Origin of the sequence: Listeria farberi (genome assembly GCF_014229245.1) — a bacterium.
Lineage (GTDB): Bacteria > Bacillota > Bacilli > Lactobacillales > Listeriaceae > Listeria > Listeria farberi.
This window is the reverse complement of the sequence record NZ_JAARZJ010000001.1, coordinates 115,343-346,028: the sequence shown is the minus strand read 5'-3', so window position 1 is coordinate 346,028 and position 230,686 is coordinate 115,343. Positions and strand designations below refer to the sequence as shown.

Sequence of the window (230,686 nt, the reverse complement as noted above, 5' to 3'; positions counted from 1 at the left end):
AATACTTGCTGTCCTTCTTCTTCCATGCGCAGCGCCATCTCTTTTGTAGCAACTGTAAGCTCTAAAAAAGTGGGAAAAGTGGTTTCACGCTCATAAATAAATTGTAAGTTATCAAAAGCATTTTGCAGTCCGAATTCATAGTAAGCTTCATCTTGAATGTGTTTAGTAATTTCATTGGCACAATAACTTAACCAGTGATCATGATTTTGCCAGTATTTATTTTGTATAAAATGATTAAAGGATTTTGCAGCTGCTCCTAACCATTTGGAATCGCGGTCAATTTCATACAGACGAAGTAGACCAAAGACAGCTTCCCCATCATAATAAATAATTCGAAAAATATCTTTTATTTCTAAAGAGGGATATTCAAGTACATGTATGAATTTTCCTTCTTCATCTTGTAATGAGAGAATTGCATTTGCTATTTTTCGGCAAAGGGGTAAGTATGTTTTAGTACCAGTGATTTGCATATATTTAGTTAATGCTAGTAGCGTCGCTGCCGAGCCACCTAATTTAACTTCGCGAAGTTCTGGTTCAATTAGAAAGGCTATATCTTCTTTTTCATAAATAAAGTGTTTTTCTAGGTATGTTAATGCTTTTGTTGCGGCTTCTAGAATAGCTTTATTTCCCGTTAATTCATATGCTTCTAACATGGAATAAGTAGTACTAGCATGTCGCAAACTATTATAATGTTTGATTTTTTTGTCAAAACAAGCAAACCAACCATAGTTAAATTCACCAGTTGCGTTTACTTGATGCGCCAAATATTCTCCAGCATCTTCAACTAATGTAGAAATAATTTCTGGTGTTAAATGTTCTATTTTCCGACGTCCGTGGTCTAAACTAGCTGCTTCTAATTCATGAATATTTTTACCATCAAAAAACCACCCTACTGTTTCGAACGTGACAATGCTAGAATCGATGGTTAGGTTTAATTGTGCTTGATTTTTATTGGCTTGAATTAAATATCTATTCATATTTTCAACGTTGATAGCTAAGCCTTCATCACCTGGTAGAAGGATAGCGTTCGCATTAATTTCCTGTTCCATTAAAGCTATTTTAAAATTTTCATTTAAGGCAATGCCTCGTCTATAATAATTTTTCTTCGTTTTTAAAGCTTTTCTATTCCATTCGCCTAGGTTTTCGAGTTGATAATTTACTGCAATATCCATTTTAAATGAAATTGCTTCTTCGGTTTGGTTTTTCAAAGCACTTTTTTTCATTTCATTAATTAAATTTGCTAGACAAAGATAACTAAAATTGATTACTGACGCTCGCTTATTTTTATAACCTATTGTTAGAAAGCCCTGCCATTTCCCATTATAAGTGGCATGCTCTTCTGCTTCTGTTAATTGATCAATAATTTTATTTTCAAGTTCATCAAGTACACCTCTCCAAGGCATATGTACCACTCCTTTTTATAATTCCCCTGCCACTAAAACTTACTTAGCAGCAGGGAATCAATATTTTGTGGCTTTATTTACGGAAAAGACGTAGTAAAAACGCGCCAGCTAGTGAGAAGAGTCCAAGCCCTACCCAAGGAAGACTATTACTAGTATCTCCTGTAGATGGGAGGTCACTTGCAGACATACTCGTTGTTCCACCAGCACTATAACCAGAGGAAAGCATTGTTCCAGAACCATTTGTACTCATATTAGAAACGGTTGCCCCCATTCCTCCGTTTGCGGTTCCAGTAGTTCCACCGTTATTAGGAGTATTAGTTCCTCCCCCATCAGCATCAGCATCAGCATCTGCGTCGGCATCCGCATCCGCATCGGCGTCGGCATCTGCATCGGCGTCGGCATCTGCATCAGCGTCCGCATCTGAATCAACTAATGGTAGAACTGATACAGATACAGCTTCACTTGTTTTTACTTCATCACCATATTTAGCTGTTACTTGAAGGCGGATAACATCTCCAGCTTTCAAATCATAATTAGGAATATTTATTGTATAGGTTCCATCTGCATTAATTAATACATTTCCAATTACATTACCATCTGGAAGCGTTAAATTAATATAAAAAACTGTTCCAGCTGGAGCATCTGCTTGTAATGATTTTAAAAGAGTGTTCATATTAAAATTCTTATAAATAGAAGAACCTGTAATAGTTTTAGTTCCTTCATAAATTGGATTAACAGTCGGTTTTTCAACTAGGAAATCTCTCCAGTCGATATCTACATCGGCATCCGCATCGGCGTCAGCATCCGCGTCGGCATCCGCATCCGCATCAGCGTCAGCATCCGCATCCGCATCGGCGTCAGCATCCGCATCAGCGTCAGCATCAGCGTCAGCATCCGCATCGGCGTCAGCATCCGCATCAGCATCAGCGTCAGCATCAGCATCCGCATCCGCATCAGCATCAGCATCAGCGTCAGCATCCGCATCCGCATCAGCATCAGCATCAGCGTCAGCATCCGCATCGGCGTCAGCATCCGCATCGGCGTCAGCATCCGCATCCGCATCCGCATCGGCATCTGCATCTGCATCGGCATCGGCATCGGCGTCAGCATCCGCATCAGCATCAGCGTCGGCGTCGGCGTCGGCATCCGCATCCGCATCCGCATCGGCGTCGGCGTCAGCATCAGCATCAGCATCAGCGTCAGCATCCGCATCCGCATCCGCGTCAGCGTCAGCATCCGCATCCGCATCGGCGTCAGCATCCGCATCCGCATCGGCGTCAGCATCCGCATCCGCATCAGCGTCGGCATCCGCATCGGCGTCCGCATCCGCATCCGCATCGGCATCCGCATCCGCATCAGCGTCAGCATCCGCATCAGCATCCGCATCGGCATCAGCGTCAGCATCAGCATCCGCATCAGCATCCGCATCAGCATCCGCATCAGCATCCGCATCGGCATCAGCATCCGCATCCGCATCCGCATCGGCATCCGCATCCGCATCCGCGTCGGCATCCGCATCAGCGTCAGCATCGGCATCAGCGTCAGCATCCGCATCAGCATCAGCATCGGCGTCAGCATCAGCGTCAGCATCCGCATCGGCATCCGCATCAGCATCCGCATCGGCGTCAGCATCGGCGTCAGCATCCGCATCGGCGTCAGCATCGGCATCCGCATCAGCGTCGGCATCCGCATCCGCATCCGCATCGGCATCGGCATCCGCATCAGCGTCCGCATCCGCATCCGCGTCGGCATCCGCATCGGCATCGGCATCCGCATCAGCGTCCGCATCCGCATCCGCGTCGGCATCAGCATCCGCGTCGGCATCAGCATCCGCGTCAGCATCCCCAACATCCGTTGTAATAAATCCACGAGCTGCATTACTATTCAACAAATCAACATCCAGCAGTCCATCTCCAGTTCTAGCCGCGAAATCCAATTTCCCATCGTTAGCACTAGGAAGTGCCGTTACACCAAGTGCAAGCAAATCAATTGTTAGCGTAAAAGTAGATACACTACTAACGCCAACTCCCAGTAAGTGATTTACTCTTGCGCCAAGGGCATTTCTCGTAGTATCAATAAAGAAGTTACTTGAGTTACTACCATTAATGGTCCCTTGATTAAATAACCCAATATTTCCAATTCCTAGATAAGCGATTTTATAATCAATTTTTGTATTTGCTCTTATATTTGGATTACTCAAAATAGAAGATAATTCACTAGGCAACTCAAAATATGGATAATAAGTAGACACAGCACTAGCACTAACTAATTGGTTCCCTGATAGAGTAATCACTAATTTCCCATTTACATATTGCGTATTCAAGTTTGAATTCCCAAGTAAATCAATCGTTGCTGCATCCGCTTGAATACCACTGAGGGCAAATTTGTGATTAAAAGAATCATAATTCACTGTGATAGGTGCTACCATCATGGTTGTTGTTGTAATTAGAGCAGCAATTAATTTTGCTTTTTGAGCTCGCTTTTGGTCAAGTTTCCTTTTGTAATCCACACGCTGTTTTTTCATCATTTTTCCCCCTTAAAAATCAATATATCTTGATTTTGAAAAACAACTGAAAACAGAATAAAGGTTTTTAATTATTGTTTACTAATAAGCTAACTATTAAGTATCCCCTGAACCTTTATTCACTATCAGATTAAAATCATTTCAGCAAAATGCTCCTCCTTTCTTGTTATGTTTCTATTGAACCTTTCATTTCATTTAATGTTATAACCCGTTAGATAACTTTACTATATAGTATATTTTTAAAAGTTAAAGTAAAAAGTACTAGAAAGAAAAAATACTTCAATTCAATAACATTAGTCTAAAAGTTACACAAATATGCGCATTTAAGGCTTATATTTAAACTTTAGCACTGGTCTTTAGTAGGTAAATATATCTACTAAATCCAACTTTACATGAATTATCTTTAAATTGTATACAAATCTTTTTGAAATGGTTCCTCACTTTAAATCTATTTGTACGCAAAAAAATAGCCCTCTTTCAAAGAGGGCCATTTTTTTAGTAAAGATAAGCTTTTTTAAGTTGCTCTTTTTTATCATCAGTTAGTCCGATTTTTTCTTTCAAAAAGTTATCCATCGAACCATATTTGGCATCAATTTCATCGAAAGCAGCATTGATATATGATTCACGAACTTCCATTACAGCTGTCATCCCATCGATAATTTTTTTATTATCTGTTTTAGCTGCGACTGCTTGGATTGCTTTTTCATTTTCCGCGGCACGATATTTATTGGATAACATGTAATCGTCTATTATGGTGTTTTTGTCTACGCCTAATGCCGAGAGAACTAGAGCTGTTCCAAATCCTGCTCTATCTTTTCCAGCTGTACAATGCCAAAGAACTGAGCCATCTTGGTTCGCTAGTAGTATCTCAAAAAATTCTTTGTAGGCTTGAATAGAAGTTTCATCCGTTACGAAGCTTTTATTGGCATTAATTAGAAAGGTTTCAGGGTTATCCATTTTAGCTAGGCTGGCGGTTAAATCTTGCGTGCTCGTGGATGCTCCATTATCTTTCATGACCGAATCATGTGTATAAGCTACTCCGGTAATCTCTGGATCTGGCTTAGTTTTCACTTCTGTATTCGTCCTAAAATCAACTATATGCGAAAGGTCATATGTATTTACGAGTTTCTTTTTATCTGAATCGCTTAAAGTAGCGAGTTCAGCGCTTCTGATTAATTTGTGAGGTTTGATTGTTAAGCCATCTGTCGTTTTATAACCGCCTAGGTCACGAACGTTTACCGCCCCTTGTAATTTTATTTGACTACCTGGTTGGAGTGTTTTTTCGGTTTTAACATTTGCTTCTGCTTTTTCTTCTGACTGAGTTCCACATCCCCCTAGTAATAATGTTGCGCTTAAAACACCTGCTCCTGTTACTTTTACCCAATTTTTCATTTTTTCTCCTCCTTTTGTAAGCTTAATTGTTATTATAGCAATGGAATTTATGGATTGAATAAAGGGTTTGTAAAGAAATGATTTGCAGGGTGTTAAGGTATGAAAAAAGCCAAAACCGCGTTAGGGTTTTGGCTTTTTGAATTAAAATGGCATTTTGAAATTGCCGAATGGATTTTTACCTTTTTTACCTTTTCCTCCACCAGTCATTTGTTTCATCATTTTTTTCATTTCAGCAAATTGTTTTAGGAGGCGATTGATTTCTTGAATTGGACGTCCGCTACCGCGAGCAATTCGCTTTCTTCTGCTCGCATTGATAATGTCCGGATTGTCTTTTTCATTTTTGGTCATGGATTTAATTATTGCTTCGATGTGACCAAGTTGTTTATCATCTACTTGCATGTTGTCGAGGCCTTTCATTTTGTTTGCCCCTGGCATCATTTTTAGTAGTTCATCTAGTGGTCCCATTTGTTTTACTTGTTGCAATTGGTCCAAGAAGTCATCTAAGGTCATGCTGTTGTCTTTCATTTTTTGTTCCATGGCTTTCATTTTCTCTGCGTCTACATCCGTTTGTGCTTTTTCAATAAGAGAAAGTACATCACCCATGCCTAGAATTCTTGAAGCCATACGATCTGGATGGAACGTTTCGATTGCTTCCATTTTTTCCCCAGTAGCAACAAATTTAATTGGTTTTCCTGTGACTGAACGGATGGAAAGTGCTGCCCCACCACGTGTATCACCGTCTAATTTTGTTAATACAACGCCAGTAATTTCTAATTGTTCGTTAAAACTTTGGGCCACGTTGACTGCGTCTTGCCCAGTCATGGAGTCAACTACAAGTAAAATTTCCGTTGGCGTGGCGATTTCTTTCACTTGTTTTAATTCGTCCATCAGTGTTTCGTCGATATGAAGCCGACCAGCTGTATCGATAATGACATAATCTAAATGTTCTTCTTTTGCTTTAGCGATAGCTTGTTTGGCGATTTCTACTGGGCTTACTTGATCACCTAGAGAAAATACTGGCATATCTAATTGTTTACCAAGCGTTTCTAATTGTTTGATTGCGGCAGGTCGATAAATATCTGCTGCGACAAGTAATGGTTTGCGGTTATATTTTTTGCGTAATAAATTAGCTAATTTTCCCGAAGTGGTTGTTTTACCAGCTCCTTGTAAACCTACCATCATAATAACGGTTGGTGGGCGATCAGCTGTTCCAATTTTACTTTCTTCGCCGCCCATAAGACTTGTTAATTCTTCTTGAACGATTTTAATTACTTGTTGACCGGGTGTTAGGCTTTTCATTACGTCCGCGCCAACTGCACGTTCGCTTACAGCTTTAATAAATTGTTTAACAACCTTAAAGTTAACATCGGCTTCTAGTAAAGCAAGACGAACTTCACGCATCATTTCTTTTACGTCAGCTTCGTTTACTTTCCCTTTGCCGCGAATTTTGTTCATTGTTTCTTGGAGTCTTCCAGCTAGTCCTTCAAATGCCATGATTCTGGCCTCCTAATCGATATTTTTAAGCTGTTCGAGCGTATCTTTCACTTGCTCGTCCAGAAAATTCTTCTTGGTTAATTGTGCTTCTAATTGGTTAAAGAGTTTTTCTCGTTGTTGATATTTTCTTAACATCCCTAGTTTTTCTTCGTATTTTTCTAGGCTTTCTTCTGTTCTTTTAATATTATCATAAATAGCTTGTCTACTCACTTCAAATTCTTCGGCAATTTCACCTAGGGAGTAATCATCCAAGTAATAAAAAGAAACATACGATTTCTGTTTTGTTGTTAGTAATTCTTGGTAAAAATCAAATAATAAATTCATACGGTTTGTCTTCTCAAACAAGGCATTTCACCTCTCTCCTTTTAAAGGATACGGGGAAATCGCGGGAATGTCAAGGAAGGTTAAATAAAAGAGAAAAAAGCCGGAATGACGGGTATCATTCGGCTTTCTCTGATTATTTTTCGTTATCAACCATATCAGCAAATAAGCCATACACATATTCATTTGCATCAAAGGCTTGCAGATCGTCCATTTGTTCTCCGAGTCCGACAAATTTTACCGGAATATCGAGTTCGTTACGGATGGCAATGACGATACCGCCTTTTGCAGTCCCATCCAGTTTTGTTAAGATAATCCCTGTTACGTCGGTTGTTTCTTTAAATTGCTTTGCTTGAACGAAGGCATTTTGACCAGTTGTTGCATCAAGTACTAATAAAACTTCATGTGGTGCGTTTGGAATTTCTCGGGTAATAACACGCTTTACTTTCTCCAGTTCGTTCATTAGATTAACCTTGTTTTGTAAGCGACCGGCTGTATCGCAGAGTAGCACATCGGCTTTGCGTGCTTTAGCGGCTTGAACGGCATCAAACATGACAGCAGCAGGATCACTTCCTTCAGCTTGTTTAATGACATCAACACCCGTTCTCTCGCCCCATACTTCTAGTTGATCAATTGCACCAGCGCGGAATGTATCTCCGGCTGCCAGCATCACTTTTTTACCTTCTTGTTTAAAGCGATGAGCCATTTTTCCAATAGAGGTTGTTTTACCAACCCCATTCACACCAACAAATAAGATAACTGTTAAACCATCTTCAGCCATATGAAGGGTTTCATCTTCTTTTTCATCGCCTTGATAAATCTCAACTAATTTTTCAACAATCACTTCTTGAACGTCTTTTGGATCGCTAATATTTCTAAGTTGTACTTCACGGCGAAGTGTATCCACTAGTTCCATTACCGTTTCAAAACCAACATCTGCTCCGATAAGAATTTCTTCTAGTTCTTCAAAGAAATCCTCATCGACTTTACGATAACGAGCGACCATTTCATTGATTTTTCCAGAAAAATTACCGCGTGTTTTCGATAAGCCGTCTTTAAATTTTCCAGAAACAGAATCAGTTTGCTGGGTTATTTTATCTTTTAATTTTTTAAAAAAGGTCATTTTGTCTACTCCTTTTATTTAATGAGTTCAGCGGTTTCTTCTAAACGAACCGATACTAATTTGGAGACGCCGGACTCTTGCATGGTAACGCCATATAATACATCGGCTTCTTCCATTGTTCCTTTACGGTGGGTGATAACAATAAACTGGGTGCCGGACTCGAATTGTTTCAAGTAACGGCTAAAGCGCGTGACATTCGCTTCATCTAGAGCTGCTTCTACTTCATCCAAAATACAAAATGGTACTGGACGAACACGGATAATAGCAAATAGTAAAGCAATCGCGGTTAAGGCCCGTTCTCCGCCGGAACGAAGCGATAAGTTTTGCAGTTTTTTGCCTGGAGGTTGAACGACGATATCAATCCCGGTTGTTAAGAGATTTTCTGGATCGAGTAGAACAAGTTCTGCACTTCCACCACCAAATAATTCTGGGAAAACAACCGCGAATTCCGTTTTAATTGCTTCAAAACTTTCACTAAAACGAATTTTCATTTCTTCGTCCATTTCGTCCATGACTTTAAAGAGAGTTTCTTTTGCTGCAAGTAAATCCGCTTGTTGCCCGGTTAAGAAGTCAAAACGTTCTTGGATACGCTCGAATTCTTCGATAGCCCCAATGTTGACGATACCTAGTTCATCAATAGAACGTTTTAATAATCGAACTTTCGAGCGCGCTTGCTCGGTATCAATTTCTGGCAAGATTTTTTCTTCTGCTTGCTCAGGCGTTAGTAAATAGGCTTCTTGCAAGCGATCGATTCGGTTTGCGATATCTACTTCTAAACGACCGATACCGATTTCTGCATTATTTTTTTGCTCCACATAAAAACTGATTTGATTATTTTTTTGCGTTAACTCAGCTTCTAATAGTTCCAGTTTTTCTTGTAGTTCGGCACGAGTTTGTCTTGTTTGCGTTAGTTTCTCGCTTGTTTCAGCCTTATCTTTGCGCAGTTCTTCGATAGATTGTCTGGCTGTTTCTTCACTTGTATGAACACTTGAAAGATTTGTTTTTAAGGATGCTAGTTTTTGTTCGGCAGCTTCTTTTTGTTCGTAATTTTCATGTAGGGTTGTGGTTACTCGTTCGACTGCTTCTGTAGCAGATTGAAGTTGCTCTCGTTTAGCGGCGATTTGCGCTTTTAAGGATGACAAGCTTTCTAAATCTGCGGTACGTTTGCTTTCTAGTGCTTTACTTGAACTTGTCATCGCTTTGATTTCTTCATCTGTTGTTTCGATTTGTTTGGCGATTTCCATTTGCTCTTGCAGTAAAGTTTCTTTTCGTTCTAGTAGTTTGTTTAATTCTTCACTACCGTCTGCTTTTTCAATATCATATAGTTGTAATTGTTTATTAAAACGTTCTAAGTTCTCGTTTTCTCGGTCTAATTTACCAAGTAATTCTTTTTCTTGCAAACGTAAATTTTCACCAATAACTCGTGTTTCTTCGAGTTCTTCACGTTTTTTCGCCATGCTATCTTTCGCTAATTGAACCGCAGATTCCATTTCACGAGTAGATGCATTTAGTTCAGTAATTTTCTCGGCTAATTGACCTAGTTCATGTTTTCTCGTTAATATAGATGATTTTCCGCCTTTGGTTGCTCCACCGGTCATCGAACCACCCGCATTCACTACGTCTCCTTCCAGTGTCACAATACGATACCTAAAGTTGACTAGACGAGCTAGCGTATTCGCGCCTTTTAAGTCTTTCGCTAAAATCGTTGTACCTAGTGCATTTAAAATCACTGGAGAAACTTTTTCATCAAAAGAAATGACCTCACTAGCAAGCGCGATAAAAGCAGGTTGATTACTTAAAGCGTTTTTCGTTGCTGCTGGCAGTTCGCGTGGTTGAATAGTCGAAAGTGGTAAGAAGGTTGCACGTCCGCTTTTCGTTTTCTTCAAGAAACTAATGGCTTCACGAGCTACACGATCATCTTCTACCACCACATTTTGCGCACTTGCTCCAAGCGCAGTTTCCATGGCTTGTTGGTATTTCTCAGGAATTTCAATGAGTTCAACTAACGCACCTAAAATCCCTGGAATTTCTTTTTTAGCTTTTAATACTTCCCGAACACCTTGGAAAAAGCCAGCATAATCATCTGCTAACTCTTCTAACGTTTCCTTCCGCGACTTCATTTGTTGCACTGTTTCATAATGTTTATATAGCGCGCGCTCTTGTGTTCCGAAAACGCCTTCTTGTTTTGCTAAAGTTTGCTGTACTTCACGATAAATTTCCATTTGTTCTGTGAGCTCATTTTGGATTTTTGTTAAATGAGACTTGGTTGTTTCGATTTGTGACAACATATCTTTTCTATCATCAACATGATGACTATTTTCTAAGTCTAATTTATCAATCCGATTAGTGATCTGACCAATTTGACGTTCAATATAACCTAAATCATTATGGATTGTTGTCTGTGTATGACGCAAATCAATATAATCACTTTTACGGTTTTCAATTGCTTCTTCGGATAAATCATTATATTTGGCAAGTGTCGCTTCTAGCTCTTTTTTTGCCTTTACAGCAATTTCAAGTGCTGTTTCTTTTTCGAGTTTTGAGCTACTTAGAACTTCTTTTTGCTCTTCTAAGGCTGTAATTTTTTCCGTAATTGCCGCCAGTGTTTCTGCATAAACTTGTTCATTTTCGCTACTGTGTTTTTTACGTTCTAATTGAAGATTTCGTTCCCCTTCTAATTGTTCGAGTTTTTCCGTTTCAACTAAAAGGCGTTCTTGTAACTTATCTAGCGCAATATCAGTTTCATTCAGTGCTTGTTTTTCACGTGAAATAACTGCTTCTTCGGTGTGTAATTCTTCGCGCAATTTGATTAAAACAGTTTGATTTTCGCCAAATTCTTTACGTACTTCGGCTAGTTTTTCTGTTAAGGAACTAATTTCACTCGAGAGCAAAGTCACTTCATATTTTTCTAATTCTTCTTGTTGGAATAAGTAATCTTTGGCAATTGAAGCTTGCATTTCAAGCGGTTCTAACTGCCCTTCTAATTCATACAAAATATCTTGTACGCGGTTTAAATTTTCTTCGGTTTCAAATAATTTATTTTCTGCTTGTTTTTTGCGGTGTTTATATTTAAGTACGCCAGCTGCTTCTTCAAAAATCGAGCGACGTTCTTCTGGTTTACTGTTTAGAATTTCATCAATTTTCCCTTGCGAAATAATCGAAAAAGACTCTCTTCCAAGTCCAGAATCCATAAATAAATCGACAATATCTTTCAGTCGACAATTTTCTTTATTAATTAAAAATTCGCTATCACCATTACGGTAAATACGCCTAGTAACAGCTACTTCGCTATAATCAAGTGGTAAAAAATGGTCTTCATTTTCGAGAATAAGCGATACTTCCGCAAAATTAATTGGTTTACGTGTATCACTTCCAGCAAAAATAACATCGCCCATTCGGCCACCACGGAGCGATTTAGCGGACTGCTCACCAAGAACCCAGCGAATTGCTTCTGTAATGTTACTTTTTCCACTGCCATTTGGTCCTACAACTGCAGTCATGCCGGGCACGAAATCTATCGCAACTTTGTCAGCAAAGGATTTAAAGCCATTCATTTCTAATCGTTTTAATAACATGTCCGGACACCTCCATTTTTGTTTATCTGTGTGTTAGTTGGTTTATAGCAAATTGTGCCGCACTTTGTTCTGCTTGTTTTTTTGTTCTGCCGCTGCCTTTTCCAAGTACTTGTCCGTTAACAATAACTTGGGCATCGAACGCTTTATTATGCGCTGGTCCAGTTTCGCCTAGGATATCGTATTCAATCAAGACATCACGGTCCCTTTGAACAATTTCTTGTAGTTGTGTTTTATAATCAACTGTTTGCAAATATGCTCCTGCGTCAATTTTTGGAAAAATAACACGTTCTAAAAATGTAACGACTTTATCGATACCATTATCTAAATAAAGCGCGCCGATAAAAGATTCGAATACATCAGCAAGAAGCGCTGGACGAGTTCTTCCGCCAGCTTTTTCTTCCCCTTTACCAAGACGTACATATTTGGAAAAATGTACTGCTTCTGCAAATTCTACTAATGAAGGCTCACAAACAATTGCTGCGCGCATTTTTGTCATGTGTCCTTCTGCCATATCTGGGTATTTATTAAATAGATAGTTTGATACTGTGAGTTCAAGTACTGCATCACCAAGAAATTCTAAGCGTTCATTATCTTTCACATTTTCCCGGCGGTGTTCGTTGACATACGAGGAATGTGTAAATGCTTGTTTTAATATTTCTACATTTTGAAAATCAAAACCGACACTTTCTTGTAATTCTTCCCATTGATTCATTTCACTTGCCCCTCTCTTTACTAGTAAGCAAGTTCATTTTCTAAACAGCCACTTGCAACAAGCTGCTTAGAAAATGAACCAACCAATCTTCTTAAGCTTGAAAAAGAGGCTACCAGTATTACTTATCTCATGTGCGGAAGTTACCACAGCAAAGATAAGTAACACGGGCACCCTCATTTATCCGGTCACATAAAGTTTTATGCGTTTGCCTCTATGTACTTCACTGCATCACCAACTGTGTTAATGTTTTCAGCGTCGCCATCAGAGATTTCAACTCCGAACTCGTCTTCAAGTTCCATTACTAATTCAACAACATCTAGAGAATCTGCACCTAGATCTTCTTTGAAGGAAGCTTCTAAAGTTACTTTGGATTCCTCGACACCTAGACGGTCGACGATGATTTTTGTAACTTTTTCTAATACTTCTGCCATTTTTCACTTCACCTCCCTCCAAGTATTATATAGGATTATTTCTCCTACGTAAACAAAAATATTTAAAGTAATGCGAGCCAAGTAAATTCGCATTCATTCACCAATTTTACATCACCATTCCGCCATCAACAGATAGTGTTTGACCCGTAATATACTTTGATGCATCACTTGCTAGAAAAAGAACTGCATTCGCAATATCTTCAGTTGTTCCGTATGCACCGAGCGGAATTTGTGCTAACATTGCTTCTTTTGTTTTATCATCTAATTTGTCTGTCATTTCTGTTGTAATGAATCCAGGAGCAACAGCATTGACGTTAATACCACGCGGAGCAAGTTCACGAGCAGTTGTTTTCGTTAAACCAATGACGCCTGCTTTACTTGCAACATAGTTTGCTTGACCTGCATTACCAATTAAGCCAACAACAGACGCCATGTTGATAATTTTACCAGCGCGTTGTTTCATCATTGTACGACTTACTGCTTTTGTACAAAGAAATGTTCCTTTTAGGTTGATGTTAATAACGTCATCCCATTCGTCTTCTTTCATACGCATTAATAAATTATCACGCGTAATTCCAGCGTTATTCACGAGAATATCAACACGACCAAAGCGTTCAATTGCTTGTTTGAAAAATGCATCCACATCTTCGGCAATTGCAACATTTGCTTTCATTGCTTCTACTTCAACGCCATGTTCGGCAACGAGTTTTGCTGTTTCTTCCGCAGCTTCTGGGCTACCATTATAATTGAAGAAGATATTCGCGCCTTCTTTAGCTAGTTTGATGGCAATATCACGACCAATTCCACGTGATCCACCTGTTACTACTGCTACTTTGCCTTGTAAAGTCATTTATTATTCTCCTTTCAATGTCGCTGCAACGCTTTTCACTGATTCAGCGTCACCTGCTGTCAGTACAGTTACATCACGATTGATTTTTTTAATTAAGCCAGCTAACACTTTTCCGGCACCAATTTCGACAAATGTATCTACGCCGTTTTTGATTAGTTCTTCGACGATGTCTTCCCATAGTACTGGGGAATAAATTTGTTTGATTAGTTTATCACTAATTTCTGCTTTGTCAGTAGTTTGTTTCGCATCCACGTTGTTTATAACTGGAATGTTGCCGTCTGAAATTTCTACTTCTGCTAAAATATCACGGAAAGCAAGTGCTGCTGGTTCCATTAAACTTGAGTGGAAAGGACCGCTCACAGCAAGTGGTAATACGCGTTTTGCACCATTTTCTTTTGCTTTTTCTCCGGCTTTTTCAACGCCAGCAGTTGTTCCAGAGATAACGATTTGACCTGGACAGTTCAGATTTGCTAATTGAACTGCATCCCCTTTTGATGTTACTTCTTCTGTTACTTTTTTTAATGTTTCTCGGTCTACGCCAAGAACCGCAGCCATCGCACCAGCTCCATTTGGTACAGCTGCTTCCATTAATTCACCGCGTTTACGTACAAGGTAAATCGCATCACTTGCTTCTAAAAATCCACCAGCAACAAGCGCGCTATATTCACCAAGGCTATGTCCTGCTACGTAATCAGCTTTAATTCCATATGTTTCTAATGCACGTAAAATAGCGACACTTGTTGAAACAAGGGCTGGTTGTGCATTTTCAGATTTAGTTAACCGTTCGATTGGGCCTTCTGTAATAACATCTGTGATGGAAAATCCTAATCTTTCGTCAGCATCATCATAGATTTTTTTTGCTTCAGAATATTCTGCTGCTACATCTTGTCCCATGCCAATTTTTTGTGCTCCTTGACCGGGAAATACGAATGCAATTTTAGTCATTAGATTCTGTTCCTCCTACTTTTACTTTATCTACTTCTGCCTTAATTGTTTCAACCACTTGTTTTTCAACCATTTCACGCACTTGACGAATAGTGGTGAAAATACCATTAGCATTGGATGAACCGTGAGCTTTTACAACTGGAGCTTGAACGCCGAACAAACAAGCACCGCCATATTCGCTATAATCCATTTTTGCTTTTAAAGCCATCAAATCTTTTTTCAAGAAACTTGCTGCGACTTTATTTTTAAAGCCATTTAGTAAACTCATTTTTAACATGCTTAGGAAAGCAGCTCCTGTTCCTTCAATTGATTTAAGAACCATATTACCAGTAAATCCATCAGTAACAACTACATCTGCTACATCCATTAATAAATCACGTGCTTCGATGTTGCCAATAAATTCGTAAGCATCTTGATTTTTCATGAGTTCAAATGATTTTTTCGTTAAATCATTTCCTTTTGTTTCTTCTGTTCCAATATTTAAAAGTGCTACACGCGGGCGATCAATTTTACGCACTTTTTCTGCGTAAACCGAGCCCATTAAACCAAATTGAAGTAAATGTTCCGGTTTTGCTTCGGCATTTGCTCCTAAATCAAGCATAACGAAACCTTTCCCTGTTACTGTTGGTAGTGTTGGCGCAAGTGCTGGGCGGTCGATTCCTTTAATACGTCCAATGACAAAGAGTCCAGTAGACATTAAAGCCCCTGTGTTTCCAGCTGAAATACATGCATCTGCTTCTCCGTCTTTTACCGCTTGGGCAGCAAGTACCATAGAAGCTTTTTTCTTCCGTTTTACAGCGCGAACTGGTTCATCATCACTTTCAATTTTTTCATCGGTATGTATGATTTTCACGCGGGTTTTATCTGTTAAATATTCATTAATTTTTGTTTCATCTCCAAAAAGAAGAATTTCGATATCTTTATATTGGGCCACAGCCTTCATCACACCTAAAACAATTTCTTTTGGTGCGTGATCTCCACCCATCGCATCTACAGCAATTTTCATTATACGTCAGTCCTTTATTTTCATTTTTGCGTTGCGTGATACATTTCAAACTTACCTTTGAGTACAATTTCATCTCCAACATAGCTTTTCACGTCTACGATTGTGATAGCCCTGTTGTCTGTTGCCGGACGTACTTTTGCTTTTGCGATGATGCGTTCTCCTTCGTTTACAGAACGAACAAAGCGAACAGTTGCTTGTGTGGTTAAAGCTAGTTCATTTGGGATGACTGCGGTTGCTAAAGAATTAGCTTGAGCAAATAAATGATGCCCACGAGCGATTTTGTTTCTTTTAAAAACATGCTCGCTTCTCACATCAAAGATGGAAATTGCACTCTTACTAAGTTGGATATCAATAATTTCACCAATCACTTCATCAATGGGAAGGCTTTTTACTGCGTCGGCATAATTGACACTCGCTACATGTTTGATTCGCTCTCTGAGTTCAGGGATAGAAAGGGCTACCCTATCTAAACGGATAGTCTGAACACTAACCCCAAATTTTTCAGCAAGTTGCTCATCGGTTATGAAAGGATTTTCTTCAATAGCAACTTGAAGTTTCATTTGTCGATCCTTCTTAGAATATTTTTTCATGCACGGTTCCTCATCTCTTTTTTTGTGAAAGGTATTAACACCAGCTACTAAACACCGGTTAAAAAAAGGAAGTTACCTCTGCTTGATAACCTTCAGAACTTCCTCGTATTTTGTTGGTACTTTAATATGTTATTAAAAATCTATCCAAGTTGCAAGTTTTTTTAAAGTTTGTTACATAGGTTTAATCTAGTTTTTGTTCTGTGAAGACGCCTTCCTCTTCCAGCAGAGCCACTAATTTGGCATATATTTTATTTTCTAACATATTTTCTTCAAAGATCATATGGACAGCATCTTGGCGAGCGATTTCAAGCACACGGTAATCATGAACCATATCAGCAACTTTGAATTCTGGAACACCACTTTGTTTTCTACCGAAGAAATCTCCTGGTCCACGAAGTTCGAGATCGCGTTCGCTGACGACAAAGCCATCGTTTGTTTCTGACATTATCATCATTCGTTCTTTTCCGACCTCGGTTTTTGGATCAGCAATTAAAATACAATAGGATTGATCAGCCCCTCGCCCAACTCGGCCTCTCAGTTGATGCAACTGTGCTAAACCAAAACGATCTGCATCATATATAACCATCATCGTAGCATTCGGAACATTTACGCCAACTTCAACTACAGTAGTAGATACGAGGCAGTCAATTTTTTTATCATTAAAGTCGCGCATAATTTGTTCTTTGTCTGCCGGTAATAGCTTGCCATGCATGAGTCCCGGGACATATTTAGTGCCCCATTTATTTTGTAAAATGTTGAAAACGTCTATCGCATTTTGTACATCGAGTTTTTCGGATTCTTCAATTAATGGACAAATAATGTATACTTGGTGACCTTTATCGATTTCTTTTTCCATAAAACCAATAACCCGATCAAGCATTTGGTGTTTTACCCAGTAGGTTTCAATTTCTTTTCGTCCAGCTGGAAGTTCATCAATGATCGATACATCCATTTCCCCGAAAGCTGTAATTGCAAGCGTTCTAGGGATTGGTGTTGCGGTCATAAATAGCACATCCGGGTATTCGCCTTTTTCACGTAGAACACGACGCTGTGCAACACCAAATCTGTGTTGTTCATCTGTAATAACCAAACCCAGTCGGTGATAAATTACTTCGTCTTGAATCAAAGCATGCGTTCCGATTAAAACATCTATTGATCCATTTTCAAGCATTGCTAGTAATTCTCTACGTTGCTTCCCTTTCACACTACTAGTAAGCAAACCCACTGTAATATCAAAGGGTTGTAATAGCTCTACTAAGGAATTAGCGTGTTGTTCGGCTAAAATTTCGGTTGGCACCATCAGAGCGCTTTGGAAACCACTCTTAGCAGCTGCATACATGGCAATAGATGCTACGACCGTTTTACCTGATCCAACATCGCCTTGCAGTAAACGATTCATATGAAAATGGGATAACATGTCGCCGCAAATTTCATTAACAACTCGTTTTTGCGCTTTTGTTAAGGGGAATGGCAAGGAATCAATATAGTGACGCAAATCTTCTACATCGTAATTAATCGAAATTCCGCCTGATTTCTCGCGTTCGATTTTACGAAAAAATTGCATTTTTAATTGAAATAATAAGAATTCTTCGTAAACCATTCGGCGTCTAGCTTGTTTTAGTTCTTCATTATTTTTTGGGAAATGAAGAACGCGAACAGCTTCTAACCGATTCATTAATTGGTATTTTTCTAGTAAATTACTTGGAATAACTTCTTCTATATCTTTACTATAGCTATCAAAAGCGAGCCTTGTATATTTTTGCATTGTTTTATTGCGCAGCGTTCCTTTTAAGCGATAAACGCCTTCTAATTCTTCTTCACTTTCTACTGCGCCAATTTTAATTTTGCTCGCTGTAACTTGTGCACGACTCTTATCCCATTTGCCAGAAATCGTCACTGTTTCCCCGACACTTATTTTACTTTTTAAATAAGGTTGGTTGAAAAAATCGATTTTGATGACTTGGCCTTCTGTTGACACACGGAAAGAGAGCTTAGATTTTTTTCGACCGTAAAAGGCAACAGTTGCTTCGGTAAGCACTTCCCCTTGAATTGTAATTCGTTCTTCATGGGCTACTTCCGATAAATCTCGCAACCGGTAATCTTCATAGCGATATGGGAAGTTCCATAGTAAATCATGTACGGTCGATAAACCTAGCTCTTTTAATGTTTTAGCTGTTTCTTCACCAATTCCTTTGATTTCAGTTGTCGGGATTCGTTTAAGTTCACTCACGTTTATCTTCTGGCGACAATCCGAAAATCTTCCGCTGAATGGCGCGTCCAGTCGGAGTAGCCGCCAATCCTCCTTCTGCTGTTTCTCTTAAAGAGCTTGGCATTTGTAAACCTACACGGTGCATTGCTTCAATAACTTCATCACACGGGATACGACTTTTAATGCCTGCTAGTGCCATATCAGCTGAAATAATTGCTTGCGAAGAACCAAGCGCATTTCTTTTCACGCATGGTACTTCTACAAGTCCTGCTACTGGATCACAAACAAGGCCAAGCATATTTTTCATTGTCATCGCCATCGCATGCGCAGATTGTTCAGGGGTTCCTCCCGCTGCTGCTACAATCGCTGCTGAAGCCATTGCACTTGCAGAACCAATTTCCGCCTGACAACCACCCGCTGCCCCGCTTATAAAAGCATTATTCGCAACTACATAACCAAATGCTCCAGCTGTGAATAAAAAGTTAACCATATCCTCACGTGTCATTTCAAGGCGATCTTTTAAAGAGAAAAGTACTCCTGGCACAACGCCTGCGCTTCCAGCAGTTGGGGTCGCACAAATAACACCCATAGCTGCATTGACTTCATTCGTTGCAATCGCTTTTGCTACCGAATCTAGCAAAACTTCCCCAGATAAGAAGTTTCCTTTTTGGATATAGTCTTGCATTAAGACAGCATCCCCACCTGTTAATCCAGTAGTTGAAGTAACACCCGCCTCGCCTTCATGAATAGCTTCTTCCATAATATCTAAATTCCGTTCCATCGCAGCCGTTATTTCCTCGCGCGGTAAACCAGAAATACTCATTTCACGTTTAATCATAATTTCTGCAATAGTTAGATTTTCGCGTTCAGCGATGTCTACTAATTCTGCCACAGTTCTAAACATTATCCACACTCACTTTCTATACTATTACCAACATACCTGATTTACAACTCAAAATAAAGCCAAATGCACGTTTTATTTACGCGCATTTGGCTTTACACAAATCGAGCGAAAGCCACCGATTCACTAAAGATAAGTAACAAAACGATTAAATCATGACACTTGCTACTTGATAAATCCCTGGTAATTCAGCAATTTTGCTTATTAGATTTTGTTCAACTTGTTGATCAACCTCAATTACCATTAAAGCTTCATCGCCCTTAACTTTACGCGATACTTTCATTTGACCGATATTGATTTTATGGTCTGCAATCACGGAAGATACTGCAGCAATTGCGCCAAATTTGTCTTGATGTAAAATAAGGATAGCTGGAGCAGTTCCAGTGAATTCTAGTTCAAATTCATTTAAGCGAATAATTTCTACTTTCCCGCCACCTATGGATGCACCAATTAAGGTCATTTGTTGCATGCCATGTTTTAACACTAATTTTACGGTGTTAGGATGAGGAGGCTCTTCTACTTCTTCAATAAACTGGATGCGCATGCCCCAATCTTCTGCAAGTTTGGCAGATTCTTTCATCCGTGGATCATCAGGCTCAAAACCAAGTAATCCACCGATCAGCGCCACATCTGTTCCGTGGCCTTTATACGTTTTAGCAAAAGAACCATATAAATGAATATCTACTTGGGATGGTTGTTCATTAAAAACAGCTCGTGCAATGGCACCAATACGACTAGCACCGGCAGTATGAGAACTGGATGGACCAATCATTACTGGACCAATAATATCAAACACGCTATTAAATTTCACTAAAATCACCCTTCCTTCTATTCATTTAAAACAAGTCTTTACTCTACCGCAAAAATATACGGATAAACTGGTTGGCCACCTTCATGAATCTCTACTTCTATGTCTGGGAATGCTTCTGTTATTTTGTCTGCTAAAAGTTCTGCTTTTTTAGCATCTGCATCTTCCCCGAAAATAATAGTAACAATTTCACTATCATCATCAAGTAATTTTTCTAATGTTTCATAAGCAGCTTCTTCTAAAGTTTCTCGGCTGACTTTGATTTTACCTTCTACCATACCGATAAAACTATCTTTTTTAATTACAACGCCCTCCACTGTAGTGTCTCTTACAGCTGTTGTAACCTGCCCACTTGCTATCTCCTGAATTGCTTCTCTCATCGCTTCAGCATTGGAAGTGAAATCTTGATCTGGTTGGAAAGTAAGCACAGCAGTAAGCCCTTGTGGAATTGTTTTAGTTGGGATGATTTGTACTTTATCTTCTCCAAGAATTTGTGCCGCTTGTTCTGCAGCCATTTGGATATTTTTATTATTTGGAAGAACAAAAACTTGTTCTGCATTTGCTGATTCAATGGCTTTTACAATATCTTCTGTACTTGGATTCATTGTTTGACCACCAGAAAGAACAATGGAAACACCCATGCTTTCAAATAGTTTTTTTAATCCTTCTCCTGCTGAAACTGTAACGATACCATAAACCGCTTTTTCTTTAGTAGTCGCTTTATTATCGCCAACAATTTCATTATGCTGTTCACGCATATTTTCTACTTTCATTTTAAGAAGACTACCATATTGTTGACCGTAATTTAAAACTTCACCGGGATGTTCTACATGGACATGTACTTTTACGACTTCATCATCTGCTGCTACAAGTAAAGAATCACCTAGTTCACTTAAGTCTTGACGGAATTGTTCTTCATCAAAAGGTTTTAACCCTGGTTTATTTTCGTTAATCTTAACAATAATTTCTGTACAATAACCAAAATGAATATCCTCAGTAGACATAAAATCTTGCACGTGGCGATGATGTTCTGCATTAATTAATTCGCCCATTGATGCCATATAATCAGGTGCTTCAGCCATTTTACCTGTTAGTACCCCGTAAAATCCTTCATAAATAATAATTAGCCCTTGGCCACCACTATCGACAACACCAACTTCTTTTAAAACTGGAAGTAAATCGGGTGTTTTTTCAAGAGCAATTTTTCCTTGTTTTAAAATTGCTTCCATTACTAATTCGATTTCTTGATGTTCATTTGCGGCAAGAACACCCGCTTTGGCAGCTTCACGTGCTACAGTTAAAATAGTTCCTTCAACTGGCTTCATTACTGCTTTATAAGCTGTCTCTACGCCTTTTACAAATGCACTTGCAAATTCTTCTGCATTAAGTGTTTCTTTATTTTCAATCGCTTTAGAAAAACCTCGGAAAAGTTGGGATAAAATAACACCAGAATTTCCACGAGCTCCCATCAATAAACCTTTTGCAAGATTTGCTCCAACAGCGCTAATCGTTTCTTTGTCATTTTTCGCTACTTCTTCTGCTCCACTAGTCATGGATAAGTTCATATTTGTACCCGTGTCACCATCTGGAACCGGGAAAACGTTTAATGAATCAACAAAATCAGCATTTTTTGCTAAATTCTCTGCTCCAAGCGCTATCATCGCTGCAAATTTCTCTGGATCTAACTGATATATACTCACTTACATAATCCTCCTTATGATTCCTTGATTACTCGGACACCTTGAACATAAATATTCACTGATTCCACTGTAATACCGAGTGTTTTCTCTAGGGTATATTTCACACGCTCTTGTACGTTATGAGCTACCTCTGAAATTTTAGTTCCAAAGCTAACAATAATATACATGTCAATATGTATACCTTCTTCTTCTTGTCTTACAATAACACCTTTTGTATAATTTTCTCTTCTAAGAATGTCTGTTAAACCATCACGTATTTGATGTCTACTTGCCATACCTACTATTCCAAAATTTTCTTCGGCAGCACCGCCAGCGATTGTTGCGATAACATCACTAGTAATATCAATTTTACCAAGCTTTGTGTCGATTTCGATTGCCATTCTATATTCCTCCCTACGGATTATATTCTCGTTCAATTATTTTTTATTATTGTTTTTATTTGTTCGTTTAGTTGTCCTTACCTATTTTACTATAATCACAGCCCTTTGGAAAGCATATCACAAATTTGACTGGTTAAATCCGTATTTATGCTGTCAAGTAAAAATTCTTTGCACTATTTTCGCATATCCTCTTGCAAAGTATACTTGTTTATGATAAATTATTCTAGTGTATGAAAAACAAATGGATAGATTATTTTAAATAAATTATCCGAAGAGCTCTGTAAGGAGGGGTAAACTATGGCTAAAGAATGTGTTATTACAGGCCGCAAATCACGTTCCGGTAACAAACGTTCCCACGCAATGAACTCCAGCAAACGTACTTGGAAAGCTAACTTGCAAAAAGTACGGATTCTGGTTAACGGCAAACCTAAAAAAGTTTGGGTATCTGCTCGTGCGCTTAAATCTGGTAAAGTGGAACGCGTTTAATCGAAGGAGAAATCAAGTGCAGCGACAATTATGTCGGTGCATTTTTTCTTTGTCTACAAATTAAAAAATACAGGCGAAAATCACCCGTATTTCTCATTAATCATTACTTTGTGTTAATAAAATCATTCCAGTTTTAAAAGAAAACTCTCCAATGTGATTGACAAATTCATTACTCGAAAGTGCAGAACCTACTGGGTAAGTAGCATTATCAAGTGGATAAACGAATCCTTTTAGCGTAAGTCCTGTAACATCTTTCATTGTTGTAAATGCTACATATTTTTTATCGGGTAGTTTTTCAATTGTGTAGCTCCCTGGGGTATACATTTTGATATAGTTATAACGGTCAATCATTTCAACTACTGGTACTGCTTTTAAAAATCGCGGCTTTGTTAACATCATCAGATTCGCAAGTAAGTGGTCTAAACGGCCTCCTGTTGCTCCAAAAATACGTATCTTATCTGGTTTCTGTTCCATTGCCCAGCTTAGCCCAATTTCTGTATCTGTTTCATCCTTTTCAGCAGGAAATTCATGTACATCAGCCACTTTTGTTTTTAAATCTGCTAGTTCCTCTTTTGTTAACGAATCAAAATCTCCCATAGCAACTGTCGGAACAATTCCCCTATCTAATAAACGCTTAGCCCCGCGGTCTACGCCAACCCAACTAATATCTGTATTCGTATATTGTATTAAATCAGGAATTTCTGACGCAGGTCCACCAACCATGATATTAATTATTTTCATATTTGTGTTCCCTTCTTTCCTAACAAATAAGGCTGGAACGAAAAATCTGTCCCAGCCCCAATATTATTCGCCTACAATAGCTCGTAATTTGTCAATTGGCGTTTGACGATTTTTATTTCCATAAATATAACTTCCAGCTACAAAAACATTTGCACCAGCGTCACGACATAGTTTCGCAGTTTCGTGATCCACACCACCATCTACTTCGATTTCGATGTCTAAGCCTTTTTCATTCACGATTTTTTTAAAGGAAGAAATTTTTTCTAGTACTTCTGGAATAAATTTTTGTCCACCAAAACCAGGATTTACTGTCATAAATAAAACCATATCTAGTTCATTTAAAACATGTTGTATTACGTCAATTGGTGTAGCTGGATTAAGAACTGCGCCTGCTTTTACACCGTACGAACGGATGAGTTGTAACGTACGATGAAGATGCGTGCACGCTTCCACATGAACGGTAATATAATCAGCACCTGCTTTTGCAAATTCAGGGATGTATGTATCAGGATTTTCAATCATTAAATGAACATCAAGTGGTAATTTTGTTTCTGGACGAATTGCTTTTACGACAGCGGGACCGAAAGTGATATTTGGAACGAAATGTCCGTCCATTACATCAATATGGATGTAATCCGCGCCGTAATTTTCTACTTCTTTAATATCTCTTGCAAGATTTGCAAAGTCTGCACTTAAAATCGAAGGAGCTATTTTCCCCATTTTTAATACCTCGGCTTTCTGTTTTTTAATTCTTGTAAAATTTGGATGTAGTGTTTATAACGAAAATCTGCTATTTCATTGGCTTCAACAGCTGTTTTTACGGCGCAACTGGGCTCATTGTCATGCATGCAACCCCGGAATTTACAGCCACTACGACGATCTTCCATTTCTGGAAAACAAAATTGTAAAGTTTCTGGTTGTAAATCGTCCCATTCAATCGAACTAAAGCCAGGAGTATCTGCTACAAAACCATCTCCAATCGGCATTAGTTCTACATGCCTAGTGGTGTGTTTACCTCGTCCAAGTGAGTTTGATATTTCGGCCGTTTTTAAGGTTAAATCACTATTTAGACTATTTAATAAGGTTGACTTCCCTACACCTGATTGCCCGGCTATAACTGCGGTTTTACCACTAATATAATCTTTAATTGCTTCTTTATCCGGTTCATCATTGGTTACAAAAACATCGTAACCAATCGTTTCATATACTTCTTTATAGACAGCGATTTGTTCTTTTTCTACATCTGTCGCTAAATCCATTTTACTAATACAAATAACAGGCTGAATGTCTTCTTTTTCAATTGCGACTAAGAAACGATCTGCCAGGTTTGTAGAAAAATCTGGTTCTACTGCTGAAAATACAAGAATCGCAATATCGATGTTTGCCACAGGAGGACGAACTAAGGCATTCTCCCGAGATAGTACATCTAAAATATAGCCATCCGTCTTATTTTCTACTTGAAATTCTACATCATCGCCAACTAGGGGGGAAATATTTCGTTTTCTAAAATTCCCCCGCGCCCTGCATTGGTATATTTTTCCTTCAGAGAATACATAGTAAAATCCGCTCAACGCTTTGATAATTTGTCCTTCCAGCACATTTCCTCCGTTCTCTTTTTTAATTTGGATAAGGGACTGTACCTTCATCGATTACTTTATCGTCACTGATAATTTTATAACCTGCGCTAGAACCTTCTTCAATTTGGAAAGTTACTTCTATTGAAGTATTTTGAGTAATATTCATTTCTCGGTATGCACTTGTCATACTATGATCTTTATCTTGTATATAAATTTGGACTTTCTGTGGTTGTGGATTTTCTTCATCGCTTGGTGTGTAAGGAATATTAAATGTTTTTGTAACTTCTTTAACTTGTTTTTCTTTTGGCCCTGCAGAAATGACGATTTCGATCGTATCACCCGTATTCATTGTCGTTCCAGCTGACGGGGATTGCGAAATTACTTGCCCTTTTTCGACGGAGCTAGAATTTTCTTCCTTACTTGAAACTTTAAGTCCAAGTGGTGAAGCATAATCTTCTACAGCTGTTTTTGTATAACCACGAAGGTCTATTAGTGTTATTGGTTCAGCGCCCTTACTTACCACAAACTTCACATCTGTAGACTTAGCAACTACTTCTGTTCCTTGAGTTGGTGTTTGGCTAATAATCATTCCTTTACCAACTTCAGAACTATAGACTTCTTCTGCAGAAATATTGTTGAAACCTTGTTGCTCTAACAAAGTTTTAGTTTCAGAGTAACTTCTGCCAGTATAGTCTTCCATAGTAATTTTCTTAGAGCCTATACTTACAAATAAATTGATTTTTGTTCCTTTTTCTTTCATTTCACCCGCTGATGGATCGGTATTAATAACTTTGCCTTCTTCCACGTCATCGCTATTTTTTTCTACTGTTTTCCCAATAACAAAACCGTCTTTTTGAAGTAAGGCAATTGCTTGATCTTCTGTTTTACCAGAAACATCGGGAACAGCGACTTCATCTGGACTTTTACCTAAAAGCCATAATAGTAAAATTCCAATGATGAAAAGGACGATAACCGAAGAAACAATTAAAATAATCTTCTTTTTCTTACTCATTTTTTTCTTCTTTTTACCTTTTTTGTCTTCAGTAACCACTTCTTCTGCAGCTACTTTACCTTCTGGGACAATAGTTTTATCTAAATTTTGCATTGCTTCTTTAGTTGCGATAATTGGAATTGTTTTTGTGTCTCCATCATCATCATTTGTCGGAAAAACATATTTAGGTTCATTCAGACGATCTTTATTTAAGCAAGTTTGTAAATCTTTTTCCATTTCTTCTGCATTTTGATAACGTAAAAATGGATCTTTTGCTGTTGCTTTCATAATAATATTTTCTAAGCTTTGTGGGATCTCTGGATTTTGCGCTCTAGCAGATGGAATTTCTGCTTGTAAATGTTTAATAGCGATAGAAACAGCTGATTCTCCATCAAAAGGAACCTTTCCAGTCAGAAGTTCGTATAAAACTATTCCAAGCGAATAAATGTCTGATTTTTGTGTTGCCATCCCACCTCTAGCTTGTTCTGGTGATAAATAATGGACGGAACCAAGTAAAGAATTTGTTTGGGTGATGGATGTTTCAGAAAGCGCCATCGCAATCCCAAAATCTGTAATTTTTACCACGCCATCATGATCAATTAAAATATTTTGAGGTTTTAAATCGCGGTGAATAATATGATGCTGATGGGCGATTGCTACTGCTGAAACGATTTGAAGCATGATATCTACAGCTTTTTCGTAGCTAATCGGATGATTTTCTTGAATATACTGTTTTAAATCCATTCCATCTACATGTTCCATCACTATATAATGTAAATCATTTTCTTCACCAACATCATACACACTAACTATATTAGGATGTACTAAGCTAGTTGCTGATTGGGCTTCACGTTGGAACCGACGGATAAGGTTGCTTTCATCTGCTAAATCAATCCGTAAAATTTTTACAGCTACATCCCTGTCAAGAATTATGTCATGCGCAAGGTATACATTGGCCATTCCGCCTCCGCCTATCGCATGTAAAATTTTGTATCGATCATTTAGTCGTTTACCAATCATCATGAAGCATCCCTCCCTTTTTGCATCAGATTTCTCTCTACTAACAACACAGTAATATTATCTTCTCCCCCGTAAGAATTCGCTTTTGTAATAAACACATCTGCTTTTTCAGAAAGAGTTCGTTTGCTTTTTAGAATTTCTTCCATTTCAGCTTCTGGAACCATATTAGTTAAGCCATCCGAACAAAGTAATAATGTATCACTTGTTTGAAACGGGACTACAAATGTGTCCACTTCTACTTTGCCTTCAACACCTAGTGCTCGTAAAAGAATATTTTTTCGCGGATGATTCATCGCATCTTCTTTACTGATTTCACCAGTTCTTAAAAGCTCGTGTACAAGTGAGTGGTCTTCAGTTAATTGGCGCATTGCATTATTTTGAAGTAAATAACCTCGGCTATCCCCTACATTGGCGATAACTACTTGTGACTGAGCCATAATTGCTGCAACAAGGGTTGTACCCATACCATTTAAATCCATTTCACTTTCCGCGTAAAGTACAATTTCTTTATTGACTTCTTGGATTGTTTTTTGAAGCCACTTTTCGATTTCTTCCGCGGTTAAAAGAGCGGTTGTTTCTTTCCACGCATCGCTAAGTAAACGGACTGCCATTTCGCTCGCTACATCTCCCGCGCGGTGCCCACCCATACCGTCTGCAACAATAACAATTGGCTGCTTATCTTTATTTTCAAACACGCCGCCATTGTCTTCATTATGATGTCTTATTCTACCCCTGTCTGTTCTAAATTCTGCATGCATTTATACGCACCTCACTATTTTTCAAGACTCACTTTTCTTAAGCTGGAAACAAAGAAACCATCGCTTCCAATATCTGTTGGTAAAAGTTGTACAACATCGTCCTTCTTAATTTGTGCCAATTTTTCAGGAAGTACTACTGGTTCTAGTATGAATTCTGGATGTTTTTCTAGGAATGCGCGCAAAACCGTTTCATTTTCTTCCTTATCAATGGTACAAGTACTATAAACTAATATACCATTTTCTTTTATTAATTGGCTAACATCATCTAAAATTGCTAGTTGAATTTCTGCTAATTTATGAATATCTTTTTCTGATTTTGCGTATTTAATATCTGGTTTTCTACGCAGAACACCAAACCCTGAACATGGAGCATCAACTAAAATACGGTCAAATGTTTCTGGTTCAAACATGGTACTTGCGGTTCTCGCATCTAAATGCGCTGTACGAATATTTAATAGTTGTAATCTTTTTGCGGCTTGATTAATCAGTTTTGTTTTCTTTTCATGAATATCAAGTGCATGAACCATACCCGTGCCGTGCATTTTCTCCGCGATATGGGTTGTTTTCCCGCCAGGAGCGGCGCAAGCATCTAGTACAGTTAAATTGTCTTCTAATTGAAGCGCATAAGCTACAAGCATTGAGCTTTCATCTTGAATACTACATTTACCGTCTTTATAAGCTTTGGTTTCTGCTACGGAGCCTTTTTCAACAAGTAAAGCCTCATGGATAAATTCATTGCGTGTAACAGTGATACCTTGGTCATTCAATTCTTTGATTAGTTGCTCGGCGCGAATTTCCGTCTCATTGACACGGATACTTTGGTGTGGAGCTACTAAGAACGCTAGTCCGATTTCACGCAGTTTTTCAAGGCCATATTGATCAGCCCATCGTCTTGCTAACCATTCCGGCAAGCTTGTTTCGACAGCGATTTTTTGCACTGGGTCTTTGATTAACTCAATACTTGGTACGCCTTTACGAATAACATTTCGCAACACTCCGTTGACAAATTTTGTTACGCCTTGGTGTCCAAGATCTTTAGCAATATCACCAGCTTCATTTAAAATCGCATGCTCTGGAACTTTATCTAAAAAGGTTAATTGATAAACGGACATTCTTAGTAAATTTTTCACCCAGTTATCTGGTTCTTTATTTAAAAACGGAGCTAAATAGTAATCAAGTGTAATTTTACGCTGTGTTGTCCCGTATACCAACTCTGTTAAAAGTCCTTTATCAAGTGGATTTAATTTTTGTTTTTTTAGTGCATCGTTAATTAACAGATGGCTATATGACTGATTGTTTTCGATTTTAATAATAAGTTCTAAAGCTATCGCACGAACTGTTTTTTGTTTTTTCATTTATTCACCAAACCTTGTTGTTTTGCTTAGATTTCTACCAGCACCAGACATGAACGAATGAATATCCATCTTCGGCTTTCCAGCTGGTTGTATTACTGTTGGGACAATGAGAGTACCATCACCTGCTACGATTTTTAGTGTTGATTTATCCGTTAAAATCGTACCTGGTGCACCCGTTGTTTTTGTATCTTCAAATGTTGCTTCCCAAATTTTAAAAGGTTTTTCTTCAAGCGTTGTATAAGCGACTGGCCAAGGAGAAAGTCCACGAATTTGGTTAAAAATCGTTCGGCCTGATTTTTCCCAATTAATTTTTTCTTGTTCTCTAGAAATATTTCGCGCGAAAGTTACTTTTTCAGGGTCTTGCGCTATAGCAGTAATTTTTCCTGCTAAAAAGTCCGGTAAGGTATCCATTAATAGCTCGGCACCGAGCTTACTTAATTTATCAAACATAGTACCTGTATTATCTTCCTCTGTAATAGGGATTTTACGCTGACTAATCATATCGCCAGCATCCAATTTTTCAACCATATACATAATGGTAACACCTGTTTCTGTTTTGCCATCAAGCAGTGCATAATGAACTGGCGCACCGCCGCGATATTCTGGTAAAAGTGATGCGTGAACGTTGATTGCGCCATGCTTTGGTGATTCAAGTAAATTATTTGGTAAAATTTGTCCATATGCAGCTGTGACAAGTAAATCAGCCTGAAGTGCAATCAGTTCTTCTAATTCGCTAGATGTCCGTAATTTTTCTGGTTGGTAGACTGGAATACCTAATTCTAAAGCAGCTTTTTTTACTGGCGGTGGTGTTAAAACTCGTTTGCGTCCAACTGGTCTGTCTGGCTGTGTAACAACTGCAACTACATCATACGTGCTGGCTAATTGTGTTAAAACGGGAACAGAAAATTCAGGTGTACCCATAAAAATAATTTTTGTCATCGGTTTGCTCCTTTTACATTAGTACATAAGGTTGTACGTCAATGGTTATAGTTAAGCCTTTTTGTTGGTCTTTTTGATAATGAGTAATTAAGGTTTTTAATTCTTTTTTCAAGTTTGGTTCGATTTTATATTTAATAATACATTGGTAACGATATTTGTTTTTTATTCTAGTAATAGTGCTAGGTACTGGACCAAGAATAACGGCATCGGGACCTAACTTACCTCGTAAAAACTGTGCCATTTCTTGTATAGTTCGAATGGCTTTCATTTCATTTTCATCACTGACATTAATCATCGTTAAATAGTAAAAAGGCGGGTAGGCCCCCATTTTCCGTAACTGCATTTCGTGATTATAAAAACCGATAAAGTCATGTTTTTTAGCAAATTCAATGCTGTAATGCTCTGGGTTGTAGCTTTGAACAACCACCTCACCTGTACGCTCATGGCGTCCAGCTCGTCCACTTACTTGGGTAAGAAGTTGAAAAGTCCGTTCTGAGGCACGAAAATCTGGCAAATGAAGCATGGTGTCAGCGTTTAATACGCCAACCAAGGTAATATCTGGGAAATCGAGCCCTTTAGCAATCATTTGTGTTCCGAGTAAAATATCAGCTTCATGATTACGAAAGCTTTTAAGTAATTTTTCATGGGCGCCTTTTGTTCTTGTTGTATCGACATCCATGCGAATCACACGTGCTTCTGGAATTAATTTCGTCAGGCTTTCTTCTACTTTTTGTGTTCCTGTTCCAAAGTAACGAATATGCTCACCTTCACAGCTTGGGCATTTTTGCGGGACACGTTCTTCATGACCGCAGTAGTGACATTTCATTTGGTTACTTGATTGATGATATGTGAGCGAAATATCACAGTTAGGACATTCCACGACATAACCACAATCACGACACATTACAAAAGAAGAATAACCACGCCGATTTAGCATTAATACCGTTTGCTCTTTTTTAGCAATTCGATCTTTGATTTTTTCTAGCAATTCAGTGGAAAATTCGGTGCGATTTTCTTTACGTAGTTCTTCACGCATGTCTACTACACGAACTTCTGGCATCGCTCGCTCATTCACTCGACTAGGAAGTTCGATCAATGTATAAACACCTTTTTTCGCCCTAGCAAAAGATTCAAGGGATGGTGTCGCGCTCCCGAGAACAACTGGACATTGATATTTAACCGCGCGCCAAATCGCTACATCTCTTGCATGGTAGCGCGGATTGTCTTCTTGTTTATAACTCGCTTCGTGTTCTTCATCAATAATAATAATGCCCAAATTCTCAAATGGTGCAAATACAGCTGAGCGAGCTCCAACGACAACTCGTGCTTCTTTACGTTCAATTTTACGCCATTCATCGTATTTTTCTCCAGAAGAAAGTGCACTGTGTAATACTGCAACTTCACTTCCAAAACGGCTTTTAAAACGCTCTACCATTTGTGGGGTAAGAGAAATTTCTGGTACTAAAACGATAGCTTCTTTACCTTCTTTTAGTTTTGCTTCAATTGTTTGTAGATAGATTTCTGTTTTTCCGCTTCCAGTAACACCATGTATTAAGAATGTTTCTTGCTCCGTTGCTGCGGTAATTTTCTCACAGGCTATCGCTTGATTTGGTAGCAACTGGAGCGATTCGCTTTTTTCAAATTGATGATGTTGATATGGATCACGTGAAATGATTTTTTCTTGGATAGTGAGTATGTTTAAATCCACTAGTTTTTTAATGGTTGCATCGGTCGTTTCAGCTTGTTTTTTTAACTCAGTGATGGGGATTTCTGTTCCTTCATATGCCTGAAAAAATGCTAATACACGTGATTGTGCTTTGGCATTTTTAGGCATATCTTCTATTATTTCAGCTAGTTGGTGTGGCGTTTTTAAGCAGTTAACAACACGAACTTTTTTGTTAGTAATTTTATTTTTCACTTGGTAGACAACTTCTACACTACCTTCTCTCACCCATTTACTAATTTCTTTAAGTAAGCCTCGTGTTTCTGCAACTTTCCAATCAAGTGTTTCATAACCTTCGAATAAGCGTTCTAATTCTTCATTTTCTTCCTCTAAGCGCAAAAAATATTTTTCATATTTCGCTCGTAATGCAGCAGGCAACATGGCTTGATAAGCAGAAACGCGAAAACTAAGCGTCTCCTCTGCTAACCAATCCCCAAGTTCCATCAACTCCTCATTTAAAACAGGCGCTAAATCCATCACTGCCTCAATACCTTTTAATTTTGGATTTTCTTCTGTTTTACCAAGCGAAATGACAAAGCCTTGTATTTTTCTATTCCCGAATGGGACACTTACTCGCATGCCAGGACGAATAAGTTCTTCTAAATCTTCTGGAATATAGTAATCAAAGGGACGGTCCACTTGCATGGCTGGAACGTCCACTATCACTTTTGCTATATTAATCATTTGTTCACTTCCTTAAAAAGTTAGCGGCTTCTTTAATGATATATTCAGCAACTTCTTTTTTATCTAATATTGGTAACGCTTCGCTAGAACCATCTTTCCGGTAAAATGTCACGATGTTTGTGTCACCAGAAAAACCTGCACCGGCTTCGCTAATATTGTTTGCGACAATCATATCAGCGTTTTTAGATGTCAGTTTTTTGCGTGCATTTACTTCTAAATTCTCTGTTTCAGCGGCAAAACCAATTACAACTTGTTCTGCAGTTTTTTGTTGACCAATTTCGAGTAAAATATCTTTCGTTCGTTTCATTTCAATCGTAAAATCACCCGGCTGTTTTTTAATTTTTTGGTCTGAAACTTGCGCTGGTGTGTAATCGGCAACTGCTGCTGTCATCACGAAAATAGCCTGTGTCTCTTTACGTTCATTTACGGCTTGGTACATTTCTTCTGCTGATTCCACATAGATAGCTTCAACACCAGGAGGTGCTGGAAGCGTCTCGCTCGTAGTAACTAGCGTGACATTCGCACCATGACGTGCTGCTGATTCTGCTATACTGAAGCCCATTTTCCCTGTTGAGTGATTAGTGAAATAGCGGACTGGATCTAATTTTTCACGAGTCGCGCCAGCTGTTACTAGTACATTTTTCCCCTGAAGTAGGTCTTTATCTTCTTGAAAAAATTCCGCAATACGGAGAACGATTTTTTCTGGTTCTTCGAGACGCCCGCGGCCAACATAGCCACATGCCAAGTAACCTTCTTCTGGTTCGATAAAACGGACACCATCTGTATATAACCTGTTAATATTGCGAATGACTGCTGGGTGCTGGATCATGTGGACATTCATCGCTGGTGCTACCCAAACAGGTGCCTCTGTTGCAAGAATGGTCGTGGTTACCATATCGTCTGCGATGCCATTTGCCATTTTGCCAATCACATTTGCGGTAGCTGGTGCGACAATTACTAAATCGGCCCAATCAGCTAAGTCAATATGCGCGACCACACTTGATTTTTTTTCGTCAAATGTATCTGTGTATACATCATTTTTAGATAATACTTGGAACGAAAGCGGTGGAACAAATTCCTGAGCATGTTCTGTCATCATCACTTTGACGTTTGCTCCTGCTTGCGTTAATTTACTTGTAAGTGCGACTGCTTTATAAACAGCAATGCCACCGGACACTGCGAGTAAGATATTTTTTCCTTGCATTGACAAGTCACCTCATTTTAATATAAAAATCATTAATTCTATTATACCTTAAATTAAGACAGGACAAAACCATGAAGAAGCTAGATTTCAGCTTATTTTTATTGTACGTGCGGCTAACAAAAAAGCCCCGCAGGAAAGCGGAGCAGTTAAGCTTATTTATCATCATTTTGTAAAACTAATTTTCCAGCATGAATTTCTTCTAATGCTTTCCCAACAAATTTGTCAGATTGGTAGCTTGGCAATACGCCTTTATCATTTTCCAGTTGCATGTAGCGTGCGCGTTTAGCAGCCACTGTGACTAGCGAGTATTTTGAGTCGATTTTTAACAATAAATTATCAATTGATGGATATAACATCATTGTAATCCCTCCAACATTTTTTTGTAGCGATGAATTACTCGCTCAGTTTTTAAGTGTTCTGTTTCGACGATGCCTTTGATTTTTTGCACGGCGCTTGATACGACATCATTCACCACAGCATAATCATAAGACGCCATCATTTCGATTTCTTTTTTCGCTGTTTCCATGCGTTCCTCGACAACTTCCATCGATTCTGTACCGCGCCCGATAATCCGGTTTTTCAGTTCGGACAAATCTGGTGGCGTTAAGAAAATAAAAATTCCTTCTGGCATCGCTTTTCGAACTTGCATTGCTCCTTGCACTTCAATTTCGAGAAAAATGTCTACTCCTGCAGCAAGTTTTTCCTCGACATATTCAAGCGGAGTGCCGTAATAGTTACCGACATACTCTGCATATTCTAACATTTTTCCGTCTTTGATAGCTTGTTCAAACACTTCTCGTGAACGAAAATAATAATCGACACCGTCTTGTTCGCCTTCACGAGGAAGACGCGTTGTCATAGAAATAGAATAATCAAAACTTGTTTCCGGATCTTTAAAAACAGCTTCCCGAACAGTTCCCTTACCTACTCCAGATGGACCTGAAAGTACAATTAACAGTCCTCTTTCTGTCATCATTTCCCCTCCTGCATATCATTCCACATTTTGTACTTGTTCCCGAATTTTCTCTAGCGTCGTTTTCATTTCAACCACTTGTTCGGTGATTTTCAGAGAACTTGCTTTGGATCCAATCGTGTTAACTTCACGGTTCATTTCTTGGATAAGAAAATCCAGTTTCCGTCCAATTGGTTCTTCGAGTAAAATAATACCATAAAATTGCTTTAAATGGCTCTTAGTTCGTTCGACTTCTTCGTTAATATCTGCCTTTTCAAGTAGCATTGCGACTTCTGTAAGAACGATACTAGGATCAAATTGGTCGCCTACAACGTTTTGTAAGCGAGTTTCAATTTTTTCTTGATAATGTTTTTCTGTATTTGGAATTTCGGCTTGAATGATTTCCAAACTTGTTTCGAGTGCTGTAAGATGTTGTTTGAAATACAGCAGTAATTCTGCTCCTTCCATACTTCTCATCTCGTCCAGTCGCTCGGTTGCACGGGCAAGGGTTTCTAAAACTAATCGCTCTAGCTCGCTACTTGCCTCCACTTCTTCTTCAATTGAAAGATAGGCTTGCTCTTGAAGTAAATCGGTCATTGTAGGTAATTCTTGTAATTCATATCTAGCGCTTGCTTGTTTGATAAAACGGTAATAGCTGTCTGCGAGGTCCCAGTCAATATGTAGTTCACGTTTTGAAATTTGCTCTCCTGTGATGGAAAAGAAAACTTCAATTCTACCACGTTTGATTTGCTTACTTATGATCTTTTTTAATTTTCCTTCTAAATAAGCGAGTTGTTTAGGCATCCGAAAAAGAAATTCGGAGTAGCGATGGTTGACTGCTTTTAATTCAATGGTTACTTTGAACGCTTCAAATTCTTTTGTGGCGCGCCCAAATCCCGTCATGCTTTTCACCATTTGGCAAGACACCTTTCATAACTTAAAGTTCCCTCTAAGATTACTTGAAATTTGTTCTGACTTCTTATTATACCAAAGCTCCTTCATGCATACAATACATTTTCGGAATGTATGTTAAAATAGAAAGTAACTAACTAAAAAAGGAATGAATAACTAATGGCGTTTGATGCAATGTTTTTAAAAGCTATGACTGAAGAACTTGCCGAACACGGTGAAAGTGGGCGCATTATGAAGATCCACCAACCGTTTTCACATGAACTTGTTTTATATATCCGAAAAAATCGTGAAAATAAACGTTTACTTATCTCATCGCATCCTAGCTATGCACGGATTCAGTGGACGGATGATATACCTGAAAACCCAGCAACTCCGCCAATGTTCTGTATGTTACTCCGGAAATATTTAGAAGGGGCAATTATTGAGTCTATCACGCAACTTCCTAATGAACGGATTTTACAATTTAGTATTCGCGGGAAAGATGATATTGGTGAAAATCGTTTTTGTGATTTATTTGTAGAAATCATGGGACGTCATAGTAATATTACCCTTGTCGACCGTGAGAAAAATGTGATTGTTGATTGTATTAAACACGTCTCTCCAGCACAAAATAGTTACCGAACACTGCTTCCTGGAGCGACTTATGTGTTACCTCCTGCAACGGATAAACTCCACCCATTTGAGGTTACTTCAGAGCAGATTCTGGATAGACTAGATTTCTCAGCGGGTCGAATGGATAAGCAACTTGTACAAAATTTTGCAGGATTCAGCCCTTTGCTTGCTCGGGAAATAGTATTTCGTGCTGGGAACTTAACGGCAGATTCGCTAGTTGCCGCCTTTTTCGAAGTAATTGGGCTAGTGAACGAGCATTTAGGACATGCAGCCGTGCCAAACGAATGGCGCATCCAAAATAAAGAGGATTACTATTTTTTCCCGCTCCGTCATATCGATGCAGACACAACAGAATTCGCTAACTTAAGTACCCTGTTAGACCATTTTTATATAGGTAAAGCACGTCGTGATCGTGTCCATCAATTCGCGCATGATTTAGAAAAACTATTATCCAACGAACTGGCTCGAAGCAGGCTGAAAATCGAAAAACTCGAAAACACTTTGCTCGAAACAGAAAAAGCAGATGTTTATCGTATTCAAGGTGAACTTCTAACTGCCAATCTGCATTTAATGGAACGCGGGATGGAAGAAATTACTGTAGAAAACTTTTACGATGATATGAAGAAAATGACGATTCCGCTTGATACTAGAAAAACGCCATCCGCCAATGCGCAAAGCTACTTTAGCCGCTACCAAAAACTACGTAACGCGGTCGAAGTAGTGAAAGAGCAAATCGCACTCACGAAAGAAGAAATTACTTACTTAGAGTCCGTGGAATCACAACTTGAAACATCCGGCCCACAAGACGTGGAAGAAATCCGCCAAGAACTAGCTGAACAAGGCTATCTTCGCTACAAACAGAAAAAAGGCGGCCGTAAAAAAGCGACTTTACCTGCTCCAGAAAAATATACTTCTTCGACTGGCTTAACGATTTTAGTCGGAAAAAATAATAAACAAAATGATTATTTAACGAATAAATTAGCTAGGAATAATGAATACTGGTTCCATGTAAAAGATTTGCCTGGTTCGCATGTGGTCATTCAATCAAATAATCCAGATGAGATATCGATTACAGAAGCCGCAATGATTGCAGCCTATTATTCAAAAGCGCGCCTTTCAGCAACCGTCCCCGTCGACGGCACGCTTGTTAAACACGTGAAAAAACCAAATGGTGCCAAACCTGGTTATGTCATTTATGATAACCAAACGACTTATTTTGTTACACCAGATGAAAAGCTTGTTCTAGGCTTGAAAAATTAACGGTTCCTTCTTGGAGCCGTTTTTTCTTTCTATTTTTAGGGTACATATTTACTGACATTATTTTTTTATTGGAAGGATGATAGACGAATGAAAATTTTATTAATTGGTGCTTCTGGTACGCTTGGTTCTGCGGTGAAAGACCGTTTGGAGAAAAAGGCAGATGTGATTACAGCGGGCAGACATAGTGGCGACGTGACAGTGGATATTACGAGTATTAATAGTATCAAAAAAATGTACGCCCAAGTTGGCAAAGTCGATGCAATTGTTTCGGCAACAGGCAGTGCCACTTTTTCCCCTTTAACAGAATTAACGCCTGAGAAAAATGCGGTGACGATTAGTAGTAAATTAGGCGGTCAAATTAATTTGGTTTTACTGGGCATTGACTCATTGAATGACAAAGGAAGTTTTACGCTTACTACCGGTATTATGATGGAAGATCCAATCGTTCAAGGGGCTTCAGCAGCGATGGCAAACGGTGCGGTTACTGCTTTTGCTAAATCGGCTGCACTTGAAATGCCTCGTGGAATTCGGATTAACACCGTGAGCCCAAATGTTTTAGAAGAATCTTGGGACAAACTGGAATCATTTTTCCAAGGCTTCGTTCCAGTTCCAGCTGCAAAAGTCGCTCGTGCTTTTGAAAAAAGCGTTTTTGGTGCACAAACTGGTGAAAGTTATAAAGTATATTAATAGAAAAAGAAGCTCACCTGTAATAAAGGTGAGCTTCTTTTTATTTACCCCAGTTTTCTGGATTTTTCTTCCATTCTTTCAGTGTCGCCATATCTTCACCAGTCACGTAATTTTCATTTAGAGCTACTTCAATTAGCTCATCGTAGTTCGTTAATGTTACAAGTTTTGTGCCAGACTCTTTTAGCAATTGTTTCCCTTTAGCGAGTCCATATGTAAAAATGGCCGCGATTCCAACTACTTCCGCTCCAGCTTCCTCCAGCGCTTCCACTGCTTTTAATGAGCTTCCGCCAGTCGAAATCAAATCTTCAATTACCACTACTTTTTGACCTTTAGCAATTGGTCCTTCAATTTGGTTCCCTTTACCATGTTCTTTTGCTTTGGAACGCACGTAAACCATTGGTAAGTCTAGTAAATCGCTCACCCATGCGGCATGTGGAATTCCTGCAGTCGCAGTACCAGCAACAACATCTACCTCACCAAATGTTTGCTTAATTTTTTCGGCTAATGATTTGGCGATAAATTGGCGAACTTTTGGAAAGCCTAGCGTTAGGCGATTGTCGCAGTATATAGGAGATTTAATTCCAGATGCCCAAGTGAAAGGCTCATTTGGTTTTAAAAATACAGCTTTAATTTCTAATAATTGTTCAGCTACTTGTTTTTCGATGCTCATGCATTCCACTCCTCTAAAACTTGATTATAAGCTGCTACCGGGTCATCTGCGCGTGTGATAGAGCGACCAACGACAATGTTTGACGAGCCAATCAAACGCGCTTTTTCTGGTGTTACGACACGAATTTGATCATCTACTGTGTCACTTGCCAGTCGGATGCCTGGTGTTACACGTAAAAATTCAGTGCCATTTTGTCGTTTAATGTCTTCTGCTTCTAGCGCAGAACAAACCACACCATCTAGCCCAGCTTGTTTCGATAAATCGCTATAATGCATGACGGATTGAAGCAGGCTCGTTTTTATTAATTGCTCTCTTTGCATGTCCGTTTCACTTGTACTTGTCAATTGTGTTACGGCGATAATTTTTGGGCGTTTCCCACTTTGCGAACCTATTTCTAGACCTTCCCGGGCAGCTTCCATCATTTTCTTCCCACCAGCTGCGTGTACATTAACCATATCAACGCCTAGTTTTGCCAAGCCAATCATCGCACTTTTGACCGTATTGGGGATATCATGTAGTTTTAAATCTAAGAAAATTTCATGATTTTGTTGCTTTATTTTTTCGACAATGATTGGACCATTACTATAAAAAAGTTCCATGCCAACTTTCACGGATAGTGTTTCTCCAGAAAATTTGGCTAAAAAGCTCGCTACTTCTTCGTAAGTCTGGAAATCAAGCGCGATAATAGGTTTATTCATTGATTTGTTCGCTCCTTTTTAAGATCTTGTAGGGAAGAAATACCGAGTTCGTCCATTCGTTTTGGTAGTTCACTAATTAATTTCGGACAAATAAATGGGTCGGTAAAATTCATCGTTCCTACTGCGACTGCATCTGCTCCGGCAATCAAGAATTCTAGTACGTCATCTACGGTTTGCACACCGCCCATGCCAATGATAGGAATATTACTTACCGAGCGGACTTGGTGAATCATCCGAATAGCAACAGGTTTAATTGCTGGGCCAGAAAGCCCCCCTGTTCCATTTGCGATAACTGGTTTTCTAGTTTTTAAATCAATACGCATGCCAAGTAAGGTATTTATCATCGTGAGCCCATCCGCACCAGCTGTTTCAATTGCTTGCGCGATAGAAACAATATCTGCTACATTCGGGGATAGTTTTACATAAACGGGAACACTTGCGACACTTTTCACGGCTTTCGTTAAACGGTGCGCTACTTCCGGATCCGTTCCAAAAGCGATACCGCCGTGCTTCACATTTGGGCAGGAAATATTGAGTTCGATTGCTTTCACTGCTTTTGATTCCCCGATTCGGGAGCAGACTTGGACATAATCGTCCTCCGTCGCTCCCGCCACATTAGCGATAATCGGTGTTTCAAATTGTTCTAAAAATGGGAGTTCATGCGCTAACACATGTTCCAGACCAGGATTTTGTAAGCCGATTGCATTAAGCATCCCGCTCGCGGTTTCTGCTACTCGCGGAGTGGGGTTCCCAAGTCTAGGTTCTGGTGTCACTGCTTTGGCCATAATCGCACCAAGTTCATTTAAATCATAGTATTTGCTATATTCTTGCCCGAAACCAAAACATCCTGATGCGGGCATAATCGGATTTTTGAGCGATAATCCGGGAATTTCTACAGCTAATCGATTCATAAACTCACCTCATCCGCACGAAATACTGGACCATCTTCGCAAACTTTAAATTGCTTTTTCACATCATCTGCTTTTGGACAGACACAAGCGTAGCAAGCTCCAATCCCACAAGCCATCCGTTCTTCTAATGAAAGATACGTTTTCGTTTCTGGAAAATTTGCTTTCACTGCCTGTAGCATTGCTTTTGGCCCGCAACTGTAAATAACATCTGCTTCTTCCGGAAAATTTTTCGTAATATCTGTGACGAAACCCTGTGTTCCAAGCGAGCCGTCCACTGTCGCAATATGAACCGTGCCATATGCTGTCATTTCTTTTTCATAAAAACTGTCTTTCGCAGATTGGAACCCGTTTACAAACGTGACTTGAACGCCTTTTCCAGCTAATTCTTTACCGAGTTGATACATTGGAGGAACACCGATTCCGCCTCCGATTAAAAGAGCGGTTTTTGGTAAAGGTGTCCGGTCAATATCGAAACCTTTTCCAAGCGGACCCAACACATCGATAGTATCCCCTTCTGAAAGTTTACTGAAATCTCTTGTCCCATCGCCTTCTACTCGGTACAACAGAATGCATGTATTGGCCGTTTTATCATAAGAACAAATACTTATCGGACGTCTCATTAATAAATCAGAACGACTCGGTTTCAGCATTAAAAACTGTCCCGGTGACATATCGGCTACACATTCCCCTGTTAAAATTAATTCGTATACTTTATCTGCAATTTCAGTTTGCTGAATGACTTTCATTTCCGTCTGTAACACGGTTCCACCCCGTTTCTTCTATTTATACTCGTGCTTTTGGTTGTTTCACTTCACTGGCATTCATCGATTCGAGTTCAAAAGAGCGTGATTCTAGTACACGCAAGATTGCTTCTGCGGTATCAAGCGATGTACAAACTGGAATGCCATTTTCAACAGATTCGCGGCGAATTTGAAAGCCATCACGTTCGGGACGTTTACCAGTTGTTAAGGTATTCACTACGAGCGTTACTTGGCCATTGCGGATATAGTCAATTAATGTTTCTTGATTTTCACCAATTTTTTTCACTTGCGAAACTGGAATTCCTGCTTCTTCTAGTGTACTTGCAGTTCCTTTTGTTGCCATGATAGTGAAGCCAATGCGATTGAATCTTGCAGCTAGTTCTACTGCCTCTTCTTTATCGCGGTCAGCTACGGTTAAAAGTACTGTTCCATAGTCATGCATGGTTGTCCCGCTCGCAACAAAACCTTTGTAGAGTGCTTTTTCTAGTGTGACATCTTTGCCCATGACTTCACCAGTTGATTTCATTTCAGGCCCAAGTGACGTATCAACACTACGCAATTTCGCGAAAGAGAACACCGGCACTTTGACAAAAATTTCTTGTTTTTCTGGAGCAAGTCCTGGCGTGTAACCAAGGTCAATTAAGTTTTCTCCTAAAATCACTTTCGTCGCCACATTTGCCATTGGAATTTCCGTAATTTTGCTCAAAAATGGCGCGGTCCGGCTTGAACGCGGATTCACTTCGATAACAAAAACTTCTTCTCCGTCCACCACATATTGAATGTTCAGCATACCGATAATATTTAAGCCAGTTGCTAGCTTTGTCGTATAATCCACAATTGTATTTTTCACTTGAATGCTTAAACGTTGTGCTGGGTACACAGCAATTGAGTCCCCTGAATGGACACCTGCCCGTTCGATGTGTTCCATAATTCCAGGAATTAAGACGTTTTCACCGTCACTGATTGCATCCACTTCTACTTCTTGGCCGCTTACATAACGGTCTACTAAAACTGGATGTTTCGGATTTACTTTAACGGCGTTTGTCATATAATGTTTTAACGCTTCTTCTGATTCCACAATTTCCATTGCTCGACCACCTAGTACATAAGATGGACGAACTAGAACCGGATAACCGATGTCTGTCGCTACATTGATTGCTTCTTTCACGGAAGTAGCAGTTTTCCCAGCTGGTTGTGGGATTTGTAAAATTTCTAACGCTTTTTCAAAGGCATCACGATTTTCCGCACGGTCGGTATCTTCTAAGCTTGTGCCAAGAATTTTTACCCCTCGCTTAGCTAAACCGTCTGCTAAGTTAATAGCCGTTTGCCCACCAAATTGTACGACAACTCCTAGTGGCTGCTCAATTTCAATGACGTGCATCACATCTTCTAATGTCAGTGGCTCAAAATATAGTTTGTCCGAAATACTAAAGTCGGTCGAAACTGTTTCTGGGTTATTATTGATGATAATTGCTTCATAACCTGCTTGTTGAATTGCCCACACTGAATGCACAGTTGCATAATCAAATTCCACTCCTTGACCAATCCGAATCGGACCAGAGCCAAGTACAATCACGCTTTTTTTCTCAGACCGTGTGGACTCATTTTCCTCTTCATATGTGCTGTAAAAGTATGGAGTTGTTGATTCAAACTCAGCTGCACATGTGTCGACCATTTTGTAAACCGGGAAAAGATTTTGGGCTTTTCGTAAGTCGTAAATGGCTTGTTCGTCTATATTCCAGCAAGTCGCAAGGAAAGCATCAGAAAATCCAGCCCGTTTTGCTTCTGCCAAAATCTCTTGGTTTTGCGGGTTCTCTTTGATACGATTTTCAAGTTCCATTGTTTTACTAAGTTTATATAAGAAGAATAAATCTATTTTTGTTTTCGCGTGGAGTTGTTCGATTGTTTGACCACGACGCAAGGCTGCAGCTAAGAAGAATAAGCGATCATCTTCTGGGAAGCAAATTTTGCGTTCTAATGTTTCCTCGTCAGCATTTTCGGCTTCTTCAAGTAGTAAATGGTCCGCGCCAATTTCAAGCGAACGTACAGCTTTTAAAAGAGCTTCTTCCCAAGAACGACCGATTGCCATGACTTCTCCGGTTGCTTTCATCTGCGTTCCAAGACGACGATCCGCTTGTTCAAATTTGTCGAAAGCAAAGCGTGGGATTTTCGCAACCACATAATCTAGTGTTGGTTCAAAGTGAGCAAAAGTTGTTCCTGTTACTGGATTTCTAACTTCATCTAACGTTAAGCCAACTGCAATTTTCGCTGCTAGTTTTGCAATTGGGTACCCTGTCGCTTTAGATGCTAGCGCAGAAGAACGACTCACACGTGGGTTTACTTCGATAACATAGTAGTTGTAACTATCTGGATCAAGTGCCAGTTGAACGTTACAGCCTCCCTCAATTTCAAGTGCACGGATAATTTTTAAGGATACATCGCGCAATAATTGATATTCGCGGTCGGAAAGCGTTTGACTTGGTGCCACTACAATCGAATCTCCTGTATGTATACCAACTGGGTCAATATTTTCCATGTTACAAACAACCATTGCGTTATTGTTCGCATCACGCATCACTTCATACTCTACTTCTTTAAAACCAGCTATACTTTTTTCTAGCAAGCATTGTGTTACTGGACTTAACTTTAAACCACTTGTTACTGTTTCAATTAATTCTTGTTCATTATGGCATATCCCGCCGCCAGAACCACCTAACGTATAAGCCGGGCGAACAATAACCGGGTAGCCAATTCGTTCTACAAAAGTATATGCTTCGTCTAAATTGTGGATAATATCGCTTTCTGGTACTGGTTCCCCAAGTTCATTCATCAAATCACGGAAAGCTTCCCGGTCTTCTGCTTTTTTTATCGCTGTTAAATCGGTTCCAAGTACTTCCACATTACATTCATCCAAAATTCCTGCAGCTGAAAGTTCCATTGCCATGTTTAACCCTGTTTGTCCTCCAAGCGTAGGTAAAATTGCGTCAGGACGTTCTTTACGAATGATGCGCGATACAAAATCAAGTGTAATTGGCTCAATATATACTTTGTCAGCCATTTCTGCGTCTGTCATAATCGTCGCTGGATTCGAGTTCACTAATACTACCCGATAACCTTCTTCTTTTAAGCTTAAGCAAGCTTGAGTTCCCGCATAGTCAAACTCCGCTGCTTGTCCAATAACAATCGGGCCAGAGCCGATTACAAGAATTGTTTTTATATCGTCACGTTTAGGCATGTAATTCACCCTCCTCTTTCACATTCATCATTTCCATAAACTCGTCAAATAGGTAGTTAACATCACTTGGACCTGGGTTTGCTTCTGGATGATATTGTACGGTATACGCTTGGTATTCCTTATGTGCAAGACCTTCAACTGTTTCATCATTTAATTCAATATGCGTTACTTTTAAATCCGTGCCGATAAGTGATTCCTTTTCTACCGCATAACCGTGATTTTGCGCAGTAAAGTCCACACGGCCAGTTGCTAGTTCTTTTACTGGATGATTCGCACCTCGATGACCAAATTTTAGTTTGAACGTATCCGCTCCGTTCGCTAGCGCAAATAGTTGATGTCCTAAGCAAATTCCAAATAATGGTAGTTTACCTTGAATGCCGCGAATCATTTCTAATGCTTCTGGAACATCTTTTGGATCCCCTGGTCCATTGGATAACATCACACCATCTGGGTGCATCGCCAAAATTTCTTCAGCTGTTGTATTGTAAGGAACAACCGTCACATAGCAATTACGCTTATTTAATTCTCGCAAAATCGAACTTTTTACACCGTAATCAACAAGCACTACTCGTTTACCATCTCCTGGGCTTGCAAATGCTTTAGCTGAGGAAACTTCGTGTACTTGATCAACAGGAAGGCGCACAGAACGAAGGTGATGTAATAATTCTTCTTTATCTGCTGATGCTACTGACAGTATTCCTTTAAGCGTTCCTTCTTTACGAATTAATTTGGTTAATTTACGTGTATCAATTCCTGCAATTCCTGGAATACCTTTTTCTTTCAAAAAATCATTTAATGTCATTTGGTTACGCCAGTTAGAAGGGAATTCTGCAGCCTCACGTACCACAACTCCTTTAACAGCAGGATTAATGGATTCAAAATCGTCACGATTCACCCCGTAATTTCCAACAAGTGGATACGTAAAAGTGATAATTTGTCCATAATAGGAAGGGTCTGTGATTGTTTCTTGGTAGCCAGTCATTCCCGTATTAAAAACAACTTCACCGATTGTTTCTTTTTCACTACCAATCGCATCACCGATAAAGTAATTACCATCTTCTAGCATTAAAATTCGCTTTGTCATTTAATTTCCCCCTCATTGTATACAAGCGTTCCTTCTGCAAACGTTGCTACCGGCCAGCCGATACACGTTTCTCCTACAAATGGTGTGTTTTTTCCTTTTGAATAAAAAGTGTCTGGATCAATAGTTGATTCTTTTTCTAAATCAAGTACGACAATATCTGCTACTGCGCCTTCTTCTAGTTTTCCGTATGGTAGTTTAAAACATTCTGCCGGTTTTACAGTCATCCAGTCAATTAGCTGTTTCAATGTCCATTCATTCGTTTTAACAAAATGTGTGTATAAAAGTGGGAAAGCTGTTTCTAATCCTACAATTCCGAATGCTGCTTGTTCCATTGGTACATTTTTCTCTTCTGCAGCGTGTGGGGCATGGTCTGTTGCGATAAAGTCAATTGTTCCGTCAAGTAATCCCGCTAAAAGTGCCGCACGATCTTCTTTGCTACGAAGTGGTGGGTTCATTTTCCAATTACCATCATTTCCAGGAATAGCTTCTTCGTCTAAAATTAAGTGATGTGGGGAAACTTCGGCAGTGACACGAATTCCTGCCCGTTTCGCATCTCGCACAACACGAACAGATTCTTTTGTTGAAATATGACAGACATGATAGTGACAGCCTGCTGCTTCTGCTAGTAAGACGTCCCGTGCGATTTGGACTGATTCAGCAATATTTGGAATACCTTTCAGTCCTTCTCTTTCAGCAAAAATTCCATCATGGACCACTCCGCCGTAAATTAGCGAGTTGTCTTCACAGTGAGCAACGATTGCCATATCTAGTGCTGCTGCTCGTTTCATTGCCTCGTACATCGTTCCGGCTAGCTGTACCCCTACGCCATCGTCTGTAAAAGCAAATGCTCCAGCTTCTTTTAAAGCTTCAAAATCTACTAGCTCGTCCGTTCCAAGACTCGTTGTAATGGATGCGTATGGTAACACTCGAACTTCTGCTGTTTCTTTGATTTTTGCTTGTATACTTTCCATTACTTTTTTGGAATCTGGAACAGGCTTTGTATTCGGCATCGAACAAATTGTCGTATAACCACCGCGTGCCGCCGCTTTTGTTCCTGTCAAAATGGTTTCCTTATGTTCTCCGCCTGGTTCGCGAAGATGTACGTGAACATCGATAAAACCTGGTGCGATTAGCTTACCTGTAGCGTCAAATTCTTCGCCACTTGTTACTTCAATGGAATCGGTAATCAAATTAACTTTGCCGTTTTGAATAAGTACATCTCTCTTCTCTAGTTCGCCTGATTCATTTAGCACTTGACCATTTTTTAATACGTACATAATTTCGCCCTCATTTCCTGTTCTTTTAAAATAGATTCCAAAATTGCCATTCTTATAAAAACGCCATTTGTCATTTGCGTAACAATGCGTGATTTTTCGCTTTCAACTAAGCTATCAGCAATTTCAACGTCGCGGTTCACTGGACTTGGGTGCATGATGATTGCATCTTGTTTTAATTTCGCTGCCCGCTCAACTGTAAGTCCAAATTTTTCGTGATAACTTGCTTTTGTAAATTGTTCTGTTCCACTGTGTCGCTCATGTTGTACACGCAGAAGCATCATCACATCAACTTTTTCAACAAGCTCATCGACGGGTAGGTACGTGCCATATTCTAAGTAGCTTTCATCAAACCATTCTCTCGGCCCAGAGAAAAACAACTTCGCCCCAAGTCTTTTTAATACTTTCATATTTGAGTTTGCTACTCTGCTGTGCCTTATATCACCTGCAATTGCTACTTTCAAATCTTGAAATGTTCCAAATTGTTCTTTTATCGTGAATAAGTCTAGTAGTGATTGACTCGGATGTTCTCCGCATCCGTCTCCACCGTTTACGATAGCAATATTTAATTTATCAAGCCCAGCATAGTAGTTTTCTTCAGAATGCCTGATAACTGCTACATTTACTCCGACAGCTTCCATGGTTAACAGTGTGTCATAAAGCGTTTCTCCTTTTGTCATGCTAGAAGTTGCTGCGTCAAAGGAGACAACCTCCACTCCTAACTTTTTCTCCGCTACTTCAAAGCTCGTATGTGTTCTAGTACTTGGTTCAAAAAACATATTTACTGCAAAAGCTTGTTCTTTCAATGTTGCTTTTTTTCCGTGCTTAAACTGTGCCGCCTGCTCTAATAAATGCTCGATTTCATGGACAGTTAATGCTTCCATAGACAACAAATTTTTCATTCAAAGCGCCACCTTTTCTCATTCATTTTATACAAAAACCTCTGTGAAATTTTGTCTGCAGAGGTTTTTGTCGTGTGTTATGCTGATCTATGCTCGGCTGGTAAGACTAAGTTTAAGATAATTCCAATGACTGCTGCTAGTGCCATACCAGATAGTTCGAACGTTCCAGCTTTAATGAATAAGCCGCCAATTCCTACTACTAGTACAACAGATGCAATAATCATATTACGATTAACACTTAGATCAATTTTGTTTTCAATCATCATTCGAAGCCCGCTTGTTGCAATAACCCCGAAGAGTAACAGGGAAATGCCGCCTAGAACTGCCGTTGGAACCGAGGTGATAACTGCATTAATGTAGCCGATAAATCCGAAGAGGATAGCAAAAACTGCCGCTCCTCCGATAACAAACACGCTGTATACTTTTGTAATTGCAAGAACACCAATGTTTTCACCGTATGTTGTTACAGGTGGTCCCCCGATTAAAGATGCAATAATCGAAGCTGTACCATCTGCAAGCAAGGAACGATGAAGTCCTGGGTCCTTAAAGAAGTTTTTATTCGTAATTCGATTTAATAGTAATTGATGTCCCATGTGTTCTGCCATCGTAACAAACGCAAGCGGCGCCATACTTAGAACGACTGTAATTGTAATTACTGGGTCGATATTTACAAATGGAATGCTGAAATCTGGTACTTGGAAAAACGAAGCATTTTTGATTAGCGTGTAATCTACCATACCAAGCGCCATACTTGTTAAATAGCCTACTATGAAGCCGAACAAAATCGGAATCAAGCCCATAAATCCTTTGAAAAACATCATGGCGATGATGGTTGCAAGTAGCGTGACAAATGCAACTCCTAACGTTTTCAAATCATAGTTACCATTGTTCGTCCCCATTGCCATCGCCGCTGCACTTGGAGCGAGCGACAAACCGATAACCATAATGACCGGCCCAACAACAATTGGTGGTAACACCTTTTGAATCCAGTTAACACCTGCGTAGTAAACAATCAAAGAAACAATCGCATACACAACTCCGACTGAGAAAGTTCCGACCATAACTGCGCCCGGCCCTCCGCCAGATTTTGCGGCAAGTAATGCTGTAATTGGTGCAATAAAGGTAAAGGAAGAACCTAGATATGCGGGTATTTTTCCGCGAGTAATTCCTAGATAAGCAAGTGTTCCGAGCCCGCTAGATACAAGCGCCACTCCCGGACTTAACCCTGTCACACTTGGCACAAAGATAGTAGAGCCAAACATGGTGAAAAGGTGCTGGATGCTAAGAATAATCCATTTATTGAAGCTTGGTTTTTCGTGTATATCTAGTACTGGTTTTGTTACTGTTTCTGTCGTTTCTGTCATTTTCTTCCCTCTTTCTTCATAAAAAATACCCCTTGCCTTGGTCGACAAAGAGTATAGAATAATCCCCTATAGAAATTAATCACTCTTTGTCAGCCTCACAGGACTGCTTTTAAAAAAGTGTTACATTATTATTCATTTTTGTTAATGATGACCGCATCTTCTGCATGATCCACATCGGTCAAGCGAACTTCTACTCGTTCGTTTCCTGATGTCGGAATATTTTTCCCTACATAGTCTGCTCTGATTGGTAGCTCTCTATGGCCACGGTCAGCAAGTACTGCAAGGTGAATATGTGCTGGTCTACCTACATCCATTAATGCGTCCATTGCGGCACGCACAGTTCGACCAGTGTAGAGCACATCATCTACAAGAACGACTTTTTTTCCATTAATATCAAATGGAATGTTCGTCCCATGTACTGCGGGTTCGCGCGTTTTATCATCTTTGAAAGATAAGTCATCGCGATAAAGCGTAATGTCAATATCCCCGACTGGCACGTCAATACCTTCAATTTCAAGTATCCGCTTATGCAAACGCTCAGCAAGATAGATACCACGAGTCTTAATTCCGACTAGTGCTAAATTCTTTGTCCCTTTATTTCGTTCGATGATTTCGTAACTAACCCGGGTAAGCGCACGTTTGATTGCCGCCTCGTCCATGACAACTACTTGTTTTTGCATCCGAAATCTCTCCTTTTGTGCAAAAAAATAACCCTCTGCCAGTGTAAGCAAGGGAACGCGTACGAGTATACAAATAACCCGTCAAATTGTCGTCACCTTCTTAGTCTCTCTGGACTATGTTAAAGGACTTTATTTCATTAGATTCATATTACCTGAAAGAACTCTCCCTGTCAATCAAAAAAATATAAAACATGTTATACTATTTATAATAACATAAAGGAGGCCAAAATTATGGCTACATCTAAAGCGAAAAAGAAACGTCAAAAACTAGTGCGCGAAGGTCGTTTAAATCCAGAAATCAAACGAAGCCCCTTTGCACTCATTGATTTAAGTTCCAAGCAAACAAAAACTAAAAAAGGATATCTTTATAGTAGGAAAAAGAAGAATCACCAAGAAGATGATTCTTTTTTTGCGGTTTTTTTTAAGTTTTCACATTTTATACATAAAACGCTTTAAAATAATTGGCTCCTTTTAGAAATTAGTCCTCTTTTTTTATGCTTTATGCTATGCTTTAATAGCTAAAAGACATGTACTTGAGAGGTGAAGAGAATGAGTATTATGGATAGTTTATTACAACAGAAAGAAATCGTAGTAAAAGGCTGGCTCACGTATTATATATCTGTAGATGACCCTTATGTTCTCACATTAAAAGATGACCACCGTCTAATGGATGAAACTGGACTTATCTTGGAAAATTTATTTATAGGTATGACAGAAGACCTTACAAAAATGAATACATTCGCACGTGATTTAGGGAAGGCACAATTTATTACGTCACTTGGAATTTCACGAATTTTATTCCATATTCGTTTGCTAGAAGAATTTTTACTAGATTATGCCTCGGAGATACACGCAGATTATAGTAACTATCGCGATTTATATCTTTTTAGTATTAAACTGCATCAAGTATTTAGTAGTTTCACACAAAATTTAATCGAAGGATATACACTTGCTACAGAGCTGTTAGTGCAACAAAAAGAAAATCAAATCATCAAAAATTCTACAAAATTAATTTGGCTTGCTGAAAAAGTATTTCTTTTGCCACTTATTGGAAAAATTACTGATGATCGAGCAAAACAAATTACTGAAACAGCACTTTTTGAAGCTTGCGAACAACCCGTAAACTATTTGATTATTGACTTATCTGGCGCACAATTTGATTCTGCTAATATTGGAGAATATATCGAGCATTTTTTCTCCTCTCTAAAACTTGTCGGAGTGACACCAATCATTACTGGAATGCAGCCGCAAACAGCTAAGGTAATGATACAAGTTAATTTAACGGAGCAAAAAGGAATAAAAACTTTTGCCACTTTGCGTCAAGCAACCAAATCACTTATGAAAGAAAAAGAAGCAAGAAATGCCCCTAAATAGGCATTCTTGCTTCTTTTTTAGTTTTCTTGTCGTAACGATTTTAGTGCTTGCTCAAAGGAGTCTGGTAACGGTGCTTCAAAGGTCATTCGTTCATTTGTCCTCGGATGATCAAATCCTAGTTTAGCAGCATGAAGGAATTGTCCATTACCTTTGATTGTATTTTTCGGTCCATATTTTGGATCACCAGCTAGTGGATGACCAATATATTTAAGGTGAACACGTATTTGGTGTGTGCGCCCAGTATCAAGCTTACAGTTAATAAGTGTATAACCAGGTAAACGTTCTATTACTTCAAAATGTGTCCGCGCTTCCTTGCCATCACGAACAACAGCCATTTTTTGACGATCTTCTTTTGCTCGACCAATTGGCGCTTCGATTGTTCCTTTTTGGTGGACAATATCACCATGGACAAGTGCGATATATTCTCTATCTGAAGTTTTATCTTTTAATTGTTTGGCTAGTGATTCATGGGCATGGTCGTTTTTAGCAACCATAAGTAATCCCGATGTATCTTTATCAATTCGGTGAACAATCCCTGGACGAATTTTACCATTTATACCAGACAAATCGTCACAATGAAACAGCAAAGCATTTACAAGCGTTCCACTCGCATGACCAGCTGATGGATGAACGACCATTCCTTCAGGTTTATTTACAACAAGCATATCTTTGTCTTCAAAATAAATCTCAAGTGGAATATCTTCGGCTAAAATTTCCAGTTCTTCAGGTTCACGAGCTTCATAATGAATTTCGTCGCCAACTTGTACTTTGTAATTCGGCTTCGCAAGTTCTCCGTTAACTGTAATATCACCATTTTTCAGCATAAGTTGTATCGCTGAACGACTTTTCCCCATCATTTCAGCGATAACTTTATCCACACGTTCTCGCGCGTGACTTTCTTTTATAATCAATGTTTCATTCTGCATTATTTAATTCCTTTCGTTTTGCGGTCGTCTACAAAAACATACACGAGCATTAGTACGACACCAACTGAAAGCGAGGCATCTGCCACATTAAAGATAGGGAAGTAATAATTTCCCCATACTGTTTGTACAAAATCTACTACTTCTTGATGCAGGACTCGGTCGATAAAATTACCAATCGCACCACCTAGAATAAACGCTAAACTAATAGAAAATAGTCGCTTTCCTTTGGCATATTTTTGCATAATATAAATTATAATTCCAATAACAATTACAGTAATAAGATAGAAAAACCACATATGCCCTTCTAAAATACTCCAAGCTGCTCCGTCATTACGATAGCTTGTCCAGTATAAAAACCCAGGAATAACTTCTATTTTCTGTCCAATTTCCATATTTTGAACAACAATCCATTTAGTCAATTGGTCTAGCGCAATCACGGCTAGGGTGATTAGATAATAATACATTTTTCGAACCCTCTTTTCACATCAGTTAGATAAAAAGTACGCGCTCCCCTTTAAAAATAAGAAGAGCGCATTGCTTCTTTGTTATTGTATGATAAATTGGAGCAAAAATAAAGCTGCAATCACATACATGACTGGTGAAGTACGTTCTTCGTTCTTCGTAAAAGCACGAAGAATTGGATACGCGATAAAACCAGCCGCAATTCCGTCTGCAATACTATACGTCAGTGGGATTAACACAATAATCAGTAGTGCTGAAAAAGTTTCTGCCGGATTGGATAAATCCATTTCTTTAAATTCTTGCAGCATCGACATCCCAATTACAACTAAAATGGGCGCAATCGCACTGTTCGGAATAAAAGATAATACCGGCATTAAAAAAAGAGACGCGATGAAGAAAAGACCTGTCGTAATTGTTGCTAGACCGGTTTTTGCTCCACTCGCAAACATCGAGCCACTCTCAAGCGCAGAGATGGTTGGGCTTGTACCAAATAAGCCAGATAAAAAGGCAGTTAGGGAACTCGCTTTTAAAACCCGTGGTAATTTTTCGGTTTGTTTTAATTGTCTTACTTGACCATTTGTAAGACCAACCGTTTCAAACACAATGACCATTGTCATCGTAAAGACGGCACTCCAAAAACTAACGCTCGCCATTCCAGAAAAATCGGCTTTAAAGAGAACATCACTCCACGGCGCAACACTAATCGAAGCGCCATCAGCTTTCCCGGTTACACCAAACATTACTCCAACGAGTGTTCCAATAATTAAACTCCATAAAAAAGTGCCTGGAATTTTTCGGATAACTAAAATCATTGTTAGTAAAAGTGTAACTAGCGTTGCTAAGACGAATGGATCGCTTAAATCTCCAACTGCAATAATGGCATGTTTCCCACTTGTTACGATTCCGCCTTTTTCAAGCCCTAGAAAGATTAAGAATATACCTAACCCAACCGTAATTGCTTGCTTTAAAATAAGCGGGATAGCTTTATTTAGTTTTCCTGCAAGGGGTGTAAATGCAAGAATCATAAATAATATGCCACTCATCGTAACAGCAGCGAGTGCAACCTGCCAACTCAGTCCCATCCCCTGAACAAGGGTATATGCAAACAGCGCATTAATCCCCATTCCTGGCATTAGAATAAGTGGTGCATTTGCCCAAAATCCCATAATCAAACAACCTAACGCCGAAATAAAAATCGTCGCAAGGACTGCTCCTTGATAAGGAACTCCAGCTTCCGCTAAAATCGAGCTATTGACGACAATAATATATGCCACCGTAAAAAAGCCAATCATACCAGCCAAAAATTCGGTCCGGATATTGGTTTTATGCTCGTTCAGCCGAAATACTTTGTTGAAAAATTTCTGCATACTTTTTCCTCATTATGAAATTGTCCCTCTCCCAACCCGCAGAGTATTGCCCCTGCCACAGAACTTTATTATAACAAAGATAGTAGATATACGAAAGGAAAAGTTTTTTGTTACACCGCCAGAACACCTTATTTATGCTATAATCTGAATGGATGCAAAAAGGAGATGATTACTTGCAACAAACAGTCACTTATGGGGCAAAATGGAAACAATTTTTAACGATTTTCACACCAATTGTCATTACACAACTCACACTTTTCTCGATGACTTTTTTTGATACGACGATGAGTGGAAATTATTCGAATCAAGCGCTTGCGGGTGTAGCCATTGGTAGCTCCTTTTGGGCTCCTGTGAATGCCGCTTTTTCTGGTTTACTTATGGCCATCACGCCTATTATTGCTCAATTAATCGGTGCAAAAAAAGAAAAACAAGTGAAAAACACGGTTCACAATGGCCTATATATCGCCTTATTTTTAGCTTTTATTTTAATTCTTATTAATTTTTTAGTCGTTCCAACTATTTTAACGCACATGCCTGTCACCGCAGAAGTTGCACATATCGCTCGCCACTTCTTAAATGGCATTTGTATCGGAATTCCCGCTTTCTTTATTTCAGCGATTTTGCGTTCTTTTATTGATTCGCTTGGTTTAACCAGGGTGACGATGCTCATTACCCTTTGTACCGTACCATTTAATATCTTTTTAAATTACTGTTTTATTTTTGGAAACTTTGGCTTTCCAGAAATGGGCGGCGCTGGTAGTGGTTATGCGACAGGGATTACATACTGGCTCGTTGTTTTGGTTAGTGTTATTTTGATTCAAACACAAACTAGATTACGCAAATTTGGTATTTTTAAAGGACTTACGGCGCTACATTTTTCTAAAATAAAAGAAATTATCGGAATTGGTGTGCCAAATGGTTTAACAATTTTATTTGAAACGAGTATTTTCTCAGCGGTAACAATTTTAATGGGCGCTTTTGGAACGGAGACGATTGCAGCTCATCAATCAGCCAACAGTGTTTGTACACTGCTTTATGCTTTCCCGCTTAGTGTCGCCTCCACGCTAACAATTCTTGGTGGTTACGAAACGGGCGCCAAACGCTTAAAAGATGCCAAACAATATCGTCATATTGGTATGACAGCTGCGATTCTAATTGGCTGTATTAATGGAGCGCTACTGTTTTTCTTCCGTGATATTATTGCTGGTTTCTATACGAATGATGCCGCTTTGAGCAATTTAATCATGCATTTCTTAGTTTATGCGATATTGTTTCAATTTGCGGACGCTGTCTTGTCGCCAGTTCTCGGAGCACTTAGAGGATATAAAGATGTGACGGTCACCTCGATTGTCGCCTTTATTTCTTATTGGTTGATTGGGCTTCCGGTAGGCTACGGTTTATCATTTACGAATCTTGGTCCATTTGGTTATTGGATAGGATTAAGTACTGGCTTGTTTGTCGCCGCGTTTATTTTATCCATTCGGGTTCGTAAAACAGAACGTAGTCTTTCTTTAAACGCAAAAAACGCAGAGATTTCTAATTAATCTCTGCGTCTTCTTTATTTAGCTAAACCATCATGAATTTTATCAAGATTATAGCGCATCATTTCTAAATAGGTGTCGCCTACTTCGCCTTTTTTGGCGGTAGAATCGGTAAAGATTTTAGCAAAAATAGGTACACCTGTTTCTTTAGATACACTCTCCATACTACGCGGATCCACGCTTGTTTCGACAAATAAGTTAGGTACTTGCTCTTTTTCAACAATGCTAATAATTTGTTTCATTTGTTCTGGTGTGCCTTGGCTTTCTGTGTTAATCTCCCAAATGTATGATGCTTTTAATCCATAGCGAGCTGCAAAATATTTAAAAGCTCCTTCGCTCGTCACTAATGTTTTTTGATTTTCTGGTAAATCCGCAAATTTTTGTTTTGCTTCTTTATCCAGTGTAGCTAGTTTGTCGATATATTTTTTGGCGTTTTCTTTATAAAAATCAGCATTATCTGGATCAGCTTTTACAAGAGCGTCTCGTGCATTTTCAGTATAAATAATACCATTATGAAGATCTAACCAAGCATGTGGGTCTGTTTCAGAAGTTTTTCCTTTTTCTGTTAAATATTTTGATTTTACCCCTTTACTTAACTCGATTACTTGCTCTTTGTCATCTCTTGATTTATCAGCGGTTTCGAGCATTCGGTCAAACCAACCATTCCCAGTTTCTAAATTTAAGCCATTGTAAAAAATTAAATCTGCATCTGCTGCACTTTGAATATTGTCTGGCAAAGGATCATATTCATGCGGGTCAACGCCAACCGGTACAATGCTATGGAGTTCAATTTTATCCCCACCGACATTTTTAACAATGTCCGCTAGAATTGAATACGTAGCAACCACATTTAATTTGTCACTCGTTTTTTCTGAATCGCTTTTTTGGCTGGAACACCCCGCAAGCACAACTACTAATGCGAAAAGCACTACAACTATCATTTTTTTCATTCGATAACCTCCCTCTTTTTAGTAAACAATATTCCTTGTTTTGGTGCGAATAAAAAGGCAATAAAGAAAATAACTGTCGCAACTAAAACCATTGCCGCACCTGATGCTAAGTTGAAAATATAACTGAAATAAAGGCCGATAATCGCACTCACTGCTCCAAACGTGGAAGCTAAAACAATCATTTTAGATAGTTTATTCGTAAGCAGATACGCTGTTGCAGCCGGTGTAATTAACATTGCCACAACTAAGATAATTCCAACTGTTTGTAAGGCCGAAACCGTCACTAGCGTTAAAAGAAGCATTAAGAAATAGTGCAAAAACTTTACATTTAGACCATATGCTTCTGCCATCACTGGATCAAATGAGCTTACTAAAAATTCTTTGTAAAATAGTGTAACGAGCGAAATAACAAGTATCGCGATAATGATTGTCATCCACATATCCGAACTTCGCACCGCAAGCACATTTCCAAATAAGATATGATACAAATCGGTACTACTTTTCGCGAACGAAATCAAGATAATCCCAAGAGCAAAAAATGCACTAAATACAATACCAATCGCAGTGTCATTTTTTATCCGACTTTTTTGATTAACAAAACCGATTCCAAGCGCTGCTGCTATACCAAATGTCGCTGCCCCAATAAAAAAGTTCATCCCCATCATATAAGAAATCGCTACGCCTGGTAACACCGCATGAGAAATCGCATCTCCCATGAGCGACATACCCCGTAAAATAATAAAACTACCAATAACACCCGATACAATCCCAACTGTCACAGAAGTAATAAGTGCTTTCTGTAAAAAACCATATTGCATTAACCCTTCTAAAAACAACATTTCTACACCCCCGCCGCAAATGCTACTGGTGCATCACCATAAGCAAATTTAATTTTTTCTTCTGTAAATGTTTGTTCTACTGGTCCGTATGCTACTAATTTTTTATTCAGTAAAATAATCTCATCAAAGTAAGCAGCTACTTTATGAAAATCATGGTGGACTACTACGATGGTTTTTCCATTATCCCTTAGTTTTTTTAACAGCTTCATAATAAGTGCTTCACTAGTCATATCAATACCAGCAAATGGCTCATCTAAAAAGAAAATTTCTGCATGCTGAGCTAGAGCACGTGCAATAAAAACACGTTGTAATTGACCACCAGAAAGTTCCCCGATTTGCCTTTTTTTAAATGCGGTCATTTCTACTTGTTCTAAAGCATCTAATGCCAATTGTTTTTCTTTTTTTCCTGGACGTTTAATTAACCCAAGTGCCGGATAAGTACCAAGAACTACCATATCGAAAACGGTAATTGGAAAAGTTAAATCTACTTCACTACGTTGCGGAACATAAGCAATTTTCTTTCTCCAATCAGAAAGAGGCCGATTATCTAATGTTACTATGCCTTGTTCTCTGGGAACTAATCCCATCATTCCTTTTAATAACGTAGATTTACCCGCACCGTTCGGACCGACTATTCCAGTTAATTTTCCTGTTGCTATTTGAAGAGTGACATCATCAATCGCCACTTTTTGTTTGTATGCTATTGTTAAACCTTGAATGTTCATTTTTACCACCCTTTTCCCATAAGACTATTTTTTATACTTAACTAAAAATGTTTCCTTAGAGCAACTTTAATTCAAAGTATAACGAACAATTATTTTATTGTAAAGTAAAATGTTTAAAAAAAATCCTGTAGTTTTATTAACTACAGGATTTTTACTATTTATTTGATTGTGAACCATCTGCTAATTTTTTTAGTAACTTGCGAAATTCCGCCTGTTCGTACTCGGAAAAAACAGTAAAACGTTTAACGATCATTTCTTTTTTCTTTTTATCAATTTCTTTAACAAATTCCTCGGCCATGGACGTTAATTTTAATTCGATAATTCGGCGGTCTACTTCAGAACGATGACGAGTAATAAATTTCTCTTCAACTAAAGTATCTGTAATGGCTGTGATATGACTGGCTGAAACATCAAGCGTTTTAGCTAAATCAGATGTTTTCGTTAATCCACTAGAAATGAGACTCAAGACTCGATATTCGCTACCACTTAGTCTCTTGTCAAGAACTGCTTCTACCTCATGACGAAAACTATTAAAAATACGCTTAATCAATGTTTCAATTTCTAAGTATGTTTCCATTTTCGCTACCTCCAGTTTTTCAAAAAAATTATGCGTTTACTTCACCAGGGCCTTTGCTTTTTGTAATTGTGGATCTGTTTCGTTTAGATGTTTTTGCGTTAACTCGACTAATTTGTCTGTTGTCACCCCTGTCATTATTCCTGTAACATCTAACTTATTTGCTGCTTGGAATCTTTGCACAGCATATTCTGTGTCTATATCGTATAAGCCGTCTACTTTTCCAACATTGTAATCTAGCGCTTTTAGCAATGTTTCTATGGTTTTAACGTCATCACCGAAATCACCATTTTTGTAGACTTTTGTGGAAGATGGAATAGTCATAGTTGCATAATTTGGCATATTCACAACCACATCTGGCGTAATACCTTTTTCATGAATCCATTCGCTGTTTGGCGTCAACCATTTCGCGACAGTCAATTTGAGTGTGGAATCATCCGATAATGTGGTTGCTGTTTGTACAGTCCCTTTACCAAATGATTTATTTCCTACAAGTTTTATTCCTCCAGATTCTTTGGCTGCCGCCGCCAGAATTTCGGATGCACTTGCACTCCCGCCATCAATAAGCATAGTTGTTGGGACTTTAACTTTATAGTCACCATGCGAGCTACTGTCAGCTTTAATGGCTGTTTTTTCTCCGTCTTTACCTTGTTCTTGAACGACAATTTTGCCATCAGGTACGAATAAACTAGAAATGGAGACTGCTTGATCGAGTAACCCACCTGGATTTCCTCGTAAATCAATCACAAGTCCTTTCATTCCGTCTTTTTCCAAAGCTTTTAACGTTTTTTCAAGCTCATCATACGTATTTTCAGAAAAGGTACTAATAGTTACGTGGGCGATTTTATCATTTCCCATTTCTTTATATACCGTTTCGATTGGAATTTCATCGCGCGTAATAGTTACGTCAAAAGGTTTATCCTCATTGGAGCGCTGAATAGTTAAAGTGACATCTGTTCCTTTTTCACCACGGATTTTTTTTGTTGCTTCTGTCGCTGTATCCCCTTTGACAGATTTACCATCAACTTGTGTAATAATATCTTGAGGGCGCAAACCAGCTTTTTCAGCCGGGGAGTTTTTAATTGGAGAAACAACTACTATTGCTCCATCTTTTTCTTGAATTTCAGCACCAATCCCTTCAAAACTAGAAGAAATTGTATCATTAAATTCCGTCGACTCTTTTTTCGACATAAAAGTAGAGTACGGATCATCTAAAGAATTTACCATACCTGTGATTGCTCCGTCTATCATGTTAGTTGATTTTGTGTCTTTATAATATTTTTCAGTGATTTCATCATAGACATCATAGAGTTTTGTAAATTCTTTTCGTTCAGGGATACTCACTTTCACTTGTTTATCATCCCCTAAAGACATGACGATAGTTGTCACTAATGCTGTAACAAATACAAAAGCAAATAAAAGCATTATAAAAGGGAATAATTTCATCTTTATGTAACCATTACCAGGTTTTATTTTTTCTTCTTCGTTTTTCTCCACGTTATCTTCTTTGTTTTGTGGGGATTGTTCCATCTTTCTTCACCACTTTCTATGTAAAATGTAGCTAATAATAGTACATTTTATTTAACTCATTTATTTTACCAGTTTTCCAAACATTTTGGTATCTTTTTTTCATGACAAAGAAAAAAGAGGGATCTACTCAAGAATCCCTCTCACTTCTTAATTTAAGCTACTTCATATCCTGCTTCTTCTACAGCATCAATCAAAGCATCTTCTGTTACTTGTCCTTTTTCGAATTCAACAGTTGCCGTTCCTTCATCTAAAGAAACTACCGCACTTTTCACACCGCTCACTTCTGCTAATGCTTTAGTTACACGAGCCTCGCAGTGTCCACAAGTCATACCTTCTACAGTTAAAGTTAATTTTTCCATTTTCTTTTCCTCCTATGATTTAAATTTATATCTTTTTAGACGTAACGCGTTAGTTACAACAGAAACGGAACTAAATGCCATTGCAAGTCCTGCTACCCACGGAGCAAGTAACCCTAATGCAGCAATTGGAATGCCCGCACAGTTATAAGCAAGTGCCCAGAAAAAGTTTTGTCTTATGTTCCGCATCGTTGCTTTTGAAAGTTCAATTGTTTCTGGAATAAGTGTTAATCGGTGACTGACGAGCGTTACATCACCTGTTTCAATCGCAATATCTGTTCCTGTTCCAATACTAATTCCAATATCACTAGCTGCAAGAGCTGGAGCATCATTAATGCCATCGCCAACGAAAGCAACGATATGACCTTCTTGTTGTAATTTTTCTACTAATGCGCTTTTATCATTTGGTAGTTGTTCCGCAAAAAACATATCGGCTCCTAAATCTTTCGCCATATTTTCTACTACAACAGATTGGTCGCCGGAACAAATAGCGGTTTTAATACCTTGTGCTTGCAGTTTTTGAATTGCTTCTTTTGCCTCTGGTCGTGGTGTATCAGATAAAGCAAGTGCACCAGCATAAGCGCCTTCGATTGCCATTGCTACGACTGTTTTCCCTGCATTCATCCAACTTTTGATTAATTCATCTTCTTCGCTTGGGATAGTTGTAAGGGAAGAAACATAGCGATAAGCGCCTAGTTCCACTTTACTATCATCTAAATTACCTGTCATCCCATGTCCAGCTTTTGCACGAATTTTCCCTTGTTTTACTTCTGATACATTAATGTCTTCAGATTCTAACATCTTAATAATTGCTTTGGCAATTGGATGTTCTGATTGTTGTTCCATCAAGAATAAATACGGGAAAAATTTATCATTTGTTGCTTTTTTATCACTAACTTCTAGTTTACCTTCTGTCAAAGTACCAGTTTTATCAAAAACAATTGTGTCAACTTTAGAAGTACGTTCTAAGTGTTCGCCACCTTTAAATAATATCCCACTTTCGGCACCTTTACCAGTTCCGGCCATAATAGCAGTCGGAGTTGCAAGACCAAGCGCACAAGGACAAGCGATAACTAATACGGCAATGGCCGCTTCTAATGAGCCATCTACTGTTCCGGTTACAAGGTACCAAATAATAAAGGTGAGAGCAGCAATGCCAAGTACGATTGGTACAAAGATACCGGAAATTTTATCTGCCAAACGTTGGATGGGTGCTTTAATTCCTTGTGCTTCTTCCACTAAACGGATAATAGATTCTAAAACTGTTTCTTCCATTCGTTTAGTAATTTTTGCTTGAAAGGCTCCGTCAAAGTTGATAGTTGCACCAATAACTGAATCGCCTGGTTTTTTCTCTACAGGCACAGGTTCACCAGTAATCATCGCTTCATCAATACTAGTTTCGCCGGAAATGATTTCTGCATCCATTGGAACTTTTTCACCTGGACGAACAAGAATAACATCGCCAATTTTTAATGAGTCTACCGGCACTAACCATTCTTTTCCTTCACGAATAACAGTTGCTTCTTTGGCTTGTAGTTCGAGTAAACCAGCAATAGATTCTGTCGTTCTAGAAGTCGCATATGATTCCAACAATTTACCTAATAAGATTAATGTGATTAATACAGCACTTGTTTCAAAATAGTAATGTGGCATTATGCTTGGATCAATCATATGACGGATGTATTCCACTACACTATAGAAGTAAGCGGCAGAAGTACCAAGTGCAACTAATACGTCCATATTTGCGCTTTTACCACGAAGCGCTTTATAAGCCCCATCATAAAATCGCCAACCAATATAAAATTGGACGATAGTTGCGAGTACTAATTGAATGGTCGGATTAATCCAGTTGCCAATTGATTCCGCAAATGCCATTTCATGAATATACGGAATATGTGTCACCATTGTGAGAAGTAACGGCAAGGAAAGAATAGCAGAAAGAATAAAACGTCTCACTTCTTTTTTGAAATTCTTTTCTAACACAGCATCTTTTTCTTCTTTGGACATTTTTTCCGCAGCATCATAACCCGCATGTTTTACTACTTTAATTAATGCTTCTGTGGATGTTACCTCTGGATCATAATATACAGCAGCATTTTCAGTTACTAAATTGACATTGGCTTTTTCAACGCCTTCTGCTTTATTTAATGATTTTTCAATTCTCGTTGAACAAGCTGCACAAGTCATCCCAAAAATATTCAAATCTTGTCTTACATATTTATCGTTCATTCTATATACCCCCCTCAGGTTTTAGAAAATTGACGTATTGCTTTAAGTAAATCCTCCATTACGTCATCTTCCCCATTTTTTGCAGCATCCACTACACAGTGTGCTGTATGATGCTCTAATACTTGCAAACCAACATTTTTGAGTGCTTTATTAGCTGCTGAAATTTGGACTAAAATGTCTGTACAATAGCGATCATCCTCGACCATTTGAGCAATACCACGAATCTGACCTTCGATACGTCGCAAACGATTTTGAAGTAATTTTGTTTCTTCTTCTTTACGTGGAACAATTGGTTGGTCATGTTTCATTTTTTCTCCTCCTTTGTTTCTACAATCAACAGTATACCCCCTATAGGTATTTTTTGCAAACATTTAATTTCTAAAATTAAAAAAAGAGCCATAAACAACTAAATGTTTATGACTCTAAAACTTGTTATTTTGCAGCATCTACTTTCTTTTGCAGTGCCTTTACATGTTCAAAAAATTCTTCTAATGTCCAGTTATTTTCGTAAATAATTGTTGCGGCATCTTTTCCAACGTAACGATAATGCCAAGACTCATATTGGTATTTCGTAATAGCTTCTCTACCTTTCATATAACGAAGGATAAAGCCATAATTATGGGCATTTTCTTCTAACCATTTACCTTCTGGGGTATTTCCAAATGCTTCCGTAAGTTCATAGGATTGATTTTCTGAGGAAATATCCATAGCTAATCCAGTTTGATGCTCACTTGTACCTGGGTAAGCCACTGCTTCTCTAGCTTTTGTATCTCCTTTTGAATTTACTTCAGCTTGGAATACTTCTTGTTGCCGTTTATACGAGCGATAACCAGATACAGCAAATAATTTCTTCCCATCTTGGTTTGCAGCTGCAAACATTTCTTCTAATGCAGTTGCTGCTTCTTTTCTTAATTGTGCTTTTTCGACTTGTTGGCTACCAAAAGAAAATGTGACATTCGGCCGAACTAAATCAGGCGGGGTATACGTTGGTTGTAAGGAATAATCTTTGTTAGCAAGTACAAGTATGTTTTCTTCATTTTCTATATACTGAATCCCATTTTTTTCGACTAATTTATTTTGTTTATCAATGTAAGGATAAAGTGGATCTTTTTCTAAGTCAGCTAATGTTTTATTACTTGTTTCCTTTTGCTCCACTTTAGCGACTGGCTCTGCATTTTGCCCACCGAAATATTGATCTTCCACCGTGTGTACACAACTGATTGTAACGGCTAAAGCAATTGTTAATAAAGAACTCATAAATGATTATCAACCTTCCTGTATACATTAAGTCAAAATCTAAGTTAGTAATTTTGATTATTTTATTGCTGCTTCTAATGCTACGACAATCATATCATTAAAAGTGGTTTGACGCTCTTCAGCTGATGTTTCTTCCCCGGTGAAGATATGATCACTTACTGTTAGAATTGCAAGTGCACGACGTCCATACTTTTGCGCTAACGTATAAAGAGCCGCTGCTTCCATTTCAATTCCTAGTACTCCGTAATCAGCTAATTGTTGCTTGTCTAATTGATCGTTATAAAAGCGATCCGCAGAAAAAACATTCCCTACTTTAAGAGATAACCCTTTTTCGATACCTGCATCATAAGCTTTTTTTAGAAGAGAAAAATCTGCTACTGGCGCAAAATCAACTCCTGCAAAAGTATTGCGATTAATTTGTGAATCTGTTGAAGCTGCTTGTGCAATAACAACGTCACGCACTTTTACGTCCGCTTGAATGCCGCCCATGGTACCAACACGAATCAAATTTTTCACATCATAGCTTTGGATTAATTCATTTACATAAATCGAAATAGATGGAATACCCATCCCCGTTCCCATAACAGAAACTTTTTCCCCTTTATATGTACCGGTAAATCCTAACATGCCACGCACTTGATTAAATAACACTACATCTTCCAAGAACGTTTCCGCAATATATTTTGCTCTTAGTGGATCTCCTGGTAATAAAATAGTTTCTGCAATTTCCCCTTGTTTTGCTTCGATATGTACGCTCATACTTTTATTCCTCCTAGTGTTTGTTTTTCTCTTCATCTAGCAAGTAAGCATCCCAAAGTTCATCAAAAATAGACATTCCTGGTAAATACGGCGCATTAAACTCAAGATAGTCACAAAGAATATGATAATTTCTAGTTTGCTTTGGAAAACTATGATCTCGGTATGCATTGTTGGCAAATTCCGTTTTCTGATCTGTTAGTTTCGGGTCCCGATATGTCATTAAAAAATGATAAAATGATCTTCCCAACGTACAACACACTCCGCTCTTTTTATGCTTTAACTATAGTTGATTTCTCAGAAAAAATAAAGTTAATTTTCGATTTTACGTAGAATTTCTTCTGCAAGGCGATGCGTTTCTAGTGCATCTTCTTTGGAAATTGGCGCTTTCTCCCCATTCCGCACAGCTGTTAAAAAGGCTTGGATAATGGATACAAAACCTCTTTTATAGAGTGTTGTTTCCCAATCACCAAAACGCTCGAAACGTTCTGTTGTACCTTCATAAATATGCGTTTCCGTGACATTCTCCACTTCGTATTTCGCACTTGGTGTCATGACCGCTAACCGCTCTTCATTCACACCACTATCCCGGTTCATAATCGCTGTCGCCACTTTACTTCCTGCTGTTACTTGAACCGTTACACTTGCAAGAAGCTCCTCTTGCCAAACTGGAAAGACATTTAATTGCTCCATTTCGGCATCCAGTAGAAATCGCACTGTATCAATTACATGAATAAAATCGTCATAAATAAATGTGCGGGCCTCAGCTGGTTGGGCTGCGCGATTTTTTTGCATAATAATCATATTAGTATCTGCTAGTGCCTTTAATTCTTGATACTTTGGCGCATAACGACGGTTAAAACCAGTCATAAGTAGCGTATTTTGTTCCTCTGCTAGATTTGTTAATTCTTCTACTTCTGCTAAATTATCCGCAATTGGTTTGTCCACATAAACCGGAATATGATGTGTTAAAAATGTCCGAATGACTTCCGGATGACTCGCCGTAGATGAATGAACAAACGCAGCATTCACACCAGATTCAATCATAGAATGAATACTTTGATGGTAATGATCAAAACGAAATTTCTCACTTAAATGCTTTAATTTCTGTGCATTTCTTGTATAAAGATGTACCTCGATATTTTCCATTTCGGCAAAAACTGGTAAATACGCTTTTTGCGCAATGCCGCCAAGTCCTACTACTGCTACTTTTAACATGTGTATCGCTCCTTTTCAGAACAATGCCAGAGAATGATTTCGCGATATTATTCTACGCATTTCATTTTCTGGCATTGTTTGTTTATTCAAAGATTTTTTTATATGCTTGGTAGCCTTCTTCTTCCAATTTATCCACAGGTATGAATCGGAGGGCTGCAGAGTTGATGCAGTAACGAAGTCCACCTTTATCTTGTGGTCCATCTGGAAAAACATGCCCCAAATGAGAATTAGCATCAGCGGATTTCACTTCCGTCCGAATCATCCCATGGGTTAAATCTCTATTTTCAATTACTTCTGTCTCGTCAATTGGCTTGGTGAAACTTGGCCAACCACAGCCAGCATCATATTGATCATTGGATGAAAAAAGTGGCTTTCCTGAAACAATATCTACATAAATTCCTTTTGCCTCATTATCATAAAATTCATTTTGAAATGGGCGTTCGGTACCCGCTTTTTGGGTCACATTATATTGTATATCTGTAAGTTGCTTAAGACGCTCATTCTTTTTACGCTCATCCATTTGATTTCACCCTTTCCAGTTGGCATCTATGAATGCAGCACGACCTGAAGCAACTTGATAACTTTCATAGTGCGCTTTTTCTTTTTTGTAGAAATCTTGATGATATTCTTCTGCTGGATAAAAAGTTTCTGCTTTGGTAATTTCTGTCACAATTGGTTTTTTAAATCTGCCACTTGCTTCAAGTGCCGCCTTTGATTTTTCAGCGATTTCTTTTTGTTCTTCATTATGATAGAAAATAACTGGTCGATACGAATCCCCGCGGTCAACAAATTGGCCAGCTGCATCAGTTGGATCCGTTTGTTGCCAATATACTTCGACTAATTTTTCGTATGGAAAAACTGCCGGATCAAATGTGATTTCAATTGCTTCTGTGTGTCCTGTTGTCCCGCTGCAAACTTCTTTATAGGTTGGATTAACTGTATGACCGCCTGTGTAACCCGAAACAACTTTTTCAATTCCCGGTTGCGTATCAAAAGGTTTTACCATACACCAAAAGCATCCTCCAGCAAATGTTGCTTTTTCCAGTGATTCTTTTGTCATAAAAATGCCCCCTAACTAGGATTCAGCCAGCTAAATTACTTAACTGGTACTAAAAGTGTAAACGAAATGTCGTCTTTCTTCAAATTTAGCGTATCAACACGTACTTTTGTGTCACCTTGAAGTTTTAGTTTGTCTAGCGATAGATAGATTTTTTCCTTTTTAGGCATAATTGTCACCCAGTTAGGGAATTTGTAGTTTTTGCTTACATAGTTCATTACGTAAGACACAGGAAGTGGTAGAGCACCTACAGACATATCTTTAAGCGTCAATTCTACGTTGCCATTATCTACTACTTTTGGTGAGAATTTTAACCGAAGTTCGACAGGTTCCCCAAAAATTTTCGCTTCTGCAGTGAAGTTAACGTTATTTGCTACGAAAACTTTATAACCGATATCTTGATCTTTACTGAAATCTTCTATATAGGAACTAATCAATTGATTTAAATCTGCTTTCGTTGTACTCGTTTGAAATTCAACCGCCGATTTATTGCTTATAAGGGATGGCGTGGGCTCCTCTTGTGGACTGAGTTTAAATACAGCAACATAAATCCAACCCGCTGAAATAAGAAGTATACTAATTAGTGTAATACAAACCCATTTCCAGTAATTACGTTTTGGTTTTTTTGGAGCTGATCGTGTTTCTCTTTGCACGATATTAACACCTTTCTATTTGGGAATATTACCTTCGTTTAATTGTTTTACAATGGCCTTATCTAATTCTTTTGTCATCTTCTCATATCCAGTATGGTTAGGATGGAAATAGTCATCTGACAGTAGTGAATTAGGCTGATCTTTACTATCTTTATTTCGGTCCTCTAAGACTTTTGCGATAGGAACAAAATAGGCATTACTATCTTGCTGGATAGTTTTCTTAGAAGCATTATTCCAATCAGTGATAATCGCGTCAAATTGTTTGATATCACTGAAATAAGTTGTATATGGATTGTAAATACCCATTAAAAATATCGCTGCATCTTTATTATAGGAACGAATATCTTTTAGAAGTGTTTCTAGCTCTTGTTGGAATTCTTTGTTTGCTTTTTTAAAATCATCTACATTTACATTTAAAAGACGTGATTGCAAAATAGCCATGACGTCATTTCCGCCAATGGTAATTGTTATTACATTCGCATTTTTGACGTCTTTCTGGAAGTCTTTATTTGTTTTTAAACGTTTTTCCAGTTGGGTTATTTTATTTCCAGATACCCCGTAGTTACTTGTTTTCACACTTGGGACATTTGGTTCTTCTTCTAGTTTTTTCGGAATAATACCTACATAACCGCCATCTTTGTTTTCATCACCGACGCCTTCTGTTAATGAATCACCCATGGCAACGAGGTTAATCGGAATTTCTTTTGATTCTTTATAATACTTGATACCAAAAACTGCACCAACAAGAAGCGCGATAACAAGCACGCCCCCTGTAAGCCACAGCCATTTTTTCTTTGTCATATGCAATCACTCGCTTAGTCAGTATAGTACATAAATGCAAACGCACCAGTTCCAGCATGTGTGGAAATGACTGGGTCTGCAAAAAATAGTGGAATTTCTTTTAAACCAGTTATTTCTTTTGATTCAGCGATGAAATCATCTGCCAGATTAAGTCCGTTTGCATGAACAACGTCCAGCTGCTGAATTTTTTTCGGTTCATCTTTAATTAAATTCAAGCAATATTGTAACACTTTTTTATTGCTACGAACTTTGGTTTCTTCTTCTAATTGACCGTCAGTTAGTTTGGCAATTAATTTGATATTTAAAAGACTACCTAAGAAGCCTTGCATCCGGCCAACACGCCCGCCTTTAATTAAGTTATCGAGTGTAACGACAACAATATAAAGTTTTGTTTTATCACGAATATCATTAATTTTTGCGTGAATTTCTTCCACAGAATAATCACCTGACTGAGCCATTTCAGCTGCTTTTAATACTTGGAATGCTTGGCCGCGAGCTGTATAATCGCAGTCTACTACAGTAATGTTTCCTTCCACCATATCAGCTGCTTGACGAGCTGCATTTACGGTACCACTTAGTTTTTCGGTTAAGTGGATAGAAAGAATTTCGTAGCCTTCTGCTGTATATTTTTCGTATGCTTCTACAAAAGAACCGATAGCAGGCTGGGAAGATTTTGGCAATTCTTTAGTCTCTGCCATTCGTACCATAAATTCTTCTGGTGTAATGTCTGTTTTAGGGTTGTAAACTTGTCCATCGATTTCTACGGTTAAATATAAAACGTCTATATTCCATTTTGCTGCTTCTTCTAATGTTAGTCCAGCAGTTGAGTCTGTGATAATTTTTATTTTTCTCATATAGCCACATCCAGTTTTGCTTATTTTATCTTATTATAACATCCCCATCGGTATACACAACCTATAAACTAGTTTTAAGAAAAGAGAAAGAAATGTTATTTGTCTTTCTATTCTGTATTTTTTAGCGTATGATAGATATACAATACACTTAAAAATTTGTAGAAAAGTATGGTGATAAAATGAATGTCACTTCTTACAACTGGAAAGAAGAAGTAGCAAATGCAGTTACACATGGTATTGGATTTATTCTTAGTATTCCCGCACTCGTCTTACTTATTGTATTCGCCGCCGGAAAAGATAATCCTCTTTATTTAACAAGTTTTTTAATTTATGGAATTTCCCTCATGTTACTTTATATTTGCTCTACACTGCTTCATAGCTTTAAGCCTTCAAAAGCACGAACGGTTTTTAATATTATGGACCACGCTGCAATTTACGTATTAATTGCTGGCAGTTATACACCATTTGTTTTAATTACCATTCAAGGAACCCTCGGATGGACGCTGTTTGGTATTATCTGGGGACTTGCAATCGCCGGAATTATTTATAAAATATTTATGACTGGCAAATTAAAACTTTTATCAACAAGTGTCTATTTATTAATGGGCTGGATGGTTATGTTTGCCATTAAGCCACTTTATGCCGGGCTTACCCCGACTGGATTTTGGCTACTTGCAACTGGTGGTATTATGTTTACCGTAGGTGCTGTTTTTTACAGTATTCCTCGTGTCCCGTATATGCATGCGATTTGGCATTTATTTGTTATCGCGGGAACAGCTTTTATGTATTTCTGTATTTTATTTTATGTTTAAATAGGGCATTTTAAAAACCTTCTCTACTATGAGAAGGTTTTTTATATAGTATGACACAATTAAGACTTGTTTTTAATTATGTCATACTATATAATATTTAGCATAACATAATAAAGGATGTGATTCCCATCGAACTTTCCCCAAGACAACATAAGATTGTTGCCTATGTTCGCGCGAATGAACCAGCTACTGGCGACTCTATCGCTGCCCATTTAAAACTAACACGGGCTACGATTCGAGCTGACTTGTCGATTTTGACAATGACTGGCATTTTAGATGCGCGTCCAAAAGTGGGTTACTTTTACTCTGGTTTAGAAACTAATCCGATTCACTTTGATGAAATTCGGCAGTTAAAAGTTGCTGACATTATGACCCAACCATTTTTTGCAAAAAAAGAAACAAGTGTTTATGACGCCATCGTTATGCTCTTTATGGAAGATATTGGTAGTTTATATGTCATTGATGAAGAGCTTTTAGTTGGACTTGTCTCCAGAAAAGATTTACTAAAAGGTGCGCTTGCTGATGCGGACACGAAAGCGACTCCCATTGCGACAATTATGACCCGGATGCCCAACCTTGTTACTGTCACGAAAAACGACACTGTGTTACATGCCGCAGAACAACTTGTTTTCCATCAAATTGATTCACTTCCCGTTCTAGAAAACGCAAAAGTCGTCGGAAAAATTTCAAAAACTCGTATTACTGCATTATTTGTAGATACGATAAAAAAGGTTTAATAGGAGGAAAATATGGAAAATCCGGTTATTATATACGTTATCTCAGATGCTATCGGAGAAACTGCTCAACATATTATTCGCGCGGTAACAGCTCAGTTTTCACTTAATAAACCTGCTGACATTCGGCGCCATGCTTTTATTCGCGATGAGAACGCTTTACTAGAAACACTAGAGGAAGCAAAAGCTGCTGATGGCATCGTCGTTCAAACACTCGTACAAGCCAAACTAGCTGAGTACGCAACTAATTTTTGTGTTCAAAACAATATTCCGAACGTAGATTTATTACATACACTAACTGCTGCTGTTGAAGCAAAAACTGGCTTAAAATCAAAACAAGACCCAGGAAATATGCGCCGTCTTGATAGCAATTATTTTGATCGCATTGCTGCCATTGAGTTTGCTGTAAAGTACGATGACTGCAAAGATCCTCGTGGCCTGTTAGATGCAGATATTGTTCTCGTCGGCGTATCAAGAACGAGTAAAACCCCACTGAGTAGCTTTCTCGCCAATCAAAATTGGAAAGTTGCTAATGTCCCACTTGTTCCCGAAATTCCGATTCCAACAGAACTTTTCCAAATCCCAGCGGAGCGTATTATTGGCCTTACAACTACCCCAGAAAAACTAGCACAAATCCGCAAAGTTCGTTTGAAATCTATCGGTTTAGACGAAGCAAGTAGTTATTCCAGTGAAAAACGTATTTTAGAGGAACTAGAATATGGTTATGATACATTCAAAAAACTTGGTTGCCAAGTCATTCATGTAGAAGATAAAGCGATTGAAGAAACTGCTGCCCTAATCACAGAAATTATCACGAGTTACCACTAATTAGAAGAGGTGAATAGTGTGAGAAAATTTGTCTATCAGTTCAGTGAAGGTTCTAAGGAAATGAAAAATCTTTTAGGAGGAAAAGGCGCTAATTTGGCCGAAATGACGAATATCGGTTTACCTGTCCCTCCTGGATTTACTATCTCAACTGCGGCTTGTAATGATTACACGATTAATAACAAACATTTATCTGAATCCATCTTTGAAGAAGTGAAAATTCATTTGGCGGAACTCGAAAAGCAAACCGGGAAAATTTTTGGATTCGCAGAAAATCCTCTGCTCGTTTCCGTACGTTCTGGCGCCCCCTTTTCGATGCCTGGCATGATGGACACTGTGCTAAATCTTGGGTTAAATGACCAAGCGACTGAAGGACTTGCCAATCTTACTGGTGACGCTCGTTCGGCCTACGATTCTTATCGCCGTTTCATACAAATGTTTGGTGATGTTGTTTTTGAAATTCCGAGCTATCAATTTGAACAGGCCCTTAGTCGCATAAAAAAAGCAAACAACTATCGCTTAGATACAGAATTAACTGCGACTGATTTAAGCAAACTCATTGATGTTTATAAACTAATTTTTAATCAAGCAACTGGTACCGATTTCCCGCAAAATCCAATGGAACAACTGCGACTTGCGATTATCGCTGTTTTTGATTCCTGGATGAACCCTCGCGCCGTTATTTACCGGAGATTACATGATATTGATGCGAGTTTTGGTACAGCTGTTAATATTCAAGCAATGGTCTTTGGAAACACTGGAGAAACGAGTGGAACCGGAATTACTTTTACTCGTAATCCATCCACTGGTGAAAAGAAAGTTTTTGGGGAATTTTTACTTAACGCGCAAGGTGAAGATGTGGTTGCAGGAATCCGTACACCTGAGCCGATTAGTGCGCTTGAAGAAAAAATGCCCGCCGTTTACAATGAGCTTATCCATACTTGTGAACTCCTTGAGAATCATTATTTAGACATGCAAGACATTGAATTTACCATCGAAAAAGGCAAACTTTATGTCTTACAAACTAGGAGTGGCAAGCGAACAGCCAAAGCAGCAATTCAATCAGCTGTCGATTTTGTCCATGAAGGAAAAATTTCCCGCCAAGAAGCCATTATGCGCGTAGAAACTAAGCAACTACATCAATTACTTCATCCAACTTTTGATGAAAGCGCTCTTAAAAAAGGGCAAATTATCGCAACTGGTTTACCTGCAAGTCCTGGCGCTGCAACTGGTCAAATTTTCTTTGAAGCAAAAGAAGCTGTCCAAGCAGCCGAACGTGGTATTCCTGTCATTTTAGTCCGTAATGAGACTTCTCCTGAGGATATTGAAGGTATGGCGCAGAGTAACGCTATCTTAACCGCTCATGGTGGTATGACTTCCCATGCTGCCGTTGTTGCTCGCGGAATGGGAAAATGCTGTATAGCTGGTTGTGCTGAACTTACTATTAATGAAAAAGAAAAAACGCTTCTTCTCCCTACTGGAAAAATGCTGCATGAAGGGGACTCTCTCTCGCTCGATGGTAGTTCCGGTAAAGTTTATCTTGGAGAAATTGCACTTAGAGAAGCGCAAATTGGCGGACATTTTGACGAGTTAATGGCCTGGGCTGATGCAGAAAAAAAATTGATAATCCGTGTTAATGCAGATACTCCAGTTGACTTTAAAAAAGCTCTTTTGTTTGGCGCAGAAGGCATTGGCCTGTGTCGCACCGAGCATATGTTTTTTGATGAAAAACGAATTCCCTATGTGCGCCAAATGATTTTGGCAGAGTCATTAAGCGAGCGCGAATCCATTTTAGCTACTTTAAAAGAAATGCAAAAAGCTGATTTCAGTGAGTTATTCCGTATTGCAGACGGTCGCGCGGTAAACATTCGCTTGCTTGATCCACCATTACATGAATTTTTACCAAAAACGGAGCAAGAAATAGAGCAATTAGCGAGTGCAATGAGTCGAACAGTTCCCCAAATTACAAAACGAATTAATGAACTAAGAGAAGCAAATCCTATGCTCGGACACCGCGGTTGTCGGCTTGCTATCACGTTTCCAGAAATTTACCGGATGCAGACGGAAGCTATTATTGAGAGCGCCGTCACGCTTCATGATGAAGGAATTGACGTTCATCCAGAAATCATGATTCCGCTCATCGCGACGAAAAGCGAATTAAGCTATATAAAAAAAGAGATGAAACAAGCGATTCATACTATTTTTGATAGAGAACGAGTGATGCTCCCATATGATATTGGTACAATGATTGAAATTCCGCGAGCATGTGTAACAGCAGATGAAATCGCCGAGGAAGCAGAGTTCTTTAGCTTTGGAACCAACGATCTAACTCAACTCACCTATGGCTTTTCACGCGATGATGCAACTAAATTTTTAGCAGATTATTATGAAAAAGATATTTTACCAAAAGATCCATTTGTCACGATTGATAAGAATGGTGTCGGGGCACTTGTTGAAATGGCGGTTACCCGTGGAAGAATGACTTCAGAACATTTAAAAATGGGAGTTTGTGGCGAACATGGTGGCGATCCAGAATCTATCCAGTTTTTCCATCAATTAGGGCTTAGCTATGTATCATGCTCCCCGTATCGCGTTCCCATTGCACGTCTCGCAGCAGCTCAAGCCGCATTAGCAGAAAAGCAACTAGTTTCAACTAACTAAAAAAAGCCAGATGACAATCGTATAGACTGTCATCTGGCTTTTTTCTAACTATTTTTCACAAATCGCAAAATAATTTCCTTCGTTATCCGAAAAATTAAACACCCGTCCCATTGGTAAATCTACTAAATCACCGACCGTAATACCTTTATTTTTATATTCTTCATAAAGTTCCGCAACATTTTTTCCAAACAATAAAATGGACGGAGTTCCAAGATTCATTTCTGGATTCATTTCGGCAACTTTCTTTTTATTTTGAAGAACAAAGGTAGTTTCTAAACCTTTTGTTGGCGCTATTTCAATCCACTGAATTTCGCCATTTACAACTTCTTCTGAAACTACGACAAAATCCAATTTTTCTACCCAAAAATCTCTTACTGCAGCTTGATTGTCCACATATAACATCACTTGACCAATTTTTTCAATCATCATTCATCGTCCTCTCGTCATTTCTTTTTCCTTTAATCCAAACTCCGCATAAAAGTCACGCTTCATTTCTAATAAATAGCGTAAATCATTCATAAATTGGAATAAAATCGCTCTATTTTCAAATTCCGCTCGTGTCTCTGGGAGTTTGCTACTTCTAAACTCATGCACCATCTTAGTAATTTCCGCTACTAAATCCTCTGCTGTATTATGCTCATCTAGTGTCTGTGCTGTTTTTTCTGTAATTTCTGCCAGCGCCATACTTTGCTCAGAAGAATGTTCGAACGCAACTAAATGTCGTTTCATCTGTGTTAAAATTCGATATTGTACAAGCCGCATATCGACATACTGTGAATAATAATGGGAGGAAGCAAAAAACTGATTATCTAGGTTTCTTGCTGCTTTTTCTTGTGCATAGTCTAATGTACCCTTTAATTGATTTAATAAGCCAAATTCATCATGGTACTCCGACTGATTCCGGAGTCCTTGTGTCATTTCCGTTAAAATTTGTCGCATAATTGCTTCTATTTTTTGTTGGCTACGTTTTAATTCGTCTTCCATTTTTGGCATATATAAATTTAAAATAATCGCAATACCAGCGCCAACTGCCATAAGTAACAGTTCATTTTTAAACCAAAAGAAGGATAATGATTGTTCGAGTAAAATATGCGATACGAGTACCGAGCTCACAACAATTCCGTCAGCAACATGTAGTCTTACTGCAAGCGGAATAAAAATCAGTAAATAAAGTCCAAAACTCACCGCGTTATAACCAATGAGCATGAAAAACACGGCAGCAATAGAAAGCGCCAAAACAGTCGAATAAACCCGCTGAATTGCTAATTGTAAAGACCCTTTTTTCGTATTTTGTACACTTAAAATTGCGATAATCCCTGCCGAAACAGCATATTCCAGGTGTAGCCATTCCGCCAAAACTATCGCCAGTGTCGCTGCAATCGCGGTTTTCACTGTTCGCATTCCAATCCGCATATATTCCCGTCCCCTTTCTATGTCCAACTTATCATAGCACGAAAGCAAAATTCGCAAAAGAAAAACCTTGAAGATCATTCCTCAAGGTCATACACTATTCTTCATCTAGTGTTTTTTTGAAACGTGCTCGGAAAAAGAAACCTAAGCCGACAACAACAAGTATCGCAATGACGCTATAAATTATAGTTGAAAAGCTATCCATAAAAACCACAATTTCATTCCATGACTCACCAAGCATGGCGCCAAGTCCAATTAAAACTGTATTCCAAAGTAAGCTTCCCGCGGTCGTCAAAATTAGAAACCGCGACATTTTCATCTTCGTCATCCCTGCTGGAATCGAAATTAAGCTTCGTATTAGCGGAATCATCCGACATAAAAATACAGCCCAACTTCCATATTTCAAAAAGAAACTTTCTGCGCGTTCAATATCAGATTCCTTCAGTCGCAAAATCCGACCGTATTTTAACACAATCTTCGTGAGTCGTTCTTTGCCAAAATAAGAAGCGACTTTATACAGTAAAATTGCGCCCACAACAGAACCTAGAGTTGCTACAATAATCACCATCACGACATTCAGTGATGTAACTGTCGTCATAAATCCACCAAAAGTTAAGATAATCTCAGAGGGAATGGGTGGAAATAAGTTTTCAACCATAATCAAAACAAAAATACCTATATAGCCAAAATCAGCCATAATACTTGTAATCCAAGTTTCCAAAAAACACACTCCTGTACTTTATTTCCCTTTTAAAGTAAGTGCTTGCTTTTTAATTTTACTATACTAGCTCTACTTTTTCAATCAATTTGGTAAAAGAAAAAGAATTTGGCATTTTACACACCAAATTCTTTTAAATTTATTTTGCAACTAGTCGCATTTGTACAGCTTCTATTCTTAAACTTTCTCCTGTTGTTCCTGCTGTTGCTCCATCTTTAACCCAACTTTGCCAACCTTTATTTTGGACATGCGCTCTATACTGCACACTATAATTTTTAGCCATATTTCCAGTTAATTTTACTTGGAAAGCTTCCAGACGTTTTGACTGTCCACGAGTTCCAGAAATTTCACCATTTTTCAACCAACCTTGCCATCCACTACCTTGTACATGTGAACGATATTGAATATCTCCAGAATACGGCATCGCTGATAAACTAATTTTCATTGCTTCTGCTCGTAAGCCAAGGCCAACTGTGCCCGAAGTCATACTATTAGCAACGTTTCCCATCCATCCCTTACTTTGGACGTGGAGCTCGTAATTTATCCCTTTTTGTTTGCTTACAGAAAGATTATTGTCAAACGCCCAAGTATAAATATTATTTAGTTTTTCTTTTGTTATTCTTGTACCAAAGTTGTCCCCGGTACCATTTAAATATTCATATGCGTTTACTGCTAAAATCTGTTTTTTAGAATTATAAACACCACTACCACTACTACCACCTGTTGTATCTAATCTATAAAAAACATTATTTGCAGTGACTTGAGAGATATTTCCAGTTTGAGTGTACAATTTCCCTTTTTTGTCACCATGATAACCACTAATAGTAATTGCACCAGATGTATTAGTTGTTAACCCCATTGTTCCAGTTTTTGACCCAATATTTTTATCTAATTTAATAACTCCATAATCTTCTGTAGAAGGTTCTTTTTTTGTCCATTCTTTTGGAACATACATTTTTCTTGCTTTTGCTGTTCCAAAAGGAGCTTTCGTGCCATTATATCCAGGATATACAGTCACTTTTTTTGCCCATCCACCATCTTTTTTACCATATAAACAATGAGCGGCTGTAAGTACAGAATCTTCACCAATCAATTGTCCACTACCTATATAAGTTTTACCATTTGGAAATTCCATTACAAGGTAAGCGCTCGTTGAATATGGATATTGAGTTGTATTTGTTACAAGTTTTCTACCATCTCCGCCAAAAATCGTTTTTAAACCTGGGGTTAGAACAGCTTCCTCATTTTCAATAGTTAATCCTGATAAATCAACCTCAACTTCATCAGATGTATCTAACGTCCCCGTTGTTGAATTAACATCTTCTAAATCACTAATCTCATCGACTATAAACTCTTCTCCGTCATTTGTTACCGTTTCCCCAACTATCTTTTCATCGATTGGGGCTTCCTCTGCTGCTTGTGCAACAATTCCTCCACCTAATAAAAATAGAGCAAAAGCAAGCATCAAAGTAAATATTCTAAGCTTTTTCATAGTTGCATCTCCTTTTTTGTCTATTAGCAAATAAATATATCAAAAAATCGCTTGATTGTATCGCATTGTTGAAACTTAAATTAGTTTAAAACTTCCCAATATAAGTCAATTTTCTTAGTAGCTATTTTTGACATATTTATTTACTGTATAACTATAATAACATGTTCACAATCATACTGTACTGTGCAGCTAGCATTATTTAGAAATCAAAGCATATTAAAAAGCAGCCAAAATATATCAGCTGCTTTGTAGTTTACATCTTTAATTCTGCTTTACTCGCGAAAAATTCTGCTAAACGATCTTTCACTTTCCTGATGCCGCCTGCTTCATCACTTTCTAAATTCATCGGCATCACTGGTTCGTGTAAACTCATTCTAAGTAAGAACCAACCTTCGCCAAGTGCACCGCTCGTATTCACACGAATTCCTTCTTGGTTCACCGGTTCTAATTTCATGTCCGCGTCAGCTTCTACAAATGTCAGAAAATCAGCTAAAACTTCTTTTCCATAAGCTTTAAAATCGGTTGCTGTAATGCTTAACCGGATTTCTTCGCTTTCTGCTGGCTCTTTTAAGTCTGCTATTAAGTCTGGCAAATCTTTTCCATTTTTTCGTAAAGTCGCATACGTCATTAAAATTTTGGCAATAAGATAAGCGCCATCATCTAAGAAATAATTTTCTTTTAATGCGGCATGCCCACTTACTTCAATAGCAATTTCCGATGGGATTCCGTCTGCATTTAGGCGAAGAGCCTCATTGATAACGTTACGATAACCACGTTTAAAACGGTGTTGTTTCCCGCCTTTTGCTTCGATAAAGGTTTGCAAATGCCCAGATGTTGTGGAGTCAGTCACGATGGTTGTTCCTGGTTTTTCTTCCAAAATAATACTAGAGATAACAGCAATTAATGGGTTGCGGTTTAAACTTTCGCCATTTTTATCCATAATCGCAGCACGGTCTACATCCGTATCAAAAATCACACCTAAATCCGCCCCACTAGCAAAGACCGCTTTTTTCAAACTAGCCATTGCTTCCTCATTGTCAGGGTTCGGGATATGATTAGGAAAATTGCCATCCGGATCTAAAAACTGGCTTCCAGAAATGTCTGCGCCAAGTTCTGCCAATACTTTCTCAGCAAAAAAGCCGCCAGCACCATTCCCTGCATCAACAATAATATGGCTTCCTTGGAGTGGTTTCATTTTGTCAGTTGCACCTGTGATCCCTGCTCTAATCTTATCTGTTAAGTCCGCTGCATATGTAGAAAGTAAATCTTGTTTTGTTACTTTACCAAGATTTATTCCATTTTCGATGAATGATTTATCTGCGTGGGCTATGATATAATCAATATCCTCGTGTTCAGCTCCACCAGATTTTGTAAATAATTTTAGTCCATTATACATAAAAGGTAAGTGACTCGCTGTAATCATAATGCCGGCATCACAGTGGTAGTCTGCGTACTGAGTAGCCATAAACATAGCTGGCGTTGTTGCAAGCCCAACATCCACGACATCTATACCAGCAAAAGTTAACCCTTTGACAAGTGCCGCTTTTAATCGTTCAGCTGAAAGTCTGCTATCATGGCCAATTGCCACTTTTGCTTGACCTTCCACTTTTTTCTCCTCTTTTAGCCATTTCGCAAAGCCATAAGCAATCTTTTCTACACGTTCGTCTGTCAGCGTAATCTGATATTTTTCCGTAGCGATTGCTATTCCACGTATGTCTGACCCGTTTTGCAGTGCTTCTAACGCTTTCGTTTCTGATTGATTCATGTCATTCCTCCAGCTTCTGTATTTTTCCCCTTCATTATAGCTTAAATTGCGCATAATTCACATAGCTTTTACAAAAGATGTGCTCGATTTGCAATAATGATTTTTAGATCTACCGTTAACTCTTTTGGCGGATTTATTAATAATTCGCTTTTTTTATCTTTATCCATGTGCCAACCAAGTGGCGTCATTTCAAGAAAATCGGCAAATAATTTTTTAGCGATTGGCGCTTTATATGTCACCCGTTCAACATGTTCGACTGTTAATTTTTCCGCTAATCGAGATGTAACAGACTCATTCGAATAACTACTCTTCTCATCAACATAAATAAATTCGCGTATCTCCCGCAAATAATTCGCCTCTGGAACTACTTTTAACAAAAAGCCATCCGTTTTTAACAGCCGCTTAAATTCCTCATAATTTGATGGTGATAAAATATTTAAAATCACATCTGCCGTTTCTGATTGAGTGGGACAATTGGCTAAATCAGCTACTGTCCAAATAATCCCGGGGTAATCTCGCGCAGCTTGTTTCACGCCTTCTTTAGCAATATCTAGCCCCATTGCTTGGACACGGCGTCCTTTTTCTTGAAGAATCTTTACAACTTGCGCTAAATGACTCCCTTCCCCGGAACCAGCATCATATATAACTACTTCTTCTTTTTTTGTCTCTGCAATGATTTCTGTCACTCGTTCGATCAATTTTTCAAAAAAGCCACTCGCAATCACTTTTTTTCGTGATTCAAATAAGGCTTGATCATATTTGGTTTTATGTCCTTGCTTGAGTAAATGTAAATATCCAGGCTTGGCAATATCAAACCCATGATGGTTTTTACATACAAATGCATTCGGTTCACTAAATGAGAATTCCTCTCCACAAATCGGGCAAGCAAGCAGTGTCATACTTTCTTTCATTGCAAGCTTATTAATCTCCATTTTCGATAACAATTAAACGTCACTCCACTCGAAAAACGTTGCCCACAAACAGGCAACGTTTCTACTAATTTCTTTCATACGTATAAAATGTGTAATTATATTTATTTTTCTCATCTTTTTCATGAGGTTCTCTCGCTACTTCTGAAAAGTTTTCCCAGTCTACTTCTGGAAATGCGGTATCTGCATCAAATTCGGCATCAATTTTTGTGACAATTAACTTATCCGCCACATCCATAAATAAACGATAAATTTCCGCTCCACCAACCACATAAATCGGTTCGCCGGTTTCGGCAAGCGCCATAACCTCATCACGTGAATGAAGAATTTCTGCGTCGTCTAGTTGCAATTCATTATCCCTAGTCAACACAATTGTCTTTCTATTTGGTAAAGCTTTACCTAGTGATTCATAGGTTTTCCGTCCCATGACGAGCGTTTTTCCAGTTGTCGTTTTTTTGAAAAATTGCAAATCTCCTGGTAAGTGCCACGGCATTTTGTTATCTTTTCCAATATTACCAGCGCGGTCTTGTGCCCAAACAAAAATTATCATCTAAGAAAACCTCCCTTATACTGAAATTGGTGCTTTAATAGCTGGATCTGGATTATAACCATCTAGTGAAATATCCGCTACTTCAAAATCAAAAATGGTTGCAGGTTTATCTGAAAGCACTAATTTTGGAAGTTTGTGCGGTGTTCTAGACAACTGTTCTTTCACTTGCTCAATATGATTGTTATAAAGATGCGCGTCTCCCATAGTATGGATAAACTCACCAACGTCAAGCCCTACTTCACGTGCAATTAAGTGTGTGAGAAGTGCATAACTCGCAATATTAAACGGTACTCCTAAGAAAATATCGGCACTACGTTGATACAGCTGGCACGATAATTTTCCGTCCGCTACATAAAATTGGAATAGCGAGTGACAAGGTGGTAAAGCCATATTCGGAATATCTTCCGGATTCCAAGCAGACACAATCAAACGACGCGAGTTCGGATTTGTTTTAATCATTTCAATTAAGTCAGCTAACTGATCAATTGTTTCCCCTTGCGAAGTTTTCCATTCACGCCATTGCTTACCGTAAATATTACCTAGTTCGCCGTATTTATTCGCGAACACTTCATCTTCTAAAATCCGCGCTTTAAACTTCTCCATTTCAGCTTGATACACTTCGTTAAATGCTGGATCACGCTCAGCACGCAGTCCAAAGTCAGTCATATCCTCGCCATTATAATCAGTACTTTTCACAAAACGCTCAAAAGCCCACTCATTCCAAATGTTATTATTATGCTGTAAAAGGTAGCGAATATTCGTATCTCCATGTAAAAACCATAATAGTTCACTTACGACAAGTTTAAATGGTACACGTTTTGTTGTCATAATTGGAAAGCCTTCCTGTAAATCAAATCGCATTTGATAACCAAATGTGCTGATTGTTCCAGTCCCAGTGCGATCTCCTTTTTGTGTGCCATTCTCTAAAACGTACTTTTCTAAATCCAAATATTGTTTCATCGTTCGCACTCCTTATTCCGCGTATTGTGATAAAAATTCCCAGCGTTCCATCATTTGTTCCAGCTCCGATTCTTTCGCTGTAATGAGTTCGCTAATTTCTGCTGCTTTTGTAAAATCTGCTCCAGTTTGTTCTAATGTTTCATTGAGCGTTTCAATCGTTTGTTCTAATTCGCTAATGGTATCTTCAATCCCGTCCCACTCGAGTTGTTCTTGGTAAGTGAGTTTAACTTTCTCTTTTTTCTCAGGTGCTTTCTTTTCGACCGAAGTATTCGCCATTTTTTTCATTGATTTCGCTGGTTTTCCTTTAGCCTCCAGCTCTTTCAAATAATCACTATATTCTCCGTAGAAAATTTCTACTTCACCAATCGCCCGGAAAACGAGCAATTTGTTCACGACTTTATCGAGGAAATATCTATCATGGCTGACCGTAATAACCGTCCCATTGAATGATTCTAAATAATCCTCTAAAACGGTTAACGTTTGCGTATCTAAGTCATTAGTCGGCTCATCTAGTAATAAGACATTTGGTCGTTCCATCAAAATGCGTAGTAAGAATAACCGACGTTTTTCTCCACCCGATAAGCTACCGATTTTCTTCCCGTGGGAATTCGGTGGGAATAAAAATCGTTCTAGCATGGCGCTCACACTAAGCACTTCTCCACCAGAAGTCGTTACTTGCTCCCCTGCCTCTTGCAAATAAGCAATCATTCGCATATCCGGGTCCATTTCTTCATTTTGTTGCGTATAGTAACCAATTTGTACGGTTTGTCCAGTGACTACTTCCCCAGCATCCGGCGCTAGTTTTCCAGCTAACATATTCAGTAATGTGGATTTTCCCGTTCCGTTATTTCCAGTAATACCAAGTCGTTCTCCTGGTTGAATTATTAGGCTAAAATCCTGTAACACTTGCTTTTCATCAAATCGTTTTTCCAAGTTTTTTAGTTCAAAAACATCTTTTCCAAGACGATTAGTAACAAAATCAATCGCCAGTTCCGAGTCATCTATTTTTGTTTTCACTTTTTTCTCTAAATCATGGAAACGGTCTTGTCTGGCATTTTGTTTAGTGGCGCGACCTTGAGGACCGCGTCGCATCCAAGCCAGTTCCTTGCGATAAAGGTTTTTATTTTTCTCAGATTCACGGACTTCGTTTTCCATCCGAATGGCTTTAGATTCCATGAATTTCTCGTAGTTCCCAACGTAGCGATAAGCCGAACCTCGGTCCAGCTCCACCATGTGATTTGTCACCCGGTCAAGGAAATAACGATCATGAGTAACGAGCAATACGGCTCCTTTAAAGCGATTTAAATATTCTTCTAACCAACGAATCGACTGAAAATCCAAGTGGTTAGTAGGCTCATCTAAAATAAGCAAATCAGGTGTCTCGATTAAGACTTGCGCCAAACCTACCCGTTTTCGTTGCCCACCAGAAAGCTCGCTTATTTTCGCGGTTAAATCCGTAATGCCTAAACGCTCCAAAATCGTTTTCGCTTCTGTATTCATATCCCAAGCCGCACTAGCATCCATTTCTTGGCTAGCTGCTGTATAAGCATCATGTAATTTAGTATTTTCTGCATCAAGGGTCATCGCAAGTAACACTTCTTCATACTTACGCATTGCCCGAAGCGCCGCAGTATCTCCGTCAAAAACAGCTGAAAGAACCGTATCATTTTCATTAAACTCAGGATCTTGCGCCAAGTAGCCTATCGTATAATCTTTCGCTTTCGTAACAGTACCTTTGTCTCCAGATTCGCTTCCAGAAATAATTTGTAATAGCGTGGATTTCCCAGTACCATTCACGCCAATCAAACCAATGCGTTCACCTTCTGTTATCGTTAATGAGATATTCTCAAACAGGCTTTTTTCGCCATATGTTTTTGTTAAATTTTCCACTTTTAATTGTTTCATTTAGTCCCATCCATTTCCGTTTCGTCCTTATCTATTCTAGCTGAAAATATAGAACATAGCAATTGCTTAAGATGAAAAAAGTTCCAAAAGCGGCTTTCCACTTTTGGAACTTTTACTTTTAAAATAAACCTTGTGCATTACCGTTTTCGTCGACATCCATATTTAATGCCGCCGGTTTCTTCGGTAAACCAGGCATTGTCATCACATCGCCAGTTAAAGCAACTACGAAGCCTGCGCCAAGTTTTGGAATAAATTCGCGAATATGAATAACAAAGTCAGTTGGACGACCAAGTAATGTTGGGTCATCCGATAAAGAATATTGTGTTTTCGCCATACAAATTGGATAGCGGTCCCAACCATATTTTTTGAATTCAACGATTTGTTTTTGTGCTTTACTTGAAAGTTCCACGCCAATACCACCGTATACTTTCGTCACAATCGCTTCTAGTTTTTCTTCAATCGACCAGGCATCATCGTAAATACGTTTGTAGTCTGCTTCCCCGCTTTCAACAGCTGCAATAACTTTATCTGCCAGTTCCAGTCCACCGTCGCCACCTTTTTCCCAAACTTCTGTCAAGGAGAATGGAATGCCATGTTCTTCGCATAGCGCTTCTAATTTCGCTACTTCAGCGTCAGAATCGGTGATGAACTTATTAATTGCTACTACGTAAGGAATCCCAAATGTTTGAATCGATTCCGTATGTTTTTGTAAATTAGTAAAGCCTTTTGCTAAGGCATCAACATTTTCTTCACTAAGTTCTGTTTTTAAAGCGCCACCGTGCATTTTCAGTGCGCGAATCGTTGCTACAATAACAACACAATCTGGTGCTTTTCCAAGGGCAGGAACTTTAATATCTAAAAATTTCTCCGCTCCGAGATCCGCTCCAAAACCAGCTTCCGTTACTACATATTCGCCAAGTTTAAGGGCTGTACTTGTTGCAGAAACACTATTACAACCATGAGCAATATTAGCAAAAGGACCGCCATGTACAATCGCTGGAGTATGTTCTAATGTTTGCACTAAATTAGGTTTTAACGCATCTTTTAATAGTAATGTTAATGCACCTTCATAACCCATTTCGCCAACAGTTATTGGTTCTTTTTTATAATTATAGCCAATCACAATTTCACTTAAGCGTTTCTTTAAGTCTTTTAAGTCACTTGCTAAACAAATGATTGCCATAATTTCAGAAGCAACTGTAATATCAAAACCATCTTCACGTGGAACGCCTTGGATTGGCCCACCTAGACCAACAACTACTTTTCGAAGCGCACGATCGTTCAAATCAACCACACGTTTCCAAACGATTCTTCGGCCATCAATATTTAAATCGTTTCCTTGCTGCATATGATTATCAATAAATGCCGATAAAGCATTGTTAGCTGCTGTAATGGCATGAAAATCACCTGTAAAATGTAAATTAATATCTTCCATTGGAATAACCTGCGCATAACCGCCGCCAGTCGCCCCACCCTTAATACCCATAGTAGGTCCAAGTGATGGTTCGCGAAGTGCAATAACAGTTTTCTTATCTTTTTTAGAGAGTGCGTCGCCAAGACCAACTGTCACAGTTGATTTCCCTTCACCAGCTGGTGTTGGATTAATAGCTGTTACAAGTACAAGTTTACCTGGCGCTTTGTCTTTTAACGAGTGAATCGTATCATAGGATAACTTTGCTTTATACTTTCCGTAAAGTTCGAGTGCATCTGTGTCTAGTCCTAATTGTTCTGCAATCGTTGTAACTGGTAGAATTTCTGCTACTGATGCAATTTCAATATCTGATTTCACTTTATTTGACATGATATCCCCTCCGAATATGTATATTGTAACAAAGAATTAAGATATTTTGGCTTCTTTAGTGCATCAAAAAAGCGCGACACCAAGCGATGTAACACCATTTTGATTCTAAAGTAAGGCCTTGATTGCGCAAAAATCAACATCTCAACCTTGGATTACCGTTATTCCTTTGTTTCTGGTTTCGTCGTCTCCATCGCCTTAAGCGCCTTAAGCGCATCCGGATGATTTTCAAAAAACTGAACAACATCCCCAATACGGTCAATCGAGTTCCAACTCAAGTGGTGTTCAATGCCTTCCACATCATGATAAATATGAGACGGTTCCACACCAATAATACTTAAAAAACTTTCTAATAATGCATGTCTTTCTAGTAGCCTTTTCCCCATTTGTGTTCCTTTTGGTGTTAAAATTAATCCACGATATTTTTCATAGATTAAATATTCGTCTTTATCTAGTTTCTGTACCATTTTTGTTACAGAAGAAGGATGGACAAATAACTCATCAGCAATATCTGAAACTCTGGCATAACCTTTCGTCTCAATAAGGGAATAGATTTTTTCAATATAATCTTCCATACTAGGTGTTGGCATAGCTATACCCTCCAACTTAAATTCTTTCACACAGCCAATTGTACTATAATATCTGACTTTCTAAAAGCAATTACCCTTTCTAAAACGAAATTTCTCCTAGGATATTCAAGTACTTTTTTTCGCATGCTATCTAACATAAAGAGACAAAATATAACATTCAAGTAAAAAGTAAGCCTTTACAAGTCCAAAAATTTAAAAAATATTGAAAATCAGCTTGACGTATATAGGTATTTTGATTTATAGTGTTAGTATCATATGCGGCAACGCTATGAACTGAAAAGGTAGTATTTGCAAGAAAAATTTTTAACAAAAATGAAAGCGTTTTAAAAATGATTCTAGCAATTATTAGCCATACTTAGGAGGATTTATTTCAATGCAAAATGGGAAAGTAAAATGGTTTAACAATGAAAAAGGTTACGGTTTTATCGAATCAGACGGCGGCGAAGATATTTTCGTTCACTTCACAGCGATCCAAGGTGACGGCTACAAATCTTTAGAAGAAGGCCAAGCGGTAACATTTGAAGTAGTAGAAGGTAATCGCGGCGCTCAAGCAGCCAATGTAGAAAAAGCCTAATCCAGTTGCCAATTAGACACAGACTTAGAAACCGGTATTCTTTTACCGGTTTTTTTATTGCAAAAATAGAGCTTTCCTTCTATAATAAAGCCACATCTACTCAAACAATAGGAGGCGCACAATATGGAAGTTTTCGTTGACGGTGCAAGTGCTGGAAATCCTGGTCCTAGTGGTGCAGGTATTGTCCTAAAAGCAGCTGGTATCTATGAACAATTCGCCATTCCTCTAGAAGTTATGACCAATCATGAAGCTGAATTTATCGCGATTAAACTAGGCCTAGAAGAAGCTTTAAAAAAACAAGCAACTTTTATTCGACTATACTCTGATTCGAAAGTCGCCATTGAAGCAATCCATAAACGACACGCTAAAAATCCTTTATTCAAACCCCATTTAGAAGCAATTTTAGAAATGGCTGATTCGGTAGAGTTATTTTTTGCAGAATGGCGTAACGTTAGCCAAAATAAACAAGCCGACCAACTCGCGCGTCAGGCTATAAAAAAACAGAAGCAACCTGGTGTCAAATAACCAGATTGCTTCTATTTTTATTCAATATCGCGCGTTAACGTTTTCAATCCATATTTTTCAACAACTGCAAAAGCATCATCGTTGAAACCATTATATTTTAAGCTTGCTATATTCATTTCTAACGGCACTTCGGTATGAATTCTAGCTAATTTTTGGCTCAGTTCAAGCATTGCTAAATCTTCTTGAATTTTCAATTGTTGGGCGGGTTTAAGTTTATCTAAGTTATTTAAAACTCCTTCAATTGATTCAAATTCTTGGATAAGTTTAATCGCTGTTTTTTCACCGATGCCACGCACTCCAGGATAACCATCAGAAGTATCTCCCATCAAGGCTTTCACATCAATAAACTGTTTCGGTGTAATGCCCATTTCTTCAAAAAAAGTTGCTTCATTATATCGTTTATAATTGCCATAACCTTTTTGCATAATCCACACATCATTCGTCGGTGCGATTAGCTGTAGTAAATCTTTATCGCCACTTAACACGGTTGTCGAAATACTATTACTAGCCTGAACTGTAATCGTACCAATGCAGTCATCTGCTTCAAAGCCAGGTACACCCAAGTTAACAAAGCCAAACCCAGCAGCTACTTCTTTTGCTAAATCGAATTGTGGTATCATTTCTTCTGGTGGCGCCGTTCTGCCCGCTTTGTAACCATCATATAATTCATTACGAAATGTTTGTGACCCCATATCCCAGCAAATAAGTGTATGCGTTGGGTTACTTTGGCGGATCGCTGCAAACATATGACGCATAAAACCTTGCACGCCGTTTGTCGGTATACCGTGTTGATTAAACATAAATTGTTTGGAAACAGCTGTTGCATAAAATGCTCTAAAAAGTAGTGCCATTCCATCTACAACGAGCAAATTTTCTCGATTTTCGTTCATATATAATCCTCCTATTTCCTTCTACTGCCATCTATTGTAGCATAATTATATCTGGCTCGCAGAAAAAAGGAGCATTTACCAGCTTGCTTTTTTCACGCCGGGTAATTGTCCTTGATGTGCTAGTTCACGAAATCGAATCCGTGACATTCCAAATTTACGCATATAACCATGCGGACGTCCTGTTAGCTCGCAACGATTGTGTAGTCGTGTTGGTGAAGAATCTCTTGGCAGCTTACGCAACTCATCAAAACGGCCTTCCGCTTTAAGCTTGCGGCGAAGTTCTGCATATTGTTCTACAAGCGCTTTTTGACGTTCATGTTTAGCAACTTTTGATTTTTTAGCCATCTGTCTCTCCTTTCATAAATAATAATCATTCCGATTTATATCATACGCCGATTTTAAAATGAATGCAAGTCTCTTGTTTTAAAAAAACCGATACCCACTTAAAATGGGTATCGGTTCGTTATTTAATTAGTACCAACGATTGGTCCATAAGCATTAGAGAAACCATTATTATAAGCTACTCCGGCACTATTTTTACCAGCGTCCCAGTTAACGGACCAGGTCATAACACCTTTTACTGGAGTTCCTTTTGCTTGTAAACGATTGAATACATTTTGGACGATTTGAGGGTCTTTAACGTAACCAGTTGCCGCTGCATCTACATTAGCTGGTAAACCAAAGACAAATTTATTCGCAGGAATTTTTAAATAGCCGCGCGTCCCGTTAATGAAAGAATCAGCCATATAATATAAGAAAGATTCTTTTAAAGTATCATTATTTTGCGCAATCCATTGGTTAGTTTCATCTACCCAAACTCCGTCACCACCTTGATTGTAAAGTTGTGGAGCAATATAGTCATAGTAATTAGCAAGGGAAGTTAAGTAGCTTTCATAAGCGCTACCTGGTTTTAAATAAGGAAATTCTGGCGCCATCGTAATTAAGAAGTTTTTGCCTTCTGCTTTGTAATGATCTTTGACGATTTTTAGCGCTGCTGGAATAACGGTTTTATTATCTCCCGCGGTAATGGCACTTTGTTCTAAGTCTATGTCTAGTCCATCAAAGCCGTATGTTTCTACTTGGCGGATAATTTCATTCGCGAACGCCTGTTCATCCCCAGCCTTCAGTTCCACGTGACCATCTGCACCACCAAGCGCTAAAAGTACTGCTCGACCTTCTTTGTTTAATGCGCCAATTTGTGCTCTGAAATCGCTATCAGTTATTCCCACTGGTTTAAAAGTTGGTATGCGATTTACACCGTCCCCTTTCATAAAGGAAACATCTACCACGTTATAAGCTTTTGGTGTATCTTTTAGCGCAATATCAGCCGAAGTCCCTTGTTGATAGCCATCTTTTCCGGAAGATTTCCAACTATGCCAGTACCCAACTAGCACCTGTTTGTTAGAAATATCTGGCATAACAGAAGCATCATCAGTCGCTGCTTGAACTGTATTGCCAAACGCTCCCAGTCCCGTACCAACTAAAAGTAAAGACAAACCACCAACCATTACTTGTTTTCCATTCATCTACTTTTCCCCCTTACTTTATCTACCCCAAACTTGCTTTTTGGAGCTACTTGAAAATACCCATCAGTATGAAAATAAAACTAGAAAAACAGCAAAAAAGCGAAATTGATATAGACCAATTCCGCTTTCAAATAAATGAATGTGTAAAAGTATATGAGAAAAAATAGCCCAATTAAAACTGTTTTATTTTTTACTCAGCATGTTGAAGTTCTGAATCTACTACTTTTTTATCTTTTCTGTGTGGAATCATATTGAAAATGATATTTAATGTGATTGCAGTCACACTTCCAGCAACAATTCCATTACTCGTAAACAAACGAACAAAGGATGGAAAAGCATTAAATAAATCTGGTACAACTGTTACGCCTAAGCCAACCCCAACTGCACATGCGATAATTAACAAGTTCTCTTGAGAGGTAAAATTAACTTTTCCAAGCATCTTAATACCTTGTGCAACAACCATTCCAAACATTGCGACCATAGCGCCCCCAAGGACTGGAGTTGGAATAATCGTAGTTACTGCGCCAATTTTTGGAATTAGACCAAGGACGATAAGGAAACCAGCCGCTGCATAAATCACTTTACGTGTTTTAATACCAGAAAGCTGAACAAGTCCCACGTTTTGCGAATAAGCAGTATATGGGAATGTATTAAATACCCCACCAAGCATAATCGCAAGGCCCTCTGCTCGGTAACCACGCGTTAAATCTTTTTGCGATAATTTTCGTTCGGTAATATCAGATAAAGCAAAATATACTCCAGTCGATTCCACCATGCTGACTAGTGCAATTAAAATCATCGTAATAATCGCTGGCCACTCAAATGTCGGCATGCCAAAATAAAATGGTTTCGGCATATGGAACCAGCTCGCCTCACTCACAGGCCCAAGCGAGATTCCTTTATAAAGCGCTGCAAAAAGCGAACCCCCAACCAGTCCTATTAAAACAGCAATTGCCTTCGAAAACCCTTGTCCAAAACGATACACTAAAATAATTAAAAGTAAAGTCCCAAAACCAAGGCCGAGATTATACATTGAGCCAAAATCTTTTGCCCCTTCTCCACCGGCCAGATTATTAATCGCCACTGGAATTAGCGTTAAACCAATCACAGTTACAACGGAGCCCGTCACTACAGGAGGAAAAAATCGTACAACTTTGGAGAAAAATGGTGCTATTAATAATACAAAAAGTCCTGAAACAATAATTGATCCATAAATCGCGCCAATGCCCATATCTTGGCCAATCAAAATAATTGGTGCAATGGCCTGAACTGCACATCCAAGTACAACTGGTAAGCCAATACCAAAGAAGCGATTAACTGTTAATTGTAGCAATGTCGCAATCCCACACATAAAAATATCAATCGAAACTAAGTAAGTCATTTCTTCTCCATTAAATCCAAGCGCTCCACCGATTAATAGTGGAACAATAACTGCTCCAGCATACATCGCTAGAACATGCTGAAATCCTAAAGCTGCAATTTTCCCTTTACCTAACATTAATTCCTATTCCTCCTCTAAAAATAAGATTTCTTCGTTTTCAAGTGAGGCAATTCGTGCTAGTGAATAAACTGGAATCCCTGTTTTATTTAATAATTCGCGACCTTGCTGGAAAGACTTTTCAATGACTATCCCAATTCCTGCAACTTTTGCTCCAGCAAGCTCAGCAATTTCAAGTAAGCCAAGAGCTGCTTGACCATTTGCGAGAAAATCATCAATAACTAAAATCGTATCTGCATCCGTTAAAAATTGCTTGGATACAGAAATATCATTTGATTCTTTTTTCGTGTAGGAATAAACCGTACTTGTATACAAATTATCCGTTAAGGTCACAGATTTTTTCTTTCTAGCAAAAACAACCGGTACTGAAAGAGCTAATCCTGCAAAAACAGCGGGTGCAATACCAGAAGATTCGATTGTGACAATTTTTGTAATACCTAAGTCTTTAAAACGTTCAGCAAACGCTTTTCCCATTTCTTGCATTAAGCCAGGATCAATTTGATGATTTAAAAATGCATCTACTTTTAAAACATTTCCTGGTAAAACTGTACCTTTTTCTTGAATAAACGCTTCCAGTAATTTCAAAAATATTCTCCTTTCAAAATAAAAAAACTGCTTCTCTAAATTTAGAGAAGCAGTATAGAAGCCACCAATTTTCGGAGTGACTTCTTTATACAAACTACTCATAGTCCGGTTATTTACGGTAACCAGGTAGAAACTCGTCGCCCAATCGCAACTATTATATAAGTATTTCGGTTTTAAGTTATGTTGTTTATTATAGCTTTCTAAAGGAGCGGGGTCAAGCTAATTTTTTACTCATTAAATTGGTAAACGTATGCATATCTTTTTTCTAGCAAATCTAGCAAATATGTTGGATTCAAGCCTTCTCCTGTTGTATCTGTTAAAATTTCTAGCGGTTTCTTCGTTTTACCAAATTTATGCACATGTTCAGTCAACCATGTTTTTAGTTCCGAATAATCATCACTGGCGATAATTGCATCAATATTTGGAATTTCTTTTCGCATTTGGTTAAAGAACTGCGCCGCATACATTAAGCCAAGTGCGTATGATGGGAAGTAACCAAAGTCGCCACCAGCCCAGTGAATATCTTGCAAGACACCATTTGTATCATTATCTGGACGAATGCCAAGATATTCTTCGTATTTATCTCCCCAAGCTTTTGGTAAATCTTTCACTTCTAATTCACCGTTAATAAGTGCTTTTTCTAGTTCATAACGAATCATAATGTGTAGTGGATAAGTTAACGTATCCGCTTCAATTCGAATCAGCGAACTTTCAGAGATATTTACTGCTCGGTAAAAACTTTCTAATGTCACGTTATCAAAAGCTGGCTTTGTTACCGCTTGAAACTCTGCATAATTGCTTTTCCAAAATGCTAAGCTAGAACCGATAATAATTTCATAGAATAATGATTGTGATTCATGAATCCCCATAGACGCACCATTTGCAAGTGGTGTTCCAACAAGTGCAGCATCAAAATTTTGTTCGTAAATCGCATGGCCACCTTCATGAATTGTACCAAACACAGCCATTTTAAAGTCATTTTCATTATAACGTGTCGTAATGCGGACATCTCCTCTATTTAAACCAGTGGCAAAAGGATGAACTGTTTTATCTAAACGACCAGCTTCAAAGTCAAAGCCCATTTTATTCAAAATACGAATACTAAATTCTTTTTGTTTTGCTTCGGAAATTTTTGTATTTAAAATCGTCCCATCTGGCTTCACGCCTTCTTTTGCGATTTTTTCACGTATCGCCATAATGCCATCACGTACTTTCTCAAATACGGAATCAAGCACAGATACGGTTACACCTGGCTCATATTGATCAAGTAATGTGTCATATTTATTTTCTTCATAACCCCAATACTCAACGAATTTACGCTTCATTTCAAGGATTTTTGTTAGGAATGGTTCAAAAGCCGCAAAATCATTTTGTTCGCGAGCTGTTGTCCACGCCGTTTCTGCTTGCGCTACTAGTTTAGTATATTCCGCGTATTCTTTACTTGGGATTTTTTTATTTAAATCATATGTTTTTTGAGATTCTTCTAATGTTTTACGAGTGATTTCGGCTAAATTTTCTTTATCTACATTAAGTCCAGCAATAAAAGCAGCCATTTCTTCTGATGTTTGCATATTGAAAATCTCTTCAGATAGAACGCCAATAACATCAGAACGGCCTTCCATCCCTTTTGCCGGCGCGCCTGTACGAAGATCCCAATAAACTAATGCGAGTGCTTCTTCTAAAGCTTCCATCTTTTTAATATACGCTAAAAATTCCTCTTCTAATGTTTCTACCAAACTTAACTCCTCCATTCAGTCTTCTTTTTTAGGACGCAGTTTTCTTGGTCCCCAATATTGATATAAATCGGTACGCAAATAACCATTATATAATTTCCGTTTTTTCGTTGCTTTTTTACCATAAACTTCTTCAAAAAGCTCATAAGAAGTAAGGACATATACTGACCATGTCGGCATGCGTTTATAAACGATACCCATTTCGCGGTATAGTTGGCGCACTGCTTCCTCGTCTTCTAACCGTTCTCCGTATGGTGGATTCGCAACAACGACCCCGTACTCATCTTCTGTTTGGAAATCAGCCACTTGAAGTTGTCTAAAAGTAATTAAATCGCCAAGACCAGCTTCAACCGCATTTTGTTTCGCGATTTCGATTAAACGAGCATCAATATCTCCGCCAATAATATTTAACGGTTGATCATAATTGGCTAAATCTTCTGCTTCTTGACGGGCATCTTCCCAGATTTGTTTCGGCATCCAGTCCCACGTTTCCGATACGAATTCTCGGTTAAAACCAGGCGCAATATTTTGGCCAATAAGTGCTGCCTCAATTGGAATCGTTCCAGAACCACAAACAGGATCATAAAATGGTCTATCTGGATGCCAACTTGTAAGTAACACAAGTGCCGCCGCCATCGTTTCTTTAATTGGTGCACTTCCTTGTGCTAGACGATAACCACGTTTATGTAATCCCGCACCACTAGTATCAATTGTCAATGTCACTTCATCTTTTAAAATAGAAACTTCTAGCTTAAATAACGCCCCTGTTTCCATCAAACGGCCAGAACGACGATATTTTTCACTGACACGGTTTACAATTGCTTTTTTCACAATCGCTTGGCAGTCAGGAACACTATAAAGCGTTGATTTAACCGATTTTCCAGCGACAGGAAATTGTGCATCTAGCGGCAAATAATCTTCCCAAGGTAAAGCTTTCGTCTTTTCAAATAGTTCATCAAATGTTGTTGCTTTAAAAACGCCAACCACAATTTTCACCCGGTCAGCTACACGAAGCCATAGATTCGCTCGAGCAATTGCAGATAAGTCTCCTTCAAAATATACTTTACCATTTTCTACTTTTGGGTTATAGCCTAAACGCGCTACTTCTTTTCCAACAATTGCCTCTAAACCGGAAGCAGCTGTTGCCACCAACTGAAATGTTTTCATTGTGTCCCATCCTTTAATTAAATTTCTAATGAAAAAAAGCTGTTTTAAGAGGGGGGAGGTTTGTTTTAAATAGGCATTCAACCAGGTCGAACACCCACCTTAAAACTTGCGCTCCGGCCTTCTAAAACAGCCTTCAATGTTAAATTAAATCCTGTAAATAACGCTCTATAAGCCATGTTCTGTTCTTTACTACATACAGGGTAATAGTAAAGAGATAACCATCTATCTGCGCGAAAATTAATTCGCACCTCGTCCCTTGTTCTTGATTCCTCGGGAAAAGTGCCCCTACCATAAGTTTGAGTTTCTCGCTCGTGGGGTTTACCTCGTTCCACTTCCGAGCATTTCTGCCGGAACTTCGTCACTGTGGCACCTTCAAGGTTATAAGACCATATCCAAAGACTTAGGTCCTTCACCTGCCGTCAAACCGGAAATCCGGAATGCCCTGGCTTATTGTTTGACCAGGCACGATCACTACGGGCATCACAGCACCGTGCGAGCATGGACTTTCCTCTGCTTTCAAAAGAAAACAGCGATTATCCGAACGTTATTCATTTACTCTTAACTTACTTATACTAGCACACCTATTCGTTATCGTCCAGCTTATTTCCAAAAACATGTTTTTCTAAATTAGAAAGTCGTTTTAGAATGTCAAAGTTGGTCGTTCCAGCAGGTTGTGCCGCTGCTTGAAAAGTTGGTGCTGGTTGTGCTGCTGTTCTCACTGGTGCATTATCTAATTCTTGCACTAAACGAATATTTTCCGCTTGCAGTGCTTCAATTTCCTGTGTAAATGTACTGTAATCTTTAATAACCATGTCTAAAAACTCATCTACATCTTCTGGGCTATAACCACGAAGTCCAGTTTTAAATTCTTTTTCCAAAATTTCTTTGCCAGTTAAGTTATACTCAAATTGTTCCGAAGTCATGTAACTCCACCTCTATCTCTATTCTTACGTATTTTGTTCTAATAATATACTTACTCTTATTTTTCCAAATCTCACTCCATTTGTCAATCTATACGGGTGTTTTTTGCAAAATTACTACTTTCTTCCATATATTAAAATGCTTGATTCATATCTTCCACCACATCTTGTAGTGCATAAAAATCAATACACTCTAAGTAGTAATTCGCTCTTTCTTTAGCTAATTTGGCACGATCATAAAAAAACTTCGGTGAACCTTCTTTTTCTAAGTCATAAATAAGTATTGCTCCGTCCGTGTTATCAATTATAAAACCATCTCTCGCTGCAAATTGGGATGGGCTTTCATAAGGTCTTTTTGTAATAAAAGCATGGTAATCCGCTACACTAAGCACTTCGCTTGCCCATAACTTATTAGCTTCATTCCAGTTATTACTTTGATTTTCAAATGGTTCTAATAGTGCAAGTTTAATAGCATATTCTTCTTTTTTTAATTCAGCCACTACTTCTCCCGCCCATAGTTCAATCCCCAGCTGTCCAGAAATAATTACCCATTCTAATCCGTCTTCTATAAGTGGAATTAAATGACGTTTAATAGTTTCTTTAATATAAACAGCCTCATCTGCGTCCTTTTTAAAAATTCCCAGTTCAAAATTTTTATACCCGGTCACTGCGATGGATTTCACATCAATTCCTCTTTTCTTTTTAAGAAATCTCTTACTCTAGTTAGTGTATACTTGGATGACTGATAGTGATCTAGGAAATGTTTATAAAAAGACTTTCCATTAAATGCACTCACTGCAGTCATTTGGATATTATCACAAGCTTGTCTAAGTTGTAATTCCCCTAAGTAGGGTGGGCGTTCTTTGTTTACCCAGGGAATTGCTAGTTCTAAAAAATTATCTGCACAAGCTTTAGCCTCATCTACAAATGGTTTCATATCTTTATAAAAATCGAACGGTTTTGCCTCTTCACGATTACTTAAATAGAGTTCCCAGTTTTTTTCGTTTTGTAGAAGCAATTTTTCCGTACGTTCTAAAAGTTCCATAATATCACTCTTTTCATTACAATTTCACTTACCTCAAGAATAGCATAGGAAGGGAAATCTTGCCTAAAATTAGATTATTAGCTAAAATATGGTAAAATAGACGAAGGTACGTTCTATTTATTAAGTAGTTCGTTGCCGAAAAGAGTTGTTTTGCATTTTTTTGCTACTATCATTTTTATTTGTTATAATAGATGATAGTCTAAAATTCAGAATAGACATTTTCTGATTGAGGTGAAAAAAATGGCTATTGGCTATCCGAACGGCAAGAAATATGCAGCAGGTCATGAGGGAATTCCGCAAAAAAAACGGAAAGCACCTGTTACTTATGGAAAACGTGGTATGTCTTTGGAAGATGATTTAAATGATACAATTGCTTACTATTTAGCACAAAATATCGCTGTCATCCACAAAAAACCTACACCAGTCCAAATTGTCAGTGTGGATTATCCAAAAAGAAGTAGCGCAAAAATTAAGGAAGCCTACTTCAAAACACCATCCACAACCGATTACAACGGTGTTTACAAAGGAAAGTATATTGATTTCGAGGCAAAAGAAACACAAAACACTACTTCCTTTCCACTTAGTAATTTTCACGATCACCAAATGAACCATATGGCAAATGTATTAAAACAAGATGGCATTGTTTTCGTCATCATTGCCTTCCAAAAAATCGGTAAAACCTACTTCATTCCCTTTGAAAAGTTTTATCCATTTTGGCAAAGAATGCAGAATGGTGGCAGAAAATCCGTTACCATTGCAGAAATACAAGATGTATCAGACCAAATTCCTTATGGTCTAAATCCAAGGCTTGACTTTTTGAAATTAATCGAGAAACTATACTTCTAGTCAACCTTTTTTAAAGGAGAGAGATTTTTAATGGCAGATAAACCGCAGACAAGATCTCAGTATCGCAGCAAGCAAAATGGAAATTCTAAAAAGAATCCACCAAAACGAGGAAAAAGAGTTGCAGTAAATATTTTCAAAACTATTTTCTTTCTCGGGTTATTTTTAGCTTTCTTTGGTGTTGCGGCTGGTGCCACTGTCTTTTACGGTTATGCAAAAGACGCACCAAAACTGACCGACTCCAAGCTACGAGATCCCCTTTCATCCAAGTTACTTGATAAGGATGGGAAGGTTTTCGCAGAAATTGGAACCGAACGGCGGGAATATATTGAATACAAAGATATACCGGAAACACTTAAAAATGCAATTCTTACAACTGAAGATTCGCGTTTTTACGAACATGACGGGATTGATCCTATTCGACTAGGTGGGGCTGTAATCGCTAATGTTAAAGACGGATTTGGTGCAGAAGGTGCAAGTACACTTTCCCAACAAATCATCAAAATGTCCTATCTTGATTACACCAATAAAACACTCGCGCGAAAAGCACAAGAAGCATGGCTTGCACTTCAATTAGAGGAAAAATATAGCAAAAATGACATCCTTGAAATCTATGTCAATAAAGTCTATATGTCTGACCGTGTTCACGGGATGCAAACAGCTTCAGAGCATTATTTCGGTAAGAGTCTCAAAGATCTTACTTTAGCTCAGACAGCGCTTCTTGCAGGTATGCCACAAAGTCCGAATAATTATAACCCATACGATCATCCAGAAGCTGCAAAAAAACGTCGTGATCAAGTTTTAACTAATATGTATACTCATGATAAAATCACTAAAGATGAGATGACTGCTGCACAAAAAACACCTGTTGCTACCGGACTTCGCTCTAAAAAAGATCGTGAAGATAAAATTTACAAATACGATGCTTATGTAACACAAGTTTTAAGTGAAATTCCGAAAGAATACGATGTTTATCGTGATGGTTTAACAATTCATACTGCACTTGACCGCGATGCACAAGAATATACAGAAAAAATGTTGAATACTAATGAAATCATTAACTTCACTGATGATGAAATGCAGGCCGGAATTGTTCTACAAGATACAAAAACTGGCCGTGTTCAAGCAATTGGTGGCGGACGTAACCAAAAAGTTACTCGTGGTTATAACTATGCTACTCAGGTTAAACGTTCTGTAGGTTCCACCATGAAACCAATTGCCGATTATGGCCCAGCTTTTGAATATTTAGACTGGTCTACAGCTCATATTTTAGAAGATGAACCTTATTCGTATACAGGCGGAACTCCTATTAACAACTGGGATTTCGGTTACAAGGGGCCAATTTCTGTAAGACAAGCACTTTATCAATCTCGTAATATTCCTGCCCTAAAAACGCTTCAAGCTGTTGGGCTAGAAAAATCCGAACAATTTGTTAACAAACTTGGTATTACTTATGATGAAGGTCAAAATGTAGAATCCAATGCCATTGGGGCTAATAGTTCCAACCCAATGCAAATGGCAGGTGCTTATGCCGCATTCGGTAATAAAGGAATTTACAATACCCCTCATACAATTACCAAGATTGTTTTATCAGATGGGGAAACTGAAATTGACACAGAACCAAACAGTACAGTAGCAATGAAAGAATCTACAGCTTATATGGTATCGGATGTTCTAAAAGACGTTCTTTCTATCGGAACAGGTACTTCAGCAGCCGTGCCTGGTGTCCCTGCTGCTGGTAAAACAGGTACAACGAATATTCCACCAGAATTCACTTCGAAGTATTACTATCCTAGTGGGGCTGCTCGTGATTCATGGTTTGCTGGTTATACAACAAACTATTCAATTGCTGTATGGACTGGTTATGATGATAAGAAAAAATATGTTTCCGCAAGCGAGCAAAAAATTGCACAATATATGTTTAGTAAATTAATGGCTCATGCATCTGCTGGGAAAACTACAGCAGACTTCAAAATGCCAAGCAATGTCGTTTCTGTTCCAATTCTAAAAGGTAGTAACCCAATCGCTCGTGCTGCATCTGGTACATCAAGTGACAAAGTAAGCTATGAATTATTTTTAGCTGGAACTGCCCCAACAAAAACAGCTTCTACTCCAGAAGACGAGAAGAAGAAAAAAGAAGAAGCAGCTAAGAAAAAAGCTGAAGAAGAGAACAAGAAAAAAACAGATGCAGAGAAAAAAGCTGAGGAAGAAGCAAAGAAAAAGGCTGAAGAAGAGAAAAAGAAAAAAGAAGAAGAAGCCAAAAATCTTACTGCCCCTACCGGCTTAAGAGCAAGTTATGACGCAAATTCGAAACAGATTAACGCTTCTTGGTCTCCAGTAGATGGTGCAACCTACGAGGTAACAGTTAATGGTAGCACGACTACTGTCTCTTCAACCTCCGTCTCTGTAAGTGGTGGTAATCCAGGTGATACAATTTCTATCAATGTTGTCGCCGTAAAAGATGGCAAGAAGAGTCCTGCTGCTTCCACTACTGTCAAAGTTCCAGCTGAACAGGCACCCGATTAATAAATAACACAAAAAGAGAAGACGAAAATTCGTCTTCTCTTTTTTTATTTCTTAGCAATTAATTTACGCTGCTCTAACATTAATTCATTTAATTGGCGAAAACCTAAAAAAGTATTTCCTCGATTCAAAACATATTCCAATCGCTCATCTAAATTAAGTGGCTTCATTTCAAGTGTTTTCACTTGTTCCATTAAATTATTAAGTTGAACAGGTCGATGATTACTCCAGAACAAAATGGATAAAAATATTCCTAATGCATCTCTAACAGTAACTGGAGATGGCTTTTTATGCGTCTTTAAATCAGCTTCCATACTTTCAGCTAAATTGGTCATATGTTTAGCTAATTTTCGACAAGCTCTATCTGTTTCATGTTTCCACGGGATAACGCCCCCGCCCTTTGTAAAAAATTGTTGTTCTTGCCAAAAAGGTAAGCCACTCACATAAATTGATTCCGGATCATACTCTTCTGCTATCACATCAGGTGCTGGAAAATCTGGATGAGATAATTCCATTGCATACTTAAATTCAGCCATCAAATCCCCTCACTTTCGCTTGCTTCTTTCCTTCTCTGCATAGATACAGTAAAGGGCATGTCGGACATTCTGGGTTTCTTGCTTTACAATGGTATCTTCCAAAAAAAATCATATAATGATGCGCGTCAGACCATAGTTCTTTTGGTAGTTTTCGTTTGAGTGTTTCTTCTACTTCTACAACAGAGTCTTTCCACCTACAAATGCCAAGACGTTTACTAATCCGCTCTACATGTGTATCGACTGCAATCGCTGGGATACCAAAACCAACAGATAAAACAACATTGGCGGTTTTTCTGCCAACACCGGGTAAGCTTTCCAGTTCAGCATGAGTGCGTGGGACTTCTCCATTAAATTCAGTAAGTATTTTATCAGATAACCCTTGAATATTTTTTGCTTTATTTCGGTACAAACCTATCGAACGTATATCGTCCATTAATTCCTCTAATGGTACGGCTAAATAATCTTCTGGTCGGTGATATTTTTCAAAAAGTGAAGCTGTTACACGATTGACTAAAACATCTGTACACTGCGCGGATAACACAACTGCAACTAGTAATTCAAACGTATTTTTATGGATTAGTTCACAATGTGCTGCTGGAAACATTTTCGCCATTTCTTCTATGCATAATACAGTTTGTTTATTTGATAACAATTTGTTTACGTCACCCTTTTCTTTTTTCGAGCCAGTCGTATAATGGTATAGACCCTGCACTTTTTTTGACTTCGCTTTTATTCATCGTTTGGTTAGTTCGCCCGTTTTGGTGAAATTCTTCCGCTACTCTTTTAGCGTCTTCTGTTGTTTTGACACCTTGTTTAGACCAATTAAGCAATATCCTATCAATATAGCGAAAATTTAATTTTTGTGAAATAACTGCTTCCTTAAGGGCTTCTTTAATTAAATCAGGACTTGTTCGGTCTTGGTCCACCCATGCAGATAACATTTCTGCTTCCATTGGTGAAAGCGGTCTGCCAAATTCTGCTTCAAATAAACTGTATAAATTCGTTTGTTGTTCAACTTCTTGGTCTTGTCTAATATCTGCTTCCATATTTTCATATAACGCGGCTAATTTACACCATAGCGGCTCTAAATTGTATTGTTCCGAAATCATTAGCGAATTATCCTTGCTTTGTTCAATAGCAATCACGCCTTTTTTTAGGAGTGAATCCATTGTTTTAATAGTATCTTCCAGTCGAAGCGTTGTTCTATCTGTTAACATCTCCATCGAAGGAAAAAATTCTGCTTCTGCTGCAAATGATTGTATTTGAAGTAAAAGTACTAGTTCGCTTTCATTTAAGCCAAGCACTGCATAGTTTTTCACTAAAACTTGCGGCAAAGTTACTTGTCCTTCAGCCATCCATTTTCCAAGCATTTTATAATCCATTTTAAACACCTCACCCTCAAATTATAACATGGTTTTCAAGGGAAAAATATAAAAGTAATGATAAAATCACTAAATCAAGTGGAAAAACTGTTTTTATAAAAAGATAAAAAAAGTGAAGCCATTAAATGGCTTCACTTTTTTTAAGGATATAAACGGTTAAGTAAACGTGGGAATGGAATTGTTTCGCGAACATGTTCTGTTCCGGAAATCCAAGCTACTGTACGTTCTAAACCAAGTCCAAAACCAGAATGCGGTACCGAGCCGTAACGAGCTAAATCAAGATACCAGCTGTATGCTTCTTGGTCTAAATCGAAATCTTTCATTCTAGCTTGTAGTGTCTCTAAATCATGAATACGTTCAGATCCACCAATAATTTCTCCGTAACCTTCTGGAGCAATCATATCAGCGCATAAAACCACTTGATCATTTTCCGGATCTTCTGGCATATAAAATGGTTTAATTGCTTTTGGATAATGTGTAATAAAGACTGGTTTTTCGAAGCTATCCGCAATCGCTGTTTCATGTGGTGCCCCAAAGTCGTCTCCCCACACAATATCATCAAAGCCTAATTCATGTAAACGTTCGATTGCTTCTGTATAAGTAATACGCGGGAACGGAGCAACCATTTTTTCTAAATGACTAACGTCACGTCCAAGGCGATCAAGTTCTAAGCGACAGTTATCAAGTACCGCTTTTACAAGGAAAGCCACATAGTTTTCTTGTACTTGTAAACTATCTTCTAATTTGTAAAATGCCATTTCTGGTTCAATCATCCAGAACTCAATTAAATGACGGCGTGTTTTTGATTTCTCAGCGCGGAAAGTTGGACCGAATGAGAATACTTTCCCGAAAGCCATTGCTGCTGCTTCCATGTATAATTGACCACTTTGAGATAAAAAAGCATCTTCATCAAAATATTTCGTGTGAAACAGTTCTGTTGTTCCTTCAGGTGCACTACCAGTTAAGATAGGTGGATCGATTTTTAAGAATCCTTCTTTATTGAAAAATTCATAACTAGCGCGGATAATTTCATTACGAATTTTCATGATAGCGTGTTGGCGATTAGAACGTAACCATAAATGACGGTGATCCATTAAAAATTCAGTACCGTGTTCTTTCGGTGTAATCGGGTAATCATGTGATTCGCTAATTACTTCAACCCCAGATACAGCCATTTCGTAACCAAATGGTGAACGAGTATCTTCATTAATTGTACCCGTGACATATAAACTTGTTTCTTGTGTTAAAGCTTTGGCAGTAGCAAAAATATCATCGCCAACTTCTGCTTTTACGACAACGCCTTGCATAAATCCTGTTCCATCACGTAATTGTAAGAAAGCAATTTTTCCACTTGAACGCTTATTCGCAAGCCATGCTCCAATTGTTACTTCTTTTCCGACAAATTCGGATGCTTGATTGATTGTAATTTTCACTTGTCTACACTCCCTATTTCATAAAACTTTTGATTCGATTTATAGCTTCTTGGAATAAGTCTGGATTTGTTGCATAAGAAAGGCGTATATAATCTGGCATTCCGAATCCTGAGCCTGGAATGACTGCGACTTTCGCTTCTTCTAAAAGAGCTGCTACAAAAGCATCTACATCCTGAAAACCTTTTTTATGTGCCGCTTCTTTTACTTCAATAAAGAAATAAAAAGCGCCATCTGGTTTTTTCGGTTTAAACCCTGGAATGCTACTTAGTTCTGGATAAAAGCGTTCCATTCTCTCTTCAAAAGCTTTGTACATTTTTTCTGGAACTTCTTGACTACCCACATAAGCTTCCAGCGCTGCATATTGCGAATTAACAGTGGGATTGCTTGTTAAATGGTCTGCAAGCTTACTCATACCAGCGATGATTTCTTTATTTGCGGCTGCGTAACCAATACGCCATCCAGTCATAGAATATGCTTTAGACACGCCGTTAATGACGATCGTCAAATCATATAAACAATCACTCAGACTAGCGATAGAAACTAAGTCTGCTTTATTTCCATAGTATAATTTTTCGTAGATTTCATCCGATAAAATGTAAATCTGATGTTTCTCAGCAACTGCTCCAATTGCTACTAATTCATCTTTTGTATAGCACATGCCAGATGGGTTATTGGGAGAATTCAACACAATTGCTTTTGTTTTTTTGGTGATAGCTTGTTCAAAATCAGTTGCTGATATTTTGAAATCTGCATCAAAGCTGGTTTCGACAAATACTGGAATTCCACCAGCTAATTTTACTTGTTCTGGGTAAGTAACCCAGTATGGAATGGGAATAATGACTTCATCGCCAGGATCCAAAATCGTTTGAAACGCAGAATATAATACATGTTTTGCCCCTGTACCTACAAAAATCTGATTGGTTTCATAGGTTAATGACTGGTCTTTTTTGAGCTTATCCACAATTGCTTGTTTAAGTTCGAGTATTCCGCTTGAAGGAGTATATTTTGTGAATCCCTTATTCATGGACTCGGTAGCTGCATCGATAATATTTTGCGGGGTATTAAAATCTGGTTCCCCAGCACCTAATCCGATAACATCAATTCCTTCTTGTTTCATTTGTTTTGCTTTTGCCGTAATCGCGAGTGTTGGCGACGGGGCAACTCCTTTGACACGTTTTGATAACGGTAAGTCCATGTTATTCCCTCCTCTAGTTTAATTACAAGTTCTCAATTTCTCTGTACCATTCACCTGTTTCAAAGTTAATATCAAAATAGTTTAGCTTGTCATTCTTATCTAAGTAGGCAACTTCCCAAATAGGTGTTTCTTTTTCCATGCCTAGAGTGACATGTAAAATTTTTGCTGGATTTTTTTCTTTTACTACTTTGTCGTGTGCCTGACTTTCTGTAATCCCATCAGATGCGAATTTAACATATACTTTGTCGGATTTTTTCTTTGGAACCCAGACAATGATTTTCTTATTCTTACTGTTTTTGCCAGTAAGTACATAATAAACTTCTTTTGGACCATTGTATAAATAAAATTTATCCGTGGTCTTCAAATCAACTTGGCCACTTATTCGATCTAAAGCTTCTTTTTCTGCGTTGGTTACGGGTTTTTCTGCATATCTAAAGTACAGAAAAGCCGCCACGATAAGCACAATAATTATGCCGAGAATAATCGCTATCCATTTGCCAATCTTACGTTTAGGTTTTCTATTTCGCAAAGTAATCTCGCTCATTTCTATTTCTAAATTACCGGAATTATGCCCGGTGATATGCATTTTCATTTTCGCATAGATACATTATAGCAATAGCAGCCATAGATTTGAAGTCATATTAGGAAAAATTTAACCTTCCTTAAAGAATTCACTTACTTCTTTCAGTAAATCGGCTTGGTTTCCTTTTAAAATTGGTGCACTAGGAATAGATTCTAAAAAAGCTTTACCAAATCTTGTTGTGTCCACGCGGTTATCAAAAACGAAAACAATTCCACGATCTGATTCTCGCCTAATTAACCGACCAAATCCTTGTTTAAATCGCAAAACAGCTTCTGGTAAGGAATACGTTTGGAACGCATTTTCACCGCGCTCTTTTCGAAGGGCAATTTGTGCTTTCGTATAAGGATCATCCATTGGTGCAAACGGAAGCCTTACAATTACTAAACATGATAAATCTTCTCCTGGAATGTCTATCCCTTCCCAAAAACTCGTTGTTCCAAGTAAAATGGCTTTATCAAACATTTGGAATTGCTTGGTTAAACGGGCGGCACTTCCCGCTGAAACACCTTGCGCGAGAACTACATATTCTTCTAATGATTTCTCATTTTTCATATGATAATATGTTTTTTGTAACATTTCTGAGGCTGTAAAAAGAACTAACATCCGCCCATTTGTCTTCACAGCTATATGCCGAATATATTTAGCAAGTTCTGCCGTATAACGTTCAATGGGTGTATCTTTAATTGGTGGCATATCATCAGGTATCATCACACGCGCATTTTCTTTATAATCAAATGGTGATGGAATACGTTTTTCAACTAGCTGTTCCTTTTCTAACCCAATACTCTTTCGCAAATAGTCAAATTTCCCATTTACAGTAAGCGTTGCTGAAGTCATAATGACACTTTCTTTTTTGGCGAAAAATTCTTTACCAAGCGTTGGTTCGACTTCCATAAGTACCGCTTTCAGACGGATACTTGAGATAGAATGGTTTTTATCTGCTTGCAAATAGATAGTTAGAATAGGGGATTTTTTGTGAAGCATTTGCTCTAATTGTTTCACGATGTTTTTCCAATCAAGTAAAAAAGCATACATTTCTTCTAAAAAAGCGCTCTCGGCTTCCCCTAATTCATTTTCTTCTTGTTTACCTTGCTCGAGTAAAGTTTCCATATTTTTTTCAGATTCTTGAAGTAAGCGAAGTACATTTTCAGCTGCATAATATATCGCGTCATTCCAAGCGTCTTTTTCGCTATTTTCAACTAAAACAACTTCTTGTAAGTTTTTACGCGCATATTTTAGTTGCATTTTTAGGAGAGTAAAAAATTCTTCTACTGCCTCGCCTAACTTCATCGCAGCAATATCTAAGTCATATAAACTATCTGCTTCTGGAAAAGCCATTGCGAGCCTTGTGAGTAAAGAATATTTTTCTAGTGAACCAAGCTGATTTAAAAAATATTTTAGTTTACGGTAGGAAAGGATAAAACTACCTTGTGTTCTAGCACTATCAGCAAAATGATGCGCCTCATCAATGACCGCAAACGCATATTTGGGTAATGTCTGTCTCCCAGAAAAATGGTCACTCAAAAGAAGTGCGTGATTCACAATAACTAAATCAGCATTTTTAGCTTGTTCGATGTTAAATTTATAAAAATCATATAGTAACCACGGATCATGCTTCTCTGATAAAAACCAACCAGTATGCTTCATTCGATTCCAAAATAGTTCTCCACCACTTGATAAATTTACTTCATCAATATCACCGGTTGTAGTTTCAGTTAGCCATACAAGTAGTTTTAGTTTGGTTACAACCACATCATATTGCGGATCAACTTCTCGAAGCAATTGTTCGAATTTAAATAAGTTCAAATAGTGATCCCGACCTTTGAGTAAACTCGCTTTCACTTCAAAACCAGTTAATTTTGTCAAAAGGGGCACATCTTTTTCAAACAATTGTGCTTGAAGTAGATTCGTATATGTACTTATTACAACAGGTAATTCAGCTTGTTTCGCTTGATAAATAGCTGGCAAAAAGTAGCCCAATGACTTACCAATACCTGTTCCAGCCTCAATTAACGCATGTTTCCCTGATTTCATAGCTTGGAAAACTAGATTCATCATTTCAAACTGGCCACTTCTTGCATAAAGTGGGGCCCCTGCTTTTTTAAACAATGCCATCTTTGCATCAGCAGTCTCAGGAAATTCAAGCAAATCTGCTCGACTATACATTGGTTTTTTGACTTCTTTTTTTCGAATCACCAATCCACGATGTTCGATAAAAGCTGGATCAAGTGGTTTATTTTCGCGTTCTTTTTTCATCTCTATTTCAAATAAAAGTTCTGGTAAGTAACTTTTTAGGCTCCCTGAAATAGTGGCCATTTGTCGAATAATCGGAAGTGGTAAATTTTCAAGTTTATTTAAGAGTAGTAAAAGTAAGTCCGCTGTAACTTCTGCATCACTATCTGCGCGGTGTGGTTTATCATGTCCTAGACCAAATTCATCTGACAAATCTTGTAATTTATAACTATCAATCCCAGGATACATAATACGTGAGAGTTCAACAGTATCTAGCTTTTTCATTTTGCCTAATGAAATTCCAGCACGTGTCATTTCTCGTTCTAAAAAAGTCCAATCAAACGAGACATTATGCGCTACGAAAATAGTATCTTCTAATAGAGTAGCGATAATCGGGGCAACATCTTCAAATAGTGGCGCACTTTTAACATCTTTTGGAGAAATTCCCGTTAACTCTTGAATAAAAGCAGGAATAGGCTTTTCTGGATTTAAAAAAGTGGAGTATGTTTCCAGTCGTTTTCCTGATTCGACAAAACATGCAGCGAACTGAATAATACGATCTTCTCGCGAGGCTTGGTTCCCAGTTGTTTCTAAATCAACGACAATATAACGCTTCTGTTTCATTTTCTCCACCTCTTTCCTTCACTGCTTTTATTCAAAAATAACGATTCAAACAAACGAGTAGCTTGAGCAGAAATCCGCTCAAGCTCCCCGAACTGATTATAAAGTCGTATGCGCTTTTTCTTCTGGAAGAATCATTTCTATATGATTTTTTTCGTCTAATACCACAATTTTTGGTTCATGCGTTTTAGCTTCTTCCGCTGTAAACATCCCATAACTCATGATAATGACTACATCACCAACTTGAACATGTCTTGCAGCAGCTCCGTTTAAACAAATCACACCACTTCCCGGCTCACCTGGGATAATATAGGTTTCTAATCTCGCACCATTATTATTATTTACAATTTGAACTTTTTCATTTGGAAGCATATCCACCGCTTCTAAAATAGCAGAATCAATCGTAATACTTCCTACATAATTCAGATTGGCTTCTGTTACAGTCGCTCGGTGAATTTTGCCATTCATCATTGTTCTAAACATTTTTTACCGCCTCTTCACATTTATTAATTCATTATCGATTAAACGAGCTTTCGAATATTTTACTGCCGCAGCTATAATTATCCCTTTGGTCCAGTCTTTCACTGGAGTAAATTCAGGATAAGAATATAACGCTAGGTAGGCGATTTTCTCGTGAGATGTTTGCTCATTAATTTTGTCTGTCATAACTTGTACTATTTTCGCTTCATCTGTCTCGCCAGATTCAATTAATTGCCGACCAAGTTGTAAAGCAGCGTGAATTACTGGCGCTTCTTTACGTTCGGTTTCTGTGAGGTAGACATTTCGCGAGCTCTTCGCAAGTCCATCAGCCTCTCTAACTGTAGGAATGATTCGCAAATTCACCGGGAAAAAGTAATCTTCTACAAGACCAGAAACGACTGCTACTTGTTGAGCGTCTTTTTGACCAAAATAAGCATTATCTGGATTTACTAAATGAAATAGCTTCGTTAAAACTGTAACTACACCGTCAAAATGGCCTTCCCTGTCAGCACCATCAAGTACGGAAACACGTTTAATGACGTGCAATTTCGTTGCTAATTCAGTTGGATAGATTTCCTCAACTGTCGGCACAAATAAAATATCGACACCACCAGCCTCAGCAAGCTTTGCATCATGTGCTTCATCGCGTGGATATGCGTCAAAGTCTTCGTTGGGACCAAACTGGGTTGGATTAACAAACACGCTCATAACGATAAAATCCGTCTCTTTTTTTGCATGGCTTACAAGCGTCATGTGCCCTTCATGTAAAAAACCCATTGTTGGCACGAAACCAATTGTTTTATTCGCTTTTTTTTGTTTTAAAATTGCCTCTTTAAGTGCTTGTCTATTTCGAATGATTAACATTGGCTATTCCCTTCCATAAAGGCCTTTTAAGTCTTCTTCTGCCATTGTAAAGCTATGTTTCACTTCTGGAAACGCTAGTTCTTTTACGTCATTCACATAGTTTTTAAGTGCTGGTTCGATAGTTTCGTCAATATCGGCATAAGCTTTCACAAATTTTGCTCGACGATTGATACCGTAACCGATAATGTCATGGTATACAAGAACTTGACCATCTGTTTCTAAACCTGCTCCAATACCAATAGTTGGAATAGTAAGTGCCTTAGATACTTTTTCAGCTAGCTGACGAGGAATCGCTTCAAGTACGAGGGCAATAGCTCCAGCTGCTTCAACAGCTAACGCATTATCAATCAACTCTTGCGCTTCTTGAACTGATTTTGCGCGAACTTTGTAGCTTCCTGTTAAGCCAACACTTTGTGGCGTTAAGCCAAGGTGAGCGACAACTGGTGCACCGGCCTCTGTCAAACGAGCAATTTTGTTAACAACTTCTCCTGCGCCTTCTAATTTTACTGCATGAGCGCCACTTTCTTGAATAATCTTGCGCGCGTTTTGAATAGTTTCATCCACTGAACCGTGATAAGTCATAAAAGGCATATCCGTTACAACAAAAGTATCTGGCGCCCCTCGTTTCACCGCTTTCGTGTGATGAATCATATCAGTCATTGTTACTGGTACAGTTGAATCGTAGCCTAATACTACCATTCCAAGTGAATCACCAACTAAAATCATGTCGGCTTCTGCTTGTTCTACATTCTTAGCAGAAGGATAATCGTAAGCGGTAATCATCGTGATTTTTTCTCCATTTTCCTTCATAGCAAAAAAGTCTACTGGTTTTTTCATTTTCTTAGCTCCTTTTCGTCCCTGTTAAATGAATTAATCAAGGCAAAAAAACAAATTTTTGTAAGTAGCGTTAGTATGATCCAGTAAAGGTATCATCCATTCTTTGCTACCATATGTATAATAACATAAATAGATGCTTACTTAAAGTATGTAAATTGAAGAGAGGTTTACTCTGAAACCTCTCCGCTCACTTTATTCATCCATTTAGTTAACTTCGCTGGTTCATCTGTTGCAGCATAAGTAGATGCAACCTTTCCATCTTTTAAATATACCATTGTTGGAACGGAATCAATATCCATCTTTTTTAAAAGCGCAACCATATCATCACGGCTCTTTTCGGATGCTTTATCTGTATTATAATAAGCCATTTTTTGATTTGGTTGTCTTTTTTCAAGTTCTTTCTTCAAAATAGGTTGGAATGCTTGGCAGTCTTCGCATGTTGGACGCCCAACATAAACCAAACCAGTTGTTTTGTCAGCCATTTTTTGTTTAAAGTCTTTCGTGGAAATTATATTTAAAAAGGTCGCACTCTCCTTTTCGGTTTGCTTTGTTTTCTCTTCTGTTTCTTTTTTATTATCGCCACATGCCCCTAGAGTGAGAACTATGGTAAACAGTGCTAATAGTAATATAATTTTTTTCATAACAACGACTCCTTCGTGCTTATTGTACTAGATTTTTCTCAAAAAAGAAAAACTCGAAAAAGTGATTTTCACACTGCATTTTCGAGTTAAAAGATATGCTTTAGGTTATTTTATTAGGGTCAAAACAATCTTTTTATAGCGATTTTGTTATTTTTCATTATCTAGCAAAATATCTGCTGAGTAAATCGAATGAACCTCGCCTAGTGAATCTTGAAGTAAGAGCACGCCTTCATCAGAAATACCTTTTACTTGTCCGTGAATTTTTCCTTTTGTCGTGCTGGCTGTTAATTTTTCACCAAAGGGAATTGCTTTTGTTTCCCATAATAACTTTATCGGTGCAAATCCTTTATCTAAGAAAAGTTCATAATACTTCTCTAATGAAGTTAATATTGCTTGTAATAATGCTTTTCTCGATATACTTTCGCCTAGTTCAAGTTTAAGTGAACTGGCTTTCTCTTTGATTTCTTCTGGAAACGCTTGTTGATTTACATTAATCCCCATGCCAATAATGACCGCATGAATTGTTTCTGCTTCGGCTTGCATTTCTGTTAGTACGCCACAAATTTTTCGTTTACCAATATAAATATCATTCGGCCATTTGATTTTTGGCTCTAGCTGTGTGATATTTTCAATCGCTTCTGTAATCGCAAGCGAGGCGATAAAAGTGAATTGGGGTACTTTTTGAATTGGAATTTGCGGTTTTAAGATTACGCTCATCCAAATACCTTCCCCTTTTTTAGAATTCCATGGACGAAGCAAACGCCCTTTCCCAGCGGTCTGCTCATCTGCTACAATAACGGTTCCTTCTGGGCTTATTTCCATTTGTTGGTGCGCTATGATTTGCGTGGAATTCACCGATTCATATACTTCTAAATGCTGCCCGATAAATTTTGTTTCCAAACCAAGTAGTAGTGCGTCTTTCGTATATTGTCCGGCTGTAGCTGATAAGCGATAACCCCGATTTCTGACTGCTTCGATTTCAAAACCGTCTTTACGTAGTGCTTCCATTTGTTTCCAAACCGCTGTACGTGAGCAACCTAGACTATCTGCAATTTCTTGACCGGATAAATAAGCGCCATCACTTTCTGTAAATAGTGCAAGTAGTTTTTCCCGATTATTCTTCATGATAGCCAAGCCACCTTTTAATCTGATTTTTTTCATTGCTTATTTTGTTGGATAAAACTTGGCATTCAACCTTTTCAAGCGTTTCTTTTACCCAAGGACCAGCGTTTTCCCCTGTCCATTTTAATAAGTCAGCACCAGTAATCGCTAAATCTTTTTTGGAGTGAATTGGTAATAATTCGTATGCTTTTTTCAGTTCATCTTCTTTGTCCACTTGACCACGAATGTTATTTAGTTCGTTTACTAACAAAAAAACTGCTTCCTGAGCATGATATAATTCTTCTGTTAGCCAAGTTTCTTTCATATTAAGTGCACCTTGATACGCTTTATTCACTAGTTGAATGGTTTTATTCGGTAGTTTCCACGCTTTTAAAAATGTGGTAATATTACTCGGTTTAACGGCGACTACTAGTCCAAGCCAAATAGCGGTTTCGGTAGTCCGTTTTTCCCAGTTCCAACTAGCGAATTCTTTTAAGGCTTTTTTTTCGCCTTTTAAACCTGGCAAATAGACTTCCATTTCTACTTTTAAAAGTAAATCTATGGCGCGTTTGACAGCTTGACCTTTCATCATTTTTATCCATTCGACAGTGATTCTTTCAACAGAAGTATGCTGTAATAAAGCAATTTGGTTTGCTAGGGCGGTTTCGGTTTCCTTATCTAACTGAAAATCAAGCTGGCTTAGAAAGCGCACTGCTCGCATCATTCTAAGCGCATCTTCATGGAAACGTTCAGAAGCTTTGCCAACTGCTTTAATTTCTTTGTTTTGAATCGCTAATTGTCCGGAAAATGGATCATGTAAATCGAAATGTTCATCCATCGCAATCGCATTCATCGTAAAGTCGCGACGCTGTAAATCTTCTTCCAGCGAGCGAATAAATGTTACTTCACTCGGACGCCGAAAATCTTCATACGTCCCCTCTGTTCGAAAAGTAGTCACTTCATAAAATTCATTATTTTCTCTAACTGTAACTGTTCCATGTGCAATTCCAGTATCATAAGTTGCTTGAAAAATCTCTTTTACCTCTTCTGGAAAAGCACTAGTTGCAATATCTACATCGGAAATAGATCTATTTAGTAAGTAATCTCTGACAGATCCGCCCACAAAATACGCTTCAAATCCCGCTGTAGTTAATTTTTGCAATACAGGAAGCGCTTTTAGAAACACGTCATTCATCTGTCATCGCTCCTTTATTCATCATTCCGTCTTAAATCTCGCCAATCTAGAAAACCAGCTCCTAAGCCACGAATTAAAATTTCTGCTGAGCCAATATTTGTCGCTAAAGGGATTTCGTATACATCGCATAATCGAATTAGTGCTGTCACATCTGGTTCATGAGGCTGAGCGGTCAGCGGATCACGCAAGAAAATAACTAAGTCCATTTTATTTTCCGAAATGCGCGCACCAATTTGTTGATCGCCACCAAGCGGCCCAGATTTAAAACGATGCACCGTTAAGCCAGTTGCTTCAATAATCCGCAAACCAGTCGTGCCTGTTGCGTACAACTGATGTGGTTCGAGCAAATGTTTATATGCGGTTGCAAATCCAACCATCAAATCTTTCTTTTCATCGTGCGCGATTAATGCGATATGCATCTCATTCACCTATCCTTAGTCTAAAATATTTTCTAAGCCATAAATAAGTGTTTCAAGTTCTTTAGTTTTACGAACAGAAAGAGCAACACCAGACATAAAGGAAATCCGGTCATAAGAGTCATGACGAACCGTTAAGCCTTGTCCTTCTGCTCCGAAAATCACTTCTTGATGTGCAACAAGTCCTGGTAAACGCACACTATGAATACGCATGCCTTCATATTCTGCTCCTCTTGCCCCTTCAATAAGTTCTACTTCATCTGTTGCACCTTGTTTAACGAATTCACGTGTTTCTGCCATCATTTCCGCAGTTTTCACAGCTGTACCACTTGGCGCATCTAATTTATTATCATGGTGCAATTCAATAATTTCTACGTTCGGGAAATATTTGGCTGCTTTTTGAGCAAATTGCATCATTAAAACTGCTCCTACAGCAAAGTTTGGCGCAATTAAAGCTCCAATTTTTTTCGATTCTGCAATTTCTCTTAAGTGTTCGATTTGCTCTGGTGTAAAGCCTGTTGTACCAACTACCGCACTTACCCCGTGCTCTAAAATAGTTTTCGTGTTACTATACCCTACTTTAGGTGTCGTAAAATCAACAACGCAATCGGGTTTTATTTCGTCTAACATTTCGCTTAAATTGCCAAAAACAGGCACATCTAGTGTGCTGAATTCTGTAATCTCACGTATATTTTTTTCTTTTGGTTCATGGTCAACTACCGCCACCAACTCTAAATCTGCTTCTTTTAAAACCGTTTTTACAACCTCGTGTCCCATTCTTCCTTTAAATCCTGATACTGCTACTTTCATTCTGATTTTTCCTCCTTTTTTGTCCAGCGGTCTTTATCGCGTTCTTTAAATTTCGCCATGACCGTATCGTGTGCTTTTTCCATATCAATATCAAGTGAATTTGCCATACATGTAAGAACAAAAAGACAATCGCCCAGTTCCTCTGCTACGGTTTTAGTCGGTTCACTTGTTTTCTTCGGTTTTTCACCATAATAATGGTTGATTTCTCTAGCTAGTTCCCCTGTTTCTTCTGTAATCCGAGCCATCATTGCTAACGGGGAAAAGTAACCTTCCTCGAATCCACCAATGAAATCATCCACTTCTTTTTGTATTTCTGCCATGGTTTTCGCCATAGGTTTTCCCCCTTTTTGTGTTAAACTAAAATAGGTTTTAAGTCTAATTGTTAACTTCATTTCATTATACCTAAACAAATACATACAAGTCCATGATTTTTTACTTACTTATTAAATAGATTCAAGGAGGGAAAACGCTATGTTAAAAACACTTCGCACAAAAAATATTTGCTTTATTATGCTTGGTACAGCGATTTATGCATTTGGATTAGTCAATTTTAATATCGCAAATAATCTCGGTGAGGGTGGCCTTGCAGGGGTGACACTATTCCTACTCCATTTTTTCCAAATCGACCCTGCCTATTCCAACTTAGTCTTGAACATTCCTTTGTTTATTATAGGTTGGCGTGTATTAGGTAGTCGTTCCCTCATTTATACCGGAATTGGTACTGTTAGCCTTTCCTTATTTTTATGGATTTTCCAGCGCATTCCCTATACATTAGATTTACATAGCGATTTACTCTTAGTTGCCCTGTTTGCTGGGGGTTTTAGTGGTATTGGTCTAGGCCTTGTGTTTCGTTATGGTGGTACAACTGGCGGCAGTGATATTATCGCCAAATTACTTAATCACACAAAAGGCATTAGTATGGGACGGACTCTTTTTGCAATTGATGCGATAGTGCTTGCGGCTTCTCTATCTTATTTAGATGTTCGCCAAGTGATGTATACACTTGTCGCTGTTTTCATTGGCTCACGCGTTATTGATTTTGTGCAAGAAGGTGCTTATGCTGCTCGCGGTGCCTTGATTATTTCTAAAGATAATGATGCCATCGCTTCCCACGTAATGCTTTCGATGAATCGTGGTGTAACGGTACTCGAAGGTCGTGGTGGTTTTTCTAAAAATGAGCAAGATGTGCTTTATATTGTAGTTGCGAAAAATGAAATTGTGCAATTAAAGAATATTGTGCAAGCGGTCGATCCTCATGCTTTTGTTTCGGTTAGCGTTGTTCATGATGTGATGGGCGAAGGTTTCACACTCGACGAAAACAAAAATCCTATTTACTAATGTACTTTCTTGGGTCATAATTTTCTAAAGCTAAATCGGTCGTGTTTAAAAGTGCCAAGTCTACCAGCAATTTACCAACATACGGTCCAGTCGTTAAGCCAGAAGCACCAAGTCCATTGGCTAAAAAGATAGATTCAAAACCAGGTAACTGTCCGATTAGTGGTGCAAAATCAGAGGTGTATGGTCTTGTTCCAACCGCTACATTAGTGACTTTACTTTCCAAATCCCCTTCCATAAAACGGGTAACTTCTGATAATACTTCAGTCCTACCTTCTGCTGTTGGCTCCGTATTGAAGCCAGCAGCTTTTTCATGGGTAGCACCAACAATTATTTTTCCATTTTCAAACGGAACAATCGATTTTGCGCTTGGAGGTAAAATAACTGGCCAGTCCGCTGTTTCATACTCACTAAAATCAAGTTCAAGTAATTGCCCTTTTTGCGCTAAAACATCCGTATGAAAACCAGCCTCCTTTAGCAAATTAGGTAGCCAAGCGCCTGCTGCGATAATTAGTTTATCGTAACTTTCTTTTTTCCCATCAACCAAGACCTCTCCTTTTGACGAAAAGTGAGCGCGACCAACTTTGATTTCCACTCCATTTTCTTTTGCCGCGTATAATAAAGTTTCACAAAATAAACCGCCATTAACCCGTGCTGCCCCACTTACATATACAGAACCAAAACCAGGTTTTACTAAAGGAAATTTTTGTTTTGTTTCGTCTTCTGATAGTTTTTCAATATTACCCATTACATTTGCTTCTGTTCGTCTTTCTATAGCAAGGTTAAAAAGCTCCGTTACTTTTTCTTCGGTTTCCCGAAGCGCAAGTACACCGACTTGTTTATACCCTGAATCTCTTCCAGTTTCTTTACTAAGTCGCTCTGCTATCTCTTTGTAAAAAACTGCACTATTTCTTGCTAGTTCGTACCAATATTTATTCCGTCTTTTGGAAAGCCACGGACAAATAATTCCGGCAGCTGCTCTCGTTGCTTGTCCAGGTTCATTAGAATCAATTAGCGTTACTTGGACGTTTTCTTTTGATAATAAATATGCTGCGCTTGATCCAACAATTCCGCCACCAATTATTACTATTTTTTGCATTGTTACACCCCTCTATATCAATTGTGACACAAGTTGACTTTTTTATAACTCTTTGTAATAATATGTGAAAATAGTTAAGTTTACAGACTACTAAAAATCCTCTACTTCATTCTATCCATTGTACTGAAATCCAGCTTTAATTACAAAAAGGCAGATTTTGGCTCATCTCGTTGTCATTACCACATATCCTCTTAGAGATTATTTTCGCCTATAAGTTGGTTCTTTGTACTGCGTCTCAGCTAAAAATTCATTTGTTTTTTATTCTGCCTATATTAACTTTTCAGCTGATTCGTTATGCTGAGATATGGGAGATTTTTTTATGCCAAATATTCTTGATTCATTATGGAACAGCATGGCGCTTTTTTTATCAGCGCTTTTTTTTCACGGAATGGCACTGCGGTCAATTAGAGAAAAAAAGCCTGCTTGGTTCCAAATTAAATTTGCAAATGAAATTATTAATTATTCACTGGGCATTTACTACGGCTTTCTAGGTGTTTATTTTATTATCCGCGGATTACCCGGAACGGATTCTGGGATTTATACAGATATGTTATTAAATATTTTAATAGTTTTACACTTATTTTCATCAGCGGGGCCTGCTACAATGGCTTTGTTACTCATTGTGACAGGAAAACTCTTTCTAGGTGATGCTCTCTTTGCCAATTTAATTTATGTGTTTTTAATTATTGGTTTTCACTTTGTTTGTATGGAAGTAGCTAAACTACGTCTTAGCTCTGTTCAAAAAGTAGTGCTCGTCAAACTTAGCGCCATTCCACTAATGCTTTTTTATTTGCATCAAAAAATACATCTATCATATACGTTGAATGATTTGCCAGTGTGGATACTCTATTTCTTGGTTTCTTTTTTTATTACCTTTATTATTATTTCAGCGGCTTATTATATTGATACATCAAATAAGCTAATTTATGATTTGCAACAATCGACTATTCTTGATCCACTTACTGGTCTTACAAACTTTCGCCACTTTGAAAAAACGTTCGAAGCTGCTTTTAACTATGCAACTTTAAAAAAATCGAACTTAAGTTTAATCATTATTGATATTGATTATTTTAAACGGGTAAATGATACGTACGGTCATTTAGTTGGAAATGGTGTTTTATCTACTTTTAGCCAGTTGCTTTTAAAAATTAGTTTTCCACCAAATACAGTTATATCTCGAATTGGTGGAGAGGAATTCGCTATTATTTTACCGAATATAAATGTAAGTGAAACGGAACATTTAGCAGAGAAGATTCGGCGAAAAGTCGAAAAAATCGATATTCCGATTGCGACATCAGGGTCGGTTATCACCATTTCTGCTGGCATTGCGAATTATGATGGCAAAAATTATCCGAGTGCGCGTGAACTAATGCATGCAGCAGACCAAGCACTTTACAATGCAAAACGAAATGGACGAAATCAAGTGCATATTCGTGAAACAACAGATCCAATTATTTAATAAAAAGGAGATGAGTCCATTTGTTTGAGCTAGTTAATTCCTACATAGATAGTTTAGCGCTCTTTCTTGCTATCCTTTTTATCCAAGGTATGTCTTTTCGAAAAATAAGACAATATCGTCCTAATTGGTTCCAAAATGGGAATAGGCGGCTTTTTCTTTCTATTCTTCTTGGTGTTTATTATGGTTTAGCAGGTATTTATTTTATCTATGAAGGTGCTTACGAAAATAATCCTGTTATTTATACGAATATGCGGATTTTAATTTTGATGGTTACTAGTGTATTTGCAGGTCGCACTCCACTTATTGTTGCATATATAATAATGCTTTTTGGAAGAATCAGTTTTGATATCGCTTCACCTGTTACTAGTCGCTATATTATTTTAATGACACTTATTTTCGCAGCTTGTTTACTTATTACTTTTTGGAAAAAACAACGCTTTTCAAAATTTGTTGCTTTAATTATTTTGAATTTCCCAGCAATCCTTTACTATTTTGTAAATAATTTTGACGAAAATCGAATTTTGCGAGGCGTTGAAATTATAGAGTACTTCTTATTATTTTTTGTAACTGCTTTGCTCGTATTTTATGCATGTAATTATATTGATAAAAGTAATTTAGTCATTCAAAATTTGACCGAAACAGCGATGACCGATAGTTTAACTAACTTACCTAACATGCGCTTTTTTACACAGCAATTTGGTTGGATTTTTAGTAAATCACAAAAAAGAAAAAAAGCATTATCACTCTTTATTATTGATATTGATCATTTTAAAGAAATTAATGATTTTCATGGACACCAAGCTGGAAACACTGTTTTGGCCCAGTTTAGCAGTATCCTTAAAAATCGAACTTTTCCACCAAGAACGATGCTAGCTCGAATTGGCGGAGAAGAGTTCGCTGTTTTACTGCAAAATGTCGGTACAGAGCAAGCTTCCTTAATTGCTGATTTTTTACGAGATGAAATTGAACGAGCCAAGTTTCCATATAACCCGGTTAGTGGTAATGTAACGGTCTCTATTGGAGTTGCATCCATGGATTGTCATTTTACAACAACGGAATCACTTTTTGAGGCTGCCGATCAAGCACTTTATCAAGCAAAACAAAATGGGCGTAACCAAATTGCCATTCATCAGGAGGCAAGCGAATGAAACGGATAATTCTTATAGTTGTATTACTACTTTTTATTGGCACTGGAATATACATCTTTCTCCGCCCAGAACAAAAAAATACTTTAAGTGCACCTAAAGAAACAAAGCCTACTTCAAGCTCGGTACAAAGTTATGTAAAAGGAAATTATATGACCAAAAACGGTTTAATTATGGATTACAAAAATGCCCAAGAACCGCACTATTTAGCTGAGAGCATCGGACTTTATATGGAGTATTTAGTAGAAGTGAATGACAGCAAAACTTTTCAAGAACAAGTAACTACTTTACAAAAATATTTTATAACTACAGATAATTTTATTAAATGGGAAGCAACTGATAGTACAACGACCAACGCTATTGTAGATGATTTTCGGATTACAGAAGCGCTATATCAAGCTAGTGAAAAATGGAACCATCAAGCCTATCAAACGCTTGCCAATAAAATTCTCTTTAACACGAAGAAATATAGTACCAATCAAGGAATTCCAGTGGATTTCTATGATTTTGTTCATAAGAAAAAAGCAGATACACTTCATTTAAGTTATCTAAATATCCAAGCAATGCAACACATTAACTATAGCGCAAAAGCCTATACACCTATTAGAAATGTTAGCGCCACACCTTTTTTTACAGAAGTGTTTCAAAATAACCAATTTCAAAATGCTAATGCAAACGAGGTCAACATGATTGATCAAATGCTCATAGCCATCGCCTATTATGACGAAAATGGTATAGTAGAGCCAAAATTCGATCAATTTCTGCAAACAGAACTCGCTTCAACAGGAAGAATTTATGCTAGATATAATAGAGAAACAAAAAATCCGAACTCTAAAAACGAATCAACCGCCGTTTATGCCTTTTTGACACAGTATTTTAACAAGACAAATCAAGCTAAAAATGGTAAAATCACCAAAGAGTTGTTAGAGAAAATGGACACGTCAAATCCTGAAACAACCCATTTTTTCGATTATATAAATAAAGAAATAACTCTTAAGAAATAACGGAAAGAAGTTGGACAAATGAAAAAGCCCTCCGTAAGTGAGATTATTGATCAAAACCTTTTTGATACAATATACGAACCGATTGTTGCTGTCTCAAATACACAAGTTTTCGGATATGAGTCACTCACCCGCTTAAAAACAAATCACTGGAATGCTATTAGTGATTTTATTGAAGAAGCGGAACAGGATGGTCTGCAAAAAGCGTTTGAACTGCTCACGCTTCATAATGCAGTCAAGTGCTTTAAAAAAGGCGAAAATACGCCATTATTTGTCAATATTTCCTATGACACGTTTTTAGAAAATCAAGAAGAATTACATGATACCCTTCTTGATAACGGGAAAATAGTTTTTGAATTTTTGGAAACATCCAAGTTACCTCAAGAACGCATGAATGACTTAGAAAAACAACTACACTTATTCCAGAAAAAACATGAAACTAAATTTGCTATTGATGATTTTGGCTCCGGTTATGCCGACTTGCATCGCGTTTTTGCGCACCATTCTGACTTTGTCAAAACTGATCGCTTATTACTTCGAGATTTATTTGAAAGTGACGGCAAGAGAAACTTCTTTGAGCAACTTCATCATTACGTTAAAAAGCATCATAAATCCTTGATTGTTGAAGGAGTAGAAACAAAAGAACAACTAAAGTTCCTTCAAGAAATTGGCATCCCCTATGCACAAGGTTACTATTTTCATTGATATGTAAAAAAGAAAATCTGATTGGTTTCAGGTTTTCTTTTTTTGGAATCAGTTGTTATTCTCCTCTCCCCCATGTAAAATAGAATAGAATGAAAAGGAGTGCTTGAAATGACTTTAAAATCAGGTTTTGACTATATGAATAACCCATTATTAAATAAAGGAACAGCCTTTACAAAAGAAGAAAGAGAACGTTATAAATTAGACGGATTACTGCCGCCAATTATCGAAACAATCGAACAACAAGCTCTGCGCACCGAAAACCAACTAAAAAATTTAGCATCCCCTCTACATAAACACCAACTTTTAACGAACTTATATAACGAAAATCGCACACTTTATTATTACGTTGTTACAAAAAATGTGAGCGAATATTTGCCAATTATTTATACGCCAACGATTGGGGATGCGGTAATAAATTATCATACAGACTACACTGCTCCGGATGAAGCTTTATTTATTGATGCATTTACACCTGAAAAACTAAGAGCATCCGTTGAAAATTATGCGCAAAACAATCCAAATATTGATATGATCGTGATTACAGATGGTGAAGGCGTGCTTGGCATTGGTGATTGGGGCGTGAATGGAGTCAAAATAGCAGTTGGAAAATTAGCGGTTTATACGGTTGCAGCTGGGCTTTCCCCTGATCGTGTTCTCCCAGTTGTCATTGACGCAGGAACAAATAACAAAACACTACTTGAAGACTCGCGATACTTAGGAAATAAACGTCCGCGCCTGTCAGAAAGCGATTATGATACTTTTATCAATCAATTTGTGAAAGTTATGAGCGATGTTTTCCCAAGTGCTATCCTTCACTGGGAAGATTTTGGTCGAAGAAATGCAAGTCGTATCCTCCACAATTATCGTGATAAAATATGTACGTTTAATGATGATATACAAGGAACTGGCGCGATGGTTGTTGCTGCTGCTCTTGCAACAATTAACGTTTCAAACATTCCTTTAAACAAACAAAAAATTATTATTTTCGGTGCTGGAACTGCTGGGATCGGTATTGCTGATCAACTCAGTGGACAATTGATGCGCGAAACCGGCCTCCCTTTTGAAAGTGCCAAAAAACATTTTTACTTAATGGACCGAAGTGGCTTAGTACTTGATAATATGACCGACTTAACAGATGGTCAAAAGAAATATGCGCACCTTGCTTCTGACTGGTCAAGCGTGCCTACTGATACATTAGAACACTTAGTTGAAGCAATTCATCCAACAATGTTAATAGGCTGTTCTGGCGTTACTGGAGCCTTTAAAGAGAGCATCGTTAAAAAAATGGCAGAGCATACAGAACGACCTGCAATTTTGCCACTGTCAAATCCAACCAAATTAGCTGAAGCAACTGCCGCAGATTTGATTAAATGGACAGATGGAAAAGCACTAATCGTAACAGGAAGTCCGTCCCAGCCCGTGACTTATCAAAATATTACGTATGAAATTGGTCAAGCAAATAACGCCCTTCTTTATCCAGGGCTTGGGCTTGGCGCACTTGTTACACGGTCTAAATTTATTACAGACAGCATGCTAGCCGCTGCATCAAGTGCCGTTAGTGATCAAATTTCTGCAAACGAACCTGGTGCTGCTCTCTTACCACATGTGCATACACTTAGAGAAACTTCTCGCGCGGTTGCTATTGCGGTAGCGAACCAAGCAATCAAAGAAAATATCCACCAAGTCGAGTTAGCAAGTGTCACAAAAGCTGTCGAACGTGAGATGTGGCAACCAACTTATAAAGGAGTTTAAGTATGTTTTATAAAACGAAGCAATTACTAGATCAACTTGTCCAAAACGGGTCCACTCCAGGAATTAGCTATCAAATCAAAACAAATAACCTCGAAGAAAATAGAATAATGGGATTAAAGTCCGTTTTCCCTGAAGCGCAAATCCTCCCTAGAACGTCAGACAACATTTATGATATTGCTTCTTTGACCAAGGTAATTGCTACGACAACACGTGTTTTACAACTTATTGAACAAAAACATTTCCAGTTAGAAGATCCAGTACAAGCCTATCTTCCTGATTTTAAGTATGAGAATGTTACTATTTTACATTTACTCACCCATAGCTCAGGTCTGGCACAAAATATCCCTAACTACAAAATGGATGCTAGAGAAGATGTTAGAAAATATGTTTTTGCTACTCCTCAAGTAAATCCACCTGGAACTCAGGTCTCCTATGCTGATGCTAATTTTCTCTTACTCGGTTATTTGATTAGTAAGTTTGATGGAAATTATGAGCAATCAATTCAAAAAAACATCTTAGAACCGCTACAAATGTCACAAACTAGTTTTCACCCAACTGATAAAAGCCAAGTCATTCCAACTGAACTAGACCAAACACGTGGTTTAATTCAAGGTGATGTGCATGATTTTAAAGCGTGGACCGCTAAATCAGGCACTGGACACGCGGGACTTTTTAGCACACTCGCTGATCTTTCAAAATTTCGAGATGCGCTAATTTTACAAAACGGCTCCCCTATCCTTACTGAAAAAACACTTCAAATAATGCAAATTAATCATACGCCTAGGTTAAACCGGACACGCGGGCTTGGCTGGGATCTCCGTGGTGACTCTGTTTTATACCATACAGGATTTACCGGCACTTTTATGGTGCTCGATTTAAAGCATCAAGCAAGTCTCATTGTTTTATCTAATCGCGTTCACCCAAGCCGTGCCAATCCTAATTTCGTCTTAAAAAGAGATAGCATAGTCGATACTTTTTTAGAAGAAGTTACTGCAAACAAAGAAGTCTAGCCTTAACGCTAGGCTTTTTTTCTATAAAAATCTGTATTAACACAGTCAATGAAAGCATTTTCTAGTTATATAAAAGAAATTTATTTTCTTTCTAATTTTATATTGTTTTCGTTTTCACAAAGGAGTATGCTGTTCAATGAAGAAAGATTCTAAGAACAAGTTTCTGATTGTAAGTGAAAAGGAACACAATTGAAGGAGGAAATTATAATGACAAAAGCATGGGATGGTTTTAAAGGAACCGCATGGCAAGAAAACATTAGTGTAGGGCAATTCGTTCAAGACAACTACACTCCTTACGATGGCGATGAAAGCTTTTTAGAAAAGAGCACACCAAGAACAACTACACTAAATGAAAAAATAAATAAACTAGTAGAAGAAATGGACGCAAAAGGTGGCGTTCTAGATATGGATAATGCAATCGTATCAAACGTTGCCTCTCACAAAGCCGGTTACGTGGACAAAGAAAATGAAGTAATCGTTGGTTTACAAACAGACAAGCCTTTTAAATTAGCCTTTATGCCAAATGGTGGCCTTAGAACTGCAGAACAGTGTTTAACAGACAATGGCTATTCGATTGATCAAGAATTACATGACTTTTATGTGAAAAATCGTTCCACAGCAAATGATGGTATTTTTAGAGCATATACAGACGATATCAAACGTGCGCGTCACTCGCATATCGTTAGTGGTCTTCCTGATGCATACTCCCGCGGAAGAATCATCGGCTTATACCAAAAACCAGCACTTTACGGTGTGGATCGTTTAATCGCTGAAAAACAACAAGACTTGAAAAAAATCGCGATTTCTTCTGATGAAAACATTCGTTTACGTGAAGAAATTTGGTTACAAATCAAAGCACTTAAAGACTTAATCGTTTTAGGTAACGAATACGGTTTAGAACTTGGCCGTCCTGCTGAAAATGCAACAGAAGCTGTGCAATGGACTTACATGGGCTACCTTGCTTCAATTAAACAAGCAAACGGTGCTGCAAGCTCATTCGGTCGTATTCCAATTTTCCTTGATATTTATATCCAACGTGATTTAGAAAAAGGAATTATCACCGAATTCGATGCGCAAGAATTAATCGAACAATTAACTTTAAAATTAAGAATGGTTCGTTTTGCAAGAACAGATGGTTACAATGAACTTTATGCTTCCAACCCAACATTCGTAACTACTTCTATGGCTGGTATGGGTGCAGATGGTCGTCATCGTGTGACTAAAACAGATTATCGTTTCTTACACTGCTTAGATAACCTAGGAAACTCAGCAGAACCAAACTTAACTGTTCTTTGGGATGCTCGTTTACCAGAAAGCTTTAAAGAATATTGTATGAAAATGAGTGTAAAACATTCCTCCATTCAATATGAAAATGATAAATTAATGCAAGAAGAAGGCTATGGTGATATGCAATGTATCAGTTGTTGTGTAAGCCCACTTAACCCGGAAGCAGACAAAGACAAAGGTGAAACTCATAATCTGCAATATTTCGGTGCTCGTGTCAATGTGCTTAAATGTCTTCTTGGTGCTATCAATGGTGGCAAAGATGATCTTCATAAAAACCAAGTATTTGACGTTGTAGAACCAATTACAACCGAATACCTTGAATACGACGAGGTACTAGAAAAATTCGATAAATCAATGGATTGGTTAACAGACACATATGTTGATGCAATGAACATCATTCACTTCATGACAGATAAATACAACTATGAAAGCATGCAAATGGCCTTCTTACCATCCAAAGTAACAGCAAACATGGGCTTCGGTATTTGTGGATTCGCGAATGTAGTAGATAGCTTAAGTGCGATTAAATATGCCAAAGTAAAAACAATTCGCGATGAAGATGGTTTTGTATATGACTATGAAGTAGAAGGAGACTTCCCTCGTTACGGTGAAAATGATGACCGTGCCGATGACATCGCTGTAATGGTTCTAAAAATGTTTAAAGACAAATTAGACTCCCATAAACTTTACAAAGATAGTGAAGCAACTGTTTCTGTACTAACAATCACTTCAAATGTTGCTTATTCTAAACAATGTGGTAACTCCCCAGTGCATAAAGGACCAGTATTCGATGAAAATGGCAAAATCATCAAAGAACCAGAATTCTTCAGCCCAGGAGCTAACCCTTCTAACAAAGCAAAAGGTGGTTTCTTAGATAACCTTGCTAGTCTATCTAAATTACCATTTCACTATGCAAATGATGGAATTTCCTTAACAATCCAAGGAGCTCCAAAAATGTTCGGTAAAACAACCGAAGAACAACATCATAACCTCGTTGGTATTCTTGATGGTTACTTTACAAAAGGTGGTCAACACATCAACTTAAACGTTCTTAACCACGACGAAGTAATCGAAAAAATCAAAGCTGGTATCCCAGTAATCTTACGTATCAGCGGCTACTGCTTAAATACGAAAGATCTAAATGAAGAACAAAAAATGGAACTTTGCCAAAGAATGTTCCATGAAAAATTAATCGGTTAATAAGAAAAAGTACCAAATCTGCTTTTCGCAGATTTGGTACTTTTTTTATGCGTTTGAAACTTCTGCGGCATAAGCTCCTGCCGTATGCCCAGTCACTAGCGCACAAGTAATATTATATCCCCCTGTATAGCCATTAATATCAAGTATTTCTCCGCAGAAAAATAATCCTTCCATCAATTTCGATTGCATCTCTTTCGGCTTGATTTCCTTTACAGAAACCCCGCCTCCTGTCACAAACGCTTTTTCAAAATCAAGTGTGCCGTTCACTTCAAAAGTGAAATCCTTTAACAACTGAATAAACTGTTCGATTTTTTTAGGACTTACTTGTTTATATTCAGCTGTTTCATCTAGTTCTGCTTTTTCTAGTAAAAATAACAACATTTTCTCTTGTAAAAGCGAGCTTAACGAATTTTTTAATGCTTTCTTCGGATTTTCCTCTAATAATTTATACACATTTTTCGCAAGTTCCGCAGCGGGTATATTCGGGAATAAGTCAAGACGCATTTTCACAGTATCTGCACCCGTCTTCTTTCGTTCACGAAGGACAAACATACTACATCTAAGTGCTGCTGGTCCAGATACGCCAAAATGTGTAAAAATCATATCCATTTGATGCGTTATAATTGGCTTTCCTTTTGCATTTAAAACGGAAAGCGATACATCCCGAAGCGACGTTCCTTGCAACACTTTTTGTTTAATAAAAGGCTCACTGGATGTAATCGGTACTTCTGTCGGATAAAGTTCTGTGATAGTATGGCCCGCTTTTTTTGCCCAAGCATAGCCGTCCCCTGTCGAACCCGTCCGAGGAACAGATTTACCACCCACTGCAACAATAACAGCACTTGCTGAAATTTCTTGACCATCTTTTAAAGTCACACCTTTGACATGGCCACCCTCGTAATCAACTTGCTTCACCGTCGTTTGCATATAAATTTTTACACCAAGTTTTTCCATCCGTTGAATCATCGCTTCTGCAACAGAACGTGCGCTATTTGATACAGGAAACATTCTTCCGTGATCTTCTTCTTTTAATGCCACTCCAAGTCGTTCAAAAAAACGAATAATATCCTCATTATCAAATGCATGAAAAGCACTATATAAAAAGCGACCATTACCTGGAATATGTTTAATGATTTCTTCTGCTGGTCGTCTATTCGTTACATTACAACGGCCACCGCCAGACATAATTAATTTACGCCCTAGCTTTGGACCTTTCTCAATTAACAAAACGCGTTTGTTCTTCTCCGCTGCACTGATCGCTGCCATAAGTCCAGATGGCCCACCACCAATGACAATTACATCATAATCCATTGATTGTCCCGCTCCTTTACTTTATCCGAGTATAAGTATAGCAAGCATTTGGTTCACTGCCAAGTATTAATTTAACTTAAGATATAAACGTCTTGACATAAAAAAATAAGCTGTAATACATGTATAAAGAATATTTTTCAAATAATTATAGGAGACCATTTATGTCAAGCTACATATGGAAAAAAATCTTACATGAAGTTGAGAAATCACTAGATGATACGCAATCATGTATTAATCTCCCCGCAAACAATAGCCAAATTTATTTATTAGAACAAACTTTGAACTGTTCTCTTCCAGGGACTTTTAAAGAATATCTTTTGACATTTAATGGGCAAAGGCTAGTGAACACCTATCCTTATACCCCATTACTAGGGTTCCATTATTTTCTATCCAGCGAAGATATAATAGAAATTTGGACTACAATGAACAGTTTATTTAATAGAGAAGAACCATTAGAATGGATAGAAGAAAACAAAATCAAATCAGTTATATGGAGTGACAAATGGATTCCTTTCACAGATTTTGAATCTCAACAAAGGCTGATTCTTGATTTAAATCCGGGAAAGAACGGAATTTCAGGGCAAATATTTTTGTATCATTCAGGTATGGATTACCAAGAAATAGTAGCCGATTCATTTGAGGAGTTCTCCTTGAACATATTAAAAAGGCTACAAGAAAAAGACTACGTAACAACTGAACATATCATACAGTTTAATGACGACTATATTTAATTTAAAAAAACCTGAGAAAATTCTCAGGTTTTCGTTCATTCTAATTTCGATTCATATTCGTAAAAATAAGTAGCAATCTTAGGAGTTCTAGTACAGCTACGGCCATCGCAGCAACATAAGTCATTGCAGCGGCACTTAGTACTTTTTTCGCTTGTGGAAGTTCTGATGCTTGAACCAGTCCACCACTTTCTAATTGAACAAGTGCTCGTTTACTAGCGTCAAATTCGACTGGCAATGTAATTAATTGGAAAAGTACACCTACTGCCATCAAAATAATACCAAGCAACATGAAACTTGCAAAGTTTGCAAGCATCCCTATAATGAGGAACACCCAAGAAATATTAGAACTAAACATTGTTATTGGAACGAGCGCGGAACGAAAACGCATAAACGCATAATCTTGTTGATCTTGAATTGCATGTCCTACTTCATGGGCGGCAACTGCTGCTCCGGCTATAGAACGACCACGGAAATTAGCTTCAGAAAGAAAAACTGCTTTTTTACGAGGGTCATAGTGATCACTTAACATTCCTTTTGTTTCATGAACAGGAACATTCGTTAAACCATTGGTATCCAAAATATGACGTGCAACCTCGGCTCCAGTTAGACCATTTGCCACTCCAACTTTAGAATAGTGAGCATAGGTAGTTTTTACCCGGTACTGTGCCCAAAGTGGGATTGCTGCGACGATAATAAAATAAATAATATATTGACTAAACGACATTTAATCATCTTCCTCCTACTACAATTTTTCAGTGAATATCCTTATCTCTTAGTATAGATGAACCCATCTTAAGACTCAACCTCTTTCACTCATGATGAGGAAATTCTAATGTATGATGGCCTTTTTTTATTGCTTTATCATATACAAGCCATAAAACAATAACTGTTAGCCAAAAAGTTGCATAACCGATTTCTGGTAAGTATTTTTCTAATCCCATATAAATTGGCATTTGACCAAATAGATAATCAATCACATCATTGTGAAATACCCAGATAGCAGCTATCATAAAATGTCCAATACGAAAACGATAAAACGGGGCATATAAAATCCCTTCTAATGCCATAAAACCATGGGTTAAAATTAGAACTATCCCCGCCCAAACGATTGTCTTTTGTTCAAACATATAAAACATATTCATGCCAATCGCCCATATACCATACTTTACTAAACAAACAAAAGCTAGCGCCTCCATTAGCGGCCAGTGTTTTTTTGCGAGAAAAGCTACTAAAGCTAAAGTAAAAAATAAAATCGCGGTTGGACTATCAGGAACAAATAACCAAAAACGCGGCTCTGTAATTTGTAATTGCGGTATATACCATATGTATCCGTAAACCGCCCCAAGTAAATTACCGAAAAATAGTAATCGCAAAAAAGAGCGATTTGCAAGTAAATTATAAAACAAACGATTCCAACTCCTTAAAAAAACCTAGCATAACAATAAAATGGAGCACTACTTCACTCCATTTTATCACTAACTAGGATTTATCCGTTATTCTTTTTCTGTATCCATTTGCTGTAAAATCCGGACTAGCTTATGGAATGTCGCTTCATCACGATTATCAAGCGCATCATCGATTTGTTGTAACACTTTTTCTCTTGAAAATTGGTGAACAGATTGATAAATAAGCGCATCCGCCATTTCTTTTTCCTCTTCAGCAAGCTTCACTGCAGTAAAAGGATTATCTTCACGAACAAGAGCATATTCAGGTGAAGTCATTGCTTCTTCAAAATGAAGCTCAATATACAATTCCTCGTCCCAGTTTAGTCGAATATCATGAAAAGCTTTTTCTGGATCTGTTGTCATAATGTTACCTTTGAAAAATAGGAATGGTTCGGATTCAACCCCATGAGCACTAAGCGAAAGCCCACGTGCACACCCTTCCAAATTATCAACAAAATGAACATATTTTACAATTTGATCATGGCCAGCAATATAATTTAAAACCCACATTGCTTCTCTAGTTTTCATCTGGTGTTTGTTTAAAAACCAGCGAATAAAATCTTTCTTCTCGTCTATTGAAATGGATGCCTTCATCTTTCCTCAGTCCCCTCATTCTTTTTGGTTAATCAAATAAAGATAAAATCTCCGTATCTTCTGGTTCAAATTCTAAATAGTTACGTAAGACTTCTTGAGATTTCACATGTTCTCCTTCTTCTCTTAAAAATAAACCATATTCCTTTAAGAAGGTAGGATTATTTGTAAAGTGCGAGTAAGCCAGTTCAAAATTTGCTTTTGCTTTATTATATTGTTCTGTTTCCTGATATGCAACACTTACGTCCCAGAAAATTTGTGGTTCTGAAATAACTTCTTCTCCTAGACCTTCTACTAATTCAATAACACCTTCATAGTTTTCTTTTGCAAGCAATAATTTATTCAGTTCCATGATTGCCTCTGAGTACTCTTCATCAAGCACAATTGCCTGACGATAAAACGCTTCTGCTTCTTCCGGCAAACGAAGTGTAACCGCGAGTTTCCCTGCTTCTAAGAACATCTCTTTATTGTATTCATCTTGTGTTAAACCATCCCGAAGTACTGCGATAGCTTTTTCTGGTTCACCATTTTCTTCATAACTTTTTGCTAAATAGGAATATAAAGTAGTATATGACGGATCATGTTCGCGTAAATGTTCCAAGGCGTGAATTGCTTTTGTGTAATCTTTTGCCTGATAAGCCGTTAATCCCATCCCAAAAAGTGTATCCACCGATTCTTTATCTTCTAGGGCACGTTCATAGTAAGGTAACGCTTCTTCAAATGCTCCGCTAGCTGCAAAAGCTTCTGCGATACGTTCATATACAGACACAGCGCCATTTGATATAATCGTTAACCCTGCTTCTACGGCAGTTTGATAAGACTGCACAGCAGAAGCAAAGCGTGCTTGTGATAAATAATATTCTCCTAAAGCAAAATCAATAATCGGTTCATTTGGTGCCAATTGTTTGGCTTCGAGTAGTTTTTGTTCACTAACTTCGAACAAACCTTGCATTTGATATAAATCAGCTAATACAAGTAAACTTTCAATATAGGCTTCATCTTCTTTGTTTACTTTTTCTAAATAATCTTGCGCAGAATCCATATCGTCTTTTTCAAGCGCTACTTCCGCTGCACGGACAAGTAATTCGCCCTCATCTTTATATTTTGCTAACAGAAGTTCATATAAATCTTCAGTTTCATCTAAGAATCCAAGAGCGAACAACTCTTCTGCTAGATAATATTGTTCCTCGTCTGTCCCCGCTTGTACTACTTCATCAAAGTACTTCTTCGCAAGTGCCATATCTTCATGCTCTAATGCATGTAACATTTTATTCGCTAATTCCATTTCTGCACCTTCTTTAATAATAAGTCGTTTTTCTATTATACCATTACTTCGCTTATAAGAAAAAGTGATTGCCTAATAAATGCAATACCAGCGCTGGTGTTTTTGCACACAGCACTGGTAATTGTTCTTATTTTAAAAGGGAGCGAATATCTTCAAAGAAAGTTGGATAAGAAACAGATACCGCTTCTGCCCGGTCTAATTCCACATCGCCTTCTTCTACTAGAAGAGCTGCAATTTGAAGCATCATTCCGATTCGATGATCCCCGTAACTAGTCACATTTGCCGCATGAAGAGGTGTTTTACCGCGAATAATTAAGCCATCTTCGGTTGGTGTAATATCGGCACCCATTTTGTTTAATTCGGTAGCAACTGCATCAATTCGGTTTGTTTCTTTAACTTTTAATTCAGCCGCATCTTTAATAATCGTCGTTCCTTCTGCTTGTGTTGCTAAAAGTGCGATAACAGGAATTTCGTCAATTAGACGAGGAATGATATCTCCACCGATTTCCGTTCCTTTTAAATCACTTGTTTTAACCACAACAGTACCCGCTAATTTCCCAGTACTTCTGCTAGAATCTTTAACAACTAAACTTCCACCCATTTGTTCTACCACATCAAAAATCCCTGTTCTTGTAGGATTCAAACCAACATGTGTTAGTTCAATTTCACTTCCTTGTGTGATTAAGCCAGCTACGATAAAAAAAGCTGCTGATGAAACATCACCGGGAACTGTCATTTCTTGTCCAGTGAATGTTTGACCACCTTTGACACGAATGGTCAAACCATCCATTTCAATTTGACCGCCAAATTGGCGAATCATATGTTCCGTATGATCACGTGTTTTTTCTTTTTCATGAATAATCGTTTCACCTTCCGCTTGCAAGGCTGCGAAAATAATCGCACTTTTCACTTGCGCACTAGCAACTGGCATATGGTATTCCATTCGTTTTAGTGATTGCTTCCCTATAATCGTAATCGGGGCAAATTCAGAACCATCTTTACCGTGCATTTTTGCCCCCATTTGTTGTAGTGGCAGCATAACGCGGTTCATCGGACGTTTCGCGATGGACTCGTCTCCTAAAATTACAGTATCAAAATCTCGCCCAGCTAAAATCCCCATCATCAAACGAATTGTCGTACCTGAGTTACCGATATCAAGTGGCCCATCCGCCTGTTTTAACCCGTCAAAACCAGTACCATGCACAATAATTTCTTCATCCGTTTCTTCAATTTTCACACCTAACGCTTTAAATGCCTTAATCGTTCCTAGGCAATCATCTGCACGTAAGAAATGACGAATGACCGTTTTTCCTTCTGCAATTGCCCCAAACATAATGCTGCGATGGGACATTGATTTATCTCCAGGGACTGTGATTGCGCCAACCAGCCCTTGTTTATTTGTAATTAATTTCATCGTCATTTCTCTCCTATTCGTAATGGCATGTATAATTACTTCTTGTTTCAATACAACGTTTCGCCCGGTCCCTATCTTCATCTGATTGGAAAGTAATTTGTAACACACCGAAAATATCTTCGCGTGTTTCCAAAATCTTGATGTTTGTTAAACTGATTTCCTCTTCGCCGAGATACCTAGTCACTTCAGAAATAACCCCCGGATAATCTGGTACGTCAACAAATAAATCGTAAAAAGATGGAATCGCACCACCTTGATGAACTGGAAGCGAATCTCGAAATTCTTTTGCTCCGTCAAAAAAGGCATAAATCGAAGTAGCATCCTCACTTTGAAGCATATCAAGTGCTTGGTTCATACTATCTCGCCAAATCGTCAGCTGTTTCGTTAACGTTTTTTGATTGCTGATAGAAATATCCGTCCACATTCTTGGATCCGAGGAAGCGACCCGCGTTATATCACGAAATCCTCCAGCTGCTAGTCGAAATGCAGCAGGATGTTCTTCTGTAAAGCTTTGTGTCTGATTTACTAATGCTGCTGCTACAATATGTGGCAAATGGCTTAACATGCCAGTAATTTCATCATGCTCATTTGGTGATAATACTAAAAATTTCGCATTCGTGCCTGATAGCCATGTTTTTAATTCTGTTACTTTATCTTCTGACACATCTTTTGTTGGTGTTAAAAGATAGTAGGCATTTTCAAACAAAAGTTCTTTCGCAGCACGGACACCACTTTTATGCGAACCGGCCATTGGGTGACCACCAATAAACGTAATCCCACTTTCTCTGAGCGCTGTGGATGCTTCCATAATTGTTCCTTTTGTACTTCCTGTATCAGTAACAATCACGCCTTTCTTTAAACGCAGTCCAGGCAAGCGTGTCAATAACTGTTCTGTTTCTTTTACTGGACAACAGAAAATAAGTAAATCTGCTTTTGGTCCATCTATTAAAATACTTTCGCCAATTTCATCAATAACACCGAGAGACTTTCCAACTTCTAATGAATGGTAGGAAACATCAATTCCGATGATATGTGCTTTGGGGTGTTTAGCTTTAATCGCAAGGGCAATAGAACCGCCAATTAACCCAAGCCCAACAATAACTACTGTCCCTTTCACTCAAAAACGCCTCCAAACACTTACAATAATTTTTCTAAAAGTGCAATCACTGCACTATTTTCTTCTTCTTTTCCGATGGTAATTCGGACAGCTGTTGGAAAACCAAGCGCTGCGCCGGAACGCGTAATATAGCCATTTCTTTCTAAGTAACTAAAAATTGTTCCTGCTTCGATACCTAAATCTATTAAAACAAAGTTCCCATTCGCTGGGTATAGCTTCACTTTTTCAAAACGTTTTGCAAACGCTTCGTATTGTTTAATTCCATTTGCATTGGAAGTTCTACATGCTTCAATAAAAGCTTGATCTTTAATTGCCTCGATAGCTAATTTTTGACCAATACTTGTGGTGTTAAATGGCGGACGAACAATATTAAGTTGATTGATGATTTCTTTATCTGCAATACCATAACCAACACGTGCACTTGCTAAGCCATAAATTTTACTAAAAGTCCGAGTGATAATTAAATTTTTATAAGTACGAATTAGTTTTTCATGTTTTTTAGGCTGAGGTGTTACATATTCAATATACGCTTCATCTAAAACAACAAGTACATCACTTGGTACTTTGTCTAAAAAGTCTTGTATGTCTGCTAATTCAATGTAATTCCCTGTTGGGTTATTCGGATTACAAATCCAAACAATCGTAGTTTTGTCGTCTATAGCGTTTAGCATGCCTTTTAAGTCATGCTCCCCGTCCACAAGAAGCGGAATTTCTTTTACTTCTGCGCCTTCAATTAATGCATTTTGACGATACTGCACAAACGTTGGAGTTGCCATAACCGTATTTTTCGATGTATCAAGCAAAACTCGTGTTAAGAGTTCAATCAATTCGTCTACACCAGCAGTAAAAATTAATTCATCTTCTTCCAATTGGTAGAATTCAGCCACTTCTTTACGTAAACTAGAAGCCCAACCATCGGGATAAATTTCTGTTTCTACACTTGAATTGGCTTGTACTGCCGCCACTTTTGGAGAAGTTCCTAGTGGATTTTCATTGGATGATAGCTTAGTAATTTTCGTTAAACCAAGTTCTGCCATCACTTCTTCTTCGCGTTTTCCAGGTTTATAAGAAGATAGACCTGCAAGTGATTTTTTCCATCTCATTACGCATCCTCCTCTTTCACTAAATCTGGGCGCAATACTTTTGCTCCGTGTAAGTAGACATGATTAATTGCTGCTAATGGCTTATGTATATCTGTAAATACCATAAAGCGAATGCACATAGGAAGCGAATTTGGCACCGGAATTTCTTGCATTCCCATAACAGGCACGAATTCAAAACCAGGTGTTTCACGGACAGCCTTCGCTGGAAAAGCGGCAAAAATATCTTCCGTTACCGTAATAATAACCGATGTAAGTTGCTCACTATCCGTTATTTTATTCTGTATTAAAATTTCTTCAAAAAGTTCTTTCGTAGCTACATAAATTTCTTCAGGTGTGTTAGCTTCTATTGTCGTTGCCCCTCGAATCGCTCTCAAATGACATTCCCTCCCTTTCGCATCACACTTTTATATGTTTCAAAAATCAAGTCATCTTCCGCTTTAAAAATAACTGGTCTCCCAATTTCTTCAAGTAAAACCATGCTTATTTCATTAAAAGTTGTTTTTTTATCATGACGCATATTTTCCAGTATCTTGCTAAATGGAACAGTTGTGTCAAAAGTCGTATCATAGCCCAACTGTTCTAACCACGTTTTAAATTCTGCTAAGTCGAAATCCAGTCCGTAAATTGTCTTACTCATTGTTAGCGCGTAAATCATCCCATAAGTAATCGCCTCACCGTGAAGCCATTTACCAAAGTTTCCGTAAGCTTCTAGCGCATGACCAAACGTATGACCGAAATTCAAATACGCCCGCACGTCTTGCTCAGTTTCATCTTGTGCAACGATACTCGCTTTAATTTCAATCCCGCGTTGTAAAAATGGTGTCAAATCCTTCGTATAAAAGTCTTTCGGCTCTGTAAAAGTGTCCATTAAAGCACGTAGTAACGTGTGGTCGCTAATAAGGGCATGTTTAATCATTTCCGCAAAACCAGAGCGCATTTCCCGTTCTGGCAAAGTAGCAAAAAACTGCGTATCATAAATAACAGCTTCCGGTTGATAAAAGTTCCCAATCATGTTTTTGCCAAGGGGATGATTAATAGCAACCTTGCCACCAACCGCACTATCATGAGCAAGAACTGTCGTAGGTACCTGATAAAATGGAATGCCTCTCATATACGTAGCAGCGACAAAACCAGCTAAATCACCGATAACGCCTCCACCAAAAGCAATTAAAACGGCTTTACGATCAAGTCCTGTTTCAATCAATTTTGTCATCACATCTTCATAAACACGAAAGGTTTTTGCTTCTTCCCCGTTTGGCGCCACATAATAAGTGACCACAGGTAAATCAGCTAGAACCGCGTCAAGTTTTGCTTTATAAAGTTCCGCCACGTGCTCATCCGTTAAGACAAACACGTGGGAAAATTTAGCAAGGCTCTCTATCCATTTTTCCCGGACATCTTCTAATGCGAATTCATTAATATATACTGGATATGTTTTACTTTTTGCACGGACCGTAATTTCTGGCATGTTTAAAACTCCTTCGTTAAGTTTCGGTGTTCCTCCACATGTTTTTTAAGTGTATCAAAACGATCACCATCAAATTTTTCTAACACAGCAACTGCAACTTCCCAAGCGACTACAGCCTCAGCTACCACGCTTGCAGCAGGTACTGCACAGCTATCAGAACGTTCTACACTTGCGTTAAACGTTTCTTTCGAATCAATATCCACACTTTGCAGTGGTTTGTATAAAGTTGGAATTGGTTTCATTACGCCGCGAACAACAATTGGCATACCATTTGTCATTCCACCTTCAAATCCACCTAGGTTATTTGTACGTCTCGTGTAGCCGTCTTCCTTACTCCACAAAATTTCATCCATCACTTCGCTACCGGGTTTTCTAGCAGCTTCGAAACCGACACCGAATTCAGCGCCTTTAAAAGCATTGATACTTACGATTGCACGAGCGATTTTTGCATCTAATTTTTTATCCCATTGTACGTAGCTTCCAAGTCCAGCTGGTACACCACCGACAACAACTTCCACAATTCCTCCAATAGTGTCGCCATTTTTCTTGGCATCATCAATTTTTTGCATCATTTCTTCTGCAGCAACCTCGTCTAAACAACGAACTGGAGAAGCTTCGGATGTTTCTTGGATTTCTGAAACCGCGTAAGCACGTTTCAAATTTGCACGAGTTCCACCAATTTCAAGTACGTGACCAGCAACTTCAATGCCAAGTTCATGTAATAGCTTTTTCGCTACTGCACCGGCTGCTACGCGAACAGTCGTTTCACGTGCACTAGAACGTTCTAATACATTACGCATATCATTATGGCCATATTTCATACCACCAACTAAATCTGCATGTCCAGGGCGTGGACGGGATACGCGACGAGATTTTTCATTTTTTTCTGGAACTGGTTCAATACTCATAACCGTTTCCCAATGTTTCCAATCTTTATTCTCAACAAACATCGCAACAGGAGCACCTAATGTTTTTCCATGGCGAATTCCTGCCGTGATTTGTACTTGGTCTTTTTCAATACGCATACGCGCCCCGCGACCATGTCCGCCTTGTCTTCTTTTCAGTTCTTTATTTACATCTTCTGCAAGTAGAGGCATTCCTGCTGGTAACCCTTCTATAATTGTCGTAAGCCCCGGTCCATGTGATTCTCCTGCCGTTAAGTATCTCATTTCAACAACTCTCCTTTTTCTATTTAAGCTAGATATTCTAGCAATGATATTTTAGCGCTTTAAAGTATATGTGTAATATCTTAACACAAGCCCAGCGAGAACACAATACTTTAGTCTCACTCTTTCATCATAACAAAAAACCGCATCAAATGGTATTTTCTCTATGAAAAAAGAGCCTAGGTTTCCCTAAACTCTCACTTATTTTAAATCCAAGCATCTACTGCTTTTTCATAACTTAAAATTTCATGTGGTTCAAAAAACAACTGAATTTCCCGCTTTGCACTTTCAGGGCTATCAGAACCATGAATGACATTTCTGTTTGTATGTATCGCATATTCTGCACGGATTGTCCCAGAGTCTGCTTCGAGTGGATTGGTTTTCCCCATCATCCGGCGAGCAGTTTTAATCACATCATCACCTTCTAAAACCATCGCAAATACAGGGCCAGAAGTGATAAATCCAATTAAATCCTCAAAAAAAGGCTTACCGATATGTTCGGCGTAGTGTTGTTCTGCAAGCTTTCGATCAATTTGCATTAATTTACCAGCTACTAGCTTAATTCCTTTTTTCTCTATTTTTGCTAAAATTTCTCCAATAAGTCCTCGTTCTACACCATCTGGCTTAACCATTACATAAGTTTGTTCCATTATAAAGTCCTCCCTCACGCTAATAATTTCTTTTATCTAAAACACGAACAATTTGCTTTAGTGGCTTTAACTCAGGGACTTGCGGTAAAGAATCAAGTGTTTCTATAGCTTTTTTTAGATAAGCTGTTGCGACATCTTCTGCTTTTTTTGCTCCCGAATTTTTAATTTTTTCAACTAAAGCGGCAATTTCTGCTGCTTGCGTTTCTTCTGTAACTTGGCTGATTCGTTTTTTAAGAAAAGGGTCTTCCATAGCAAAAAATACTGGAAGGGTCACATTTCCTTGCCTTAAATCTTCTCCGGCTGGTTTACCAAGTTCTTTTTCAGTTCCAATAAAATCAAGGACATCATCGGTAATTTGAAACGCCATCCCCACGTAATATCCGAAACGATATAACTTCCTATAATCTGCTTCACTTTGACCTGAAACAATGCCACCAAGACCACAACTAGCAGCTATTAATAATGCTGTTTTTCTTTTGATTCGTCGTAAATAATTACGAACACTTTGGTCAAAGTTATATTTGTCTTTTAGCTGTTCGATTTCCCCAGTAGATAACTCCACTGTTACATGGGATAGCATTTTATGGGCGGCAACCTCTTTAATTTCCGTCATGTACTCTAATGACTTAGCAAACAAAAAGTCCCCAGTATACATCGCAATGTGATTGCCCCACTTGGATTTAATTGTCTCACGCCCACGCCTCAAATCAGCATCATCTACCACGTCATCATGAACAATCGATGCCATATGAATTAATTCAATCGCCACGCCCGCATTTTTCACTGCTTCAAAATTTGTCTCAGGAGCAAGTCTTGCAGATAAACAAACAAACATCGGTCTAATTCTTTTACCACCAGCTTCTAACAAATGAAGGGACGCATCAGAAGTTGTTTCAGCAGCTGCATTACTAAGAGCTTTTTTCAATTCTTTTTCAACTAAGTCAATGTCTTTTTGCATATTTGGGTATAAAAAGTTAAGTTTCATGCTTGCCACCTTATTGCTCCTTCTTTTTAAATCCAAAGTGGGTTGCACTTGCGCCACCACTGTGTGAAATATATCTTACGTATGAAAATCCGGCTTCTTGAAACATTTCCGCAAGTCTTGCCATCCCTGGAAACTCTCGAGTTGATTCTTGTAACCAGCTATATTCTTTATAACTTTTTGCAAAAAATTTACCAAAAACAGGCATGACATATCGGAAATAAGCATTAAATACTTGTTTCCACCCTGGAATATTGGGTTGCGAAGTATCAATACACGCAAGTTGTCCACCTGGTTTTAACACCCGGTACATTTCACGAAGAACTTGCATATAATCTGGTACATTTCTAAGCCCAAAACCAATTGTCACATAATCAAAACTATTATCTGGAAAAGGTAATTCCATTGCATTACCGTGAATAAGTTCTACATTATGCAAGTCCGCTTCTTTTATTTTTTCACGGCCAACTTTTAGCATATTTTCGCTAAAATCAAGCCCCGTTACATGACCTTCTGGACCAATTTCTTCCGCCATCATAATTGACCAATCTGCTGTTCCACAACAAACATCAAGAACATTTGTCCCTTTTTGAACACGCATTAGCTTCATCGTTTCTTTGCGCCATTTCACATGTAGTTTAAAACTAATAACACTATTCATTCGGTCATAACTTGGGGAAATTTTCTCAAATACTTTATGTACTTTTTCTTCTTTAGTTTCCGTCATATCCCGAATCTCCTTCTATTTATCAGTCGTTAATAATCTCAGTAATTCTTTTTTCAAGTATAGTAGAAAGTGGTTCAGACTCATTTTTAAGTCGTTTAACTTCCATCTTTACATCACGAATAATGGCTATTAACCAACTCTCAAAACTAGTTATGGCTTCTTTCGCAAAATATCCATGTTCAAAAGCACGCTTCAACCTAGATGCACCAATTTCTCGATAAGTGGCAAGCTCCATTTGTAACCTTTTAAGTAAAAAGAACTGACAGCCTAAAGCGATAAATGTTTCATCTTTCATAAAATACTTTGCAAACTTAGCAAAAATCGCCGCATTAGTCAAAGCAAGTTGTGTGAGATATTCTTCATCTGTCGCTACATGTAATTGGTAAATATTAGTCTTTGCAGTATTTGTTTCTTGAACACCGCTTTGCAAGGCTCTAAGTAAGGGAATCATTTCTAATTCCGCAAGGGTCTGGTAATAGAGAGCACTGTAAAAATCACCAGCTAATACGGTCAACTCTTGTTCTTTTCGAGTTAGCTGTACAATATCGCCTGGTTCATCGATTTTTTCATGTGTGTCATGAGCTAATATCATGTAAAGAGTTGCACTAACTACGCGATACGCAGAAGCATCCGCCAAATCAGATCCGGAAATCGCTTCATGAAGAAACAGCATTTGATCTTTGTCCATTTGCACGCCCTCATTATTCTCTTGTAAATATTGATAGACTGCTTGCTCATGTACCAACTGCTCCACTTCCTTTAGCCCAGCCTTCTTCGCCTGATAAGTCATTTAACATTCCCCTTTGAATCTCCTTATTATGTAAAATAAATTATACCATAAGGATATTTAATTATGCTTAATTAAAGCCAAAACTTCGCTTCTAAGCTTATCGTCATTTTTAAAAGCGCCTCGTACTGCACTTGTAATTGTTTTAGTTCCTGGTTTGTTCACACCACGGATAGTCATGCACATATGCTCTGCTTCCATTATCACCATAACTCCCAGTGGTTTTAATTTATCCATCATAATTTCTGCAACAGTTGTAGTAATACGCTCTTGAAGTTGTGGACGACGACTCACATCATCCACTACACGAGCAAGTTTACTAAGCCCTGCAACTCTTCCGTTTTGAGGTAAATAAGCCACATGAGCTACGCCAAAAAAAGGAACAAGATGATGTTCGCACATAGACGAAAAGCGAATGTCTTTAACAAGTACTAATTCTTCATGTTGTTCTTCAAAAATAGTATCGAAATGAACAGAAGGATCTTTTTTCAGTCCAGCAAAAACTTCTTCATACATACGAGCGACTCGCATTGGTGTATCAATAAGTCCTTCACGATCTGGATTTTCTCCTACTGCTTCTAAAATAACTTTTATCGCATCAGCAATTTTTTGTTTGTCTATTTGCTCCATCCTTAATTCCCCTATCTTTTTAGCATTATATACCTTGTATATCTTAACACAGCCGAACTTCAAGGTAAATTTAATTTGCTTAAATAAGAGATAATAATAGTGATTTACTATTTTATTCCCTATTTCATCCTTAAATAACCAAAAAAAAACTAGCCTAGCTTAATTATAAAATTAAGGCTAGACTAGAGTTAGTGCTTAAAAAGTCTATGTAACTTATTTAACAGCTTCTTTAAGCGCTTTACCAGGTTTGAATGCTGGTACTTTACTTGCAGGGATGTCGATTTCTTCTTTCGTACGAGGGTTACGGCCTTTACGGGCAGCACGTTCACGTACTTCAAAGTTACCAAATCCGATTAATTGAACTTTTTCACCTTTAGATAAAGAAGTTTGAATAGTTTCGAATACAGCTTCAACTGCTTTCGCTGCGTCTTTTTTAGAAAGATCAGCTAATTCAGCAACACTGTTTACTAAATCAGTTTTATTTGCCATTGTGTTTTTCACCTCCTTCACAGAATACTACAAAATAAGCAGGTATAAGATGGTACCTGTATTTCTCTTTTTTCCCAAAAATAAAATTAATTTTTGGAAATCTAAGGAGAATCATGACTGAAATGGCTTAACTACAAGCCTTAACAGTAATTCTGATAAAAGATTATCACATAATCCCAGCAACTGCAAGGAATAATGCCAAACTGACACTGTTTCTTAACATTTTCAATCATATATTTTTGCTCTAGTGGCTTGAAAACGTGATAGTATCAACCTGTTAACCATAATACTAACTTGGAAACCTTAGAATAGCAAGCGATACCACCATAATTAGCTAAAATAGTTCTTTTTTCATAAAAATAGAAGCAAATTCAGAGCCATTACCTGACAACTCTAGGTTTCTGAGCCTAGTTTTATTCTAACAATTGTTGTTGGATTAAGGCTTTTTCTTTTGCAGTTATTCCGATTCCTTTTTCCAAATAGTTATCAACCGAACCAAATTGTTTTTTCATTTCGTCAAAGGCTATTTCCAAATATTCGGGACGGGCTTCTGCCATCGGTCGAAAAGCTTCTAAATCGATTTTTTCATTTCCATTCGAAAAAAGCGAGACAATCCCACCCATTTCTTGTAGAATGTTATCCTGATAACGATTAGTGATTGCATAATCGTCAAAAATCGTTTTTTCCGGTACATCTAGTAACGTTAATAAAAGTGCGGCTAAGACCCCTGTACGGTCTTTTCCAGCGGTGCAATGAAAAACAAATGGCAAACCTGCTTTAGCATCTGTTAAAATTTCGCTAAAAATTTCTTTAAAACCGTCTACCGATTGTACAAAAACACGATAGCTTTCCCCCATTAAAGGTTCATAAATCGCTTTGTCTTCTGATACAGGAAGCGTCGTTTTTTCATTTTTTGCTGTACCAATAGGAATATGCTTATTAAGAACTCCTTCTATTTCCGGGGTCGGTTGTGCCTTTACTTCAGAGCTACTTCGCAAATCACAAATCCATTTAATATGTAATTTTTGGAGCAATATAGCATCTGCTTGGTTTATATTTACTAAATTGGAAGAACGATATAATTTACCCCACTTTACATGTTTTCCTTGTTTCGTTTCATAACCGCCCATATCTCGGAAGTTAAAGACGCTTTCGAGTGGTAATATCCGTTCAGTAATAACTCTTTTATCTCCAGTTGGGGTCTGTAAAATGAAATAAATTGGAACGTCTTTTGTTTCAACAGTATAATGATTGGTGGTACTGAACACTTCAAAAACAGGTTCACTATTTGCTTCAAGTATAGGACTACTACTTACAAAAACTAAAGTCCCTTCGCTGACTTCTTCTTTTTCCCATATCAATGTGACAGCTTTATCTGTACGAGTAACTTCCATATCTCCACCTACTTTTTCGAATTTAATTCTTCCACTTCATTTTAGCATAGTTCATAAAAAAAGAACCAAAATAAGCGAATAGCTTACCTTGGTTCCTTCTACTAAAATGATTCTTTTTCGATTTTCTTTTTACGACCCATTAATAAATCAACGGCTTCACGAGCATCTTTATTTTCAAATAAAATCGCATAAATCGATTCGGTAATCGGCATGTCAATATCTAGTTTTTTTGCCCAGCCATGTACTGCTTTGGCTGTTCGAACACCTTCAACGACCATACCCATTTTTTCTAAAACTTCATCTAGATTCTCGCCTTTACCGAGCATGTTTCCAGCTCGCCAATTACGTGAATGCACACTTGTACAAGTAACGATTAAGTCACCAATACCAGTTAGCCCGTAAAAGGTTTGTGGATTAGAGCCCACAGCAACACCGAGACGAGTGATTTCTGCCATTCCGCGCGTCATTAGTGCCGCTTTAGCATTATCGCCGTATCCAAGGCCATCAGAAATCCCTGCGCCAAGTGCGATAATATTTTTAAGCGCCCCACCAATTTCTGCCCCAATTACATCATCATTCGTATAAATACGTAAATTGTTATTAATAAAACGATCTTGCACGATTTCTGCCGCTTTCAAATCTTTACAGCTAGCACAAAGCGTCGTTGGGTGACGAAGAGCTACTTCTTCTGCGTGACTAGGACCTGAAAGAACTACAAGTGCTTTACGTTTTGCAGCATCTATTTCCTCTTCAATCACTTCCGACATTCGAAGGTTCGTTTCTGGTTCAATACCTTTACTTACATGCACTAAAATAGTTGGTTCTTTTAATGCTTCATTCAATTGTTTACAAACGATACGCATTGCATTTGTTGGAATAGCAATTACGACAATTTCAGCACCATCAATAGCTTCATCAAGTGATAATGTCGCTTTTACCTCAGTTGGTAAAATAATATCTGGCAAATAGTGACTATTCGTGTGCGATTCGTTAATTTCATTCACAATTTTATCTAAGTTTCCCCAAATAACAGGTTGATGATTATTATCAGCTAGGACAAGCGCAAGACCTGTTCCCCAACTTCCAGCGCCAAGAATAGCTACTTTTTTCTGTGTCATTGTATTTCCCCTCCTGAAAACTTTACTTCCGCTTACGAGCAATTACTCGAATCGGCGTACCATCAAACGGAAATGCTTCTCTAATCCGGTTTTCTAAGAAACGTTCATAAGAGAAATGCATTAGTTCTGGATCATTTACAAATACAACAAATGTTGGTGGTTTAACAGCCACTTGTGTTGTATAGAAGATTTTAAGTCGTTTACCTTTATCCATTGGTGATGGGTTCATTGCAACAGCATCACTAATAACATCATTTAGCATACTGGATTGTACACGCAGTGAATGGTTATCGCTTACTTGGTTAATGAGTGGGAATAGATTGTTTAAGCGTTGTTTTGTTTTAGCAGATACAAAAACAATTGGTGCATAGCTTAAGAATTGGAACTGCTCCCGAATATCTTCTGTCCATACATTGATTGTTTTTTCATCTTTGTTAATGGCATCCCATTTGTTTACAACAATAATAATTGCACGTCCAGCATCATGTGCATATCCAGCGATTCGTTTATCTTGCTCACGAATACCTTCTTCTGCATTGATAACCACAAGAACAACATCGGAGCGTTCAATTGCTCTCATTGCACGTAAAACACTATATTTCTCTGTGCTTTCATACACTTTCCCACGTTTTCTCATACCGGCCGTATCAATCATGACATAATCTTGACCATCAAATGTATAAGTTGTATCAATTGCATCACGAGTTGTGCCCGCAATATCTGAAACAATGACACGGTCTTCTCCAAGAAGTGCATTTAGAATAGAGGATTTACCAACATTTGGTCGACCAATCAAACTAAATTTCACTGTTTCATCTGGATATTCTTCCTCTTCTTCTTTTGGAAAATGAGCACGAACAGCATCAAGCATATCGCCAAGTCCTAGTCCATGTGAACCAGAAATTGGATATGGCTCACCAAAACCAAGAGAATAAAAGTCATAAATTTGATCTCGCATTTCTGGGTTATCTACTTTATTAATCGCTAAAACAATTGGTTTATTAGACCGGTAAAGAATTTTTGCTACTTGTTCGTCTGCATCGGTAACTCCTTCACGACCATTGGTAATAAAAATAATTACGTCCGCTTCATCAATTGCGATTTCCGCTTGTGCCCGAATTTGCTCTAAAAATGGTTCATCGGAAAGATCAATACCACCTGTATCAATAATGTTAAATTCTTTTCCAAGCCATTCCGCTGAATTATATATGCGGTCACGTGTCACACCGGGAACATCTTCCACTATGGAAACACGTTCACCAACGATTCTGTTAAAAATAGTCGATTTGCCAACGTTTGGACGTCCGACAATCGCTACAACTGGTTTTGCCATTATTTCACCTTCTTTTTTCTCGAATCCTATTTATCAAACTTTCTTTAGTTTATCAGTAAAACAGCTTACTGGCAATGAAAAGTTCGATTACAAAAATAAAAAGAGCCTATGGGAACAGTCTCCCTAGACTCTTTTCTAAACAATTATTTTTCGTCGTTTTGAAGACCTTTTAGTTTATCACCAATTAAATCGCTCATTTGGAATCCAGTATTTTCTTCTGGAAGTTCATAATCAGCTTCTTCAACTGGAGCATCTTGCAATTCTTTAATACTTAAAGATAAACGTTTATCAGCTTCATTTACTTCTAATACTTTTACTTCTACTGTTTGACCTTCTGAAAGGACTTCTTGAGGTGTTCCAATATGTTCGTGGGAGATTTGTGAAATATGAACCAAACCTTCTACCCCAGGGAAAATTTCCACAAAAGCTCCAAAAGTGACTAAACGAACTACTTTTCCTTCTAAAACAGAACCAACTGGCGCTTTTTCAGAAATACCATCCCAAGGTCCTGGTAAAGTTGCTTTAATAGAAAGAGAAATACGTTCATTTTCAGGGTCAATCCCGATAACTTTCACTTTCACTTTTTGTCCTTCTTCTAGTGCTTCTTGCGGTGTAGCTATATGTTTATAAGAAATTTGTGAAATATGAACTAGTCCATCTACTCCGCCGATATCCACGAAAGCACCAAAGTTAGCTAAGCGCTGAACAGTACCTTCGATTACATCGCCTTCTTTGATTTCATTTAAAAGGGCTTGCTTTTGACTAGCTTTTTCATTTTCCACCACAGCACGGTGACTTAAAATTACTCGATTGTTTTCTGGTTCAAATTCTACTACTTTGAAAGTAAGGGTTGTACCTTTATAATCTGCAAAATCTTCCACAAAATGATCTTCTACTAAAGAAGCAGGAACAAAAGCACGAACTCCAAGATCAACTACTAACCCGCCTTTAACAACATCACTGACAATTGCTTCGAACACTTCACCAGATTCAAATTTAGCTTTAATATCATCAGATGCTTTTTCTGCATCCACTTTTCTTTTGGATAAAACAAGTACATCATCTTCTACTTTAGTGACAATTAAATCAAGTGTGTCCCCTACGCTTACAACGTCAGAAGCTGTCTCCACATGTATATTGGAAAGTTCACTTATTGGAACGACACCATCAAGTTTGCTATCTGGAATACCAACATAAACTTGTTTATCTTCCACACTCGTAACTGTGCCAGTGACTTTGTCTCCTTCTTCAAAATTTCTAACTTCCACATCAAATAAATCTTCAGACATGTGTAGCCCTCCATTCGTTAGTCGAATTTTAGGAATTTCTAATTCAGAAGCAACTTTTCACGTTCGCTTCATCCGCTTGACTAGTTTTCCTCAATAGGCAATTTTTAATTAAATAAAGAAAAATAACAAATACACCCTCAGTAAAACTTATCTTCCAGCTAGAAAATCCTTTCAAGATACTTTTCACAAAGTAAAAAATCTCTCTTATAACATCCTACAAATCCAGACATTTGTCAAGCTCTTTTAAGGGGGTTAAATTGCCTATAGACCGTGAAATCGCTCACCTTGTTTAGAGTTTCACGGTTAAATTAAAAAAGTGCTACATTTCCATTTAGTTCTGAAAATGTAGCACTTTTCCATTAATTTTGGATTTTTTGTTCAGCAAGTGAAAGAATTTTATTTGCGACTTCATCAATTGACATCGATGTCGTATCTACTTCAATAGCATCGTCTGCTTTTTTTAGCGGAGAATGTTCCCGAGTATAATCTAAGTGATCACGTTCTTCAATTTCTTTCTTTAATTGATTTAAATCGCCTGCAAAGCCTTTAGCCATATTTTCTTTATAACGTCGTTCTGCTCGTTCTTCTACACTGGCTAATAGGAAAATTTTAAGTTCTGCATTTGGAAGCACAGCCGTCCCAATATCACGACCATCCATCACAATTCCGCCTTCTGTCGCAAAAACTTGTTGGCGTTCTTGAAGTGCTTCTCGAATAGCTGGATGTGCAGCAACGATAGAAACATGATTGGTTACTTCTAATGAGCGAATGACATCCGTCACATTTTCTTCATTTATAAATACTTGTTGCACTTCACCTGGCTCGAAACGGATCACTGTTTTTTTTAGTAAAGAATCAATTGCCATTTCGTCTTCATAAGCCACTTTATTTTTTAGCGCGATATAAGTAACTGCCCGGTACATAGCTCCCGTATCAATATAAACAAAACGCAATTTTTTTGCAACAATTTTTGCTACTGTACTTTTACCCGCTGCAGCTGGTCCATCAATTGCGATACATATTTTCTTAGTCATAAAATAAAACTCCTTTTATCTGAAATTGGTTTGATTAATCTCTTCTTGGGACGCTAATAGCACCATTAATTTCATCCGCGCTTTTTTACTATCATAATCTTTCCCTAAAATAACACCACGATTGTATAAATCAAATGTACTGCCTTCGTAATCATATGTAGTATAAACATTTCCTTCTTCCGCACTTGTCGTGATAACAACAGGAATTTTTGCTTCTAAAGCCCGAATAATTGCTGGCATCATTTTAGGAGCAACTTGTCCTCGTCCTACGCCTTCCAAGACAATTCCTGCAACACCAGTATCGATGGCTGCGTCTATAAATAAACTATCTGCACCAAGATAGCATTTGATAACTACTACTTCTGGTAAATCAAGCCGAATATCAAAACACTCATGTTCCAGTGGCTTTTGATAAAGGAATACTTGATCGTTATCTATAATGCCAAGATATCCAAACCCAAATGCGCTAAACCCTTGTATATTTGATGCATGCACTTTTTTTACATAGCGCGCGGCAAAAATACGCTCATTAAAAACTACTACTGTACCAGCTTGTCGTAAATTCACTTCACATGCAGTATAAATAGCATGGCGAATGTTCACGTAGGCATCTGTCCCTGGTTCTTCTGGCGCTCTTTGAGAACCAGTAACTACAATTGGTCTTGTATCCGTTATTGCAAGGTCAAGAAAATAGGCTGTTTCTTCAAGCGAATCTGTACCATGTGTTACAACAATGCCATCATACGTTTCATCCATAAAAATAGATTCTATTAATTGTTTTAAACTAATAAGGTCCGAAAGTGCAATATGCATAGAAGGGAGTTGAAAGGTGGAATAAATATCAATTTGGATTTCTGTGGGTAATTGGCATAATGCAGCTAATTCTTCTCCAGATAATTCCCCTGATGCAAGTTTTCCTGATGCTGTTTTTTTACTTGCAATCGTGCCACCTGTTGTAATAAGTGCTACTTTTGCCATAAATCATTTCCCCCTATCTTTTTCCATTAAAACAAACAAATGAGTCTCGGAAGCGTTTCCCAGACCCATTTAGTGTTGTTATTACTGCGGAATTGTTAAAACTGTACCAACAGGAACATTGTTATCACCAAGTCCGTTAGCTTGTTTGATTTTTTCCACGCCAGCAGCAGCTCCAGCTTGTCCATAGGCAGAACGCGCTATGCTATATAGAGTATCCCCTGCTTTAACTGTATGAGAACCTCCCGCTTTCTTTTGTGCTGCTTCTGTTGCGGCTTTTTCTTTTGCAGCTTTATCAGCAGCAGCTTTTTCTTCTGCGGCCTTTTCTTCTGCCGCTCTTTCTGCGGCAGCTTCTTGTTCTTTCTTAGCGGCTGCGGCTTTAGCAGCTTCATCTTCTTGCGCTTTTTTATCAGCAGCAGCTTTTTCTTCCGCGGCTTTCTTTTCCTCTGCAGCTTTTTTGTCTGCAGCAGCTTTTTCCTCTGCGGCTTTTTTAGCTTTTTCTTTTTCTTCTTTTGTTTTCGTGTTGTCGGAAACATTAACTGTCGATTCCGTTTCTGTTTTCACTTCGTTAGTTGATCCCATATTTTGTACTGTTACAAATACAATTACTATCACGATTGGAATTAATAGGAAAAACACAATTAATAAATTAAGCAGTGGGTATCTAAAAATAGTTTTCTTTTTTCCTTTTCTGCTATCAGAACGGGATAGCATCGGCGGTTCATTATTAAATTCGTCTTGTCCTTCAGAATTCATATCATAATCAGCCGGTTCTTCATATTCCCGTTTACTTTTTCTTGTTCTCGCCACTCAAAGTTCCTCCTTTAGTGCTTTCTACTATTATCCTATGCACTATTATTGGCACAGAGAAGTGTTACATAAGATGTTAATAAATGAAATACCTTTGAAATAATTATAACCATAAAAGCAATATACAACAACACTTAAACCGCTTTTTTAGTAGAAAAAACCAATAATCAGTATAATTTAGTACTTCTGGCATATAATTTTTTTCATTTCACACAGATTACTGAACAAAATAATAACAATTTTTTCACTATTAAACAAGTATTTTTTTTACAAAAAATGTGAAATAAGCTACTTTTTGTCAATTTTCGTAACTTACTATCTATTGAAGTAGATAAGATAAGTAATTTTCCCAGGTCAATATTTCTTTTGGACTTGTCTTTTCTTCTTTTTCAAAACTTATGGTAAAAGCACTATCTAAATCACAGCAATTTTCGGGTGTTACTTCTAGAGGGTTTTCTTCAAAATAACGCATTATATAGTTTCTACGGCACGATTCTGAATGTATATATCCAATAAATTGTTGTAAATTAGCTCTTTTCCAGCTTTTTCGATATTCCATTTTAGTCGTTAATTCTGTTGTTGTTAAACCACTTTTTTGGTAATAATCAATAAAGCGTTGTTCTGTTTCTGGGAGTGTTTTAAGCTGTTCTTTTGGTAGATGCATAAGGTTAACATCCGGTATATCTTGGTCTGCTAACTGCATTTGGATAAACTCATCTCCAATAGCATACAGTAAAATAGCAATACTTTCTTTTCCATCACGACCAGCTCTGCCAATTTCCTGCAAATAAGCTTCTATGTCTGCTGGCATATGGTAATGAATAACGAAGCGTATACTCGCCTTGTCTATTCCCATTCCAAATGCACTCGTTGCACAAATAATATCTAACTGTCCGTATACAAATTGTTGCTGAATCACAATTCTATCTTCCGTTTCCATATCGCCATGATAATAAGCAACACTTAAACCAAGTACTTCATTCAACTCTTTTGCAGTATTTTCTGCTAGTTTCTTACTAGAAAAATAAATAATACCAGGTGTTTTTAGCCTGGAAACTAGCTCATATAAACGTTCTTTTTTAGTAAGTTGATTAGAAAATTTTTCTACTTGCAAATAAATATTAGGCCGGTTAACAGAATAAATCACTTGTTCACAATCAGCTAGATGTAGCTGTTTTAATATATCTGCTCTAACTTTTTTAGTTGCAGTAGCTGTAAGTACCATCGAAACTGGAAATTTAGCCTCTTCAATAAACTGCCCAAGCATCAAGTAATCAGGTCGAAAGTCATGTCCCCACTGAGAAATACAGTGGGCTTCATCTATAACAAATAAGCTAATCTTTTGTTGTAGAAGCGTATTTTTAACAATTTTATTATTTAACATCTCTGGAGATAAAAATATAAACTTATATAAATGAATATTTGTAATGATTTGCTGTTTTTCTTCTTTCTTTAAAAAACTATTGAGCGCCGCCACACGTTTTTCCCCGTAAGCTCGCATTCTTTCCATCTGATCTTGCATAAGCGATAGTAGCGGAGAGACAATTAATACTAGTCCGTCCATTAGATGTCCCGCTAGCTGATAACAAACGGTTTTTCCAGTGCCAGTCGGTAGCATCGCGAAACAGTTTTTCTTTGCTAGTACTTTTTCAATTACTTCTTTTTGTCCCGGACGAAATTCCTCAAAACCAAGATAGGTCTTTAATTCTTGTTCTAAATTCATTGTTCGTCCTCCTTACTGACAACTGCTAAGCGGATTTGATAATAATCCAAATCTGGAAATGCAGCTTTTATGTCCCGAAGTAAATGCCAGTTTCTCGAATTAATTGCTTTGATTAATTCCTCCTCTGGTAAATAAGGAACTTTTGCTTCTTTCAAAGTAGCTCTAATTTCCACAAAATGATCTTGTATCGTACTTGTTTTTAAATTTCGGATCCGTTCAACCATCTCCAAATCCATTCCTTTTCCCCACAATATATAAGTTTTTATAGCTGAAGAAGTTAGGTTCATCAGTTCATTTGGTATTAAACTAGCTAAAAGCGGCCACTCCTCTTCGCTTTCTTTTATGGTAGCAAGCAACCGATGAAGTTCATGTAATACTTCAAAATAAACATCCCACTTCTCCACTTGATATTTAGTAGCAATTTGTTCTGTGGTATAACCCATTAGTTTCCCGCCGGAAAATCGTTCCACTAAAAATTCTGGTCTACTTACAGCTAAGCTATTAAACCACTTGATAAGTTCAATATATAATCTATCAGCAAGGTCATCTTGTTGCTTATTTTGTAACCAAATTTTGATAAATTGCTGTACTTTCTTATCGCGAATAACTGGTAAATAATATTTCTCTGTATGGTGTTTATTACTAACAACTTGAACTGCGAGTCGTAAATGTGCAAAGAAGGCAAAAACTTGTTGTTGAAAAGCAAATCCATGAAAGGAAGGATAACTCTTTTCAAACGAAATACTGGGCTTCTGTTCCACTTTATAGCCATTTTCAGTAACAGTAATTATACCTTGTCGCATTAATTCTTTAAGCCTTGTTTCTAAATACTTTAATTTCAAATTTGGTACTAATCCAAATAAATGCTGCATTTGAAAAAGATGCGCATCCTGAACAGCCTGACCAGTCCTTCTACCAGCCAAAATAGTATGTAAAAATGGCAATTTCCTAGGAGTAATACTCTTTTCTAAAATTGTCACGATATAATTATCAAGCTTATCCAAGACGTTTTCACCACCTTTTTTCTAACATTAATCATACCACAGAAACACCTGTTCTACATTACTTTTCCTGAAAAATCTTTATCAAAATATGGTACAATGGAAAAAGAAAAAATCTTGCTTCAAACTGTTATTTTAGAAAGGAAGCGTAGAAAATTGAAGTATTGTCTCGTTGAAAAAGACACTTGTATTGCTTGTGGTGCTTGTTCTATTCATGCTCCTGATGTTTTTGATTATGATACTGAAGGTCTTGCTTATAATATATTAGATAATAATACTGGAATAAAAGAAATTCCAGAAGACTTAGAGGAAATGGTGATGGATGCGGAATTTGCTTGTCCTTCGCTTTCTATTAAGGTTTCTGATAGACCATTTAAATAAATAGAAAAAGAGGAAGGCGCCCTACTTGAAGGGATCCTTCCTCTTTTGATGTCCTACGTGTTAATTCGAATTACGTCTTCTTTGTAAGAACATCAATAATACTAATCCAAGTCCAACCAAACTAATACCAGCCCAGAAAACCCATGGATTCTCTTGGTCACCTGTTTTGGGGATGAGTTTGATATCATCAGATGTAACCATATGTTGTGTATTATCTTTTATTGTTAACGAGCTATTTCCTTGTGCATTTGCTTGTTTAACCTCTTCTACTTGAATCGTCGCTGTTACTGATAACACTTGCTTGCCAGCATCTTTTGTACCTTCATTAGGATCTACCGAATACGTAACTTGGTATTTCCCAGCTTTATACGGATTGACATTGCCTTCTACCTTCACTTGATCAAATGAAATAGCTCGGCCGTCACGATCTAATGCTTTAATGAAATTATCTTGTGCATTCCAAGTGTCACCTGTTGTTAGAACGCTGTCTTTTACTATTAAAGTTGCATGGTTTTTCAAGACAGTTACTCTTGCGATAGCTTTTACACCATCATATAGATAGCTTATTTCGTAAGTGCCAGGTGTATTACTATTAACACTACCAGTGACAGTAATATCTTGGAAATCTATTTTTTCTCCATCTTTATTCGTAGCCTGGTCGAAATTATCTTTCGCATTCCAGTTACTTCCTGCGTAAAAACTGCTATCGTGAACTTTCACTGTAGTTTGTAATGGTTTCACAGTTATATTAATTGTGCTAGAGATACCATCATAGCTATAGGTTACTGTATAAACGCCCGGTTTTGTTGTATCAACATTGGTGTTAACAGTAATATTTTTCCATTCAACATCTTTTCCAGCTTTATCAATAGCTTTATCAAAGTTATCTTTTGCTTGCCACTTATCTCCTGCATAAATTACAGAACCGTGTGCTTGAATAGCTGTTTGTGGATTTTTCACTGTAACTTGAATCGTTTTCGTTAGACCATCGTATGCATAAGTTATAGTATAGGTCCCTGCCTGTGTTGTATCTACAGACCCAGTCACTTGCACATCATCAAATGATACAGAATTTCCGTCTTTATCACGAGCGCTGTCAAAATTGTCTGCAGCATTCCAATTATCATTAATATACAGAATAGAATCATGTGCATTAATAGCTGTTTTAATTTCTTTCACCGTTAGCGTAACCGTGGTTGATACCCCATCATAACTATAAGTGATTTGATAAGTGCCTGCTTGATGAATATTCACAGATGGATCTTCTTTTACTTTTACATCAGCAAAAGCAACTGGATTGCCATCTTTATCTACTGCATTATCAAAATTATCTTCTGCTGTCCAAGAATCCCCAACATAGATAGTAGAGTTATGTCCGTTAACACCTTTTTTATTTTCTTTTACAGTAACTGTAATCGTTTTTTCTACATTTTCATATTTATACGTAACTGTATATGTTCCAGCTTGTTTTGTATTTACTGTTCCGGTTACTGTAAGGTCGCTTAAACTCAATGCATTTCCAGTTTTATTCAATGCACTATCAAAATTATCTGCAGCACTCCAAGTATCGTTTGTATAAATGATAGAGTCATGTGCATTAACTTCTGTTAGATTATCTTTTACTTCAATCTTGGCTGTTTTTGTCATTCCTTGATAGGAATAATTGACTGAATAAATTCCAGCAGTGGTCGTATCAACTGATCCTGCTACTTGAATAGCTGCAAATGGCAATATTTCGCCTGTTTTATCAAGCGCACTATCAAAGTTATCTGAAGCAGTCCACGCATCTCCTACATATAAAATAGAATCGTGTACGTTAATTACAGTCAAGTCTTTTTCTACAGTCACTTGAATAATTACCTCTGCTGTTTGCCCATCTTTTGTTACTTGATACGTTAATGGGTAAGTGCCTCCTAGATTAGATGCTTCTTGAATAGCTTTTAATTGATTTTCATCTACTTGAAGAGAGTCAGTACTATCTTGCGCAGAAGAAAGTACACCTGTTTTTATTTCTTCAAAGGCAACCGCTTTTGCTAAATTAGTTGCTTCTGTTTCAGAAAGGTCAATCGCTTCTTTGTGTTCTAATGTGAAATCCATAGCGCCTAAAGTAATAGGTCCTTTTTGGTCCACTACTGCTTTTGAATTAGTTATATAAACAGGGGCAGTAGATTTTTTCTCTGTACCAAAAATATCTTTAATTGTGATGCTAAGATCTGTTGTAGCTATAGCTTTATCTCCAGCAGAAACCCCAACAATTATTCCAGAACCGTCACTAGCTGTGTCAACAGTTGCCACACTCGCATCTTTACTAGTCCATTTGTAACCATTTGATGGAGCTTGAATATTATGGAAAAATGAAGGTTCAATCGTATTTTCCGCCGCTTCTCCACTCGTTGCTTCCACTTTTGGTAAAGTTACTTTTAAGCTTTTACCTGCTTGTAGTGTTTTATCGCTAAGATTAACTTTTAAATCATTAGCAGGCGCATACTCCATATAACCAGCATTAATATTTTGTGAAGTTGGTTGTTCTGGATTAATTTCTTTTACCCAACCTTTGTCTGTACCCGTATTAGGTACCGTACTATTTATCGTATTATCTTGTCCTACTTTTTTCAAAGTAAATTGGTTACCTGCTCTGTCAGGGAATTTCACAGCATATTTTCCGTAAGCTAAACCTACATTGTAATTAAATGTGTATTTCCCATCTGCGTTTGTTTTAACAGTTACAGGATCTCCGTCCTTTAAGAAAGGTTCATAAGCAGAAGTAGATTCATTCCATTTATAAAGTTCCACTGTTTCGTTTGCAAGAGCCGTATCACCTTGCTCTTTTTCATATAAACCATTGGCATCTTTATCTTGGAACAGGAAACCACCTGCTTCTAAAATAACTAGCTCTGCCCCTACTTTAGTACCTGATAATGCTCCAGAATACGTATTTGTAGTTACACGATAATGGGGGTTGTACACATTACGCTCACTTATTTTATCTTCTTCTGTAGCAGAATTAAAGGTTTCATCTACTTTTAGCGGGACTTTGATTGTTTGTGATTCACCCGAATCAATCTGGGTTTTCACTCTGATACGTACCATGTTAACTTTTTCATAACTTGAAGGTGAAGAACTATAAACACTTTCTGACTCATAATTATCTGCATTTGCTTCTGTTGCATAACTAATTTCCAATTGTGCTTTTTGTTCATCAGTTAATGGTACCGCTCCATTTAGTTTCATATCCCATTTAAAGGCTTCTGATTGGAATTTAGAACCAAAGTTTTGTCCTGTCTTTGGAATTGGAACAAATACATCTAAAGCGCTTGTACTAGCACTAGAAGAGTTAGTTACTTTTACCATATAGTCTGCTTCCGTTCCAGGTGTGAAGTAAGAAACGGTACTCTCATCTCCATCCACGTAAGCTGCTTTTGTACCTTCATCAGCAACACTTAAGAAAGTTTCAACGCTAACTGTATCTTGTTTAGACACACTTAACATACTCGCTTTTGTAGAAAGCAGGTATTCTCTATCTTTACCATTTTGGTTAACATCTAATCCATTATCAGAAAACGAATTAGCTGAAATTGCTGAGTATACATTACTTCCGCCCCAAGCGAGCATTTTTTGGATGTCTGTTTGGATACTTTTATCTAACGTGACATCAAAAACAGTATCATATTCAATATTCAAATATTGTTTTTTAGCAGGATTCCCAACATATTCTCCTACTGTAGCATCTGTTGTTTTTAAAACATAAACTTTATCACCATTCAAAGCTGATTTTTCTTCCATAGAAAAATCTACTTCTTCGTCGTCTTGATTATATAATTTAATGGATCCTGGCTTAATTTTTGCCCCTTCAATTTGGCGTAAATATATTTCTGGGTCATTCAAGACGGTTCTCGTTCCAAATGGGTAACCATGTAAAACTAGTGATGCTTTAGTAGTTAAAGTATCGCCAGCTTTTGCAGTTTTAACTTTAGTTCCTTCTTGATTATAAAAACTAGCGGAACCATCTACTGCAGATGAAACATTATTTGATACGATATAGGTGGACACACCATTCACTTTGGTGTTCTCTTCGTCTCCCGCATCCCATACATTTACATTAAAATCAACTGTTTTAATACCAGGTTTAACAATCCCATACGAAAGTGAAGATGTAGAAGTAAATGCAGCAGTGGGATCAATATTTGTATAACCTACAGAGAAATCTCCTACATTGGCCTTAACCTCAGTAAAATATTCTCCTGGTTGCAAACCAATACCTGCAGCTGTCATTGTTACCATCTTATTAGCATTTGTTTTAGGCAACGAACCTTCATAAGTTCGATAAGTTGAATTAAGGTTCGTTTTATATTGTACATCTGTCACTTTATTTCCGGATAATGTTCCATCACAAGGTAAATTGACAGTATAAGCTTCCCAATTTTCATCGAATTTAATTTGATACATTTGGTTTTTTTTAACACCAGCGGAGTTTTTGTTATTAATTTGAACATGTCCACCCCATGATTCATTATCTGGGTTTATATAATGATTTCTTGGTAAAACGGACATAATATTCTCCGTTTCTTCTACGACTGTGCAAGTATCTTTCTCAGCTAGAGTTGTCATATCGCTAACGTTATTTGTTAGAGCATCTGTTTCAAATACATTATTGTCATAAGTTGTAATTACTGCATGAGGCACTTTATTAGTGGTATAAGTACCTGCTTTCGTACCCTTTGGCACCTTATATTTTACTGCATATATAGTACCTGGCGAGCTGGGAAAATTTTGCTGATTGCAATCAATTACTACTTTATTTTCTTCAGGATAGGGAGTAATAGTTCTATCAGCAGTATTTTCCAATAACGACTTAGATTCATTTACCACTCCAACGTATTCCATTCCTTCTGGATAGTAAAGAGTTACGGAGACATGTTTAGGAACAAAAGATTTTGATCCACGACCATCTTCTTGAACTATACTATTTACAACAGAGTAACACTTCGTATAGTTAAAAGAATCTTCTGTATCTGTACTAGCTGTCACACTTGACAAAGTCGCAGTAGAATACCAATTTCTAAACATTGTCTCTACATGACTTTGCTCTGCGGCACCAACTACATTTCTCCCCTCAGCATGAATAGCTTGTTGGGCTGAATCAACTGGCGTACTCTCATCTCCCTCGAATGTTTCTACTTTAATTGGTGATTTTATATCTGTCGTCCCATAATATTTTACTGCATCAACTCGTACAGAAAAACTAAAACTCACCTTTTCTGTACCTGGTTCTAAAGTGTAACTAACCGTTCCATATGTTGCTTTACCGTATGTTGATTCTTTACTTGGAACAGAAACTGAACTAATCGCACTCCCTAATGGGTCGCCCGTATTTAAATAATTCAAAACTCCTGTATCTACATCATTTGTCGCTGAATAGTTGCTTGGAACTGGAATAGAAACAAACCTCATGCCATCTGGCAGAGTAAAGTTTAATTTCTTTTGACCAGAAGTATTGTCATCAAATGATGCCGTAACATTAACTTCTTTGATTTCTCCATTCTTCCAAGCACTACCATCATAGTCGGGAATTTCTAGGGTAACATTAGATTCACTCGACTTAAGAAGATTTTTGTTAACGTCCGTCTTATTTTCATCGACTAAAATCTCGCTTACTTCATAAGTCGCTTTAAACGTTTTATTTTCTTGATATTGCCCATCTTGTTTTTCTTGATAAGTGATAATAAAATCAATCGGACCATTTTTTTCCGCAGTGAATTCTGCTTCTTGTCCCTCTGTTATCTGCTTATCAGGTGTTTCAATACTTACAATTTTTACTTCTTCGTTAGACGGAGTTGCTTTTATTTTAAGTTTAGCGCTTTTTTTGTCAGCTGAAAGCTCTTTCTGGACTTCATATGAAAGCGGCTCCTCATTTCGCTCTTCTGCAAAAGCTTGAAAAGATGTTAAATTAAGCTGGCTGATTATTAATAAACTCGTTATTAATAATAAAAATAAACGTCGAATGTTTAATGATTTCACCATATATATAACTCTCTCCTTCTCTGGATGTTGTTGTCTTTTGAATCTCCAAGGCACAAATAAATAGTAACAAACGATTTCATATACTGTATATATACTTAAGGTATCTTGTTCAAAAAAGCCGCACTATCAGCAATTCCATTCAAACATCCGTCACACTTCAAACACTTTTCCGACACATTTAAGACACATTTGAGTGGTAAGTACTATTATTAGCGAAACCAAAAATACCAGCGGATTACTCACATTTTCATTAGTTTTATGCAACAAGCCGATTGGAAGTGTTTTATATGTACAAAAGTTATATATCGTCATATATAATTACATTAAAATACTATAAAAAAATTAGGCTACTAGTTTCCTATAATTGAAGGAAACTAGTAGCCTAATCTAAATTTTTTCATTTTCATTATGCGATACAAACTCTAGGTAGTTATGGGTAATTGCTATTGGTTAATCTCTTGCTGTCTTTTTTCAAATTTGCGACGTTCTTTCACAGTTTGATTTTTAGCAATCCATTTTTTAAGTCTAGAGTATAGTAATAAGAATACAGCACTAACGATGACTCCTTTTAATAAGCTAAATGGTACAATCGTATAAGTGACTAACCAAGCAACATCTGTATCCGCTGGAAGTCCACCAAGTTTAATATAAAATGGTAATAATACAAAATAATTAAATACCACCATTGCGCCTGTCATTACTAATGTTCCAACTGCTGTTGAAAGCACCATTCCTTTTGTCGAGCGGAACCAGTGAAATAAATAATAAATCGGTAATACATAAAAAATACCATTAATAAAATTGGCTAATTCTCCAACCGGAACTCCAACTGGACTACCGGACACGATATAAAGTAGGACATTTTTAATTAATTCTACTAAAATCACCGCGAGTGGTCCGAATAATAAGCCACCAATTAAAGCTGGAATATCACTAAAATCAAGCTTTAAAAATGGTGCACTTGGTAGTAACGGAAATTGTAGCATCATTAAAACAAATGCTAAAGTGCCAAGAACCGCTACACTTACAAAAACTTTCATTGAATAATTCTTCATTGTCATTTCTCCCTTGATGTTCACCAAGAAGCGAGTGACATCACTTGACGATTGCAACCCAAGCAAATAAAAAACCTCAACTAAAAAAGTTGAGGGAGAGTTTGTGATTTAATAAACAAGCGCTAAATACTCAAATAAGCATCACAGCTTGCTAACACATGCTCGTGAAGACAAACGAAAAGGTCTGTCAACATCTTCTCCCATCCAGACTATACTGTCGGTCCTGGAATTACACCAGAGTCAACTGCTAAAAAAGCAGATCGTGGACTTTAACCACCGGTCGGGAATTGCACCCTGCCCCGAAGATGAACGAATATTTTATTACAATTTTTATTTTACCATGAAAAAATTTTTTCGCAAGTCCTTTTGTATATTTTTTCACGTAAGCGCTTTCTTTTGTTTGTTAATAAAAACCAGCCAATCAGCTGGTTTTTATTAACTCACCAAGGAATATTTGTAGACAACGATTCCGCTAATGATTGGTTTTCTTTTAAACGAATTTTACGGGCAATGCTTCTTGCTTCGGCCCCAGCATGGATTCTTTTTTGTTCATCAGTTTCTGGTTCAACTAGAGGTACTTCCACCGTTTTGCCATCTTTGTCTAGCGCGACAAAAGTTAAAAAAGATGTAGCTGCTAGATAGCGTTCTCCTGTTTTTAAATTTTCTGCAATGATTTTAACGAAGATTTCCATCGAACTTCTACCTGTTGAAGCCACATAGGACTCTAAGCAAACAGAGTGGTCGTTTTTAATTGGCTTTAAAAAATCCACCGAATCTGTCGAAGCTGTTACAATTTCTGTTCGACAGTGACGAGATGCACTGATAGAAGCAGTATCATCAATATAAGTCATTAATCTTCCACCAAAGAGTGTATTATGATTATTTGTATCGGATGGAAACACCCGACTAGTTTTAATTACTAAAGATTCTTTACAATATTTTGTTTGTCTTTTTTCCATGATTTTCGCTCCAATCTATTTATATAGCGGCAAGGTAATGATAAAGTCTGACCCTTTACCCAATACGCTTTCTACAGAAATTTTGCCGTTATGGGCTTCTACGATATTTTTTACAATTGCAAGACCAATTCCTGTACCTACAGCTTTTCCGCGTTTTCTCGCCTTGTCTACTTTATAGAAACGCTCGAATAAGTAGGGAATGTCCTCTTCTGCAATCCCGCTACCATTATCAGACACTGTAATGACGAGATTATTTTTTGTTTCGTCAATAGTTTGTTTTAAAGTAACTTTTCCAGCATACCCCTCTTTTCCGGTATGACGGATAGCATTCATAATTAAATTAATTAATACTTGCTCCATCCGGTCGGGATCATAAGAATATTCTAGATCTGGTGTTTCCAGTTCTAAACCAAGTTCTACAAAGTTTTCTTTTGCAAGCACATCAAAATTAGCAATAACTTTTCGTAGTAATGGAGCTAATAGTAATTTTTGATTGTCCATTTGATTAAAACCGGCTTCCATTCTTGCAAGGTCGAGCATATCATTAACCAATCGACCAATACGAAGGGATTCGTCATAAATAATTTGTGCAAATTCCCGAACTTCTTCATCCGACTGAGCAACTCCATCGATAATTGCTTCACTGTATCCTTGAAGCATAGAAATAGGCGTTCTAAGCTCATGTGACACATTGTTGACAAAATCACTCTTCATTTTCTCAAGTTGCTTCTCTTCTGTCATATCACGAATAACCGCAACAATACTTCGAACATGCTCACCTGTATATAACAACGTCAAAATTGCTACATACGTCCGGTCAGAAAAAGTTATTTCGCCCACTTGCGATTCTTTCTTTTCTAATGTGTCATTCAATAAATTATTTAAAGCTGTTGGTATCAGTACTTTTTCTGTATTTTCAGGCGAGAAAAACCAATTATGTAAAAATTCTTCTGCTGGTGGATTACTTAAAATAATTGTTTTGTCTACACTAAATTTAATTACCCCATCCGCCATTCCTACTAATATGTTAGATAATTGCTCTTTTTCTTGACGAAGGGCGCTAATATTATATTTTAATTGTTTGGCCATATCATTAAAAGCTACTCCCAGTTCACCTATTTCATCATGCGTGTAAGTTGGCACACGATTATCGAAATTCCCTTTTGATACAGCTATAGCGATTTTTTTCATTTCACGAAGAGGAAAGGCCATTCTAGATGAGAAGACAAAGGATAAAATGGAAGTAATAATGATAGCTATAATACCCGAAACAATAAGCGTTCTCACTGTTTTTTGATTCACTTTTAAAATATCATGGTATGATTGATAAACATAGACAACACCCGATTCTCCATTACTTAAAACAAACTTCTGCGCTGAAATTTCGACAGGTAAGGAGCTGTCTTTTGTTTTGAAATTATACTTCATCGTAATACTGTTGTCTTTTTCCAAGGCTTTATCTAACGTTTTATCTTGAACAAGTTTATTTGCAGATACGCTAGAAATTGTGTCAGGAGACTGAGATTGATAAATATTTTTTCCGTTTTCTTCAATAATGACGCCCATCGTATTATCAAGTAATGTCAGTGCGGAATCATTATTATTTTTAGTGGAAATAACTTCATCGTTTTCTTTCATAATTGTGATAATACTTGATGTGGTATCTTCTAATTCTTTTGTAATATGAGCAATATTATTTTTTTCATAAATCATTGCCACTAAGAATCCAGATATAACTAAAATCCCAATCAATAATAAAATGATTGTACTCCATATTTTGCCAACGATACTATTCCAAATCTTCATCTATCTCACCTCACTTCACAAAAAAATAACGAACAAAGCACGTGCGGCATAACACTTGCCGATTAAACGTCTTTGCCCGCTATCTTAATATTCGTTATTAATCTTCTGGAACTTCAAATTTATAGCCAAGACCCCACACAGTAACAATCATTCTAGCAGCGTCCTCAGATACATCATGTAATTTTTCACGAAGACGTTTTACGTGAGTATCAATTGTACGCAAATCACCAAAGAATTCATAACGCCACACTTCTTTTAAAAGTGATTCACGGTCAAAAACTTTATCTGGAGATTTAGCTAAATAATAAAGTAAATCGTATTCTTTTGGTGTTAGGCCGATTTCTTTTCCATCCACAATAACACGATGCGCCTCATTATCAATTTTCAAATGCGGAAATGTAATAATGTCTCCTGGTGTACTTCCAGCTGTTTCATCAGAAGATTGTTTTGCACGCCGAAGAACAGCTTTAACTCGTAGCACTACTTCCCGTGGACTAAATGGCTTAACGATATAATCATCTGCACCTACTTCAAATCCTTGCACACGATTAGCTTCTTCACCTTTCGCGGTCAACATAACAACTGGTGTAGATTTAAACTCTCTTAATTCACGACAAACTTCAATACCATCTTTACCTGGCATCATTAAATCTAGCAGAATTACTTCATAATTGTTGTTCAGTGCCATGTTTAATGCTTGGTCACCATCACCAGCTTCTTCAATTCGATAGTTTTCTCTTTCAAGATACATCTTAAGAAGGCGTCGTATCCGGTCCTCATCATCCACAACAAGCACTCTAACTTGTTCACTCATAAGTACTCATCCCCTAACTATCATTTACATAAAACGCATCACTTAAATTCAGTTAATTAAATGGAATTTCTCGTACCCACATACGGGAAACCACACAATTGCCTATACCAAATTTACTACGATTTAAATTATACATGTTTTTCACAAAACACGCTATCAGAAAGTATATTTTATCTTGAAATGTTACTTTTTATTCTTGCCAAATCTTGCTTCTGTTTTTAATTGTTTTACTTCATGATGGGATAATTCTCTTCTTTCACCTGCATTTAAACCACGTAAATTCAAGAAAGAATATTCTTCGCGCGCTAATTTTTGTACTTCAAAACCAACTGCTTCGAACATTTTACGAACTTGGCGATTTCGTCCTTCATGGATAGTGATTTCAACAATTGCTTTATCTTTTGCTTTGTCAGAAGAACGTACTTTTACTTTTGCAGGAGCAGTTTTGCGACCATCGATAACAACTCCGCGCTCTAGCTCACGAATAACTTCTCGTTCTGGAATTCCTTTAATGCGAGCAATATAAGTTTTGGAAACTTCATTTTTAGGGTGCATAAGTAAGTTTGCAAAGTCACCGTCATTTGTCATTAACAGTAAACCAGATGTATCATAATCAAGTCTTCCTACTGGGTAAAGACGTTCTGGAATATCTGTAAAATAATCTGCTACGGTTGTACGACCTTTATCATCAGTTACAGCAGACACCGTGCCTCTTGGCTTATAAAATAGAAAATAGCGGTGTTCTTCTTTAGTGAGCTGAATCCCTTCAACTTCAATTCGTTCTGTTCCGGTGACTTTGACACCGAGTTCTGTAACTACTTTTCCATTTACTGTTACTTTACCTTCTTGAATAAGTTTCTCTGCTTTTCTTCTAGAAGTTACTCCTGCATTTGCAATCACTTTTTGTAAACGTTCCATTCTTATTCCTCCTCCTGTTCTTTACTTTGGTTAAACCGGTCAAAAAACAGGTCCATTTCACTTTGGTCTGGGTCTTCTGCTTCTGGGTCAGCAAGCTTTGGCAAATCATCTAAAGAATTAAGCCCGAAAGCATCCAAAAATTCACTTGTCGTTACGTATAATTTGGCGCGACCAGCCCCATCTACGCGACCTTTATCAGTAACCAATCCTTTTGCAACAAGTGTTCTAATTGGTCCATCCGTTTGTACACCGCGAACTTCATCTACTTCCATTCGAGTCACAGGTTGGCGATACGCAATAATTGCCAACGTCTCTAAGGAGGCTTGTGATAAAACCGTATTACTAGGAACTTCCACTAATTTACGTAAAAAATCCGCATGTGCTTTTTTCGTAGCTAATTGGAAAGTGCCAGCAAGTTCTAATAAAATTAGCCCTCTATCTGCATTTTCATTATATCGTTCACTTAAAAGCTCTAATAAATTGAGCGCTTCAATATGCGTAATTTCCATGACTTCTGTTAATTGCTCTGTGGAAAGTCCTGCATCTCCCGCTGCAAAAAGCAAGCTCTCTAATATACCTAATTGTTCTTCTCTGTTCACGATAATTCTTCCCCTTTACCTTGCACATATAAATCCGCAAAACTTGCAGATTGCTCGACTTCGACTAATTTTCGTTTCATTAACTCAAGTAATGCCAAAAATGTTACGACAAGTTGTTCTTTAGTTTGTTCTTCAAATAATTCATCAAAACGTAAACGGTGATTTTCTTGTTGATGTAGTTTTCCGAGTACGGAATTCATTCTATCATCAATTGAAATTTCTTGGGTTGTAATTCTTGTATGCAGTGGTTTATTTAATTTCTTGCGTCGTAACATTTTGTTAAAAGCACTTAACATATCATTTAATGATACATCAAGTTCTGCCACTTTAGTCCCATCATCGTACTCGGCCAAATCCATTGGTGGTTTACTAAAATAAAAGCTCCGTTCAGCTTCTTTTTCCTTTAGTTCTTTTGCGGCTTCTTTAAATCGTTTGTATTCCATTAATTTTTCAACTAAAGCATCACGTGGGTCTTCTTCCTCTTCTAGTGTATCATAATCAATTTCAAGTTCTTGTTTTGGAAGGAGCATTTTACTTTTAATGGCAAGTAAAGTAGCAGCCATTACCAAATATTCGCTTGCAATATCTAGTTCCATCTCTTGCATTGTATGAACAAATTCCATATATTGGTCCGTAATTTCTGCCATCGGAATATCATAAATATCCACTTCTAATTGACCAATTAAATGAAGTAGTAAATCAAGCGGACCTTCAAAAGCTTCTACTTTAAAATTCATTTCTACCATGTTTGTCCCGCCTTACTATAATGAAAGATCATTTTGCACTAAATTTTCATAAGTTTCGCGGGCAACGATTAATTTATCCATTCCGTTTTCCACAAAAACTACTGGTGGTCTTGGAATACGGTTATAATTACTTGCCATCGCATAACCGTAAGCTCCGGTACAAAAAACTGCTAAAATTTCGCCAGCATTTGATTTTGGTAACGGTAAATCCCAAATTAACATATCACCAGACTCACAACATTTCCCTGCAATGGCCACTGTTTCTTCTGCGAATTTTTCTGGATTTGCTGCAAGAACAGCATCATAATGTGCGTCATATAATGCTGGACGAATATTATCCGACATTCCCCCGTCTACTGCAATATAATTCCGAATACCTGGAACTTCTTTACGAGATCCAACTTTATAAAGCGTCGTTCCTGCTTCACCAACAAGTGAACGACCAGGTTCAATCCAAATTTCAGGAATAGCAATATCATTACTATTAGCAACATCGCGCACTTCATCCATAATTTGACGCACATATTCACTTGGTTCGAGCGGCTCATCTTCAGCAGTATATCGAACACCAAAACCACCACCAAGATTAAGAACTTTAGAATCAAATCCCAGAGTTTGGTGCCATTCCACTAATTTATCCATAATACGACGTGCTGCGAGCTTAAAACCCGTTGTTTCAAAAATTTGTGAACCAATATGACAGTGTAAACCAATCAAATCAAATGATGCACTTGCATGAAGCACTTGTTTAATCGCTTTTTCTGCCTGACCATTCGTGAGTCCAAAACCAAATTTTGAATCGTCTTGTCCAGTTAAAATATAATCATGTGTATGCGCTTCTATCCCTGGAGTCACGCGAATTAAAACGGAAGCTTTTTCGTTTCGTTCTATTAATATATCTTCTAATAAACTAATTTCATAATAATTATCAATAACAAAGCATCCGATGCCATAATCAAGTGCCATATGTATTTCTTCTGCACTTTTATTATTTCCGTGAAAGTGAATTCTTTCAGGAGGGAAGTTCGCTTTAATAGCTGTATAGAGTTCGCCACCCGATACAACATCAAGAGACAAGCCTTCTTCAGCCATCAACTGATAAATCGCTACAGCTGAAAATGCTTTACTTGCATAAGCTACTTGTGCTTTTACACCTAATTCTTCAAATGTTTTCTTAAATCCTCTTGCACGGTCACGGATTAGCGCTACATCATAAACGTAAAGTGGTGTACCGTATTTTTCAGCCAACTTTAAAGTGTCCACCCCACCAATTTCGAGATGTCCTTCTGCATTTACATTCATTGTTCCAAGCCGTTCAAACGTCACGCCAATCCCACCTTTACATTATAGATTTTTAAAAGTTCTTTTATATAGTAGCATACTAAGAAGCCGAGCGACAATAACTATCTGAAAATATTATCAAATACGTAAAAAACTCAGCCCCAATCCATTATCTTCTTACTTCAGAAAATAATAAATTGGGGCTGAGATTAACGACCAATTTTTTTTAAGAAATTTTAGCAACAATTGCTTTTACATATTGTAAAAACGTGCTACGAACTTGATCCGTTGTTTCAATCACTTCTGTATGAGAAAGTGGTTGGTCAAGAATTCCCGCTGCCATATTCGTAATACAAGAAATACCAAGCACTCGTAACCCAGCATGGTTTGCAACAATTACTTCTGGTACGGTTGACATCCCAACAGCATCCGCTCCAAGCGTTCTCATCATTTGAATTTCAGCAGGAGTTTCGTATGTAGGACCGCTAAATCCAGCATATACACCTTCACGAATCGTTAAATCAAGTTCTTGTGCAATTAACCTAGCATCGACACGTAAAGCCAAGTTATAAGCTTCTGACATATCTGGGAAGCGAGGGCCAAAATGTTCATCATTTGGTCCAATAAGCGGATTAGTACCAGTAAAGTTAATATGGTCAGAAATTAACATTAAGTCGCCAGCGGAATAAAGTTCATTGACACCACCCGCAGCATTAGTAACAATAAGTAATCCAACACCTAGTTCTTTCATTACACGAACAGGGAAAGTAACATCTTGCATAGAATATCCTTCATAAAAATGGAAACGACCTTGCATAGCCACTACTTCTTTTCCTTCTAATTCACCAAAAACGAATTGTCCAGCATGTCCTTCTACTGTAGAAACAGGAAAATGTGGAATCTCGCTGTAGGATAGTTTTGTTGGATTATTTACTTCATCTGCTAATACACCTAGACCCGATCCAAGAATTAAACCAATTGTTGGCGTTCCAGTGTAACTTTCTCTAATTTTCGCAACAGCTTCATTTACTTTTACTAAACTCATTGTTGTTCCTCCTCTTTCCTATTTCAAATCTTTTAAGAAACTTTTTCCATATTCGGGCATCTTCACATTAAAATTATCCGCTACAGTTGCACCAAGGTCAGCAAAAGTTTGGCGTAATTCTAGTTCAGAACCTCCGTTTTTAAAGCGCGGTGAGTATACAAGTAAAGGCACAAATTCACGCGTGTGGTCTGTTCCAGTGTACGTTGGGTCATTTCCATGATCTGCTGTAATAATTAATAAATCATCATCTGTTAATTTTTCTATTACTTCTACTAATCGTCCATCAAAATCAACAAGTGCATCCGCGTAACCTTGAGGATCACGACGGTGGCCGAACAGCGCATCAAAGTCTACTAAATTAAGGAAACTCATACCATTAAAATCTTTATCTAATACATTGATAAATTGGTCCATTCCATCCATGTTTGATTTTGTACGGATAGATTCAGTTACACCTTCACCATCAAAAATGTCCGAAATTTTACCAATCGCAATCACATCTTTACCACCATCTTTTAAAGCATCCATTACAGTTGGTTTAAAAGGTTTTAGGGCATAATCGTGACGGTTCGGCGTTCTGACAAACGCACCAGGTTCACCAACAAATGGACGAGCAATAATACGACCTAGCATATACGGGTCATCTAATGTAATTTCACGACAGAATTCACAGATTTCATATAGCTCCTCTAAAGGAACAACATCTTCATGCGCAGCGATTTGTAATACAGAGTCAGCAGAAGTGTACACAATTAGCGCACCTGTTTTAACATGTTCTTCCCCAAGTTCAGCCATAATTTCTGTGCCACTAGCTGGTTTATTACCAATTACTTTACGACCTGTTTTTTCTTCAATTTGGTTGATTAAATCGTCTGGAAATCCATCAGGGAATACACGGAAAGGCGTATCAATATAAAGCCCCATAATTTCCCAGTGACCTGTCATTGTATCTTTTCCGTTAGAAGCCTCTTGCATTTTTGTATAATAAGCAAGCGGTTTTTCAGCTTTTTCAATTCCTTCGATTTCACGGATATTGGATAATCCTAATTTGCCCATTTCAGGCATTTTTAGGCCGCCAACGTGTTTTGCAATATGACCAAATGTATCCACATCAAAATCACCAAATTTAGCAGCATCTGGTGCTTCTCCAATACCAACTGAATCCATTACAATAACGTGTACTCGTTTAAATTTATCTGGCATATTTACTCATCCTTTTCAACTTTATTTTTTAAGCACGCGGGTGAAATTGTTTGTAAACATCTTTAAGCCGCAGTTTTGTTACGTGGGTATAAATTTGTGTGGTGGAGATGTCGGCGTGTCCAAGAAGCTCTTGCACCGACCTTAAATCAGCCCCGTTTTCAAGTAAATGAGTGGCAAATGAATGACGCAATGTATGCGGTGTAATCGGCTTTTCGATGCCCGACTCCTTCGCGATTCCTTTTAAAATTTTCCAGAATCCTTGTCTTGTCAGTCCTTGCCCGTGGTGATTTAAGAACACAAAATCATTACGGTATTTCGGCCTTCTAAGTTTAGGTCTTGCTTCATTTAAATATTGTTCCAATACAGTGGTTGCTGTTTTTCCAAGCGGGATAATTCTTTCTTTATCACCCTTACCAATTGTTTGAATAAAGCCCATTTGAAGATGTAAATCATCCATTTTAAGCTTTACAAGTTCTGTTACACGAAGTCCCGTCGCGTATAAAATTTCTAGCATCGCTTGGTCTCTGAGTCCGAGCGGAGTACTAGTATCTGATGAACTAAGTAATTTTTCTACATCATCTAAGTTTAATACTTTTGGTAGGCTTTGCGCTTGTTTGGGTGTTTCAATTTGAATCATTGGATCATGAGCCATTTTTCCATCGTGCATTAAATAATGAAAAAAGGACCTCAGTGAAGCAATATAACGTGCAACGCTTCTTGGTGATTTTCCTTCTTTTCTCGCGAATGCCATAAATCCAACTATATCATTTCGTTCGAGTGTATTCGGGTCCGTTAAAGTTCTAGAAGTCTCCATGTATGAAACAAAATAGTGTAAATCTCGTTCGTAAGCTTTTATTGTATTCGCGGATAAGCCTTTCTCCACAATTAAAAAGTGTAAAAAATCATCAATCAAATCATTCATAAGCATTTCCTCCACAAATCCTATTCTATCATGTTCCTTCCTCAGTGAAAACGTTTAAGCGATGAAAAAAACTTATAATACTTTTCACACAATTCAGTTCATCATTTTTGCTATAAAAAAAAGTTTGAGATGAATAATCCCAAACTCAATTATTATTTTTTTTAGATTTTTGTCTGCAATCCGCACAAATTCCTTGAAAAGTTAATCGGTGATCTTTAACAAGGAAATTCCATTTGGATTCTACGATTTTTTCTACATCTTCTAGTAAATCTTCTTGAATTTCTTCCACAGAGCCACATTCCAAACAAACAAGGTGATGATGGAAATGTTTGGCGCCTTCTTGTCTCAAGTCATAACGAGATACACCGTCACCAAAATTAATTTTATCTACCACGCGCAGTTCTGTTAAAAGCTCTAACGTTCTGTAAACTGTTGCTAGACCCGTGTCAGGCGCAATATCTTTCACCCGTAAAAAAACTTCCTCTGCACTTAAATGATCTTTTTCATTTTCCAGTAAAACACGAACAGTAGCTTCCCGCTGTGGGGTTAATTTATAACTAGCATCATGAAGTTGCGCTTTAATGCGTCCAATACGACCTTCCATTATGTTTCCTCCCTTAGTTGCGGTTGCAAGTTGTCGTTCTAAATTATCATCATTATCATTTAACAATAAATACAGTTTATAGTAATTATAATTAAAATGCAAGTTCAAAATCCACTTTTCCATTTAAAAAAAGGCACGTAGCCAATTACTATTGCTTATGTTTACTAAGATAGCATAAAAGCAATAGACTGTCTACAATGATTATCAATTACTAGTTAGTTTCTCGTTATTAATAATTATTATTATTTAGCTTTAGCAAGAAGAAATAAGAAGTACGGAGCTCCGATGATAGCGACAACAATGCCTGCAAATATTTCAGAAGGTTGAATAATCAAACGACCAATCGTATCAGCAAGTAATAACAGTAACCCTCCGGAAAGAGCTGCCGTAACCATCACCCAACGATGCGCGGAACCAACAAGTTTTCTAGCAATATGAGGACCAATCAAACCAATGAATGCAATCCCACCACTAACTGAAACACAAGCCGCTGCCAAACCAACCGCTACGATTAATAGAACAAATTTTTCTCGCTCTACTCGAACACCTAGACCTGTCGCCACTTGATCACCAAATGACAGCACATCAAGCGTTTTTACTTTCATAAAAGCAATCGCTCCGAGCACAAGTAACCATGGCAAAAGCGCATAAACATATTGCCAGCTTGAAGCCCAAATATTTCCAGCCATCCATTCAGCATATCGTTGATAATTTTGTGGGTCAAGTCGAACAGTCAAGAGCGTAATCAAAGCGGCAATCGCTGCTGCAACAGCAATCCCCGTGAGCAGCAAGCGATTAGGAAGTAATCCCTCACTTCTACTATAAGAAAGACCATATACAACAAATGCAGTTAAAATTGCTCCCACAAAGCCAATGAACGGCATAAATAAAACCGGTACATCCATCGTTGAGGGAAAAAAGGAAATATAAAGCATTACTGCCAAGCCTGCCCCATTGTTAATCCCAAGAATTCCGGGATCAGCAAGCCCGTTCCCAGAAATACCTTGTAAAATCGTTCCTGAAACCGCAAGTCCTGCACCAACTAAAAGTGCAATGACAATGCGCGGCAAGCGAAATTCTGACACAATCAGTTGTGTTCCCGCATCCGCCATTCCAAAGAAAGACTTAATCACTTCTATAAAAGGTAATTTCGAATAACCAGCATTGACACTATATGTAAATGTACAAAAAATGAGCACACTTAAAATAATTAATGTCCAAATACGTCGCGATTTCTTCCGCTTTTCAGCAACAGTCATATACATTATAAGTTCCTCCTTTCTTTACGAGCTACATATAAGAAGAAAGGAACTCCGATTAATGCAAAAATCACGCTAATAGGCGTTTCATATGGTGGATTAATCGTTCGGGCAACAATATCTGCCGCTAAAGTCAAAAGTGCACCTACTACAGCCGAACAAGGAATAATAAAGCGATAATCAACTCCGACTAAAAAACGTACCAAGTGAGGCACAATTAAACCAATAAAACCAACCGGACCAACAACAGAAACAGCCAGTCCTGCTAAAATTAAAACAACAATCATTGAAGCTATTTTAACAAAAGCCGTTTTTTCACCAAGTCCAACTGCAATATCGTCTCCTAAACTTAAAATTGTAATGGATTTGCTTAACAAGATTGCCGCAATAAGTGCACCGAGCAACCACGGCCAAATTGCCGCAAGCTGACTCCATTTCACACCAGCGACTCCCCCTGCATACCAAAAAGCCAAATCTTGACTCAACTGAAAATATATAGCAATCCCTTCACTAAGTGCTGTAAGAAGTGAACTAACCGCCGCACCCGCAAGTACTAACCGAGTTGGCGACATCGCACTTCCAGCAATAGAACTTACCCCAAAAACCAAGAACGCTCCAATCGCTGCACCAACAAAAGAAAATATAATTAGCGAGTTATAACTAAGCCAAGGCATAAAAGCAAAACACACAGCTACCATAAACGTCGATCCAGCATTCAGTCCAAGCAAACCAGAATCAGCCAGTGGATTGCGCGTAATGCCTTGCATAATTGCTCCAGCCACTGCAAAAGCAGCTCCAATTGCTATATCTGCAATAACACGAGGTACGCGCAAACTTCGAATAATTTGGTGCGATGTCTCAGAACTATTATAATGAAAAAGCGCGTCCCAAACCGTAGATAAATTAATATCGGCCGCTCCAACTGCAATCCCAAATAAAGCTAGAATAAGAAGCAACAAAAGTCCACCCGAAAGTATGAATATAGCAACAGTTGGTCTTGTATTCATTTTTATCTGTTTTGACTTATCCATCTGTACATGTTCCTTCCATCTATAATATCCGCTCATTTTTAATGATAATAATTATCAATCGTAAAGAAAATTATATCAATATCGTTCACTAAGCGCAATCTTTAGTTAGATTCAAGTAACTTCTCGACAATAATATCCAACTGTCCTTCTATAGCTATAGGATCATAATAAAACATTGTGTCAAAATCCATTTGGTAGACATGTCCTGCTTTAAATGTCGGGAGATTTTTCCAAATTGGTGAGTCGGTTAACTCTTTCAACGTTTTCTCTCCGTCTTTAGCGCTTCCAGAAGATGTATTTGTTACAAACATTCTATCTGCTGCAAACTCAGGTAATACTTCTAGAGAAATTTTTTGCCAGTCTTGACCATCTAATACATCTTTTTGAATTTTGGCTGGTGCTTTTAGTTGTAAAGCATTATATATCGCTTGACCACCACGGCCCATATTTTCTCCCATTACATAAAAATCTTTATCTTGTACTTCATAAATTCCGACTGTTTCATTTGAATCAAGTTTTCCTGCTAACTTTGCTCTACTTTCTTTGGCTTTTTGATGAAACTTCTCAAGCCAAGCTTCTCCGGCTTTCTTTTCACCGACTAAATCTGCAATTTGCCGCACATCTTCTTCCACATTTTTAGAAGTCGCATACGGGATTAACACGGTTGGCGCAATTTTAGACATTTTTTCATATTCATCTTCTTTGGAAACGACAATTAAATCTGGTTTTAATTCTGCTACTTTTTCCGCTGAAACTGGATCGCCAATATCTTGAATCCCATCCACTTTTCCTTTCAAAAACGGATTTTCGATTTGTTTCGCTCTAGCCCCAACCGGCTTTATCCCAAGCAAAACGATATTTCCTAAGTATTCCGAAGCCACAATACGTTTCGGATGTGCCGGAATTTCTACTTTCTTTCCATTTGCCATTGTATATGTACGCATTTCGACCTTGTCATTTCCTGCCGTTTTACTTTCTCCACAAGCAGCCAAAACTACTGTAGTTAAAAGCATTAATACGAGTAAAATTAAACCTTTTTTCAAATGAACCCCTCCTGTAATTGATAATAATTCTCAGTTAGTATAGCAACTTTAGCTTTAAAGTGCAAATCTTCTCTGACAAAGTATCGCTTGCATCTTTAACGTAAAAACTCTATACTTAACCATTGAGAATGATTATCACCTTAACTTTAAATTGGAGCGATGAAAATGAAAGACCTTCATACAGATAACTTACAAATTTCATACGACAAACGAATCATTGTTGATGGTTTAGATATAGCCATTCCTGCTAATAAAATAACTGCCTTAGTTGGTGCAAATGGTTCCGGGAAATCAACTATTTTAAAGACGATGTCCCGCTTGATGAAACCTAGTAAAGGCGCTGTTTACTTAGACGGCAAGAAAATTCATAATGAACCGACACGAGAAATTGCCAAACAATTAGCTATCTTGCCGCAAAATCCTTCAGCACCTGATGGTTTGACAGTATTCGAATTAATTTCTTATGGGCGTTCTCCGCATCAAAGCAGTTTTAAATCAATTACTGCAAAAGATCGGGAAATTATTTTTTGGTCATTACGCGTGACGAATTTAACTGAGTTTGCAGACCGGCCGATTGATAGCTTATCTGGGGGGCAACGGCAACGCGCTTGGATTGCAATGTCTCTTGCGCAAGAGACAGATGTGTTATTTCTGGATGAACCGACAACCTTCTTAGACATGACCCACCAACTAGATGTTCTTAACCTACTCAAACAGTTAAATCAATCAGAAAACCGTACAATCGTCATGGTTGTTCATGATTTAAATCACGCATCTCGTTATGCTCATCATATGATTGCTATTAAAGAAGGAAAAGTAGTTGCAGAAGGTTCACCCGTTAATGTAATGACAGAAGAAACGTTAGAAGACGTTTTTAATATTAAAGCAGATATTTTAATTGACCCACGCAGCGGTGTCCCTCTTTGTCTCCCATACGAAACTTGCAACGGTTGCGAAATTGTAAAGGAGCTTGATTCCATTGCTAAATGAAGTATATGATGTAACCATTATTGGCGGCGGTCCAATCGGGCTATTTTCCGCATTTTATAGTGGCCTGCGTTCCATGAAAACAAAAATCATTGATGCTGAAACAGATGTTGGTGGCAAAGTGCGCTACTTTTTCCCAGAAAAAATCATTCGCGATGTCGGCGGTATTCCAGCTATTACCGGCGCAGATCTTATCGCAAATTTAAAAGAACAAGCAGAGACATTTCATCCTACTATTGTTTGCCGTGAGCGAATTGTTGATGTGATCAAACTAACAGACGGAACTTTTCAACTAACTTCGCATAATGGCTCGATTCATTTTTCTAAAACGATAGTTATTGCAACAGGTAGTGGTACATTTGAAGTCAATAAGCTTGAAGCTGTGCACGCGGAAGATTTTCCATTAGCAATACATTATGATGTAAAAAACATCGAGCAATTTCGCGACAAAGTAGTGGCGGTTTCCGGTGGTGGAAACTCCGCTATTGACTGGGCGCAGACGCTCGAACCAATCGCCAAACAAGTACACCTTATTTACCGCGGTGAAGATTTTAAAGCCCACGAGGAAAGTATCCGTGAGCTTAAAAATTCTCGCGTTGAAATCCATATCCACCATGAAATCAGCGAACTAATCGGAAAGAACAATCAGTTAAATAAAATTACGGTATGCTGTAATCAAACCCAAACGATAAAAACAATTGAAACAGATGCACTTTTCATTAATCATGGGGTAAAAGTAGACCTTGGAACCATGGCTAAATGGGGATTTGAACAAGCGGATTTCGGTATTGTTGTGGATGATGAAATGAAAACGACGGTGCCTGGCATTTTTGCTTGTGGAGATAGTGCCACCTATCCTCGGAAAATACGCATCATCGCAGCAGGACTTCATGAAGGGCCAATCGCGATTAATAGCGCGAAAAAATATTTAGAACCAACTGCCGCAGATGAAGCAATGATTAGTACCCATCACGAAAGCTTTATTGGTTAAAAAAAGGATTTGGGCTCAATCGCCCAAATCCTTTTTTTCTTCGCATATCCCAAATTCAACAATTCGCATCATTTCCGTAAAATCATTCGCAAGTGGGACAAAATCTTCCATCGTCGCATTGGGATGGCTTTGTAAGTATATAGTACTCGTCTCTGTAATATGTTTAAAAAGAGCCGCCATCACTTTACGCGCTGCATTCATATTCACCTCTTTTTTCAACTTCATCTCACTTAAAACTTGATTCATTTGCGCCTCTGACCGCTCAATCGCCTTATCAAAAAAGCCATCTAGCTTACCCTTTAATTCTATTGGCGGGTTTCCATAAGCCTGCATAATTAAGCCAAACACAGCGGGGTATTTACGATTAAAATCCAGTTTCATCTTCGTTGACCAAATCGCCATTTCGACAAAGTCACCCCAATGTTCTCCTTCCAAACGAACCTCATTGGTCGCAAAATCAACCGCATAACTAACTGCCGCAATATAAAGCTTTTCCTTAGAACCAAAATAGTGAAAAATAAGCCCTTTCGAAACCCCAGCTTTTTTGCAAATTTTATTCGTACTAGCTGCCTGATATCCTTTTTCCGTAAATTCTTCCATTGCTGCTTCTAAAATTTTTAATCGTTTTTCATCCATTATACTTTCAAATCCTTTTTCCTATAAAGAACAAATGTCATAGCAACCATCACGACAATCACTCCACAAGAAATCAGTACATTGGTTCCTGTAATTCCTTTATCCATAATCTCCGACGGAATTGCATAGTTGATTGGTGAAAAATATTTGAAGAAATCGACCTTATCATTTAAACCAGCCATAATTCCTAAAATATATGTTAAGAACACAAGCGCAAGTGCGACTGGAGAGGCTTGCTTAGCAGAACGAAGCACCGATGAAACCATAAAGCCCGCGCTCATAAATACAGCAGCCACCAATAACTCACTAGAAAAGACGCGCACCAGTTCCATTACTAAACCACCACTATCTACCCCACTCGGCTTTAAGAAAAGAACAAGCACTACAGAGGCCACAAACGTAATCGCCCAAAAAGCTACAAACGATAACATATTACCAATCATTTTCCAAAAAACGAGGCTTGTTCGAGTAATTGGTTGCGCGTATAAAAATTCAATCGTGCCATCCGTTTCTTCTTTTATCAATGCCTGCGCACCTATTAATGCCGCATAGACACAAGCTGCAATAAAGATATATTGAAAAACATAAGCAAAATATGCATCGATATTCGTCAAATCCGCCATCGAATCCATATGCAAAATTTTCATCATATCTTGCGGAAGTGCATTCATCTTCGTATTAACTAAATCTTGCATCCCACTAGTTTGCATACTAGGGAAGAAAGCCATAAACACACCTAAAATCACAATCACCACTACAGCCCAAACAATTAGACTTTTTATTCTTGTTTTCCATTCAATGTGTAAGATGTTCACTTGACTTCTCCCCCTTCATATAATGTCATAAATTTATCTTCCAGCTCTTGATTGGTAATCGTTAAATCCGTAATTTCTTTTTCTTGTAGTAATGGCAAAATTGTTTTGATATCCTCATCAAAAATAAGTCGTGCTTTGCCTGTTTCATTTTCGATAATTCTTGCACCCGCATTCGTTAATTTTTCTAGGGGCAAATTCATCCCTTTAAGCGCAATCACTTTGCCAGTCATTTGCTGATTGGCGATGTCTTCCACCGCGATAATGTTCCCATTTCGAATAAAAGCCGCTCTCGTGCAGTATTCTTGAACCTCACGTAAATTATGACTTGAAAGAAAAATCGTCATCCCCTCTTTATTCCGCTCGGTCATTTCTTTAAATAAATAATGTTGCATCAAAGGGTCAAGACCGTTCGTTGGTTCATCCAAAATAAATAATTGCGGTTCGGTAATAAGTCCAGCAACAATCGCTACTTTTTTCTTATTTCCAAGCGACATTTCTCCAAAGCGTTTTTTCGGATCAATCGAAAACATCTCATAGTACTTGTTCATTTTTTGCGCTGCATTTTCAATATGATGGAATTTGGCAGCGTAGTGGATAATATCATTTGCCGTCATTTGTGGATAATAGCGGACTTCACTAGGCACATAGCCGACCATTTTCTTGATTTCAGCTGAATCTTTCACAACATCTTTTCCAAGAACGGTAGCACTTCCGCTCGTTGCATAAATAAAATTCAATAAGACTTTGATAGTTGTTGATTTCCCTGCACCATTTGGCCCAATAAAGCCGTATAGTTCACCTTCATTTACAGATAAATTCACATTTTCAATTGCTCGCTTTTTATGGTAGTTTTTTGTGAGCGACTCCACTTTAATTGCTTCCATGTTCTCTCCTCCAAACTCATATTGACCACTTAGTCAACTTGAGTATAATCTCTTTTGACCAGGTAGTCAATAATAAAGTATAACTTATCTTCACAAAAAAATAACCACTTATAAACTAAGGAAGTTTAATGGTTATTTTTTAGTTTATTAGACTAATGGCCATATTATCAGGAAGTTATCAGATGCACATTCATTTTTTAAAAAAATATTTAGTCTTTTTCTTCTATTAATAGTTGTAATTTCCAGTATTGCATGGCATACATTGTTTTAGCGTCAAAAATGAGTTGTTGCTCTATTAATTGTTCTGCTTCTTCTGGCATTACTTTGACCAAATTAATAAATTCATCGGCATCTTGCGCCAGTGGTTGTTCCATTTTCCGAAGATCGCGTGCTACATAAATATGTAAAAGTTCATCAGCAAATCCTGGTGATGTATAAAAGGAAGTAAGATACATTAAATCATCCGACTGAAAACCTGTTTCTTCTTCCAACTCACGTCTTGCAGTTATCGAGTGATGCTCCCCTGGTTCCATTTTACCAGCTGGAATTTCGATAATAGTTTTTTCGAGCGGTTTTCGGAATTGTTCTACTAAGTACATTCCTCCATCTGATGAAAAAGGTATAATTGCCACAGCACCGGGATGTTTGACGATTTCGCGCTTGCTTTTTTCTCCATTTGGCAGCTCTACATCATCTACTTGCAGTTCGATAATATTGCCGTTAAAAATCTTTTTTGTATGAATCGTTTTCTCCTCCAATGAGTCCATTTATGCCACCTACTCCTCGTTTTTTTCATTATAACATAACTAAGTCCGAGTTTAATTTACATCGCACGACTGATAACATCTATTTTCTAAATATGGTATGATAAGAACAAATAAAGGACACTTTCTAAAATATAAAAACCCTGCTACTTGCTTAGTGCTTGCATACTAAATATACTTAAATGGTAGTTACATTCCATCAATCTTTATTTTTAGAAAAATATACTATTAAGAAAAGCGGACCTTTTAAACAGGTACTTAAAGGAGAAGATGTATAATGACCGTTTTTAAAAAGATATTAGCATTCACAGGTTCTATTTTACTTGTCATTATTTTGGGTGGTATTCTTACTTCACTGATTCAAAGTGGCTTGGTAATTGCAACAATCGTTATCGCTGTTGCAGCTATCCTATTTTTCTTTTCATCCAAAGCTGGAGACCGGGCACAAATGATTGCAACTGGATTAACCAAGAAAGAATATAAATATATTCGTACTAACTTAGAAGAAGCACGCGTGAAAATTATCCGTCTTCAAAAAATTATGACACAAAACAAAGCACTTTATTCTTTTCAAGAGCGCAACAAAACGCTTTTACTTACTAAAAGAATTTATGGCATTGTAAAAGAAGAACCTAAACGTTTTTATGAAGCAGAAGATTTCTTTTTCTCTCATCTTGACTCTTTAGTAGAGCTAACCGAAAAATATGCTTTCTTAGAAAAACAACCTGTAAAAGACAAGAAAATTTATCAAACACTTTCTGATACGCGCACACTTTTAAATGATTTAAGTCGTGTTATTGAAAAGGATTTATTTACACTTTTAAATCAAGATGTAAACAATCTTGATTTTGAATTAGAAGTAGCGAAAAACTCCATTTCCAAACAGAAAAAGAAATTCGAAAGGGGTACAAAAGATGACCGAGAACAAGCCAAGTGAAGAAACAAATGAATTAAAAGATTTAGTAGTGGAAAAAGAGTTTAATCAAACCTTAGATGACCTTCTTGCAAACCCTTTTGGATCAGACACTGAAACAGCAAGTAGTATCGTAAATAGCGAAACAGATGCGGCTCCCCGCTTAGTAGATATGCTTACAGAAACTAATAAAAAACAAGCCTTAGAATTATCCAAACAAATCGAACCAGGAAACCAATCAGCCATTCTTGGTTACGGAGCACCTGCACAAGCCAAACTGCATGACTTTTCACACTCGATGTTAGCTCATGTGCAAAAGCAAGATGTTGGGCCAATTGGCGATATTATTAGTGATTTAATGTTCCGCTTGCAAGAAGCCGACCCAGATGAACTAGCTGCTCGCAACAAAAACGTCTTCACAAAAATGTTCCACCGAGTTAAACAATCCATCAATGAAATCACTTCTAAATATCAAAAAATTGGTACCCAAATTGACCGCATCGCGTTGAAACTGGAACATTCCAAAAAGCGTTTAATGGAAGATAATTCTTTCCTAGAACAGCTTTATGATAAAAATAAAGATTACTTCCAAGCACTTAATATTTATATTGCTGCTGGAGAATTAAAATTAGAAGAAATCAATACAAAAATGCTCCCAGAACTTCGCAAAAAAGCAGAACAAACTGGCGACCAAATGGATTATCAAGAAGTGAATGATTTAACGCAATTTGCGGACCGGCTTGATAAGCGTGTATATGATTTACGCTTAAGTCGTCAAATCACTATCCAACAAGCGCCGCAAATCCGTTTAATCCAAAATACAAACCAAGCACTCGCTGAAAAAATTCAGTCTTCCATTATGACTGCAATTCCGCTTTGGAAAAACCAAGTAGCCATCGCGCTTACGTTGCTTCGTCAACAACAAGCTGTAGCTGCTCAACGCCAAGTTTCTGAAACAACGAACGAACTTCTAAAACGAAATGCCGATATGCTAAAAACAAACGCGATCGAAACAGCGCGTGAAAATGAAAGAGGTATCGTGGACATCGAAACACTTAAAGAAACTCAGTCCAGCTTAATTGAAACCTTGCAAGAAACACTTAAAATCCAACAAGAAGGCCGTGCTAAACGTGCTGTAGCAGAGAAAGAACTAGTTACAATGGAGCAAGAACTGAAAGAACGTTTACTGGAAATGAAATAAACAAAAGACTAGCACCTAATCCGTGCTAGTCTTTTTATAATCCTTCTAAACGTAAATTCTCAAAATAAACGGGTTTTAAATTGGTTACGGTAAGTCCAATCAAGCGAATACTATCCTGACCAGTATAGCTTTCTCTTAAAAGAAGGGCTGCCGCTTGATAAATTTGGCTTGCATCATTGGTATATTCGTTTAAAGTAAGTCGTTTAGTAATGGTTGTAAAGTCACTGTAGCGTAGTTTTAGTACTACCGTCTTGCCATGTTTTTGTAATTTGATGAGCCGTTCTTCTACTTTTTTGGCGAATTGCATGAGGCTTTGTTCGAGAATTCGGCTATCTAAGACATTAAATTCAAAAGTGGTTTCTTTGCCAACAGATTTGCGATCACGATGCGGGTTCACAATGTTGTTTGAACGGCCACGAACATGTCGATATAATTGATAGCCGTGTTTGTGTAATTCACGAATAAGGTCCCACTCGCTCCACTTCTTCAAATCCGCTCCCGTTTCAATTCCCAAACGGTGCAATTTTTCTGCGGTTACTTTTCCTACCCCATAAAATTTAGTGACTGGTATTTGTTCTAAAAAGGCTTCTGCTTCTTCGGGCGTAACTACCGTAATACCAGCAGGTTTTTTAAAATCAGAAGCGATTTTTGCGATAAATTTATTAAATGAAACACCGGCAGAAGCGGTTAGACCAAGCTCATGATAAATCGTCTGCTGAATCTCGCGTGCAACCATTGTGGCGGATTTCATTCCTTTTTTATTTTCAGTTACATCTAGATAAGCTTCATCTAAGGAGAGTGGTTCGATAATATCCGTATATCTGGAAAAGATTTCGCGGATTTGATTAGAAACCTCTACATAATGAGCCATATTGCCGTGAATAAAAATGCCATTCGGACAAAGTTTAGCAGCTTGCCTGGTGGGCATAGCCGAATGCACACCAAATTTGCGCGCTTCATAAGAACAAGTCGCAACAACTCCACGTTTATTAGGGTCCCCGCCAATAATAAGCGGCTTCCCTCGGAACTCAGGATGGTCGCGTTGTTCTACAGATGCATAAAAAGCGTCCATATCAATATGAATAATTTTTCTACTCGTATCCATAACTGCATCTCCCTTAAAACGAACAAGCGTTCTTATTCAATTATAAAGGTTAACCTCATTAATTACAAGAAAAAAACACCCTATTTTCATAAGGTATTTTCTTTCGTTTTATTTCTTTAAAAATGCCCCTTTGCCGAAAAATTCGATAACTTGTGGCATTATTTGATAAAGACGAGTCGCAATATTCATTACAAAAGGTAAATTGATTTCGCGTCGTTTAGTCCCCATAATTTGTACGGTTTTTCGTGCTACTTTTTCTGGTTGTAAAACTAATTTTCCAACTGTCTCTAAATAGTTACCTGATTTATCTGCTACATCGAAAAAATTCGTTGCAATAGGTCCAGGATTTATCGTTGTAACTTTGATTTTATCAGGGCTTAGTTCTAAACGAAGCGCATTAGAGAAACCTAGTACTGCATATTTTGTTGCTGAGTAAACAGTTGATTTTGGTGTGGCAATTTTGGCAGCTTGAGAAGCGATGTTAATAATGTGACCAGACTTACGTGCTTGCATTTGCGGTAAAATAAGTTGCGTTAATTGAATTAAACCAAGGACATTCGTATCGAACATTTTTTCAATAGTTTCAAATGGAATATCAACCACGTTTTCAAACAAACCAAAACCTGCACAGTTGACTAATACATCGATTTGATAAGCTGCATTTATTTCAGTACTTACTTGTTTTACTTGCTCAAAGTCTGTCATATCTAGTGTAAAATAAACAGCTTCTACTGAAAAATTACTACTTATTTCTTTCTGTAACGCAATTAGTTTTTCTGTACTTCTTGCAGTGATAATAACATTCGCACCTGATGCGGCCACTTGTCTGGTAATTTCCGCACCAAGGCCGTTAGAAGCTCCAGTGATTAATACTGTTTTATTTTTCAAAAAAGGGTTCATTTTATCACTCTCCAATTGGGAAAACAGCTAAGTCATACGCTATTTCAGTATTTTCAAAAACAGATTGTGCTTCCATTAATAATTCTCTGCTTGCTTCGCGATCATATCTCGAGCTGATGTGGGTTAAAATTAATTTTTTGACGTTGGCTTTTTTTGCAAGAGTCGCTGCCTGTATGGTGGTTGAATGCATATATTCTCCTGCTAACTTTTCTTTACCACCTTCAAACGTGGCTTCGTGTACTAGAACATCAGCATTTAGCGCTAATCCAAGTTCACTTGCTGTTGCTTTAGTATCCCCGAAAATACTAATGATTTTCCCCTTTTGCGGCTCATCAATGTAGTCTTTTCCATCAATTACACGTCCGTCAGTTAATGTGACTGATTCTCCATTTTTCAGTTTTTGAAAAATAGGGCCTGGTTCGACGCCATCATCTATTAATTTATCCGCATTGAGCGCACCCTGTTTATCCTTCTCGGTGATACGGTAACCAAAACTACGTAATCCGTGATCTAATTCATCGACTGTAATAGAGAACATCTTGTCTTCAAAAATTAAACCTGGTTCAATTTCATTAAAAATGATTTTATATGTTAGCCTAGTCCCGCTTATTCTTAAAGAAGTTTCCACATATTCGGCAATTCCAGTTGGCCCATAGATGGTTAAATCTGACTCGCCACCTTGAAAAGAACGACTACTTAATAAGCCCGGTAAGCCAAAAATATGATCGCCATGCAAATGAGTAATAAAGATTTTTTCTAGCTTACTTAGTTTAATTTGGCTTCGCATGATTTGGTGTTGAGTTGCTTCCCCGCAGTCAAAAAGCCAAATTGTATTTCGTTCATTTAACATTGAAAGTGCGATGGATGTGACATTACGGCCTCGTGACGGTATGCCTGCTCCAGTTCCTAAAAAAACAAGTTCCATTTTTGTTCCATTCCCTTCCCAGTTCGTGTCTTATTTTATCATATTCTTAAACGAACAGGAAATAAACATTTTTACATTAAAAACCCTTATAATTCAGAAATAACTGTCAAATTAAAAAAATATTCGAACCAAACAGTTGCACAAATGCTTCTTTATGGATAAAATAGTATGGACTAATGAGGAAAATTAATAGCTCATTTAATAAGGCCTTTTTTTGTGGGGTTCTTTTCAAGCTAAGAAACTTTTTTTAGCAGTTAATTTTTGCCATTAAGAGAATAAGAAAGAGGGTAAATGACGTATGACAGATGAGTTAGAACAAAAAGCACTGATTACTATTTTTGGCGGTACGGGAGATTTGGCAAATCGCAAACTTTACCCTTCGCTATATCATTTATACAGTAAGGGGTCTCTTGGCGACAATTTTGCTGTAATTGGAACGGCTCGTCGTGAATGGAGTAATGATTTCTTCCGTGATAAAGTAAAAGAGTCTATCAAAGACATTGACGGTTCTGAAAAAGACGCGGATGCATTTGCTTCTCACTTCTACTATCAATCTCATGATGTGACAAATAAAGAATCTTATGTAACATTAAAAGATTTATCTGATGAACTAGATGCTAAATATGAATTGGGTGGTAATCGCCTGTTCTATCTTGCAATGGCTCCGAATTTCTTTGGAACAATTGCAAGTCGCATTAAATCAGAAGGCTTTGTAGACACAGATGGTTTTCATCGTTTAATTATTGAAAAACCATTTGGGCATGATTTAGCTAGCGCGGAAGAACTTAATAATTCGCTTCGACAAGCATTTAAAGAAGATGAAATTTATCGTATCGACCATTATTTAGGCAAAGAAATGATCCAAAATATTTCGGTTATTCGTTTTGCCAATTCAATTATTGAATCGCTTTGGAATAATCGTTATATTGATAATATCCAAGTCACTTTAACAGAAGTACTTGGCGTTGAGGACCGTGGACGTTATTATGATGAAAGCGGAGCACTTCGAGACATGGTTCAAAACCATATCTTACAAATAGTATCCTTACTTGCGATGGAACCTCCAATTAATTTAACGACACGCGAGATTCGTCATGAAAAAGTTCGCGCGCTTCGTTCGTTACGCGTTTTTGAAGGTAAAGAAGTGCATCAAAACTTTATTCGTGGTCAGTACGGTCCTGGTGAAGTAGGCGGCAAAGAACTAAAAGGCTACCGTCAAGAAGATAATGTGGATCCCCATTCCAATACGGAAACATTTGTTGCAGCCAAACTTGAAATCGATAATTTCCGCTGGGCTGGCGTACCATTTTACATTCGTACCGGTAAACGTCTTGCAAAGAAAACAACGCAAATTGCGATTCAATTTAAAGATGTCCCGCTAAACTTATTTGGCCAACAACAATCGCTTGGTGGTAATGTGCTTGTTATTCATATCCAACCAGATGAAGGTATTACACTGCATTTGAATGTAAAAGAACCTGGTCAAGGTATGGTAACAATGCCAGTTAACTTAAATTACATTCATTCTTCTCCAGATGGCATGAATACACCTGAAGCATACGAAAAATTAATTCTGGACTGCTTGCGTGGTGACGCGACTTACTTCTCTCACTGGGATGAAGTATCGCTATCATGGAACTTTATTGACCATGTAGCAGACGTTTGGACAAATACGAAAGATCATTTCCCGAACTACAAATCCGGTTCAATGGGTCCAAAAGAAGCAGATGACCTTATTCAACGCGACGGGTTCCAGTGGTTCCCAATCGATTAATCAAAAACCAGAAATATGGCTACTCTAGCCTATTTCTGGTTTTCTTTGTTTACTTGCAAAAACCCCTATGCATGTTAGAATAGAGAGGAAAACTAACTAGTTAAAGGAGCTCATATAATGGCTGAAAATATTGATGACTACTTAGAAAAAGGCATGTATGGGGCAAAAGAGATTAATCCCGCTGAGAAGAAAAAATATTTAGGAACTTATCGCGAACGCGTTTTAGTCGCACTCACAAAAGAAGAAGTTTTGACCCAAGAGTATCTTCCAGAACTAGAAAAAGTAATACTAGAAAACAGTGACTCCAAGCTTCTCTTAAACGGATTACTCCATTATAATTCTTTACGCCCTTATATTAAACTAGCAGAAAAATGTAAACATGAATTTTCGATTGTTACTCGTTTAGAAGGAGAAACAGATGTTTACCTTGTCCTCGCCTGTCAAAAAGCGGTAAACAAGGAAGACATTCATTTATATAAAGAGGCACAAGTAGAGCAAAAAGAAGAACCTGCCTCGTTACTTGAGAAGGTTCGTAAACTGTTTAATTAAGTTTTCCGCTTACTATTTAGGAGGTCGATTTATGTTACACATCATCACTCTGTCACTCGCTATTTTGATGGCGCTACAAACGATTTATTTCTTCATTCGTAAAAATGTGAATATGGGCGTTATGTTTTTACTCATCACAGCTGCACTTCTTTTACTCAGTACGATTTAATGAAGTCCCCGTTTCGACTGCTTGCTTTAGCTTTTGCTGCATGACACCGATTCCTGATGCTCCCTCAAGTGGGAAATTAAATACTTGTTTACCTTCCGTAATGCTTGTTAATAACCCTCTGAACTTGTTGCCGCCTATCATCGGAATTGGTTCGGTAGGGTTTATTTGTAGTTTCTGCCACTGCTCCTTTAATTCCTCGAGCTGAATCGTATCTGCACCGGTCCCTTTCATGGTGAAACGAACATCATATGTTTTTATAATAATATCATCTGGTTGTAAAAAACCATATTTTGGGGACAAAATTAAATATTCATTTGCAAATTGTTCCGCATATGCTTTACTTAAAAGATGGAACGTTCCTGTATATGCTTCACTTGCTTTGACTGGACCAATATCCGGTAGCTTATCCCATATTTTTGGTTTTCCAGAGGCGATAATAATCAAGTTTGTTTTATTGGATATTCCCACATCATCACTCTTCCTTGTCTTTCTTCTGTATCTTTTTCTACTATATGTACGAAATGGTTATGTTTAAGCACTTGAATTGATGCTTCATTTTGTTCATAGCATCTAGCAAATATACGCTTTATTTCATGCTGTTCTTCCAGCCAAGCAATCATCCCTATAAGCGCTTCTGACATATATCCTTTATTTTGATAATCTGGAGCGATGCTGTAACCAATCTCTATTTCACCAGTTTCATTAGGATTTCCTTGACCACCAATTTCACCAATAATCTTGTTTTCCTTTTTTAAAACGACTAAACGTGTCCACTTAATCATTCTTTTATCTTTTTTTACATTTTCTAGCACGTAAGGTAAATAAAAAAAGAAATCAATTCCGGGCCAGTCAGGCGATACTTGATAGCCACTCGCTTTTTCTAAAGCCTCTGTTCCATTTATCGTTGCTTGAATCATCTCCAGTGTGTAATTAATCAAAATTAATCGATTCGTTTCTATATTGTTCACAACAAAAACCTGACTTTCCTCTAATTTGTTACTTTCAATTTAGCAGAATTAGACATAAAAACGCAACTAAAGTGTTGTTTTTTTCTGACTGATTAATTAAATAAAGTAAAACTATAAAAATAAAACTATTCTGACTATATACTTGACCTTTCATTTTTGAATGCGCTTCCATTTAAGTTATACTTCAAATATAAGACCTGGTACTAATTATAGCTAAAAGTGTAAGTTGCTTGAATTGTGCAAACTGATGGAAAACTTTTGAAATAACAATTGACAATCGCATTACAACCATATATATTAAATACTAACATAACATTTCTTGATATTAATTTTTTTCAAAAATGTGCGACTAATCGAAAAAATAAAACCATTTAACGAAGGAGTTAATGACTTATGAAAACGACTAAATCAGTCATTACAATTTTATTACTCTAGAAGGGCTTTGAGCACTGTAGAATTTTACAGTAGTTTGAGTCCTGTTTACGTTAAATGGGATTCTAGCAAAGCATCCCATTGTTTTCATCATTGGGGTGCTTTTTCTTTAGCTAGATTTCGAGTTTTCAAGCATCGAAAAGCCATTATCAAGCAAGCAGATACTTAAACATATATATTAATGCCACGCTATTTAGTGAATTCTAAAAATTCAGTGTCGGCAAATAATTCTTAATTAGAAATGGGGTAACGTCATATGCGTAGTGACAAAATAAAAAAAGGTGTAGAACAAGCACCAGCAAGAAGTTTGCTTCATGCTACAGGTCAAATTAAAAGTCCAGGTGATATGGATAAACCATTTATCGCTATTTGTAACTCTTATATTGATATTGTGCCAGGTCATGTTCATTTACGGGAACTTGCCGATGTGGCTAAAGAAGCAATCAGAGAGGCTGGCGGGATTCCATTTGAATTTAATACGATTGGTGTAGATGACGGAATTGCTATGGGGCACATTGGTATGAGATACTCTCTTCCCTCTCGTGAAGTTATCGCGGATGCAGCGGAAACGGTAATCAATGCGCACTGGTTTGACGGCGTTTTCTACATTCCTAATTGTGACAAAATCACGCCAGGTATGCTTCTAGCTTCGGTTCGTACAAACGTGCCTGCTATCTTCTGTTCAGGAGGCCCAATGAAAGCTGGGCTATCTGCTCACGGCAAAGCCCTCACTCTTTCTTCCGTTTTTGAGGCTGTTGGTGCTTTTAAAGAAGGTAGCATTTCTCAAGAAGATTTCCTTGATATGGAAGCAAACGCATGCCCAACTTGCGGATCTTGTGCAGGTATGTTCACAGCAAACTCAATGAACTGCTTAATGGAAATCCTAGGCATGGCTGTCCCAGGAAATGGTACAACTCTTGCTGTATCCGATGCACGACGCGACCTTATTAGAGAGTCAGCATTTCATTTAATGGATTTAGTGAAAAAAGATATTCGTCCTCGAGACATTATTACGAAGGATGCTATAGATGATGCATTTGCTCTAGACATGGCAATGGGTGGCTCGACAAATACCGTTTTACATACTCTTGCTCTTGCAAATGAAGCTGGTATTGAAGACTACGATTTGGAACGTATCAACGACATCGCTAAACGTGTCCCTTACCTTTCCAAAATCGCGCCCTCTTCTTCTTACTCTATGCATGATGTACATGAAGCTGGTGGTGTTTCTGCCATTATAAAAGAACTTGTTGATCTTGGCGGCGCTATCCATCCAGATCGAATAACGGTTACTGGAAAAACAATTAGAGAAAATGTTGCGGATGCAAAAATTAATAATACAGACGTTATCCATCCAAAAGAAAATCCATATAGCCCAGTTGGTGGACTTTCGATGTTGTTTGGAAATATCGCACCCAAAGGAGCGACTATCAAAGTTGGCGGTGTAGACCCTTCTGTACAAGTTTTTAAAGGAGAAGCGATTTGCTTTAGCTCTCATGATGAGGCAGTTGAGGCAATTGATAATCATACGGTTCGCGAAGGTCATGTAGTAGTTATTCGCTATGAAGGACCAAAAGGCGGACCAGGAATGCCAGAAATGCTAGCTCCAACTTCTAGTATCGTTGGTCGCGGTCTAGGAAAAGATGTGGCACTCATTACAGATGGCCGTTTCTCTGGAGCAACACGCGGAATTGCTGTTGGTCACATTTCTCCTGAAGCTGCTGCTGGTGGACCGATTGCACTTGTTCATGACGGGGATATTATCACGATTGATTTACCAAACCGGACATTAAATGTAGATGTTTCTGATGAAGTTTTAGAAGAACGAAGAAAAGAATTACCAAAATTTAAAGCGAAAGTAAAAACTGGTTATCTTGCAAGATACACTGCTCTCGTAACTAGTGCCCATACTGGCGGTATTTTGCAAATTCCAGAAGATTTAATCGACTAAAAAAAGGGGTGATAAGCGTGATTGATACGACAAAGACAAATGAAAAAGCCACAAAAAAGCAAAATAAAAGTGGAGCGGAACTTTTAATTGACTCCTTAAAAAAACAACAAGTCGAGATGATTTTTGGCTATCCGGGTGGCGCGGTTCTCCCTCTCTATGATGCTTTTTATGACTGCGATATCCCACATATTCTAACAAGACACGAGCAAGGAGCGATTCATGCTGCGGAAGGTTACGCTCGAGTTACTGGGAAACCTGGTGTGGTGGTTGTAACGAGTGGACCTGGAGCAACAAATGTATTAACTGGTATTGCGGATGCGATGAGTGATTCGATTCCGTTAGTAATTTTCACCGGACAAGTTCATACGCCAGGTATTGGTAAAGATGCTTTCCAAGAAGCTGATATGATTGGGCTAACGATTCCCATTACGAAATATAATTACCAAGTGCGTGATGTTCGTGACTTACCAAAAATCGTCAACGAAGCTTTTCATATCGCAAGTACTGGACGTAAAGGTCCTGTTGTCGTTGATATTCCAAAAGACATGGGGATTATCCAAACAGAGTCTATTCGACCAGATACCATTGATTTGCCAGGTTATCAACCGACTTATTCACCGAACCCGCTTCAACTCGAAAAACTAATGCAATCTCTATCCGCCGCAAGCAAACCACTCATACTTGCAGGTGCTGGCGTTAATCATGCGAGAGCTACAGCTGAATTACTTGAATTCGCTGAACGTTATCAAATCCCAATCGTTAATACACTTCTCGGTCTGGGAAGTTTCCCGCAAAGCCACGATTTGTTCCTTGGCATGGGAGGAATGCACGGTTCTTACGCAGCAAATATGGCGCTAACAGATTGTGACTTACTGATTAATTTTGGCTCTAGATTTGACGACCGGCTTGCAAGTGCGCCGAAAGAATTTGCCACAAAAGCAACCATTGCGCATATCGACATTGATCCTGCTGAAATCGGCAAAATTATCGAAACCCAAATTCCAATTGTAGCTGATATTAACGAAACGCTCACACAACTACTGCAAATGGAACTTCCGGTTCACCCAGACACATCCCATTGGTACAAGTTAAATATGACACGTAAAAACCGTCATCCTTTTAATTTTGACAGAACGAAAAAAGCAGAAATTAAACCGCAGCGGGTGATTGAACTAATTGGTGAAATTACACAAGGTGAAGCACTTGTTTCTACAGACGTTGGGCAGCATCAAATGTGGGCGGCACAGTTCTATCCGTTCCAATTTGATCATCAAATTATTACAAGTGGCGGTCTTGGTACAATGGGCTTTGGCTTCCCAGCAGCTGTTGGGGCACAACTTGCTTTTCCAGATAAAACAGTAGTTGCCATTGTTGGCGATGGTGGTTTCCAAATGACTAATCAAGAACTGGCAATTTTAAACGATTATCAAATTAATGTAAAAACAGTGATTATCAATAATGGCTCGCTCGGTATGGTTCGTCAGTGGCAAGAAAAATTCCACGGCGAAAGGTATTCCCATTCGATTTTCACGAGTCAACCAGATTTTGTCAAACTATCTGAAGCTTACGGTGTCAAAGGTGTTCGCTTGACGAATCCGGAAACACTAGAAAAAGATTTAAGAAAAGCATTTGCGCACCCTGGTCCAATTGTCATTGATGTTCATGTTGCAAAAGATGAACTAGTACTTCCAATGGTTCCAAGCGGCAAACCAAATCACCAAATGGAAGGAGTGGAATAAATGCGCCGAATCATTACTGCTACAGTGAATAACTCATCTGGCGTACTAAATCGTATAACTGGGGTTATCTCCAGACGCCAATACAATATTGATAGCATCTCTGTCGGCTGGACCGAAATCCCGAATGTTTCACGAATTACTATCGTTGTCCATGTCGATTCCTTATACGAAATCGAACAAGTAACAAAACAGCTCAACAAACAAATTGATGTGCTCAAAGTTAGTGATATTACTGACGATGCGCATATCGAACGCGAACTAGCTTTACTTAAAATCAACTCCCCTGCTGCTTTACGTTCTGAGCTAAACGCAGTAATCGAACCTTTTCGCGCCACCGTCATTGATGTTGGCACGAAAAATGTTGTTATCCAAGTAACTGGTACAAGCGAAAAAATTGATGCTTTCGTTGACACAGTTCGCCCATATGGCATTAAGCAGATGGCTAGAACCGGCGTAACCGGCTTTACAAGAAGCCCTAAAAAAATGGGTTAAATCATTTACTACAAAGCAACCCGTTGCTTTGTTAGCATCAGAAAAGCACATCGCTATTCTGAAATATAAAAAGAAATTAGTTGGAGGTTAGGAAAAATGACAAAAGTTTATTATGAAGATGCAGTAAAAAACAACGCACTAGAAGGTAAAACAGTAGCAGTAATCGGGTATGGTTCGCAAGGTCATGCACATTCGCAAAATCTACGTGACAATGGCAATAACGTTATTATCGGCATTCGTGAAGGAAAGTCTGCCGAATCTGCCAGAAATGATGGCTTTGATGTTTATTCTGTTAGCGAAGCCGCTGAAAAAGCAGATGTTATCATGATTCTCTTGCCAGATGAAACGCAAGGCGAAACATATGAAAACGAAATTAAACCTAACCTAAAAGCTGGCAACGCACTTGTTTTTGCTCACGGTTTTAATATTCATTTTGATGTAATTAATCCTCCAAGCGATGTAGATGTTTTCCTAGTAGCTCCAAAAGGTCCTGGTCACTTAGTTCGTCGCACATTTGTTGAAGGTGGCGCTGTCCCTTCCCTATTCGCCATCTACCAAGATGCCACTGGAAACGCACGTGATACGGCCCTATCTTACGCAAAAGGTATTGGCGCAACTCGCGCAGGTGTTATCGAAACAACGTTCAAAGAAGAAACAGAAACCGATCTATTCGGCGAACAAGCAGTTCTTTGTGGTGGCGCGACTCACCTTATCCAAGCTGGTTTTGAAACACTTGTTGAGGCTGGCTACCAACCTGAACTTGCTTATTTTGAAGTATTACACGAAATGAAGCTGATTGTTGATTTAATGTATGAAGGCGGCATGGAAAAAATGCGCCACTCTATCTCTAATACAGCAGAGTACGGCGACTATGTTTCCGGCCCTCGCGTTGTTACTGCCGATACGAAAAAAGCCATGAAAGAAGTACTTACAGATATTCAAAATGGTAACTTTGCTAAATCTTTCATCAACGACAATAAAAATGGTTTTAAAGAGTTCCATAGAATGCGCAAAGAACAACAAGGTCATCAAATCGAAAAAGTTGGAGCAGAACTTCGTGAAATGATGCCATTTGTCAAACCACAACATTAATACTTAACTCGGATTGCTAGGCGAAAACTCGCCTAGCAACCGTTTATCTTTTTTCCATATGAGTTTAAGATAGAACGTGTTTCTTTCTTAAACTGATACTGAAAGCAGGAAAAATCCAAGCTTCCCTATCTAATATAAAACAAGAGGTGAAATCGAATGAAGAAAATCCAGTTTTTTGATACTACACTTAGAGATGGCGAACAAACCCCTGGAGTTAATTTTGACGTAAAGGAGAAAATCCAGATTGCCTTACAACTCGAAAAACTTGGAATTGATGTGATTGAAGCCGGCTTTCCGATTTCTTCTCCTGGAGATTTTGAATGCGTCAAGGCAATTGCAAAAGCGATTAAACATTGTTCTGTAACAGGGCTAGCACGCTGTGTTGAAGCGGATATTGACCGCGCGGAAGAAGCACTTAAAGATGCAGTTTCCCCGCAAATACATATCTTCTTAGCAACGAGCGATGTGCATATGGAATACAAATTAAAAATGAGTCGGGCGGAAGTTCTTGCTTCCATTAAACACCACATTAATTATGCTAGACAAAAATTTGAAGTAGTACAGTTTTCACCAGAAGATGCAACACGGTCAGATCGTGCTTTTCTGATTGAAGCAGTGCAAACAGCGATTGATGCAGGAGCAACTGTCATCAACATTCCGGATACAGTCGGATATACAAACCCGACCGAATTCGGGCAATTATTCCAAGATTTGCGCCGCGAAATAAAGCAATTTGATGATATTATTTTCGCTTCCCATTGCCATGATGACCTTGGTATGGCAACTGCGAATGCGCTTGCTGCAATCGAAAATGGTGCAAGACGCGTTGAAGGAACGATTAATGGTATTGGTGAACGTGCCGGAAATACAGCCCTTGAAGAAGTAGCAGTCGCACTTCATATCCGTAAAGATTTTTATCAAGCAGAAACAAATATTGTCTTAAATCAATTTAAAAACTCAAGTGATTTGATTAGCCGCTTGTCTGGTATGCCTGTTCCGCGTAATAAAGCTGTAATTGGTGGAAATGCTTACGCACATGAATCCGGTATTCACCAAGATGGCGTTCTAAAAAACCCAGATACGTACGAGATCATCACCCCTGCTCTTGTTGGTGTTGATAAAAATTCTCTTCCCCTTGGCAAACTTTCTGGAAAACATGCCTTCAATACACGAATGGAAGAAATGGGTTATACGCTAAGTGAACAAGAACAAAAAGATGCTTTTAAACGTTTCAAACAACTTGCAGATGCAAAAAAAGACGTGACCGAAGAAGACTTGCATGCGCTAATTCTTGGTCAATCTTCTGAATCTCATGATGCTTTCGAATTAAAACATTTACAAGTACAGTACGTTACTGGTGGTGTCCAAGGTGCCATCGTGCGGATTGAAGAACGTGATGGCGCGTTAATAGAAGATGCAGCAACAGGTTCTGGAAGTATTGAAGCCATTTATAATACTATTAACCGACTAATGAAACAAGATATTGAATTAACCGATTATCGTATTCAAGCGATTACAGCAGGCCAAGATGCTCAAGCAGAAGTCCATGTCATCATTAAAGATGCTAATGGCACTGATTTCCATGGTATCGGTATTGATTTTGACGTTTTAACAGCTAGTGCTAAAGCTTATTTGCAAGCATCTGGAAAAAGCAAAACTACAAGTAAGCAAGCTGATTTCGAGGAGGTAAAGTAACGTGGCATATAAAATTACTTCCTTAGCAGGTGACGGTATTGGTCCGGAAATTATGGCTTCTGGAATCAAAATACTAGAAGCTATCGCTGCCAAATATAATCATACATTTGAAATTGAATCGCATCCTTTTGGAGGAGCCGGAATTGATGCAACTGGTGATCCAATCCCCCCCGAAACTTTAAAAGCGTGCCAAGATGCAGATGCTATTTTACTTGGAGCCATTGGTGGTCCTAAATGGGATAACGCGCCGAGACGCCCCGAAGACGGCTTGCTTTCGCTACGAAAAGCGCTTGGTCTCTTCGCTAACATCCGTCCCATCCAAGTTCCAAGTTCTATCACACACCTCTCTCCTTTAAAAAAGGAAATTGTCGAAAACACTGATTTTGTTGTTGTTCGTGAGTTGACTGGTGGACTTTATTTTGGGAAACCGAAACATTGGGATGACAAGGCGGCGATTGATTCTTTAACCTATACTCGCGTAGAAATCGAACGAATTATAGAAAAGGCATTCGAAATTGCTTCGACTAGAAATAAAAAAGTAACTTCTGTTGATAAAGCAAATGTACTAGCCTCAAGTAAATTATGGCGCAAAATTGCTGAAGAAGTAGCAAGCCGTCATCCAGATATTACACTAGAGCATTTATATGTTGATGCGGCTGCAATGCTAATGATTCAACGACCAACGACATTCGATGTAATCGTAACGGAAAATTTATTTGGTGACATTTTAAGCGATGAAGCTTCTGTTATTACTGGTTCTCTGGGCATGCTCCCTTCTGCTAGCCATGCGGAAGACGGACCTTCTTTATATGAACCAATTCACGGATCTGCACCAGACATTGCTAATCAAAATATTGCCAACCCGATGTCAATGATTTCTTCAGTGTCAATGATGCTCCGCCAATCTTTCTCTCTTTTTAAAGAAGCAGATGCAATTGATGCTGCTACAGCAAGAACAATGCAAGCTGGATTTTTAACGGCTGATCTTGGAGGTAATACTTCCACAACCGATTTTACAAATGAAGTTCTAAAACAAATTGAAGGAGGAGAATAAAATGGGGAAAACACTTTTTGATAAACTTTGGAACCGCCATGTGATTTATGGTAAAGAAGGTGAACCACAATTATTATATGTTGACCTTCATTTGATTCATGAAGTCACTTCTCCTCAAGCGTTTGAAGGATTAAGAATGGAAAATCGTCCACTGCGGAGACCAGATAAAACCTTTGCTACAATGGATCATAATGTTCCAACTGAAGATATTTTCAATATTCAAGATCTAGTTGCTAAAAAACAAATTGAAGCATTACAGACTAACTGCGAGGAATTCGGGGTAACGCTAGCTGATATGGGCAGCGACCGACAAGGAATCGTTCATATGGTTGGACCTGAAACTGGTCTTACTCAACCTGGAAAAGTGATTGTATGTGGAGATTCGCATACGGCAACACATGGTGCATTTGGCGCGATTGGTTTCGGGATTGGCTCTAGTGAAGTAGAACATGTTTTTGCCACTCAAACTATTTGGCAACAAAAGCCAAAATCTATGGGGATTGAAATTAACGGAAAACTTCCAAAAGGCGTTTATGCAAAAGATATTATTTTGCATTTAATTGCCACATATGGTGTCGCTTTTGGAACTGGCTATGCCGTCGAGTATTATGGCGAAACGATTCGCAATATGTCCATGGAAGAACGAATGACGATTTGTAACATGGCAATTGAAGGCGGCGCAAAAATGGGCATGATGGCGCCAGATGAAACTACTTTTGAATATGTTCGCGGTCGTGAATATGCTCCTTCTGACATGGAAAAAGCCATTCGTGATTGGGAAACACTTAAAACAGACCCAGATGCGGAATATGACCTTCATATCGAAATGGATGCTAGTATTTTAGAACCGTACGTCACTTGGGGAACAAATCCAGAGATGGGTGTCCCTTTTTCAAAAGCATTTCCGGAAATTAAAGATATGAACTATGAGCGCGCTTATGAATATATGGGCCTAAAACCTGGTCAAACTGCTGAAGAAATCGAGCTTGGCTATGTGTTTATTGGATCTTGTACGAATGCCAGACTTTCTGATTTAGAAGAAGCCGCTCGTATCGTCAAAGGAAACAAAGTAAAAAATAACATTCGTGCACTCGTTGTTCCTGGTTCTCGCCAAGTTCGTAATGCGGCAGAATCTATTGGGCTAGATAAAATTTTTATAGAAGCTGGTTTTGAATGGCGTGAACCTGGTTGTTCAATGTGTCTCGGAATGAATCCCGACCAAGTTCCAGATGGTGTCCATTGTGCTTCTACTTCAAATCGTAATTTTGAGGGGCGCCAAGGTAAAGGGGCACGTACCCATCTTGTTTCTCCAGCAATGGCTGCAGCGGCGGCAATCAACGGACACTTTATTGATGTACGAAAGGAGGCGGTTATCAGTGGAGGAAATTAAAGTACACATCGGTAAAACAGTAGCACTAATGAATGACAATATTGATACCGATCAAATCATTCCAAAAAGTTTCTTAAAACGAATCGAACGTACTGGTTTTGGTGAATTTCTATTTGATAGTTGGCGCTACCTACCGAACCGTAAACCAAATCCGGATTTTCCGCTCAATGCTCCGGACCGCCAAGAAGCGACAATTTTGATTACTGGGGATAACTTTGGTTGTGGGTCTTCGAGGGAACATGCCGCATGGGCACTACTCGACTATCGTTTTCGTGTAATTATTGCTGGCAGTTATAGTGATATTTTTTATATGAATTGTACGAAAAACGGCGTGCTCCCTATTGTCCTTCCTAGAGAAGCGCGTGAAAAACTAGCCAAACTTACTGCTGATGAGAATGTGACAATTGACTTGCCCAACCAACAAGTTATTAGTTCAGTTGGTACCTACCCTTTTGAAATTGATGCTACATGGAAAAATAAATTTATTAACGGGCTTGATGATATCGCCATCACATTTGAACATATAGATGCGATTAAAGCCTACGAACAAAAAGTGGATTCAATATAAGAAAAGGTAGTGAGGATGATGGAATTAGTTGACTTATTAGTATCAGAAGAAGATGTCGAAAAAGCCTATGATGTCTTAAAGCCGGTCGTCAAACATACTCCGCTTGAATATGATTTTTATCTTTCGGAAAAATATCATTGCAATGTCTATCTAAAACGTGAAGATTTGCAAAGAGTGCGTTCCTTTAAATTACGTGGTGCTTTTTATGCTATTTCTAGATTGTCAGCCGAGCAATTAGAAAAAGGAGTCGCGTGTGCTAGTGCTGGAAACCATGCCCAAGGAGTTGCTTATACGTGTAAACGAATGACAGTTCCAGCTACGATTTTTATGCCGACGACCACCCCACAACAAAAAGTATCACAAGTAAAATTTTTCGGTGGTAGTAATGTGGAAGTAGTTTTAGTTGGTGATACGTTTGATGCTTCTGCAACTGCTGCAAAAGAATTTGCTGCCGCGCATGGCCAAACTTTTATCCCACCGTTTGATGACCCTGATATTATTGCTGGGCAAGGATCTCTTGCTGTAGAAATGGTAAAAGATTTAAATAAAGCCCATGAGCAAGCAGATTATGTTTTTGCTGGAATTGGTGGTGGTGGACTTATTAGCGGTGTTGCAACCTATCTCAAAGCGAAGAGCCCTATCACGAAAATCATTGGGGTGGAACCTGACGGCGCGCCTTCGATGACGGAAGCTTTAAAGCAAAATCAGGTCGTAGCACTAGATAAGATTGATAAATTTGTCGATGGGGCTGCGGTAAAAGAAGTTGGTAGCTTAACGTTCCAACATGCGAAAGTATTAGTCGATGAAGTGACAACTGTTTCTGAAGGTGCTGTTTGTTCTACGATTTTGGATATGTATACGAAGCAAGCGATTGTCGCAGAACCAGCTGGTGCACTATCCGTTACCGCACTTGAAACTTACCGTGAAGAGATTAAGGACAAGACAGTTGTTTGCATCGTTAGCGGTGGAAATAATGACATTAACCGAATGCAAGAAATTGAAGAGCGTTCCCTTCTGCATGAAGGATTAAAGCATTATTTTATCGTCAATTTCTCGCAACGTCCTGGGGCTTTGAAAGAGTTTGTTAACGATGTGCTCGGCCCACATGACGATATCACCAAATTCGAATATACGAAAAAAGTCAATCGCGGTAATGGACCAGTTATTATCGGTGTTTTGTTGCAAAATAAAAATGATTATGAAGGTTTGCTTGACCGGGTTGCTGCTTTTGATCCGAGTTATATACCGATTAATGATAACCAAACACTTTACACATTACTTGTTTAAAATGGGCTCTCGCATGAAGCGGGAGCCTATTTATATTACAGTTTATCCATCTGTTATAGTAACAGTTTATTTTGAGAATCAGTTTAAAATCTTTTGTTTAAGGTTATAAAGTAGTATAATGAACATATAGAAATTAAACTGTATTATTTAAAAACAACTTTTTATATATAACAATTCAAGGAGTGGCAATGATGGACACAGTAAGAAAAAATCGATTATTTCAGCATTCTACAATGGCAGCACTTGTTGGTGGTCTTTTTAGCGGAACGACAAGTTTTAAAGAATTACTACAACACGGTGACCTCGGTATAGGAACGCTTGATCAATTTGATGGCGAACTAATTATTTTGGACGGGGAAGCTTTTCAAATACGCTCAGATGGTCAAGCTTATAAAGTAAAACCAGAAGACACAACACCTTATGCGAGCACTACTTTTTTTGAAGCCGACACATCTTTTACTGTTTCAGAACCTACTTCGAAACAAGCAGTGGAAGAAAAAATCGCGGAATTAGTACAAGGACCGAACGTTTTTTACGCAGTGAAAATGACTGGGAATTTCCGTTATGTGGACACTCGTGTTGTTCCGAAACAACAAAGACCGTATCCGCCACTTATTGAAGCGGTGAAGGAACAGCCAACGTATCACTTTGAATATATTACTGGTACAATTGTCGGTTTCTGGACACCTGCTTATATTAGCGGTATTGGTGTTTCGGGTTATCATGTACACTTCATTGATGACATGCGCAAAATTGGTGGTCACGTATTTGATTACGAAATGCTTGAAGGTACGGTGGAAGTTGCACAACAAACTGAATTCGAGCTTCAGTTACCACAAACAACAGAATTTCTTAGAAGCGATTTAAGTACGCCAGATATGTTAGAACAGATTGAAGCCGCGGAAAATTGAAAAAGAAAGCTCCCAAATTAAATTGGGAGCTTTCTTTTATTCTGTAATCACTTTATGAATAAGCGTTGGTGCTGTTGCGTGGTCGGAAATTTGAATGTTTTCGTAAATTTTTGCTTTTACATTTTCGACATCTTCTTGGTCAGCGAAAATCGTTACAAGAGATTCGCCTTCTTTGACTTGTTCGCCAACTTTTTTACGCAACTTTAAACCTACAGCCAAATTGATTTCGTCTTCTTTTGTTGCGCGACCAGCGCCTAGGATCATTGCAGCAATACCAATTTCATCAGCAACGATTTGGCTTACGAAACCGGATGTTTTAGCGGGTACTTCGATCTGGTATTTGGCTTGTGGGAGTTTTTCTGGATGGTCAACAATACTTGCATCACCGCCTTGATTAGAAAGGAAGGTTTTGAATTTCTCTAGTGCTGCACCATTTTCGATTACTTCGATTAGTTTAGCACGGGCTTCATTTAGGGTTTCCGCTTGTTTAGCAAGAACGACCATTTGACTACCTAGTACGAGAACTAATTCAGTTAAGTCTTCTGGACCTTGACCTTTTAATGTATCAATAGCTTCTTTTACTTCTAAAGCATTTCCGATTGCTTCACCAAGTGGTTGAGACATATCAGAAATAACTGCCATTGTATTTCTACCAACGTTATTACCAATACGAACCATTGCATGTGCTAGGTTTTCCGCATCTTCGTCGGTTTTCATAAATGCACCAGCACCGGTTTTTACATCTAGTACGATTGCATCTGCGCCAGCTGCAATTTTTTTACTCATAATGGAGCTTGCAATGAGTGGAATTGAGTTTACGGTTCCTGTTACATCACGAAGCGCGTACATTTTTTTATCGGCTGGAGTAAGGTTCCCTGATTGGCCAATAACTGCTACTTTGTCGCGGTTTACAAGGTCAATGAAATCTTTCTTATCTAGTTCGATGTGGAAGCCTTCGATAGATTCTAGTTTATCAATGGTTCCTCCTGTGTGACCTAGGCCGCGTCCAGACATTTTCGCGACTGGCACGCCAACTGCTGCTACGAGCGGGGCAAGAACAAGTGTTGTTGTATCACCAACCCCACCAGTACTATGTTTATCGACTTTGATGCCATCGATTGCGGATAGATCAATCGTATCGCCAGAGCCAACCATTGCCATTGTTAAATCTGCGCGTTCTTGGTCATTCATATCTTGGAAAAAGATTGCCATGGCTAGAGCGCTTGCTTGATAATCTGGAATTTCCCCATTTGTATAGCCATCAATGAAAAACTGAATTTCTTCTGTTGATAAAGCTTTGCCGTCCCTTTTCTTGGAAATAATATCCACCATTCTCATTTCTCTTCACCCTTTCTTTTTGTCCACTTTAGCATTTTATGTACCTTTATTGAGAACGGTTACACTTTTTAAGTAAACCGTTTTACTAAACAAGAACATGTGCTTAACATGCTCACTATAACTTACTCTCTTACTGGTTGTCAATACTTTTTGTACTACTACGATTGATTAGTGAAATATCGAGTAAACGATTCTCTAATTTCTCGGTTGGATTTTGGAGATTTTTTAGTAATAGTTCGGCAGCAATTTCGCCAATACCATAAATTGGTTGACGGATTGTCGTAAGTGGCGGGGTCATATATTCGGAAAGTTCAATATCATCAAAACCGATGACGCTAAGATCATTAGGAATGCTCAGGTTTTTTTCGAGTGCTGCTCGGTAGGTTCCCATCGCCATTAAATCATTGGTTGCAAAAATAGCGCTCAGATTTTCTTGGAGTAATTTTTGCGTTGCAACATAGCCGCCATTCATCGTCTGATCCCCGCTCACAATCCAAGCATCTTTTACAGTAAGTTTATAGTCTTTCATGCACGCCAAGTAACCCTCGTAGCGTTCATGTACGTTATAAAAAGATGTATCCGAAATAATGATTCCGATGCGCGCATGGCCCAGCTTTATTAAATGCTCGGTCGCCATATAACCGCCTTTGAAATCATCAATTGCAATATTTCCTTCTTGCCTCGGATTTCGCTGACGATCAAGTAAAATATACGGTGAACGCTTCTCTTCCATACGTTTAATAACACCCGAAAGCAGAATATTAGGGCTGGCGATAATTAAGCCATCGACAGCCCGGTGCAATAATTCTTCTACATATAAATCTTCTCGTTCTTTATCATTAGAAGAGTTACAGAGCATAATCATGTAGCCTTCTTTATTTAAGTAATCTTCCGCCCCTTTTACCATTTGGGAGAAAAAAGGATCAGTTACTTCCGGGACAATCATTCCGATGGTGTTTGTGTGACTAACAATCATATTTTTAGCGAAAAAGTTTGGTTTGTAAGACATCTCTTTTGCTGTTTTTAGGACTTTTTCACGAGTTAAGTCGCTAAATCGTTCCCCTTTACCATTCAAAATTTGAGAAATCGTCGTAATTGAAACGCCTGTCTTTTCTGCTATTTCGCGGATGGTTGCAGCCATTTAAACTCCCCCAGTCAGATTATCTATTCTCCTTATTTTGCCACATTTGAGAATAATAATAAAGGGGTTTCATTCAAAATTAGTAATTATCTGGTTTAGCTGGTTTTTCGCCGGAAACAATTGCAACACCTGCACTTGCGCCAATACGATTTGCGCCCGCTTCAATCATTTTTTCTACATCTTCTTTTGTACGAACTCCGCCAGATGCTTTTACGCCGATGTTTGGTCCTACAGTTTTACGCATTAAAGCAATATCTTCGGCAGTTGCGCCACCTGTGGAGAATCCAGTGGATGTTTTAACGAAGTCTGTTCCTGCTTTTACAGCGATTTCACATGCGCGAACTTTTTCTTCGTCTGTTAATAGGCAAGTTTCAATAATTACTTTTACCAAGGCTTTTCCTTTGGCAGCATCGACTACAGCACGAATATCACGTTCTACTAATTCGTCGTCTTTGTCTTTTAGTGCGCCGATGTTGATAACCATGTCCACTTCTTTTGCACCGTTTTTGATAGCATCTTTTACTTCAAAAGCTTTTACTTCTGGGGTATTTGCTCCTAGCGGGAAACCGATAACAGTACATACTACGGATTCTGCTCCAGACAGCTGTTCAGCGGATAGTTTTACCCAAGTTGGGTTCACGCATACGGAAGCAAAACCATATTCTCTTGCTTCTTTTGTTAATGTTAAAATTTGTTCTTTCGTTGTGTCTGGTTTTAAAGCAGTATGGTCGATCATTTTGGCAATTATCATTGTAAAAACTCCTTTAAAATTGGATTTGGTTTCATCATACCGCACTAACGAACATTTGTAAACTAATTGATGAAATTTTGTTCAAGTAGCTGTTTTGCGGTAAATTGGTCGGTAATAAAATGGTTGGCATAACCACCACAAAGCGCACCGTGAATTGCTTTTATTTTTCGTTCACCACCTGCGACAAGGATAGCTGTTTCTTTTTGTTTTAAATCATGCAAATTGACGCCAATGGTACGTTCGTCCATTTTTCCATCGGCAATTTCTCCATTGATAGTGAAAAAGCGCGAACAAATATCACCAACTGCTTTTTCTTTTAGGCGAGCCTTTTCTTCATCAGAAAAATAGCCTAGGCGGAAAAGCAAGGCTTCATCACGCACAGTTCCTACTGTAAAAATAGCGATATTGGCTTTTTTGCCAAGTTCGATGATATTTTTTATATGACGATCTGCTTCTACCATTTGTTTCGTAAGCGGGTTATCAAGTACAACAGGCAGAGGTAGTGATACTGGTGCTGTGTCATAGGCTGCACCGAATAAAGCTAACGTCTCAGCAGCATATGTATTCACATCAGAGTGACTCACACCGCCTTTTAGCTGGACGACTTTTATTTCTGCTTTTAATTGGGTCAGTTTTTGGGCAATTTTATACATTGTAGTTCCCCAACTCACACCAAGAATATCGCCATCACGGATAATTTCTTCTAAATATTCTGCAGCACTTTGGCTGATTTGCTTAGTGATTTCACTATAATCATTTGTTTGACTGAAAGCAACGGTAACATTTTTTAGTTGGTATTTTTCTTTTAAAGCCGCCGCTAGTTCTGCGAGATTAGAAAATGGATCTTGAACTTCAATCTTGACGTATCCTTTTATTTTTGCGTTTTGGAGCAATCTGGAAACGGTCGGTCTAGAAACACCTAAGCGCGTGGCGATTTCTTGCTGACCGAGATCGGATTGATAATAAAGTCTCGCCACCTCCACACTGAGCTGTTCTTTTTGTTTATCCATTTCATCCCTCCATCGTTTTCTTTTTAGTATAACGTAAGAACGGAAAGAGTTCGAGGGGGAAGAAAAAAAAAAGACAGCCTGGGCTGTCTTTTTTTTTCTTAAAAATCTTCTTCTATTTCCTCAAGTGGCGCGGTATATTCATAAATGCCTAACCGCCCAGTTTCGGCAACTTGATTCGCAAGTTCTTTTAAGGATAGTACTTCCCGACTGAGGAATGCCTCTAATAGAAGCGGAATATTCACTCCTGCAACAAGTTCTACTTCATTAAAATTATCAAGTAGGCGAACGAGTACATTAAATGGCGTGCCACCTTTTAAATCTGTTAGAAATAGGATTCCTTCTGTTAAATTGAGTTTAGCTACTTCACTGGCAATTTTCGCCTGTAAATTTTCCGCGGATTCATTTACTTCAAAAGGAACAAAACTTGTATTTTCTTGTTTACCACAAATCATCTCAGCAGATTGTATGAGTTCTTTTGCGGCATTTCCGTGAGTACAAACAAAAATTGCTTTCATTTTCTAAACCGCCTTTTTAATAGTCTAACTGACGATAATATCTTCTAATTTCCATTGGATGACAATTGATTTTTTCCACGTGTACATCAATACGATTGTTAACTGCGTGGATAATAAATGGCGACAACGCCCCTCTGAATTTAGCGGAAATACCTGGCATATCGTAATCTTTTGCATCAATTACTGTATAATTAGCACAAATTTGCGGAATGAAATTAACTACCCGTTCACTTAATGAGCGCTGGCTGTCTTCGGTAACGTAAATAGTAACTGGTGTATCCCGCTCCACAATTTCAAACATGCCATGGAAAAACTCATGTGACTCAATCGATTTTGTTTTAATCCAGTGTTGTTCTTCCCAGTAGCACATTGCGTAAGAATAGGTCGCACCCCACTGGTTCCCAGCACCAACGAAATAATGAATGTCGTCTTGATGATGTTTTAGGGCAAATTCTTGCCCAAATTTATCTGCCGCTTTTTCTACTTTTACAATCCCTTTAGCAAAATGTTGATCCATTTCTTGATAAAACGCATCATAATCATCAAATTCACCTGCTAAATACATAAAACGATCTGCTACCATAAAGAATTTCAATTGTTCATTTAACGGATACGAGATTAAGTGATCTACTAAATTTGCAAGTTCTGTTTCTGCTTTATCAATAAATCCAAATACAGTCGCGCCAATTTCATTACATTTTTTCACTGCATCTACTACTTCTTGCGTGCTTCCGGTTACTGATGAGATAACTACAAGTGTATCTTTGGTGACACGTTTATTACCTGTAGTTAGAAATACCGCTGCGTTTTCATAAAAAGTCTCTAGCGCTGTTTTTTCTTTCATATGAACCACCGCTTGCATGGCAGAGGCGTATGTTCCGCCAATTCCTAGCCAGCAAATATTGCTAAATCCTCGGTTGTGTATTTGGTCTACCACTTCATTAATTTGTGGGCGTAACTTCAGCGCCCCTTCCATGTTTTCTTTCATTTTTTGTTCATCAAATTTTAGCACTACTCATTCCTACTTTCTATGATTAAATTTTGGATTTTGTTATTTGGTCGAATTCCGGAAAAGCAGACACTTCTAAATTAATGCCTTTTTCCTTAGAAATTTTAAAGGATAATAAATGAACAGGGATAGTCATAAATAATGGTGTTAGAAGTTCTGCTGCCCGCACACCAAGTAATAAGTCATCCGCATTTTCTCCGCCTGTATCTGCATAAATTGTCCGGATTTTCTTTACATGACCTTTTAAAAATTGTTTTAGTTTTTGAGCACGATCTTCTAGTAATCCTTGTGGCTCAATGAAGATAATATAGTCCTTCTCGGATAAACCTATATAAGGACCATGCATATATTCTTCTAGTTCTTTACCAAAAGAAGTAATTCGGATGGTTTCCGTTACTTTTGTTTCTCCTTCACGAGCTACACCATAAGCGGCACCATAACCGATAAAGAAAATCCGCTCAGCTTCCATCAATTCTTGTGTATGCTCTTCTACCCAAATAGCTGATTTCTCTATCACTTGTGGTAAATGAGCGGTAATTTTTTTCAATTCTGCAATTTCCGTCTGATATTCCGTCTCCAACATTTTATTTTGTAAAAGAGCCATCTCAAGCGCCACTAAATTCAACATTAGAATCGTTGCACTGTAGCCAAGTGTGACATATGGCATTTCTTCTATGCCCATTCCAAGATCAATTGTGTGCGTACCTGCTTTCGCAATTGGACTCGTTAAATTGCTCGTTAAGGTGAAAACAATACCGCCTTGACGCTCAATTTCTTTTACAAGATGAATAGTGGAGTAACTGTGTCCGCCTTGGGATATAGCGATATATAATGTGTTTTTGTTTAAATGAAGCATGTAGTTAGCTGCTGTAGACGGTTCTTCTACATAAACCGGTACAGCTAGTTTCGCCGACATGTATAACTGTGCCGAGAACGCTGCATTAGAACTTGATCCTGTTGCAAAAATTACGATAGCTTCATAATCCGTATGCTTCATCTGAAGGATGTCTTGTAAAAGTTCCTTCCGATTTCGGATTATATTTTCATAAACATCTTGTTCTGACCGGATATAGTAATCCATATTTTTCATTTTTTCACCTACTTATTTTAATAAACCAGTGAATGCTCCTAAAATCCCAATTCCTGCGATTAATAAAAGAATCCAGTGTGCTTTAAGTCCTTTTTTATCTAACCAGAAAATAAAGAAGGTAAAACCAAGTGCTAGTATTCCTGGAACGATACCATCAAAAACGCTTTGAATCGTTACTGCATCATCACCAGAACCAAATTTCATTGGCATATTAATGTTTACCATCGTGGCGACCATGGCTCCGACTACAGCTAGCCCAATAACCGAAGCACCATAAGACAGTTTATCCATTAATCCAGTTTTTTGAATTTTTTCGATAAAATTAGCGCCAATATTGTAACCAATGAATAACCCATAATAACGAGTCAGAATAGCTGGAATATTAAAAATAAGAAGGAATAAAATCGGTCCTAACATATTTCCTTGTAAAGCAAGGGAAGTTCCAATACCTGTAGCGATTACTCGTAAAGTTCCCCAGAAGAATGAATCCCCAATTCCACTTAAAGGTCCCATTAAAGCTACTTTTATATTATTGATGGAGTCGGTATCAAAGTTATTATCTTTCGCTGATTGCTCTTCCATCGCAATCGAAATCCCAAGTGGAAAAGTGGAAAGCCAAGGCGTTACATTATAAAATTCTAAATGTCTTTGATAGGAAGAAATTCGTTTATCTTTATCATTTTTAAAAATTTTATTTAAGGCAGGTAACATGGAAAAGCCGTAACCTAGGTTGGATTGTCGTTCATAGTTCCATGACCATTCCATTGTGAACGAACGCCAGAAAACTTTCATTAAGTCTTTTTTTGTTAATACATCAGAATTCTTCATCTTCATAGTTAATACCTCCATCATTCGCAAGTGCTGGCTCTGTATTATTTTTCGTTGGTCCATTGTCATTTTTAAGTGTTGCATAACCTGTTAAAATTAGTGCTAAACAAGCTCCGAAAATTGCTACTCCTGTTACAGGTACTTTTAAGTAAACTGCTAAAGCAAAGCCAAATACGAAAAATACTGCATTCTTCTTGTTGACCATTAATTTTAGTAGCAAAGCAAAACCGTATGCTGGTAGTAAACCTGTCGCAATACCAAGTCCTGCTATAACAAAAGCTGGGATGGCATCAAGTACGTTTTGAATCACTGGACTTCCAACTAAATAGGACGTTGCAACAATGATACCGATTGGTAAGTTAATTGATAAAAATCCACCTAGTAATTGCATTCGGCTAATCCCTCTTGAATTTCCCTCGAGTGCGTATTTGTCCGCTTTATGAACAAAGTATGGTAGTACGAAAATAAAGCATAGATTTTTTACGACAAGTACTAAAGAGGCGATTGGAATACCAAGTGCTAACGCTACGGCGGTGCTCTCACCAGTTGCAATTGCAAAGGCCGTTCCTAGAATACTTCCTGAAATAATTTCTGGTGGAATAGATGCACCAATAGAAAACGATCCTACAAAAGCTAATTCTAAAGTTGCTCCCATAATAATTCCCATTTGCACGTCGCCCATGATGAGTCCGGCAAGCGTACATGTTACAAGTGGTCTTGATAGCATTGATGAACCAAATAAATATTCTCCATTTGCAAGCATTGCTGCAAGTGCAAGCAAAATTGCTGTTCCAAACTGTTCCATAATTTATCCCTTCTTTCGTCTTTTATGCTTCAAAAGTTACTTTTTTCTCGTTTGGCACTTGTTGCATAAATACATCAATTTTTTCTTTTTGAAGCTCTGTTAGTTTTTCCACTTCTTCAGGGGTTAAATTGACTGCTTTTGAGTAGTTAGATGTCCCTTCTCTTTGCTTAGTTCCTCCAAGATTTAGCATTGGAATCTTTCCATTTGTACCAAGGATTAGCTTGTAAGCGTCTTCAACAGATTCTACAACAATAAGTAAATTATACTTATCAGTCACTCCCGAATTAATGGAGTCAATACTTTCAGCGATACTTTTCATAACTAGTTTTGCGGCCTCGGGTTTAGCCAAACGTATTGCAGATTTACGAAAGTCATCTGCTGCTACCCCATCATTTGCTACTAAAATTGTATTTACATCTAAAGCATTAAACCAAGATACCGCTACTTGCCCATGTAATAAACGATGGTCTACTCTTAGAAATTGAATCATTTTTCTTCCTCCTTATTATCAGTTAAAATCAACTACATATTTGGTTGATTCAGCATCTTCATAATGATATTGGATGGCAATTGGCATATTATTTTCTGCATAAAAAACACTACTTAATTTAAAAACAGGATCATTTTCGTTTAAATGCATATTTTTGATTTGCTCATTCCCAGCTAAAATAAGTTGAAGTTCCTGCTCAAGCTCAAATAATTTATATTTACCTGAATTAACAAGCTCAATAATATTAATAATTTGAAAATCCTTTGCTTGTAAATCAGGGTATAAACTTAGTGGTAAAATTAAACGATCTAGTGTAGAACTGTGCTCACTTTTTTGTACAAACTTAATGGAGTAAACGAGTTCATTTTCTTTCATTCCAAATATTTCTGCGTAAAATTTTCCAGCTTTACGAATGTAAAAGTCTTTCATATCTTTCTTTAAATTTTCATTGGTATCATTTTTCATAACACCTGTCATTTCTAAAATATTTTGTGCGGTTAATTTTGGTTGTACATAAAGGCCCACACCATTTTTACGTACGACAAGCCCTTCCTCTACTAATAAGTCCACTGCACGACGAATCGTTGTCCGGCTACTGGAATAAATTTCTTGTAGCGCGGTTTCGTTTGGCATAAGCATTCCCGTTTTATATTCATCACGATTAATACTATCTTTTATTTTCGAAGCAATTACTTCAAATAGTGGTTGTTTAGCTGCCATGTTTACTCATCCTCCAAGTAATCAAATATATTTTTCGCATTAATTTTGTATTTGATTTGATTACCGATTAGATATTGTTTGCTGTACTCAAACGGTTCATCATTTTGGTCAAATGCTTTACTCACAACTTCAAAAAGCGGGGTATTAAGTGGCACCTTCAAAGCTTCCGCAAGTTTTTCATTCGCAGATACAAAACGCAATTCTTCACGTCCATAGGTGGGTTTAATACCAAATTCCCTCTCTAAAACGTTGTAGAGTGAAGAATTATTTAAATCAATCTTCTCAATCCCAGAAAACCTGACACTATCTACAAATGAAATTTCATAAGAAAATGGCTTTTTTTCAACAATTCTCCGTCGTACTAATTTAAATATAGGCTTGTCTTCATCAAGTACCAAAAAGCGATTTACATCATCTACGCCCTCCACTATCTCTTGGGATAATACCTCTACCTTTTGTTCACCAGGAAGTTGACTACTCATGGAATTCATTTTTAAAATATTGATTGTTTGCTTTTGGTTAATATCGATTCCTTTACGATTTCTTTTTTGAATAACAGCTTCTTTTTCGAGTGTATCGAGTGACCTTCTAAGCGTGGTCCGGCTAACACCTAGTTCATTCTCAAGCGCTCGTTCCGATGGAAAGTTCGTCTCTTTTGCTGCTACTTTTTCTTGAATAAGCTGTCTTAACTGTTCTTCACTTTGCACAGCTGGTGATAAGTCTTTATACTCCATTTCTCCACCTCTTATTTCAAAATCAACTGTAATATCCAAGTTCTCAAAAGATACAGCTTTAACTATTTTTAATACCACTTTATTGTAAACGGTTGCAAATTATTTGTCAATAGCTTTTTCCATAAAAAAAAGCATGAGTTAGTTTTTCTTTTAACTCATGCTTAATATTTTTACTTGCTCGTAGGGAGAGCACCCACTACTGGATGCGGGATATATAGTTCTTCTAAATAGTTAACTTCCGCCTCCGTTAATTTAATATCCAGTGCTCCAATCGCGCTTTCCAAATGACTTTCTTTTTGAGCGCCAATAATCGGCGAAGTGATTTCATCTTTATTTAACAACCATGCTAAAGCAATTTTATCCCGCGACACTTCATGTTGTAAAGCAAGTTCAGCTACCCGTTCAATAATTCCTTTATCCGAATTCATCATGCCATCGTACTTAGATTTTTGAATTGGATCTGTTTTAGAACGATTAGTTGTTTCAGCAAAATCGCGTGTTAATCGACCTGAAGCCAATGGACTATATGGGGTAATAGCAATTTTTTCATCTCGGCAAAACGGAATCATTTCTCGTTCTTCCTCCCGGTAAATCATGTTGTAATGATTTTGCATGGAAACAAATTTTGTCCATCCATTTCTTTCAGCAACTCGTTGCGCTTTTTGGAACTGCCAAGCATACATTGCACTTGCACCGATATAACGTGCTTTACCTGACTTAACGACATCATGCAAAGCTTCCATTGTTTCCTCAATTGGTGTATTTTCATCAAAACGGTGAATGATATATAAATCGACATAATCAGTTTCTAAGCGTTTTAAACTATGGTCAATTTCACTTAAAATGGTTTTTCTCGATAAACCGCCGCTATTCGGACGATCAGGGCGCATCGTTTGGTGTACTTTTGTGGCTAAGACAATATCATCTCGGTTAGCATAGTCTTTGAGCGCTCGACCAACAATTTTTTCACTTTCGCCGTAAGAATAAATATTTGCAGTATCAAAGAAGTTAATACCCAGATCAAGTGCTTTTTTAATGATTGGGCGGCTATTCGCTTCATCCAAAACCCATTTATGAATCCATTTATCTTTGTCGCCAAAGCCCATTGTTCCTAAACAAATTTTCGAAACGTCCATCCCAGTATTGCCAAATTTCACATATTCCATTGGAAACCCTCCTAGTTAATTTCTAGTACTATTACAGCATATACCTTGAAGTTCACTCCAAGTCAACCTTTAACTAAAAAAATCTCCCGGAAAGCCCGAGAGATTTTTTGCTTTTTAATAAAATTGGTCCGGTAGTAATGTTTCACCTAGTTTGATGTTGTCGCGATAATCAATTGGAATATCTACAACGACTGGGCCTTCTGTTTCAAGCGCTTCTTTTAATACGTCGCTAAGTTCTGACGGTTTAGTCACACGAAGTCCTTTTGCACCGAAGCTTTCGGCGAATTTAACAATATCGACATCGCCAAAACGAACAGCTGCTTCTTTACCGTATTTCATTTTTTGTTGGAAAGCGACCATATCATAGCTTCCGTCATTCCACACAAGGTGCACAAGTGGCGCACGCAAGCGGACAGCTGTTTCTAATTCCATTGCCGAAAATAAGAAGCCGCCATCACCTGAAATCGAAACAACTTTTTCGCCTGGATGTACGAGTGTAGCAGCAATTCCCCAAGGAAGAGCGACACCAAGCGTTTGCATACCATTACTAAATAGTAAACGGCGTGGCTCATAAGAACGGAAGTGACGCGCCATCCAAATGTAGTGCGAGCCAACATCGACTGTCACGGTTACATTATCATCAATCGCCGAACGAAGCGTTTGAATGACAGATAACGGATGTACGCGATTTGTTTCATCACTTTCTGGTGGTACATCTCTTTCTTCTAATTGCGCATGAAGTTCTTTTAACGTTTCAAGTTCTTTATCAGCTAATTCCAAACCGCTAAATTTCGCATTAACACGATCTAATGTAAGTGCAATATTTCCAACTAATTCGGTCACTGGTTGGTAGTAATGGTCAATATCAGCACGGATGTCATCTAAATGTACAATCGTTCTATCGCCTGAAGCATTCCAAGCTTTCGGATCGTATTCAATTGGATCATAACCTACCGTAATAACTAAATCGGCTTTATTTAGCAAAATATCACCTGGTTGATTGCGGAAGAGACCTACACGTCCAAAGAAGTTATCTTCTAAATCACGCGAAATCACACCTGCTGCTTGGAAAGTTTCTACTACTGGAATACTTGTTTTTTGCAGTAAACGACGAATAGCACCTGTTACTTCTGGGCTTGAGGCACGCATACCTAATAACAATACTGGTAATTTCGCTTTTTTCAAACGAGCAACTAATTTAGCGACTTGTTCTTTAGAAGCTGGTCCATTTTCTGGTTTAGCAAGTGGACGAATTGCTTTTACAGGTACATTTGGTTCGTTCACTATATCTTGTGGCAAACTCACGAAAGCCGCGCCTTGGTTCGGTTCTGTTGCTGAACGAAAAGCGTTGGTGATTGCTTCTGGAATACTTTCAGCGTGAACTACTTCTTCACTATATTTTGTAATCGGACGGAAAAGTGCAGCGTTATCCATCGATTGGTGAGTTCTTTTCAGACGATCTTGTCTAGTTACGTTTCCCGCAATCGCCACTACAGGATCTCCTTCTGCTGTTGCGGTTACGAGCCCTGTCGCAAGGTTCGATGCGCCAGGCCCACTAGTTACAAGCACAACACCAGGTTTCCCCGTTAGACGACCGATAGCAGCAGCCATAAACGCCGCATTTTGTTCATGACGACTGACAATTAACTCTGGTCCGCGTTCTTCCATTACATCAAAAACTTTATCAATTTTCGCACCTGGAATACCGAAAACATGCGTTACTCCTTGATTTATTAAACTATCAACAACTAAGTCTGCTCCTGATTTACCTTTTGTTTGGTCTTTTTCATGCTTTTCCATCTTTATCATCCTTTTGTTATATAAGTTATTTATATTTAAGTAGTACAGATTATAATAAAATCTCATTCACTAGACTTATTATACTACTCAAAAGAATTATTGCAAGATTACCGTCTCGAAAACTGTTATACAATTATATAAAAACTGTTACACAATTATATAAAAACTGTTACACAAAAAAAGAAAGAACTTAGTCAAACTAAGTCCTTTCCGGTGCTTATTCTTGCGTGGCGCGATATTCGTCGTATTGTTTTTGCATTTCTTTCATTACTTTTTTCATACCCGCATCGTTTAATTTAGCTTTGAATTTCTCTGTATATTCTACTGGATCGACTGTTCCGGTTAAAAGTGCTGGGGCAAATTCATTACAAACATTTGTAATTGAAGCGATTTCTGTTCTTACTTTAGATGAGTCGAAATAGAAACCTAAGCCCGGTGATGCTACTGATTTTTTATTGAACTCTTTAAATTGATCCCATTTATCTGCTGGTTCATCTTCATATAATTTTAAAATGAAGTGATTTCCAAGTGCATAAGTTGGCATACTATAACGCTCGACGCGTGCTGGTAAATCTTGAATTTTGCCATCATCTAACTCTTTATAATGGGTGCCTTCAATTCCTTTATCAACCAAATTGCGTAAATATTCATCTGTGTTCAGTAAATCAAGGAATTTCACTGCTTCTTCAGGATGTTGACTTGTCACGGATACAGCTTGAATTGCGCCTGTGACTGAGTTATTTTTAATGATAGGTGTTTCAGCAATGGGTTGTGTGACTACTTTATATTTACCACCTGTATTTTTATCCCAAATATTTTCTGCATATGGTTGGTATTTCTCAATACGTACAAACCAGTTTTCTTTATCGTAAGACCATGGATCTGTCGATGTCGCAATATCTTTTGTAACGTAGCCTTTTTGGTAGAAGCTATGAAGCGATTTTAAGGTTTCTAACGTATCTGGTTGTTCATAGAAGTTAACGATTTTACCAGTATCTTCGTATTGGTTCACGGCAAATGGAAGCGGCACAGCGTTATCAATTAAATAATCATATGAAAATGCTGGCTTAAAGTCTTTATTCCCGCCAATTGGTGTGATGCTTGGTTCGTTTTCTTTAATTGTTTTTAACATTGGTTCTAAATCACTGAAGTTTTTTACTTTTGATATGTCCATTTTATATTTATCTACTAGATTTTTATTGAAAACATAGACTTGTTGTTCGCCGACTTCTTTGTTGGAAGGTACACCGTAAATATTACCGTCAATCGTTGCCCCTTCCCAAAGAACATCATTTAATTCTGCTTTCATTTTCTTGCCTTCTTTATCTAGGTATTTATTTAATGGCAAGAATGCGCCTTTTTGCGAATAAGAAACGAATTCTCCTGCTGCTGAATAAGCAATATCAAAGTTTTCTCCGGAGTTAATAACGGTTTGCATCCGCTTGCCGTAGTCGCCCCAGTCGATTTGTGTCATTTCTACTTTGACACCAATTTTTTCTTCGGTATATTTATTTACTTCTTTCATTACTTTTTCTGTGTCTTTTTGAGGTGTACCAATCATGTACCATTTCAGTGTCGGAACTTCATTTGCATCTGCTTTCTCATCGCTTCCGCACGCCCCTAAAACTAGTAGCAAGCAGAGTGATGCGATGATTACTCCCCATTTCTTTTTCATTAAATTCCCTCCATCTTTTTTATTCTTTTACGCCGCCAATGGTCAGTCCACTAATGAAGTATTTTTGGAAGAACGGATAGGTAATCGCAATTGGTAATGTCGAAATAACAACCATCGCCATTTTTGCACCGTCTTGTGGTATGGACTTAAATGCGCCGGCAGTATAAGCAATTTCAGAGTTTTGCCGCATGAATTCTAAGTTGTTTTCAATTTTCATAAGTAGCGATTGTAACGGAACTAAATTTGGATTATCAATATAAAGTGATGCTTGGAACCAGTCATTCCAGTAACCGAGCGTAGAGAAAAGCGCGATTGTCGCAAGCCCTGGTAAGGAAAGCGGGACGACCATCTGTAAAAAGATTCTTAGTTCCCCAGCCCCTTCAATTCGAGCTGCCTCAAGTATTGGTTCTGGAATAGACCGTAAAAAGAACGTGCGCATAATCATAATGTAAAAAGCATTCATTGCTAGTGGTAAAATCATCGCCCAAATGCTGTTTCGTAAGTGCAAGAATTGTGTCATAACGATATATGCTGGCACCATTCCGCCACTAAACAGCATCGTGAAGAAGGCAAGAAATGTGAATTGACGGCGATACTTAAATTGTGGTCTGGATATTGCGTAAGAATAAAGCGCAATCATTGCAACACTGCACACAGTACCTATAACTGTAACTAAAATCGTGATGCCATATGATTGTAAAAGCTGACCTTTCATCTTCCATAAATACTCGTACGCTTCCATGCTCCACTCTTTCGGTATTAGTTGAAAGCCATTTGCCGCCAGAGATGTTTCGCTCGAAAAAGAAATAACAATAATATATAAAAATGGAAAAATACAGATGAGCGCTAAGAAAGCGAGCATAACGTTCATCGCCACATTCATCTTTTTGCCAAAACCGATAATATCTTTTGCTGGCTGGTTTTTTGCTGGTTTTTCCATTTCGCCTCGGACTTGTTCTATTTCACTTACCGCTTCAAGCTGTTCTGCCAAAGTTCCTCGCCTCCTTTTTTAAAATAAGCCATATTCCGGATTTATTTTTTTCACGATGTAGTTAGTGAGTAACACTAGAATAAAGCCGACAATTGACTGATAGAAACCAGCTGCCGCACTCATACTCATATCTCCAAGTGACGTTAAACCACGGTATACATATGTATCAATAACATCCGTCACAGGATAAAGTGGTCCTGAATTTCGCGGTAATTGATAAAACAAACCAAAATCAGAGTTAAAAATCTTCCCGACATTCAAAATCGTTAAAATAACCATCAGTGGCGTTAGTGCAGGAATCGTTACATGTCTGATTTGTTGCCATTTACCAGCTCCATCAATCATCGCGGCTTCGTAGTATGTCCGGTCAATTCCGGCAATCGCTGCAAGATAAACAATACTTCCATAACCAAGCCCTTTCCAGACATTCATCATGATAAGGATAAACGGCCAGTATTTCGGATCGTTATACCAGGAAATCGGGTCCTGTCCGAATGCAAGTAAAATATTGTTCATGAGTCCGCTATCTTCACTTAAAAAGCTAAATAAGAAATAACTCACAACTACCCATGATAAAAAATGGGGGAAAAGCATTCCTGTTTGATAAATTTTTGCTCCTCGTTTATTTAGTAGGCTGTTAAAAATAATAGCAAGTGCGACACCAAGAAATAGTCCCACAATAATAAATACTAAATTATAGAGAACGGTGTTTCGGGTAATAATAAAAGCGTCGTTTGTTTGGAATAGGAATTTAAAATTTTCAAGCCCCACCCAGTCGCTGTTCATAATACTGGATAAAAATCCTTTCCCATCAATCTTGTAATCTTTGAACGCAATCACTGTACCAAACATCGGTAAGTATGAGAAAACCAGGAACCAAAGGACACCTGGAAGTACCATTAATAGCCAAATCCGATTAGCTCGAATTTGTGATAAAACTTTTTTCAATCCATCCACCCCTCTTTTTTGTAAGTGCTTTCAACATCTTTAGTTTATCGTTTTTCCAAGGGTTAAAATAGTTGCGGATGTTTAGATTTATAGACAAACATTAGAAATAATCTTATTGATGGATTTTTCGGTAGCGATTTGGTGTTTCTCCTGTGTGCTTTTTAAATTGTCGATAAAAATAAGCCATATCGGTATAACCAGATTTTCCAGCAATGATCGTTAAATTATCTTTTGTTTGCAGCAATTCTTCCTTCGCATAGTTAACTCGGTAGCGATTTAAATAATCCGTAAAATGCTCACCCATTTCTTTTTGAAAAAGTTGCCCGAGATAAACAGCATTAATGTGGAAATCGTTGCCAAGCGTTTTTAAAGACATCCCTTCTGCAAAATGTTCGGTAATATATGATAATACATTTTGGATAATAGGGCTTTTTGATTCATCGGTTTGTTTTTTACGATTGTAGTAACGAATAGCATAGTTAAGTGTCGCTTCTTCTAGCCCCTCAATACTTGTTTCTTCTGCAATTCGCCCCATTGACTCACTTAATTCTTTAGGGTCTGATTCTGCCATCATCACAAGCAGCTCATTCAAAATATGGAGCATTTGATGCGGATCGCTTTCTAATTTATGATCGTTCCATTCTTTAAAAAAGTTGTTGATCCATATTTTGATTTCTTTTTCATTATTCATTACGAGTAGTTTTGCAAGTTGATGTTGTTTTCTTTTTGGTCGCCAAGTATGTTTCGTACGTTTTTGGTAAGCAATTAAGCTGCCGGACTCTTTTACAAGTCGTTCTGGAAGTAATCTTGTCAGTTGACGAAATGCTTGCGGATACATTATCTCCCCTTGTACTTTTTCACTAATAAATATATAAAAAGCTTCATTCGAGATTCGTTTTTTAATCTCTTGATGAATCGCTAAAATTTGTTCGGATATAGAGATTTTTTCGGTTATTCCTAAGATGATTTCATTTTCTGGAGTAAGCAGCATAAATGGATAAGTGCGCCGGTAGTATTCAGAAAGCTTTTTCCATTCAGCTATGTCGATTTCTTTGGTTGGTTGAATCTGGATGAGGACGGCGCTCTCGTTTTGATTTAAAGTCATATCGTATAACGCCAAGCGCTCTTCCCATTCTTCTTTATTAATTCGTAAATTTAGCCAACGCCAAATTGTATTGTCCCGTAGAATGTAGTACGCTTCTTCCCTTGGTACGACATTATCTGTCACTTGTTTTTTCTCTATTTGTACGAATGTTTCTTTTAATTCTTGTTCGTTTAAAGGTTTTAATAAATAATTTTCGATTCCCGCTGAAAGCCCACGTTTTACATAATGAAAATCTTCAAATCCGGAAAGAACGACGGTTTTAGTCGTCGGTTGGCGTTTTTTCCATGCATCGATTAATTCTAAACCGTTCATCACAGGCATTTCTATATCTGTTAAAAGGACATCCACTTCTTGATCCGCAAATAACTCTAGGGCTAGTGCGCCATTTTTGGCTGTCCCAACAATTTCAATGTTTTGCTCAAATTCTGGAATAATGCTTTCTAAACCTTTAAGGATAAGGGGTTCGTCGTCTACTAGTACTATTTTTAGCATCACTTTTCTCCTCCCGTATTTTGAGGTACTTGAAATAGAATGATTGTACCTTCATTTGGCTTACTTGTAATCGTTAATGAGTAAGCTTCACCATATAAAAGTTGCAGTCGTTTGTTTAAATTAGCTAGGCCGATGTGGTTTGTTTCAGCTTTACTTTCAATCGTTTCTTGCACTTCTTTTAGTTTTTCCGCGTCCATCCCTTTGCCATTATCTTTTATTTGAAATTGTAAATTGTTATTTTCCGCCGTGACTGTAATAGTAACTACTGGATGTTGGTTTTCTTTATAGGCATATTTGAAAAAATTCTCAATGAGCGGCTGCAAGGCAAATCTTGGAATATGCGTATGATTAAAACGCTTTTCAATATGGATTTCTAGCTTAATCGGCTGTTCGTGGCGCATTTCCATAAAACGAACATATTGTTTTACATAATTGATTTCTTCGCCTAAAGTCGTGATTTCGCGATGGTTAGCAGTATAGCGTAATAACGTCGCAAGTTGGTAGATCATATCACTTGTTTCTTTTGCCCCTTCTACCCGCGCGTTCATCCTAATTGCTTCTAAAGAATTATAAAGAAAATGAGGTTGCATTTGTCCTTGAAGCGCTTTGAGTCGCGCTTTTTGTTCTTCCATTTCGAGACTATAGACCTTCTTCACATAAGCGTCGAGATTTTCAGTCATATGGTTAAATCGCTCACTAATCATCGTCAGTTCATCCCCGTTATTATCGACAGGAAGTTTTGCATCAAGCGTTCCATTTTCTACTCGGTTCATCCCACCAATAATTGTCAAAATCCGCTTGGAGTAGCGCCTGCTTATCACAAAATTAACGCTAATAGAAAAAATAACGAGTAACAAACCAATCCCAAATAAAGTCAACTCTATTAGTGGCGCACTATCATCCGTGACACGATATAAAAAAGTATTATTTTTTAAGCCAGTAGTTTCATCCTCTGTTTTTTGAAAGTAGATTTTCTTATTATCTACATTCATCCAGCCTTGTTTTTCGGGTGGAGTTATTTGTTTTGCAGGGTGATTGGAATATAACTCGGCTCCTTTAGTATTATTTATTTGGAAAATCGAGTTTTTATAATCTTTCGTAATCCATTTGTTTAAAAAGGTCGGATCAATATAAAGCAATAGATAGCCCATTTGTTTTAATGTACTCGGATCGTTAATCGGCTGCTTCACGACAATTTTATTTTCTATCGTATAAAAATTTCCTTGTTTCGATGCTTGACTGGCAATATTTTCTTCACCATATGTATCAACAGTTTCTTTCCATTCACGGTAACGGCTCGGGAATGTATAGGAGTAGCTTCCGTCATCCGAAATGAGTTGAAGCGCAATAATATCTTCATCATACGAAAAATAAGACTGTAAATAGGTTTGCATATCTACAGAATAAAAATTTTTACTTTTAAAATAGTTGTCGATATTTTGCTCGGTGTAGCTACCGTAGTCATTTGTCATCGCAATTTGAACATCTTGCATCAAATCACTATTGCGGTAAATATCTTGCGTTAAACTAATTAATGCCTTTTGCTTTTCAGTTAAAGCTTCCAACTGCTTGCTGGCGATAGTTTCCGCTCTTTGGAGATTGGTATCTAGCTGAATGTTGGTATAATATTTATAAATGAAAAAAAGTAACAAACTCACGGTAAAAAGACTTGTTAAAGAAAAAATTAATAACATCCTTTTAAAAACGCGCTTACGTGGTAATTCTTGTGTCATTCTAATTCCCTGCCCCCTTTTCCTTTCTGATTATTGCATACTATCAAAAATAATGTAAGGGGTTACTTTGGCTCCATTTGTTTGAAACGGTGTAAGTTGATTTTCATTATCCAATAACTTGGTAAAACGCCCGAGATAAACAAAATAAAAGCTGGCATTTTAGAAATCAACCATGCACAAAAAACAAGTCCAACCACAATCATAAAGGTATTTTTAAAACTTGTAATAGCTAGTAAGAATGCTTGACCAACATAAGCGCGAACATTTTTCATTTGGAAATGAACAAATACGGTAAAATACTGTAAAAAGGCAATACCAACGAGAAAAAGTAAGAACATCAAGAAAAAGTATAAAATGGTCGACCAAAATCCTTGCATCAGTTCAAAAACAATCCGTAAATCAGCATAAAGAAATATCCCAATGGCAGCAAAAACCCCACCTGCTAAATTAGCAGAAACAAATACTTGCTTATAAGTTTGCCAAGCTGATTTCCAAACAGGCGTGTCTAAATTGCCTCTCGCCCATTTTCTCGTAATCGTAAAAAGGGCAACTGTCGCTGGCATAAAACCAAGCACAATCCCGCCCATTAATACAAGAAAGAGCCATACTAAATTCGTCCAAACAAGCCGTATTATCCAATCACTAATAACTGAGAATTTATCAATAAGTTTCATTCTTTTTTCTCCTTTGATAGTAAGAGAAAGCCTGAGTTTTTCGCCCAGACTTTTCTTTTTTATTTACTTAATGGACTTCCCTTTACATATACACCACATAAACTTAGGACAAATTCACTAAACATCGCATTCGACCAAGCAAACCAGTCGCGAGTGAATTCAGCTGGGTTGGAAGCATTTACTCCTTCATGCATGTAATCCGTTCCGCCATCACCAGCTATTAACATCTCTAAAATCGCTTGTTTCTCGCTTTCTGTTTCTGCGGTTAACCCTTCAATACTGAGCGCAATCGGCCAAACATAATGATCTGGCGTATGAGGACTACCAATTCCAGTAAGTACGCTACCTTCTACAAAATAAGGATTTTCTCGACTTAAAATGAGTTTTCTAGTCGCTTGATATGCTGGATCATTTTTCTCACAAAAACCAAGATACGGCGCAGCGAGTAAGCTCGGCACATTCGCATCATCCATAAATAACTTACGCCCAGTTCCGTCAACTTCATAAGCGTAAACATCGCCGTAATACGGGTGCGCTTGTTTAGCGTATGTTTCAATTCCAGTTGCGACTTCTTCTCTTAACTCTGAACTAGCTTGGGTTAATTCCTTATCATCCGGGTAAAACTGTGCCGCTATTTCTTTAGCGTAATCCATCACTACGACCAAAAACATATTACTTGGCACAAGATAACCGTACATACACGCATCATCACTTGGTCTAAAGCCACTCCAAGACATTCCCGTATAACTTACATCTGTTCCTTTGCCATTATTATTTAAAGTATCTGATTGACGCACATTTTCTCGTTCAAAACGATATGGACTTTGCTCCGTATGCTTTTGTTCCGTTTTAAATACATCGATAATCTGATGCAAAGCCAGCCTAAATTCCTCGGTAAAATGACCCGTGTGATTAGTGCTTTTCCATAATAGATAAGCTAACTGGACTGGGTAGCAAAGTGAATCAATTTCATACTTCCGCTCCCAAACAAGGTCTGTCATCGCTGTCTTATCTTGTTGAAAACCGGCACCATTCGCAGTTTTATTAAAAGCATTCGCATAAGGATCATGAAGAATATATTTTGTTTGCAGTTTTACAAGATTTTCAATTAACGTCGCCATCTCCTCATCTTCTTCTGCAACAATTAAATAAGGGCGGATTTGGCTTGTTGAATCGCGTAACCACATAGCTGGAATATCGCCTGTAATAACAAACGGATGCCCCTCTTCTGTTTCCTGCAAAGTAGTTGTATAGGTGTTAGTAAAACATTTTTCAAACATGCGATGTAATTTTTCGTTTTCTGGAAAGGTCGTTTTTACTATATCAATCCATTTGTTAAAACTTGTTGGTACTTTTTTTGTCATGAATTACACTCCTTTTAATGTGATAATTTCGTTTGGTTTAACGGTAAATTGATTTCTGGCATCTCCTGCTGTTTCTTCTAAAATGGTCGATTTTCTCCACAAATCAACTGTGTTTAATAGTTTTGGCTCGGATGCTGTTTGATAAAAACGAATAATTGGTTGATTGTCTTTCGCTAGTTTAAATGCGGAAAAAACCAGTCCGTCTGCTACTTTCCATTTCGCAAAATCTTTTGTTTCTGCAAGGATTTTTTCTTTTGATGATGAAGGGTGTTGAATGGCAAAAGTAGGTGTTAAGAGTGCGTTAACTTGTGCAGGGACATTGACGTTTGATTCGTCTGTAAGGAATACATGGAACTCGGCTGTGATTTCGCGGTGGCATTCTGCTTCATATGCCGGGAAATCACCCCAGTCGCCAATTTCTGATACTGCGCGTAACAGTGTTAGTTCCAATCTATCCCCTTGCTCGCTTACTTCATATTCCGGTAAGTCAAGGCTTGCAACAACGATATTTCCACTGGCAACAAAACCTTGTTTCCGGTTATCATTAGCAGGATTTGTCCATTCTTCCACTTGTTTATTCGCGCGCGTTACTACTTCAAAAACACTGCCCGCTTGATGTGTTTCTGTTTGTTTTCCAGTTGGTAAAAGTACGCGAAGGCGATGGTCATCCCCTCGGTTATCTAGTTTAACGCGAGCAGTTAGTTGCTTATCATGTTTATTTAGCGTCAATTCTGTAGTGATTTTAAAAGTAGTACGATAGTCCGAACGATGTGACTTCCGTGCCGGATGCCAAACTAGTCGGCGTTTTTCTTCAGCAAATGTCGCACTTGCGCTTACTGGGATTTCTATTTCATGTTTAATTTCGATTGTCTTTCCAAGCTTATCTTCCCGCAACACGCGAATCTCAGGTTTTGAATTATAGGTATTTATTCGTAAATTATCGCCCGTTTCTTTAAACATATACTCGTTACCAATATCGCCAACATCCTCATATGCACCAAGCCCCGCGACTTCTACAGCAGTCTCTTTATCCAAAATGGAGTAAGTTCCGTTCGGCGCGATTTCTACTTTTAAATATTGATTTTCTAACTGTAAGTCCTTTGTTAGCTCTTTTTCGTCATCCGAAACTGCGACCGGATGCGCATAGATTGTTTGATAACCAACAGCTGGTAAATGTTCCACAGTAAAGGTTAGTTTATATTTTCTTGCAAAATAAGAATCACGGAATTTTCGCTCTGGTAAATCATAGTTAAAATGAATACCAAGTGACTCAACCACAACCGGAATTTCCTCCCCATTACTTGTTTCCATCCGAAAACTTTGTTCGGGAAGTTTTGCTAATTCATCTGGTATCAGTTCAAAAGGCATCTCAGAAAAATGAATCGCGTCTGTTTCAAGTTTAAGTTCGACAGTTCTAGTTGCTTCTATCCCACCTGCATGGAAAACAGTAATTGGAATACCCGCATCATTCGTTACGATTTGTCCCGTTATTTTACGTGCTGCGTTTTGAATAATCGCCATAGTTGTTTGTTCGACTTTTTCAAAACGAGTCTCCATTTCGCGGTGCACTTCATCCAAACTACATCCTGTAATGCTGTCATGGATTTGATTTTCCATGAGTAATTTCCAAGCAAAAGCCAGATATTCATGCGGATAACTAACACCTGCTTCTGTCGCCATTACTGAAATTGGTTCCGCTAAACGCTCTAATAAACGTTCCATTTTAGCATTGGCTTGTTTCAAGTAAATACGCGAGGAAGCCGTATTAGCAAGCGTTGACCAACCATCTGATTGTTGGCTCGTTAGTTCTCCGTGAACTGTTTGTAATTTTTCAGGTTCAAGCCCGGCTTTGACAGCATCTTGGTATTTTTCAAAATGACTATGAATAAAATCAATCTCTGGATACAGTTCCCGCGCTACTTCAAGCGCTTCTGCTAAATCTGTTTGAACAGGCTGGTGGTCACAACCGTTCATAAATAACCATTCATCTGTTGACGCAAATCGTTCCACGTCTGCCAATTTTTTATCCCAGAAATTTTTTGCTGCTTCTTTATCAGTTGGAATTTCATTACCATTGGAATACCAATTGGCGAGTAAAATCCCTAAAACTTTCGAACCATCCGGGCTTTCCCAGAACATCTCTGAATATTTTGAGGCAAAAGCACTATCAAATACTTGGTTATTAAAGCCAGTTGGGTTAACGCCTCGTCCAAAAACAACTGTGTCAAAACCAGCTTGACGCATTAATTGCGGCACTTGACCATATAAGCCAAACGTATCAGGAAAATAACCAATTTTTTCCGCTTGACCGAATTCTTCCGCCATTTCTAAGCCGTATTGCAAATTACGAATATTCGCTTCTCCACTCGTCAAAAAAGCATCTTGTAACATATACCAAGGGCCGATTCGCAGTTTCCCGTCCGCAACCAGTTGTTTCATTTTTTCTCGTTTAGCAGGTTTTACAGCTAAATAATCTTCTAACATAATCATTTGTCCATCCATATGAAAATGATTAAAACCAGTTTCTTTATCAAGTAAATCTTCTACTTCATCCATAAGTGTAACGAGCCTAAATCTTAAGCTTTCCAGTGGTAAAAACCATTCTCTGTCCCAATGAGAATGCGATATAATATGCGCTTTCTTTCTAGTCATTTTGCCCCTCCAAATATCCTTTTTGTATTCGCTTTCAAGCTAAGTATAGTAAGGGCTAAAGCGAATTGCAATGCTACGCCAAAAACTACTATGAATAATCCATTTTCCCTTGATTTGTCCATTTAGAAAAAGCTTATTCCTTACCGCTCTAAAGATGAGAAAAACGACCCTGTTAAATTCCTTTCAAAAGCCAAATTGACTTCTTTTCCCGCTATGATATATTGAAATCGTTCTAGACAAAAAGAAAGGATTTGAGTATATAGATGTTTTTCACAAAAGATAAATTACGCGGCAGACTCGATGAAGTCGCACTTTACCGCTATGAAAAAACGCATCGGATTCAGAAATTCCAAGCAGCTGAGGATAAGGACGGAAACATTGCAGCGCGCCCTAAAACTGTCATTTATGATAACGAATTAAACATTGGAGAAAACTGGGCCGGCCGCGATCGCTACGTCTGGTTAAAAACAACGATTACCTTCCCCAGTGCCAAAGAAGGTACTCGCTTAATCGGTTACTTTGATTTTGGCAATACCGGCGACGGTCATAATTCTGGTTTTGAATCCTTATTATTCGTAAACGGCGAACCACTCCAAGGCGTCGACCAAAATCATCAAGAAGTTCTTTTCCCAGATAGTTTTGCTGGAAAAACAACCGAACTTGTCTTTCGTTTGTGGTCTGGTCTTGAAGGTGGCGGCATTCCTTCCATCCAAACACATTACTTAAAAGAAGCATTTATCGGTTATTTAAACCTCGTGATTGACGATTTATATTTCACGAGTAAAGCTACCTTAAAAACACTCGATCAATTGGAAGAAAATAATCCGACGCACGCTCCCCTACTTCAAGCTATTAACCGCGCTTACCTAGCGATTGATTGGGGAACACCAGGCTCTAACCAAAATCTTGCCTCCATGGAAGACGCTAACCGAATCTTGCAAGCAGCACTAAAAGAAATGCCGAAAAACTTTCCTATCAAAGTGGCAGCAGTTGGACATACCCACATTGATGTAGCATGGCTATGGCGTTTAAAACATACCCGAGAAAAAGCAGCACGATCATTCTCGACCGTGCTCCATTTAATGGAAGATTATCCTGAATACTTATTTTTACAGTCACAGCCCCAACTATACGCCTACATCAAAGAAGATTATCCAGAAATTTATGCCAAAATAAAAGCTAAAATCGAGGAAGGAAACTGGGAAGCTGATGGCGGAATGTGGCTTGAAGCCGATTGTAATATCCCTAGTGGAGAATCACTCGTCAGACAAATGCTCTACGGTCAGAAATTTTTACGCGAGGAGTTTGGCAAACCTTCTAGTTTTTTATGGCTTCCTGATGTGTTTGGTTATAGCTGGGCCTTGCCACAAATTCTCCGTAAATCAGGCATCAAAACTTTTATGACGACTAAAATTAGTTGGAATCAATATAATCGTATGCCACATGATACGTTCCAGTGGCGCGGTATTGACGGTACAGAAATCCTAACTCACTTCATCACTGCACCAGAAAAAAACAGCCGAATTTCTACTTATAATGGTAAAATGACCGCGCGTGAACTGGTGGGACTTTGGGATAAATACCAAGATAAAGAAATAAACCAAGAATTATTACTTGCTTACGGTTACGGCGATGGAGGGGGCGGAGTAAATCGCGAAATGCTTGAGATGCGTCGTCGCTATGATAAAATGCCAGGAATCCCTGAAGTAAAACCAAAAAGTGCTACCGATTATTTCAATAATTTACATGAAACGATTCAGAGCACTGATCAATATGTCCACACTTGGAACGGGGAACTTTACTTTGAATACCACCGCGGAACTTACACTAGCCAAGCCTTCACGAAAAAAATGAACCGTAAAATCGAGCTTGGTTTAAGAAATAGCGAATGGCTTTCTGTTTTAGCGAACCTAAAAGAAGGAACTACTTATCCAACTGAAAAATTAGCGAACATTTGGCAAATACTACTTCGAAATCAGTTTCACGATATTATTCCTGGCTCTTCCATCAAAGAAGTATATGATGATGCGCTAATTGAGTATACTGAAGCATTCACCGAAAATAATGCGATTATCTCTAAACAACTGGAAAAATTAACCCAGCAAGCTTCTGAAAAAATAACGCTATGGAATAGTTCCACTTGGAATCGGCCGCGCTATATCGAAATTAAATCCGATAATCCCGCTAGTAACTTATCCTTTTATGATCAAAAAAACAAGCACCTCCCTGCACAAAAATTAGCAAATGGCGCGTGGCTCATCCAGCACCATAACTTGCCAGCGCTCGGTGCCACAAGTGTTTCCGTTAAAGAAGCAACTGATGAGCTAGCAAAATCGCCTTTCACTTACAAAGACAAGCAATTAGAAACACCCTATTATCAAATAACTTGGAATGAAAACGGCCAATTCACATCCATTTTTGACAAAAAAAATAACCGTCAAGTATTAGCAGAAAACGCGCGAGGTAATATATTTCAATTATTTGAAGATAAGCCGATGTGGCATGATGCCTGGGATATTGATTTATTTTATCAAGAAAAACAAAAGGAAATAACCACATTAGATTCTTTTGAAGTAATCAATAATGGACCACTTGAGCTCACTATTAAACAAGTGCTTCATTCAGAGAAATCACAAATTACACAGTGGATTCATTTTTACCATGAGAGCCCTGAAATCAGATTTGAAACAGAGGTGGATTGGCGTGACCGTAACCAGTTGCTTAAAGTCGCTTTCCCTGTTTCCGTTCATGCCAGTGAAGCTAGTTATGATATTCAATTTGGTAATGTCAAACGACCGACGCACTGGAACACAAGCTGGGATTATGCTCGTTTTGAAACAGTTGGACATCAGTGGGCCGATCTTTCTGAAAAGAATTACGGTGTCAGTTTGTTAAATGATTCCAAATACGGCTATGATATTAAAGACTCGACAATTCGACTAACCTTACTCAAAGCAGCTGGATACCCTGACCCAGAAGCCGATTTAGGCCTTCACCAGTTTACGTATTCGCTTTTTCCACATCAAGGAGATTTCTTAGACGGAGAAACAGTCCAAACTGCTTGGGAATTAAACAACCCGATTTTCACATCTAACGGAGAAATCGAATCATTCTCGCTTTTCCAAGTTACTAATCCTTATGTGATGATTGATAGCGTCAAACAAGCTGAGGACGGTAATGGTCTTATCATCCGACTGCATGAATTCGCAGGTACACACGGCGAAGTGACATTAACTAGCGATTATGCTATTACTTCCATCACAGAATGTAACTTACTGGAGGAAAACGAAACAACTCTTGAAACAACAACATTTGCCATTACTCCTTTTGAAATTAAAACTTACCGAATTTATCTAAAATAAAAAAACACGCAGCCAGGCTTCTCCCTAAGAAGTCCACTGCGTGTTTTATTAGTTTAACGTGATCAGATTAAAGTTTAGTAACTTTTTCTGCTTGTGGGCCACGTTGACCTTCAACGATTTCAAATTCAACGCTTTGACCTTCGTCTAAAGTTTTGAATCCTTCACCTTCGATAGCGCTGAAGTGTACGAATACATCATCTCCGCCTTCTACTTCGATGAAACCGAAACCTTTTTCACTATTAAACCATTTAACTGTACCTGTTTGCATATTTCACAAACCTCCAAAAATTTTCTTAATATGTTTCTTTTACTAACGAAAAAGATGTTAACAACAAGCTAATCATTTTTTCAATTACAAAATTCACATATTAGTAAAGATACTCATTTACATCAATATCCTTGCTAATACATAAATATACTTCCTGCAACACTTATATATTAACGCCAACGGACAAATAAATCAAGTGAAAAAGTCGCACGGTTACAAAATAGAGTATTCAGTTTATTGACTAAAAAACCCTGCTATAAGTTAATTCTTATAACAAGGTTTTCTATTAATCGATAATACTTCTATCTTTAATACGCCATTTCACAAGTAAATTATGTAATGGTTTACGAACTAAGAAATAAACGCCTAAAGAAATAAGCACAGAAGCTGTACCAAGGAAAAATCCACCTAGTACATCTGTTGGGAAATGCACGCCTAAATAAACACGTGTATACATTACAAACAAGATAAATCCATAGCCGATAATTCCGATAATGATTTTTTGCCACATTTTTGGCACTGTGAAAATTAAGAACATCGCTGCAAGGCCATAGAAAACAGCCGTAGCAGTCGCGTGTCCACTAGGGAAACTAAAACCAGATTCCTCTATTAACCAGTTAACGCTATCTGGACGTGTACGAGCAACTAATGTTTTCAAAACTAGATTAAGGACAACACCACAAGCGAGCATCGTTCCACCAAACCATAGTCCGACAACAAATTTTCGTAAAAAGAATAAGATAAGAACGACTACAATCGTTAAAATAATCGTTGTTTCTGCACTACCTAAATTGGTCACTAGTTTAACGATAGCTGTTTTATCAGGTTGAATCCCGCCACGAATCTTTTCAATCCAACTTAGGTCAAAACGCGCTACCCAGTTACTTTCTGTTGCAATGGCTGCGGCGATTGTAATAAATAAAATCAGACAAAATCCGCCAATAACGAATAATGGTGTCGCTT

The 230,686-nt window shown here is 38.0% G+C and carries 213 protein-coding genes, 1 other RNA gene, 2 pseudogenes and 2 riboswitches (2 of these 218 cut by a window edge); of the genes and pseudogenes, 42 read left to right on the top strand and 174 right to left on the bottom strand.

Going from position 1 to position 230,686, the window contains the following annotated elements; translation table 11 throughout:
* The 18 genes from HCB45_RS01660 to HCB45_RS01575 form a co-directional block, all read right to left on the bottom strand.
* Positions 1-1,403 carry the 5' portion of a YyaL domain-containing protein gene (locus HCB45_RS01660; RefSeq protein ID WP_185618454.1) on the bottom strand. It extends 256 nt beyond the left edge of the window, so only the first 1,403 of its 1,659 coding nucleotides appear in the window; it begins with the start codon at positions 1,401-1,403; its stop codon lies off the left edge, out of view.
* Positions 1,404-1,476: 73 nt separating this feature from the next.
* Positions 1,477-3,927 carry an Lmo1799 family Asp-Ala repeat surface protein gene (locus HCB45_RS01655; RefSeq protein WP_185618452.1) on the bottom strand — a complete coding sequence of 817 codons (2,451 nt, stop codon included), beginning with the start codon at positions 3,925-3,927 and terminating at the stop codon, positions 1,477-1,479.
* Between the two features lie 495 nt (positions 3,928-4,422).
* Entirely contained in the window at positions 4,423-5,319 is an 897-nt protein-coding gene (lipA, locus tag HCB45_RS01650) for a tyrosine/lipid phosphatase LipA (RefSeq protein ID WP_185319024.1), read from the bottom strand.
* Between the two features lie 141 nt (positions 5,320-5,460).
* The gene (ffh, locus tag HCB45_RS01645; RefSeq protein ID WP_185319025.1) at positions 5,461-6,813 is read right to left on the bottom strand and encodes a signal recognition particle protein; all 1,353 of its coding nucleotides are present in this window, start codon (positions 6,811-6,813) and stop codon (positions 5,461-5,463) included.
* A gap of 12 nt (positions 6,814-6,825) precedes the next feature.
* A complete protein-coding gene (locus HCB45_RS01640; protein WP_160465972.1) occupies positions 6,826-7,158 on the bottom strand; it encodes a putative DNA-binding protein in 333 nt (110 codons plus the stop codon).
* 112 nt (positions 7,159-7,270) lie between these two features.
* Positions 7,271-8,257, bottom strand: coding sequence for a signal recognition particle-docking protein FtsY (gene ftsY, locus HCB45_RS01635; RefSeq protein ID WP_185319026.1), 987 nt, complete (start codon positions 8,255-8,257; stop codon positions 7,271-7,273).
* A gap of 14 nt (positions 8,258-8,271) precedes the next feature.
* A complete protein-coding gene (gene smc / locus HCB45_RS01630; RefSeq protein WP_185618450.1) occupies positions 8,272-11,832 on the bottom strand; it encodes a chromosome segregation protein SMC in 3,561 nt (1,186 codons plus the stop codon).
* 22 nt (positions 11,833-11,854) lie between these two features.
* On the bottom strand, positions 11,855-12,544 hold the full coding sequence (gene rnc, locus HCB45_RS01625) for a ribonuclease III (protein ID WP_185319028.1): 690 nt from the start codon (positions 12,542-12,544) through the stop codon (positions 11,855-11,857).
* A 197-nt stretch (positions 12,545-12,741) separates the two neighbouring features.
* Complete coding sequence (locus HCB45_RS01620) at positions 12,742-12,975, bottom strand: acyl carrier protein (RefSeq protein ID WP_003723866.1); 234 nt, start codon at positions 12,973-12,975, stop codon at positions 12,742-12,744.
* A 106-nt stretch (positions 12,976-13,081) separates the two neighbouring features.
* Complete coding sequence (fabG, locus tag HCB45_RS01615; protein ID WP_185319029.1) at positions 13,082-13,825, bottom strand: 3-oxoacyl-[acyl-carrier-protein] reductase; 744 nt, start codon at positions 13,823-13,825, stop codon at positions 13,082-13,084.
* Positions 13,826-13,828: 3 nt separating this feature from the next.
* Positions 13,829-14,770: an ACP S-malonyltransferase gene (fabD, locus tag HCB45_RS01610; protein ID WP_185618448.1), complete on the bottom strand. Its 942-nt coding sequence runs from the start codon at positions 14,768-14,770 to the stop codon at positions 13,829-13,831.
* On the bottom strand, positions 14,763-15,776 hold the full coding sequence (gene plsX, locus HCB45_RS01605) for a phosphate acyltransferase PlsX (protein WP_185319031.1): 1,014 nt from the start codon (positions 15,774-15,776) through the stop codon (positions 14,763-14,765). Before plsX ends, fabD begins: the two co-directional genes overlap by 8 nt.
* A 20-nt stretch (positions 15,777-15,796) precedes the next feature.
* Positions 15,797-16,366 (bottom strand): transcription factor FapR, encoded by a 570-nt coding sequence (fapR, locus tag HCB45_RS01600; protein WP_003736917.1) that lies wholly within the window; start codon positions 16,364-16,366, stop codon positions 15,797-15,799.
* Between the two features lie 181 nt (positions 16,367-16,547).
* Positions 16,548-18,596, bottom strand: coding sequence for an ATP-dependent DNA helicase RecG (gene recG, locus HCB45_RS01595; RefSeq protein WP_185319032.1), 2,049 nt, complete (start codon positions 18,594-18,596; stop codon positions 16,548-16,550).
* Positions 18,589-19,479, bottom strand: coding sequence for an L-serine ammonia-lyase, iron-sulfur-dependent, subunit alpha (sdaAA, locus tag HCB45_RS01590; protein ID WP_185319033.1), 891 nt, complete (start codon positions 19,477-19,479; stop codon positions 18,589-18,591). The genes recG and sdaAA overlap by 8 nt, the downstream gene beginning before the upstream one ends.
* A gap of 145 nt (positions 19,480-19,624) precedes the next feature.
* A complete protein-coding gene (sdaAB, locus tag HCB45_RS01585; RefSeq protein WP_185319034.1) occupies positions 19,625-20,287 on the bottom strand; it encodes an L-serine ammonia-lyase, iron-sulfur-dependent subunit beta in 663 nt (220 codons plus the stop codon).
* 38 nt (positions 20,288-20,325) lie between these two features.
* Complete coding sequence (gene fakA / locus HCB45_RS01580) at positions 20,326-21,984, bottom strand: fatty acid kinase ATP-binding subunit FakA (protein ID WP_185319035.1); 1,659 nt, start codon at positions 21,982-21,984, stop codon at positions 20,326-20,328.
* A 14-nt stretch (positions 21,985-21,998) separates the two neighbouring features.
* Positions 21,999-22,364, bottom strand: a complete 366-nt coding sequence (locus HCB45_RS01575; RefSeq protein WP_003720130.1) for an Asp23/Gls24 family envelope stress response protein — start codon at positions 22,362-22,364, stop codon at positions 21,999-22,001.
* A 297-nt stretch (positions 22,365-22,661) separates the two neighbouring features.
* On the opposite strand from HCB45_RS01575, the gene rpmB reads away from it, so the two are divergent.
* Positions 22,662-22,850, top strand: coding sequence for a 50S ribosomal protein L28 (rpmB, locus tag HCB45_RS01570; protein WP_003720131.1), 189 nt, complete (start codon positions 22,662-22,664; stop codon positions 22,848-22,850).
* Between the two features lie 96 nt (positions 22,851-22,946).
* Here rpmB and HCB45_RS01565 read toward each other — a convergent pair whose 3' ends face one another.
* The 12 genes from HCB45_RS01565 to HCB45_RS01510 all read right to left on the bottom strand — a co-directional run bounded on the left by HCB45_RS01565 (position 22,947) and on the right by HCB45_RS01510 (position 35,709).
* Positions 22,947-23,591 carry a thiamine diphosphokinase gene (locus tag HCB45_RS01565; protein WP_185319036.1) on the bottom strand — a complete coding sequence of 215 codons (645 nt, stop codon included), beginning with the start codon at positions 23,589-23,591 and terminating at the stop codon, positions 22,947-22,949.
* Positions 23,592-23,654: 63 nt separating this feature from the next.
* Positions 23,655-24,311, bottom strand: coding sequence for a ribulose-phosphate 3-epimerase (gene rpe / locus HCB45_RS01560; protein ID WP_185319037.1), 657 nt, complete (start codon positions 24,309-24,311; stop codon positions 23,655-23,657).
* Positions 24,312-24,313: 2 nt separating this feature from the next.
* Complete coding sequence (gene rsgA, locus HCB45_RS01555) at positions 24,314-25,189, bottom strand: ribosome small subunit-dependent GTPase A (protein WP_185319038.1); 876 nt, start codon at positions 25,187-25,189, stop codon at positions 24,314-24,316.
* Between the two features lie 19 nt (positions 25,190-25,208).
* The gene (gene pknB, locus HCB45_RS01550) at positions 25,209-27,182 is read right to left on the bottom strand and encodes a Stk1 family PASTA domain-containing Ser/Thr kinase (RefSeq protein ID WP_185319039.1); all 1,974 of its coding nucleotides are present in this window, start codon (positions 27,180-27,182) and stop codon (positions 25,209-25,211) included.
* Positions 27,179-27,937: a Stp1/IreP family PP2C-type Ser/Thr phosphatase gene (locus tag HCB45_RS01545; protein WP_185319040.1), complete on the bottom strand. Its 759-nt coding sequence runs from the start codon at positions 27,935-27,937 to the stop codon at positions 27,179-27,181. The genes pknB and HCB45_RS01545 overlap by 4 nt, the downstream gene beginning before the upstream one ends.
* Before the next feature lie 14 nt (positions 27,938-27,951).
* A complete protein-coding gene (gene rsmB / locus HCB45_RS01540) occupies positions 27,952-29,292 on the bottom strand; it encodes a 16S rRNA (cytosine(967)-C(5))-methyltransferase RsmB (protein WP_185319041.1) in 1,341 nt (446 codons plus the stop codon).
* Positions 29,293-30,231 carry a methionyl-tRNA formyltransferase gene (gene fmt / locus HCB45_RS01535; RefSeq protein ID WP_185618446.1) on the bottom strand — a complete coding sequence of 313 codons (939 nt, stop codon included), beginning with the start codon at positions 30,229-30,231 and terminating at the stop codon, positions 29,293-29,295.
* 13 nt (positions 30,232-30,244) lie between these two features.
* Complete coding sequence (priA, locus tag HCB45_RS01530; protein ID WP_185319043.1) at positions 30,245-32,638, bottom strand: primosomal protein N'; 2,394 nt, start codon at positions 32,636-32,638, stop codon at positions 30,245-30,247.
* Between the two features lie 4 nt (positions 32,639-32,642).
* On the bottom strand, positions 32,643-33,842 hold the full coding sequence (gene coaBC, locus HCB45_RS01525; protein WP_185618444.1) for a bifunctional phosphopantothenoylcysteine decarboxylase/phosphopantothenate--cysteine ligase CoaBC: 1,200 nt from the start codon (positions 33,840-33,842) through the stop codon (positions 32,643-32,645).
* Positions 33,843-33,994: 152 nt separating this feature from the next.
* Positions 33,995-34,198, bottom strand: a complete 204-nt coding sequence (rpoZ, locus tag HCB45_RS01520) for a DNA-directed RNA polymerase subunit omega (RefSeq protein ID WP_003728294.1) — start codon at positions 34,196-34,198, stop codon at positions 33,995-33,997.
* On the bottom strand, positions 34,198-34,815 hold the full coding sequence (gene gmk, locus HCB45_RS01515) for a guanylate kinase (protein WP_185618442.1): 618 nt from the start codon (positions 34,813-34,815) through the stop codon (positions 34,198-34,200). The genes rpoZ and gmk overlap by 1 nt, the downstream gene beginning before the upstream one ends.
* Before the next feature lie 18 nt (positions 34,816-34,833).
* Positions 34,834-35,709, bottom strand: coding sequence for a YicC/YloC family endoribonuclease (locus HCB45_RS01510; protein ID WP_185319045.1), 876 nt, complete (start codon positions 35,707-35,709; stop codon positions 34,834-34,836).
* Positions 35,710-35,865: 156 nt separating this feature from the next.
* Here HCB45_RS01510 and fbpA point away from each other — a divergent pair, with 156 nt between their 5' ends.
* Positions 35,866-37,578, top strand: coding sequence for an Rqc2 family fibronectin-binding protein FbpA (gene fbpA, locus HCB45_RS01505; protein WP_185618440.1), 1,713 nt, complete (start codon positions 35,866-35,868; stop codon positions 37,576-37,578).
* Positions 37,579-37,665: 87 nt separating this feature from the next.
* Positions 37,666-38,265 (top strand): short chain dehydrogenase, encoded by a 600-nt coding sequence (locus tag HCB45_RS01500; RefSeq protein ID WP_185618430.1) that lies wholly within the window; start codon positions 37,666-37,668, stop codon positions 38,263-38,265.
* A 40-nt stretch (positions 38,266-38,305) separates the two neighbouring features.
* On the opposite strand, the gene pyrE is transcribed toward HCB45_RS01500, so the two are convergent.
* The 10 genes and pseudogenes from pyrE to pyrR all read right to left on the bottom strand — a co-directional run bounded on the left by pyrE (position 38,306) and on the right by pyrR (position 49,844).
* Positions 38,306-38,935 carry an orotate phosphoribosyltransferase gene (gene pyrE / locus HCB45_RS01495; protein ID WP_185319048.1) on the bottom strand — a complete coding sequence of 210 codons (630 nt, stop codon included), beginning with the start codon at positions 38,933-38,935 and terminating at the stop codon, positions 38,306-38,308.
* Positions 38,932-39,633 (bottom strand): orotidine-5'-phosphate decarboxylase, encoded by a 702-nt coding sequence (gene pyrF, locus HCB45_RS01490; protein ID WP_185607895.1) that lies wholly within the window; start codon positions 39,631-39,633, stop codon positions 38,932-38,934. Before pyrF ends, pyrE begins: the two co-directional genes overlap by 4 nt.
* A complete protein-coding gene (locus tag HCB45_RS01485) occupies positions 39,630-40,544 on the bottom strand; it encodes a dihydroorotate dehydrogenase (RefSeq protein WP_185319050.1) in 915 nt (304 codons plus the stop codon). Before HCB45_RS01485 ends, pyrF begins: the two co-directional genes overlap by 4 nt.
* Positions 40,541-41,308 (bottom strand): annotated as a pseudogene (locus HCB45_RS01480) (dihydroorotate dehydrogenase electron transfer subunit); the annotation flags it as partial. The gene HCB45_RS01485 and the pseudogene HCB45_RS01480, both read right to left, overlap by 4 nt.
* Before the next feature lie 19 nt (positions 41,309-41,327).
* Complete coding sequence (gene carB / locus HCB45_RS01475; protein WP_185618428.1) at positions 41,328-44,540, bottom strand: carbamoyl-phosphate synthase large subunit; 3,213 nt, start codon at positions 44,538-44,540, stop codon at positions 41,328-41,330.
* A complete protein-coding gene (locus HCB45_RS01470; RefSeq protein WP_185319053.1) occupies positions 44,533-45,624 on the bottom strand; it encodes a carbamoyl phosphate synthase small subunit in 1,092 nt (363 codons plus the stop codon). Before HCB45_RS01470 ends, carB begins: the two co-directional genes overlap by 8 nt.
* Complete coding sequence (pyrC, locus tag HCB45_RS01465; protein WP_185319054.1) at positions 45,621-46,901, bottom strand: dihydroorotase; 1,281 nt, start codon at positions 46,899-46,901, stop codon at positions 45,621-45,623. Before pyrC ends, HCB45_RS01470 begins: the two co-directional genes overlap by 4 nt.
* Positions 46,889-47,800: an aspartate carbamoyltransferase catalytic subunit gene (locus HCB45_RS01460; protein ID WP_185319055.1), complete on the bottom strand. Its 912-nt coding sequence runs from the start codon at positions 47,798-47,800 to the stop codon at positions 46,889-46,891. The genes pyrC and HCB45_RS01460 overlap by 13 nt, the downstream gene beginning before the upstream one ends.
* A gap of 77 nt (positions 47,801-47,877) precedes the next feature.
* A complete protein-coding gene (locus tag HCB45_RS01455) occupies positions 47,878-49,164 on the bottom strand; it encodes a solute carrier family 23 protein (protein WP_185319056.1) in 1,287 nt (428 codons plus the stop codon).
* Between the two features lie 128 nt (positions 49,165-49,292).
* Entirely contained in the window at positions 49,293-49,844 is a 552-nt protein-coding gene (gene pyrR, locus HCB45_RS01450; protein WP_185618417.1) for a bifunctional pyr operon transcriptional regulator/uracil phosphoribosyltransferase PyrR, read from the bottom strand.
* 231 nt (positions 49,845-50,075) lie between these two features.
* Between pyrR and brfA the strand changes: the two genes are divergently transcribed.
* Together brfA and HCB45_RS01440 are read left to right on the top strand one after the other, a co-directional pair.
* On the top strand, positions 50,076-50,300 hold the full coding sequence (gene brfA, locus HCB45_RS01445; RefSeq protein WP_003767465.1) for a ribosome rescue factor BrfA: 225 nt from the start codon (positions 50,076-50,078) through the stop codon (positions 50,298-50,300).
* 93 nt (positions 50,301-50,393) lie between these two features.
* On the top strand, positions 50,394-51,218 hold the full coding sequence (locus HCB45_RS01440) for an STAS domain-containing protein (RefSeq protein ID WP_185319057.1): 825 nt from the start codon (positions 50,394-50,396) through the stop codon (positions 51,216-51,218).
* Positions 51,219-51,235: 17 nt separating this feature from the next.
* On the opposite strand, the gene HCB45_RS01435 is transcribed toward HCB45_RS01440, so the two are convergent.
* From HCB45_RS01435 to HCB45_RS01425, 3 genes are all read right to left on the bottom strand, one after another.
* Complete coding sequence (locus tag HCB45_RS01435; RefSeq protein ID WP_185319058.1) at positions 51,236-52,144, bottom strand: RluA family pseudouridine synthase; 909 nt, start codon at positions 52,142-52,144, stop codon at positions 51,236-51,238.
* A complete protein-coding gene (gene lspA, locus HCB45_RS01430; RefSeq protein WP_149117455.1) occupies positions 52,144-52,608 on the bottom strand; it encodes a signal peptidase II in 465 nt (154 codons plus the stop codon). Before lspA ends, HCB45_RS01435 begins: the two co-directional genes overlap by 1 nt.
* Before the next feature lie 81 nt (positions 52,609-52,689).
* Positions 52,690-53,973, bottom strand: a complete 1,284-nt coding sequence (locus HCB45_RS01425; protein ID WP_185319059.1) for an NCS2 family permease — start codon at positions 53,971-53,973, stop codon at positions 52,690-52,692.
* A 173-nt stretch (positions 53,974-54,146) separates the two neighbouring features.
* On the opposite strand from HCB45_RS01425, the gene HCB45_RS01420 reads away from it, so the two are divergent.
* Positions 54,147-55,517, top strand: coding sequence for an MATE family efflux transporter (locus tag HCB45_RS01420; RefSeq protein WP_185618415.1), 1,371 nt, complete (start codon positions 54,147-54,149; stop codon positions 55,515-55,517).
* Between the two features lie 14 nt (positions 55,518-55,531).
* On the opposite strand, the gene HCB45_RS01415 is transcribed toward HCB45_RS01420, so the two are convergent.
* From HCB45_RS01415 to fakB, 17 genes are all read right to left on the bottom strand, one after another.
* Positions 55,532-56,464 carry a metal ABC transporter substrate-binding protein gene (locus tag HCB45_RS01415; protein ID WP_185607891.1) on the bottom strand — a complete coding sequence of 311 codons (933 nt, stop codon included), beginning with the start codon at positions 56,462-56,464 and terminating at the stop codon, positions 55,532-55,534.
* The gene (locus HCB45_RS01410; RefSeq protein WP_185319062.1) at positions 56,461-57,303 is read right to left on the bottom strand and encodes a metal ABC transporter permease; all 843 of its coding nucleotides are present in this window, start codon (positions 57,301-57,303) and stop codon (positions 56,461-56,463) included. Before HCB45_RS01410 ends, HCB45_RS01415 begins: the two co-directional genes overlap by 4 nt.
* Before the next feature lie 2 nt (positions 57,304-57,305).
* Positions 57,306-58,028, bottom strand: coding sequence for a metal ABC transporter ATP-binding protein (locus HCB45_RS01405; protein ID WP_185607890.1), 723 nt, complete (start codon positions 58,026-58,028; stop codon positions 57,306-57,308).
* Positions 58,029-58,182: 154 nt separating this feature from the next.
* Positions 58,183-58,605 (bottom strand): MarR family winged helix-turn-helix transcriptional regulator, encoded by a 423-nt coding sequence (locus HCB45_RS01400; RefSeq protein WP_185607889.1) that lies wholly within the window; start codon positions 58,603-58,605, stop codon positions 58,183-58,185.
* 36 nt (positions 58,606-58,641) lie between these two features.
* Complete coding sequence (locus HCB45_RS01395; RefSeq protein ID WP_185319065.1) at positions 58,642-60,132, bottom strand: lmo1851 family serine protease; 1,491 nt, start codon at positions 60,130-60,132, stop codon at positions 58,642-58,644.
* Positions 60,133-60,284: 152 nt separating this feature from the next.
* A complete protein-coding gene (locus HCB45_RS01390) occupies positions 60,285-60,491 on the bottom strand; it encodes a heavy-metal-associated domain-containing protein (protein ID WP_185319066.1) in 207 nt (68 codons plus the stop codon).
* A 12-nt stretch (positions 60,492-60,503) separates the two neighbouring features.
* Positions 60,504-62,717 carry a heavy metal translocating P-type ATPase gene (locus HCB45_RS01385; protein WP_185319067.1) on the bottom strand — a complete coding sequence of 738 codons (2,214 nt, stop codon included), beginning with the start codon at positions 62,715-62,717 and terminating at the stop codon, positions 60,504-60,506.
* Positions 62,718-62,731: 14 nt separating this feature from the next.
* Positions 62,732-63,025 carry a copper-sensing transcriptional repressor CsoR gene (gene csoR / locus HCB45_RS01380; RefSeq protein ID WP_003729496.1) on the bottom strand — a complete coding sequence of 98 codons (294 nt, stop codon included), beginning with the start codon at positions 63,023-63,025 and terminating at the stop codon, positions 62,732-62,734.
* A 124-nt stretch (positions 63,026-63,149) separates the two neighbouring features.
* A complete protein-coding gene (locus tag HCB45_RS01375) occupies positions 63,150-63,974 on the bottom strand; it encodes a M15 family metallopeptidase (protein WP_185319068.1) in 825 nt (274 codons plus the stop codon).
* A gap of 57 nt (positions 63,975-64,031) precedes the next feature.
* Positions 64,032-64,733, bottom strand: a complete 702-nt coding sequence (gene deoD / locus HCB45_RS01370; RefSeq protein WP_003723411.1) for a purine-nucleoside phosphorylase — start codon at positions 64,731-64,733, stop codon at positions 64,032-64,034.
* A gap of 13 nt (positions 64,734-64,746) precedes the next feature.
* Entirely contained in the window at positions 64,747-64,980 is a 234-nt protein-coding gene (locus HCB45_RS01365; protein ID WP_003720177.1) for a YozE family protein, read from the bottom strand.
* Between the two features lie 62 nt (positions 64,981-65,042).
* Complete coding sequence (locus tag HCB45_RS01360) at positions 65,043-65,948, bottom strand: Gfo/Idh/MocA family protein (RefSeq protein WP_185607887.1); 906 nt, start codon at positions 65,946-65,948, stop codon at positions 65,043-65,045.
* A gap of 82 nt (positions 65,949-66,030) precedes the next feature.
* Positions 66,031-66,468, bottom strand: coding sequence for a peptide-methionine (R)-S-oxide reductase MsrB (gene msrB, locus HCB45_RS01355; RefSeq protein WP_185319070.1), 438 nt, complete (start codon positions 66,466-66,468; stop codon positions 66,031-66,033).
* 6 nt (positions 66,469-66,474) lie between these two features.
* Entirely contained in the window at positions 66,475-67,008 is a 534-nt protein-coding gene (gene msrA / locus HCB45_RS01350) for a peptide-methionine (S)-S-oxide reductase MsrA (RefSeq protein ID WP_185618413.1), read from the bottom strand.
* 35 nt (positions 67,009-67,043) lie between these two features.
* The gene (locus HCB45_RS01345) at positions 67,044-67,658 is read right to left on the bottom strand and encodes a YpmS family protein (protein WP_185319072.1); all 615 of its coding nucleotides are present in this window, start codon (positions 67,656-67,658) and stop codon (positions 67,044-67,046) included.
* Between the two features lie 15 nt (positions 67,659-67,673).
* Positions 67,674-68,459: an SGNH/GDSL hydrolase family protein gene (locus tag HCB45_RS01340; protein ID WP_185319073.1), complete on the bottom strand. Its 786-nt coding sequence runs from the start codon at positions 68,457-68,459 to the stop codon at positions 67,674-67,676.
* Between the two features lie 14 nt (positions 68,460-68,473).
* Positions 68,474-69,313 carry a fatty acid kinase binding subunit FakB gene (gene fakB / locus HCB45_RS01335; RefSeq protein ID WP_185319074.1) on the bottom strand — a complete coding sequence of 280 codons (840 nt, stop codon included), beginning with the start codon at positions 69,311-69,313 and terminating at the stop codon, positions 68,474-68,476.
* A gap of 179 nt (positions 69,314-69,492) precedes the next feature.
* Between fakB and trhA the strand changes: the two genes are divergently transcribed.
* From trhA to ppdK, 4 genes are all read left to right on the top strand, one after another.
* Positions 69,493-70,125: a PAQR family membrane homeostasis protein TrhA gene (gene trhA, locus HCB45_RS01330; protein WP_185319075.1), complete on the top strand. Its 633-nt coding sequence runs from the start codon at positions 69,493-69,495 to the stop codon at positions 70,123-70,125.
* A gap of 119 nt (positions 70,126-70,244) precedes the next feature.
* On the top strand, positions 70,245-70,862 hold the full coding sequence (gene ccpN, locus HCB45_RS01325) for a transcriptional regulator CcpN (protein ID WP_185618411.1): 618 nt from the start codon (positions 70,245-70,247) through the stop codon (positions 70,860-70,862).
* 12 nt (positions 70,863-70,874) lie between these two features.
* Positions 70,875-71,687 carry a pyruvate, water dikinase regulatory protein gene (locus tag HCB45_RS01320; protein ID WP_185319077.1) on the top strand — a complete coding sequence of 271 codons (813 nt, stop codon included), beginning with the start codon at positions 70,875-70,877 and terminating at the stop codon, positions 71,685-71,687.
* 18 nt (positions 71,688-71,705) lie between these two features.
* Positions 71,706-74,345: a pyruvate, phosphate dikinase gene (gene ppdK, locus HCB45_RS01315; RefSeq protein ID WP_185618409.1), complete on the top strand. Its 2,640-nt coding sequence runs from the start codon at positions 71,706-71,708 to the stop codon at positions 74,343-74,345.
* A gap of 48 nt (positions 74,346-74,393) precedes the next feature.
* On the opposite strand, the gene HCB45_RS01310 is transcribed toward ppdK, so the two are convergent.
* The 11 genes from HCB45_RS01310 to mntR all read right to left on the bottom strand — a co-directional run bounded on the left by HCB45_RS01310 (position 74,394) and on the right by mntR (position 86,462).
* Positions 74,394-74,771 carry a VOC family protein gene (locus HCB45_RS01310; protein WP_185319079.1) on the bottom strand — a complete coding sequence of 126 codons (378 nt, stop codon included), beginning with the start codon at positions 74,769-74,771 and terminating at the stop codon, positions 74,394-74,396.
* A gap of 3 nt (positions 74,772-74,774) precedes the next feature.
* Positions 74,775-75,758 (bottom strand): aromatic acid exporter family protein, encoded by a 984-nt coding sequence (locus HCB45_RS01305; protein WP_185618407.1) that lies wholly within the window; start codon positions 75,756-75,758, stop codon positions 74,775-74,777.
* A gap of 94 nt (positions 75,759-75,852) precedes the next feature.
* Positions 75,853-76,476: a DedA family protein gene (locus HCB45_RS01300; RefSeq protein ID WP_185607886.1), complete on the bottom strand. Its 624-nt coding sequence runs from the start codon at positions 76,474-76,476 to the stop codon at positions 75,853-75,855.
* Between the two features lie 136 nt (positions 76,477-76,612).
* On the bottom strand, positions 76,613-77,965 hold the full coding sequence (locus HCB45_RS01295) for a trypsin-like peptidase domain-containing protein (RefSeq protein ID WP_185607885.1): 1,353 nt from the start codon (positions 77,963-77,965) through the stop codon (positions 76,613-76,615).
* A 253-nt stretch (positions 77,966-78,218) separates the two neighbouring features.
* Positions 78,219-79,730 (bottom strand): phosphohexomutase domain-containing protein, encoded by a 1,512-nt coding sequence (locus tag HCB45_RS01290; RefSeq protein ID WP_185618405.1) that lies wholly within the window; start codon positions 79,728-79,730, stop codon positions 78,219-78,221.
* 68 nt (positions 79,731-79,798) lie between these two features.
* On the bottom strand, positions 79,799-80,674 hold the full coding sequence (locus HCB45_RS01285) for a putative RNA methyltransferase (protein WP_185319084.1): 876 nt from the start codon (positions 80,672-80,674) through the stop codon (positions 79,799-79,801).
* Between the two features lie 52 nt (positions 80,675-80,726).
* Positions 80,727-81,209: a dihydrofolate reductase gene (locus tag HCB45_RS01280; RefSeq protein ID WP_185319085.1), complete on the bottom strand. Its 483-nt coding sequence runs from the start codon at positions 81,207-81,209 to the stop codon at positions 80,727-80,729.
* 15 nt (positions 81,210-81,224) lie between these two features.
* Complete coding sequence (locus tag HCB45_RS01275; protein ID WP_185618403.1) at positions 81,225-82,169, bottom strand: thymidylate synthase; 945 nt, start codon at positions 82,167-82,169, stop codon at positions 81,225-81,227.
* A 12-nt stretch (positions 82,170-82,181) separates the two neighbouring features.
* Entirely contained in the window at positions 82,182-84,074 is a 1,893-nt protein-coding gene (locus HCB45_RS01270) for an ABC-F family ATP-binding cassette domain-containing protein (RefSeq protein WP_185618401.1), read from the bottom strand.
* A 118-nt stretch (positions 84,075-84,192) separates the two neighbouring features.
* Entirely contained in the window at positions 84,193-85,875 is a 1,683-nt protein-coding gene (locus HCB45_RS01265) for a formate--tetrahydrofolate ligase (RefSeq protein WP_185319088.1), read from the bottom strand.
* 158 nt (positions 85,876-86,033) lie between these two features.
* Positions 86,034-86,462, bottom strand: coding sequence for a transcriptional regulator MntR (mntR, locus tag HCB45_RS01260; RefSeq protein ID WP_185319089.1), 429 nt, complete (start codon positions 86,460-86,462; stop codon positions 86,034-86,036).
* A gap of 373 nt (positions 86,463-86,835) precedes the next feature.
* Between mntR and cspD the strand changes: the two genes are divergently transcribed.
* Complete coding sequence (gene cspD / locus HCB45_RS01255) at positions 86,836-87,036, top strand: cold-shock protein CspD (RefSeq protein WP_003728273.1); 201 nt, start codon at positions 86,836-86,838, stop codon at positions 87,034-87,036.
* Positions 87,037-87,159: 123 nt separating this feature from the next.
* Positions 87,160-87,561 carry a ribonuclease HI family protein gene (locus HCB45_RS01250; protein ID WP_003767509.1) on the top strand — a complete coding sequence of 134 codons (402 nt, stop codon included), beginning with the start codon at positions 87,160-87,162 and terminating at the stop codon, positions 87,559-87,561.
* A gap of 17 nt (positions 87,562-87,578) precedes the next feature.
* Here the strand turns inward: HCB45_RS01250 and HCB45_RS01245 are convergent, their stop codons facing one another.
* The 11 genes from HCB45_RS01245 to HCB45_RS01195 form a co-directional block, all read right to left on the bottom strand.
* The gene (locus tag HCB45_RS01245) at positions 87,579-88,451 is read right to left on the bottom strand and encodes a 5'-3' exonuclease (RefSeq protein WP_185319090.1); all 873 of its coding nucleotides are present in this window, start codon (positions 88,449-88,451) and stop codon (positions 87,579-87,581) included.
* A 75-nt stretch (positions 88,452-88,526) separates the two neighbouring features.
* Positions 88,527-88,796, bottom strand: a complete 270-nt coding sequence (rpsN, locus tag HCB45_RS01240; protein ID WP_185618399.1) for a 30S ribosomal protein S14 — start codon at positions 88,794-88,796, stop codon at positions 88,527-88,529.
* Positions 88,797-88,918: 122 nt separating this feature from the next.
* Entirely contained in the window at positions 88,919-89,977 is a 1,059-nt protein-coding gene (chiA, locus tag HCB45_RS01235; protein WP_185319092.1) for a chitinase ChiA, read from the bottom strand.
* A gap of 190 nt (positions 89,978-90,167) precedes the next feature.
* Entirely contained in the window at positions 90,168-91,475 is a 1,308-nt protein-coding gene (locus tag HCB45_RS01230; protein ID WP_185319093.1) for a nucleobase:cation symporter-2 family protein, read from the bottom strand.
* Between the two features lie 6 nt (positions 91,476-91,481).
* Positions 91,482-92,060, bottom strand: a complete 579-nt coding sequence (locus HCB45_RS01225) for a xanthine phosphoribosyltransferase (RefSeq protein WP_185319094.1) — start codon at positions 92,058-92,060, stop codon at positions 91,482-91,484.
* Between the two features lie 81 nt (positions 92,061-92,141).
* A riboswitch (purine riboswitch) is annotated at positions 92,142-92,242 on the bottom strand.
* A gap of 45 nt (positions 92,243-92,287) precedes the next feature.
* The gene (locus HCB45_RS01220; RefSeq protein WP_185618397.1) at positions 92,288-93,796 is read right to left on the bottom strand and encodes a carboxypeptidase M32; all 1,509 of its coding nucleotides are present in this window, start codon (positions 93,794-93,796) and stop codon (positions 92,288-92,290) included.
* 15 nt (positions 93,797-93,811) lie between these two features.
* Positions 93,812-94,960 (bottom strand): THUMP domain-containing class I SAM-dependent RNA methyltransferase, encoded by a 1,149-nt coding sequence (locus HCB45_RS01215; protein ID WP_185618395.1) that lies wholly within the window; start codon positions 94,958-94,960, stop codon positions 93,812-93,814.
* Between the two features lie 163 nt (positions 94,961-95,123).
* Positions 95,124-95,505, bottom strand: an RNA gene (gene rnpB / locus HCB45_RS01210) — RNase P RNA component class B.
* A gap of 36 nt (positions 95,506-95,541) precedes the next feature.
* Positions 95,542-95,883 carry a cell division regulator GpsB gene (gene gpsB, locus HCB45_RS01205; RefSeq protein ID WP_185319097.1) on the bottom strand — a complete coding sequence of 114 codons (342 nt, stop codon included), beginning with the start codon at positions 95,881-95,883 and terminating at the stop codon, positions 95,542-95,544.
* Between the two features lie 131 nt (positions 95,884-96,014).
* The gene (locus HCB45_RS01200) at positions 96,015-96,563 is read right to left on the bottom strand and encodes an SLOG family protein (protein WP_185319098.1); all 549 of its coding nucleotides are present in this window, start codon (positions 96,561-96,563) and stop codon (positions 96,015-96,017) included.
* Complete coding sequence (locus tag HCB45_RS01195) at positions 96,560-96,925, bottom strand: YppE family protein (RefSeq protein WP_185319099.1); 366 nt, start codon at positions 96,923-96,925, stop codon at positions 96,560-96,562. The genes HCB45_RS01200 and HCB45_RS01195 overlap by 4 nt, the downstream gene beginning before the upstream one ends.
* Before the next feature lie 240 nt (positions 96,926-97,165).
* Between HCB45_RS01195 and recU the strand changes: the two genes are divergently transcribed.
* Both recU and HCB45_RS01185 read left to right on the top strand, forming a co-directional pair.
* On the top strand, positions 97,166-97,771 hold the full coding sequence (recU, locus tag HCB45_RS01190; protein ID WP_185319100.1) for a Holliday junction resolvase RecU: 606 nt from the start codon (positions 97,166-97,168) through the stop codon (positions 97,769-97,771).
* A gap of 30 nt (positions 97,772-97,801) precedes the next feature.
* A complete protein-coding gene (locus tag HCB45_RS01185) occupies positions 97,802-100,294 on the top strand; it encodes a penicillin-binding protein 1A (protein ID WP_185618393.1) in 2,493 nt (830 codons plus the stop codon).
* A gap of 44 nt (positions 100,295-100,338) precedes the next feature.
* Here the strand turns inward: HCB45_RS01185 and HCB45_RS01180 are convergent, their stop codons facing one another.
* The 16 genes and pseudogenes from HCB45_RS01180 to HCB45_RS01105 form a co-directional block, all read right to left on the bottom strand.
* Positions 100,339-100,827, bottom strand: a complete 489-nt coding sequence (locus tag HCB45_RS01180; RefSeq protein ID WP_185319102.1) for a YpoC family protein — start codon at positions 100,825-100,827, stop codon at positions 100,339-100,341.
* Positions 100,820-101,479, bottom strand: a complete 660-nt coding sequence (nth, locus tag HCB45_RS01175; protein ID WP_185319103.1) for an endonuclease III — start codon at positions 101,477-101,479, stop codon at positions 100,820-100,822. Before nth ends, HCB45_RS01180 begins: the two co-directional genes overlap by 8 nt.
* A 10-nt stretch (positions 101,480-101,489) precedes the next feature.
* The gene (locus tag HCB45_RS01170) at positions 101,490-102,209 is read right to left on the bottom strand and encodes a DnaD domain-containing protein (RefSeq protein WP_185319104.1); all 720 of its coding nucleotides are present in this window, start codon (positions 102,207-102,209) and stop codon (positions 101,490-101,492) included.
* Positions 102,210-102,349: 140 nt separating this feature from the next.
* Entirely contained in the window at positions 102,350-103,642 is a 1,293-nt protein-coding gene (asnS, locus tag HCB45_RS01165; protein ID WP_185319105.1) for an asparagine--tRNA ligase, read from the bottom strand.
* Positions 103,643-103,655: 13 nt separating this feature from the next.
* A complete protein-coding gene (locus tag HCB45_RS01160; protein ID WP_185618391.1) occupies positions 103,656-104,837 on the bottom strand; it encodes a pyridoxal phosphate-dependent aminotransferase in 1,182 nt (393 codons plus the stop codon).
* A gap of 22 nt (positions 104,838-104,859) precedes the next feature.
* Positions 104,860-105,445: pseudogene (locus HCB45_RS01155) on the bottom strand (cell wall elongation regulator TseB-like domain-containing protein).
* 44 nt (positions 105,446-105,489) lie between these two features.
* Positions 105,490-108,276: an ATP-dependent DNA helicase DinG, 3'-5' exoribonuclease type gene (gene dinG / locus HCB45_RS01150; RefSeq protein WP_185618389.1), complete on the bottom strand. Its 2,787-nt coding sequence runs from the start codon at positions 108,274-108,276 to the stop codon at positions 105,490-105,492.
* A 96-nt stretch (positions 108,277-108,372) separates the two neighbouring features.
* Complete coding sequence (gene panD, locus HCB45_RS01145; RefSeq protein WP_185618387.1) at positions 108,373-108,756, bottom strand: aspartate 1-decarboxylase; 384 nt, start codon at positions 108,754-108,756, stop codon at positions 108,373-108,375.
* A gap of 3 nt (positions 108,757-108,759) precedes the next feature.
* Positions 108,760-109,617, bottom strand: a complete 858-nt coding sequence (gene panC, locus HCB45_RS01140) for a pantoate--beta-alanine ligase (protein WP_185618385.1) — start codon at positions 109,615-109,617, stop codon at positions 108,760-108,762.
* 3 nt (positions 109,618-109,620) lie between these two features.
* On the bottom strand, positions 109,621-110,454 hold the full coding sequence (gene panB, locus HCB45_RS01135) for a 3-methyl-2-oxobutanoate hydroxymethyltransferase (RefSeq protein WP_185607883.1): 834 nt from the start codon (positions 110,452-110,454) through the stop codon (positions 109,621-109,623).
* 167 nt (positions 110,455-110,621) lie between these two features.
* Positions 110,622-111,095: a thioredoxin family protein gene (locus HCB45_RS01130; RefSeq protein WP_185618383.1), complete on the bottom strand. Its 474-nt coding sequence runs from the start codon at positions 111,093-111,095 to the stop codon at positions 110,622-110,624.
* Between the two features lie 147 nt (positions 111,096-111,242).
* On the bottom strand, positions 111,243-112,220 hold the full coding sequence (locus HCB45_RS01125; RefSeq protein WP_185618381.1) for a biotin--[acetyl-CoA-carboxylase] ligase: 978 nt from the start codon (positions 112,218-112,220) through the stop codon (positions 111,243-111,245).
* Positions 112,210-113,391: a CCA tRNA nucleotidyltransferase gene (locus tag HCB45_RS01120; RefSeq protein ID WP_185618379.1), complete on the bottom strand. Its 1,182-nt coding sequence runs from the start codon at positions 113,389-113,391 to the stop codon at positions 112,210-112,212. Before HCB45_RS01120 ends, HCB45_RS01125 begins: the two co-directional genes overlap by 11 nt.
* A gap of 14 nt (positions 113,392-113,405) precedes the next feature.
* The gene (gene mgsA / locus HCB45_RS01115) at positions 113,406-113,810 is read right to left on the bottom strand and encodes a methylglyoxal synthase (RefSeq protein WP_185319113.1); all 405 of its coding nucleotides are present in this window, start codon (positions 113,808-113,810) and stop codon (positions 113,406-113,408) included.
* A 15-nt stretch (positions 113,811-113,825) separates the two neighbouring features.
* Positions 113,826-114,617 carry a 4-hydroxy-tetrahydrodipicolinate reductase gene (gene dapB, locus HCB45_RS01110; protein WP_185319114.1) on the bottom strand — a complete coding sequence of 264 codons (792 nt, stop codon included), beginning with the start codon at positions 114,615-114,617 and terminating at the stop codon, positions 113,826-113,828.
* Positions 114,614-114,949, bottom strand: coding sequence for a nucleotide pyrophosphohydrolase (locus HCB45_RS01105; protein ID WP_185319115.1), 336 nt, complete (start codon positions 114,947-114,949; stop codon positions 114,614-114,616). Before HCB45_RS01105 ends, dapB begins: the two co-directional genes overlap by 4 nt.
* 139 nt (positions 114,950-115,088) lie before the next feature.
* On the opposite strand from HCB45_RS01105, the gene HCB45_RS01100 reads away from it, so the two are divergent.
* Positions 115,089-115,955 (top strand): YitT family protein, encoded by an 867-nt coding sequence (locus tag HCB45_RS01100; protein WP_185319116.1) that lies wholly within the window; start codon positions 115,089-115,091, stop codon positions 115,953-115,955.
* On the opposite strand, the gene HCB45_RS01095 is transcribed toward HCB45_RS01100, so the two are convergent.
* Positions 115,945-117,051: an NAD(P)/FAD-dependent oxidoreductase gene (locus HCB45_RS01095; RefSeq protein ID WP_185618376.1), complete on the bottom strand. Its 1,107-nt coding sequence runs from the start codon at positions 117,049-117,051 to the stop codon at positions 115,945-115,947. The two genes, HCB45_RS01100 and HCB45_RS01095, sit on opposite strands and share 11 nt — an antisense overlap.
* Positions 117,052-117,370: 319 nt before the next feature.
* Between HCB45_RS01095 and HCB45_RS01090 the strand changes: the two genes are divergently transcribed.
* From HCB45_RS01090 to pflB, 7 genes are all read left to right on the top strand, one after another.
* Positions 117,371-118,510: a GGDEF domain-containing protein gene (locus tag HCB45_RS01090; protein WP_185618374.1), complete on the top strand. Its 1,140-nt coding sequence runs from the start codon at positions 117,371-117,373 to the stop codon at positions 118,508-118,510.
* 20 nt (positions 118,511-118,530) lie between these two features.
* On the top strand, positions 118,531-119,658 hold the full coding sequence (locus HCB45_RS01085) for a GGDEF domain-containing protein (protein ID WP_185319119.1): 1,128 nt from the start codon (positions 118,531-118,533) through the stop codon (positions 119,656-119,658).
* Positions 119,655-120,659, top strand: a complete 1,005-nt coding sequence (locus HCB45_RS01080) for a glycoside transferase (RefSeq protein ID WP_185319120.1) — start codon at positions 119,655-119,657, stop codon at positions 120,657-120,659. Before HCB45_RS01085 ends, HCB45_RS01080 begins: the two co-directional genes overlap by 4 nt.
* Before the next feature lie 18 nt (positions 120,660-120,677).
* Positions 120,678-121,361: an EAL domain-containing protein gene (locus HCB45_RS01075; RefSeq protein ID WP_185319121.1), complete on the top strand. Its 684-nt coding sequence runs from the start codon at positions 120,678-120,680 to the stop codon at positions 121,359-121,361.
* 108 nt (positions 121,362-121,469) lie between these two features.
* Positions 121,470-123,113 (top strand): NAD-dependent malic enzyme, encoded by a 1,644-nt coding sequence (locus HCB45_RS01070; RefSeq protein ID WP_185618372.1) that lies wholly within the window; start codon positions 121,470-121,472, stop codon positions 123,111-123,113.
* 2 nt (positions 123,114-123,115) lie between these two features.
* A complete protein-coding gene (locus tag HCB45_RS01065; RefSeq protein ID WP_185618370.1) occupies positions 123,116-124,123 on the top strand; it encodes a serine hydrolase domain-containing protein in 1,008 nt (335 codons plus the stop codon).
* Positions 124,124-124,330: 207 nt separating this feature from the next.
* Positions 124,331-126,610, top strand: a complete 2,280-nt coding sequence (gene pflB / locus HCB45_RS01060; RefSeq protein ID WP_185319124.1) for a formate C-acetyltransferase — start codon at positions 124,331-124,333, stop codon at positions 126,608-126,610.
* A gap of 45 nt (positions 126,611-126,655) precedes the next feature.
* Here the strand turns inward: pflB and HCB45_RS01055 are convergent, their stop codons facing one another.
* A complete protein-coding gene (locus HCB45_RS01055; protein ID WP_185618368.1) occupies positions 126,656-127,921 on the bottom strand; it encodes a BaiN/RdsA family NAD(P)/FAD-dependent oxidoreductase in 1,266 nt (421 codons plus the stop codon).
* 161 nt (positions 127,922-128,082) lie between these two features.
* On the opposite strand from HCB45_RS01055, the gene HCB45_RS01050 reads away from it, so the two are divergent.
* Complete coding sequence (locus HCB45_RS01050) at positions 128,083-128,652, top strand: SMI1/KNR4 family protein (protein WP_185618366.1); 570 nt, start codon at positions 128,083-128,085, stop codon at positions 128,650-128,652.
* Between the two features lie 40 nt (positions 128,653-128,692).
* Here the strand turns inward: HCB45_RS01050 and HCB45_RS01045 are convergent, their stop codons facing one another.
* The 25 genes from HCB45_RS01045 to HCB45_RS00925 form a co-directional block, all read right to left on the bottom strand.
* Entirely contained in the window at positions 128,693-129,376 is a 684-nt protein-coding gene (locus tag HCB45_RS01045) for a zinc metallopeptidase (protein ID WP_185319126.1), read from the bottom strand.
* Between the two features lie 85 nt (positions 129,377-129,461).
* Positions 129,462-130,058 (bottom strand): lipoprotein heptaprenylglyceryl N-acetyltransferase LhaT, encoded by a 597-nt coding sequence (lhaT, locus tag HCB45_RS01040; RefSeq protein WP_185319127.1) that lies wholly within the window; start codon positions 130,056-130,058, stop codon positions 129,462-129,464.
* A gap of 87 nt (positions 130,059-130,145) precedes the next feature.
* On the bottom strand, positions 130,146-130,691 hold the full coding sequence (reoY, locus tag HCB45_RS01035; RefSeq protein ID WP_185319128.1) for a proteolytic degradation factor ReoY: 546 nt from the start codon (positions 130,689-130,691) through the stop codon (positions 130,146-130,148).
* A gap of 28 nt (positions 130,692-130,719) precedes the next feature.
* Positions 130,720-131,973, bottom strand: coding sequence for a tetratricopeptide repeat protein (locus tag HCB45_RS01030; RefSeq protein ID WP_185319129.1), 1,254 nt, complete (start codon positions 131,971-131,973; stop codon positions 130,720-130,722).
* A 127-nt stretch (positions 131,974-132,100) separates the two neighbouring features.
* On the bottom strand, positions 132,101-133,387 hold the full coding sequence (gene aroA / locus HCB45_RS01025; RefSeq protein ID WP_185319130.1) for a 3-phosphoshikimate 1-carboxyvinyltransferase: 1,287 nt from the start codon (positions 133,385-133,387) through the stop codon (positions 132,101-132,103).
* A gap of 13 nt (positions 133,388-133,400) precedes the next feature.
* Positions 133,401-134,504 (bottom strand): prephenate dehydrogenase, encoded by a 1,104-nt coding sequence (locus HCB45_RS01020; RefSeq protein WP_185319131.1) that lies wholly within the window; start codon positions 134,502-134,504, stop codon positions 133,401-133,403.
* 20 nt (positions 134,505-134,524) lie between these two features.
* Positions 134,525-135,607 carry a histidinol-phosphate transaminase gene (gene hisC, locus HCB45_RS01015; protein ID WP_185618364.1) on the bottom strand — a complete coding sequence of 361 codons (1,083 nt, stop codon included), beginning with the start codon at positions 135,605-135,607 and terminating at the stop codon, positions 134,525-134,527.
* Positions 135,607-135,981 (bottom strand): chorismate mutase, encoded by a 375-nt coding sequence (gene aroH, locus HCB45_RS01010; protein WP_185319133.1) that lies wholly within the window; start codon positions 135,979-135,981, stop codon positions 135,607-135,609. The genes hisC and aroH overlap by 1 nt, the downstream gene beginning before the upstream one ends.
* Positions 135,978-137,075: a 3-dehydroquinate synthase gene (gene aroB / locus HCB45_RS01005; protein WP_185618362.1), complete on the bottom strand. Its 1,098-nt coding sequence runs from the start codon at positions 137,073-137,075 to the stop codon at positions 135,978-135,980. The genes aroH and aroB overlap by 4 nt, the downstream gene beginning before the upstream one ends.
* 2 nt (positions 137,076-137,077) lie before the next feature.
* On the bottom strand, positions 137,078-138,244 hold the full coding sequence (aroC, locus tag HCB45_RS01000; protein ID WP_185607876.1) for a chorismate synthase: 1,167 nt from the start codon (positions 138,242-138,244) through the stop codon (positions 137,078-137,080).
* 203 nt (positions 138,245-138,447) lie between these two features.
* A complete protein-coding gene (gene ndk, locus HCB45_RS00995; protein WP_185618360.1) occupies positions 138,448-138,891 on the bottom strand; it encodes a nucleoside-diphosphate kinase in 444 nt (147 codons plus the stop codon).
* A gap of 19 nt (positions 138,892-138,910) precedes the next feature.
* The gene (gene hepT / locus HCB45_RS00990) at positions 138,911-139,876 is read right to left on the bottom strand and encodes a heptaprenyl diphosphate synthase component II (RefSeq protein WP_185319446.1); all 966 of its coding nucleotides are present in this window, start codon (positions 139,874-139,876) and stop codon (positions 138,911-138,913) included.
* A 10-nt stretch (positions 139,877-139,886) separates the two neighbouring features.
* Positions 139,887-140,600: a demethylmenaquinone methyltransferase gene (menG, locus tag HCB45_RS00985; protein WP_185319137.1), complete on the bottom strand. Its 714-nt coding sequence runs from the start codon at positions 140,598-140,600 to the stop codon at positions 139,887-139,889.
* A 22-nt stretch (positions 140,601-140,622) separates the two neighbouring features.
* Positions 140,623-141,390 (bottom strand): heptaprenyl diphosphate synthase component 1, encoded by a 768-nt coding sequence (locus tag HCB45_RS00980; RefSeq protein ID WP_185319138.1) that lies wholly within the window; start codon positions 141,388-141,390, stop codon positions 140,623-140,625.
* A gap of 57 nt (positions 141,391-141,447) precedes the next feature.
* On the bottom strand, positions 141,448-142,017 hold the full coding sequence (folE, locus tag HCB45_RS00975) for a GTP cyclohydrolase I FolE (protein ID WP_185319139.1): 570 nt from the start codon (positions 142,015-142,017) through the stop codon (positions 141,448-141,450).
* Between the two features lie 213 nt (positions 142,018-142,230).
* Positions 142,231-142,506 (bottom strand): non-specific DNA-binding protein Hbs, encoded by a 276-nt coding sequence (gene hbs / locus HCB45_RS00970; RefSeq protein ID WP_003720260.1) that lies wholly within the window; start codon positions 142,504-142,506, stop codon positions 142,231-142,233.
* A 413-nt stretch (positions 142,507-142,919) separates the two neighbouring features.
* Entirely contained in the window at positions 142,920-143,900 is a 981-nt protein-coding gene (locus HCB45_RS00965; RefSeq protein ID WP_185618358.1) for a tyrosine-protein phosphatase, read from the bottom strand.
* 101 nt (positions 143,901-144,001) lie between these two features.
* Positions 144,002-145,018 carry an NAD(P)H-dependent glycerol-3-phosphate dehydrogenase gene (locus HCB45_RS00960; protein WP_185319141.1) on the bottom strand — a complete coding sequence of 339 codons (1,017 nt, stop codon included), beginning with the start codon at positions 145,016-145,018 and terminating at the stop codon, positions 144,002-144,004.
* A gap of 22 nt (positions 145,019-145,040) precedes the next feature.
* The gene (der, locus tag HCB45_RS00955; protein ID WP_003769459.1) at positions 145,041-146,351 is read right to left on the bottom strand and encodes a ribosome biogenesis GTPase Der; all 1,311 of its coding nucleotides are present in this window, start codon (positions 146,349-146,351) and stop codon (positions 145,041-145,043) included.
* Positions 146,352-146,494: 143 nt separating this feature from the next.
* The gene (rpsA, locus tag HCB45_RS00950; RefSeq protein WP_185319142.1) at positions 146,495-147,640 is read right to left on the bottom strand and encodes a 30S ribosomal protein S1; all 1,146 of its coding nucleotides are present in this window, start codon (positions 147,638-147,640) and stop codon (positions 146,495-146,497) included.
* Between the two features lie 359 nt (positions 147,641-147,999).
* Positions 148,000-148,674 carry a (d)CMP kinase gene (gene cmk, locus HCB45_RS00945; RefSeq protein ID WP_185319143.1) on the bottom strand — a complete coding sequence of 225 codons (675 nt, stop codon included), beginning with the start codon at positions 148,672-148,674 and terminating at the stop codon, positions 148,000-148,002.
* Between the two features lie 15 nt (positions 148,675-148,689).
* Positions 148,690-149,652 carry an asparaginase gene (locus tag HCB45_RS00940; protein ID WP_185319144.1) on the bottom strand — a complete coding sequence of 321 codons (963 nt, stop codon included), beginning with the start codon at positions 149,650-149,652 and terminating at the stop codon, positions 148,690-148,692.
* 81 nt (positions 149,653-149,733) lie between these two features.
* Complete coding sequence (locus HCB45_RS00935; RefSeq protein ID WP_185319145.1) at positions 149,734-150,459, bottom strand: LysM peptidoglycan-binding domain-containing protein; 726 nt, start codon at positions 150,457-150,459, stop codon at positions 149,734-149,736.
* Between the two features lie 319 nt (positions 150,460-150,778).
* Positions 150,779-152,182 carry a RecQ family ATP-dependent DNA helicase gene (locus HCB45_RS00930; RefSeq protein ID WP_185607873.1) on the bottom strand — a complete coding sequence of 468 codons (1,404 nt, stop codon included), beginning with the start codon at positions 152,180-152,182 and terminating at the stop codon, positions 150,779-150,781.
* A complete protein-coding gene (locus tag HCB45_RS00925; protein ID WP_185607872.1) occupies positions 152,179-153,186 on the bottom strand; it encodes a YpbB family protein in 1,008 nt (335 codons plus the stop codon). The genes HCB45_RS00930 and HCB45_RS00925 overlap by 4 nt, the downstream gene beginning before the upstream one ends.
* 153 nt (positions 153,187-153,339) lie before the next feature.
* Between HCB45_RS00925 and HCB45_RS00920 the strand changes: the two genes are divergently transcribed.
* Positions 153,340-153,564, top strand: coding sequence for a ferredoxin (locus tag HCB45_RS00920; RefSeq protein ID WP_185618475.1), 225 nt, complete (start codon positions 153,340-153,342; stop codon positions 153,562-153,564).
* A 60-nt stretch (positions 153,565-153,624) separates the two neighbouring features.
* Here the strand turns inward: HCB45_RS00920 and lcp are convergent, their stop codons facing one another.
* From lcp to HCB45_RS00840, 16 genes are all read right to left on the bottom strand, one after another.
* Positions 153,625-159,585: a putative cellulose-binding protein LCP gene (lcp, locus tag HCB45_RS00915; RefSeq protein ID WP_185618356.1), complete on the bottom strand. Its 5,961-nt coding sequence runs from the start codon at positions 159,583-159,585 to the stop codon at positions 153,625-153,627.
* A 443-nt stretch (positions 159,586-160,028) separates the two neighbouring features.
* Complete coding sequence (gene ribU, locus HCB45_RS00910) at positions 160,029-160,640, bottom strand: riboflavin transporter RibU (RefSeq protein WP_185319149.1); 612 nt, start codon at positions 160,638-160,640, stop codon at positions 160,029-160,031.
* A 188-nt stretch (positions 160,641-160,828) separates the two neighbouring features.
* Positions 160,829-160,951: riboswitch (FMN riboswitch) on the bottom strand.
* Between the two features lie 129 nt (positions 160,952-161,080).
* Complete coding sequence (locus tag HCB45_RS00905; protein WP_185319150.1) at positions 161,081-161,599, bottom strand: acyl-CoA thioesterase; 519 nt, start codon at positions 161,597-161,599, stop codon at positions 161,081-161,083.
* A gap of 15 nt (positions 161,600-161,614) precedes the next feature.
* Positions 161,615-163,405, bottom strand: coding sequence for an ATP-binding protein (locus tag HCB45_RS00900; RefSeq protein WP_185319151.1), 1,791 nt, complete (start codon positions 163,403-163,405; stop codon positions 161,615-161,617).
* Between the two features lie 97 nt (positions 163,406-163,502).
* Positions 163,503-164,219, bottom strand: a complete 717-nt coding sequence (locus HCB45_RS00895) for a response regulator transcription factor (protein ID WP_185319152.1) — start codon at positions 164,217-164,219, stop codon at positions 163,503-163,505.
* 183 nt (positions 164,220-164,402) lie between these two features.
* Complete coding sequence (locus tag HCB45_RS00890) at positions 164,403-165,137, bottom strand: pseudouridine synthase (RefSeq protein ID WP_003767596.1); 735 nt, start codon at positions 165,135-165,137, stop codon at positions 164,403-164,405.
* A gap of 2 nt (positions 165,138-165,139) precedes the next feature.
* Positions 165,140-165,736 (bottom strand): SMC-Scp complex subunit ScpB, encoded by a 597-nt coding sequence (gene scpB / locus HCB45_RS00885; RefSeq protein ID WP_185319154.1) that lies wholly within the window; start codon positions 165,734-165,736, stop codon positions 165,140-165,142.
* Positions 165,733-166,482 (bottom strand): segregation/condensation protein A, encoded by a 750-nt coding sequence (locus HCB45_RS00880; protein ID WP_185319155.1) that lies wholly within the window; start codon positions 166,480-166,482, stop codon positions 165,733-165,735. The genes scpB and HCB45_RS00880 overlap by 4 nt, the downstream gene beginning before the upstream one ends.
* Before the next feature lie 15 nt (positions 166,483-166,497).
* On the bottom strand, positions 166,498-167,808 hold the full coding sequence (gene lysA / locus HCB45_RS00875) for a diaminopimelate decarboxylase (protein ID WP_185607870.1): 1,311 nt from the start codon (positions 167,806-167,808) through the stop codon (positions 166,498-166,500).
* A 181-nt stretch (positions 167,809-167,989) separates the two neighbouring features.
* Entirely contained in the window at positions 167,990-168,808 is an 819-nt protein-coding gene (locus HCB45_RS00870) for a purine-nucleoside phosphorylase (RefSeq protein WP_185319157.1), read from the bottom strand.
* Between the two features lie 18 nt (positions 168,809-168,826).
* Entirely contained in the window at positions 168,827-170,011 is a 1,185-nt protein-coding gene (deoB, locus tag HCB45_RS00865; protein ID WP_185319158.1) for a phosphopentomutase, read from the bottom strand.
* A gap of 28 nt (positions 170,012-170,039) precedes the next feature.
* Positions 170,040-170,933, bottom strand: a complete 894-nt coding sequence (gene xerD / locus HCB45_RS00860; protein WP_185319159.1) for a site-specific tyrosine recombinase XerD — start codon at positions 170,931-170,933, stop codon at positions 170,040-170,042.
* A 145-nt stretch (positions 170,934-171,078) separates the two neighbouring features.
* Positions 171,079-171,537 carry a ferric iron uptake transcriptional regulator gene (gene fur, locus HCB45_RS00855; protein ID WP_185319160.1) on the bottom strand — a complete coding sequence of 153 codons (459 nt, stop codon included), beginning with the start codon at positions 171,535-171,537 and terminating at the stop codon, positions 171,079-171,081.
* 242 nt (positions 171,538-171,779) lie between these two features.
* Positions 171,780-172,802 carry a FecCD family ABC transporter permease gene (locus HCB45_RS00850; protein ID WP_185319161.1) on the bottom strand — a complete coding sequence of 341 codons (1,023 nt, stop codon included), beginning with the start codon at positions 172,800-172,802 and terminating at the stop codon, positions 171,780-171,782.
* Entirely contained in the window at positions 172,802-173,827 is a 1,026-nt protein-coding gene (locus tag HCB45_RS00845) for a FecCD family ABC transporter permease (protein ID WP_185618354.1), read from the bottom strand. The genes HCB45_RS00850 and HCB45_RS00845 overlap by 1 nt, the downstream gene beginning before the upstream one ends.
* A gap of 101 nt (positions 173,828-173,928) precedes the next feature.
* Positions 173,929-174,870 (bottom strand): iron-hydroxamate ABC transporter substrate-binding protein, encoded by a 942-nt coding sequence (locus tag HCB45_RS00840; protein WP_185618351.1) that lies wholly within the window; start codon positions 174,868-174,870, stop codon positions 173,929-173,931.
* A 165-nt stretch (positions 174,871-175,035) separates the two neighbouring features.
* Between HCB45_RS00840 and HCB45_RS00835 the strand changes: the two genes are divergently transcribed.
* Positions 175,036-175,860 (top strand): ABC transporter ATP-binding protein, encoded by an 825-nt coding sequence (locus HCB45_RS00835; protein WP_010991738.1) that lies wholly within the window; start codon positions 175,036-175,038, stop codon positions 175,858-175,860.
* Positions 175,850-176,848 carry an NAD(P)/FAD-dependent oxidoreductase gene (locus HCB45_RS00830; protein WP_185618349.1) on the top strand — a complete coding sequence of 333 codons (999 nt, stop codon included), beginning with the start codon at positions 175,850-175,852 and terminating at the stop codon, positions 176,846-176,848. The genes HCB45_RS00835 and HCB45_RS00830 overlap by 11 nt, the downstream gene beginning before the upstream one ends.
* A gap of 15 nt (positions 176,849-176,863) precedes the next feature.
* Here the strand turns inward: HCB45_RS00830 and timR are convergent, their stop codons facing one another.
* The 4 genes from timR to HCB45_RS00810 form a co-directional block, all read right to left on the bottom strand.
* Positions 176,864-177,484: a macrodiolide transporter TimAB transcriptional regulator TimA gene (gene timR / locus HCB45_RS00825; protein ID WP_185618348.1), complete on the bottom strand. Its 621-nt coding sequence runs from the start codon at positions 177,482-177,484 to the stop codon at positions 176,864-176,866.
* Complete coding sequence (gene timB, locus HCB45_RS00820) at positions 177,484-178,299, bottom strand: macrodiolide ABC transporter permease TimB (protein WP_185618346.1); 816 nt, start codon at positions 178,297-178,299, stop codon at positions 177,484-177,486. The genes timR and timB overlap by 1 nt, the downstream gene beginning before the upstream one ends.
* Positions 178,296-179,183: a macrodiolide ABC transporter ATP-binding protein TimA gene (timA, locus tag HCB45_RS00815; RefSeq protein ID WP_185618344.1), complete on the bottom strand. Its 888-nt coding sequence runs from the start codon at positions 179,181-179,183 to the stop codon at positions 178,296-178,298. Before timA ends, timB begins: the two co-directional genes overlap by 4 nt.
* 209 nt (positions 179,184-179,392) lie before the next feature.
* Entirely contained in the window at positions 179,393-179,950 is a 558-nt protein-coding gene (locus tag HCB45_RS00810; protein WP_185618342.1) for an NUDIX hydrolase, read from the bottom strand.
* A gap of 274 nt (positions 179,951-180,224) precedes the next feature.
* Between HCB45_RS00810 and HCB45_RS00805 the strand changes: the two genes are divergently transcribed.
* Positions 180,225-180,884 carry a 5-bromo-4-chloroindolyl phosphate hydrolysis family protein gene (locus HCB45_RS00805; protein ID WP_003767630.1) on the top strand — a complete coding sequence of 220 codons (660 nt, stop codon included), beginning with the start codon at positions 180,225-180,227 and terminating at the stop codon, positions 180,882-180,884.
* A complete protein-coding gene (locus HCB45_RS00800; RefSeq protein WP_185618340.1) occupies positions 180,862-182,061 on the top strand; it encodes a toxic anion resistance protein in 1,200 nt (399 codons plus the stop codon). Before HCB45_RS00805 ends, HCB45_RS00800 begins: the two co-directional genes overlap by 23 nt.
* Positions 182,062-182,095: 34 nt before the next feature.
* On the opposite strand, the gene dinB is transcribed toward HCB45_RS00800, so the two are convergent.
* From dinB to rnz, 3 genes are all read right to left on the bottom strand, one after another.
* The gene (gene dinB / locus HCB45_RS00795) at positions 182,096-183,166 is read right to left on the bottom strand and encodes a DNA polymerase IV (RefSeq protein ID WP_185618338.1); all 1,071 of its coding nucleotides are present in this window, start codon (positions 183,164-183,166) and stop codon (positions 182,096-182,098) included.
* A gap of 108 nt (positions 183,167-183,274) precedes the next feature.
* Positions 183,275-184,066, bottom strand: coding sequence for an SDR family NAD(P)-dependent oxidoreductase (locus tag HCB45_RS00790; protein WP_185618327.1), 792 nt, complete (start codon positions 184,064-184,066; stop codon positions 183,275-183,277).
* Between the two features lie 4 nt (positions 184,067-184,070).
* A complete protein-coding gene (rnz, locus tag HCB45_RS00785) occupies positions 184,071-184,991 on the bottom strand; it encodes a ribonuclease Z (protein WP_185618325.1) in 921 nt (306 codons plus the stop codon).
* A gap of 298 nt (positions 184,992-185,289) precedes the next feature.
* Between rnz and zwf the strand changes: the two genes are divergently transcribed.
* The 3 genes from zwf (at position 185,290) to HCB45_RS00770 (ending at position 187,483) form a co-directional block, all read left to right on the top strand.
* Positions 185,290-186,765: a glucose-6-phosphate dehydrogenase gene (gene zwf, locus HCB45_RS00780; protein ID WP_003767646.1), complete on the top strand. Its 1,476-nt coding sequence runs from the start codon at positions 185,290-185,292 to the stop codon at positions 186,763-186,765.
* Positions 186,766-186,882: 117 nt separating this feature from the next.
* On the top strand, positions 186,883-187,314 hold the full coding sequence (locus HCB45_RS00775) for a YueI family protein (protein WP_185319174.1): 432 nt from the start codon (positions 186,883-186,885) through the stop codon (positions 187,312-187,314).
* A 31-nt stretch (positions 187,315-187,345) separates the two neighbouring features.
* Positions 187,346-187,483 (top strand): hypothetical protein, encoded by a 138-nt coding sequence (locus HCB45_RS00770; RefSeq protein ID WP_003727979.1) that lies wholly within the window; start codon positions 187,346-187,348, stop codon positions 187,481-187,483.
* On the opposite strand, the gene HCB45_RS00765 is transcribed toward HCB45_RS00770, so the two are convergent.
* Positions 187,466-187,951, bottom strand: coding sequence for a DUF6884 domain-containing protein (locus HCB45_RS00765; protein WP_185618323.1), 486 nt, complete (start codon positions 187,949-187,951; stop codon positions 187,466-187,468). The two genes, HCB45_RS00770 and HCB45_RS00765, sit on opposite strands and share 18 nt — an antisense overlap.
* Positions 187,924-188,451, bottom strand: coding sequence for a GNAT family N-acetyltransferase (locus HCB45_RS00760; RefSeq protein WP_185319176.1), 528 nt, complete (start codon positions 188,449-188,451; stop codon positions 187,924-187,926). Before HCB45_RS00760 ends, HCB45_RS00765 begins: the two co-directional genes overlap by 28 nt.
* 688 nt (positions 188,452-189,139) lie before the next feature.
* Between HCB45_RS00760 and ilvD the strand changes: the two genes are divergently transcribed.
* The 10 genes from ilvD to budA all read left to right on the top strand — a co-directional run bounded on the left by ilvD (position 189,140) and on the right by budA (position 201,062).
* On the top strand, positions 189,140-190,834 hold the full coding sequence (gene ilvD, locus HCB45_RS00755) for a dihydroxy-acid dehydratase (protein WP_185618321.1): 1,695 nt from the start codon (positions 189,140-189,142) through the stop codon (positions 190,832-190,834).
* A gap of 17 nt (positions 190,835-190,851) precedes the next feature.
* Positions 190,852-192,573, top strand: coding sequence for a biosynthetic-type acetolactate synthase large subunit (ilvB, locus tag HCB45_RS00750; RefSeq protein WP_185618319.1), 1,722 nt, complete (start codon positions 190,852-190,854; stop codon positions 192,571-192,573).
* Positions 192,574-193,065: an acetolactate synthase small subunit gene (gene ilvN / locus HCB45_RS00745; RefSeq protein ID WP_003723150.1), complete on the top strand. Its 492-nt coding sequence runs from the start codon at positions 192,574-192,576 to the stop codon at positions 193,063-193,065. It abuts the gene before it with no gap.
* A gap of 96 nt (positions 193,066-193,161) precedes the next feature.
* Complete coding sequence (gene ilvC, locus HCB45_RS00740) at positions 193,162-194,157, top strand: ketol-acid reductoisomerase (RefSeq protein WP_003723151.1); 996 nt, start codon at positions 193,162-193,164, stop codon at positions 194,155-194,157.
* Between the two features lie 156 nt (positions 194,158-194,313).
* Complete coding sequence (locus HCB45_RS00735; protein ID WP_185618317.1) at positions 194,314-195,852, top strand: 2-isopropylmalate synthase; 1,539 nt, start codon at positions 194,314-194,316, stop codon at positions 195,850-195,852.
* Position 195,853: 1 nt separating this feature from the next.
* The gene (gene leuB, locus HCB45_RS00730; protein ID WP_185618315.1) at positions 195,854-196,906 is read left to right on the top strand and encodes a 3-isopropylmalate dehydrogenase; all 1,053 of its coding nucleotides are present in this window, start codon (positions 195,854-195,856) and stop codon (positions 196,904-196,906) included.
* A 1-nt stretch (position 196,907) separates the two neighbouring features.
* Positions 196,908-198,296 (top strand): 3-isopropylmalate dehydratase large subunit, encoded by a 1,389-nt coding sequence (gene leuC, locus HCB45_RS00725; RefSeq protein ID WP_185618313.1) that lies wholly within the window; start codon positions 196,908-196,910, stop codon positions 198,294-198,296.
* A complete protein-coding gene (gene leuD / locus HCB45_RS00720) occupies positions 198,283-198,864 on the top strand; it encodes a 3-isopropylmalate dehydratase small subunit (protein WP_185319182.1) in 582 nt (193 codons plus the stop codon). The genes leuC and leuD overlap by 14 nt, the downstream gene beginning before the upstream one ends.
* A gap of 18 nt (positions 198,865-198,882) precedes the next feature.
* Positions 198,883-200,151 carry a threonine ammonia-lyase gene (gene ilvA / locus HCB45_RS00715; protein WP_185319449.1) on the top strand — a complete coding sequence of 423 codons (1,269 nt, stop codon included), beginning with the start codon at positions 198,883-198,885 and terminating at the stop codon, positions 200,149-200,151.
* Positions 200,152-200,342: 191 nt separating this feature from the next.
* Complete coding sequence (gene budA, locus HCB45_RS00710; protein WP_185319183.1) at positions 200,343-201,062, top strand: acetolactate decarboxylase; 720 nt, start codon at positions 200,343-200,345, stop codon at positions 201,060-201,062.
* 36 nt (positions 201,063-201,098) lie between these two features.
* On the opposite strand, the gene HCB45_RS00705 is transcribed toward budA, so the two are convergent.
* The 22 genes from HCB45_RS00705 to HCB45_RS00600 form a co-directional block, all read right to left on the bottom strand.
* Positions 201,099-202,400: a pyrimidine-nucleoside phosphorylase gene (locus HCB45_RS00705; RefSeq protein WP_185319184.1), complete on the bottom strand. Its 1,302-nt coding sequence runs from the start codon at positions 202,398-202,400 to the stop codon at positions 201,099-201,101.
* A gap of 130 nt (positions 202,401-202,530) precedes the next feature.
* On the bottom strand, positions 202,531-203,541 hold the full coding sequence (locus tag HCB45_RS00700; RefSeq protein WP_185319185.1) for a substrate-binding domain-containing protein: 1,011 nt from the start codon (positions 203,539-203,541) through the stop codon (positions 202,531-202,533).
* 79 nt (positions 203,542-203,620) lie between these two features.
* Complete coding sequence (deoC, locus tag HCB45_RS00695; RefSeq protein WP_185618311.1) at positions 203,621-204,292, bottom strand: deoxyribose-phosphate aldolase; 672 nt, start codon at positions 204,290-204,292, stop codon at positions 203,621-203,623.
* Between the two features lie 62 nt (positions 204,293-204,354).
* Positions 204,355-205,302: a DNA-binding transcriptional repressor DeoR gene (deoR, locus tag HCB45_RS00690; RefSeq protein WP_185618309.1), complete on the bottom strand. Its 948-nt coding sequence runs from the start codon at positions 205,300-205,302 to the stop codon at positions 204,355-204,357.
* A 98-nt stretch (positions 205,303-205,400) separates the two neighbouring features.
* Entirely contained in the window at positions 205,401-205,817 is a 417-nt protein-coding gene (locus HCB45_RS00685) for a PTS sugar transporter subunit IIA (RefSeq protein ID WP_185319188.1), read from the bottom strand.
* A 16-nt stretch (positions 205,818-205,833) separates the two neighbouring features.
* On the bottom strand, positions 205,834-206,829 hold the full coding sequence (locus tag HCB45_RS00680; RefSeq protein WP_185618307.1) for an SIS domain-containing protein: 996 nt from the start codon (positions 206,827-206,829) through the stop codon (positions 205,834-205,836).
* A 22-nt stretch (positions 206,830-206,851) separates the two neighbouring features.
* Positions 206,852-207,916 (bottom strand): SIS domain-containing protein, encoded by a 1,065-nt coding sequence (locus HCB45_RS00675; protein ID WP_185618305.1) that lies wholly within the window; start codon positions 207,914-207,916, stop codon positions 206,852-206,854.
* A 12-nt stretch (positions 207,917-207,928) separates the two neighbouring features.
* On the bottom strand, positions 207,929-208,750 hold the full coding sequence (locus HCB45_RS00670; RefSeq protein ID WP_185319191.1) for a PTS system mannose/fructose/sorbose family transporter subunit IID: 822 nt from the start codon (positions 208,748-208,750) through the stop codon (positions 207,929-207,931).
* Complete coding sequence (locus tag HCB45_RS00665) at positions 208,731-209,549, bottom strand: PTS mannose/fructose/sorbose/N-acetylgalactosamine transporter subunit IIC (protein WP_160466100.1); 819 nt, start codon at positions 209,547-209,549, stop codon at positions 208,731-208,733. Before HCB45_RS00665 ends, HCB45_RS00670 begins: the two co-directional genes overlap by 20 nt.
* Before the next feature lie 22 nt (positions 209,550-209,571).
* The gene (locus tag HCB45_RS00660) at positions 209,572-210,039 is read right to left on the bottom strand and encodes a PTS sugar transporter subunit IIB (protein ID WP_185319192.1); all 468 of its coding nucleotides are present in this window, start codon (positions 210,037-210,039) and stop codon (positions 209,572-209,574) included.
* A gap of 18 nt (positions 210,040-210,057) precedes the next feature.
* The gene (locus tag HCB45_RS00655; RefSeq protein ID WP_185319193.1) at positions 210,058-210,759 is read right to left on the bottom strand and encodes a GntR family transcriptional regulator; all 702 of its coding nucleotides are present in this window, start codon (positions 210,757-210,759) and stop codon (positions 210,058-210,060) included.
* 2 nt (positions 210,760-210,761) lie between these two features.
* Positions 210,762-211,493 carry a GntR family transcriptional regulator gene (locus tag HCB45_RS00650; protein WP_185618303.1) on the bottom strand — a complete coding sequence of 244 codons (732 nt, stop codon included), beginning with the start codon at positions 211,491-211,493 and terminating at the stop codon, positions 210,762-210,764.
* A gap of 170 nt (positions 211,494-211,663) precedes the next feature.
* Positions 211,664-212,659 carry an aldo/keto reductase gene (locus HCB45_RS00645; RefSeq protein WP_185319195.1) on the bottom strand — a complete coding sequence of 332 codons (996 nt, stop codon included), beginning with the start codon at positions 212,657-212,659 and terminating at the stop codon, positions 211,664-211,666.
* Between the two features lie 114 nt (positions 212,660-212,773).
* Positions 212,774-214,468 carry an acetolactate synthase AlsS gene (alsS, locus tag HCB45_RS00640; RefSeq protein ID WP_185618301.1) on the bottom strand — a complete coding sequence of 565 codons (1,695 nt, stop codon included), beginning with the start codon at positions 214,466-214,468 and terminating at the stop codon, positions 212,774-212,776.
* A 208-nt stretch (positions 214,469-214,676) separates the two neighbouring features.
* Positions 214,677-216,134 carry an ABC transporter substrate-binding protein gene (locus HCB45_RS00635; protein WP_185618299.1) on the bottom strand — a complete coding sequence of 486 codons (1,458 nt, stop codon included), beginning with the start codon at positions 216,132-216,134 and terminating at the stop codon, positions 214,677-214,679.
* A 19-nt stretch (positions 216,135-216,153) separates the two neighbouring features.
* Positions 216,154-217,125 (bottom strand): carbohydrate ABC transporter permease, encoded by a 972-nt coding sequence (locus tag HCB45_RS00630; RefSeq protein ID WP_185607867.1) that lies wholly within the window; start codon positions 217,123-217,125, stop codon positions 216,154-216,156.
* 18 nt (positions 217,126-217,143) lie between these two features.
* Positions 217,144-218,073 (bottom strand): ABC transporter permease, encoded by a 930-nt coding sequence (locus HCB45_RS00625; RefSeq protein WP_185319199.1) that lies wholly within the window; start codon positions 218,071-218,073, stop codon positions 217,144-217,146.
* A 112-nt stretch (positions 218,074-218,185) separates the two neighbouring features.
* Positions 218,186-219,670 carry a response regulator transcription factor gene (locus HCB45_RS00620; RefSeq protein ID WP_185607866.1) on the bottom strand — a complete coding sequence of 495 codons (1,485 nt, stop codon included), beginning with the start codon at positions 219,668-219,670 and terminating at the stop codon, positions 218,186-218,188.
* Positions 219,670-221,409, bottom strand: coding sequence for a sensor histidine kinase (locus HCB45_RS00615; protein ID WP_185618473.1), 1,740 nt, complete (start codon positions 221,407-221,409; stop codon positions 219,670-219,672). Before HCB45_RS00615 ends, HCB45_RS00620 begins: the two co-directional genes overlap by 1 nt.
* 56 nt (positions 221,410-221,465) lie before the next feature.
* Positions 221,466-222,077: a YesL family protein gene (locus HCB45_RS00610; RefSeq protein WP_185607865.1), complete on the bottom strand. Its 612-nt coding sequence runs from the start codon at positions 222,075-222,077 to the stop codon at positions 221,466-221,468.
* 59 nt (positions 222,078-222,136) lie between these two features.
* Entirely contained in the window at positions 222,137-223,441 is a 1,305-nt protein-coding gene (locus HCB45_RS00605) for a glycoside hydrolase family 125 protein (RefSeq protein ID WP_185618297.1), read from the bottom strand.
* A 3-nt stretch (positions 223,442-223,444) separates the two neighbouring features.
* Positions 223,445-226,093 carry an alpha-mannosidase gene (locus HCB45_RS00600; RefSeq protein WP_185618295.1) on the bottom strand — a complete coding sequence of 883 codons (2,649 nt, stop codon included), beginning with the start codon at positions 226,091-226,093 and terminating at the stop codon, positions 223,445-223,447.
* 263 nt (positions 226,094-226,356) lie between these two features.
* On the opposite strand from HCB45_RS00600, the gene HCB45_RS00595 reads away from it, so the two are divergent.
* Positions 226,357-229,455 carry an alpha-mannosidase gene (locus HCB45_RS00595; protein ID WP_185618293.1) on the top strand — a complete coding sequence of 1,033 codons (3,099 nt, stop codon included), beginning with the start codon at positions 226,357-226,359 and terminating at the stop codon, positions 229,453-229,455.
* A 67-nt stretch (positions 229,456-229,522) separates the two neighbouring features.
* On the opposite strand, the gene cspB is transcribed toward HCB45_RS00595, so the two are convergent.
* Together cspB and HCB45_RS00585 are read right to left on the bottom strand one after the other, a co-directional pair.
* A complete protein-coding gene (cspB, locus tag HCB45_RS00590) occupies positions 229,523-229,723 on the bottom strand; it encodes a cold-shock protein CspB (RefSeq protein ID WP_003723180.1) in 201 nt (66 codons plus the stop codon).
* A 286-nt stretch (positions 229,724-230,009) separates the two neighbouring features.
* On the bottom strand, positions 230,010-230,686 hold the 3' portion of the coding sequence (locus HCB45_RS00585; RefSeq protein WP_185319205.1) for a phosphatase PAP2 family protein. The gene runs 19 nt beyond the window's last position; only the last 677 of its 696 coding nucleotides appear in the window; its start codon lies beyond the right edge, outside the window; the stop codon is at positions 230,010-230,012.

Bases quoted from the DNA above. Each gene is read 5' to 3' on its own strand.
- HCB45_RS01655 (WP_185618452.1), bottom strand. From the start codon at position 3,927: ATGAAAAAACAGCGTGTGGATTACAAAAGGAAACTTGACCAAAAGCGA.
- lipA (WP_185319024.1), bottom strand. From the start codon at position 5,319: ATGAAAAATTGGGTAAAAGTAACAGGAGCAGGTGTTTTAAGCGCAACA.
- ffh (WP_185319025.1), bottom strand. From the start codon at position 6,813: ATGGCATTTGAAGGACTAGCTGGAAGACTCCAAGAAACAATGAACAAA.
- ftsY (WP_185319026.1), bottom strand. From the start codon at position 8,257: ATGACCTTTTTTAAAAAATTAAAAGATAAAATAACCCAGCAAACTGAT.
- smc (WP_185618450.1), bottom strand. From the start codon at position 11,832: ATGTTATTAAAACGATTAGAAATGAATGGCTTTAAATCCTTTGCTGAC.
- rnc (WP_185319028.1), bottom strand. From the start codon at position 12,544: ATGAATCAATGGGAAGAATTACAAGAAAGTGTCGGTTTTGATTTTCAA.
- HCB45_RS01620 (WP_003723866.1), bottom strand. From the start codon at position 12,975: ATGGCAGAAGTATTAGAAAAAGTTACAAAAATCATCGTCGACCGTCTA.
- fabG (WP_185319029.1), bottom strand. From the start codon at position 13,825: ATGACTTTACAAGGCAAAGTAGCAGTAGTAACAGGTGGATCACGTGGA.
- fabD (WP_185618448.1), bottom strand. From the start codon at position 14,770: ATGACTAAAATTGCATTCGTATTTCCCGGTCAAGGAGCACAAAAAATT.
- plsX (WP_185319031.1), bottom strand. From the start codon at position 15,776: ATGAAAATTGCTGTAGATGCGATGGGTGGAGATCACGCACCAAAAGAA.
- fapR (WP_003736917.1), bottom strand. From the start codon at position 16,366: ATGAAAAAATATTCTAAGAAGGATCGACAAATGAAACTTCAAGTTGCT.
- sdaAA (WP_185319033.1), bottom strand. From the start codon at position 19,479: ATGTTTAGAACTGTGGCAGAATTAGTAGACATCGCTGAACGCGAAAAT.
- HCB45_RS01575 (WP_003720130.1), bottom strand. From the start codon at position 22,364: ATGGCAATCGAAATCGACACAAAGCTTGGTAAAATTGATATTACTAGT.
- rpmB (WP_003720131.1), top strand. From the start codon at position 22,662: ATGGCTAAAGAATGTGTTATTACAGGCCGCAAATCACGTTCCGGTAAC.
- HCB45_RS01565 (WP_185319036.1), bottom strand. From the start codon at position 23,591: ATGAAAATAATTAATATCATGGTTGGTGGACCTGCGTCAGAAATTCCT.
- rpe (WP_185319037.1), bottom strand. From the start codon at position 24,311: ATGGGGAAAATAGCTCCTTCGATTTTAAGTGCAGACTTTGCAAATCTT.
- pknB (WP_185319039.1), bottom strand. From the start codon at position 27,182: ATGATGATTGGTAAACGACTAAATGATCGATACAAAATTTTACATGCG.
- HCB45_RS01545 (WP_185319040.1), bottom strand. From the start codon at position 27,937: ATGCATGCAGAATTTAGAACAGACAGGGGTAGAATAAGACATCATAAT.
- rsmB (WP_185319041.1), bottom strand. From the start codon at position 29,292: ATGAAAAAACAAAAAACAGTTCGTGCGATAGCTTTAGAACTTATTATT.
- fmt (WP_185618446.1), bottom strand. From the start codon at position 30,231: ATGACAAAAATTATTTTTATGGGTACACCTGAATTTTCTGTTCCCGTT.
- priA (WP_185319043.1), bottom strand. From the start codon at position 32,638: ATGATTAATATAGCAAAAGTGATAGTGGACGTTCCAGCCATGCAAGTG.
- coaBC (WP_185618444.1), bottom strand. From the start codon at position 33,842: ATGCAAGGAAAAAATATCTTACTCGCAGTGTCCGGTGGCATTGCTGTT.
- rpoZ (WP_003728294.1), bottom strand. From the start codon at position 34,198: ATGTTATATCCATCAATTGATAATTTATTGTTAAAAATCGACTCAAAA.
- gmk (WP_185618442.1), bottom strand. From the start codon at position 34,815: ATGACAGAAAGAGGACTGTTAATTGTACTTTCAGGTCCATCTGGAGTA.
- HCB45_RS01510 (WP_185319045.1), bottom strand. From the start codon at position 35,709: ATGGTGAAAAGCATGACGGGATTTGGGCGCGCCACAAAAGAATTTGAA.
- fbpA (WP_185618440.1), top strand. From the start codon at position 35,866: ATGGCGTTTGATGCAATGTTTTTAAAAGCTATGACTGAAGAACTTGCC.
- HCB45_RS01500 (WP_185618430.1), top strand. From the start codon at position 37,666: ATGAAAATTTTATTAATTGGTGCTTCTGGTACGCTTGGTTCTGCGGTG.
- pyrE (WP_185319048.1), bottom strand. From the start codon at position 38,935: ATGAGCATCGAAAAACAAGTAGCTGAACAATTATTAGAAATTAAAGCT.
- pyrF (WP_185607895.1), bottom strand. From the start codon at position 39,633: ATGAATAAACCTATTATCGCGCTTGATTTCCAGACTTACGAAGAAGTA.
- HCB45_RS01485 (WP_185319050.1), bottom strand. From the start codon at position 40,544: ATGAATCGATTAGCTGTAGAAATTCCCGGATTATCGCTCAAAAATCCG.
- carB (WP_185618428.1), bottom strand. From the start codon at position 44,540: ATGCCTAAACGTGACGATATAAAAACAATTCTTGTAATCGGCTCTGGC.
- HCB45_RS01470 (WP_185319053.1), bottom strand. From the start codon at position 45,624: ATGACAAAGCGAATTTTAATGCTAGAAGATGGTAATTACTTTATCGGT.
- pyrC (WP_185319054.1), bottom strand. From the start codon at position 46,901: ATGTACGTATTAAAAAATGGTCAAGTGCTAAATGAATCAGGCGAACTA.
- HCB45_RS01460 (WP_185319055.1), bottom strand. From the start codon at position 47,800: ATGAAAAATTTGTTGTCTATGGAAGCATTAACTGTCCATGAAATCGAG.
- HCB45_RS01455 (WP_185319056.1), bottom strand. From the start codon at position 49,164: ATGACAGAAACGACAGAAACAGTAACAAAACCAGTACTAGATATACAC.
- pyrR (WP_185618417.1), bottom strand. From the start codon at position 49,844: ATGCAAAAACAAGTAGTTGTCATGGACGAGGCGGCAATCAAACGTGCG.
- brfA (WP_003767465.1), top strand. From the start codon at position 50,076: ATGGCTACATCTAAAGCGAAAAAGAAACGTCAAAAACTAGTGCGCGAA.
- HCB45_RS01440 (WP_185319057.1), top strand. From the start codon at position 50,394: ATGAGTATTATGGATAGTTTATTACAACAGAAAGAAATCGTAGTAAAA.
- HCB45_RS01435 (WP_185319058.1), bottom strand. From the start codon at position 52,144: ATGCAGAATGAAACATTGATTATAAAAGAAAGTCACGCGCGAGAACGT.
- lspA (WP_149117455.1), bottom strand. From the start codon at position 52,608: ATGTATTATTATCTAATCACCCTAGCCGTGATTGCGCTAGACCAATTG.
- HCB45_RS01425 (WP_185319059.1), bottom strand. From the start codon at position 53,973: ATGCAGAAATTTTTCAACAAAGTATTTCGGCTGAACGAGCATAAAACC.
- HCB45_RS01415 (WP_185607891.1), bottom strand. From the start codon at position 56,464: ATGAAAAAAATGATAGTTGTAGTGCTTTTCGCATTAGTAGTTGTGCTT.
- HCB45_RS01410 (WP_185319062.1), bottom strand. From the start codon at position 57,303: ATGTTGTTTTTAGAAGGGTTAATGCAATATGGTTTTTTACAGAAAGCA.
- HCB45_RS01405 (WP_185607890.1), bottom strand. From the start codon at position 58,028: ATGAACATTCAAGGTTTAACAATAGCATACAAACAAAAAGTGGCGATT.
- HCB45_RS01400 (WP_185607889.1), bottom strand. From the start codon at position 58,605: ATGGAAACATACTTAGAAATTGAAACATTGATTAAGCGTATTTTTAAT.
- HCB45_RS01395 (WP_185319065.1), bottom strand. From the start codon at position 60,132: ATGGAACAATCCCCACAAAACAAAGAAGATAACGTGGAGAAAAACGAA.
- HCB45_RS01390 (WP_185319066.1), bottom strand. From the start codon at position 60,491: ATGGAAAAATTAACTTTAACTGTAGAAGGTATGACTTGTGGACACTGC.
- HCB45_RS01385 (WP_185319067.1), bottom strand. From the start codon at position 62,717: ATGAACGATAAATATGTAAGACAAGATTTGAATATTTTTGGGATGACT.
- csoR (WP_003729496.1), bottom strand. From the start codon at position 63,025: ATGAAACATGACCAACCAATTGTTCCACGTAAAGAAGAAGAAACAAAA.
- HCB45_RS01375 (WP_185319068.1), bottom strand. From the start codon at position 63,974: ATGAGTTCTTTATTAACAATTGCTTTAGCCGTTACAATCAGTTGTGTA.
- deoD (WP_003723411.1), bottom strand. From the start codon at position 64,733: ATGAGCGTACATATCGAAGCAAAACAAGGGGAAATTGCAGAAACTATT.
- HCB45_RS01360 (WP_185607887.1), bottom strand. From the start codon at position 65,948: ATGTTAAAAGTAGCAGTAGTAGGACTTGGCGGCATTGCGCAAAAAGCG.
- msrB (WP_185319070.1), bottom strand. From the start codon at position 66,468: ATGGATGAGCGTAAAAAGAATGAGCGTCTTAAGCAACTTACAGATATA.
- msrA (WP_185618413.1), bottom strand. From the start codon at position 67,008: ATGACAAAAGAATCACTGGAAAAAGCAACATTTGCTGGAGGATGCTTT.
- HCB45_RS01340 (WP_185319073.1), bottom strand. From the start codon at position 68,459: ATGACAAAGAAAAAATGGCTGTGGCTTACAGGGGGCGTGCTTGTTATC.
- fakB (WP_185319074.1), bottom strand. From the start codon at position 69,313: ATGAGAAAAATAAAAATTATCACAGACTCAACTGCTGGACTAACATTA.
- trhA (WP_185319075.1), top strand. From the start codon at position 69,493: ATGAATGTCACTTCTTACAACTGGAAAGAAGAAGTAGCAAATGCAGTT.
- HCB45_RS01320 (WP_185319077.1), top strand. From the start codon at position 70,875: ATGGAAAATCCGGTTATTATATACGTTATCTCAGATGCTATCGGAGAA.
- HCB45_RS01310 (WP_185319079.1), bottom strand. From the start codon at position 74,771: ATGATTGAAAAAATTGGTCAAGTGATGTTATATGTGGACAATCAAGCT.
- HCB45_RS01305 (WP_185618407.1), bottom strand. From the start codon at position 75,758: ATGCGGATTGGAATGCGAACAGTGAAAACCGCGATTGCAGCGACACTG.
- HCB45_RS01295 (WP_185607885.1), bottom strand. From the start codon at position 77,965: ATGAAAAAGCTTAGAATATTTACTTTGATGCTTGCTTTTGCTCTATTT.
- HCB45_RS01290 (WP_185618405.1), bottom strand. From the start codon at position 79,730: ATGAATCAATCAGAAACGAAAGCGTTAGAAGCACTGCAAAACGGGTCA.
- HCB45_RS01280 (WP_185319085.1), bottom strand. From the start codon at position 81,209: ATGATAATTTTTGTTTGGGCACAAGACCGCGCTGGTAATATTGGAAAA.
- HCB45_RS01275 (WP_185618403.1), bottom strand. From the start codon at position 82,169: ATGAAACAATATTTGGATTTAGAAAAGTACGTTTTAGAGAATGGCACA.
- HCB45_RS01270 (WP_185618401.1), bottom strand. From the start codon at position 84,074: ATGAAACAATTAAAAGTGGAAAATTTAACAAAAACATATGGCGAAAAA.
- HCB45_RS01265 (WP_185319088.1), bottom strand. From the start codon at position 85,875: ATGTCAAATAAAGTGAAATCAGATATTGAAATTGCATCAGTAGCAGAA.
- mntR (WP_185319089.1), bottom strand. From the start codon at position 86,462: ATGCCAACACCTAGTATGGAAGATTATATTGAAAAAATCTATTCCCTT.
- cspD (WP_003728273.1), top strand. From the start codon at position 86,836: ATGCAAAATGGGAAAGTAAAATGGTTTAACAATGAAAAAGGTTACGGT.
- HCB45_RS01250 (WP_003767509.1), top strand. From the start codon at position 87,160: ATGGAAGTTTTCGTTGACGGTGCAAGTGCTGGAAATCCTGGTCCTAGT.
- HCB45_RS01245 (WP_185319090.1), bottom strand. From the start codon at position 88,451: ATGAACGAAAATCGAGAAAATTTGCTCGTTGTAGATGGAATGGCACTA.
- rpsN (WP_185618399.1), bottom strand. From the start codon at position 88,796: ATGGCTAAAAAATCAAAAGTTGCTAAACATGAACGTCAAAAAGCGCTT.
- chiA (WP_185319092.1), bottom strand. From the start codon at position 89,977: ATGAATGGAAAACAAGTAATGGTTGGTGGTTTGTCTTTACTTTTAGTT.
- HCB45_RS01230 (WP_185319093.1), bottom strand. From the start codon at position 91,475: ATGTTAGGTAAAGGGAAAATTGCAGCTTTAGGATTTCAGCATGTTCTA.
- HCB45_RS01215 (WP_185618395.1), bottom strand. From the start codon at position 94,960: ATGAAAACATTTCAGTTGGTGGCAACAGCTGCTTCCGGTTTAGAGGCA.
- gpsB (WP_185319097.1), bottom strand. From the start codon at position 95,883: ATGACTTCGGAACAATTTGAGTATAACTTAACTGGCAAAGAAATTTTG.
- HCB45_RS01195 (WP_185319099.1), bottom strand. From the start codon at position 96,925: ATGGAACTTTTAGAACGTACGGAAAAATTGCTTCTACAAAACGAAAAA.
- recU (WP_185319100.1), top strand. From the start codon at position 97,166: ATGGCTATTGGCTATCCGAACGGCAAGAAATATGCAGCAGGTCATGAG.
- HCB45_RS01185 (WP_185618393.1), top strand. From the start codon at position 97,802: ATGGCAGATAAACCGCAGACAAGATCTCAGTATCGCAGCAAGCAAAAT.
- HCB45_RS01180 (WP_185319102.1), bottom strand. From the start codon at position 100,827: ATGGCTGAATTTAAGTATGCAATGGAATTATCTCATCCAGATTTTCCA.
- HCB45_RS01170 (WP_185319104.1), bottom strand. From the start codon at position 102,209: ATGGATTATAAAATGCTTGGAAAATGGATGGCTGAAGGACAAGTAACT.
- HCB45_RS01160 (WP_185618391.1), bottom strand. From the start codon at position 104,837: ATGGACTTACCGTTATCAAAACGTGTCAAAGGAGTTGCCCCGTCGCCA.
- dinG (WP_185618389.1), bottom strand. From the start codon at position 108,276: ATGAAACAGAAGCGTTATATTGTCGTTGATTTAGAAACAACTGGGAAC.
- panD (WP_185618387.1), bottom strand. From the start codon at position 108,756: ATGTTTAGAACAATGATGAATGGCAAAATTCACCGAGCGACTGTAACA.
- panC (WP_185618385.1), bottom strand. From the start codon at position 109,617: ATGTTAATCATTCGAAATAGACAAGCACTTAAAGAGGCAATTTTAAAA.
- panB (WP_185607883.1), bottom strand. From the start codon at position 110,454: ATGAAAAAACCAGTAGACTTTTTTGCTATGAAGGAAAATGGAGAAAAA.
- HCB45_RS01130 (WP_185618383.1), bottom strand. From the start codon at position 111,095: ATGAAAAAAATTATATTACTATTAGCACTGTTTACCATAGTTCTCACT.
- HCB45_RS01125 (WP_185618381.1), bottom strand. From the start codon at position 112,220: ATGAAGAATAATCGGGAAAAACTACTTGCACTATTTACAGAAAGTGAT.
- HCB45_RS01120 (WP_185618379.1), bottom strand. From the start codon at position 113,391: ATGAATGACGTGTTTCTAAAAGCGCTTCCTGTATTGCAAAAATTAACT.
- mgsA (WP_185319113.1), bottom strand. From the start codon at position 113,810: ATGCATATCGCATTAATCGCGCACGATGAAAAGAAAGATTTGATGGTT.
- dapB (WP_185319114.1), bottom strand. From the start codon at position 114,617: ATGAAAGTAGCAGTATCAGGATTTAAAGGAAGAATGGGACACGAGGTT.
- HCB45_RS01105 (WP_185319115.1), bottom strand. From the start codon at position 114,949: ATGGCGAAAACCATGGCAGAAATACAAAAAGAAGTGGATGATTTCATT.
- HCB45_RS01100 (WP_185319116.1), top strand. From the start codon at position 115,089: ATGTTAAAAACACTTCGCACAAAAAATATTTGCTTTATTATGCTTGGT.
- HCB45_RS01095 (WP_185618376.1), bottom strand. From the start codon at position 117,051: ATGCAAAAAATAGTAATAATTGGTGGCGGAATTGTTGGATCAAGCGCA.
- HCB45_RS01090 (WP_185618374.1), top strand. From the start codon at position 117,371: ATGCCAAATATTCTTGATTCATTATGGAACAGCATGGCGCTTTTTTTA.
- HCB45_RS01080 (WP_185319120.1), top strand. From the start codon at position 119,655: ATGAAACGGATAATTCTTATAGTTGTATTACTACTTTTTATTGGCACT.
- HCB45_RS01075 (WP_185319121.1), top strand. From the start codon at position 120,678: ATGAAAAAGCCCTCCGTAAGTGAGATTATTGATCAAAACCTTTTTGAT.
- HCB45_RS01070 (WP_185618372.1), top strand. From the start codon at position 121,470: ATGACTTTAAAATCAGGTTTTGACTATATGAATAACCCATTATTAAAT.
- HCB45_RS01065 (WP_185618370.1), top strand. From the start codon at position 123,116: ATGTTTTATAAAACGAAGCAATTACTAGATCAACTTGTCCAAAACGGG.
- pflB (WP_185319124.1), top strand. From the start codon at position 124,331: ATGACAAAAGCATGGGATGGTTTTAAAGGAACCGCATGGCAAGAAAAC.
- HCB45_RS01055 (WP_185618368.1), bottom strand. From the start codon at position 127,921: ATGGATTATGATGTAATTGTCATTGGTGGTGGGCCATCTGGACTTATG.
- HCB45_RS01050 (WP_185618366.1), top strand. From the start codon at position 128,083: ATGTCAAGCTACATATGGAAAAAAATCTTACATGAAGTTGAGAAATCA.
- HCB45_RS01045 (WP_185319126.1), bottom strand. From the start codon at position 129,376: ATGTCGTTTAGTCAATATATTATTTATTTTATTATCGTCGCAGCAATC.
- reoY (WP_185319128.1), bottom strand. From the start codon at position 130,691: ATGAAGGCATCCATTTCAATAGACGAGAAGAAAGATTTTATTCGCTGG.
- HCB45_RS01030 (WP_185319129.1), bottom strand. From the start codon at position 131,973: ATGGAATTAGCGAATAAAATGTTACATGCATTAGAGCATGAAGATATG.
- aroA (WP_185319130.1), bottom strand. From the start codon at position 133,387: ATGAAATTAATTACAAATAAACAAGGGCTGGTTGGCGCAATCACAGTC.
- hisC (WP_185618364.1), bottom strand. From the start codon at position 135,607: ATGAGATGGAAAAAATCACTTGCAGGTCTATCTTCTTATAAACCTGGA.
- aroB (WP_185618362.1), bottom strand. From the start codon at position 137,075: ATGCCAGAAATTACGGTCCGTGCAAAAAGTAAAACATATCCAGTATAT.
- aroC (WP_185607876.1), bottom strand. From the start codon at position 138,244: ATGAGATACTTAACGGCAGGAGAATCACATGGACCGGGGCTTACGACA.
- ndk (WP_185618360.1), bottom strand. From the start codon at position 138,891: ATGGAACAAACTTATGTAATGGTTAAGCCAGATGGTGTAGAACGAGGA.
- hepT (WP_185319446.1), bottom strand. From the start codon at position 139,876: ATGAAACTTAACTTTTTATACCCAAATATGCAAAAAGACATTGACTTA.
- menG (WP_185319137.1), bottom strand. From the start codon at position 140,600: ATGACGGAAACTAAAGAAGAAAAAGTACATAAAGTATTTGAGAAAATT.
- HCB45_RS00980 (WP_185319138.1), bottom strand. From the start codon at position 141,390: ATGACTTATCAGGCGAAGAAGGCTGGGCTAAAGGAAGTGGAGCAGTTG.
- folE (WP_185319139.1), bottom strand. From the start codon at position 142,017: ATGGAGCAAATAGACAAACAAAAAATTGCTGATGCGATAAAAGTTATT.
- hbs (WP_003720260.1), bottom strand. From the start codon at position 142,506: ATGGCAAATAAAACTGATTTAGTAAACAGTGTTGCTGAATTAGCTGAT.
- HCB45_RS00965 (WP_185618358.1), bottom strand. From the start codon at position 143,900: ATGGAAGTTACTCGTACAGATAAAGCTGTCACATTGATATGGGAAAAA.
- HCB45_RS00960 (WP_185319141.1), bottom strand. From the start codon at position 145,018: ATGACACAGAAAAAAGTAGCTATTCTTGGCGCTGGAAGTTGGGGAACA.
- der (WP_003769459.1), bottom strand. From the start codon at position 146,351: ATGGCAAAACCAGTTGTAGCGATTGTCGGACGTCCAAACGTTGGCAAA.
- rpsA (WP_185319142.1), bottom strand. From the start codon at position 147,640: ATGTCTGAAGATTTATTTGATGTGGAAGTTAGAAATTTTGAAGAAGGA.
- cmk (WP_185319143.1), bottom strand. From the start codon at position 148,674: ATGACTAAGAAAATATGTATCGCAATTGATGGACCAGCTGCAGCGGGT.
- HCB45_RS00940 (WP_185319144.1), bottom strand. From the start codon at position 149,652: ATGGCAAAAGTAGCACTTATTACAACAGGTGGCACGATTGCAAGTAAA.
- HCB45_RS00930 (WP_185607873.1), bottom strand. From the start codon at position 152,182: ATGAATTTAGAACAAGAATTAAAGACCTATCTTGGTTTTGAGGAATTT.
- lcp (WP_185618356.1), bottom strand. From the start codon at position 159,585: ATGGTGAAATCATTAAACATTCGACGTTTATTTTTATTATTAATAACG.
- ribU (WP_185319149.1), bottom strand. From the start codon at position 160,640: ATGAAGAATTATTCAATGAAAGTTTTTGTAAGTGTAGCGGTTCTTGGC.
- HCB45_RS00905 (WP_185319150.1), bottom strand. From the start codon at position 161,599: ATGGAAAAAAGACAAACAAAATATTGTAAAGAATCTTTAGTAATTAAA.
- HCB45_RS00900 (WP_185319151.1), bottom strand. From the start codon at position 163,405: ATGAAGATTTGGAATAGTATCGTTGGCAAAATATGGAGTACAATCATT.
- HCB45_RS00895 (WP_185319152.1), bottom strand. From the start codon at position 164,219: ATGAGTGAACAAGTTAGAGTGCTTGTTGTGGATGATGAGGACCGGATA.
- HCB45_RS00890 (WP_003767596.1), bottom strand. From the start codon at position 165,137: ATGGAACGTTTACAAAAAGTGATTGCAAATGCAGGAGTAACTTCTAGA.
- HCB45_RS00880 (WP_185319155.1), bottom strand. From the start codon at position 166,482: ATGGTAGAAATGAATTTTAAAGTAGAAGCTTTTGAAGGTCCGCTTGAT.
- HCB45_RS00870 (WP_185319157.1), bottom strand. From the start codon at position 168,808: ATGAGTTTAGTAAAAGTAAATGAAGCTGTTGCGAAAATTAGAGAAAGT.
- deoB (WP_185319158.1), bottom strand. From the start codon at position 170,011: ATGCCAGATAAATTTAAACGAGTACACGTTATTGTAATGGATTCAGTT.
- xerD (WP_185319159.1), bottom strand. From the start codon at position 170,933: ATGAATGATTTGATTGATGATTTTTTACACTTTTTAATTGTGGAGAAA.
- fur (WP_185319160.1), bottom strand. From the start codon at position 171,537: ATGGAAGGTCGTATTGGACGCATTAAAGCGCAACTTCATGATGCTAGT.
- HCB45_RS00850 (WP_185319161.1), bottom strand. From the start codon at position 172,802: ATGTATATGACTGTTGCTGAAAAGCGGAAGAAATCGCGACGTATTTGG.
- HCB45_RS00845 (WP_185618354.1), bottom strand. From the start codon at position 173,827: ATGGATAAGTCAAAACAGATAAAAATGAATACAAGACCAACTGTTGCT.
- HCB45_RS00835 (WP_010991738.1), top strand. From the start codon at position 175,036: ATGAAAGACCTTCATACAGATAACTTACAAATTTCATACGACAAACGA.
- timR (WP_185618348.1), bottom strand. From the start codon at position 177,484: ATGGATGAAAAACGATTAAAAATTTTAGAAGCAGCAATGGAAGAATTT.
- timA (WP_185618344.1), bottom strand. From the start codon at position 179,183: ATGGAAGCAATTAAAGTGGAGTCGCTCACAAAAAACTACCATAAAAAG.
- HCB45_RS00810 (WP_185618342.1), bottom strand. From the start codon at position 179,950: ATGGACTCATTGGAGGAGAAAACGATTCATACAAAAAAGATTTTTAAC.
- HCB45_RS00805 (WP_003767630.1), top strand. From the start codon at position 180,225: ATGACCGTTTTTAAAAAGATATTAGCATTCACAGGTTCTATTTTACTT.
- HCB45_RS00800 (WP_185618340.1), top strand. From the start codon at position 180,862: ATGACCGAGAACAAGCCAAGTGAAGAAACAAATGAATTAAAAGATTTA.
- dinB (WP_185618338.1), bottom strand. From the start codon at position 183,166: ATGGATACGAGTAGAAAAATTATTCATATTGATATGGACGCTTTTTAT.
- HCB45_RS00790 (WP_185618327.1), bottom strand. From the start codon at position 184,066: ATGAACCCTTTTTTGAAAAATAAAACAGTATTAATCACTGGAGCTTCT.
- rnz (WP_185618325.1), bottom strand. From the start codon at position 184,991: ATGGAACTTGTTTTTTTAGGAACTGGAGCAGGCATACCGTCACGAGGC.
- zwf (WP_003767646.1), top strand. From the start codon at position 185,290: ATGACAGATGAGTTAGAACAAAAAGCACTGATTACTATTTTTGGCGGT.
- HCB45_RS00775 (WP_185319174.1), top strand. From the start codon at position 186,883: ATGGCTGAAAATATTGATGACTACTTAGAAAAAGGCATGTATGGGGCA.
- HCB45_RS00770 (WP_003727979.1), top strand. From the start codon at position 187,346: ATGTTACACATCATCACTCTGTCACTCGCTATTTTGATGGCGCTACAA.
- ilvD (WP_185618321.1), top strand. From the start codon at position 189,140: ATGCGTAGTGACAAAATAAAAAAAGGTGTAGAACAAGCACCAGCAAGA.
- ilvN (WP_003723150.1), top strand. From the start codon at position 192,574: ATGCGCCGAATCATTACTGCTACAGTGAATAACTCATCTGGCGTACTA.
- ilvC (WP_003723151.1), top strand. From the start codon at position 193,162: ATGACAAAAGTTTATTATGAAGATGCAGTAAAAAACAACGCACTAGAA.
- HCB45_RS00735 (WP_185618317.1), top strand. From the start codon at position 194,314: ATGAAGAAAATCCAGTTTTTTGATACTACACTTAGAGATGGCGAACAA.
- leuC (WP_185618313.1), top strand. From the start codon at position 196,908: ATGGGGAAAACACTTTTTGATAAACTTTGGAACCGCCATGTGATTTAT.
- ilvA (WP_185319449.1), top strand. From the start codon at position 198,883: ATGGAATTAGTTGACTTATTAGTATCAGAAGAAGATGTCGAAAAAGCC.
- budA (WP_185319183.1), top strand. From the start codon at position 200,343: ATGGACACAGTAAGAAAAAATCGATTATTTCAGCATTCTACAATGGCA.
- HCB45_RS00705 (WP_185319184.1), bottom strand. From the start codon at position 202,400: ATGAGAATGGTGGATATTATTTCCAAGAAAAGGGACGGCAAAGCTTTA.
- HCB45_RS00700 (WP_185319185.1), bottom strand. From the start codon at position 203,541: ATGGCTGCAACCATCCGCGAAATAGCAGAAAAGACAGGCGTTTCAATT.
- deoC (WP_185618311.1), bottom strand. From the start codon at position 204,292: ATGATAATTGCCAAAATGATCGACCATACTGCTTTAAAACCAGACACA.
- deoR (WP_185618309.1), bottom strand. From the start codon at position 205,302: ATGGATAAACAAAAAGAACAGCTCAGTGTGGAGGTGGCGAGACTTTAT.
- HCB45_RS00685 (WP_185319188.1), bottom strand. From the start codon at position 205,817: ATGAAAGCAATTTTTGTTTGTACTCACGGAAATGCCGCAAAAGAACTC.
- HCB45_RS00675 (WP_185618305.1), bottom strand. From the start codon at position 207,916: ATGAAAAATATGGATTACTATATCCGGTCAGAACAAGATGTTTATGAA.
- HCB45_RS00670 (WP_185319191.1), bottom strand. From the start codon at position 208,750: ATGAAGATGAAGAATTCTGATGTATTAACAAAAAAAGACTTAATGAAA.
- HCB45_RS00665 (WP_160466100.1), bottom strand. From the start codon at position 209,549: ATGGAACAGTTTGGAACAGCAATTTTGCTTGCACTTGCAGCAATGCTT.
- HCB45_RS00660 (WP_185319192.1), bottom strand. From the start codon at position 210,039: ATGATTCAATTTCTAAGAGTAGACCATCGTTTATTACATGGGCAAGTA.
- HCB45_RS00655 (WP_185319193.1), bottom strand. From the start codon at position 210,759: ATGGCAGCTAAACAACCACTATTTGAAGTAATTGCTTCGAAAATAAAA.
- HCB45_RS00650 (WP_185618303.1), bottom strand. From the start codon at position 211,493: ATGGAGTATAAAGACTTATCACCAGCTGTGCAAAGTGAAGAACAGTTA.
- HCB45_RS00645 (WP_185319195.1), bottom strand. From the start codon at position 212,659: ATGGAATATGTGAAATTTGGCAATACTGGGATGGACGTTTCGAAAATT.
- alsS (WP_185618301.1), bottom strand. From the start codon at position 214,468: ATGATAAAGATGGAAAAGCATGAAAAAGACCAAACAAAAGGTAAATCA.
- HCB45_RS00635 (WP_185618299.1), bottom strand. From the start codon at position 216,134: ATGAAAAAGAAATGGGGAGTAATCATCGCATCACTCTGCTTGCTACTA.
- HCB45_RS00620 (WP_185607866.1), bottom strand. From the start codon at position 219,670: ATGCTAAAAATAGTACTAGTAGACGACGAACCCCTTATCCTTAAAGGT.
- HCB45_RS00610 (WP_185607865.1), bottom strand. From the start codon at position 222,077: ATGAAACTTATTGATAAATTCTCAGTTATTAGTGATTGGATAATACGG.
- HCB45_RS00605 (WP_185618297.1), bottom strand. From the start codon at position 223,441: ATGACAAAAAAAGTACCAACAAGTTTTAACAAATGGATTGATATAGTA.
- HCB45_RS00600 (WP_185618295.1), bottom strand. From the start codon at position 226,093: ATGACTAGAAAGAAAGCGCATATTATATCGCATTCTCATTGGGACAGA.
- HCB45_RS00595 (WP_185618293.1), top strand. From the start codon at position 226,357: ATGTTTTTCACAAAAGATAAATTACGCGGCAGACTCGATGAAGTCGCA.
- cspB (WP_003723180.1), bottom strand. From the start codon at position 229,723: ATGCAAACAGGTACAGTTAAATGGTTTAATAGTGAAAAAGGTTTCGGT.